This is a genomic window from Pseudomonas japonica, assembly GCF_013522925.1.
GTDB lineage: Bacteria > Pseudomonadota > Gammaproteobacteria > Pseudomonadales > Pseudomonadaceae > Aquipseudomonas > Aquipseudomonas japonica_A.
In genome coordinates, this window is the sequence record NZ_JAAMQU010000007.1 from 57,672 (window position 1) to 288,357 (window position 230,686).

198 protein-coding genes, 4 tRNA genes, 1 other RNA gene and 3 pseudogenes (1 of these 206 running past the window's edge) are annotated in these 230,686 nt (G+C 62.8%); 95 read left to right on the top strand and 111 right to left on the bottom strand.

The features are described from left to right. Nucleotides 1-60 precede the first annotated feature (60 nt). Together G7016_RS12785 and G7016_RS12790 are read right to left on the bottom strand one after the other, a co-directional pair. Nucleotides 61-357, bottom strand: coding sequence for a hypothetical protein (locus G7016_RS12785; protein ID WP_181114704.1), 297 nt, complete (start codon nt 355-357; stop codon nt 61-63). Between the two features lie 54 nt (nt 358-411). After that, nucleotides 412-1,017, bottom strand: a complete 606-nt coding sequence (locus G7016_RS12790; RefSeq protein WP_181114706.1) for an arylesterase — start codon at nt 1,015-1,017, stop codon at nt 412-414. A gap of 10 nt (nt 1,018-1,027) precedes the next feature. Between G7016_RS12790 and G7016_RS12795 the strand changes: the two genes are divergently transcribed. The 3 genes from G7016_RS12795 (at nt 1,028) to greB (ending at nt 4,773) form a co-directional block, all read left to right on the top strand. Next, nucleotides 1,028-1,711, top strand: a complete 684-nt coding sequence (locus tag G7016_RS12795; RefSeq protein WP_181114708.1) for an ABC transporter ATP-binding protein — start codon at nt 1,028-1,030, stop codon at nt 1,709-1,711. Further along, the gene (locus G7016_RS12800; RefSeq protein ID WP_181114711.1) at nt 1,711-4,218 is read left to right on the top strand and encodes an ABC transporter permease; all 2,508 of its coding nucleotides are present in this window, start codon (nt 1,711-1,713) and stop codon (nt 4,216-4,218) included. Before G7016_RS12795 ends, G7016_RS12800 begins: the two co-directional genes overlap by 1 nt. An 81-nt stretch (nt 4,219-4,299) precedes the next feature. Then, on the top strand, nt 4,300-4,773 hold the full coding sequence (gene greB / locus G7016_RS12805) for a transcription elongation factor GreB (protein ID WP_181114713.1): 474 nt from the start codon (nt 4,300-4,302) through the stop codon (nt 4,771-4,773). A 7-nt stretch (nt 4,774-4,780) separates the two neighbouring features. Here the strand turns inward: greB and G7016_RS12810 are convergent, their stop codons facing one another. Beyond that, nucleotides 4,781-5,092 (bottom strand): class I SAM-dependent methyltransferase, encoded by a 312-nt coding sequence (locus G7016_RS12810; protein WP_181114715.1) that lies wholly within the window; start codon nt 5,090-5,092, stop codon nt 4,781-4,783. A 239-nt stretch (nt 5,093-5,331) separates the two neighbouring features. Further along, nucleotides 5,332-6,729 carry an MltF family protein gene (locus tag G7016_RS12815; protein ID WP_181114717.1) on the bottom strand — a complete coding sequence of 466 codons (1,398 nt, stop codon included), beginning with the start codon at nt 6,727-6,729 and terminating at the stop codon, nt 5,332-5,334. A gap of 138 nt (nt 6,730-6,867) precedes the next feature. On the opposite strand from G7016_RS12815, the gene G7016_RS12820 reads away from it, so the two are divergent. Together G7016_RS12820 and G7016_RS12825 are read left to right on the top strand one after the other, a co-directional pair. Further along, the gene (locus G7016_RS12820) at nt 6,868-7,686 is read left to right on the top strand and encodes a TatD family hydrolase (RefSeq protein ID WP_181114719.1); all 819 of its coding nucleotides are present in this window, start codon (nt 6,868-6,870) and stop codon (nt 7,684-7,686) included. Between the two features lie 144 nt (nt 7,687-7,830). Beyond that, the gene (locus tag G7016_RS12825) at nt 7,831-8,052 is read left to right on the top strand and encodes a hypothetical protein (RefSeq protein WP_181114721.1); all 222 of its coding nucleotides are present in this window, start codon (nt 7,831-7,833) and stop codon (nt 8,050-8,052) included. Nucleotides 8,053-8,054: 2 nt separating this feature from the next. Here G7016_RS12825 and G7016_RS12830 read toward each other — a convergent pair whose 3' ends face one another. From G7016_RS12830 to G7016_RS12855, 6 genes are all read right to left on the bottom strand, one after another. After that, a complete protein-coding gene (locus G7016_RS12830; protein WP_181114723.1) occupies nt 8,055-8,864 on the bottom strand; it encodes an acyl-CoA thioesterase in 810 nt (269 codons plus the stop codon). A 27-nt stretch (nt 8,865-8,891) separates the two neighbouring features. Beyond that, nucleotides 8,892-9,632: a CHAD domain-containing protein gene (locus G7016_RS12835; RefSeq protein ID WP_181114726.1), complete on the bottom strand. Its 741-nt coding sequence runs from the start codon at nt 9,630-9,632 to the stop codon at nt 8,892-8,894. Nucleotide 9,633: 1 nt separating this feature from the next. After that, a complete protein-coding gene (locus G7016_RS12840) occupies nt 9,634-11,631 on the bottom strand; it encodes a transglutaminase TgpA family protein (RefSeq protein WP_181114728.1) in 1,998 nt (665 codons plus the stop codon). Beyond that, the gene (locus G7016_RS12845) at nt 11,628-12,611 is read right to left on the bottom strand and encodes a DUF58 domain-containing protein (RefSeq protein WP_181114730.1); all 984 of its coding nucleotides are present in this window, start codon (nt 12,609-12,611) and stop codon (nt 11,628-11,630) included. Before G7016_RS12845 ends, G7016_RS12840 begins: the two co-directional genes overlap by 4 nt. Continuing rightward, on the bottom strand, nt 12,581-13,498 hold the full coding sequence (locus G7016_RS12850) for an AAA family ATPase (RefSeq protein WP_181114732.1): 918 nt from the start codon (nt 13,496-13,498) through the stop codon (nt 12,581-12,583). The genes G7016_RS12845 and G7016_RS12850 overlap by 31 nt, the downstream gene beginning before the upstream one ends. An 81-nt stretch (nt 13,499-13,579) precedes the next feature. Beyond that, nucleotides 13,580-13,858: a hypothetical protein gene (locus tag G7016_RS12855; protein ID WP_181114734.1), complete on the bottom strand. Its 279-nt coding sequence runs from the start codon at nt 13,856-13,858 to the stop codon at nt 13,580-13,582. A gap of 155 nt (nt 13,859-14,013) precedes the next feature. Between G7016_RS12855 and G7016_RS12860 the strand changes: the two genes are divergently transcribed. Next, nucleotides 14,014-15,105 (top strand): patatin-like phospholipase family protein, encoded by a 1,092-nt coding sequence (locus G7016_RS12860; RefSeq protein ID WP_181114736.1) that lies wholly within the window; start codon nt 14,014-14,016, stop codon nt 15,103-15,105. Here G7016_RS12860 and G7016_RS12865 read toward each other — a convergent pair. From G7016_RS12865 to kdpA, 5 genes are read right to left on the bottom strand one after another with little or no spacing between them, the layout of a single operon-like run. Next, complete coding sequence (locus tag G7016_RS12865; protein WP_181114738.1) at nt 15,087-15,803, bottom strand: response regulator; 717 nt, start codon at nt 15,801-15,803, stop codon at nt 15,087-15,089. The two genes, G7016_RS12860 and G7016_RS12865, sit on opposite strands and share 19 nt — an antisense overlap. Before the next feature lie 2 nt (nt 15,804-15,805). After that, nucleotides 15,806-18,451 (bottom strand): sensor histidine kinase, encoded by a 2,646-nt coding sequence (locus G7016_RS12870; RefSeq protein WP_181115194.1) that lies wholly within the window; start codon nt 18,449-18,451, stop codon nt 15,806-15,808. Between the two features lie 32 nt (nt 18,452-18,483). Then, complete coding sequence (gene kdpC / locus G7016_RS12875; RefSeq protein WP_181114740.1) at nt 18,484-19,050, bottom strand: potassium-transporting ATPase subunit KdpC; 567 nt, start codon at nt 19,048-19,050, stop codon at nt 18,484-18,486. Nucleotides 19,051-19,072: 22 nt separating this feature from the next. After that, nucleotides 19,073-21,118: a potassium-transporting ATPase subunit KdpB gene (gene kdpB, locus G7016_RS12880; protein WP_181114742.1), complete on the bottom strand. Its 2,046-nt coding sequence runs from the start codon at nt 21,116-21,118 to the stop codon at nt 19,073-19,075. A 9-nt stretch (nt 21,119-21,127) separates the two neighbouring features. Beyond that, on the bottom strand, nt 21,128-22,822 hold the full coding sequence (gene kdpA, locus G7016_RS12885; RefSeq protein ID WP_181114744.1) for a potassium-transporting ATPase subunit KdpA: 1,695 nt from the start codon (nt 22,820-22,822) through the stop codon (nt 21,128-21,130). A gap of 399 nt (nt 22,823-23,221) precedes the next feature. Between kdpA and G7016_RS12890 the strand changes: the two genes are divergently transcribed. Continuing rightward, nucleotides 23,222-23,986 (top strand): response regulator, encoded by a 765-nt coding sequence (locus G7016_RS12890; protein ID WP_181114746.1) that lies wholly within the window; start codon nt 23,222-23,224, stop codon nt 23,984-23,986. Further along, a complete protein-coding gene (locus G7016_RS12895) occupies nt 23,983-25,101 on the top strand; it encodes a sensor histidine kinase (RefSeq protein WP_181115196.1) in 1,119 nt (372 codons plus the stop codon). Before G7016_RS12890 ends, G7016_RS12895 begins: the two co-directional genes overlap by 4 nt. 60 nt (nt 25,102-25,161) lie before the next feature. Here the strand turns inward: G7016_RS12895 and G7016_RS12900 are convergent, their stop codons facing one another. The 8 genes from G7016_RS12900 to G7016_RS12935 all read right to left on the bottom strand — a co-directional run bounded on the left by G7016_RS12900 (nt 25,162) and on the right by G7016_RS12935 (nt 31,160). Next, complete coding sequence (locus tag G7016_RS12900; RefSeq protein ID WP_181114748.1) at nt 25,162-26,202, bottom strand: AI-2E family transporter; 1,041 nt, start codon at nt 26,200-26,202, stop codon at nt 25,162-25,164. Further along, entirely contained in the window at nt 26,199-27,044 is an 846-nt protein-coding gene (locus G7016_RS12905) for a DUF4892 domain-containing protein (protein WP_181114750.1), read from the bottom strand. The genes G7016_RS12900 and G7016_RS12905 overlap by 4 nt, the downstream gene beginning before the upstream one ends. Nucleotides 27,045-27,093: 49 nt before the next feature. Then, complete coding sequence (locus G7016_RS12910) at nt 27,094-27,948, bottom strand: alpha/beta fold hydrolase (protein ID WP_181114752.1); 855 nt, start codon at nt 27,946-27,948, stop codon at nt 27,094-27,096. After that, nucleotides 27,945-28,739, bottom strand: coding sequence for an alpha/beta fold hydrolase (locus G7016_RS12915; RefSeq protein WP_181114754.1), 795 nt, complete (start codon nt 28,737-28,739; stop codon nt 27,945-27,947). The genes G7016_RS12910 and G7016_RS12915 overlap by 4 nt, the downstream gene beginning before the upstream one ends. 95 nt (nt 28,740-28,834) lie before the next feature. Beyond that, nucleotides 28,835-29,290, bottom strand: a complete 456-nt coding sequence (locus G7016_RS12920) for a hotdog fold thioesterase (protein ID WP_181114756.1) — start codon at nt 29,288-29,290, stop codon at nt 28,835-28,837. 14 nt (nt 29,291-29,304) lie between these two features. Then, a complete protein-coding gene (gene sixA, locus G7016_RS12925) occupies nt 29,305-29,778 on the bottom strand; it encodes a phosphohistidine phosphatase SixA (protein WP_308812164.1) in 474 nt (157 codons plus the stop codon). Continuing rightward, nucleotides 29,775-30,125: a DUF4389 domain-containing protein gene (locus G7016_RS12930; protein WP_181114758.1), complete on the bottom strand. Its 351-nt coding sequence runs from the start codon at nt 30,123-30,125 to the stop codon at nt 29,775-29,777. Before G7016_RS12930 ends, sixA begins: the two co-directional genes overlap by 4 nt. A 9-nt stretch (nt 30,126-30,134) precedes the next feature. Beyond that, nucleotides 30,135-31,160: an NAD(P)H-dependent glycerol-3-phosphate dehydrogenase gene (locus tag G7016_RS12935; RefSeq protein ID WP_181114760.1), complete on the bottom strand. Its 1,026-nt coding sequence runs from the start codon at nt 31,158-31,160 to the stop codon at nt 30,135-30,137. Between the two features lie 227 nt (nt 31,161-31,387). Between G7016_RS12935 and G7016_RS12940 the strand changes: the two genes are divergently transcribed. From G7016_RS12940 to G7016_RS12955, 4 genes are all read left to right on the top strand, one after another. After that, nucleotides 31,388-33,295 carry a response regulator gene (locus tag G7016_RS12940; RefSeq protein WP_308812165.1) on the top strand — a complete coding sequence of 636 codons (1,908 nt, stop codon included), beginning with the start codon at nt 31,388-31,390 and terminating at the stop codon, nt 33,293-33,295. A gap of 254 nt (nt 33,296-33,549) precedes the next feature. Continuing rightward, entirely contained in the window at nt 33,550-34,065 is a 516-nt protein-coding gene (fabA, locus tag G7016_RS12945; RefSeq protein ID WP_181114762.1) for a 3-hydroxyacyl-[acyl-carrier-protein] dehydratase FabA, read from the top strand. Nucleotides 34,066-34,076: 11 nt separating this feature from the next. Continuing rightward, nucleotides 34,077-35,297, top strand: a complete 1,221-nt coding sequence (fabB, locus tag G7016_RS12950; protein WP_181114765.1) for a beta-ketoacyl-ACP synthase I — start codon at nt 34,077-34,079, stop codon at nt 35,295-35,297. Nucleotides 35,298-35,428: 131 nt separating this feature from the next. Further along, entirely contained in the window at nt 35,429-36,307 is an 879-nt protein-coding gene (locus G7016_RS12955; RefSeq protein WP_181114768.1) for a pirin family protein, read from the top strand. On the opposite strand, the gene G7016_RS12960 is transcribed toward G7016_RS12955, so the two are convergent. Both G7016_RS12960 and htpG read right to left on the bottom strand, forming a co-directional pair. Continuing rightward, a complete protein-coding gene (locus G7016_RS12960) occupies nt 36,304-37,038 on the bottom strand; it encodes a dienelactone hydrolase family protein (RefSeq protein WP_181114770.1) in 735 nt (244 codons plus the stop codon). The two genes, G7016_RS12955 and G7016_RS12960, sit on opposite strands and share 4 nt — an antisense overlap. 74 nt (nt 37,039-37,112) lie before the next feature. Then, the gene (gene htpG / locus G7016_RS12965; protein WP_181114772.1) at nt 37,113-39,017 is read right to left on the bottom strand and encodes a molecular chaperone HtpG; all 1,905 of its coding nucleotides are present in this window, start codon (nt 39,015-39,017) and stop codon (nt 37,113-37,115) included. A 205-nt stretch (nt 39,018-39,222) separates the two neighbouring features. Between htpG and G7016_RS12970 the strand changes: the two genes are divergently transcribed. Next, on the top strand, nt 39,223-39,492 hold the full coding sequence (locus G7016_RS12970; RefSeq protein ID WP_181114774.1) for a hypothetical protein: 270 nt from the start codon (nt 39,223-39,225) through the stop codon (nt 39,490-39,492). 57 nt (nt 39,493-39,549) lie between these two features. Here G7016_RS12970 and G7016_RS12975 read toward each other — a convergent pair whose 3' ends face one another. Next, complete coding sequence (locus tag G7016_RS12975; protein ID WP_181114776.1) at nt 39,550-40,524, bottom strand: hypothetical protein; 975 nt, start codon at nt 40,522-40,524, stop codon at nt 39,550-39,552. A 103-nt stretch (nt 40,525-40,627) separates the two neighbouring features. Then, complete coding sequence (gene brnQ, locus G7016_RS12980; protein ID WP_181114778.1) at nt 40,628-41,944, bottom strand: branched-chain amino acid transport system II carrier protein; 1,317 nt, start codon at nt 41,942-41,944, stop codon at nt 40,628-40,630. A gap of 296 nt (nt 41,945-42,240) precedes the next feature. Here brnQ and G7016_RS12985 point away from each other — a divergent pair, with 296 nt between their 5' ends. Beyond that, nucleotides 42,241-42,456, top strand: a complete 216-nt coding sequence (locus tag G7016_RS12985) for a hypothetical protein (protein WP_181114781.1) — start codon at nt 42,241-42,243, stop codon at nt 42,454-42,456. A gap of 18 nt (nt 42,457-42,474) precedes the next feature. On the opposite strand, the gene dnaQ is transcribed toward G7016_RS12985, so the two are convergent. Genes dnaQ through G7016_RS13000 form a run of 3 tightly spaced genes read right to left on the bottom strand, consistent with a single transcriptional unit; the run spans nt 42,475 to nt 44,474 of the window. After that, the gene (gene dnaQ, locus G7016_RS12990) at nt 42,475-43,212 is read right to left on the bottom strand and encodes a DNA polymerase III subunit epsilon (RefSeq protein WP_181115202.1); all 738 of its coding nucleotides are present in this window, start codon (nt 43,210-43,212) and stop codon (nt 42,475-42,477) included. A 2-nt stretch (nt 43,213-43,214) separates the two neighbouring features. Next, nucleotides 43,215-43,685, bottom strand: a complete 471-nt coding sequence (rnhA, locus tag G7016_RS12995) for a ribonuclease HI (protein WP_181114784.1) — start codon at nt 43,683-43,685, stop codon at nt 43,215-43,217. Nucleotides 43,686-43,715: 30 nt separating this feature from the next. Further along, nucleotides 43,716-44,474: a class I SAM-dependent methyltransferase gene (locus G7016_RS13000; protein WP_181114788.1), complete on the bottom strand. Its 759-nt coding sequence runs from the start codon at nt 44,472-44,474 to the stop codon at nt 43,716-43,718. A gap of 77 nt (nt 44,475-44,551) precedes the next feature. On the opposite strand from G7016_RS13000, the gene gloB reads away from it, so the two are divergent. From gloB to fabI, 8 genes are all read left to right on the top strand, one after another. Further along, complete coding sequence (gene gloB / locus G7016_RS13005) at nt 44,552-45,331, top strand: hydroxyacylglutathione hydrolase (protein WP_181114790.1); 780 nt, start codon at nt 44,552-44,554, stop codon at nt 45,329-45,331. Nucleotides 45,332-45,429: 98 nt separating this feature from the next. After that, nucleotides 45,430-46,845 (top strand): lytic transglycosylase domain-containing protein, encoded by a 1,416-nt coding sequence (locus tag G7016_RS13010; RefSeq protein ID WP_181114793.1) that lies wholly within the window; start codon nt 45,430-45,432, stop codon nt 46,843-46,845. Nucleotides 46,846-46,927: 82 nt separating this feature from the next. Further along, nucleotides 46,928-48,757 carry an extracellular solute-binding protein gene (locus G7016_RS13015; protein ID WP_181114795.1) on the top strand — a complete coding sequence of 610 codons (1,830 nt, stop codon included), beginning with the start codon at nt 46,928-46,930 and terminating at the stop codon, nt 48,755-48,757. Then, nucleotides 48,754-50,559, top strand: a complete 1,806-nt coding sequence (locus G7016_RS13020; protein ID WP_181114798.1) for an extracellular solute-binding protein — start codon at nt 48,754-48,756, stop codon at nt 50,557-50,559. The genes G7016_RS13015 and G7016_RS13020 overlap by 4 nt, the downstream gene beginning before the upstream one ends. Next, a complete protein-coding gene (locus tag G7016_RS13025) occupies nt 50,559-51,632 on the top strand; it encodes a microcin C ABC transporter permease YejB (RefSeq protein ID WP_181114801.1) in 1,074 nt (357 codons plus the stop codon). The genes G7016_RS13020 and G7016_RS13025 overlap by 1 nt, the downstream gene beginning before the upstream one ends. Next, nucleotides 51,632-52,651 (top strand): ABC transporter permease, encoded by a 1,020-nt coding sequence (locus G7016_RS13030; protein WP_181114803.1) that lies wholly within the window; start codon nt 51,632-51,634, stop codon nt 52,649-52,651. Before G7016_RS13025 ends, G7016_RS13030 begins: the two co-directional genes overlap by 1 nt. A gap of 1 nt (nt 52,652) precedes the next feature. Beyond that, nucleotides 52,653-54,263 (top strand): ABC transporter ATP-binding protein, encoded by a 1,611-nt coding sequence (locus G7016_RS13035; RefSeq protein ID WP_181114805.1) that lies wholly within the window; start codon nt 52,653-52,655, stop codon nt 54,261-54,263. A 19-nt stretch (nt 54,264-54,282) separates the two neighbouring features. Then, a complete protein-coding gene (gene fabI / locus G7016_RS13040) occupies nt 54,283-55,077 on the top strand; it encodes an enoyl-ACP reductase FabI (RefSeq protein ID WP_181114807.1) in 795 nt (264 codons plus the stop codon). Nucleotides 55,078-55,142: 65 nt separating this feature from the next. Here the strand turns inward: fabI and G7016_RS13045 are convergent, their stop codons facing one another. From G7016_RS13045 to tig, 6 genes are all read right to left on the bottom strand, one after another. After that, nucleotides 55,143-57,017 (bottom strand): SurA N-terminal domain-containing protein, encoded by a 1,875-nt coding sequence (locus tag G7016_RS13045; RefSeq protein ID WP_181114809.1) that lies wholly within the window; start codon nt 57,015-57,017, stop codon nt 55,143-55,145. Nucleotides 57,018-57,169: 152 nt separating this feature from the next. Beyond that, entirely contained in the window at nt 57,170-57,442 is a 273-nt protein-coding gene (locus tag G7016_RS13050) for an HU family DNA-binding protein (protein WP_181114811.1), read from the bottom strand. Between the two features lie 147 nt (nt 57,443-57,589). After that, nucleotides 57,590-59,986 carry an endopeptidase La gene (gene lon / locus G7016_RS13055; protein WP_181114813.1) on the bottom strand — a complete coding sequence of 799 codons (2,397 nt, stop codon included), beginning with the start codon at nt 59,984-59,986 and terminating at the stop codon, nt 57,590-57,592. A 162-nt stretch (nt 59,987-60,148) separates the two neighbouring features. Next, complete coding sequence (clpX, locus tag G7016_RS13060) at nt 60,149-61,432, bottom strand: ATP-dependent Clp protease ATP-binding subunit ClpX (protein WP_181114816.1); 1,284 nt, start codon at nt 61,430-61,432, stop codon at nt 60,149-60,151. Nucleotides 61,433-61,538: 106 nt separating this feature from the next. After that, a complete protein-coding gene (gene clpP, locus G7016_RS13065; RefSeq protein WP_181114818.1) occupies nt 61,539-62,177 on the bottom strand; it encodes an ATP-dependent Clp endopeptidase proteolytic subunit ClpP in 639 nt (212 codons plus the stop codon). 88 nt (nt 62,178-62,265) lie between these two features. Beyond that, a complete protein-coding gene (gene tig, locus G7016_RS13070) occupies nt 62,266-63,579 on the bottom strand; it encodes a trigger factor (RefSeq protein ID WP_181114820.1) in 1,314 nt (437 codons plus the stop codon). Between the two features lie 269 nt (nt 63,580-63,848). Between tig and G7016_RS13075 the strand changes: the two genes are divergently transcribed. Next, on the top strand, nt 63,849-64,382 hold the full coding sequence (locus G7016_RS13075) for a biliverdin-producing heme oxygenase (protein ID WP_258195184.1): 534 nt from the start codon (nt 63,849-63,851) through the stop codon (nt 64,380-64,382). 6 nt (nt 64,383-64,388) lie between these two features. Here G7016_RS13075 and hepT read toward each other — a convergent pair whose 3' ends face one another. The 4 genes from hepT to G7016_RS13095 all read right to left on the bottom strand — a co-directional run bounded on the left by hepT (nt 64,389) and on the right by G7016_RS13095 (nt 65,318). Beyond that, complete coding sequence (hepT, locus tag G7016_RS13080) at nt 64,389-64,805, bottom strand: type VII toxin-antitoxin system HepT family RNase toxin (protein ID WP_181115206.1); 417 nt, start codon at nt 64,803-64,805, stop codon at nt 64,389-64,391. A 178-nt stretch (nt 64,806-64,983) separates the two neighbouring features. Continuing rightward, a tRNA-Leu gene (locus G7016_RS13085) sits at nt 64,984-65,068 on the bottom strand. A gap of 53 nt (nt 65,069-65,121) precedes the next feature. Next, nucleotides 65,122-65,197 (bottom strand) — tRNA-His (locus G7016_RS13090). A 44-nt stretch (nt 65,198-65,241) separates the two neighbouring features. Further along, nucleotides 65,242-65,318: transfer RNA gene (locus G7016_RS13095), tRNA-Arg, on the bottom strand. A gap of 290 nt (nt 65,319-65,608) precedes the next feature. Between G7016_RS13095 and folD the strand changes: the two genes are divergently transcribed. Continuing rightward, nucleotides 65,609-66,463 carry a bifunctional methylenetetrahydrofolate dehydrogenase/methenyltetrahydrofolate cyclohydrolase FolD gene (gene folD, locus G7016_RS13100; RefSeq protein WP_181114822.1) on the top strand — a complete coding sequence of 285 codons (855 nt, stop codon included), beginning with the start codon at nt 65,609-65,611 and terminating at the stop codon, nt 66,461-66,463. A 103-nt stretch (nt 66,464-66,566) separates the two neighbouring features. On the opposite strand, the gene G7016_RS13105 is transcribed toward folD, so the two are convergent. The 6 genes from G7016_RS13105 to G7016_RS13130 form a co-directional block, all read right to left on the bottom strand. Then, complete coding sequence (locus G7016_RS13105) at nt 66,567-68,309, bottom strand: ABC transporter substrate-binding protein (RefSeq protein ID WP_181114824.1); 1,743 nt, start codon at nt 68,307-68,309, stop codon at nt 66,567-66,569. 64 nt (nt 68,310-68,373) lie between these two features. Next, nucleotides 68,374-68,646, bottom strand: coding sequence for a DUF2160 domain-containing protein (locus G7016_RS13110; protein WP_181114826.1), 273 nt, complete (start codon nt 68,644-68,646; stop codon nt 68,374-68,376). A 12-nt stretch (nt 68,647-68,658) separates the two neighbouring features. Then, nucleotides 68,659-69,453, bottom strand: coding sequence for a carbohydrate ABC transporter permease (locus tag G7016_RS13115; RefSeq protein ID WP_181114828.1), 795 nt, complete (start codon nt 69,451-69,453; stop codon nt 68,659-68,661). A 12-nt stretch (nt 69,454-69,465) separates the two neighbouring features. Next, nucleotides 69,466-70,329: a carbohydrate ABC transporter permease gene (locus tag G7016_RS13120; protein WP_181114830.1), complete on the bottom strand. Its 864-nt coding sequence runs from the start codon at nt 70,327-70,329 to the stop codon at nt 69,466-69,468. Next, the gene (locus tag G7016_RS13125; RefSeq protein WP_181114832.1) at nt 70,326-71,423 is read right to left on the bottom strand and encodes an ABC transporter ATP-binding protein; all 1,098 of its coding nucleotides are present in this window, start codon (nt 71,421-71,423) and stop codon (nt 70,326-70,328) included. Before G7016_RS13125 ends, G7016_RS13120 begins: the two co-directional genes overlap by 4 nt. After that, on the bottom strand, nt 71,423-72,517 hold the full coding sequence (locus G7016_RS13130) for an ABC transporter ATP-binding protein (protein WP_181114834.1): 1,095 nt from the start codon (nt 72,515-72,517) through the stop codon (nt 71,423-71,425). The genes G7016_RS13125 and G7016_RS13130 overlap by 1 nt, the downstream gene beginning before the upstream one ends. A 210-nt stretch (nt 72,518-72,727) precedes the next feature. On the opposite strand from G7016_RS13130, the gene G7016_RS13135 reads away from it, so the two are divergent. Then, entirely contained in the window at nt 72,728-74,518 is a 1,791-nt protein-coding gene (locus tag G7016_RS13135) for a sigma-54-dependent Fis family transcriptional regulator (RefSeq protein ID WP_181114836.1), read from the top strand. 90 nt (nt 74,519-74,608) lie between these two features. Here the strand turns inward: G7016_RS13135 and cysS are convergent, their stop codons facing one another. Both cysS and G7016_RS13145 read right to left on the bottom strand, forming a co-directional pair. Further along, nucleotides 74,609-75,991 carry a cysteine--tRNA ligase gene (cysS, locus tag G7016_RS13140; protein WP_181114838.1) on the bottom strand — a complete coding sequence of 461 codons (1,383 nt, stop codon included), beginning with the start codon at nt 75,989-75,991 and terminating at the stop codon, nt 74,609-74,611. Nucleotides 75,992-75,998: 7 nt separating this feature from the next. Next, nucleotides 75,999-77,699 (bottom strand): glutamine--tRNA ligase/YqeY domain fusion protein, encoded by a 1,701-nt coding sequence (locus G7016_RS13145; protein ID WP_181114841.1) that lies wholly within the window; start codon nt 77,697-77,699, stop codon nt 75,999-76,001. A gap of 288 nt (nt 77,700-77,987) precedes the next feature. Here G7016_RS13145 and G7016_RS13150 point away from each other — a divergent pair, with 288 nt between their 5' ends. Beyond that, nucleotides 77,988-78,491 (top strand): peptidylprolyl isomerase, encoded by a 504-nt coding sequence (locus G7016_RS13150; RefSeq protein ID WP_181114843.1) that lies wholly within the window; start codon nt 77,988-77,990, stop codon nt 78,489-78,491. After that, entirely contained in the window at nt 78,488-79,210 is a 723-nt protein-coding gene (locus G7016_RS13155) for a UDP-2,3-diacylglucosamine diphosphatase (RefSeq protein ID WP_181114845.1), read from the top strand. Before G7016_RS13150 ends, G7016_RS13155 begins: the two co-directional genes overlap by 4 nt. 6 nt (nt 79,211-79,216) lie before the next feature. On the opposite strand, the gene G7016_RS13160 is transcribed toward G7016_RS13155, so the two are convergent. Further along, nucleotides 79,217-80,041, bottom strand: a complete 825-nt coding sequence (locus G7016_RS13160) for a substrate-binding periplasmic protein (RefSeq protein WP_181114847.1) — start codon at nt 80,039-80,041, stop codon at nt 79,217-79,219. A 178-nt stretch (nt 80,042-80,219) separates the two neighbouring features. Between G7016_RS13160 and G7016_RS13165 the strand changes: the two genes are divergently transcribed. The 3 genes from G7016_RS13165 (at nt 80,220) to G7016_RS13175 (ending at nt 81,424) form a co-directional block, all read left to right on the top strand. Next, nucleotides 80,220-80,777: an exonuclease domain-containing protein gene (locus G7016_RS13165; protein WP_181114850.1), complete on the top strand. Its 558-nt coding sequence runs from the start codon at nt 80,220-80,222 to the stop codon at nt 80,775-80,777. A gap of 63 nt (nt 80,778-80,840) precedes the next feature. After that, nucleotides 80,841-81,122, top strand: a complete 282-nt coding sequence (gene ppnP, locus G7016_RS13170) for a pyrimidine/purine nucleoside phosphorylase (RefSeq protein WP_181114853.1) — start codon at nt 80,841-80,843, stop codon at nt 81,120-81,122. A gap of 119 nt (nt 81,123-81,241) precedes the next feature. Beyond that, nucleotides 81,242-81,424 carry a PA1571 family protein gene (locus G7016_RS13175; RefSeq protein ID WP_181114855.1) on the top strand — a complete coding sequence of 61 codons (183 nt, stop codon included), beginning with the start codon at nt 81,242-81,244 and terminating at the stop codon, nt 81,422-81,424. Between the two features lie 8 nt (nt 81,425-81,432). Here the strand turns inward: G7016_RS13175 and pdxB are convergent, their stop codons facing one another. Genes pdxB through rlmM form a run of 3 tightly spaced genes read right to left on the bottom strand, consistent with a single transcriptional unit; the run spans nt 81,433 to nt 84,000 of the window. Then, nucleotides 81,433-82,629, bottom strand: a complete 1,197-nt coding sequence (gene pdxB, locus G7016_RS13180) for a 4-phosphoerythronate dehydrogenase PdxB (RefSeq protein ID WP_181114858.1) — start codon at nt 82,627-82,629, stop codon at nt 81,433-81,435. A gap of 17 nt (nt 82,630-82,646) precedes the next feature. Continuing rightward, nucleotides 82,647-82,901, bottom strand: a complete 255-nt coding sequence (gene tusA / locus G7016_RS13185) for a sulfurtransferase TusA (protein ID WP_181114861.1) — start codon at nt 82,899-82,901, stop codon at nt 82,647-82,649. A gap of 43 nt (nt 82,902-82,944) precedes the next feature. Beyond that, nucleotides 82,945-84,000, bottom strand: coding sequence for a 23S rRNA (cytidine(2498)-2'-O)-methyltransferase RlmM (gene rlmM, locus G7016_RS13190; RefSeq protein ID WP_181114864.1), 1,056 nt, complete (start codon nt 83,998-84,000; stop codon nt 82,945-82,947). A 234-nt stretch (nt 84,001-84,234) separates the two neighbouring features. Here rlmM and acnA point away from each other — a divergent pair, with 234 nt between their 5' ends. Then, the gene (gene acnA, locus G7016_RS13195) at nt 84,235-86,973 is read left to right on the top strand and encodes an aconitate hydratase AcnA (RefSeq protein ID WP_181114866.1); all 2,739 of its coding nucleotides are present in this window, start codon (nt 84,235-84,237) and stop codon (nt 86,971-86,973) included. A 142-nt stretch (nt 86,974-87,115) separates the two neighbouring features. Beyond that, the gene (locus G7016_RS13200; protein ID WP_181114869.1) at nt 87,116-88,681 is read left to right on the top strand and encodes a methyl-accepting chemotaxis protein; all 1,566 of its coding nucleotides are present in this window, start codon (nt 87,116-87,118) and stop codon (nt 88,679-88,681) included. Nucleotides 88,682-88,687: 6 nt separating this feature from the next. On the opposite strand, the gene G7016_RS13205 is transcribed toward G7016_RS13200, so the two are convergent. Beyond that, nucleotides 88,688-89,347 carry an alpha/beta family hydrolase gene (locus tag G7016_RS13205; RefSeq protein WP_308812167.1) on the bottom strand — a complete coding sequence of 220 codons (660 nt, stop codon included), beginning with the start codon at nt 89,345-89,347 and terminating at the stop codon, nt 88,688-88,690. Nucleotides 89,348-89,545: 198 nt separating this feature from the next. Between G7016_RS13205 and ccoN the strand changes: the two genes are divergently transcribed. The 11 genes from ccoN (at nt 89,546) to G7016_RS13260 (ending at nt 99,318) form a co-directional block, all read left to right on the top strand. Beyond that, nucleotides 89,546-90,988, top strand: a complete 1,443-nt coding sequence (gene ccoN, locus G7016_RS13210; RefSeq protein ID WP_181114873.1) for a cytochrome-c oxidase, cbb3-type subunit I — start codon at nt 89,546-89,548, stop codon at nt 90,986-90,988. Next, nucleotides 90,985-91,593 carry a cytochrome-c oxidase, cbb3-type subunit II gene (ccoO, locus tag G7016_RS13215; protein ID WP_181114875.1) on the top strand — a complete coding sequence of 203 codons (609 nt, stop codon included), beginning with the start codon at nt 90,985-90,987 and terminating at the stop codon, nt 91,591-91,593. The genes ccoN and ccoO overlap by 4 nt, the downstream gene beginning before the upstream one ends. Before the next feature lie 4 nt (nt 91,594-91,597). Further along, nucleotides 91,598-91,765 carry a cbb3-type cytochrome oxidase subunit 3 gene (locus G7016_RS13220; protein WP_181114878.1) on the top strand — a complete coding sequence of 56 codons (168 nt, stop codon included), beginning with the start codon at nt 91,598-91,600 and terminating at the stop codon, nt 91,763-91,765. Continuing rightward, a complete protein-coding gene (gene ccoP / locus G7016_RS13225) occupies nt 91,758-92,672 on the top strand; it encodes a cytochrome-c oxidase, cbb3-type subunit III (RefSeq protein WP_181114880.1) in 915 nt (304 codons plus the stop codon). Before G7016_RS13220 ends, ccoP begins: the two co-directional genes overlap by 8 nt. Then, on the top strand, nt 92,669-94,018 hold the full coding sequence (locus tag G7016_RS13230) for a 4Fe-4S dicluster domain-containing protein (RefSeq protein WP_181114882.1): 1,350 nt from the start codon (nt 92,669-92,671) through the stop codon (nt 94,016-94,018). Before ccoP ends, G7016_RS13230 begins: the two co-directional genes overlap by 4 nt. Next, nucleotides 94,015-94,551 (top strand): FixH family protein, encoded by a 537-nt coding sequence (locus G7016_RS13235; protein WP_181114886.1) that lies wholly within the window; start codon nt 94,015-94,017, stop codon nt 94,549-94,551. The genes G7016_RS13230 and G7016_RS13235 overlap by 4 nt, the downstream gene beginning before the upstream one ends. Continuing rightward, nucleotides 94,548-96,989 carry a heavy metal translocating P-type ATPase gene (locus G7016_RS13240; protein WP_181114889.1) on the top strand — a complete coding sequence of 814 codons (2,442 nt, stop codon included), beginning with the start codon at nt 94,548-94,550 and terminating at the stop codon, nt 96,987-96,989. The genes G7016_RS13235 and G7016_RS13240 overlap by 4 nt, the downstream gene beginning before the upstream one ends. Then, nucleotides 96,986-97,162 (top strand): cbb3-type cytochrome oxidase assembly protein CcoS, encoded by a 177-nt coding sequence (ccoS, locus tag G7016_RS13245; RefSeq protein ID WP_181114899.1) that lies wholly within the window; start codon nt 96,986-96,988, stop codon nt 97,160-97,162. The genes G7016_RS13240 and ccoS overlap by 4 nt, the downstream gene beginning before the upstream one ends. Next, the gene (locus G7016_RS13250) at nt 97,155-97,847 is read left to right on the top strand and encodes a sulfite exporter TauE/SafE family protein (RefSeq protein ID WP_181114902.1); all 693 of its coding nucleotides are present in this window, start codon (nt 97,155-97,157) and stop codon (nt 97,845-97,847) included. Before ccoS ends, G7016_RS13250 begins: the two co-directional genes overlap by 8 nt. Nucleotides 97,848-97,978: 131 nt before the next feature. Next, complete coding sequence (gene fnr / locus G7016_RS13255; RefSeq protein ID WP_181114905.1) at nt 97,979-98,713, top strand: fumarate/nitrate reduction transcriptional regulator Fnr; 735 nt, start codon at nt 97,979-97,981, stop codon at nt 98,711-98,713. Between the two features lie 56 nt (nt 98,714-98,769). After that, complete coding sequence (locus G7016_RS13260; protein WP_181114907.1) at nt 98,770-99,318, top strand: adenine phosphoribosyltransferase; 549 nt, start codon at nt 98,770-98,772, stop codon at nt 99,316-99,318. A 68-nt stretch (nt 99,319-99,386) separates the two neighbouring features. Here the strand turns inward: G7016_RS13260 and recR are convergent, their stop codons facing one another. From recR to dnaX, 4 genes are all read right to left on the bottom strand, one after another. Next, the gene (gene recR / locus G7016_RS13265; RefSeq protein ID WP_181114910.1) at nt 99,387-99,989 is read right to left on the bottom strand and encodes a recombination mediator RecR; all 603 of its coding nucleotides are present in this window, start codon (nt 99,987-99,989) and stop codon (nt 99,387-99,389) included. 75 nt (nt 99,990-100,064) lie between these two features. Then, nucleotides 100,065-101,096, bottom strand: a complete 1,032-nt coding sequence (locus G7016_RS13270; protein ID WP_181114912.1) for an NADP-dependent oxidoreductase — start codon at nt 101,094-101,096, stop codon at nt 100,065-100,067. Between the two features lie 66 nt (nt 101,097-101,162). After that, nucleotides 101,163-101,489, bottom strand: a complete 327-nt coding sequence (locus G7016_RS13275) for a YbaB/EbfC family nucleoid-associated protein (protein ID WP_181114914.1) — start codon at nt 101,487-101,489, stop codon at nt 101,163-101,165. Between the two features lie 27 nt (nt 101,490-101,516). Beyond that, nucleotides 101,517-103,568 (bottom strand): DNA polymerase III subunit gamma/tau, encoded by a 2,052-nt coding sequence (gene dnaX, locus G7016_RS13280; protein WP_181114916.1) that lies wholly within the window; start codon nt 103,566-103,568, stop codon nt 101,517-101,519. Nucleotides 103,569-103,725: 157 nt separating this feature from the next. Here dnaX and G7016_RS13285 point away from each other — a divergent pair, with 157 nt between their 5' ends. Next, nucleotides 103,726-104,211, top strand: coding sequence for an N-acetylmuramoyl-L-alanine amidase (locus tag G7016_RS13285; RefSeq protein ID WP_181114918.1), 486 nt, complete (start codon nt 103,726-103,728; stop codon nt 104,209-104,211). Between the two features lie 3 nt (nt 104,212-104,214). Here the strand turns inward: G7016_RS13285 and G7016_RS13290 are convergent, their stop codons facing one another. After that, nucleotides 104,215-104,475 (bottom strand): hypothetical protein, encoded by a 261-nt coding sequence (locus tag G7016_RS13290; protein ID WP_181114920.1) that lies wholly within the window; start codon nt 104,473-104,475, stop codon nt 104,215-104,217. Between the two features lie 103 nt (nt 104,476-104,578). Further along, complete coding sequence (locus G7016_RS13295; protein ID WP_181114922.1) at nt 104,579-104,977, bottom strand: hypothetical protein; 399 nt, start codon at nt 104,975-104,977, stop codon at nt 104,579-104,581. Nucleotides 104,978-105,071: 94 nt separating this feature from the next. On the opposite strand from G7016_RS13295, the gene G7016_RS13300 reads away from it, so the two are divergent. After that, nucleotides 105,072-105,614 carry a fimbrial protein gene (locus tag G7016_RS13300; protein WP_181114924.1) on the top strand — a complete coding sequence of 181 codons (543 nt, stop codon included), beginning with the start codon at nt 105,072-105,074 and terminating at the stop codon, nt 105,612-105,614. Between the two features lie 117 nt (nt 105,615-105,731). Here the strand turns inward: G7016_RS13300 and ffs are convergent. Both ffs and G7016_RS13310 read right to left on the bottom strand, forming a co-directional pair. Beyond that, nucleotides 105,732-105,828, bottom strand: an RNA gene (ffs, locus tag G7016_RS13305) — signal recognition particle sRNA small type. Between the two features lie 119 nt (nt 105,829-105,947). Further along, nucleotides 105,948-107,141, bottom strand: coding sequence for a zinc-binding metallopeptidase family protein (locus G7016_RS13310; protein WP_181114926.1), 1,194 nt, complete (start codon nt 107,139-107,141; stop codon nt 105,948-105,950). 192 nt (nt 107,142-107,333) lie between these two features. On the opposite strand from G7016_RS13310, the gene G7016_RS13315 reads away from it, so the two are divergent. Next, nucleotides 107,334-108,002, top strand: a complete 669-nt coding sequence (locus tag G7016_RS13315) for a hypothetical protein (protein ID WP_181114930.1) — start codon at nt 107,334-107,336, stop codon at nt 108,000-108,002. Nucleotides 108,003-108,035: 33 nt separating this feature from the next. Further along, entirely contained in the window at nt 108,036-108,362 is a 327-nt protein-coding gene (locus G7016_RS13320) for a hypothetical protein (RefSeq protein WP_181114932.1), read from the top strand. Here the strand turns inward: G7016_RS13320 and ligA are convergent. The 4 genes from ligA to G7016_RS13340 all read right to left on the bottom strand — a co-directional run bounded on the left by ligA (nt 108,359) and on the right by G7016_RS13340 (nt 115,952). Next, a complete protein-coding gene (gene ligA, locus G7016_RS13325) occupies nt 108,359-110,686 on the bottom strand; it encodes an NAD-dependent DNA ligase LigA (protein ID WP_181114934.1) in 2,328 nt (775 codons plus the stop codon). The genes G7016_RS13320 and ligA overlap by 4 nt on opposite strands. Nucleotides 110,687-110,804: 118 nt before the next feature. After that, a complete protein-coding gene (gene zipA, locus G7016_RS13330; protein WP_181114936.1) occupies nt 110,805-111,614 on the bottom strand; it encodes a cell division protein ZipA in 810 nt (269 codons plus the stop codon). A 191-nt stretch (nt 111,615-111,805) separates the two neighbouring features. Then, on the bottom strand, nt 111,806-115,291 hold the full coding sequence (gene smc / locus G7016_RS13335; protein ID WP_181114938.1) for a chromosome segregation protein SMC: 3,486 nt from the start codon (nt 115,289-115,291) through the stop codon (nt 111,806-111,808). Between the two features lies 1 nt (nt 115,292). Continuing rightward, entirely contained in the window at nt 115,293-115,952 is a 660-nt protein-coding gene (locus tag G7016_RS13340; protein ID WP_181114940.1) for a GntR family transcriptional regulator, read from the bottom strand. Nucleotides 115,953-116,163: 211 nt separating this feature from the next. Between G7016_RS13340 and xdhA the strand changes: the two genes are divergently transcribed. From xdhA to G7016_RS13365, 5 genes are all read left to right on the top strand, one after another. Continuing rightward, entirely contained in the window at nt 116,164-117,618 is a 1,455-nt protein-coding gene (gene xdhA, locus G7016_RS13345; RefSeq protein ID WP_181114942.1) for a xanthine dehydrogenase small subunit, read from the top strand. Then, nucleotides 117,611-120,004: a xanthine dehydrogenase molybdopterin binding subunit gene (gene xdhB / locus G7016_RS13350; RefSeq protein ID WP_181114944.1), complete on the top strand. Its 2,394-nt coding sequence runs from the start codon at nt 117,611-117,613 to the stop codon at nt 120,002-120,004. Before xdhA ends, xdhB begins: the two co-directional genes overlap by 8 nt. A 3-nt stretch (nt 120,005-120,007) precedes the next feature. Next, nucleotides 120,008-120,862, top strand: a complete 855-nt coding sequence (gene xdhC / locus G7016_RS13355) for a xanthine dehydrogenase accessory protein XdhC (RefSeq protein WP_181114946.1) — start codon at nt 120,008-120,010, stop codon at nt 120,860-120,862. Further along, nucleotides 120,859-122,163 carry a guanine deaminase gene (gene guaD / locus G7016_RS13360; protein WP_181114948.1) on the top strand — a complete coding sequence of 435 codons (1,305 nt, stop codon included), beginning with the start codon at nt 120,859-120,861 and terminating at the stop codon, nt 122,161-122,163. The genes xdhC and guaD overlap by 4 nt, the downstream gene beginning before the upstream one ends. A gap of 86 nt (nt 122,164-122,249) precedes the next feature. Further along, nucleotides 122,250-122,882: a LysE family translocator gene (locus tag G7016_RS13365; protein ID WP_181114950.1), complete on the top strand. Its 633-nt coding sequence runs from the start codon at nt 122,250-122,252 to the stop codon at nt 122,880-122,882. On the opposite strand, the gene G7016_RS13370 is transcribed toward G7016_RS13365, so the two are convergent. Continuing rightward, nucleotides 122,877-127,883, bottom strand: coding sequence for a dermonecrotic toxin domain-containing protein (locus tag G7016_RS13370; RefSeq protein ID WP_181114952.1), 5,007 nt, complete (start codon nt 127,881-127,883; stop codon nt 122,877-122,879). The genes G7016_RS13365 and G7016_RS13370 overlap by 6 nt on opposite strands. Before the next feature lie 85 nt (nt 127,884-127,968). Further along, the gene (uraH, locus tag G7016_RS13375; RefSeq protein ID WP_181114954.1) at nt 127,969-128,322 is read right to left on the bottom strand and encodes a hydroxyisourate hydrolase; all 354 of its coding nucleotides are present in this window, start codon (nt 128,320-128,322) and stop codon (nt 127,969-127,971) included. A gap of 204 nt (nt 128,323-128,526) precedes the next feature. Between uraH and puuE the strand changes: the two genes are divergently transcribed. From puuE to G7016_RS13430, 11 genes are all read left to right on the top strand, one after another. Continuing rightward, nucleotides 128,527-129,456, top strand: coding sequence for an allantoinase PuuE (puuE, locus tag G7016_RS13380; protein WP_181114956.1), 930 nt, complete (start codon nt 128,527-128,529; stop codon nt 129,454-129,456). After that, on the top strand, nt 129,453-129,968 hold the full coding sequence (uraD, locus tag G7016_RS13385) for a 2-oxo-4-hydroxy-4-carboxy-5-ureidoimidazoline decarboxylase (protein WP_181114958.1): 516 nt from the start codon (nt 129,453-129,455) through the stop codon (nt 129,966-129,968). Before puuE ends, uraD begins: the two co-directional genes overlap by 4 nt. A gap of 19 nt (nt 129,969-129,987) precedes the next feature. Further along, nucleotides 129,988-130,980: an allantoicase gene (alc, locus tag G7016_RS13390; protein WP_181114960.1), complete on the top strand. Its 993-nt coding sequence runs from the start codon at nt 129,988-129,990 to the stop codon at nt 130,978-130,980. Between the two features lie 30 nt (nt 130,981-131,010). Continuing rightward, nucleotides 131,011-131,523 carry an ureidoglycolate lyase gene (locus G7016_RS13395; protein WP_181114963.1) on the top strand — a complete coding sequence of 171 codons (513 nt, stop codon included), beginning with the start codon at nt 131,011-131,013 and terminating at the stop codon, nt 131,521-131,523. Nucleotides 131,524-131,912: 389 nt separating this feature from the next. After that, nucleotides 131,913-132,701, top strand: coding sequence for an outer membrane protein OmpK (locus G7016_RS13400; RefSeq protein ID WP_181114965.1), 789 nt, complete (start codon nt 131,913-131,915; stop codon nt 132,699-132,701). Between the two features lie 258 nt (nt 132,702-132,959). Further along, a complete protein-coding gene (locus G7016_RS13405) occupies nt 132,960-133,706 on the top strand; it encodes a 4'-phosphopantetheinyl transferase family protein (protein ID WP_375139693.1) in 747 nt (248 codons plus the stop codon). 443 nt (nt 133,707-134,149) lie between these two features. Continuing rightward, nucleotides 134,150-137,047, top strand: coding sequence for a ribonucleoside-diphosphate reductase subunit alpha (locus G7016_RS13410; RefSeq protein ID WP_181114967.1), 2,898 nt, complete (start codon nt 134,150-134,152; stop codon nt 137,045-137,047). 102 nt (nt 137,048-137,149) lie between these two features. Further along, the gene (locus tag G7016_RS13415) at nt 137,150-137,323 is read left to right on the top strand and encodes a YhfG family protein (RefSeq protein ID WP_181114969.1); all 174 of its coding nucleotides are present in this window, start codon (nt 137,150-137,152) and stop codon (nt 137,321-137,323) included. Next, entirely contained in the window at nt 137,320-137,922 is a 603-nt protein-coding gene (locus G7016_RS13420; protein WP_181115210.1) for a putative adenosine monophosphate-protein transferase Fic, read from the top strand. Before G7016_RS13415 ends, G7016_RS13420 begins: the two co-directional genes overlap by 4 nt. A gap of 388 nt (nt 137,923-138,310) precedes the next feature. Next, entirely contained in the window at nt 138,311-139,552 is a 1,242-nt protein-coding gene (locus G7016_RS13425) for a ribonucleotide-diphosphate reductase subunit beta (protein WP_181114971.1), read from the top strand. A 139-nt stretch (nt 139,553-139,691) separates the two neighbouring features. Continuing rightward, on the top strand, nt 139,692-140,156 hold the full coding sequence (locus G7016_RS13430) for a DUF411 domain-containing protein (protein ID WP_181114973.1): 465 nt from the start codon (nt 139,692-139,694) through the stop codon (nt 140,154-140,156). 67 nt (nt 140,157-140,223) lie between these two features. Here the strand turns inward: G7016_RS13430 and G7016_RS13435 are convergent, their stop codons facing one another. From G7016_RS13435 to G7016_RS13445, 3 genes are all read right to left on the bottom strand, one after another. Next, entirely contained in the window at nt 140,224-140,427 is a 204-nt protein-coding gene (locus G7016_RS13435) for a DUF1289 domain-containing protein (RefSeq protein WP_181114975.1), read from the bottom strand. Beyond that, nucleotides 140,420-140,800: a hypothetical protein gene (locus G7016_RS13440; protein WP_181114977.1), complete on the bottom strand. Its 381-nt coding sequence runs from the start codon at nt 140,798-140,800 to the stop codon at nt 140,420-140,422. The genes G7016_RS13435 and G7016_RS13440 overlap by 8 nt, the downstream gene beginning before the upstream one ends. Before the next feature lie 131 nt (nt 140,801-140,931). Further along, nucleotides 140,932-141,840, bottom strand: a complete 909-nt coding sequence (locus G7016_RS13445; protein ID WP_181115212.1) for a LysR family transcriptional regulator — start codon at nt 141,838-141,840, stop codon at nt 140,932-140,934. A 261-nt stretch (nt 141,841-142,101) separates the two neighbouring features. Here G7016_RS13445 and G7016_RS13450 point away from each other — a divergent pair, with 261 nt between their 5' ends. Further along, a complete protein-coding gene (locus tag G7016_RS13450; protein ID WP_258195177.1) occupies nt 142,102-142,503 on the top strand; it encodes a putative quinol monooxygenase in 402 nt (133 codons plus the stop codon). Between the two features lie 39 nt (nt 142,504-142,542). After that, complete coding sequence (locus G7016_RS13455) at nt 142,543-142,947, top strand: DUF1330 domain-containing protein (RefSeq protein ID WP_219856277.1); 405 nt, start codon at nt 142,543-142,545, stop codon at nt 142,945-142,947. A 114-nt stretch (nt 142,948-143,061) separates the two neighbouring features. Here G7016_RS13455 and G7016_RS13460 read toward each other — a convergent pair whose 3' ends face one another. Then, nucleotides 143,062-143,889, bottom strand: coding sequence for an outer membrane protein OmpK (locus tag G7016_RS13460; protein ID WP_181114979.1), 828 nt, complete (start codon nt 143,887-143,889; stop codon nt 143,062-143,064). 628 nt (nt 143,890-144,517) lie between these two features. Here G7016_RS13460 and G7016_RS13465 point away from each other — a divergent pair. The 6 genes from G7016_RS13465 to G7016_RS13490 all read left to right on the top strand — a co-directional run bounded on the left by G7016_RS13465 (nt 144,518) and on the right by G7016_RS13490 (nt 150,638). Beyond that, nucleotides 144,518-145,528 (top strand): ABC transporter substrate-binding protein, encoded by a 1,011-nt coding sequence (locus tag G7016_RS13465; protein WP_258195178.1) that lies wholly within the window; start codon nt 144,518-144,520, stop codon nt 145,526-145,528. Between the two features lie 19 nt (nt 145,529-145,547). Beyond that, nucleotides 145,548-146,573: an aromatic ring-hydroxylating dioxygenase subunit alpha gene (locus tag G7016_RS13470; protein ID WP_181114983.1), complete on the top strand. Its 1,026-nt coding sequence runs from the start codon at nt 145,548-145,550 to the stop codon at nt 146,571-146,573. Between the two features lie 16 nt (nt 146,574-146,589). Next, nucleotides 146,590-147,417 (top strand): ABC transporter ATP-binding protein, encoded by an 828-nt coding sequence (locus tag G7016_RS13475; RefSeq protein ID WP_181114985.1) that lies wholly within the window; start codon nt 146,590-146,592, stop codon nt 147,415-147,417. Nucleotides 147,418-147,511: 94 nt separating this feature from the next. Next, a complete protein-coding gene (locus G7016_RS13480; RefSeq protein ID WP_181115218.1) occupies nt 147,512-148,237 on the top strand; it encodes an ABC transporter permease in 726 nt (241 codons plus the stop codon). Between the two features lie 17 nt (nt 148,238-148,254). Beyond that, nucleotides 148,255-149,688 (top strand): amidohydrolase family protein, encoded by a 1,434-nt coding sequence (locus G7016_RS13485; RefSeq protein WP_181114987.1) that lies wholly within the window; start codon nt 148,255-148,257, stop codon nt 149,686-149,688. Next, nucleotides 149,685-150,638, top strand: coding sequence for a PDR/VanB family oxidoreductase (locus G7016_RS13490; protein WP_181114989.1), 954 nt, complete (start codon nt 149,685-149,687; stop codon nt 150,636-150,638). The genes G7016_RS13485 and G7016_RS13490 overlap by 4 nt, the downstream gene beginning before the upstream one ends. A 117-nt stretch (nt 150,639-150,755) precedes the next feature. On the opposite strand, the gene G7016_RS13495 is transcribed toward G7016_RS13490, so the two are convergent. From G7016_RS13495 to G7016_RS13535, 9 genes are all read right to left on the bottom strand, one after another. Next, complete coding sequence (locus G7016_RS13495; protein WP_181114991.1) at nt 150,756-151,151, bottom strand: DUF5329 family protein; 396 nt, start codon at nt 151,149-151,151, stop codon at nt 150,756-150,758. 136 nt (nt 151,152-151,287) lie between these two features. Continuing rightward, nucleotides 151,288-153,246 carry an LTA synthase family protein gene (locus G7016_RS13500; RefSeq protein ID WP_181114994.1) on the bottom strand — a complete coding sequence of 653 codons (1,959 nt, stop codon included), beginning with the start codon at nt 153,244-153,246 and terminating at the stop codon, nt 151,288-151,290. A 116-nt stretch (nt 153,247-153,362) separates the two neighbouring features. After that, nucleotides 153,363-154,799: an ArnT family glycosyltransferase gene (locus tag G7016_RS13505; RefSeq protein WP_181114996.1), complete on the bottom strand. Its 1,437-nt coding sequence runs from the start codon at nt 154,797-154,799 to the stop codon at nt 153,363-153,365. A gap of 20 nt (nt 154,800-154,819) precedes the next feature. Then, a complete protein-coding gene (locus G7016_RS13510; protein WP_181114998.1) occupies nt 154,820-155,710 on the bottom strand; it encodes an SdiA-regulated domain-containing protein in 891 nt (296 codons plus the stop codon). A gap of 157 nt (nt 155,711-155,867) precedes the next feature. Next, on the bottom strand, nt 155,868-157,388 hold the full coding sequence (locus G7016_RS13515; protein ID WP_375139694.1) for an ArnT family glycosyltransferase: 1,521 nt from the start codon (nt 157,386-157,388) through the stop codon (nt 155,868-155,870). Nucleotides 157,389-157,391: 3 nt separating this feature from the next. Beyond that, nucleotides 157,392-157,670 carry a lipid-A-disaccharide synthase N-terminal domain-containing protein gene (locus tag G7016_RS13520; RefSeq protein WP_181115000.1) on the bottom strand — a complete coding sequence of 93 codons (279 nt, stop codon included), beginning with the start codon at nt 157,668-157,670 and terminating at the stop codon, nt 157,392-157,394. Then, complete coding sequence (locus G7016_RS13525) at nt 157,667-158,407, bottom strand: glycosyltransferase family 2 protein (RefSeq protein WP_181115003.1); 741 nt, start codon at nt 158,405-158,407, stop codon at nt 157,667-157,669. Before G7016_RS13525 ends, G7016_RS13520 begins: the two co-directional genes overlap by 4 nt. Nucleotides 158,408-158,425: 18 nt before the next feature. After that, the gene (locus G7016_RS13530; protein ID WP_181115006.1) at nt 158,426-159,409 is read right to left on the bottom strand and encodes an NAD-dependent epimerase; all 984 of its coding nucleotides are present in this window, start codon (nt 159,407-159,409) and stop codon (nt 158,426-158,428) included. Continuing rightward, nucleotides 159,406-160,734 (bottom strand): UDP-glucose dehydrogenase family protein, encoded by a 1,329-nt coding sequence (locus G7016_RS13535; RefSeq protein ID WP_181115008.1) that lies wholly within the window; start codon nt 160,732-160,734, stop codon nt 159,406-159,408. The genes G7016_RS13530 and G7016_RS13535 overlap by 4 nt, the downstream gene beginning before the upstream one ends. Nucleotides 160,735-161,021: 287 nt before the next feature. On the opposite strand from G7016_RS13535, the gene G7016_RS13540 reads away from it, so the two are divergent. From G7016_RS13540 to G7016_RS13550, 3 genes are read left to right on the top strand one after another with little or no spacing between them, the layout of a single operon-like run. Beyond that, complete coding sequence (locus G7016_RS13540; RefSeq protein ID WP_181115010.1) at nt 161,022-162,035, top strand: iron ABC transporter substrate-binding protein; 1,014 nt, start codon at nt 161,022-161,024, stop codon at nt 162,033-162,035. Between the two features lie 3 nt (nt 162,036-162,038). Continuing rightward, a complete protein-coding gene (locus tag G7016_RS13545) occupies nt 162,039-163,628 on the top strand; it encodes an ABC transporter permease (protein WP_181115012.1) in 1,590 nt (529 codons plus the stop codon). Further along, on the top strand, nt 163,625-164,695 hold the full coding sequence (locus G7016_RS13550; protein WP_181115015.1) for an ABC transporter ATP-binding protein: 1,071 nt from the start codon (nt 163,625-163,627) through the stop codon (nt 164,693-164,695). The genes G7016_RS13545 and G7016_RS13550 overlap by 4 nt, the downstream gene beginning before the upstream one ends. Here the strand turns inward: G7016_RS13550 and G7016_RS13555 are convergent. From G7016_RS13555 to G7016_RS13570, 4 genes are read right to left on the bottom strand one after another with little or no spacing between them, the layout of a single operon-like run. Further along, nucleotides 164,692-166,047, bottom strand: a complete 1,356-nt coding sequence (locus G7016_RS13555; RefSeq protein WP_181115018.1) for an ATP-binding protein — start codon at nt 166,045-166,047, stop codon at nt 164,692-164,694. The two genes, G7016_RS13550 and G7016_RS13555, sit on opposite strands and share 4 nt — an antisense overlap. Next, complete coding sequence (locus G7016_RS13560) at nt 166,023-166,688, bottom strand: response regulator transcription factor (RefSeq protein WP_181115020.1); 666 nt, start codon at nt 166,686-166,688, stop codon at nt 166,023-166,025. Before G7016_RS13560 ends, G7016_RS13555 begins: the two co-directional genes overlap by 25 nt. 23 nt (nt 166,689-166,711) lie before the next feature. Then, nucleotides 166,712-167,143 carry a hypothetical protein gene (locus G7016_RS13565; protein WP_181115022.1) on the bottom strand — a complete coding sequence of 144 codons (432 nt, stop codon included), beginning with the start codon at nt 167,141-167,143 and terminating at the stop codon, nt 166,712-166,714. 23 nt (nt 167,144-167,166) lie between these two features. Continuing rightward, entirely contained in the window at nt 167,167-167,934 is a 768-nt protein-coding gene (locus G7016_RS13570; protein ID WP_181115024.1) for a COG4705 family protein, read from the bottom strand. Nucleotides 167,935-168,156: 222 nt separating this feature from the next. Here G7016_RS13570 and G7016_RS13575 point away from each other — a divergent pair, with 222 nt between their 5' ends. The 3 genes from G7016_RS13575 (at nt 168,157) to G7016_RS13585 (ending at nt 172,500) form a co-directional block, all read left to right on the top strand. Continuing rightward, nucleotides 168,157-169,074 carry an NAD-dependent epimerase/dehydratase family protein gene (locus tag G7016_RS13575; RefSeq protein WP_181115026.1) on the top strand — a complete coding sequence of 306 codons (918 nt, stop codon included), beginning with the start codon at nt 168,157-168,159 and terminating at the stop codon, nt 169,072-169,074. 203 nt (nt 169,075-169,277) lie between these two features. Further along, nucleotides 169,278-170,336 carry a glycosyltransferase family 4 protein gene (locus G7016_RS13580; protein ID WP_181115028.1) on the top strand — a complete coding sequence of 353 codons (1,059 nt, stop codon included), beginning with the start codon at nt 169,278-169,280 and terminating at the stop codon, nt 170,334-170,336. A 4-nt stretch (nt 170,337-170,340) separates the two neighbouring features. Next, nucleotides 170,341-172,500: an amylo-alpha-1,6-glucosidase gene (locus G7016_RS13585; RefSeq protein WP_181115030.1), complete on the top strand. Its 2,160-nt coding sequence runs from the start codon at nt 170,341-170,343 to the stop codon at nt 172,498-172,500. 113 nt (nt 172,501-172,613) lie between these two features. On the opposite strand, the gene G7016_RS13590 is transcribed toward G7016_RS13585, so the two are convergent. The 9 genes from G7016_RS13590 to G7016_RS13630 form a co-directional block, all read right to left on the bottom strand. Next, the gene (locus G7016_RS13590) at nt 172,614-173,180 is read right to left on the bottom strand and encodes a GNAT family N-acetyltransferase (RefSeq protein ID WP_181115032.1); all 567 of its coding nucleotides are present in this window, start codon (nt 173,178-173,180) and stop codon (nt 172,614-172,616) included. 258 nt (nt 173,181-173,438) lie between these two features. Then, nucleotides 173,439-175,433, bottom strand: coding sequence for a M10 family metallopeptidase C-terminal domain-containing protein (locus tag G7016_RS13595; RefSeq protein WP_181115034.1), 1,995 nt, complete (start codon nt 175,431-175,433; stop codon nt 173,439-173,441). A gap of 115 nt (nt 175,434-175,548) precedes the next feature. After that, nucleotides 175,549-176,247 carry a polysaccharide lyase family 7 protein gene (locus tag G7016_RS13600; protein WP_181115036.1) on the bottom strand — a complete coding sequence of 233 codons (699 nt, stop codon included), beginning with the start codon at nt 176,245-176,247 and terminating at the stop codon, nt 175,549-175,551. A 234-nt stretch (nt 176,248-176,481) separates the two neighbouring features. Continuing rightward, a complete protein-coding gene (locus G7016_RS13605; protein ID WP_181115038.1) occupies nt 176,482-180,564 on the bottom strand; it encodes a bifunctional nitrate reductase/sulfite reductase flavoprotein subunit alpha in 4,083 nt (1,360 codons plus the stop codon). Nucleotides 180,565-180,813: 249 nt separating this feature from the next. After that, nucleotides 180,814-181,425 (bottom strand): DUF3237 domain-containing protein, encoded by a 612-nt coding sequence (locus G7016_RS13610; RefSeq protein ID WP_181115040.1) that lies wholly within the window; start codon nt 181,423-181,425, stop codon nt 180,814-180,816. Nucleotides 181,426-181,455: 30 nt separating this feature from the next. Then, the gene (locus tag G7016_RS13615; RefSeq protein WP_181115042.1) at nt 181,456-183,315 is read right to left on the bottom strand and encodes a CocE/NonD family hydrolase; all 1,860 of its coding nucleotides are present in this window, start codon (nt 183,313-183,315) and stop codon (nt 181,456-181,458) included. Between the two features lie 25 nt (nt 183,316-183,340). Then, entirely contained in the window at nt 183,341-184,135 is a 795-nt protein-coding gene (locus G7016_RS13620) for a TorF family putative porin (protein ID WP_181115044.1), read from the bottom strand. A 190-nt stretch (nt 184,136-184,325) separates the two neighbouring features. Next, the gene (locus G7016_RS13625) at nt 184,326-185,429 is read right to left on the bottom strand and encodes a polyamine ABC transporter substrate-binding protein (protein ID WP_181115046.1); all 1,104 of its coding nucleotides are present in this window, start codon (nt 185,427-185,429) and stop codon (nt 184,326-184,328) included. 42 nt (nt 185,430-185,471) lie between these two features. Continuing rightward, entirely contained in the window at nt 185,472-186,710 is a 1,239-nt protein-coding gene (locus tag G7016_RS13630) for a serine hydrolase domain-containing protein (RefSeq protein ID WP_181115048.1), read from the bottom strand. Nucleotides 186,711-186,835: 125 nt separating this feature from the next. Between G7016_RS13630 and G7016_RS13635 the strand changes: the two genes are divergently transcribed. Together G7016_RS13635 and arfA are read left to right on the top strand one after the other, a co-directional pair. Continuing rightward, nucleotides 186,836-187,438 (top strand): TetR/AcrR family transcriptional regulator, encoded by a 603-nt coding sequence (locus G7016_RS13635; RefSeq protein WP_181115050.1) that lies wholly within the window; start codon nt 186,836-186,838, stop codon nt 187,436-187,438. Nucleotides 187,439-187,608: 170 nt separating this feature from the next. Next, a complete protein-coding gene (gene arfA, locus G7016_RS13640) occupies nt 187,609-187,782 on the top strand; it encodes an alternative ribosome rescue factor ArfA (protein WP_181115052.1) in 174 nt (57 codons plus the stop codon). A gap of 26 nt (nt 187,783-187,808) precedes the next feature. On the opposite strand, the gene G7016_RS13645 is transcribed toward arfA, so the two are convergent. Next, a complete protein-coding gene (locus tag G7016_RS13645) occupies nt 187,809-188,360 on the bottom strand; it encodes an ATP-dependent Clp protease proteolytic subunit (protein ID WP_181115053.1) in 552 nt (183 codons plus the stop codon). 332 nt (nt 188,361-188,692) lie between these two features. Between G7016_RS13645 and G7016_RS13650 the strand changes: the two genes are divergently transcribed. Both G7016_RS13650 and G7016_RS13655 read left to right on the top strand, forming a co-directional pair. Then, on the top strand, nt 188,693-189,298 hold the full coding sequence (locus tag G7016_RS13650; protein WP_181115055.1) for a hypothetical protein: 606 nt from the start codon (nt 188,693-188,695) through the stop codon (nt 189,296-189,298). A gap of 182 nt (nt 189,299-189,480) precedes the next feature. Then, entirely contained in the window at nt 189,481-191,733 is a 2,253-nt protein-coding gene (locus G7016_RS13655) for a TonB-dependent siderophore receptor (protein ID WP_258195190.1), read from the top strand. Between the two features lie 65 nt (nt 191,734-191,798). Here the strand turns inward: G7016_RS13655 and G7016_RS13660 are convergent, their stop codons facing one another. The 4 genes from G7016_RS13660 to G7016_RS13675 form a co-directional block, all read right to left on the bottom strand. Beyond that, nucleotides 191,799-192,284, bottom strand: coding sequence for a GNAT family N-acetyltransferase (locus G7016_RS13660; protein WP_181115057.1), 486 nt, complete (start codon nt 192,282-192,284; stop codon nt 191,799-191,801). A 234-nt stretch (nt 192,285-192,518) separates the two neighbouring features. Beyond that, complete coding sequence (locus tag G7016_RS13665; RefSeq protein ID WP_181115059.1) at nt 192,519-193,034, bottom strand: type II toxin-antitoxin system YhaV family toxin; 516 nt, start codon at nt 193,032-193,034, stop codon at nt 192,519-192,521. Nucleotides 193,035-193,037: 3 nt separating this feature from the next. Then, nucleotides 193,038-193,238 carry a hypothetical protein gene (locus G7016_RS13670; protein WP_181115061.1) on the bottom strand — a complete coding sequence of 67 codons (201 nt, stop codon included), beginning with the start codon at nt 193,236-193,238 and terminating at the stop codon, nt 193,038-193,040. Between the two features lie 266 nt (nt 193,239-193,504). Then, nucleotides 193,505-193,581 (bottom strand) — tRNA-Val (locus G7016_RS13675). Nucleotides 193,582-193,712: 131 nt separating this feature from the next. Here G7016_RS13675 and G7016_RS13680 point away from each other — a divergent pair. Continuing rightward, nucleotides 193,713-195,389: a methyl-accepting chemotaxis protein gene (locus G7016_RS13680; protein ID WP_308812169.1), complete on the top strand. Its 1,677-nt coding sequence runs from the start codon at nt 193,713-193,715 to the stop codon at nt 195,387-195,389. Between the two features lie 47 nt (nt 195,390-195,436). Here the strand turns inward: G7016_RS13680 and G7016_RS13685 are convergent, their stop codons facing one another. The 4 genes and pseudogenes from G7016_RS13685 to G7016_RS13700 all read right to left on the bottom strand — a co-directional run bounded on the left by G7016_RS13685 (nt 195,437) and on the right by G7016_RS13700 (nt 200,532). Continuing rightward, a complete protein-coding gene (locus G7016_RS13685; protein WP_181115064.1) occupies nt 195,437-196,432 on the bottom strand; it encodes an asparaginase in 996 nt (331 codons plus the stop codon). Continuing rightward, complete coding sequence (locus G7016_RS13690) at nt 196,429-197,610, bottom strand: hypothetical protein (protein ID WP_181115066.1); 1,182 nt, start codon at nt 197,608-197,610, stop codon at nt 196,429-196,431. Before G7016_RS13690 ends, G7016_RS13685 begins: the two co-directional genes overlap by 4 nt. 11 nt (nt 197,611-197,621) lie before the next feature. Beyond that, nucleotides 197,622-198,520 (bottom strand): annotated as a pseudogene (locus G7016_RS13695) (nitrilase family protein). A gap of 116 nt (nt 198,521-198,636) precedes the next feature. Further along, the gene (locus G7016_RS13700; RefSeq protein WP_181115068.1) at nt 198,637-200,532 is read right to left on the bottom strand and encodes a flavin monoamine oxidase family protein; all 1,896 of its coding nucleotides are present in this window, start codon (nt 200,530-200,532) and stop codon (nt 198,637-198,639) included. Between the two features lie 295 nt (nt 200,533-200,827). Here G7016_RS13700 and G7016_RS13705 point away from each other — a divergent pair, with 295 nt between their 5' ends. The 3 genes from G7016_RS13705 (at nt 200,828) to G7016_RS13715 (ending at nt 203,451) form a co-directional block, all read left to right on the top strand. Then, nucleotides 200,828-201,547, top strand: coding sequence for a hypothetical protein (locus G7016_RS13705; protein WP_181115070.1), 720 nt, complete (start codon nt 200,828-200,830; stop codon nt 201,545-201,547). Nucleotides 201,548-201,629: 82 nt separating this feature from the next. Continuing rightward, nucleotides 201,630-202,526: an alpha/beta hydrolase gene (locus G7016_RS13710; RefSeq protein ID WP_181115072.1), complete on the top strand. Its 897-nt coding sequence runs from the start codon at nt 201,630-201,632 to the stop codon at nt 202,524-202,526. 43 nt (nt 202,527-202,569) lie between these two features. After that, a complete protein-coding gene (locus G7016_RS13715) occupies nt 202,570-203,451 on the top strand; it encodes a formate/nitrite transporter family protein (RefSeq protein WP_258195180.1) in 882 nt (293 codons plus the stop codon). On the opposite strand, the gene G7016_RS13720 is transcribed toward G7016_RS13715, so the two are convergent. Then, the gene (locus G7016_RS13720) at nt 203,452-204,564 is read right to left on the bottom strand and encodes an MBL fold metallo-hydrolase (RefSeq protein ID WP_181115074.1); all 1,113 of its coding nucleotides are present in this window, start codon (nt 204,562-204,564) and stop codon (nt 203,452-203,454) included. Nucleotides 204,565-204,828: 264 nt separating this feature from the next. Here G7016_RS13720 and G7016_RS13725 point away from each other — a divergent pair, with 264 nt between their 5' ends. The 4 genes and pseudogenes from G7016_RS13725 to G7016_RS25580 all read left to right on the top strand — a co-directional run. Continuing rightward, nucleotides 204,829-207,420 (top strand): bifunctional diguanylate cyclase/phosphodiesterase, encoded by a 2,592-nt coding sequence (locus G7016_RS13725; RefSeq protein WP_181115076.1) that lies wholly within the window; start codon nt 204,829-204,831, stop codon nt 207,418-207,420. Between the two features lie 79 nt (nt 207,421-207,499). After that, a complete protein-coding gene (locus G7016_RS13730) occupies nt 207,500-208,681 on the top strand; it encodes a GAF domain-containing sensor histidine kinase (protein ID WP_181115078.1) in 1,182 nt (393 codons plus the stop codon). A gap of 192 nt (nt 208,682-208,873) precedes the next feature. Continuing rightward, nucleotides 208,874-209,560 (top strand): annotated as a pseudogene (locus G7016_RS25575) (PAS domain-containing protein); the annotation flags it as partial. A 111-nt stretch (nt 209,561-209,671) separates the two neighbouring features. Further along, nucleotides 209,672-210,100 (top strand): annotated as a pseudogene (locus G7016_RS25580) (methyl-accepting chemotaxis protein); the annotation flags it as partial. Nucleotides 210,101-210,102: 2 nt separating this feature from the next. On the opposite strand, the gene G7016_RS13740 reads toward G7016_RS25580, so the two are convergent. Continuing rightward, the gene (locus G7016_RS13740; protein WP_181115082.1) at nt 210,103-211,227 is read right to left on the bottom strand and encodes a GNAT family N-acetyltransferase; all 1,125 of its coding nucleotides are present in this window, start codon (nt 211,225-211,227) and stop codon (nt 210,103-210,105) included. A 315-nt stretch (nt 211,228-211,542) separates the two neighbouring features. Here G7016_RS13740 and G7016_RS13745 point away from each other — a divergent pair, with 315 nt between their 5' ends. Then, nucleotides 211,543-212,823: a putative porin gene (locus G7016_RS13745; RefSeq protein WP_181115085.1), complete on the top strand. Its 1,281-nt coding sequence runs from the start codon at nt 211,543-211,545 to the stop codon at nt 212,821-212,823. Nucleotides 212,824-212,868: 45 nt separating this feature from the next. On the opposite strand, the gene G7016_RS13750 is transcribed toward G7016_RS13745, so the two are convergent. Together G7016_RS13750 and hrpA are read right to left on the bottom strand one after the other, a co-directional pair. Next, on the bottom strand, nt 212,869-213,990 hold the full coding sequence (locus G7016_RS13750; RefSeq protein ID WP_181115088.1) for a beta-ketoacyl-ACP synthase III: 1,122 nt from the start codon (nt 213,988-213,990) through the stop codon (nt 212,869-212,871). 82 nt (nt 213,991-214,072) lie between these two features. Continuing rightward, on the bottom strand, nt 214,073-217,984 hold the full coding sequence (gene hrpA, locus G7016_RS13755; RefSeq protein ID WP_181115091.1) for an ATP-dependent RNA helicase HrpA: 3,912 nt from the start codon (nt 217,982-217,984) through the stop codon (nt 214,073-214,075). Between the two features lie 382 nt (nt 217,985-218,366). On the opposite strand from hrpA, the gene G7016_RS13760 reads away from it, so the two are divergent. After that, on the top strand, nt 218,367-219,728 hold the full coding sequence (locus G7016_RS13760) for a glutamine synthetase family protein (RefSeq protein WP_181115094.1): 1,362 nt from the start codon (nt 218,367-218,369) through the stop codon (nt 219,726-219,728). A gap of 22 nt (nt 219,729-219,750) precedes the next feature. After that, nucleotides 219,751-221,034 (top strand): NAD(P)/FAD-dependent oxidoreductase, encoded by a 1,284-nt coding sequence (locus tag G7016_RS13765; protein WP_181115097.1) that lies wholly within the window; start codon nt 219,751-219,753, stop codon nt 221,032-221,034. Between the two features lie 41 nt (nt 221,035-221,075). On the opposite strand, the gene fadD1 is transcribed toward G7016_RS13765, so the two are convergent. Then, nucleotides 221,076-222,773: a long-chain-fatty-acid--CoA ligase FadD1 gene (gene fadD1 / locus G7016_RS13770; RefSeq protein ID WP_181115099.1), complete on the bottom strand. Its 1,698-nt coding sequence runs from the start codon at nt 222,771-222,773 to the stop codon at nt 221,076-221,078. Between the two features lie 174 nt (nt 222,774-222,947). Beyond that, entirely contained in the window at nt 222,948-224,675 is a 1,728-nt protein-coding gene (locus G7016_RS13775) for a long-chain-fatty-acid--CoA ligase (protein ID WP_181115102.1), read from the bottom strand. A 172-nt stretch (nt 224,676-224,847) separates the two neighbouring features. On the opposite strand from G7016_RS13775, the gene G7016_RS13780 reads away from it, so the two are divergent. Beyond that, nucleotides 224,848-225,318, top strand: coding sequence for a MaoC family dehydratase (locus G7016_RS13780; RefSeq protein WP_181115104.1), 471 nt, complete (start codon nt 224,848-224,850; stop codon nt 225,316-225,318). A gap of 132 nt (nt 225,319-225,450) precedes the next feature. Here G7016_RS13780 and G7016_RS13785 read toward each other — a convergent pair whose 3' ends face one another. Together G7016_RS13785 and G7016_RS13790 are read right to left on the bottom strand one after the other, a co-directional pair. Continuing rightward, a complete protein-coding gene (locus G7016_RS13785) occupies nt 225,451-225,609 on the bottom strand; it encodes a hypothetical protein (protein ID WP_181115106.1) in 159 nt (52 codons plus the stop codon). A gap of 60 nt (nt 225,610-225,669) precedes the next feature. Continuing rightward, nucleotides 225,670-225,996: an aspartate-semialdehyde dehydrogenase gene (locus tag G7016_RS13790; RefSeq protein WP_181115109.1), complete on the bottom strand. Its 327-nt coding sequence runs from the start codon at nt 225,994-225,996 to the stop codon at nt 225,670-225,672. Between the two features lie 208 nt (nt 225,997-226,204). On the opposite strand from G7016_RS13790, the gene rapA reads away from it, so the two are divergent. After that, nucleotides 226,205-229,045: an RNA polymerase-associated protein RapA gene (gene rapA / locus G7016_RS13795; protein ID WP_181115112.1), complete on the top strand. Its 2,841-nt coding sequence runs from the start codon at nt 226,205-226,207 to the stop codon at nt 229,043-229,045. A 72-nt stretch (nt 229,046-229,117) separates the two neighbouring features. Here rapA and G7016_RS13800 read toward each other — a convergent pair whose 3' ends face one another. Beyond that, nucleotides 229,118-229,423 carry a DUF2288 domain-containing protein gene (locus tag G7016_RS13800; protein WP_181115114.1) on the bottom strand — a complete coding sequence of 102 codons (306 nt, stop codon included), beginning with the start codon at nt 229,421-229,423 and terminating at the stop codon, nt 229,118-229,120. Nucleotides 229,424-229,782: 359 nt separating this feature from the next. Between G7016_RS13800 and G7016_RS13805 the strand changes: the two genes are divergently transcribed. Next, nucleotides 229,783-230,686, top strand: partial view of a branched-chain amino acid ABC transporter substrate-binding protein gene (locus tag G7016_RS13805; protein WP_181115116.1) — the 5' portion only. Its footprint extends 215 nt past the window's final position; 904 of the gene's 1,119 nt are visible here — the first part of the coding sequence; its start codon is at nt 229,783-229,785; its stop codon lies off the right edge, out of view.

Sequence of the window (230,686 nt, forward strand, 5' to 3'; positions counted from 1 at the left end):
AAATCGGCGATTGTACACCTGGCCCCAGCGCGGCGGGAACGCCGCAGCCCAACGGCAGGCTTAATCGTAGTCGTTCTGTAGGCCCGGCCACACGGGCCGGGTTCCCTTGCGCTGGGCAAAAAGAATGGCGCGGCACAACGGGCACAGCCGGGTATCGCGAAAGATGCCCCGGGCCACGTTCTGCCAGCGCGGTTGGGCCGGCAGCAAGCCACCACACAAGGTACGGTCGATGGAGCCGCCCAGTTCCAGTTGCCGGGCGGCCACGTGCACCCGCACTTCCTGGCAGGCGAACAGGTCGAGCTGTTCGTCAGGTTCGATCAATTGGTAGGCGTGCAGGGACCAGGCAGGACGTGGCATAGGGGCTCCGGAAGGGGGCGCAACCTTAGCTCAAAGCCTGCCCGGAGAAAAGTCTCACAACAGGGGTTTGAGGCTTGGCCATACATTTTCCAGCAAGCGCGGCTGCGCCTCGGCGCGGGGATGGATGCCATCCTCCTGCATCAGGGGCGCGACACCACCTACGCCGTCCAATAAAGAGGGGACGAGGGGAACCTGCTTCTCGCTGGCGACCTGCTGATACACCCGGCTGAACGCATTGATGTAAGCCGCGCCGTAGTTCGGCGGAAGTGGAACACCCAGCAACAGCACGCGAGCACCGCTCTGCTGGGCACGATCAACAATCCATGTAAGGTTTTGTTGCAATTGCGCTGGCGGCTGCCCGCGTAACCCATCGTTGCCCCCAAGCTCCACGATCAGCAGGTCCGGCTTGTTCGCCGCAAGCAGCGGCTCCAGCCGCGCGCGCCCGTTGGCACTGGTGTCACCGGTGATCGAAGCGTTGACCACCTGGTCGGCATAACCCTCTTCTTTCAGCCGCTGCTGCAGCAGGGCAACCCACCCTTTGGAGGTATCCAGGCCGAAACCGGCGCTGATACTATCGCCCAGCACCAGCAAGGTCCCTGCGCCAGCGGTCTCAGCCATGCAGACCGCCCACAGCGCGGCGGCCACTTTCCACATACGCATCGGAATCTCCATGGGCGCAAGCATTCTCACAGCGCGGAACCTTAGCAAAGTGGTTTCCGGCACGGAAGGCGATTTGCACATTCTTCACGCGCTCTCACTCGAACTGGCCGCGGGCGACAGCCTGGCCATCGTGGGCGCGTCTGGCTCGGGCAAATCCACCTTGCTGGGGCTTCTGGCCGGCCTGGATCAACCCAGCGACGGCGAAGTAACACTGGCGGGCCGCGCCCTCAATGGGCTTAGCGAAGACCAGCGCGCTCAGGTAAGGGCCGAGCACGTAGGCTTCGTGTTCCAGTCGTTCCAACTGCTGGAAACCCTTACAGCACTGGAAAACGTGATGTTACCCCTGGAGTTGCACGGCCGTGCCGACGCGCGCGCCCAGGCCACCGCCCTGTTGAGCCGGGTGGGGTTGGGGGAGCGCCTGGGGCATTGGCCGCGGCAGTTGTCCGGTGGCGAGCAACAGCGGGTGGCTATTGCGCGAGCGTTCGCTGCCGAACCCGCGGTGCTGTTCGCCGATGAGCCCACAGGTAACCTGGACACTCACACCGGCGAGAAAATCACCGAACTGTTGTTCACGCTCAACCGTGAACGCGGGACCACCCTGGTACTGGTAACCCATGACGAGCGCCTGGCCCACCGCTGCCGGCGCTGGATACGCCTGGAGGCGGGGCAACTGGTTGCCTCGGGGGCCAACTGATGGCGCCCGGCAGGCTGGGGCTGGGCCACCTCTGGCGCCTTGCCGCGCGGCAACTGCGGCGCGATGCACGCGCCGGGGAGCTACGGGTGCTGTTCTTTTCCTTGCTGGTAGCGGTGGTAGCGAGTACAGCCATAGGCTATTTCGGTGCTCGCCTGAATGCCGCCATGCAGTTGCGCGCGACCGAATTCCTGGGCGCCGACCTGGTGTTGCAAGGCAGCACACCGGCACGGCCGGAACAACTGCGTACCGGGCGAGAGCTGGGGCTGGATCACGCACAGGTGGTGGAATTCAGCAGCGTGGTCGCGACCGACCAGGCCATCGAGCTGTCCAGCGTGAAAGCCGTGGACAGTGATTACCCGTTGCGAGGCAAGTTGCGCAGCGCCGCCCAGCCCTACGGCGAGGAGGTCGAAGGCGGCGCGCCGGCCCCGGGCGAGGCGTGGGTAGAGCCGCGCCTGCTCAGCGCACTCGGGCTGAAGATCGGCGACAGCGTGGACATCGGTTCGAAGCGGCTGACGCTAACCCGGGTGCTCACCTACGAACCGGACCGCGCCGGTAATTTCTACAGCCTTACCCCACGTGTGATGATCAACCTGGACGACCTGGCGGCCACGGGGGTTGTGCAGCCCGGCAGCCGGGTGACCTTCCGCGACCTGTGGCGCGGGGATGCCGTGAACCTGGAGCAGTACCGCGAGCTGGTCAAGGTAGGGCTGAACCCGAACCAGGCCTTGCGCGATGCCCGTGACAGCAACCGCCAGGTCGGCGGCGCACTCAGCAAGGCCGAGCGCTACCTGAACATGGCCAGCCTGGTGGCGATACTGCTTGCCGGGGTTGCCGTGGCATTGTCGGCCGCCCGTTTCGCCGCTCGCCGTTACGACGCCAGCGCGCTGCTGCGCTGCCTTGGGTTGTCACGGCGTGATGTGTTGTGGGTGTTCTCGCTGCAACTGGCAATGCTGGGCCTTGCGGCTGCGATTGCAGGGGCGGCGGTCGGTTGGCTGGCGCAGTTCGGCATCTTCGCCCTGCTGCAGGGCCTGCTGCCGAGCGTGATCCCCGGCGGCGGCCCCTGGCCGGCGCTGGCGGGCATGGCGACCGGCATGGTTGCGCTGGCTGGCTTTGCCTTGCCGCCGCTCGCTGCCCTTGGCCGCGTGCCGCCACTGCGGGTATTACGGGGCGACCTGCTGCCGCTCCCGGCCAGCACCTGGGCCGTTTACGGCAGCGCATTGCTGGCGCTGGGGCTGATCATGTGGCGGCTCAGCCTGGACCCACTTCTCACCGTTGCCCTCGGAGGCGCCGGGGCCTTGGCAGCCCTGCTGTTGGGGGGGCTGCTGGTGCTGGGCCTGCGCCGCTTGCGCACCGCCCTTGCGGGCGCTTCGCTGCCCTGGCGCCTGGGCGTCGGGCAATTGTTGCGTCACCCGTTTGCTGCGGCAGGGCAGGCGCTTGCCTTCGGCCTCATCCTTTTTGCCATGGCGCTGGTGGGATTACTGCGCGGTGAACTGCTGGACTCCTGGCAGCGACAGCTTCCGGCCGACGCGCCTAACTACTTTGCGCTGAACATCCTGCCCGACGAGCGCGATGCGTTCGCGGCGCGCCTGCGAGAGTATGGCGCGGTGGCCGCCCCGCTCTACCCCATCGTTCCGGGGCGGCTGACCGCGATCAATGGCCAGCCCGTGGCCGACGTGGTAACGGAAGACAGCCAGGGCCAGCGCGCGGTGCAGCGTGACCTCAACCTCACGTGGGCCGCCGACCTGCCTGAGGGCAACCGGCTGCTGGCCGGCCAATGGTGGGCGCCTGCGCCAGGTGCGTTGCCGGGCGTGTCCGTGGAGCAGAAGCTGGCCGAGAGCCTGGGCGTGAGCGTGGGCGATACCTTGACCTTCAACGTTGGCGGCGCCGTTCGAGATACCCGCGTGGCGAGCGTGAGGACGGTGAGTTGGGACAACTTCCAGCCCAACTTCTTCATGATCTTCGAGCCGGGTACCCTGCAGGACTTCCCGGTCACCTACCTCACCAGTTTCTATCTGGCGCCAGGCCAGGATGCCCAGGTCGTCGCCCTCGCCCGCGCCTTCCCGGCGATGACGCTGTTGCAGGTACAGGCGCTCCTCGAACAACTGCGCAGCATACTGGCGCAGGTCACCCTGGCGGTCGAGTACGTGCTGGTGTTCGTGCTGGCGGCGGGGCTGGCCGTGTTGTTCTCCGGCCTGCAAGCCACACTGGATGAGCGGATTCATCAAGGCGCCCTCCTCCGGGCGCTTGGGGCCAGCCGAGCGTTGCTTATCCGGGCACGGCGTATCGAGTTCACTGTGCTGGGACTGGCCAGCGGCGTACTGGCCGCGGTGGCCGCCGAAGCCGCCAGCTGGGCGCTTTACCGCTTCGCGCTGAACCTCACCTGGCACCCCCATGCCTGGCTGTTGTTATTGCCACTCGCCGGCGCGCTGGTCATTGGCGTCGCCGGGGTGTTCGGTACGCGTCGGGCGCTCAATGCCAGCCCGCTGCAGGTGCTGCGCGAGGGCTGACCAACCGCCGCAGGGCTTCGGGTGCCGCCACCTGAAGCCCTGTGGTAGGGTGGCGCGCAACAGCGCATGCCAGGAGGTTGCTTGAGTACCAACATCATTACCCGCGCAGGGTTCGACACGCTCAAAGCCGAGCTGGACCAGCTGTGGCGCGTCACCCGCCCTGAGATCACCCAGAAGGTGCAGTGGGCCGCCTCGCTCGGCGACCGCAGCGAAAACGCCGATTACCAGTACAACAAAAAGCTGCTGCGCGAGATCGACCGCCGCATACGCTACCTGCGCAAGCGGCTGGAAGACATTCGGGTAGTGGACTACGCCCCTGAGCAGGAAGGCCGGGTGTTCTTCGGCGCCTGGGTGGAAGTAGAAAACCTGGAAGGCGAACTGCGCCGCTTCCGCATCGTGGGCTACGACGAAATCTACGGGCGCAACGATTACATTTCAATCGATGCGCCCATGGCCCGGGCCCTGTTGAAGAAAGAGGAAGGCGACGAGGTGATGGTACCCACGCCCACCGGGGAAGTGTGCTGGATCATCAACCGGATCGAATACACACCCTGAGGGCCGTTCACCCGAACGTTAGCAGCCCTTGCCTTGCCACCCGAGTGAGCGCGGCGATCACGGCAGGCGCCTGCTCCGCAGGCGGCGATTGCACCACGGCAAGATCGAAACGGTTATCGGCGAACTGTTCCAGCGGTTGGCCCGGCTCCAGAAAGCGGACGGAAAACGGTGCCGATTTACCGTTGCGGCGAGGCCAGCCATCGAGGCAACGCAGGAGCGTAGGCTGATGGCGACCTACCAGCAGAATGCTTGGGATATGTGAAGCCAATGAAGAACCAGGCAGGGGGGCAAGGCAAACGATAGGGCGCGGACAACTCATGGATACGGACTCCGCCTCACGGGTTTCGCGGGCAGGTGCGAGGCGACACCGAGCCAGCGTTTTAGCGGTATTTCAGGCTTTTGTGAAAGCCCAGGCGCCCCGCAAGTAGCTGTCTAAATCGGCGCATGGGAGGGATCCTATTAGCCATGGTGACGGGTGTCAACGGTGGTTCCATTCGCCAGCTTCGCTGGTTCCTACGGTAGGAGCCAGCGAAGCCGCAGGCGCAGCTGGCGAAAAGGCTACCTGGGCTCGAGGGACTCGCGTGCGCGGTCGAACGCCAGGTAATACTTGTTCACGTTGTTCACGTAACGCACCGGCGCCAGGCCTACGTTTTCCATGGCCACGCGCTCTACCTGGAAAAACCAGCGGTTGGGGTCCAGCCCGCGCTGCTTGGCCTGGGCCCTGAACCGCTGCACCCGCTCCGGGCCCATGTTGTAGGCCGCCAGCACGAACGCCATCCGCTCACGCTCTTCCATACCCTTTTCGTTAAAGAAATTACGGCGGATCAACGCCAGGTAACGAGCGGCGGCCTTTACGTTATCGTCCAGCTCGCTCACGCTTTTCACCCCCACGCGGCGTGCCGCTGCCGGGGTGATCTGTAACGGCCCGCTGGCGCCGCTGCCGCCCTTGGCATCGGGCTCCAGGTCTGATTCCTTGTACGCCAGCGCCGCCAAATCCAGCCAGTCCAGGCCTTGCTGCCGGGCGTTGCGTTGCAATACCGGCCGCAGTGCTTCGAGCCGCGCGCGATCGTCGTGTTGCAAAGGGTTCTGGGTTTGATAAAGCGCACGGCAGGCATCGAGCAGCGCCTTGTCCTGATTCGCCGGCGCCCGGTATTGCCCCAGGAACTCGCGCACGCTGTCGCTAAGCTGCGGCGCGTCTTCGCGTACATACCAGCTCATGGGGGCAGGTGCATGGAACGGCACACGGCGGTCGATGCGCAGGTCTGGCATCAGCTTCACCCAACGCTCGGCGATGGGTTGCTCCACCAACGTGACGGCGTACACACCCGCGCTGACCATGTCCAGCACGTCTTCCACGCCCAGGCTTGCATCGGCCCACTCCACGGTGATCGGCGGGCGGTGCCGCGCCGCCAACTGAGCATTGGCCCGATTGACCGCTTCTTCTGCCGCGCTTCCGGCAACCAGCACCAGCCGCTTGCCCGCCAGTTGGTCGAGCGTGGTGATTGCGCGGTGCCGGCGAGGCTGCACCAGGACTAGCGCCGTGTCGGCAACCGTGGTTGCTGCGGTGACGGTGTGCGAACTGGCTGCCACCGGCAGCGCCTCGCCGGGGGCAGCAAGGTCGGCCTCGCCCCGCTGCAGTGCCGCCAGCAGCTGCCCCTTGGGGCGAGGCACGGCCTTGAGGCGCACCTGAGGATGGCGCCCGGGCTGGCCGTTGAGGTAATCCTCGAAGGCTTTGAGGCGCTGGTCTTCCACACCGAGGGCTGCACCTGCAACGGTGGTGGAACTGTTACGGCTTTGGTTGACCACCACCCGCAACACTTTGGCCTGGCGGATCTGATTCAGATCGCGTGCCGGGGGCGTGACGCGGCGGGGCTCTGCCAGCGCAGCGGTGCTGGCGAAAACGAAAAGCGCGAGTGTGGCCAGGCGCAACGCCCGGCCAACAGCGGGACCTTTCATAGGTGCTCCGAGGTAAAAAGCCCGCCCCCTCCGTACCGCTGGGGGCTACCAAAACCGCGCTGGCTTGCCAGCGTCGGGTTTTATTTATAAGGGTGTAGCTTTGGTATGCTTTCCGGCCTCAGCCTGAAAGGAGCCACCATGCAACTCATCGACATCGGCGTCAACCTGACCAACCCGGCATTCGACGAGCAGCATGCTGAACTTTTACGCAGGGCCACCGAAGCGGGCGTGGCGCAAATGATCATCACCGGCACCAGCGCCGACGTGAGCGAGCAGGCCATCGAACTGGCCGAACGGCTGGACCCGGCGGGCCAGGTTCTGTTCAGCACTGCCGGGGTGCACCCACACGATGCCAAAGCCTGGAACGCCGATACCCGTCGCCGTATAGAAGCGTTATTGCGCCACGAACGCGTGCGTGCGGTAGGCGAATGCGGGCTGGATTTCAACCGCGACTTCTCCCCTCGCCCACAGCAGGAACGCGCGCTCGAGGAGCAGCTCGCCCTGGCGGCTGAACATCGCCTGCCGGTATTCGTTCATGAGCGCGATGCCGCAGCACGGTTGCTGCCGATCCTGCGGGAATGGCGAGATCGCCTCCCGGCGGCGGTAGTGCACTGTTTCACTGCGGGCCGGGACGAACTGTTCGGCTACCTTGACCTGGACCTTCACATCGGCATCACGGGATGGATCTGCGATGAACGCCGCGGCAGCCACTTGCACCCGCTAGTAGGCAGCATCCCGCGTGGCAGGCTGATGCTTGAAAGCGATGCGCCTTGGCTGCTGCCACGCACCCTGCGGCCGAAGCCCAAGAATGGTCGCAACGAACCAGCGTTCCTTACCGAGGTGTTGCGGGAAGTGGCACGGCATCGGGGCGAGAGTGCAGCTGAGCTGGCCGCGCACACCAGCGCTTGCGCCAAAGCCTTCTTCGCGCTTCCGGAGGCGCCGGCAGCACAGGAATAAAGCGGCCACATGGCAGGCCACTTAGCGAATGGTTGAAACTTAAGCAGCAGCTATAAGGCCCATAGGAAAGGACGATTCGCTCGAACCTGAGCGCTGGACTAATCTTGTATCCAGAATCATTCGCATCCATTTGGAGTTCACGCCATGCTTAGACGCCTCGCTTGCCGTACCGCGGGCCGTATGCCCGGGAACTGTACCCTGGACACCGGCGGTACTTCGGCCTCGATGTTCACCTTGCCATTACTGGTTATCGCCCTGGCCTTGGTGGGCCTGGGGTTCGCCACCGCCAATGCGCTGGAAGTGGTGATCGGCGCGATCTGCCTGGTCGCTGCCCTGAGCAAACCGCATCAGGACGAAGCGCACTGACGCTAGCCGAATACCGTTACGGTCTGCCGGCTGAGGGCGAGCAGTTCGCCCTCGGCGCTCCACAACGCGGCCGAGGTATGGCCGTAGCCATCGGCCGCATGTTCGATCAACGCTCGATATCGATACCAGCCCTGCCCGTCCAGGTTACGCACGGGCTGCATGAATTCGATCGTCCAGGTGAGTGTGCTGCCAGCCGCCGGTGCCGCGAGGTGCGGCAATACGGCCGGTGGCCAGGCATCTACCAGCGCCAGCAGATGAGCCTCGTCGAGCATCGAGGGCTCGCTTTCCCCCCTCAGCCGCACCCAGCCTCCGATTGCCGGTGACGGTGTATTGCTGAAGGGCAAGCCGCCGATCCCCCAGCGCATGTGCAAGTGCTTGAGGTATTGGGGTGTGAGCCCTTCAATGTATTCCAGCGAAACACACTGCTCCAGCGGTTTTAGCTCCGGCGCGGGCATGGCGCTCGCGGCAATCCGCGAGGCCCGGGCGGCGCCGAAGCTGCCCTGGATCAGCGTGACCACGCCCCCTGCCTGCACGGCTTTGCCCAGCACCGACACCACGGACTTGCCCGAGCGCAGCACCTCTACTTCGAATGAGGTGGGCATATCCAGGGCCGCCGGCGCCACGAAACTGATCGCCAGCGAGCGTACCGGACGGTCGCCCAGCCCCTGCTCTGTCAGCCGCAGCCGCATGGCTTCATACAGCAAGGCCGCCATCAGGCCGCCGAAACCGGCCCGGCCCTGCGACCAATCCTGCGGGATACACACCGCCCCGGCGTTATCCCGTACGGCGTGCAACAGTTCACGAAATTCCATCTGGCGCCCCTCGGCCGCTCACGCAAGTCAGCGTTTTGCCATGGCCCGCTCGAGGCGCGCAAGGGCCTTATCCGCCAAACCCTCGGCTTTGTGCAGCTCTGTTTGCCATTGGGGCCGATAGCTGGCCAGCGCCGGCTGCGCATCGGCCTGATGCAGCCACTGAACACGGTCATGCCAGTCCCCCAGGGCGCCTTGCGCATTCTTCAGCGCCTTGGCCAAGCCCTGGGCCACCGGATCATGTTCGGGATACGCCTCACCGCCGTAACGTACCCGCTTGATCAGCAAGCGCAGACGGTGGCGGTCGTGGCCGGGATCTTTCATGGCCTTCGCCAGTTTGCGCCACTGTTTGCCGAGAGACTTCTTCAGCGTGCGGTCAAGCTTGTCGCCCACCCCATAGCTCGCCGAGGTGCGCAGCAAAGGGACGATGGCGTCGATCAGCCTGAGCAACTGGCTAAGTTCGGTACTCTCGGCCACACCGGGGTACACCGCTTCGGAGGGTTGCGGCGCGTGCGGGAGGTGGCTGGCCAGCACCTCCTGATCGCGCAGCGGCGTCGTAAGGTTGCCCAAGGCCCGTGCAGCCTCTTCGAGGCGGTCGATCCCAGGCAGCCCGCGCAATGGCCGTAGCAGGCTGCGCAGGCGGCGAGTAGCGGTGCGCAGGTCGTGCAGCGCTTCGCTGTCAGTGGCCACTGACAGCCGTGCCTGGCACGCCAACAAGCGCACCTGAGTGGCAATAAGCCGGGCAATCACCCGGTCCAGGGTAGAAGACATATCAACTCCGATCGTGTTGTGAGTGCCGCAAGCGCGGCAATTGCCGCTTGAGTGCACGCAGCGCGGCCAAGGCTTCCTGCCCGGCCATCGGCTCTGCACCATAGCGCTGCCGGCTGAAGGCTTGAGTAAAGGCTTGAATGTACGGCGCCTGTGCCGGTAGTACCTGGCTCGCGCGCGTGGCGAACGCCTGAGGGCCCTCCGCCGGCGCCCGGACAAGGCCATGACGCCGCAGCGCTTTCTCGAAGGCCCGGTACTGACGTAACTGCGGATCGAGGCGTTGCTGCCAGGGCCGCAATATGGCCAGGGCCATGATCAATAGCGTAGCGCCCCCGCCGACCGGCAACAGCCAATCCACCGCACCGGCGAACCATTGGCTGAGCCACTGCCGCTGCTGGTTCTCCTGATAGCCCAGCACCCAGCGCTCCCAGCCGTAGTTAAGGTTCTCCCAGCCCAGGCGCAGGTCGTTCAGCCAGGCGAAGTTGCGGTACCGCAGGGCCGAAAAGGGTGACGCCGCCAGGAACGGTTCATCGGCGGCCAGGGCCTCGGCCAGCCCGGCTTCCACCCGCTGCGGTGCCACGGCGGCAGTGGGGTCGGCGCTCGCCCAGCCGGTGCCCGGCGCCCAATACTCCACCCAGGCATGAGCGTCGTACTGGCGCACGCTGAGGTAGCTGCCGCGCGGGTTGAATTCCCCGCCCTGGTAGCCAATCACGATGCGGGCTGGCACGCCCATGCTTCGCAGAAGGAAGGTCAACGCGCCGGCATAGTGCAGGCAGAAGCCGCGGCGCGTGTCGAAAAGAAAGCCGTCGATGCTGTCGCTGCCCAGCGGGGACGGGCGCAGGGTGTAGTGATAGCCCTGCTGGTTGAATAATCGCAACACGGCCCGCACGCGCTGCGCGGGGTCCGCGGTGCTGGCGGCGAGGCTGGCGGCCAGCTCACGGCTGCGAGGGTTGCCACCCGCAGGCAGCGCGAGGGCCTGGCGACGGGCCGCCTCGCTGAGGCCAGGCTCGCGCACAGCCTGTGGCCAGCCACTGGCTTCATAGCTGTAGGCCTGGTCGATCACCCTCGGCCGCTGCCAGCGGAAGTCATATCCCTGGCGCGCGCCCGCCCCTTCCAGGCGGCCCGTGTCCAGCATAAACAACCAGGGCTGGCCGCTGGCTTCCTCGATCACCCGATAACGGTACGCCGTCCCCTGGGGTTGCCAGGCCGCCGGCTGGCGCACCGCGCCAGGGTCACTTTGGGTCCAGCGGGTGCCATCGAAACGATCGAGGGTCAGCGCGCGCCAGTACAGCGCCTGGCGCGGCGGTAGCGGGCCGTCGAATGCGGCGCGAAACGCCAGTTCCGCCGACTGGGCGAGCTCGGCGATGTCGCCGGGCGCAACCGTGTCGCTAAGCCCCGTGCGGGCGCGGTCACCCGGCATGGGCAGTGACCACAGCGGCCCCATGCGAGGGAAGAACACGAACAGCACCACCAGCAGTGGCAACGCCTGGGCCAACATGCCGCCAGCCCGGCGCAGAGGCATCAGTGCCGGCCCCGGGGGGCTTTCCAGCGCAACAAGGGTGGCCAGCAACGCGCTCAGCGGCAGCAGGCTGTACAAGGCCCAGGCCAGGCTGGCGTCGAACAGGTACCCCACGCCCAGGCAAAAGAAGCCCAGCATCACTACCACCCGTGCATCCCGCGTGGTGTTGACCTCCAGCAGCTTGAGCACCGAAGCGGCTACCAGCAGGGCCGCGGCGAACTCCAGCCCGATGACCGTGCCCACCGATACATATAGCCCAGCAACGGTTGCGCTCAGCAGCGCGCCCTTTACCAGCCAGCCGGGGCTGGCCTTGCGCCGGCGAGTCAGCCATGCCCGCCAGAGGCTGCACCCCAGCCAAAGCCCCAGCAGCCAGAGCGGGACGTTCAACCACAGCGGGACCATCACCAGCGCTTCGGCCCCCAGCAACCAGAGCAAGCCGGGCCAGGACAGCCCCGGCGCCTTCACGGGCGGGCTGTGTTTCATGGTGCGGCCCCATAAAGTGCCAATGCCTGCAGGCTGGCTTCACGATGTGGTTCATCGGCGGCGGTGGCCAGGGCGATGCCGGGCAGGCGCAGCGAAAATGCCCGACCTTCGCGCGCCAGCTCCAGCACCCAGTGGCACAACACTGACAAGCGCTCTTCGAGGGGCCCGTCGAGGGCGTCAAGGTCCAGCGCGGGATCACGGCCGCGCACCTCGGCGAAGGCCTTGATCAGCAGGGCCTGGTTCTTTGAATAGGCCTTCCAGTGCAGCCGACGCCAGGAGTCCCCGGGGCGGTACTCTTGCAAGCCCTGAAAATCATCCACGCCGGTATCCAGCACATGCCAGCCGTGGTCTTCGGCATCGCTTGCCGGCCCGCTGCGTGGCGGCAGGGGCCCCGGCACAGGCGCGGGATATACCAATGTGCGCTGGCCGAGGTCGACCCAGCTCCATGCCCGTATCAACCCCAGGGGAAAGCGGGTTTCCAGACGGATGCGTGGCGCGGATAACCAGCCACGGCGCTCTGTGGGCAGCGACAAGGTCAGCCGCTGGCCTTGCCCTGCGGGGATATCGCACCGCTGCAGGCGCGTGGCCGCCCAGCCCACCTGAATACCCAGGTGCTCGCGCCCATGGCTTTGCAAGGCGAGCCCGAAATGCGCAGGCTCCCCGGCGAATACCGAGGCGGGCGGCTCACCGGACAGCTCCAGCCCACCCAGGTTGCGGTAGGTATGAAGGATGGCGACCACGAATAATCCGCCCAAGGTGAAGGCCAGGGCGTAGGCCATGCTGTTCTGGTAATTGATGGCGGCGAGCAGCACCAGCCCGGTGGTGAGCAGGTAGCCGTACCCCGCCGAGCTGGGAAGGATGTAGATACGCCGGTGGTCGAGGGTGACACGAGGCGCCGCAGGCGACCTGCGCGCCTGCCATTGCGCCAGGCGCCCTCGCCAGCGCTCGATCACAGCGCCGGCACCTCGCTGAGCAGCCATTGCACCAGCGCCCCGCCACTCTGCCCGCCCGGGTCGGCGCGCTCCCGCAAGCGGTGGCCGGCCACGGCGGGCAACACCGCCTGAATGTCTTCCGGCATCACAAAATCACGACGATCGAGCAAGGCCCAGGCGCGGGCCGCGGACAGCAACGCCAGGCTGCCCCGAGGCGATAGCCCCACGGCGAAGCGCGGCTGGGTGCGCGTAGCCTCGACGAGGCGCAGCACATAGTCCACCAGCGCCTCACTGACCTTGATCGCCTTGGCCCGGGCCTGCGCCTGGGCCAATTGCTCATGGTCCAGCACCGGCGCCAGCCGCGGCAACATGTCCCGGCGTGCTTCGCCCAGTAACAGCGCCCGCTCCGCAGCATGGGCCGGGTAGCCCAGCGACAGGCGCATGAGAAAGCGGTCCAGCTGGGATTCAGGCAGGGGGAAGGTGCCGCCCTGGCTGCTGGGGTTTTGCGTGGCAATCACGAAAAACGGCTGCGGCAAGGGGCGCGTGGCGCCTTCGATGGTGACCTGGCCTTCTTCCATCGCCTCCAGCAGCGCACTCTGGCTTTTGGGCGTGGCACGGTTGATTTCGTCGGCCAGCACCAGCTCGGCAAAGATAGGCCCGGGATGGAAGGCGAACTGGCCGCTGTCCTTGTCGAACACCGAAGTGCCGAGAATGTCACCTGGCAGCAGGTCGGAGGTGAACTGAATGCGCTGGAAACTCAGCCCCAGCACCTTGGCCAGGGTGTGGCTGAGCGTGGTTTTGCCCATGCCGGGCAGGTCTTCGATCAACAGGTGACCATCGGCGATCAGGCAGGTCAGCGCGAGCCGCACCTGAGTGTGCTTGCCCAACAGTACTTCGTTGACGGCCCCCAGGCACGCCTCCAGTGGATCAGCCATGGTCACCCCTCTCGCGTTGGCGGTATGGCGGCCCGAACGCGTACGTCAGCCAGGCAAGGAGGGATCAGCCCGCATTGGTGCTTAGCGGCCAGCCCTCGATTCACGAATATAGAACCGCGCTTTCTCGGCCTTGTTGCTACAGCCTTCGAACGCTTCGAACTGCTGCTGGGTCTTGGCGCCGGTCAACAGCGACAGTGCCTTGGAGTAGCTCACGGTTCCGGCAAACCCTTCGGCCTTGGCCAGGTCCAGTTCGTGCCAGGCGGCGTCGAGCTGGGTGGCGCAACTTTCGCGGTAGGCGGTCTTGGCGGCGCAGCCGGTCAACAGTACAGCGAGCAGAGGCAGACAGACCCAGGCTTTCATCGATTCGAACACTCCAGAATTCATGCAACGTGCAGATAAGACGGTGCGGCGGTTGAAAAGTGCCTGCCGCACGCGGGGCCGGCGGATTGTTCCTGGCCGACGAACGGTGCATTGTTAGCACATCGTCCGCGGGAAACCTATCCAAAGGGGGCTTGATGAAACAATCCGTGGCATTGGTACTGGGTTCGGGCGGCGCGCGGGGCTATGCGCACATCGGCGCCATCGAGGAAATCGAACGCCGCGGCTACAACATCAGCTGCATCGCCGGCTGCTCCATGGGCGCGGTGGTGGGCGGTATCTACGCAGCGGGCAAGCTGGAGGAGTACCGCCACTGGATCGAGCGCCTGGACTACCTCGACGTGCTGCGGCTGGTGGACGTGAGCTTCCGGATGGGGGCGATCCGCGGCGACAAGGTATTCGGGCAGATCCGCCGCATCGTGGGCGAGCTGAACATCGAAGACCTGCGAATTCCCTATACCGCCGTAGCGACCGACCTCACCCACCAGAAGGAAATCTGGTTCCAGGAGGGCTGCCTGCACCAGGCCATGCGCGCCTCAGCAGCCATCCCCAGCCTGTTCACCCCGGTAATGATGGGCAACCGCATGCTGGTGGATGGCGGGTTGCTCAACCCGCTGCCAATCGTGCCCGTGGTCGCCAGCCATTGCGACCTGGTGGTGGCGGTAAACCTCAACGGCGCGGGAACCTTGCCGTTCGAGATGCCAGTGATCGAACGTCCCCCGGCGTTCCGCAACCGTTTCGATCGTCTGCTCGATTCCCTGGGATCGCGCATGCCCCTGCGCCGTCGCCAGGCTGAAGCGGTGCTGCAGATGGAGCGCAACGTACTGGCCCCGGTGAGCGCCTCGCCTGAGCCGTGGTTCACCGGTGGCCTGGCGGACGACCTGGCCGCCAGCCTTGCCGACAGCATGGGTGACCCGGTAATGGAAGCCCGCCCCAAGCGTCGCCGTAATCGGGCCGGCGCGGACGAAACCGTCCCCTCCTCGGCCACCGGCGCTGTGGTGGTCGACACCGTGGGCCCTGCGTCCTTGCTGGACCTGATCAACCAGAGTTTCGAGGTGATGCAAACCTCACTGTCTCAGTACAAGATCGCCGGCTACCCACCCGATGTACTGATCGAGGTGCCCAAGCGTGTGTGCCGCTTCTTCGAGTTCTACAAGGCGCCGGAATTGATCGCCCTGGGCAGGCGCATGGCCAAGGACGCCTTTGATCGCTACGAAGGCAAGGCCTGATCGAGCGCCGTGGCCTCCAGCAGCCGATAGCCCACCCCGGGCTCGGTCTGGATGTAGCGTGGCCTGGCCGGGTCGTCGCCGAGTTTGTGGCGCAAATGGCCGATCACGATTCTCAGGTAATGGGTGTCGTCGGCATGTGACGGCCCCCAGATGTCGATCAGCAGCTGCCGTTGGGTAATGACCCGCCCCGGGTGCCGTGCCAGCTGTGCCAGCACTGCGTACTCTTTTCGCGTGAGGCTCAGCGCCATGCCGGCCAGGGTTACCCGGCGCCCGGCCAGGTCCACATTGAGCTCGCCAAGCCGCACCGTCGCCGCCTCGCCTTGCCCGGGCGTGGCCTGGCGCAGCAAGGCCCTCACCCGCGCCAGAAACTCCTGAATACCGAACGGCTTGGTCACATAGTCGTTGGCGCCCGCGTCCAGTGCTTGCACCTTCTGCGCCTCGCTTGCCCGTACCGACAGCACCAGCACGGGGGTTTGCGTCCATTCGCGCAGTTGCGCCAGCACCGCCTGGCCGTCCATGTCCGGCAGGCCCAGGTCCAGCACGATCAGGTCGGGGCGGCCCAGCGCGGCCTGCTCGAGACCCTGGGCGCCGGTTTCGGCTTCCAGCACTTTGTAACTTTGGGCGCCCAGCGCAATACGCAGGAATTTACGGATCTGTGGCTCGTCATCCACGATCAGCACAGTGGCAAGGTCGGGCATGTTCAGGGTTCGCTGTGCGGGCCAGGTGGCGGGTGAAGCGGCAAGCATAGGGCGATGCGGGTACCCTGGCCACCCTCGGCATCGCTTACCAGTACCTGCCCCCCGTGGGCGCCTACCATACCCTGGCAGATAGCCAACCCCAGGCCCGTGCCCTGGCCGCCACGGTCCCCCCGGGCGGCGGTATAGAACATGTCGAAGATCCGCTCACGCTCTTCGAGGGGAATGCCAGGCCCTTGGTCGCTCACCGTCAGGCATAGCCGGTCATTGTCCTGAAGGGCTTCGACGAGGATGCGCCCCCCTGGCGGGGAAAACCGCGCGGCGTTCTCCAGCACATTGACCAACGCCTGCTCTATGAGCGCCGGATGTACCCACAGTAGCGGCAACGCCGCTGGGGCCACCACCTCGACTGCGAACGGCGCCAGTACCGAGCGCAAGCGCTGCAGCGCCGCCCCGATCAGCTCGTCGGCCGCGATCCAGTCCCGGGCGAGGGTCAGCGCGCCATGGCCGAGGCGGGTCATGTCCAGCAGGTTCTGGATATAGCGGTCCAGGCGCTCGCATTCCAGCCGAGTGGTTTCCAGCAGCTCGGCGCTGTCCGCGGGGGTCAGCAACTCCCCCAACGATTGCAGGCTTTCTATACTGCCGCGCATGACCGTGAGCGGTGTGCGCAGGTCATGGGAAACGGACGCCAGCAAGGCGCTGCGCAGTTGTTCGGTTTCGCCGTGCAGCCGCGCCGCCTCCAGTTCCTCGGCCAGCCGGGCGCGAGCCAGCGCCTGGGCCAGAGGCTGTGCAAGGGCCATGGCCAACTGGCGCCGTTGCCGGCTGATGGTCCCTGGCTCTGCGGCGGCCAGCCCCAACACGCCGAGGGTGCGGCCGTCGGCTACCAGCGGCCACCACCACCATCGGCTACCTGGTAGGGTACCGCTGCCCTCACCCGCCGCCTGCCCGTGCTGCCAGGCCCAGTCGGCCGCAGCGCGCTCCGTGGCGCTGAGGTTTACCGGTAAATCACCATTGGCCTGCAAGGCGTTATCAGCGCCACGCTCCAGCAGGCAGGCGCGCACGTCGGCCCAGCGCGCCAAATGGGTGGTGGCCGCTGCCGCAACGGCGTGATGATCGCTGGCGGCTGCCAAGCCCCGGGAAAAGTCCAGCAGCTCGGCAGTTTCAGCCTGAGCTTCGCGCAGCGCTTGCAATTGTCGGCGCTGACGCCCCGCGAGCTGCCCGGTCAGGGTTGCCATCACCAGGAAGAACAGCAGCGTGAGCACGTCCTCCCCGCGCTGGATCATCAGCGAATAGCGCGGCGCAATGAACAACAGGTCATACATCACGAACGAAGCCACGGCGCACACCAAGGCCGGGCCGGTGGCGCTACGTACGGCTATCAACAGCACAGCCGTGAGAAAGATGAGCGAAACGTTAGGTAACGCCAGCCAGCCAGCTACGCCATAGGCCAAAACGCTGGCCATGGCGGCAGCCAGGATCGCCAGCAGGTAAGGCCCTGCCGGCTGAGGGTTCAGCGGCGCACGCGTTTTACTGGCGGGCAAGGCCTGGTCCCGCTCCAGTACGCTGATTTCAAGCCTGGGAGCGCCTTGCAACAACCGCACGGCGACACCCCGCCGCCAACGCCGCCGCGCCCCGGAGTGCCCTACCAGCAGCAGGCTGGCGTGGCGCTCATGGGCATGCTCCAGAAGCGTGCGGGCAGGGTCGGCACCGCGCAATACCACAACCTCGCCCCCCAGCCGCTCAGCCAGTTGCTGGGCCAGGGCCAACCGTTGCCGGCAGGTTTCGTCCTTCGGTGTGCCGTCTTCCACATGCACCACGCTCCAGGGCAAGTGCCGGCGCTGGGCAACCAGGCTGGCATGGCGGATCAGGCGCTCGGCCTGGTTGTCTGCTGCAATGCCTACCAGCAAGCGGCCGCGCAGGCTTGCAGTACGTAGCGATTGCCCACCGCCATCGCGATCAAGCCCGGCATCCACCTGCGCGGCCGCGGTTTGCAACGCCAGCTCACGCAGGGCGGCCAGGTGGTGGGGGGTGAAAAACGCTTCGATGGCCGCCCTGGCCTGCTCGGGCACGTACACCTTGCCCTCGCGCAGCCGCTCCAGCAGATCATGCGGTGGAAGGTCGATCAGCACCAGTTCGCTGGCGGTCAGCACCAGCCAGTCCGGGACGGTCTCGCGCACTCGCACGCCAGTGATTGCGCGTACCCGGTCGTTGAGGCTTTCCAGGTGCTGAACGTTCACCGTGGTGTACACATCGATGCCGGCCGCCAGCAGCTCCTGCACATCCTGCCAGCGCTTGGCGTGGCGGCTACCCGGTGCGTTGTCGTGGGCCAGTTCGTCGATCAATGCCAGTTGCGGCCGGGCCTGCAGCAGGGCGTCGAGGTCCAGCGCTTCCAGCCAGCGGTCGCGGTACTGCACCTTACGCAGCGGCTGCCGGGGCAAACCGGTGAGCAGCGCTTCGGTTTGCGCCCGGCCATGAGTGACCACCACCCCGGCAACCACATTCACACCCTGGCGCTGCCGGGCCTGAGCCGCCTGCAGCATGGCGTAGGTTTTACCCACGCCAGCGGCGGCGCCCAGGAACACTTTCAAGCGCCCCCGGCCAGGCTCCGGGAGCGCAGCCAGCAAGGCGTCCGCGCGAGCGGCATCGCTAATGGTCATGGCTGCACTTCATAACGGGGCGGCGCTCACGGCTGTCGGGAAGGCGACGTTAACCTATCCAGCGCCAGGTTCAAGGCCAACACGTTCACCACCGGTGGGCCGAACACCGGCTGGCGTACCTGATCCGCCACCAGCGCCTGCACATCGTCTTGAGCCAGGCCCCGGGCGCGAGCCACCGCAGGCACCTGATACAACACAGATGCCGGTGGCAGGTCCGGGTCCAGGCCGCTGGCAGACGTGGTCAGCAAGGCCAGCGGTACCGGGCCGGCCATGGGCTCATGCAGCGCCTTGGCGGCATCGGCGATGCGTGTAGCCAGCGCCGGATTGGTGGCCGCCAGGTTACTGGCCGAACTGGAAACAGTCGCATAATCCCCTGCCGACGGCCGAGGCTGGAACCAGCCGGTCCCCTCGAACTTTTGCCCCAGCAGCGCGGAGCCGCGCACCTGGCCCTGGCTATCGCGCACCAGGCTTCCCTGCGCCTGAGGCGCGAAGGCGAGCTGGGCCACTGCGGTCACCAGCAGCGGGTAAGCCACACCGGTAAGGGCGGTCATGATCAATAACAAGCCCACGGCGGGGCGTACGAACGACAACATGGAAAATTCTCCAAATAGCGGGTTACACCAGGCCCAGCCCGGTGAGGCAGAGGTCGATCAGCTTGATCCCCACGAACGGCACCACCAGCCCGCCCAGGCCATAGATCAACAGGTTGCGACGCAGCAGGTGCGCCGCGCTGCGGGCTTGTACCCGCACCCCTCGAAGCGCCAGCGGCACCAGCACGATGATGATCAGGGCGTTGAAGACGATGGCGGACAGGATGGCGCTCTGCGGGCTGGCCAGGTGCATGATGTTGAGCACATTCAGCTGCGGGTAGATGCCAGCGAACAGCGCCGGCAGGATGGCGAAGTATTTGGCTACGTCGTTGGCCACCGAAAAGGTCGTCAGCGCACCGCGGGTGACCAGCAATTCCTTGCCCACCCGTACCACATCCAGCAGCTTGGTGGGGTCGCTGTCCAGGTCCACCATGTTCGCCGCTTCGCGCGCGGCCTGGGTGCCTTCGTTCATGGCCACCCCCACATCGGCCTGGGCCAAGGCCGGGGCATCATTGGCCCCATCACCGCACATGGCCACCAGCCTGCCTTGCTCCTGCTCGGCCCGGATGCGTTCAAGCTTCCTCAGCGGCGTCGCTTCCGCGATCACGTCATCCACCCCGGCCTCGGCGGCAATGGCGGCGGCAGTCAGCGGGTTGTCGCCCGTCACCATCACGGTGCGAATACCCAGCGCGCGCAGCGACGCAAAGCGCTCACGAATCCCAGGCTTTACCACGTCCGTGAGCTCGATCACGCCCAGCAGGTTGTTGTCCCGGCTCACCAGCAGCGGCGTACCACCTCGTTGAGCAATGCGATCGACTTCCCGGGCCACGGGGGCAACGAGTTCGCTACGGGTGTTGCCGACGAACGCCAGCACCGCATCCACTGCGCCCTTGCGATAGCGCATGCCGTTGAGGTCCATGCCCGAGAGCCGGGTTTCGGCGCTGAACGGCACACCTGTACCGCCTTCTGCCACCGGCGGCTGGCCACCCACAAACTGAAGGATGGACTTGCCCTCGGCCGTGCTGTCGGCCAGTGAGGCAAACGCAGCGGCGGCAGCCAGGGCGTCCCGGCTTACGCCGGGTGCGGGCAAGAGGGCAGTACAGCGACGGTTACCGAAGGTGATGGTGCCGGTCTTGTCCAGCAGCAGCACCTGCACGTCGCCCGCCGCCTCCACGCCCCGACCGGACTTGGCAATCACATTCAGGCGCACCAGGCGATCCATGCCGGCAATGCCGATGGCCGACAGCAGCCCGCCGATGGTGGTGGGAATGAGCGTGACCAACAGCGCCAACAGGTACACCGCTGGCAGGTCCCCGCCTGCATACAGCGCGAAGGGCTGCAGGCTGGCCACCACCATCACGAAAATGAGCGTGAGGCCGATCAGCAGGCTGTCCAGCGCGATTTCGTTGGGGGTCTTCTGGCGACGGGCGCCCTCGACCAGAGCGATCATGCGGTCTACCGTGGATTCACCCGGGTTGCTGGACACCCTCACCAGCAGCCAGTCCGAAACCACCCGGGTATTACCGGTCACCGCCGAACGATCGCCACCGGACTCGCGAATGACCGGCGCCGATTCCCCGGTGATCGCGGCTTCGTCTACTGCGGCAATACCATCGATGACTTCGCCGTCGGCCGGGATCATTTCCCCGGCTTCCACCCTCACAATGTCACCCACGCGCAATACGCCGGCGGGCACGGGCTGGAAGGCACCGGTAACATCCTGGCGGCGGGCCAGCAAGCCCTGGCTGCCGCTGCGCAGGCTGTCTGCGCGGGCACGTCCGCGGCCTTCGGCGAGGGCTTCAGCAAAGTTGGCGAACAACACGGTAAACCACAGCCACAGCGCCAGTTGAGCGCCAAGGCTGGCGCTTACCGCCGCGTTCGGCAGCAGGCACAGCACGGTGGTGGCCACGGCAGTGAGCGCAACCACCAGCATCACCGGGGCGCGCCGCAGTTGGCGCGGGTCGAGCTTGAGGAAAGCCTGGCCCAGCGCGGGCAACCAAAGCCCTTTGAGGTGGGTGCTCGCGACCGGCTGCGCTGCAGCCACCGCGGCGGTTTCAAGCGGCATATTCATGGCAGGTTCTCAAAAGGCGTGGGAGAGTTGGTCGGCGATCGGCCCCAGCGCGAGCGCAGGGAGGAAGGTCAACCCACCGACCAGCAGGATGGTGAGGGTAAGCAGGGTGACGAACAGCGGGCCGTGGGTAGGGAAACTGTCTATACCAACCGGCGCGGGCTTCTTCGCTGCCAGGCAACCGGCCAGGGCAATCACCGGCACGATGTAGCCGAAGCGCCCTACCAGCATCGCCGCAGCCAACAGCAAGTTATGGACGGCGGTGTTGGCGCTGAAGCCGCCGAACGCCGAACCGTTGTTGGCCGCGGCCGATACGTAGCCATACAACAGCTCGCTGAAACCGTGGGCGCCCGGGTTGGCCAGCGCGGCGGGCGTGCCTGGAAGCAAGGCCGCGACGGCCGCCGGCACTAACGCCGCCAGCGGCATCACCAGCAAACTGATCACCAGCAGGCGTACTTCCCGGGCCTGGAGTTTCTTGCCCAGGTATTCCGGCGTGCGGCCGATCATCAAGCCGGCGAGGAACACAGCGGTGAGTACGAACAGCAGCATGCCGTAGAGGCCGGCGCCCACGCCGCCGAAAATCACCTCGCCCAGCATCATGTTCACCATCGCTACCATCCCGCTCAAGGGGTTGAGGCTGTCATGCATGCCATTCACCGAGCCGTTCGAAGCGGCCGTAGTAACCACGGCCCATAGCGTGGTTGCCGTGGTGCCGAACCGCGCCTCTTTGCCCTCAAGCGAGGGCTCGGTGGTCGCCAGCTGGGACAGCAGCTGCGGGTTGGGTTGGTATTCGGCCCATAGCGCCAGGCCGGTGCCAAGCGCTAGCAAGATCAGCATCGTGGCCAGAATCGCCCGGCTTTGGCGCAGGTCTTTCACGTAATGGCCAAACATGAACACCAGCGCGGCGGGAATACTCAAGATTGCCGCCAGCTCGAACAGGTTGCTCAAGGCCGTGGGGTTCTCGAACGGGTGTGCCGAGTTCACGCCGAAAAACCCACCGCCATTGGTGCCCAATTGCTTGATGGCGATCTGGCTGGCGACCGGGCCGAGCGGAATAAGCTGTTCGGCGCCCTGCACGGTGAGCGCGGGTACATAGTTGGAGAAGGTTTGTGGCACGCCCTGCCACACCAGCACCAGGGCGAACACCAGGCACAGGGGCAGCAGGCCATAGAGCGTGGCGCGGGTGAGGTCCACCCAGAAGTTGCCGACGGTCGCCGAGTTGCGCCGAGCAATCCCGCGACACAGCGCGGCCAGCACGGCCAGGCCCGTAGCGGCGCTTACGAAGTTCTGCACGGTAAGCCCGGCCATCTGGCTCAGGTAGCTGAGCGAGGCCTCGCCGCTGTAAGCCTGCCAGTTGGTATTGGTGACAAAGCTTACCGCTGTGTTGAATGCCAGCGTCCACTCCAGCCCCGGCAGCTGCTGCGGGTTGAGCGGCAATACCCCTTGCAGCATCAACAACCCGAACAGCAACGCCAGGCCGGCCAGGTTGAACGCGATCACCGCGCCCAGATAGGCCTGCCACCCCTGCTGGCGTGTGGGGTCGATCGCCACCAGCCGATAACAGGTCCGCTCGACCGGGCCCAGCAGCCGCCCCAGCGTGGTGGGCTCGCCTTCCATGATCCGATAGTAGAACCGCCCCAGCCATGGCGCAGGTCCCAACACCAACACCGCCACGCCCAGGATGAGCCAATAGTCATAACTGTGCATAATGGCGCTCCCGGTGGCTTGCCCGTCCCCGTTCGCGGCACGAGCACCCTGCTCTCCCGTCCATCTGATAATTCCTTTGCCAATGTGTGATCGAGGTGATCATTGTCGGGCGCCAAGGCGTAAAGGAACGAGGCCCAGAGCCCTGCCCCAGCGTAAAATCGCCGTAAAGTTTGCGTTGCGTCGGGCTACCGACCGGTGGCGTTCAGGCTTTTGTATCGGGGCCGATACATTTAAGAAACCTAGGCGACACGCAGTGCCCCTAAGCTGCCGCCATCCCGCACACGCTCTGCATCGGTTCCCCTTCGGCCCCGCTTTGGTCCGTATTGGCCGACCTTTGGCGAGCGCCTTGCGCGGCCCCTACAGCTATCGCCGCCCAACCTGGCCCGAGACGATCCCCGAATGAACACACCCCTGAGCCCCGCCCCTGATCGAGACAAGCTGAGTGCCATGGACGACGAAAAGCGCTGGAACACCCGCGCCCTGATCGTTGACGACGATGTGCCGATTCGTGAACTGCTGATCGACTACCTCGCCCGCTTCGGCATCCTGGGATTTGGCGTAAGTGATGGCGAAGCCATGCGCCAGGCCATGAAACACGAGGCCTTCGATGTGGTGGTGCTGGACCTGATGCTGCCAGGCGAAGATGGCCTGTCCCTGTGCCGGCACCTGCGCGCGGAATCGGACATTCCGATCCTGATGCTCACCGCCCGCTGCGAGCCTACCGACCGCATCATCGGGCTGGAGCTGGGCGCCGACGACTACATGGCCAAGCCCTTCGAGCCCCGCGAGCTGGTGGCACGCATTCAAACCGTATTGCGCCGCGTGCGTGACGACCGTACCGAGCAACGCGGCAACGTGCGTTTCGACAACTGGCGGCTGAACAGTGTGCTGCGCCAGCTCACCTCGGCCGAAGGCCTGGTGGTACCGCTATCCAATGCCGAATTCCGTTTGCTGTGGGTATTCCTCGAGCGGCCACGCCGCGTGCTCAGCCGTGAGCAGCTGCTGGACGCCGCGCGCGGGCGCTCCATCGAAGCGTTCGATCGCAGCATCGATTTGCTGGTGTCGCGCCTGCGGCAAAAGCTGGGCGACGATCCCAAGGCGCCCCAGCTGATCAAGACCGTTCGCGGCGAGGGCTACCTGTTCGACGCACGGGAAATCGGCTGATGCGCAAGGCCGATACGCTGTTCGCGAGGCTGTTCGGCGTCTCGGTGATTGCCATCATCCTGGCCCATCTCCTGGCGGTGATGTGGTTCCACTACTACGGCTTCCCCGGGCCACCCCCCGGCGGGCCGCATCCGCCAGCGCCGATGACGCAGCAACAGCCGCGGCCAGCGCCCGGCGCAATGGCGGAGCAACCGCCGCAGCCCGAAGAACTCGGCGGCCCCGGCCCTGGCGGCCCGGAACCCTTCGAACCCCCTCACGAGCGGCGATTCTTCGAGGGGCCCGTGGTGCCACTGACGTTCCAGATCATCATGCTGGTGATCGCAGCGTGGTGGGGCGCGCGTTGGCTGTCGCGGCCGATCCGCCGTTTCAGCGAAGCAGCCGAGCGGCTCAGCGAAAACCTCGACAGCCCGCCCATGGAAGAGACGGGCCCTGTCGAAGCGCGAAAGGCGGCGCATACGTTCAACCAGATGCAGCAACGCATCCGCGAACAGGTGCAGCAACGTGCTCGTATGCTGGGCGCCGTGTCCCACGACCTGCGCACGCCGCTGTCGCGGCTCAAGCTGCGGCTGGAGCAGATCGATGACGAAAAACTGCAAACCCAGATGCGCCAGGACCTGGACGATATGATCGGGATGCTGGACGCCACCCTGACGTACCTTCACGAGCGGCGCACCAGCGAAGTGCTGCAGTGGTATGACGTTCAGGCGCTGGTGGAGTCGCTGTGCGAGAACGCCCAGGACAACGGCTTGCCGGCAGATTCACGAGGCACATGCGCCCCTTTGCGGACCCAGCCGATGGCCTTGCGCTCCTGTCTGAGCAACCTCCTGGATAACGCACTCAGGTACGGCGGGCACACGTTGGTGGAACTGATCGATAGCCCCGGGCATGTGGTAATCCGGGTGATCGACCATGGCCCGGGCATCAGCGCCGAGAAGCGCGAAGCCGTGTTCGAGCCCTTCTTCCGGTTGGAAGGGTCGCGCAACCGCAACTCCGGTGGCGTAGGCCTGGGCATGACCATCGCCCGGGAAGCCGCGCAGCGGCTGGGGGGCAGCCTGGCGCTGGACGAAACGCCGGGCGGTGGCCTTACGGCCGTGGTTCGCTTGCCACGGGATTGATAGCGGCGGCGATACAGGGGCACACACCTGGCAGCCCCTCACCTGCCGCTACGCGCCCAATCAGGTAGCCACAGGCTCCTTGGCCCAATCGGTCACCAGCCGGTAGCCAACCGCCAGCAAGGTGGGCCCGAGGAACAGGCCGATAAAGCCGAACGCCAACAGCCCACCAAACACCCCCAGCAGTACGATCACAAGTGGCAGGTCGCCGCCGCGGCTGATCAGGTAGGGCTTGAGCACGTTGTCCACGCCGCTGATCACGAAGGTGCCCCACAGGCCCAGGAACACCGCCATGCCGTAGTGCTCCTGCCACACCAGCCAGCCCACGGCGGGTATCCAGGCCAGCGGCGGGCCCATTGGAATGAGGCTGAGCAGGAAGGTGCCGATGGCCAGCACCAGCGCACCAGGTACGCCGGCGATCATGAACCCGATCAGCGCCAGCAGCGCCTGGGCGGCCGCAGTACCGATCACGCCATTGACGACCCGCTGCACGGTGTCTGCCACCAGATCCAGGTAATACTTTCCGCGCTCCCCCATCAGCCGCTCCAGCAGGCGCAGCACGAATGCCGAGATGCGCGGCCCGTCGCGGTAGAAAAAGAAGGTGAAAACCAAGGCCAGCGCGAGCTCGACCAGCCCGCTGCCCAGGCGCGCGCTGCGGCCCAGCAGCCAATTGCCCACTTGCCCCAGGTGCGGCCGCAGCCCTTGGAAAAACGCCGCGCCCTGGGCATCCATGGTTGCCCACAAGCGCCCCAGCCGGTCGCCCACCAACGGCACGTTAGCCACCCAATCCGGTGGTGGTGGCAACCCCTCAAGCTGAACATCGCGAACGAACGCCGTGGCGTCGCGTACATGGTCCGCCAGGTTGAAGCCCAGCCATACCAGCGGCAGCAATACCAGCAGTATCCAGACACCCGTGAGGATTGCCGCCGCCAAGGTGGGCCGGCCACCTAGGGCAGCGGTGAGCCGGCGCATCAGCGGCCAGCTGGCGTACGCCAGGATCGCGCCCCATAACAGCGCCGAAACAAAAGGCAGCATCACCCAGATGCACGCCACCAGCATCAGCAGCAGGGCAATCTGCATCAACAACCGATCGGTGCTGATCATCGAACGATCTCCATCTTCAACCCCTGGCCTGCGGTGTCCCCGACACTGAGGCGATTCGCCCGCACCCCAGAGCCCGCCAGAGCAGCTACCCACTGATCCGCCGCAGCCCCGCTCAGGCGCAGGCGCACCGCGCTGTCGAAGCTGAGCACACGTGCCAGCAGCGCAACCCAGTCCGCAGCCGGCGGTGGCACCAGTTCAGGGAAGGACACCTCTCCAGCCTCTCGCAATTCGCGCAACACAGTGCCGGGGGTAGGCAGCACCTGCCCCAAGGGAGCACTCGGCGCGAAGGTTTCGACATGCAGGGCAACCCGACGGTTGCCGCGCAGTACACAGTAGACCGCCACCAGCGTGTCGGTGCCCTCACGTGCCTGGCGAACGAGCAGGAACGCCTGCTGGTCATCACTGCCAAGCAGCCGGGTATTGGCGAGGATGTCGTTGGACCAGAGGTTGCTTTCGCCACACTCGCGGCCTTCGCACCAGAACAGCGCCCGGTTGCCTTCGCCCTGGAGCGCCAGCCGCGCGATCTTGAACACATCGGCGGCGTTACGCTCTGCGGGCAGTTCCCAGGTTGCCGAGGCGAGTTCGCCATGGGCCTGCAGGCGGCCATCCATGCGCAATGCCCCGCCGATCCGCCGAAGCGGGCCCAGCGGGTACAAGCGTTCGGCGGCCTCAGGGCCTCGCTGGTCCAGCACCTGGCCGTCTTCAGGCTGAAGGGCGGTTACCGCGCTGGGCGCGACATCGGCCTGGGCGGTAACCGCGCAGAAGAGCAGGCTGGGCAACCACAGCAAGCGGCGCCCGTAGAGGGCGCGGGCAAAGGCGGGACGGATAGAAGGAAACGGCATTGAGGACTCCCTGTTAACCGGGCAAGGGTCGGCAGTCCATGCCATCAAGTCAAGGCGGGGTAAAGAAACGATTGATACAGGCTGCTACAAGGCCAGCCCCCGCGTCATCATCAAGGTGCAAATGATGCCCCCCTGGCAAACGGACCCGCTCAAAGGGCAGGCGTTCCAGTAAATCTCCGAGGCCGACCAACAGCCCTGCCTCGGCCAGTATCAAAAGGGTGGGGCATTCGATACGCAGCACCATTTCCACGGCCTGTGCCCGCTCCAGCCGCACCGGCGTGGTCAGGGTAAGGCGGTTGTCGCTGCGCCAGGTGAAACCACCTTCCACCGGTTGCAAGCCGCGCTCTACCAACAGCCAAGCGGCGCTTTCAGTGACCGGCAACCCGCTCCGGCTGCGTGCGCGCACTGCTTGATCGACGCTGGCATAGAACGGTTTGCGCCGGGTGCCGTGCGCCAGTTGCTCGCGCAAGGCCTTGCCCAACCGCTGCGCGGGATGGTCGGGAGAGCTTTCGGGGGGAACCACACCTTCGATCAATACCAGCCGTTCCACCCGCTCAGGCATAGCAGCGGCCAGCTGTGCGGCCACGATCGCGCCCATGGAATGGCCGATCAGCGAGAAGCGTTCCCAGCCCAGCTGGTCGGCGACTTGTAGCACATCCCGGGCGTACTCCCAATGAGGGTACAACCCGCCGGCAGGGCGATGTTCAGACAGCCCGTGGCCGGCCAGGTCCAGTGCCAGCACACGCAAACCCGGCAGGCGAGGCATCAGGCGAGCGAAGGAGTTGGCGTTGTCCAGCCAGCCATGCAACGCAATCACTGGCGCGCCGTTTTCAGGCCCATGCAGCCTGCCGGCCAGCTCGATATGGGGCAGGCGCACCCGGAGTTCATTGAAGAGGTCTGTCATGCGGCTTCGGCCTTCCAGCGGCGCAATACTGCGCGGATCAGTTCAGCGGTCTCCAGGGGCCGCTCCAGCGGAAACATATGCCCGCCAGGCACCAGGTGGAACTCCCCTCGCGGCAGCCGGCGGGCATTGCGGGCGTGGTGGCGCAGCACTACGCGGCTCGCCTCGCCGCCGATAACCGCCAACGGTAGTGCCAGGCGGCTTGGCCGACCCGGGCTTATGTGGGGCACGCTGCGGTAGATGCGAATTTCGGTATCGGGATCGAAGGCAAGCCGCAGCCCCTCCCCGTCCGGCTTGAGCCCATGTTGAAGATACGCCTCCAGGCAGTCGGGATCGAAACCACGAAACAACGCCTTGCTACGAAAGTACGCCAGTGCGCTGTCTCGATCGGTGAAACGCTCCCGGCGGCCCAGCGTGCGCCCGGCCGGGGTGATCCGGTCGATCAATCCAAAGCGCTTGGCGGCGCGGATCAGCCACTGGTCACTGCTGCCCAGCAACGGCGAATCCAGCATGATCACGCCGCGATAACGGCTAGGTTGGCGCAGCGCAGCATGCAAGTGCAGCACCCCGCCCAGCGAATGGCCTACCCCCCACACCGGCTCGGGTTCGTCTTCCAGATGGTGCAGCAGCTCGTCTACCAGTGCAGCCCAGTTGTCCTGCACCGGAAAGCGCGGATCGTGCCCGTGCTGCTCAAGGTGCTTGACGGTGAACTCGGGCGCCAGCGCCGAAAACAGCTTGCCGTAGGTGGCCGAAGGAAAGCCATTGGCATGGGCGAAGAATAGCGTTTCCGGCATGGGCGCAGGCTCGGTGGGCGGATGACTCGCCGATTGTGGCCAGCCCCTGCCCCGGCCTACAACGCGCGAATCGGCCATCGGCAAGGGCGTACAGGTCAGCCTTGGGTTTGCCCCGCCGGTGGCACCTGACCCAGCGGTACCACCGCCACCGTAAGCCGTGAGATGCAGCTGGGCTTGCCCTGGCCATCCACCAGGCGGATATCCCACACATGGGTGGTGCGGCCGATGTGCACCGGGCGCGCTGTGGCGGTGACCCGGCCACTGCGTACGCCTCGCAGGTGGTTGGCGTTCACCTCCAGCCCCACGCAATAGAAGCGGCTAGTGTCCACGCACAGCATGCTGGCCATGGAGCCGACGCTTTCGGCCAGCACCACCGAGGCGCCGCCGTGCAGCAGGCCGAAGGGCTGATGGGTGCGCGCGTCCACCGCCATGCTGGCGGTCACGAAATCTTCGCCGATGGCTTCGAAACGAATATCCAGCAGCTCGCCAATGGTGTTTTTCTGGCGGGCGTTGAGGGCGTCCAGGTCAGGCAGTGTTTGCCACAGGCTCATGGGTGAGGTCCTTGTCAGTGACTATGGCGCAGGCTGCGCAGGGTCATCAGGCCGGCCAGGAGCGCGGGGCCTTCCAGCCGGGCCAGGCTTGCCGTGCCCATGGCATGCACGCTGGCACGCTCGCCCCGGTCCAGCAAGCCAAGCAGCATGCCTACCAGCGGCTGGTGGCTCACCAGCAACACCTGATCCAGGCCAAGGCGGTCAAGCTCGGCCACCACGCGGTCGGGGTCGCTGTCGGGGGTAAGCCAATCCACCGTTTGCAGCGCCACGCTCTGGCCCAATGCGGTTTGCACCAGCCGAGCGGTTTCCTGGGCCCGGGTGTAAGGGCTGGCGAGAATCTTCTGCAACGGCTCGGCCATCAGGTGCGCGGCGCTGCGCAGCACTTCCTCGCGGCCGGTGCGGGTAAGCGCCCGGGCCGGATCCGGGGCCGTGTTGGCCGCTTCACCATGGCGCAAGATCCATACGGTTTTCAGACGGGCTTCGCTCACAGATGAGGCTCCCGGTCACGCACGTCGGTGGGCGCTGGCGGCACCGAATGCGGCACCTCGCCTTCGGCCGACCGCGCGGCTGGCCACTCGGAGAACGGCCAGGGTTTGCGTTCGCTGTGGAAACAGCCAAAACGGCCAATGTCGGCCATATATTGGCTGAGGCTGTCGCCGAAGCTCATCAGGCCAGCATTGGGTGCGCTATAGATGAGGCGATACAACAACTGCAGCAGCACAACGGCACCAAGCACCAGCTGGGCAACCTGCCACACCAATAGGAACAGCAGCATCCACACGATGCGCAGGGCGATCGATTCCTGCTCGGGCTGGAAACGGGGGGGCGTAGTCATGGTAAGTCCTCAGGCGAAGCCGCTATCGGGGATGAAGTCCACGTCGGTCTTGGGGTCGCCGGTCATCAGCGCCCCGATCACCTGATCGAGGGTGCGCCCCTCGAACAGGATCGCATGCAAACCGGCAACCAACGGCATGTAGATCTGCAGCTCGTCGGCCCGGGCCTTGAGCACCTTGAGCGTGTTCACCCCTTCGGCCACTTCCCCGAGGCGGGTGACAGCGGCTTCCAAGGTAAGCCCTTCGCCCAGCGCATGGCCTACCTGGTAGTTACGGCTTTTGGGCGATGAACAGGTAACGATGAGGTCGCCCACTCCGGCCAGGCCCAGGAACGTCATGGGGTTGGCGCCTTGGCTCACGGCAAACCGGGTCATCTCCGCCAGCGCCCGGGTGATCAGCATGCTACGGGTGTTTTCACCCATGTTCAGGGCGGCCGCCAGCCCGGCGATGATGGCGTACACGTTCTTCAAGGCGCCGCCCAGTTCCACGCCGAAGCGGTCACTGCTGGCGTACACGCGAAACCGCCGCCCGTGCAGCGCTGCTTGTACGGCCCGGCACAGGGCTTCGTCCGCGCTGGCGACGACGGTAGCGGTAAGCTCGTGTTCGGCGATTTCGCGCGCCAGGTTAGGGCCCGAAATCACCCCAAGGCGCGCCGCCGGTGCGATTTCCTCGAGGATTTCGCTCATCAGCTTGAAGGTGTTGGCTTCTATGCCCTTGGTAAGGCTGACCAACATTTTTCCCGCCAACACCCCAGCATGGGGGGCCAGTACCGATCGCAAGGCGCTGGACGGCAGCGCCACGAACAGCAACTCGCTGCCTTCCAGCACGCTGGAAAGGTCAGTGGTGGGTTCCACGGCGGGATGGAGCTTTATCCCCTTCAGGTACCGCGGGTTCTCCCTGGCCGTACGCATGGCCTCGGCCTGTTCGGGGTCGCGCATCCACTGCCGTACCCGATGGCCGTTCTCGCCCAGCAGGTTGGCCACCGCAGTGCCGAAGCTGCCTCCGCCGAGTACCGCGATCGGTTGCTGTTCAGACATATAGACTTCCATTGGGACCTGAGTAGACGGTTCGTCATTATACGGAGCGATACTTGCAGAGCCACCCCCGGCGCCGCCGACCTGGCCGCGCCGACCATCGCCGGAAACCTGGAAGGACGCCGGCAACTCTGGAAATGTTCCGGATCCCGGGTAAGATGCCCGCTTCCGAGCCGATGCCATTAAATAGCGATCAGCATGCCACGCCCTCGCAACAGAGTAGCCCGCCCGTGAATATACGTTGGAGCGGGGATATTCACGCCAGAACACAGATCATCAGCCTGGGCCCGGCCCTGTTGCTGACGTTGCTGTTGATCTGCTTCTTTACCTACGTACGAATCCAGGACCTGCGCCAGGAAATGACCCACACCGGCCAGCTGATCGCCAATCAGCTGGCACCGGCGGCGGAGTATGGGGTACTGGCCGATAACACCGAAGTCCTCGACGGCCTGCTTCGGGCTACCTTGAGCATTCCGCACGTGCGCTTCCTTGAAGTGCAGGACCGGGACGACGACATCGTGGTGTACCTGGAGCAACCCGCCAACGGCAATGCGTCGGTGACCCCGGTGCAGGTGTTCCAGGCCCCTATCCGGCTGCAGCGGTACGCCACCAGTGGTGAATTCAAGCGCAGCGTGAGCGGCGCTGATCACGCGGACGACTACCTGGGGCGGGTGGTGGTAGGCATGTCTGACGATGCCTTCAATGAGCGACAGCAGGAAATTCTTATCAAGGCCGGCGTGCTTGCGCTGTTCACCTTGGCCGCAACGTTTCTGATGGCACGGCGCCTATCCCGCGGGCTGTCGCAGCCTATTCGCAACATGGGCGCGGCAGTGAAGGCGATTCGCCAAGGAGACTTCAAGGCGACCTTGCCCGTGGAGGTAAACAGCGAACTGGGCGCCCTGGCGCAGCATATCAATGACCTGGCCCAAGGGCTGGAGCAGGCCAGCCGCGAACAGCGCGAAGCCATGGAGCAATTGATCCATACCCGGGAAGAGGCGGAACGGGCCAACAACGCCAAGACCGAATTCCTGGCGATGATGAGCCACGAATTGCGCACCCCCATGAACGGCGTGCTGGGCATGTTGCAGCTGCTCGAAACCACCCCGCTCAACGACGAGCAGCACGAATACGCGGTACTTGCCACGCAGTCCACCGAGCACCTGCTCAAGGTGATCAACGACATTCTCGATTTCTCGCGCATCGAGCGTACCGGGCTGGAACTCGAACACATCCCCTTCAATCTTGGGGAGTTGTTCAGTGAATGCGTGCATTCTTTCCAGCACAGCGCGCAACAGGGCGGGCTCACCCTCACCCTTGACGCAGACCCAGGCTTCAATGAATGGCAGGTGCTGGGCGACCCCACGCGTATCCGGCAGATACTGGTGAACCTCATCGGCAACGCATTGAAATTCACCGAGCACGGTAGCGTGACGGTAGAACCGCGTTGCCAGGTGCTAGACGACCGGCTGATCTGGCTCAGTTGCCGGGTGGCCGACACCGGCATCGGCATCGACCCCGAAGCGCTCGAGCGTATGTTCGTGGCGTTTCAGCAGGCCGACAGTTCCATTTCCCGGCGTTACGGCGGCACGGGCCTTGGCCTTCCGATTGCCCGCAACCTTGCCGAACGCATGGGCGGCACCCTGCGCGCCCAGAGCAACGAAGGAAGCGGCTCGGTGTTCACCCTCGAAATGCCGTTGGCCTTGAGCCACAAGCCGGCCCCGGCCAAGCAGAGCAATGCCCTTGTGCCACGAACCAATGCCCCGGCGGAGGGTCACAATCATCACGTATTGCTGGTGGAGGACAACCCGGTCAACCAGACAGTCATCGAGGCCATGCTGCGCAGCCTGGGTTACGAGGTAAGCGTGGTAGGTGATGGAGCGCAGGCGGTCGACAGCGTGCGCCAGCAGACCTTCGACGCGGTATTGATGGACTGCCGGTTACCCATTGTGGATGGTTATGAGAGCACCCGGCGCATTCGGCGCTTGCCAGAGCGCAACGGGCTCCCCATCATTGCGCTTACTGCCAATGCCCTGCTGGGTGACCGCGAAGCCTGCCTGGAGGCCGGCATGGACGATTATCTGGCCAAGCCGTTCAAGCGTACTGATCTCCAGCAGTTGCTGCAGCGCTGGCTGGCGTGAGTGGCGCAGTATCACCTCTGCAAAGCGGCGCACAACGGTGGTACAGTGCGCCGCCTTGAACTGCACGCCTTGCGGCGCGCCGCGTCAGCGGGTCACGTATTCAAACGGATTGGCAGGGATCAGACCGCCATCCTGTGACTTTAACCACAACGCATTAGTCTATGACTAGGCTGCCGGCCTGGGGAAACACGCCCCTTTTTTAGCCGGCCGGGATGATTTGCCCCCTGCCCGGCAGGGACCATTGAGGAGCTCGCATGACCAAACAACACGCCTTTACTCGGGAAGACCTGCTGCGCTGCAGTCGCGGCGAGCTGTTCGGCCCAGGTAACGCGCAATTGCCCGCCCCTAACATGCTGATGGTGGATCGCATCACCCACATCAGCGAGGAAGGCGGCAAGTACGGCAAGGGTGAATTGGTCGCCGAACTGGATATCAACCCCGACCTGTGGTTCTTTGCCTGCCACTTCGAAGGCGACCCGGTAATGCCGGGCTGCCTGGGCCTGGATGCCATGTGGCAGCTGGTCGGTTTCTTCCTGGGCTGGCAAGGCCTGCCGGGCCGCGGCCGTGCCCTGGGGTCGGGCGAGGTCAAATTCTTTGGCCAGGTATTGCCTGAAGCCCGCAAAGTGACCTACAACATTCATATCAAGCGCGTGCTCAAGGGCAAGCTGAACATGGCCATCGCCGATGGCACGGTCAGTGTTGACGGCCGCGAGATATATACCGCCGACGGCCTGCGTGTCGGCGTGTTCACGTCCACCGAAAACTTCTAAGGGTTACTCGCATGCGCCGCGTCGTTATCACGGGTCTAGGCATCGTTTCATGCCTGGGCAATGACAAAGACACCGTTTCCGCCAACTTGCGCGCAAACCGCCCCGGCATCCGCTTCAACCCGGAATACGCCGAAATGGGCCTGCGTAGCCAAGTCTCCGGTTCGGTAGACCTGAACCTCGAAGAACTGATCGACCGCAAGGTCTACCGCTTCGTTGGCCATGCCGCCGCGTACGCCTACCTGGCGATGCAGCAGGCCATCGCGGATTCCGGCCTCAATGAAGATCAAGTGTCGAACCCGCGTACCGGGCTGATTGCCGGTTCCGGGGGCGCCTCCACGCTGAACCAGATGGAAGCGCTGGACATCCTTCGCGAAAAAGGCGTGAAGCGCGTCGGCCCGTATCGGGTCACCCGCACCATGAGCAGCACGGTATCGGCCTGCCTGGCCACGCCTTTCAAGATCAAGGGCCTGAACTACTCCATCGCTTCGGCATGCGCCACCAGCGCGCATTGCATCGGTGCGGCCATGGAGCAGATCCAGCTCGGCAAGCAGGACGTGGTATTCGCCGGCGGTGGTGAAGAAGAACACTGGACCCAGTCGTTCCTCTTCGATGCCATGGGCGCCCTGTCTTCGCAGTACAACGAAACGCCGGAAAAAGCCTCCCGCGCCTACGACGCCAAGCGTGACGGCTTCGTCATCGCAGGCGGCGGCGGCATGGTAGTGGTCGAGGAGCTGGAGCACGCCCTGGCTCGTGGCGCGAAGATCTACGCCGAAGTGGTCGGCTACGGTGCTACCTCCGACGGCTATGACATGGTAGCCCCTAGCGGCGAAGGCGCGATCCGCTGCATGCAGCAGGCCCTGGCAACGGTCGACACCCCGATTGATTACCTGAACACCCACGGCACTTCCACGCCGGTAGGTGATGTGGCGGAAATCAAGGGCATTCGTGAAGTATTCGGTGACAAGGCTCCGCCCATCAGCTCTACCAAGAGCCTGTCGGGCCACTCGCTGGGCGCCGCAGGCGTGCACGAGGCCATTTACTGCATGCTGATGATGGAAGGCAACTTCATCGCAGGTTCGGCGAACATCGACGAGCTGGACCCCGCCGTGGCCGACATGCCAATCCTGCGGGAAACCCGCGAGAACGTGCAGCTCAACACCGTGATGAGCAACAGCTTCGGCTTTGGTGGCACTAACGCCACCCTGGTGCTCAAGCGCTGGGAAGGCAAATAAGCGGCAAGCTGCAAGCTGCAAGTAGAAGCTAAAAGCAAAAGCAGCATGATGACGGCGCTCCCATGGGGGCGCCGTTTGTTTGTGCGCTACACTGCTGCCACTTGCCACTTGCAGCCTCATCAGGAGCCTTCATGGCCATCGCGTCATTGATTACCCCTCGGCAGGAGAGCGTCGGCGGCCAACCCATTCTGCGCCCCTTGCCCTCCGCTCAATGCCGCAGCGTGGGCCCTTTCGTCTTCTTCGATTACATCCTGCCTCATGACTACCCGCCCGGGCAGGGCATGAACATTCACCAGCACCCCCATATCGGCCTTTCCACGCTGACTTACCTGTTCGAGGGTGAGCTGCTGCACAAGGACAGTCTGGGCTCCGAGGAGCGGGTGGCGCCTGGCCAGGTGAGCTGGATGACCTCCGGTAATGGCATCGCCCACATCGAGCGCACCCCTGACGACCTGCTGCAAGCCGGCAGCCGGCTACATGGCCTGCAGGTGTGGCTGGCCATGCCCAAGGCCAAGGAACAGGACGATCCGACCTATTACTACTTCGAGGCCGACGAGCTGCCTTCCCACGAGGAAGGTGGCGTACGCATCACGCTAGTGGCGGGCCACGGGTTCAGGCAGATTGCGCCTGTGCCGGTGCTCTCCCCTACCCTGTATGCGATCGTGGAAATGACTGCGGGCAGCTCGCTGTTGATTCCCGACGAACATTCGCAACGGGCTGTGTTCCTGCTCGAAGGCGAAGCCTACCTGGGTGCTGACCCTTTGCAGGCCCATACCCTGGTAGTGCTGGAGGAAGGGGTGGAAGCCAGCCTGAGCACTACCAGCAGCGCACGCCTGGCACTGATAGGTGGCGCGCCACTGGACGGCCCTCGCCGCATGAACTGGAACTTCGTGGCCAGCGACCCGGCCCTGATAGAGCAGGCTCGCGCTCGCTGGGCCGTAGGGGACTGGCCGCAAGTGCCAGGCGAGGCCGGGCGCATCGAGCTGCCCAGCCCGTCACGCCGGGGTTAAAGCTGGGGCTGGAACACTTCAGCAAACAGGTTGTGCATCGCCTGGAAAGCCCGGTCCGAGATCTTCTTGTCGTACATCTGCTTGCCCGGGTTGTTGGCTTCGGGGTCAGTGAACGAGTGGTAGGCGCCGCCGTAGCTGATCAATTGCCAGTCCACGTTCGCGGCGTTCATTTCTTCGGTGAACGCCGGCAACTGCTCCTTGGGTACCAGCGGGTCCGCATCCCCGTGCATCACCAGCACCGCGCCCTTGATATTGCTCGCATCGGCCGGGTTCGGGGTATCCAGGGTACCGTGGAACGACACCGCAGCCTTCAGCGCAGCGCCATCGCGGGCCAGTTCAAGCGCACAGCAACCGCCGAAACAGAAGCCGAAGCTGGCCAGGTTGGCGCTGTCCACGGTCGCGAAGCTCTGCTCGGTAAGTTGCTTGAGCGCCGCCTGCATGCGAGTACGCAGCAAGCCACGATCGTTTTTCAACGGCATCATGGCGGCAAGCGCGCCGTCGGCATCCGAAGGGCGTACAGCCTGGCCGTACAGGTCGGCTACAAGCACCACATAGCCCTGCGACGCAACAGCCTGGGCGATGCGTTCCGCGCCTTCGGAAACGCCCATCCAGTTCGGCGCCATGACCAGGCCCGGGCGCGGTGATTTGATATCGGCATCAAAAACCAGCCGGCTTTCGTAAGCCGCGCCGTCTACCTGATAAACCAACGACTCAACGGTGATGGTGCTCATTGATTGCTCCTGATTGCCCCAAAGGTATGTCTCAAAAAAGAAGCCCGCCGTAGCGGGCTTCCATCACACAGGCGTTAAGCTGACAACTCGATCAACAGCTTGTTCAGGCGCCGCACGTACGCAGCCGGGTCTTTCAGGCTATCGCCGGCAGACAATGCAGCCTGGTCGAACAGGATGTGGGCGAAGTCCGCGAAGCGGTCTTCATCGGGTTCGTGGTCCAGCTTTTCCACCAGCGGGTGAGACGGGTTGAACTCGAAGATCGGTTTGGAATCCGGAACCTTCTGCCCGCTTGCCTCAAGGATCTGACGCATCTGCAAGCCCATGTCGTGCTCACCAATGGCCAGGATGGCTGGCGAGTCGGTCAGGCGATGCGATACACGCACCTCGCTCACGGTGTCGCCCAAGGCGGTTTTCAAGCGCTCTACCAGGCCTTCCTTCTCCTTGGCTACAGCTTCCTGGGCCTGCTTGTCTTCTTCGCTGTCCAGTTTGCCCAGGTCGAGGTCGCCGCGCGCCACATCGGTCAGCGCCTTGCCGTCGAAATCGGTGAGGTAGCTCATCAGCCATTCGTCGATGCGGTCGGTGAGCAACAGCACTTCGATGCCTTTCTTGCGGAAGACTTCCAGGTGCGGGCTGTTTTTGACCTGCGCGTAGCTGTCGCCAGTGAGGTAGTAGATCTTGTCCTGCCCTTCCTTGGCCCGGCTCAGGTAGTCGGCCAGGGAAACGGATTGCTCCCCGCTCTCGTCATGGGTGGACGCGAAGCGCAGCAGGCCGGCGATCTTTTCCTTGTTGGCGAAGTCTTCGGCGGGGCCTTCCTTCAGTACCTGGCCGAAGTTCTTCCAGAAGGCCTTGTACTGCTCGGGGTCGTTCTTGGCCAGCTTGTCCAGCATGTCCAGCACGCGCTTGGTGAGCGCGGACTTCATCGAGTCGATGATCGGATCTTTTTGCAGGATTTCACGGGAAACGTTCAGCGACAGGTCGTTGGAGTCCACCACGCCCTTGATGAAGCGCAGGTACAACGGCAGGAACGACTCGGCCTGGTCCATGATGAACACGCGTTGCACATACAGCTTGAGGCCACGCGGGGCTTCGCGGTGATACAGGTCGAATGGCGCGCGCGCCGGCACATACAGCAGCGAGTTGTATTCCAGCTTGCCTTCGACCTTGTTATGGCTCCAGCTCAGCGGGTTCTCGAAGTCATGGGAGATGTGCTTGTAGAACTCCTGATACTCCTCGTCCTTGATCTCGGTGCGAGGGCGGGTCCAGAGCGCGCTGGCACGGTTCACGGTTTCCCAGCCAGGCTCGGCAGCTTCTTCGCCTTCGGCGGCGGCTTGCTCCTTGGGCAACTCGATCGGCAGCGCGATGTGATCGGAGTACTTCTTGATCACGTTGCGCAGGCGCCAGCCATCGGCGAACTCGCTTTCGTCCGCTTTGAGGTGCAGCACGATACGGGTACCCCGCTCGGCCTTCTCCACGGTGGCGACTTCAAACTCGCCCTCGCCCTTGGAGGACCAGTGCACGCCTTCGCTGGCAGGTGCGCCGGCGCGGCGGCTGAACACCTCCACCTGGTCGGCGACGATAAAGGCCGAGTAGAAGCCCACACCGAACTGGCCGATCAGGTGCGAGTCCTTCTTCTGGTCACCGGTGAGGTTTTTCATGAAGTCTGCGGTACCGGACTTGGCGATGGTACCGAGGTGGGCAATGACTTCGTCACGGCTCATGCCGATGCCGTTGTCATCGATGGTCACGGTTTTCGCGTCCTTGTCGAAGGTCACGCGGATTTTCAGTTCCGCGCCACCCTCGAGCAATTCAGGCCGGGCCAAGGCTTCGAAGCGCAACTTGTCCACTGCGTCGGAAGCGTTGGAGATCAGTTCGCGAAGGAAGATCTCCTTGTTGGAATACAGCGAATGAATCATGAGGTGCAACAGTTGTTTCACCTCGGTCTGGAAGCCCAGGGTTTCCTTTTGAGTTTCCACACTCATTTGTTCGAACTCCAATGCTGATTGGCACAAGCCGCCAGGCGGCGCGGACTGCCCGGCTCACGGGCGGGATGTTCAGCAGATGGGGGCAGCGCGGGCGATTTCAAGGGCCAGGGGTGCAAGGCGCCGACGCCCCGGAAGGCAGGAACTTAACGGACCCGGCTGGGTTCGAAGGCACGTAATGATTAACCATAAGGAGAAACACCCCATGCAAAAGACTTTCGCCTATGCCTTGATGCTGGCAGCGACCCTGGGCCTTGCCGCCTGCGATAACGCGTCCGACAAAGCCAAGGACGCCCAGGATCATAAAGAAAACGCCCAACAGCAAATGGACAAAGCTCAGGACCACGTGAACGACGCGGCCAAGGAAAACGCCAAGGCCAACCAGGACGCCGCCGAAGCCCATCAGAAGGCTACCGAGGAAAGCACCCCGGCAAACGGCAACGCCCCTGCTCCAGAAGCTGCTCCAAAGCAGTAATACGCTCCGGCCTGCCCTGCAACCCGGCCCGCCTCAAGCAACACCGGCGGCCGGGCTTTATATCAGCGCCTGGTTCACTGCGTCGATCAGCCGCGCCATGTGTGCTTCGCCATACCGCTGATCGATCGGCAAGGGCAACATGCATTCAGCCCACTGCCTGGCCACCTCGCAACTCCCGCCTGCTTCCAGCACATCCTTCCAGTACGTCGCGATATAAATCCGTTGCCGTGCCAGTTCAGCACGCACCCGCTCTGCTTGCGTCGCGCTTTCGAGCAGCAGCGGATAGCACATGGGTGCAAGCCCGTCGTGCAGTGCTATTTCATAGCGGTTGAGCTTTGCAAACGCCGTGTGAAGGCAGCCAAGGTTCGCCCGCCGCCGCGCCGCGATGGTTGCATAATCGACGCCTTGCAGCAGCCGGGCTGTCAGCGAAGACATGCCGCGCATACCCTCCTCCCGAATACCTCGCTCCACGTCAACATAACTGCCGTACCAAGGCTCGGGGCCGTCTTCGAGCCGGCCGAGCAATGCGCCGAAGCGACCTTTGCTGTGGGTAGCTGCAGGCGGCTGCAGGGCAGCAGGCCCGTTGAGCAGCCAGCCACCATCGGGCACACCCATGAACTTGCGCGGCGAATACAGCGTAGGCACCCCTTTGGGAGGGCTTGCGAACAGAGCCTGGGCGTGGTCGGCAATCAGCTGCCCCGTATACCGCGGGGCCAGCTCGGCTTCGATAAAGGGGGTTTTATAGCCGAAGTAATTGACGTAGAGGAGCGCTTCGCCTGTATCCAGCGAGGGCAGCTCGGTAGGCTGCAGCCGGTTATCGAGGGAATATCGCCGCAGTTCGACGCCGCTGCGCTGCGCGGCCTCGACCATGGTGCCGCAGGTGTACCAGGGGAGATAAAGGCGCCGGGTGCCGCTTTGTAGCAGTAGCGCCTCGAAGGCATAACGCGCGCTGTTGTACCCCAGCGCCACGGGGTACAACGCTTCGCCAGAGGGAACCTCCAGCTCGAAATAACCACCGATGGCATCGCTCATGATCCCTCCCTGGGCCCGACGGTTGCCGGTTCGCTGTAGCAGCGTAGCACTCGCCTTCGCCCAAGGGTAAGGCCTTGCAGTAAACAAGGCCTTGTAAGGGGGGCTAGCCCTGGGCGCGTTCGGCGCGGCCGGCAAGCACCCGATCACACACCACCGCGATGGCCAGGGTAGCGACGGACGGGATCAACCACGCCAGGTTCTGCTGGCTCAGCGGAAGGTTTGCCAATGCCGCCGGCAGGTGTTCCGCCCATGGCGTAGCCTTGAACGCATCGATGCCGCCAAACAGCAGCGAGACAACCGCCACGGGCGCAACCACGCCCATGGGAGAGCGCCAGAGGTTTTGCACGAAACTCAGCGCTACCAGCACGATGCAGGGCGGATAGATTGCCGTGAGGATCGGAATGGATACCGCGATCAGCCGGGTGAGCCCAAGATTGGAAACCAGCAACGAGAACGCCGCCAGCAGCAGTACCAGGGTGCGATAGGACAGCGGCAGCAAGCCGCTGAAATATTCGGCGCAGGCGCAGGTAAGGCCAACCGCGGTGACGAGGCAGGCCAGCGATATCAGCACTGCCAGGAACATGCTGCCCAGGTCACCAAAGGTATGTTGCACGTAGGCATGCAGCACTTCAGCGCCGTTGGCCGCGCCAGTGGCAATGATGTGGCTTCCCGAACCCAGGCGGAACAGGCTCAGATAAACGAGCACCAGACCTATGCCGGCAATCAGCCCGGCGATCACGGCATAGCGAGTCACCAGGCGCGGCGACTCGATCCCACGCGAGCGAATGGCATTGACGATCACGATGCCAAACACCAGCGCGCCAAGGGTATCCATGGTCAGGTAGCCATTGATGAACCCCAGCGAGAACGGAGCGGCCTGATACTCGGCGGTGGCTTCCCCAACCGGGCCGGCGGGGTGCAGGAAGGCCACGGTCCCCAGCGCGGCGAGCGCCAGGATCTTGAGCGGAGCGAGGAAACGACCCACCGTGTCCAACAGGCGGCCCGGGTACAGCGATACCAGCGCGACCACGCTGAAATACACCACACTGTAGATAAGCAGCGGCAACGGCCCATCACCGGTGAGCGGCGCCAGGCCTACGGTGAAGGATACGGTAGCGGTACGCGGGGTAGCGAACAACGGGCCTACCGCCAGGTAGCAGACCACCGCAAGCAAAACGCCGGCAAAGCGCCCCAGAGGACTGCTGAGCGCATCGATGCTGCCACCGACCTTGGCCAGGGCCACGACGGTGAGCACAGGCAGGCCCACGGCGGTCACCAGGAAGCCAAGCGCGGCAAGCCACACATAGGGCCCGGACTGCAAACCGACGATAGGAGGGAAAATGATATTGCCAGCGCCCACGAAGAGGGCGAATGTCATGAAACCGAGTGCCAGAATATCCTGGCCTTTAAGCACTTTCATTTTGCGGGACCATACTGCAGACGAACGAAGGATAGGGAGGTTTCCCGCAAGGTAGAGGGAAAGGGGGCCACCGGGTTCGGCAGACGCTTCCAGAGGCCCTTGTGGGGCTATTGGAAGGTGGCGAAGGATAGCGAAAACACCGGGCGAATGCACCCGCCCAGGGCAGCCGCGCGACCGACGCACCGGGATTGTGCGGCGATCTGCCGCAGTAAATTTTTACTGAATGTAAAACCTTAAGGCAAAACAAGAGTCTATGGTGTCAGACACTTGCGCCGCACCGCTCGGAGGATGTAACCATGGCAGCACAGATGGTGGCCCAGTTTCACGCAAGGGACGCTGAAGGGCGCGTGTACCCTGTTCAAGCCTTCCAGAATGCCTTTCTGCCCGACGGAAGCACTGACGAAGCCTCCCCACTCACGTATCGCCTGGCCATTGGCGATCGCGTAAACCACTTGGGTGATGACCGCTTCATGCTGGTGCAGAGCGGCATCGAGATCGTCCGTATTCCTTAAATGGTGAAGAGGCCGGCTTCAGGCCTCTTCTACCCACAGCGCCGCACCGCCCGCCGCCTTGGCGATTCGCTCCAGGTGCGCAACGTGAGCGGCCAGCTCTGCTTCCGTGGCCATGATGATACGGCCCAGCGGCCGGTTGGCTGGTAGCCTGCGAACCTGGCTACCCTGCTCATCTCCACCCTCCTCGGTGTCCCCGTTGCCGGCCAATGACAGGCTGGTCTGGCCGCCTGTCATTGCGAGATAAACGTCTGCGAGCAACTCGGCGTCCAGCAACGCGCCGTGAAGCGAACGCTCGCTCAGGTCAACGCCATACCGCTTGCATAACGCGTCCAGGCTGTTGCGCTGGCCAGGGTGGCGCGCGCGCGCCAGGCCGAGCGAGTCGACGATGGTGCAGTACTGGCTCAGGTCGGCGCGATCGGCCTGGCCCAGCAGGGCGAACTCGTTGTTGAGGAAGCCGACGTCGAACGCCGCGTTGTGGATGACCAGGGTGGCGCCCCGGATGTACTCGTAGAACTCGTCCGCCACTTCGGCAAAACGGGGCTTGTCGCGCAGGAACTCGGACGTGATGCCGTGAACCCCGATTGCGCCTTCGTCGCTGTCGCGGTCCGGCTGCAGGTAAATGTGGAAGTTGTGCCCGGTCAATCGACGCCCCACCACCTCGACACAGCCGATTTCCAGCACACGGTGGCCATCGGTCACCGGCATGCCAGTGGTTTCGGTGTCGAGTACGATGATCCGCTGCGCGGTTATGGGCATGTTCATGGCGCGACCCCCTGCTGGCCCTGCCGCAGCCTGCGTACATCGTCAACGCCACGATTGGCCAGGTCGTCTGCCCGCTCGTTGCCATGATGGCCGTTATGCCCGCGCACCCACTGCCATGTGACCTGGTGGCGAGCCACCTGCGCGTCCAGCTCCTGCCAGAGGTCGGCATTCTTCACCGGCTCGCGGGCAGCGGTTTTCCAGCCGCGTTTCTTCCAGTTGGGCATCCATTGCTGAATGCCCTTCATCACGTATTCGGAGTCGGTTACCAGGTTGACCTGGCACGGCCGCTTGAGCTCTTCGAGCGCGCGAATGGCGGCGGTGAGCTCCATCCGGTTGTTGGTGGTGGAGGTTTCACCGCCCCACAGCTCTTTCTCCACACCCTTGAAGACGAGCAACGCACCCCAGCCACCCGGGCCGGGATTGCCCTTGCAGGCCCCATCGGTGTAAACCTCGACAATATCGCTCATTGATCGACCTGTACCGAAAACTTGAACCGCTCACTGCCCGCCATCGCGCCGGTTGAGTTTGGCCAGCGGCAGGGGGAGCAACTTGCCCATGGGCTCTCTTCGTGCCTGGCGCAGCGGGCGCAAGCCAACTACCAGCTTGCGCGCCACCAACACATAGAAGCCGCCGCCAGCGCTTTGCCAGCGCCCGGCGACCCGCTCCCAACCGGCCATGCGCGCCTGCCAGGCAGGCGAGGCAAGCGGCGGACAATAGCATCCGAAGCGTTTTTTCTCCAGCGCGAAGCCCAGCAGGTTCAGCCAATCCCCTACCCTGGAAGCGGAAATACAGCGGGCCTTGCGCAGCGCCCCTTTGGCGAACAGGTGCCTGGCGCCCCAGGGGCTCCAAGGGTTGATGCCCACGATCACCAGGTGACCACCGGGGCGCACCGCCCGTGCCGCTTCGCGAAGCAGCCCGTGGGGCGAGAGGGAAAAATCCAGCCCATGCTGCAACACCACGAGATCGGCCGCATGCTCGCCCAGTGGCCAGGCCTGCTCCTCGCAGGCAATGTGCACCCCCGGCCAGGGCGCGCCCAGCCGAACGTGGTTCTGTATACGGGCAGCGACGGGCGGCGCGTCAGCGTGCGGGCCATAGTGAACCAGGTAGCCACCGAAGAACTTGCCCAGCTCGGCGCTGAGCACGGCGTGCTCCTCACGCAACAACAGCTGGCCCAGCGGGCCCTCGAACCACTCCCTGGCCTGGCCGATAAGCTCGACCCATTGCTGATCCGCCTGCGCGAATGGCTTGTCTGTCATTGCCGCTCCCTCCGGGTTCTCGCCGGGATCGTCCAGGCCTACTATGCAACCTATCTCAAAGCGTAGCGAATCCCGCCATGATACAGATCACAGCTCTCTCCGCGTTCTCCGATAACTACATCTGGCTGTTGCAGGATGATACAAGCCGTCGCTGCGCGGTCGTGGACCCGGGCGACGCCGGGCCCGTGGAACGCTGGCTGGACGCCCATCCAGCCTGGACCCTCAGCGACATCCTGGTCACTCACCACCACCATGATCATACCGGCGGCGTTGCCGCACTCAAGGCCCGCACAGGCGCCCGGGTGGCGGGCCCCGCCAGGGAAACCATCCCGGCCCTGGATCTGGCGCTCGAAGATAACGCGGAATTGCGCGTGCTGGGCCTCACACTGCACGTGGTCGACGTGCCAGGGCATACCGCCGGGCACATTGCGTTCGTTCACCGAAGCGCCGAGCAACCGTTCGTGCTGTCCGGCGATACACTGTTTGCCGGCGGATGCGGGCGGCTGTTCGAGGGCACCGCGCAGCAGATGCATGTTTCGCTCGGTCGCCTGGCGGCACTTCCAGACGACACTCTGGTGTACTGCGCTCACGAATACACGTTGAGCAATCTGCGCTTTGCCCGGGAAGTAGAGCCAGCCAACGTTGCGCTCGCCGAGCGGTTTGCTCAAGTGCAGGCACTGCGCGAGCGAAACGAGATCACGCTGCCCAGCAGCATCGGCCTGGAAAAGGCCACGAACCCGTTTTTGCGCGCTGGCGAAACATCCGTTAAAGAAAAAATGGACCAGCGGGCGGGCGCTCCGCTTCCCAGCGAAGCCGCGGTTTTCGCGGCAATCAGGGCCTGGAAGGATACGTTCTGAGCAGGATCGCGGGAGGTGACTGAAGGATGAAAGGTTGACCGCCCCACCCCCCCTTTCTAGAATCGCCGCACATTTTTGCCCGGATAACATCGCCGCCAATGTCTCCCACCACTCCCCGTACGTCATCCTCCCGCGCCTTTACCCGGCTTGGTCAGGCCATTGCCCTGGCCCTGTCCGCCGCGTTGGTGGGCTGCCAGAGCGCGGCGCACGTGGAGGAAGCCCCGGCACCCGCGCCCTCGGCCTCGCTGGCCAAACGGGTCAAGCCCAGGCCGGTGTTCCAGGTGGAGCGAAACAAGCAGCAGCCGCCGCAGGACCTCTGGGCACGCATGCGCGAAGGGTTCCAGATGCAGGACGGCATCGATGTAAACCCACGGGTCGAGCAGCAGCGGTTATGGTTCGTCAGCAATCCGGAATTCCTCCTTACCTCCGCTGACCGCGGCAGCCTGTACCTGCACTACATCATCGAGCGGCTTGAAGAGCGCAACATGCCGCTGGAGCTCGCGCTGCTGCCGGTCATCGAAAGCGCCTACAACCCCATGGCGCTTTCGCGGGCCAACGCGGTAGGGCTGTGGCAGTTTATCCCGTCCACGGGGCGATATTTCAACCTGCGCCAGACCAACCTCTATGATGGCCGGCGTGACGTAACCGCGTCCACCAACGCGGCGCTGGATTACCTGAGCAAACTGCACGACATGTTCAACGGCGACTGGCTGCTGGCGCTGGCCGCCTACAATGCCGGTGAAGGCACGGTCAGCCGGGCGATCGAGCGCAACGAGAAGCTTGGCCTGCCCACGGACTACTGGAACCTGCCGTTGCCACAGGAAACCCGGGACTACGTACCCAAGCTGCTGGCGCTTTCCGAAGTGGTGTCATCGCCCCAGGCGTACGGGATAGATCTGGAGCCCATCGCCAACCAGCCCTACTTCAAGGTGGTGGAAATCAACCAACGGCTTGATCTGGCCCGCGTGGCTGCCCTTGCCGACATCGACGAAGACGAGCTGTATCAGCTCAACCCCGCTTTCAAGAAACGCATGACGCTGGACCGGCCACAACACCTGCTGGTACCTACCGCCAAGGCCCAGCTGCTGGCCGACAGCCTGTCGTCGATGAAGCCCGAGGAATTGCTGACCCTGCGCCCGCGCGAGCAAGTGTTCGAGCAAGTTGCCAGCGCTACCCCGTCGCCACGCCGGGATTACCGGGTGCGTTCGGGCGACAACCTCTCGTCCATCGCCAAGGCGAACAAGGTCAGCGTGAGCGACCTGCAGCGCTGGAACAAGCTCACCGGCAAGCGCCTCAAGGCTGGCCAGATGCTGGTCATGCAGGGTGGCGCCAAGGCAGCCAGCCCAGCCGCCAGCGACAAGCGCAGCACCCGCTACACCGTCCGCAAGGGCGACTCCTACGCGCTGGTGGCCAAGCGGTTCAAGGTTCAACCGCAGCACCTCAAGCGCTGGAACCCACGCCTGGGCAAGGCGCTGCGCCCTGGCCAAACGCTTACCGTCTACATCGATCGCTGAGTTCCAGCCTCGGCCGGTTACCTGTCGAGGCCGCATCGAGTCTGTTAATGTACGCGCCTGGCCACTTCAAAGCTGTGACCTGATGCGCGTTCTCCCCCTTCTTCTGTTTGGCCTGGCGTTCGCTGGCCCGGCCATGGCTACGCGAATCGAAAGCCATGGCTATGCACAATTCGGCACGCTCAAATACCCTGCCAGCTTTACCCACTTCGACTGGGCGAACCCGGCCGCACTCAAGGGCGGGACGCTGCGGATCATGGCTGCGGGCACCTTCGATACCCTCAACCCTTATACCTTCAAGGGCACCAGCCCAGCCTCCACCGCCAACTTCCTGCAGTATGGGGTGAGCGAGCTGAGCGAGCCATTGATGGTAGGCACCGGGCAATACGACCCCTCCGGGGATGAACCCACCTCCAGTTATGGGCTGATCGCCCGCTCGGTGGAATACGCCGACGACCGCAGCTGGGTGGTGTTCAACCTGCGACCAGAAGCGCGCTTCAGCGATGGCCAGCCCATTACCGCAGCCGACGTCGCGTTCTCGTATCGCACCCTGCTCAAGCAAGGCCACCCGCAATACCGCATCAGCCTCCAGGAAGTACAGCGGGTAGACCAACTGGGCCCTCATCGGGTGCGTTTCGTGTTCAAGCGCAGCGGGAACCCTTTACTGATCCTTCGCCTGGGAGAAATGCCGGTACTGGCGCGGCACTACTGGCAAAGCCGAGACTTCCAGGCCACCACCTTCGAGCCGCCGGTGACGAGCGGCCCTTACCGCATCACCGAAGTTGTGCCCGGGCGCCGCCTGGTATTCGAGCGGATGCGCCGGTGGTGGGGCAAAGACCTCCCGGTGAACCGCGGCAAGTACAATTTCGACCGTGTCGAGGTGGAGTTCTACCGAGACAGCAACGTGGCGTTCGAAGCGTTCAAGGCGGGCGAATTCGATATCTACATCGAGCACCAGGCCAAGAACTGGGCCACCGGGTATGACATTCCTGCGGTAGCGAGTGGCGACATCATCAAGCAGGAAATACGCCATCGTATCCCCACTCAGACCCAAGGGCTGTTCATCAATACCCGGCGCGCACGGTTCAGCGACGTGCGGGTTCGCCAGGCCCTGGGCACGTTGTTCGACTTCGAGTGGACCAACCGGGCGCTGTTCAGCGGCGCCTACCAGCGGGCGGCCAGTTATTTCCCCAACAGTGAATTCACCGCGAGCGGCCTGCCCACCGGGCAGGAGTGGTTATTGCTGACCCCTTGGCGAGAGCGCTTGCCGGCGCGCCTGTTCACCGAGCCCTTCGAGGTGCCGCGTACCGACGGCAATGGTATTCCAAGAGATACCCTGCGCAATGCCATGGCCCTGCTGGCCGAGGCGGGCTGGAGTTATCGCGACGGCCAGCTGAGAAACCGCGCCGGCCAACCATTGCAGCTCGAGCTGTTGCTGGTGAACCCGGCGCTGGAGCGCATCCTCGAGCCCTACGTGGAAAACCTTGCCCGCGTGGGCATCGAAGCACGGCTGCGCACGGTCGACCGCGCGCAATACAAACAGCGGCTGGACCAGTTCGACTTCGACATGATCCTGATGACGCTTCCACAAACGCTAAGCCCGGGCCTGGAACAATGGCAGTACTTCCATTCCAGCCAGGTGGCCATCAAAGGCAGCAAGAATTACGCCGGTGTCGGCGACCCGGTGGTGGACCGGCTGCTTGACCAGTTGCTGGCGGCCCATAGCCGCGAGCAGCAGGTAGCCGCCGCCCGGGCACTGGACCGGGTACTGCTATGGCAGCATTACATGGTGCCCAACTGGTACCTGGACTATCACCGCCTCGCCTACCGCAACCGCTTCGAGCACCTCCCTACTCCGCCCTACGCCTTGGCGTTGAACACCTGGTGGCTCAAGCCTCTGGAGAACGACCGATGACGTTTTACCCCGCCATGGCTCGCATGGCCTGCGCGCTGCTTTGGCTGACCACGGCCAGCCTCGCGCAGGCTGGCAACGAGCACGCGATCACGCTGTACGACGAGCCGCCGCGCTACCCGGCCAGTTTCACCCATTTCGACTACGTGAACCCCGACGCCCCCAAAGGCGGCACCTTCCGCCGCGCGGCCATCGGCGGTTTCGACAGCCTCAACCCGTTCATCAACAAGGGTGTGCCAGCCACCGGCGTGGAGCAGATCTACGACACCCTGGCGGTACAGAGCCTTGACGAGCCGATGACCGAGTACGGGCTGGTGGCGCAGCGGATCGAGAAAGCCCCCGACCATACCTGGGTGCGTTTCTACCTGCGACCCGAAGCGCGTTTCCATGATGGGCACCCGCTGCGGGCCGAGGATGTCGCGTTTACGTTCGAAGCACTGACCACCCACGGCGCGCCGTTTTACCGCAGCTATTACGCCGACGTGGACAAGGTGGTGGTCGAAGGGCCGCTGCAGGTGCTGTTCAAGTTCAAGGGCAACGCCAACCGCGAACTGCCGCTGATCCTGGGCCAATTGCCCGTATTGCCCAAGCATGCCTGGGAAGGCCGGGACTTCGAGCGCGGCAACCTGGACATCCCGCTGGGCGGTGGGCCGTATCGGGTGGCCGAGGTGCAGGCCGGCCGCTCCGTGCGCTATGAACGGGTAAAGGATTACTGGGCCAAGGACCTTCCCGTGAACCGGGGGCAATACAACTTCGACACGCTGGTGTACGACTACTATCGCGACTCCACCGTTGCCCTGGAGGCGCTCAAGGCGGGGCAATTCGACTACTGGCAGGAGATGATTGCGAAGAACTGGGCCACAGCCTACGACGTGCCTGCAGTGAAAGACGGCCGCCTGGTGCGTGAGGAAATACCCAATGGCAGCCCCAGTGGCATGCAAGGCTTCGTGTTCAACCAGCGTCGGCCCTTGTTCACTGACGTGCGCGTGCGTCGCGCGCTAGCGCTGCTGCTGGATTTTGAATGGACCAACAAGCAACTGTTCAACGGCGCCTACATCCGCAATGGCAGCTTCTTCGAAAATTCCGAAATGGCCGCCGACGGCCTGCCCAACGCCGCCGAGCTCAAGCTGCTCGAACCGTTGCGAAATCAAGTGCCGCCGCAGGTGTTCAGCGAGCAATGGCGCAACCCGGTGACCGACGGCAGCGGGATCATTCGCGCCCAGCAACGTGAAGCGTATCGCCTGTTGCAGGAGGCCGGCTGGCACATCGAAGGGGACCACATGCTCGATGCCCAGGGCCAACCGGTGGTGATCGAGTTTCTGTTGATGCAGCCGGATTTCGAACGGGTGTTGCTGCCCTACAAGCGCAACCTGAAGGACCTGGGCATCGACCTGTTGCTCCGCCGGGTAGACGTGTCGCAGTACGTCAACCGGCTGCGTTCCAGAGACTTCGACATGATCGTTGCCAGCTTTCCGCAGTCCGCATCGCCTGGCAACGAACAGCGGGGCTACTGGTCCAGCGCGGCGGCTGACAATCCCGGGAGCCGTAATTTCATGGGCTTGAAGGACCCCGCCGTGGACACCCTGCTGGACGGCCTGATCAATGCCGACACCCGCGCCAGCCTGGTGACCCATGCCCGCGCCCTGGACCGTGTGCTGCTTTGGAACGCGATCCTCATTCCAAACTGGCACCTGGACAGCTGGCGCGTTGCGTACTGGAACCGCTTTGCTCACCCGGCCACCCCGCCCCGGTATGACATCGGCCTGAACACTTGGTGGGCCAAGCCGGCCACGGAGGCAAACTGATGCTCGCTTACCTGCTGCGGCGTTTGCTGCTGATTGTCCCTACCCTGCTTGGCATTCTGGTGATCAACTTTGTGATCATCCAGGCCGCGCCAGGGGGGCCTGTGGAGCAGATGATCGCCAAGCTCGAAGGCTTCGAAGGGGCCACCAGCCGTATCGGCGGCGGTGGCGCCGAGGTTGCAATCGCGGGGGCGACCTATCGAGGTGCCCAGGGGCTCGACCCAGCCCTTATCGCTGAAATCGAACGGCTGTACGGGTTCGACAAGCCGGCACCTGAACGGCTGTGGATCATGATCAAGAACTACGCCCGCCTGGACTTCGGCGATAGCTTTTTCCGAGACGCCAAGGTCACCGACCTGATTTTGGAGAAGATGCCGGTGTCCATCTCGCTGGGGCTGTGGAGCACACTGATCATGTACCTGGTGTCCATTCCGCTGGGGATTGCCAAGGCCACCCGCCATGGGTCGGCTTTCGACGTGTGGACCAGTTCGGCAATCGTGATCGGTTACGCCGTGCCGGCCTTCCTGTTCGCGATCCTGCTGATCGTGCTGTTCGCTGGTGGGAGCTACCTGCATTGGTTCCCCCTGCGCGGGCTCACTTCCAATGATTTCGATCAATTGAGCCTGGGCGGCAAGGTGCTGGACTACTTCTGGCATCTGGCGTTGCCGGTCACTGCATTGGTCATCGGTAACTTCGCCACCATGACCCTGCTCACGAAAAACAGCTTCCTGGACGAGATCGGCAAACAGTATGTGATCACCGCCCGCGCCAAGGGCCTTAACCAGCGGCGCGTGCTGTATGGCCACGTGTTCCGTAACGCGATGCTGTTGGTAGTGGCAGGGTTTCCTTCGGCGTTCATCGGCATTTTCTTTACGGGTTCGCTGTTGATCGAGGTGATTTTCTCCCTCGATGGCCTGGGGCTTATGAGCTTTGAGGCGGCAATCAACCGCGACTATCCGGTGGTATTCGGCACGTTATTCATTTTCACGTTGGTGGGCTTGCTGGTGAAGCTGATTGGAGACCTGACCTATACGTTTGTGGACCCCCGCATCGACTTCGAAGGCAGGAAGCACTGATGGCCCTTTCTCCGTTGAATCGACGCCGGCTGCAACGCTTCAAGGCGCACAAGCGCGGCTGGTGGTCGCTATGGCTGTTCAGCGTATTGTTCGTGCTGAGCCTGGGCGCCGAGTTGATCGCCAACGACAAGCCGTTGCTGATCCATGTAAACGATGCCTGGTATTTCCCGGCGTTCGAGCGCTACCCGGAAACCACGTTTGGCGGAGAATTTCCGCTGGAGGCTAATTACAAAAGCCCCTATGTACGCGACCTGCTGGAGCGGCAAGGCGCCTGGACACTGTGGCCGCCTATCCCCTTCAACTACCAGAGCATCAACTATGACCTGAAGGTCCCGGCGCCAGCGCCGCCGTCCTCGCAAAACTGGCTGGGCACCGATGACCAGGGACGCGACGTACTGGCCCGGGTGATCTATGGCTTTCGCATCTCGGTATTGTTTGCCCTCACCCTTACCCTGCTCAGCTCGTTGATCGGGGTGCTCGCCGGCGCGCTGCAGGGGTTCTATGGCGGCTGGGTAGACCTGGCCGGGCAGCGTTTTCTGGAGGTGTGGTCCGGTTTACCGATGCTTTATCTGCTGATCATCCTGGCCAGCTTCGTACAACCCAACTTCTGGTGGCTGCTGGGCATCATGTTGCTGTTTTCCTGGATGAGCCTCGTGGACGTGGTACGCGCGGAGTTCCTTCGCGGGCGCAACCTGGAGTACGTGCGCGCCGCCCGGGCGCTGGGCATGCGCGACGGGCCGATCATGTTCCATCACATCCTGCCCAACGCCATGGTGTCGACCATGACCTACCTGCCTTTTATCCTCACGGGCGCCATCGGTACTTTGACCGCGCTGGACTTTCTCGGCTTCGGGCTGCCCGCGGGCTCGCCTTCGCTGGGCGAGCTGGTAGGCCAGGCCAAGGCCAACCTTCAGGCGCCCTGGCTCGGTATCAGCGCGTTCTGCGTACTGGCCCTGATGCTCAGCCTGCTGGTATTTATCGGCGAAGCCGCCCGTGACGCATTCGATCCAAGGAAATGACATGACCACCGATACCTTGATCGAAATCCGCGACCTGGCCGTGGAGTTCCATGGCAACGAGCAGGTCCAGCGCGCCGTGGCCGGCGTGAGCTTCGACATCTGCAAGGGCGAAACCCTGGCGCTGGTGGGCGAAAGCGGCTCGGGAAAATCCGTGACCGCGCATTCCATTCTGCGCCTGCTGCCCTACCCGCTCGCTCGCCACCCCAGCGGGGAAATCCGCTACGGTGGCCAGGACCTGCTGCGCGCCTCCGAGCGGACCTTGCAGAATATCCGCGGCAACCGCATCGCCATGATCTTTCAGGAGCCCATGACCTCGCTGAACCCGCTGCAGCCCATCGAAAAGCAGATCGGCGAAGTGCTCGCTCTACACAAGGGGCTGACCGGTGCGGCCGCCCGCGAGCGCATCCTCGAACTCCTGGCGCTGGTGGGCATTCCCGAGCCTGCCCGGCGCCTGCGCGCGCTGCCCCATGAACTGTCCGGCGGGCAGCGCCAGCGGGTGATGATCGCCATGGCCCTGGCCAACGAACCAGAGCTGCTGATTGCCGATGAACCTACCACTGCCCTCGACGTGACGGTACAGCTGCGCATCCTCGATCTGCTCAAGGATTTGCAAGCCCGCCTGGGCATGGCCATGCTGTTGATCAGCCATGATTTGAACCTGGTGAGAAGAATCGCCCACCGCGTATGTGTCATGCAGCGCGGTTGCATCGTCGAACAGGCAGCATGTGAACAATTGTTTCGTGAACCGCAGCATCCGTACACCCGCGAATTGCTTGCCGCTGAACCCGCTGGCAAGCCAGTTGCCAGCCCTCAGGCCGAGCCATTGCTCGAAGTGAGGGACCTGCGTGTGTGGTTCCCCGTGCGCAAAGGCCTGCTGCGCCGCACCACGGACCACATCAAGGCAGTGGACGGTATCAGCTTTTCGCTGCCCCGAGGGCAAACGCTTGGCGTGGTGGGAGAAAGCGGCTCGGGCAAGTCCACACTGGGCCTGGCGATCCTTCGCCTGATCCAGAGCCAAGGGGGCATCCGCTTCCACGGCACGGACCTGCAAGGGCTTGACCGCGGCGAAGTACGCCCGCTGCGCAGGGAGATGCAAGTGGTGTTTCAGGACCCCTTCGGCAGCCTCAGCCCGCGCATGAGCGTAGGGCAGATCGTCGGAGAGGGGCTGCGCATTCACGGTATCGGCACTGCGCAGGAGCAGCAGGCGGCTATTGTTGCCGTGCTGCGGGAGGTCGGGCTGGACCCGGACACCCGTCACCGCTACCCTCACGAGTTTTCCGGGGGCCAGCGGCAACGAATCGCCATCGCGCGGGCGCTGGTGCTGCAGCCAGCTCTGATCGTGCTGGACGAGCCTACCTCCGCGCTGGACCGAACCGTGCAACGTCAAGTGGTGGAGCTGTTGCGATCGTTGCAGGCCAGGCATGGCCTGACATATCTGTTCATCAGCCATGACCTGGCCGTGGTCAAGGCCCTGAGCCATCAGCTGGTGGTCATGAAGCAGGGCCAGGTCGTAGAACAAGGGGAGGCAGCGGCCATATTCGCCGCGCCGCAACACCCCTATACACAACAGCTACTGGAAGCTGCCTTCATGGCCCCGGTCGCTGTCGATTAATTAGAAGAGGAACAAACACATGGGTTTTCTCGCCGGTAAGCGCGTACTGATCGTCGGTGTTGCGAGCAAATTGTCCATCGCATCCGGTATCGCCGCAGCGATGCATCGCGAAGGTGCGGAGCTGGCTTTCACCTATCAGAACGACAAACTCAAGGGTCGTGTCGAGGAATTCGCCAGTGGCTGGGGCTCGGGCCCTGAGCTGTGCTTCCCGTGCGACGTGGCCAATGACGACGAAATCGCCAAGGTGTTCGAAGCGCTGGCGCAGAAGTGGGACGGCCTGGACTGCATCGTTCACTCGGTCGGCTTTGCCCCCGGTGACCAGCTCGATGGCGACTTCACCAGCGCTACCACCCGTGAGGGCTTCCGCATTGCCCACGACATCAGCGCCTACAGCTTCGTGGCACTGGCCAAGGCCGGCCGCGAGCTGATGCAGGGCCGCAACGGTAGCCTGCTCACCCTGTCCTACCTGGGCGCCGAGCGCACCATGCCCAACTACAACGTGATGGGCATGGCCAAGGCCAGCCTTGAGGCCGGCGTACGTTACCTCGCCCGCAGCCTGGGCGCGGAAGGCATCCGTGTGAACGCGATTTCGGCTGGCCCGATCCGCACACTGGCGGCCTCGGGCATCAAGAATTTCCGCAAGATGCTGGACGCCAACGAAGCGCAAACCCCACTGCGCCGCAACGTGACCATCGAAGAAGTCGGCAACGCCGGCGCCTTCCTGTGCTCGGACCTGGCCTCTGGCGTAAGCGGCGAGATCATGTACGTGGACGGTGGTTTCAACACCACGGCCATGGGTGACCTCACCGAGTAATCGGTTGGTTTATCCCGCCCACAAAAAAGGCCGCTGATCGCGGCCTTTTTTGTGGGCGGGCGCTATCAGTAGCGCTTCACCTCGGCTTTTTCCTGAAGCTGCTTGCGGAACGCGGCGAAGTCCATCTGACCCTGGCGCGAGGCCAGCGCCTGGCGATAGGTGGTCTTTTCCTGATCCGTAGGCATTGCGCCTTCGTTTACCCCGTTAAGGCGCAGTACCACCAGGCTACCATCGCGCAGGGCTACGCTGGCGAAGGTAGGCTTGCCCTTCTCGCTCGGCTTCGGCATCTGGAATACCGCATTCAACACTGCGGCATCGAAGCCTTCCTGGTTGCGGCTGGCCGCTTCCGCGGTTTTCCAGGCCTGACCATTCTGTGGCGCGGTCGGGGCAGCCTTGCCGCTGCGCAGGTCTGCGAGCAGCGCTTCGCCCTTGGCTTTCACCGCCTCTGCGGCACGCTCGCGGGCCAGTTCCTTGCGAATCGGCTCGGCTACGGCTTCCAGCGCCAGCTGGGCAGGCTTGCGGTGCTCCTTGGCATGAATCACCACAGTAGTGTCCGGATCCAGCTCGATAGCGCTGCTGTTGGCGCCCTCTTCCAGCACTTCCTGGCTGAACGCAGCCTGGATCACGGCACGGTTGGCGGTGATGCCCTGGGCACCGCCGTCACGGCCGAACGGCTCGGACGTTTGCACGGCAAGGCCAAGGTCCTGCGCGGGTTGTGCGAGGTCCGACGCCTCGAAGGCGGCGTCTTCGAGCTTCTTGCTCGCTTCCACGTAGCGCTGCTCGACCTGCGAGGTTTTCAGTTCGCGGGTGAGCTTGTCTTTCAGGCTGGCGAAGGTAGGCACCTGCGGCGCTTCCACGCCGAGCAGCTTGATCAGGTGGTAGCCGAACTGGGTACGCACCGGCGCTGACACCTGATCGGCCTTGAGGCTGTACAGGGCGGCTTCGAAGGCCTCGTCATACACGCCTTTGCCGGCATAGCCCAGGTCGCCACCATTGGCGGCAGAGCCCGGGTCCTGGGAGGTTTCCTTGGCTACCTTGGCGAAGTCTTCACCCTTCTCCAGGCGCTGCTGAATTTCGGTGATGCGGGCCTTGGCCTGCTCGTCGGTCACCTTGTCGTTCACTTCCACGAGGATGTGAGCCGCGCGGCGTTGCTCGGCGAGGTTCGAAATCTCTTTCTGATACTGAGCCTGCAGGTCCTCATCGCTGACCTTCACCTGGTCGAAATAAGCAGACTTCTTCAGCTCGATGTAGTCGATCACCACCTGATCCGGGCTCATGAACTCTTTGGCATGGGCGTCGTAGTAGGTTTTCACGTCCTCGTCACTGACCTTGATCGCGGACGGATCGGCTTTAAAGGTGAGGTTGGCAAAGTCGCGGGTTTGCTTGTTCAGGCGTGCATAGGCCGCTACTTCGTCCTCTGTCACAAAGCTGCTACCCGCCAGGCCGGCGCGCAGCTGGCTGATCAGCATTTCTTCGGCGAGCATCTGACGGAACTGCATCCGCGAGAAGCCCAGCTGGCGAATGAACTGGTCGAAGCGTTCAGCGCTGAAGGCGCCGTCCTGCTGGAACTCCGGCATTTGCAGGATCACTTGATCCACTGCGGCGTCGGTGAATACGAAGCCCGCGTCGTGCGCGCCTTGCAGCAGCAGCTTGCGATCGATCAGGCCCTTGAGGGCAGCTTCGCGCAGCATCTTGTCGTCGAGCAGGGAAGGGTCGAATTCTCGCCCAAGCTGCTGCATGAGCTGGCGGCGCTGCATCTCGACCGCCTGGCCAAGCTCGGCCTGGGTAATGGTATCGCCGTTTACCTTGGCGGCGTCCTGGCTATGACTGGTGGCGCGGAAGATCGCGTCGAAACCCGTCAAGGCCATCAGCACGACAATAACGCCGATGATTGTCTTGGCAATCCACCCCTGTGAATTGTCCCTGATGTTTTGAAGCATGCTTCCCCCAGCAACGGCCAGTTACATCTCCGACCGCCCAGAACCGATATGAAAAAGGCGCATCCGAGGATGCGCCTTCTCGTCACTTGCCGAACAGCGCCACCGGAGCCGGACGACCTTGGCCACCGTGGCCGGTCGCGCCCGCTCGGTGATCAGTTGACCGCGTCTTTCAGGCCTTTGCCAGGCTTGAAGCCCGGGATCTTGGCTGCGGCGATCTTGATCGCTTCGCCCGACTGCGGGTTACGGCCGGTGCGCTCTGCGCGCTCCTTGACCTGGAAGGTACCGAAACCGACCAGCACAACGGAGTCGCCACTTTTCAGCGCGCCGGTAACGGATTCGATCACAGCGTCCAGCGCGCGACCTGCAACGGCTTTCGGGATATCAGCGGATGCAGCGACGGCATCGATCAGTTCCGACTTGTTCACTCTAAGTCCCCTTATCTCTATCTTGAGTTATTTCTGGATATTTTTTTTGAATACTGTGTGTTGCCGGACACGCTGCCGACAAAACGAGCCGCTTTTCAAGGCGGCTCTTGAATTCTGTCTGGGAGCTTTCCCGTACAAATGGCCTGCCTAGTGCGTACTGACCCTTTCCTTCGCGTCAGCGTCGCGCTTGTCATCCTTTGCAACTATCTCGGGAGCCACGTCGGGCAAGGGCTCCGGCGCGTATTGCAGCGCAATTTGAAGGACCTCGTCAATCCATTTGACAGGCTTGATTTGCAGATCCTGCTTGATGTTGTCCGGAATTTCCTTGAGGTCACGCACGTTTTCCTCAGGAATGATCACCGTCTTGATTCCGCCACGGTGCGCGGCGAGCAGTTTTTCTTTAAGCCCGCCAATCGCCAGTACCTGGCCACGCAGGGTAATCTCCCCTGTCATCGCCACATCAGCCCGCACAGGAATCTGGGTAAGCGCCGACACCACCGCTGTGCACATGCCGATACCGGCACTCGGGCCATCCTTGGGCGTGGCGCCTTCAGGCATGTGGATGTGCGTGTCGCGCTTCTCGTGGAAATCGAGCGCGATACCCAGGCTTTTTGCCCGGCTACGCACCACGGTAAGCGCGGCAGTGATGGATTCTCCCATCACGTCACCCAGCGAGCCGGTCTTGATCAGGTGGCCCTTGCCAGGCACCACTGCCGCTTCGATGGTCAGCAGCTCGCCACCCACCTGCGTCCAGGCAAGGCCGGTAACCTGGCCGATCTGGTCTTGCTGCTCCGCCAGCCCGTAACGGAACTTGCGTACACCCAACAAGTGCTCAAGCGACTCGGGCGTTACCTTCACCGCCACGTTTTTAGCCTGAGCGTGCTCCTTGACTACCTTGCGGCAGATCTTGGCAATTTGCCGCTCGAGGCTGCGCACACCCGCTTCACGTGTGTAGTAGCGAATGATGTCACGGATCGCCTGGGTGTCGATTTCCAGCTCGGTTTTCTTCAAGCCGTTGGCAGTGACCTGCTTGGGCGTGAGGTACCGGGTAGCGATGTTGATCTTCTCGTCTTCGGTGTAGCCGGGCAGCCGGATGACTTCCATGCGGTCCAGCAGCGCTGGCGGGATGTTCATCGAGTTGGAGGTACACAGGAACATCACGTCGGAAAGGTCGTAGTCCACTTCCAGGTAATGGTCGTTGAAGCTGTGGTTCTGCTCCGGATCCAGCACCTCGAGCAATGCCGAAGCGGGGTCGCCACGCATGTCGCTGCCCATCTTGTCGATTTCGTCGAGCAGGAAGAGCGGGTTGCGCACGCCGACCTTGGTCATCTTCTGAATAAGCCGGCCGGGCATGGAGCCGATATAGGTCCGGCGGTGGCCGCGGATTTCCGCTTCGTCACGCACCCCGCCCAGGGCCATCCGCACAAACTTGCGGTTGGTGGCGTTGGCGATGGATTCTGCCAGGGAGGTTTTACCTACCCCGGGCGGACCCACCAGGCACAGCACCGGGCCGCGAATCTTCTTCACGCGCTTTTGCACGGCAAGGTATTCGAGGATACGTTCTTTCACTTCCTCGAGGCCGTAATGGTCGGCGTCGAGGATTTGCTCGGCGCGAGCGAGGTCCAGGCGCACCTTGCTCTGGGCTTTCCACGGCACCTGGGCGAGCCAGTCGATGTAAGAACGCACCACGGTGGCCTCGGCAGACATCGGCGACATCTGCTTGAGCTTGTTGAGCTCGGCGGTCGCCTTGGCCATGGCGTCCCTGGGGAGCCCTGCAGCCTCGATGCGCTTCTTCAGCTCCTCGACTTCGTTATGGCCTTCCTCACCGTCGCCAAGCTCCTTCTGGATGGCTTTCATCTGCTCGTTGAGGTAGTACTCGCGCTGGCTGCGTTCCATTTGTTTCTTCACGCGGCCACGGATGCGTTTCTCCACCTGCAGCAGGTCGATTTCGGCATCCAGCAGGGCAAGCACGCGCTCTACGCGGGCCGACAGCTCGATGATCTCGAGGATTTCCTGCTTCTGTTCGATCTTCAGCGCCATGTGCGCGGCCATGGTATCTACCAGGCGCCCGGGCTCGTCGATGCTGTTGAGCGAAGACAGTACTTCAGCCGGGACCTTTTTGCCCAGCTGTACGTATTGTTCGAACTGCGACAGGAGGCTGCGCACGAACACTTCAGCTTCGCGATCCGGCGCTGCGCTTTCCTCGATCAGGCTGACCTGTGCACGCACGTGCCCGTCAACCTCCAGGAATTTTTCGACAGTGCCGCGCTGCTCGCCTTCCACCAGCACCTTCACGGTGCCATCGGGCAGCTTGAGCAGCTGCAGTACGGTGGCTACGGTACCGGTTCGATAAAGGGCGTCCTCGCCCGGATCGTCATCCCCGGGATTACGCTGGGCGAGCAGAAGGATCTGCTTCTCGCCCGCCATCGCGGCCTCGAGGGCTTCGATGGATTTCTCGCGTCCCACGAACAGTGGGATCACCATATGCGGATAGACCACCACATCACGCAATGGCAGGAGAGGCAATTCGATGGTCGTCTTCATGGTTTCGCCTCTTCAGCGGCGCAAAGCCGCTCACAGATGAAAATAAGCCTGAGGCTAATCTGGGGGTAGCCTCGGGAAAAAACAAGCATCGGACTCGGACAAAAAAAGGGCCCGAAGGCCCTTTCTGCTATCGCTCAGCCCAAAAAGCCGGCAATGCGCGAATCACGCATCGGGTGCTGCCTTGGCAGGCGGCTCGCTGTTCTCGTAGATCAACAGCGGCTTGGACGTACCATCGATCACGCTTTCGTCGATCACCACCTTGCTGACGTCCTTCTGGGAAGGAATTTCATACATGGTGTCGAGCAACACGCCTTCGAGGATCGACCGCAGGCCACGGGCACCGGTCTTGCGCTCCAGGGCCTTGCGGGCCACGGACTTGAGCGCATCGGCACGGAACTCGAGGTCCACGCCTTCCATTTCGAACAGCTTGCCGTATTGCTTGGACAACGCGTTCTTCGGTTCGGTGAGGATTTGAACAAGCGCCGCTTCGTCGAGCTCGTCGAGCGTCGCCAACACGGGGAGGCGACCTACGAACTCGGGAATCAGGCCAAACTTCACGAGGTCATCCGGCTCTACTTCACGCAGGGACTCGCCAACCTTCTTGCCTTCTTCACGGCTGCGAACCTCGGCGTTGAAGCCGATGCCGCCTTTGGTGGAGCGGTTCTGGATGACTTTTTCAAGCCCGGAGAACGCACCGCCGCAGATGAAGAGGATGTTGCGGGTGTCAACCTGCAGGAATTCCTGCTGAGGATGCTTGCGCCCGCCCTGCGGCGGTACCGAGGCCACGGTGCCCTCGATGAGCTTGAGCAAGGCCTGCTGCACACCCTCACCCGACACGTCACGGGTGATGGAGGGGTTGTCCGACTTGCGGGAAATCTTGTCGATTTCGTCGATGTAGACAATACCCATCTGGGCCTTTTCCACATCGTAGTCGCACTTCTGCAACAGCTTCTGAATAATGTTCTCGACGTCTTCACCCACATAGCCGGCTTCGGTCAGCGTAGTGGCGTCGGCGATGGTGAAGGGAACGTTGAGCAGGCGAGCCAGGGTTTCGGCAAGCAGGGTTTTGCCCGAGCCGGTGGGCCCGATCAGCAGAATGTTGCTCTTGCCGAGCTCGACGTCGTCGTTTTTCTTGTCGCGCTGGTTCAACCGCTTGTAGTGGTTGTACACCGCGACCGCCAGGACCTTCTTGGCACGCTGCTGACCAATGACGTACTGGTCGAGAATGCCGCTGATTTCCTTGGGCGACGGCAACTTGTGAGAGCTGCTCTCTGCCTGTGCTTCTTGCACCTCCTCGCGGATGATGTCGTTGCACAGGTCGACGCACTCGTCACAGATGAAGACCGAGGGGCCGGCAATCAATTTGCGTACTTCATGCTGGCTTTTGCCGCAGAAGGAGCAATAGAGCAGTTTGCCGTTGTCCTCGCCGTTGCGGGTGTCAGTCATTCGATCTATCCAATCCTGTAGGCTTGAAACACAAGATGAAGGCAATTGCGGGCTTTTTCAAGCCCGCGAATGGCGGGAACGCCCCGCCACACAGGATTCACGCCTATTACGCGGGCATTTGCCGCTTGTCGAGAACCGAGTCAACGAGACCGTACTCGGCCGCGCGCGGGGCGCTCATGAAGTTGTCGCGGTTGGTGTCCTGCTCGATGGTTTCGATGCTTTGGCCGGTGTGATAGGCCAGCAGTTCGTTCAAACGGGCACGGATGGACAGGATTTCCCGGGCATGGATGTCGATGTCCGACGCCTGGCCCTGGAAGCCGCCCAACGGCTGGTGAATCATCATGCGAGAGTTGGGCAGGCAGTAACGCTTGCCCTTCGCACCGCCAGCCAGCAGGAACGCACCCATGCTGCACGCTTGACCGATGCAGATGGTGGATACGTCCGGCTTGATGAACTGCATGGTGTCGTAGATCGACATGCCAGCCGTTACCGAGCCGCCGGGTGAGTTGATGTAAAGGTGAATGTCCTTGTCCGGGTTTTCGGCTTCCAGGAACAGCAATTGCGCTGCAACCAGGTTGGCCATGTAGTCTTCGACCGGCCCGATCAGGAAGATCACCCGCTCCTTGAGGAGGCGTGAGTAGATGTCGTAGGCGCGCTCGCCACGCGCGGACTGCTCGATAACCATCGGGACCAGGCCACCAGCGGCCTGGATGTCAGAGCTCTGAATATAAGAATTGCGGGACATGCCTGCACTCACTCCCAATTAGTCATGCCTTAGATACGCATAAGCCAGCGCGAAGGCTGGCTTATGGTTATTCCGAAGCTGGGCCGATTTACGCGGCTTCAGGCGCCGCCTGGGCCGGTTTTACCGCTTCTTCGTAAGAGACCGCTTTGTCAGTCACACTAGCTTTCTGCAGAACAGTATCCACAACTTGTTCTTCGAGCACAACCGAACGGACTTCGTTCATCTGCTGGTCGTTCTTGTAGTACCAGCTGACTACCTGCTCTGGCTCCTGGTAGGCCGAAGCCATTTCCTGGATCAGCTCACGCACGCGGGCGTCGTCCGGCTTGAGTTCGAACTGCTTGACCACTTCAGCCACGATCAGGCCGAGCACCACGCGGCGGCGAGCTTGTTCTTCGAACAGCTCGGCGGGCAGTTGGTCCGGCTTGATGTTGCCACCGAACTGCTGAACGGCCTGCACGCGCAGGCGGTCGATTTCGTTGGACAGCAGAGCCTTCGGCGCTTCGATCGGGTTGCTGGCGAGCAAACCGTCCATGACCTGGTTCTTCACCTTGGCCTTGATCGCCTGGCGCAGCTCGCGCTCCATGTTCTTGCGAACTTCGGTGCGGAAGCCGTCGATGCCGCCTTCCTTGATGCCGAACTGGGCGAAGAATTCGTCGGTCAGCTCAGGCAGGGTGGGGGCGGAAACACTGTTGACCTTGACGGTGAACTCGGCGGCCTTGCCGGCCAGGTCCAGGTTCTGGTAATCCTCGGGGAAGGTCACGTTCAGCACGCGCTCTTCGCCGGCCTTGGCGCCCACCAGGCCATCTTCGAAGCCCGGGATCATGCGGCCGGAGCCCAGCACCAGCTGGGTGCCGGTGGCCGAACCGCCGGAGAAGGCTTCGCCGTCGATCTTGCCGACGAAGTCGATGTTCAGCTGGTCTTCGTTCTGCGCTTCACGCTCGACGGTTTCGTAGCGAACGTTCTGCTTGCGCAGGATGTCCAGCATGTTGTCGACGTCGGCGTCGTTCACTTCGGCGCTCTGGCGCTCGACGTTGATGCCTTCGAAACCGGCAACGGTGAACTCAGGGAATACTTCGAAGGTGGCGACGTATTCGAGGTCCTTGCCCTTTTCGAAGACTTTCGGCTCTACCGAAGGCTGGCCAGCAGGGTTGAGCTTCTGCTCGACCACGGCTTCGTAGAAGGTCGCCTGGATCAGGTCGCCGAGGGCTTCCTGACGCGCTGCGGCTTCGTAGCGCTGGCGAATCACGCTCATGGGCACCTTGCCAGGGCGGAAGCCCGGCACTTTTGCCCGGCGGGCAGTCTGTTGCAGACGCTTGTTGACTTCGGTCTCGATGCGCTCGGCGGGCACGCCGATGGTCATGCGGCGTTCGAGCGCCGAAGTGTTTTCAACAGAAACTTGCATGGATATTCCTCGTTGCACAGACGATAGCCGGCGATTCCCGACTCCAGATCAAGGGCAAGCATTCTAGTCACTCGACTGGCAGAAGTCACCCCACCCGCACCACCTGAAACACAGCGCCCGAAAACCGCTGACGAGTAGCCCCAGCCAGAGCCTTCGGGCCCCTCCGCGCAACGGTATGCCGTCGCCTGCGAGGCTGTTATCCTCTGGGCATTCGCCTGTTCCCGGAGAGCACCATCATCGCCTCGGATACCTCCCCCGCCCTCGCCGCGCTGCGCGAGGCTACCCGCGACCTGCATGCCGCACTCGACGCCGCCTCGCCGCTGAGCTCGCCAGGCTTCACCGGCGCTGACTACCTTATATACGCCGCTCGGGTGATCGGCTGGATGCAGCCCGTGGAGCGCCACCTGTACGCCGGTGATTTACCGTGGCCTGCTGAATTCGCACCTGCGGCCAGGGCACAGAAGAGCGCCTGGCTGACCGAAGACCTGGGCGGCGACACGCAGCACCCGGAGTGCCCCTACGCGCCCCGCCCCGCCTCACTCGCCGAAGCGTACGGCCTGGCCTACGTGTGCGAAGGCGCAACCCTGGGCGGCGCCCACCTCTATAAGCGCCTGTCTCCCCAACTGGCGCCCATGCCGCTGCGCTGGCTGCACGGCTACGCCGCCGATACCGGCGTTATGTGGAAAGGCTTTCTGGCTCATCTGGCGCGGGATGTCACCGCACCCGCGGACATCGAAGCGGCGGCCAATGCGGCGCGGGAAGGGTTTGTTACGTTTGAGCGGTGGATGAGCGAGGGGCGGTGAGGTCGATCAAGCCTCCGTGCCCTGAGAACTTCCGCCATCCCGGCGCAGAACAGCCGAGCTGAACGCCACGAAATCATCCAGGTGCCGGGTGATAATGGCCACCATGATCGGAAGCTGAAGCTTCTGATATTCGTGAACCGCGATATTCCGGAAGCCGACCATGTTTTTCATGGAAGGCGCTAACTCGGCGCTTATCCACCCACCACGGGCCAACAGGTCGAACACGTCCCGCGCGCTTTGGGGCACGCCAAGGCGTTCGCGGCGGATCAAATAATGACCAATGCTGAGCGCCGCTTCACAGGCGCGAATAATGTTCATCGCAGCCGCATCCTGCCGGGTCACGTCACCGGCAAAGCTATCAGGCCCCTTGGTGTATTCCTCACGAGCTCTCGACACACAGCGCTCGATTGCCGCTGTTTTCATCAGGAAGAAGTGACCACCCGCGTGATCGCCCGGAAGTGATTCAGAAGCCAAAGCTTTCCGCTCCGCATGAAGAAGTGAACTGGCAGGATCACCATCACTGCAAATCGGCTCGATCTTCAACCATTTGCAAAGACCCAAAAACAAAAAAACCGCCCCAAAGGACGGCTTTTTTGTTACATGGTGCGGACGAAGAGACTCGAACTCTTACAGCTTGCGCCGCTGGAACCTAAATCCAGTGTGTCTACCAATTTCACCACGTCCGCATGAAACGCTTAAAGCAAAGGCGCCAGACTTGCGTAAGGCGCCTTTGTGAATATGGGGTGGACGATGGGAATCGAACCCACGACAACTGGAATCACAATCCAGCGCTCTACCAACTGAGCTACGCCCACCATATTGCATTACTTGTTCAGGGCTGAGTGCCAAAGCTGCCAAATGGCGCGCCCGGCAGGACTCGAACCTGCGACCATCCGCTTAGAAGGCGGATGCTCTATCCAGCTGAGCTACGGGCGCTCTGTATTTCAACTTCAGGGCTGAAGTGAAAAAGCCGCACCGCGTAAATGCCTGATAACCAATTGAAGGACAAGAGGTTTTCAGCGGTCACTTGCGCCAGCGTTAGGCCCTGCCCGACAAGTGCGACGAATCTTATAGAGGGCCCCAAGGGCCGTCAACTGTTTTGTAGAAAAAAATGCATTGAATTAAAGGAGTTAGCGGATTCGCTCGTCTCGGCGCCTTTGACCTGACCGCCCGGCATGCGAGAATAGCCGCACATTTTCTTCCCCTTCGATGGTTTATCACGCGTCATGACAGCACAACTTATCGACGGCAAGGCCATTGCCGCCAGCCTGCGCCAGCGGATTGCCCAGCGAGTGGCCCAACGGCGGGAACAAGGGCTGCGGGTTCCCGGGCTGGCCGTCATCCTGGTGGGCACCGACCCTGCGTCGCAGGTGTATGTGTCTCACAAGCGCAAGGACTGCGAAGAAGTCGGCTTCCTGTCTCAGGCGTACGACCTTCCAGCCACCACGCACCAGGACGAACTCGAAAGTTTGATCGACCGGCTCAATGCAGACCCGGCCATCGACGGCATCCTGCTGCAACTGCCATTGCCCGAGGGGCTGGACGCATCCGGGCTGCTGGAGCGAATTCGCCCCGACAAGGACGTGGACGGCTTCCACCCCTACAACATCGGCCGCCTGGCCCAGCGCATTCCATTGCTGCGGCCCTGTACGCCCAAGGGGATCATGACGCTGCTGGAAAGCACCGGCCAGGACCTCTATGGCATGAACGCTGTGGTCGTGGGCGCCTCCAACATTGTGGGCCGCCCCATGGCCATGGAGCTGTTGCTCGGTGGCTGTACGGTCACCGTTACCCATCGCTTCACCCGTGACCTGGCCGACCATGTCAGCCGTGCCGACCTGGTCGTCGTGGCTGCGGGCAAGCCGGGGCTGGTGAAAGGTGAGTGGATCAAGCCGGGCGCTATCGTGATCGACGTGGGCATCAACCGCCAGGAAGACGGCAAACTGGTAGGCGATGTGGTGTACGAAACCGCCCTGCCCCGCGCTGGCTGGATCACGCCCGTACCCGGCGGCGTGGGCCCCATGACCCGCGCTTGCCTGCTGGAAAATACCCTGTACGCCGCCGAGGCACTGCACGGCTGACCTGTAAACACCCACGAACTGGTAGTGAACAGTCCGTCCATTCCCGGGCTGCGCCCGGTCCTACTCCTGTAGACCGGGCATTAGTCCGGGAATGGCGGCATGCTTATTTCTTCGCCGCCTCCCACGACTTCAGCAGCTCGTTGTAGTTGACGGTCTGGCCCTGGGGTTTCTCGTTGGCCAGTTTGGGTTTGGGCGCGCCGGGCTGGTCGAACCAGTACTGGGCGGTTTTCTCCTCGTTCAGCTTAGGCCCGCACGCGGAGTTGGCCTGCGCGCGCTCCAGCCGCTTGAGCACTGCATCCTGATCCGCCGCCAGCCCGTCGAGGGCTTCCTGGGCAGACTTCTCGCCGCTGACCGCATCAGACACGTGCTTCCACCACAGCTGCGCCAGTTTCGGGTAGTCCGGCACGTTGGTCCCGGTCGGCGTCCACTGCACCCGCGCCGGGCTGCGGTAGAACTCCACCAGCCCGCCGAGCTTGGGCGCCAGGTCGGTCATGGCCTGCGAGTTGATGTCCGATTCGCGAATCGGGGTCAGCCCTACGATGGTCTTCTTCAGCGACACGGTCTTGGCGGTCACGAACTGCGCGTACAGCCAGGCGGCCAGCCGCTGCTTCTCGGGGGTGGATTTGAAGAAGGTCCAGGAACCGGTGTCCTGGTAGCCCAGCTTCATGCCTTCCTCCCAGTACGGCCCTTTGGGCGACGGCGCCATCCGCCACTTCGGCGTGCCATCGCTGTTCACCACCGGCAAGCCAGGCTTGGTCATGTCTGCGGTGAAGGCGGTGTACCAGAAAATCTGCTGCGCCACCGCCCCTTGGGCCGGCACCGGGCCTGCTTCGGAGAAGGTCATGCCGGCGGCTTGCGGTGGGGCATAGGCTTTGAGCCAGTCGATGTATTTCTGCGTGGCAAATACCGCGGCAGGGCCGTTGGTATCGCCGCCGCGGGTCACACTGGAGCCCACGGGGCGGCAGTTCTCCACGCGAATACCCCACTCATCCACGGGCAGGCCGTTGGGCAACCCCTTGTCGCCGCCACCGGCCATGGAGAACCAGGCGTCGGTGAACCGCCAGCCGAGGGACGGATCTTTTTTGCCATAGTCCATGTGGCCATAGACGCGCTTGCCGTCAATCTCTTTCACGTCTTCGCTGAAGAACTTGGCGATGTCCTCGTAGGCGGACCAGTTCACTGGCACGCCCAGGTCATAGCCATACTTGGCCTTGAACTTCGCTTTCAGGTCAGGGCGCTCGAACCAGTCGGCGCGAAACCAGTACAGGTTGGCGAACTGCTGATCGGGCAATTGGTAGATTTTCTTGTCGGGCGCGGTGGTGAAGGAAATGCCGATGAAGTCGTTGATGTCCAGGGTTGGCGAGGTGTAATCCTTGCCCTCATTGGCCATCAGGTCGGTCAGGGATTCCACCTTGCCGTAGCGGAAGTGGGTACCGATCAGGTCGGAGTCGTTCACCCAGCCGTCGTAGATGTTCTGGTCCGACTGCATCTGGGTCTGCAGTTTCTCGACCACGTCGCCCTCTTGCACCAGGTCGTGGGTCAGCTTGATGCCGGTGATCTCGGTGAACGCCTTGGCCAGTACCTTGGATTCATATTCATGGGTGGTGAGGGTCTCGGACACCACCTTGATGCTCATGCCGCGGAACGGCTTGGCCGCTTCGATGAACCACTTCAGCTCGGCCATCTGTTGATCCGGGGTAAGGGTGGAGGGCGTGAATTCGCTGCCGATCCACTTTTTTGCCGCATCTTCATACTGATCGGCGAAGGCGTGCGAGCCGTAGGCAGTGAACACCAGCAGGGCGGCCAGCGTGATGCCCTGTCGCCTGTTGTTTTTATTCTCGAACATGGGGAATCTCCCGAATGGATGTACGCGCCAGGCCAACGGCCCGCGCTGTTCTAGCAAAGGGCGTTCAGCCCCAGCGCATCACTACTGCCAACCACACCAGGGCCAGCGCCGAGGCGACCCAGATGCTCCAGTCGGTAGCGCCCACGATCACCAGGTGAAGGTAGGCGCTACCAAGAAGGCCGATAAACAGCCGATCGCCGCGGGTAGTGGCAATGGGCAAAAAGCCCCGCCGCTCGGCACCCGGCCAACGCAATTCGATAGTGGTCATGGCCACCAGCAACAGGCCCACGGCAATGAAGAACACCGCGGTAGGAAGAGTCCAGGCCATCCAGCTCATGCTACGGCTCCCTTAAACACGGCCCAGGGCAAAGCCCTTGGCCACATGGTTGCGAACGAACCAGATCACCAGCAGGCCTGGCAGGATGGTGAGCACACCCGCTGCCGCCAGCACACCCCAGTCAATCCCGGCGGCCGACACCGTACGGGTCATGACCGCGGCGATGGGCTTGGCGTTGACGCTGGTCAGGGTGCGCGCCAGCAGCAACTCAACCCACGAAAACATGAAACAGAAGAACGCCGTCACACCAATGCCGGAGCCAATCAAGGGGATAAATATCCGCAGGAAAAACTTCCAGAAACCGTAGCCATCAATGTAGGCCGTTTCGTCGATTTCCTTCGGCACGCCCGACATGAAGCCCTCGAGAATCCACACCGCCAGGGGCACGTTGAACAGGCAATGGGCAAGCGCCACGGCATAAGGCGTGTCGAACAAGCCGATGGAGGAATACAGCTGAAAGAACGGCAACAGGAACACCGCCGGCGGCGCCATGCGGTTGGTGAGCAGCCAGAAGAACAGGTGCTTGTCGCCGAGGAACCGGTACCGGGAAAACGCATAGGCCGCCGGCAGCGCCACCAACAGCGATATCAAAGTGTTGAGGGTCACGTAGGATAACGAGTTGAGGTAGCCCTCATACCAGCTGGGATCGGTGAAAATCACCTGATAGTTCTGCAGTGTGAAGTCTTTGGGCCACAGCGTGAGGCCACCGAGAATCTCCGTGTTGGTCTTGAACGACATGTTGATCAGCCAATAAATGGGGATCAGCAAAAACGCCAGAAACATCGTCAGGGCAATGGGTTTGCGCATGGTCGTTGCTCCTCAGTCCCGGTCGCCGTGGGTCATGGCGGTATAGAACAGCCAGGACACCAGCAAAATGATCAGGAAGTACACCAGCGAGAACGCCGCCGCTGGCCCCAGGTCGAACTGCCCCACGGCCATTTGCGTGAGGGTCTGGCTCAGGAAGGTGGTGGCATTGCCGGGGCCACCGCCGGTGAGCACGAAGGGCTCGGTGTAGATCATGAAGCTGTCCATGAAGCGCAGCATCACGGCAATCAGCAGCACGCTTTTCAGCTTGGGCAGCTGTATGTACCGAAACACCGCCCAGGGCGAGGCCCGGTCGATGCGCGCGGCCTGGTAATACACATCGGGGATTGCCCGCAGGCCGGAGTAGCACAGCAAAGCCACCAGCGAGGTCCAGTGCCACACGTCCATCACCAGCACCGTGCCCCACGCATCGCGGGTGTGCGCGGCGTAGTTGTAGTCCACCCCCATGGCGTTCAGCGCCCAACCCATCAGGCCGATGTCGCCGCGGCCGAAGATCTGCCAGATGGTGCCTACCACATTCCACGGAATGAGCAGCGGAATGGCCATCACGATCAGCACCAGAGAGGCACGTCGCCCCTTTGCCGGCATGGTGAGGGCAATGCCGATCCCCAGCGGAATCTCGATGGCCAACACGCACGCCGAGTAAACGAACTGGCGCAGGAGCGAATCGTGCAGGCGCGGGTCCTGCAGTACCTGCCGATACCAGTCGGCGCCCACAAAGAAGCGGCTGGAGGTATCGAAGATGTCCTGTACCGAGTAGTTGACCACGGTCATCATCGGCACGATGGCGCTGAAGGCCACCAGGATGAACACAGGCAGTACCAGCCACCATGCCTTGTTGTTAGGCACCTTGTTCATTGGTCGGCCTCCACCAGCACATCGTTGGCATAGAGCATCAGCCAGGGCGCCGGGAAGCTCACCGGCACGTCACCTTCGGGGAGTTGCCGATCCTCGGGCAGACGTGCCATTACCCGCTGCCCACCCAGCTCCAGCGTGACGATACGATAGGTGCCCAGGTCTTCCACATGGCGCAGCCGCGCGGATAAGGTGTGCTCCAAAGGCGCATCCCAGATGCGGACGAATTCAGGGCGGATGCCCAATTGCAAACGCTGCCCGGCCAGCACCGGCAGTTGCCCTGAGAGCCCGGCGGGCACCGGCAAGGTCACATCACCGAAGGTCAGCTCACCGTTCCGCTCGGTCACCTCGATCAGGTTCATGCCGGGGCTTCCGATGAAGTAGCCGACAAAGCTGTGGCGAGGCCGCTCGAACAGTTCGCGAGGGGTGCCGAACTGTACGATCTGGCCGCCGTACATTACCGCGATCTTGTCGGCGAAGGTGGAGGCCTCCAGCTGATCGTGGGTCACGTAGACCATGGTGATGTTGAACTGCTCGTGGATTTGCTTGAGCTTGCGCCGCAGCTTCCATTTGAGGTGCGGGTCGATCACCGTCAGGGGCTCGTCGAAGAGGATCGCCGACACGTCATCGCGCACCAGCCCCCGCCCCATGGACACCTTCTGCTTTTCGTCGGCGCTGAGGTTGCGGGCCTTTTTACTCAGCACCGGCGTGAGCTCCAGCACCTCGGCGATTTCCTGAACCTTCTGGCGTACGCGGTCCGCCGCCATGCCTTGGTTGCGCAGCGGGAACGCCAGGTTGTCGAACACCGTCATGGTGTCGTACACCACCGGGAACTGAAACACCTGGGCAATGTTGCGCTGCTCGGGGGTAAGCTCGTTCACCCGCTTGCCGTCGAACAGCACCTGGCCTTCAGACGGCGTGAGCAAGCCGGAAATGATGTTGAGCAACGTAGACTTGCCGCAGCCGGATGGCCCCAGCAGTGCATAGGCGCCGCCCTGGGCCCAGATGTGGTCAAGCTGGCGCAAGGCATAATCTTCCGGCGCGCCAGGTTGCCGGGCATAGCTGTGGGCCAGTTGCTGCAAACGGATCTCGGCCATCAGGCAACCCTCGCCGCGCGTCGGCCGGGGGCTTGCACCAAACGCCCCTGCGGCTCGAACACGAACAGTTTATGAGTGGGGATGTACACCTTGATCGGGGCGTCCACGGCGAACTCATGCACGCCAGGCAGATGCGCCACCAGGCGCCATTGATCATTGCGAACGTGAAGGAAGGTTTCTGAACCGCTGATTTCGGCCAGCTCCACCGTCACGGCCAGTTCCAGGTCGTCATCGTTGGACGGCACCAGGCTGATATGGCTGGGGCGCACGCCAAAGCGGAAGTCACCTTCGCCTATCCCCTGGAGGTCGGCATTGAGCGGAAAATGCGCGAAATCGGCGAAACTGGTTTCTCCGCCGCTGATCCGCCCGGGCAATAGGTTGAGTGGGGGCTCGGAGAACAACTCTGCCGCCAGCACCTCGCTCGGGCGTTGGTACACCTGCGCGGTATCACCGCTCTGGATGATCCGCCCCTCGTGGACAATGGTCGTGGTGCCGCCCAGGGCCAGCGCTTCGTTCGGTTCGGTGGTGGCGTAGATGGCGATGGTATGGCGGGCGGCAAACAGCTCGCGCATTTCCAGGCGCAGTTCTTCGCGCAGCTTGTAGTCCAGGTTCACCAAGGGTTCGTCGAACAGGATGAGCTCGGCGTCCTTCACCAGCGCGCGGGCCATGGCCGTACGTTGTTGCTGCCCACCGGAGAGCTCCAGCGGATACCGCGAAAGGAAGGGTTCGATTCGCAGCATCTTGGCCGTGGTACGCACGCGCTGGTCGATTTCATCGTGGGCCAATCGTGCCTGGCGCAGCGGTGAGGCAATGTTTTCGTAAACGGTAAGGTTCGGGTAATTGATGAACTGCTGGTAAACCATCGACACCTTGCGAGCACGCACCGGCACACCGGTCACGTCCTTGCCATGCATCAGCACCTGGCCGCTGTCGGGCCGGTCCAGGCCGGCCATCAGTCGCATGAGGCTGGTTTTGCCGGACAAGGTACGCCCGAGCAGTACGTTGAAGGAGCCGGCTTCGAAGCGCAGGTCGGCGTTGTCGATCCAGCGCTGCCCGTCCACGATGCGACACACGTTGCGCAGTTCCAGTGCCATGGCGGCAACCTTGTTGTTGTAGTGCCATGGCTATAGCCACATCCGTGCCATTTTCCAGAAAGCCCCGATCCAGGGCCCGCCGCTGCGCCTGAAGGTTCGCAACTGAACAAAAATGAACAGCCAGGACTGAACAATTGAACACCCGAAGTGTTGACAAGGTTCAGGTTTGAACAACACTGGGTGAACAAAAATAACCATAAGGGCAGCGCAATGTCCGCAAGCAGCCACGGCATCGTTCACGAACAAGCCATCCGCGAAGCCTGGGCGCGCTCTGTCGCCGCTGGACTTCACGCGCAGGATGCCCCTGACCACGGCACGCCGCCGCCCGCTACCGTTGAGCAATGGCGGGTGCGCCGGAACGAACTGCTAAGTATCGCCGATACCCAACTGCTACCGATGTATGGCCAGGTACTGGCGCCCATCCAGGCGCTGTTGGTGCTGGCCGATGAACACGGTCGGCTGTTACGCAGCTGGGGCACGCCGCGCTTTGAGCCAGTACAGGCCCGCGCTTTCATGGAGGGCGCTGATTGGAGCGAGGCCCGTGTGGGCTGCAACGCCCTGGGCACGGCGCTCGCTTGCGGCCAGGCGGTGCACGTGGAACACGACGAGCACTTCCTGGCGGCCAACCGGTTCATGAGCGGTTCCGCCGCGCCGGTGTACGATGCGGACCGGCGCCTGGTGGGGGTACTGGGATTGTCCAGCGATAGCTTCCTGCCGCCTTCGCATACTCTGGGCACCGTGAAGATGATGGCGCAAGCGCTGGAAAACGCCCTGCTGGAGGCCCGCTTCGCCGGGGGCTACCACCGGCTGGTGTTCAATACGGCGCGCAACAACCTGGACAGCCCCTGGGCGGGCGTGGTTGTGGTGAACCCTCGAGGCCAGGTGATTGCCGCCAACCGACGGGCAGACACGCTGCTGGGCAAGGATCCTCGAAACCTGCCAATCGAGACCTTGTTCCGAACCAGCCTGGCAGACCTGGCGGCCCGGCCTGCCCAACTTCCGTTTCCCCTGCTTGCCGCCGGCCGCAGCCGCCTGCAATGCCTGCTGAACCCGCCCACGAGCCCCACGCCCCATGCAACCGCCTCGCCCAGCGAACAACAAGCATTGGTGAATAAAGGCCTGCGCATGCTCGAACGGGATATTCCGCTGCTGATCAGCGGAGAAACCGGCGCCGGGAAAGAGGTGCTGGTGAAGGCGCTGCATGCTGCCAGTTCCCGCGCCAGCCAACCGCTGATCGCGGTGAACTGCGCGGCGATCCCGATGGAGCTGGTGGAGTCCGAACTGTTCGGCTATGAAAAAGGCGCATTCACGGGTGCGAACCAGAAAGGCAATGCAGGGCTGATCCGCAAGGCGGACAAAGGCGTGCTGTTTTTTGACGAAATCGGCGACATGCCGCTGCCCACCCAGGCGCGGCTACTGCGCGTGCTCCAGGAGCGCTGCATTCAACCCTTGGGCAGCGGCGATCCGGTAGCGGTGGATGTGCGGGTGATTTGCGCCACCCACCGGGACCTGGCGCAAGCCGTGGCCGAGGGCACTTTCCGTGAAGATTTGTACTACCGCATTGCGGGCTGTACGTTGAGGCTGCCCCCACTGCGCGAACGCAGCGACCGCCTTGAACTGATTCACGCTATCTGGGAACAGCACCGGCAGCCCGAGCAACGCGCCGGTTTCAGTGACGCGGCGCTGCAGGCGCTGATGAACCACCCGTGGCCCGGCAACCTGCGCCAGTTGAGCAGCGTGATTCAAGTGGCGCTGGCCTTGGCAGACGACGCCAGGATCGAACCGGAGCATTTGCCCGATACCCTCCTCGCCCCCTTCGAAGCTGCGCCATCACCCCGGGTAGTGGAGGTGCCCGCCCAGGACATCAACGCCCTGCTGCGGGCCACCGACGGCAATATTTCGCAGGTAGCACGCCGGCTGGGCGTAAGCCGCAACACCGTGTACAAACGCCTGCGCGAGATGAACGCAGGCGCCTGGCCGGCGGAGGGCGCAGGACCGTAGACCGGCGCCGCCGCTTCCCAATGCTCGGCTAGACTGCACCGGCCCTTGCAGGAGCAAGCGAAGCCGCAGGCGGAGCTCGCGAACGAGGCCTTAGTCCGCCAACCGCCAGGTGGTGCCGCCTTTACCATCCTCCAGCACCACGCCCATGGCAGTGAGCTGATCGCGAATGCGGTCGGATTCGGCCCAGTTCTTGTCCGTACGGGCCTGAAGCCTTGCCTGGATCAGCGTTTCCACCTCAGCGGCATCCACACGGCCTTCGGCATCGGCGCGCAGGAAGGCTTCGGCGTCCAGTTGCAGCACACCCAGCAGATCACCCAGTTCACGCAAACGCCCGGCCAGCCCAGCCGCGGCTTGGGCGTCGGTGTCACGCAGGCGGTTGATTTCGCGCACGAGGTCGAACAACACCGCGCAGGCTTCGGCGGTGTTGAAGTCGTCGTTCATGGCGGCAGCGAACCGCTCCACGTATGCCTCGCCACCCACCGCCGCGCTGGCCGGCAAGCCCTTGAGCGCGTGGTAGAAGCGGTCCAGCGCGCTCTTGGCGTCGCGCAGGCTGTCTTCGGAATAGTTGATGGCGCTGCGGTAGTGGCTGGCCACCAGCAGGTAACGCACTACCTCTGGGTGGTACTTTTCCAGCACATCGCGAATGGTGAAGAAGTTGTTCAACGACTTGGACATCTTCTCGCCATTGATGCGGATCATGCCGCAGTGCATCCAGGCATTGGCGTAGGGCTTGCCGGTCGCGGCCTCGCTCTGGGCGATCTCGTTCTCGTGGTGCGGGAACTCCAGGTCGCTGCCGCCGCCGTGGATGTCGAAGGTTTCACCCAGGCAGCAGGTGGACATCACCGAGCATTCGATGTGCCAGCCCGGCCGGCCGGGGCCCCACGGGGACTCCCAGCTAGGCTCACCCGGCTTGGCCGCTTTCCACAGCACGAAGTCGAGCGGGTCCTGCTTGGCCTCCTCCACCTCGATGCGAGCGCCGATGCGCAGGTCTTCGATGCGCTTGCGCGACAGCTTGCCGTAGCCCTGGAACTTGCCCACGCGGTAGTACACGTCGCCGTTGCCGGGTGCGTAGGCGTAGCCCTTGTCGATCAGGGTCTGGATCATCGCCTGCATGCCAGGGATGTGATCGGTGGCGCGTGGCTCCTGATCCGGGGGCAGGATGTTCAGCCGGCGCTCGTCCTCGTGCATCGCATCGATCATGCGCGCGGTCAGGGCATCATAGGGCTCGCCGTTCTGGTTGGCCCGGTTGATGATCTTGTCTTCGATGTCGGTGATGTTGCGCACGTAGGTGAGGTCGTACCCGCTGTAGCGCAGCCAGCGGGTGATCAGGTCGAACGCCACCATGCTGCGGCCGTGCCCCAAGTGGCAGTAGTCGTACACGGTCATCCCGCACACGTACATGCGCACCTTGTTGCCATCCAGTGGCTTGAACGGCTCCTTGGCCTTGGTCAGCGTGTTATAGATGTTCAGCACGGCGGCATCAGCTCCAGGAGTCACGCAGGGTCACGGTACGGTTGAATACAGGCTTGCCCGGTTGAGTGTCTTTCAGGTCGGCGCAGAAGTACCCTTCGCGCTCGAACTGGAAACGGTCCTCGGGCTGTGCCTGGGCCAGCGACGGCTCGGCGCGGCAACCGGTGAGGATCTGCAGCGAATCCGGGTTGATGTTGTCCAGGAAGCTGCCGCCTTCCTCGGATTTTTCCGGGTTGGCCGAACGGAACAGGCGGTCGTACAGGCGCACTTCGCATTCCACGCTGGCCTCGGCCGGTACCCAGTGGATCACGCCCTTCACCTTGCGGCCCTCGGGGTTCTTGCCCAGGGTGTCGGGATCGTACGAGCACAGCAGCTCGACGATGTTGCCGTCGGCATCTTTCACCGCTTCGTCGGCACGGATCACGTAGGCGCCACGCAGGCGCACTTCGCCACCCGGCTCCAAACGCTTGTAGCCCTTGGGCGGGGTTTCCATGAAATCGTCACGGTCGATGTACAGCTCCCGCGCGAACGGCAACTGGCGTACGCCCATGTCTTCTTTGGGGTGGCGCGCCAGTTCCAGCATCTGCTGCTGGCCTTCGGGGTAGTTGGTGATGGTCACCTTCAGCGGGCGCAGCACGCACATGGCGCGTGGCGCGGTGCGGTCCAGGTCTTCGCGGATGCTGAATTCCAGCATGGCCATGTCCACCACGCCGTCGGAACGGTTGGTGCCGATCATCTCGCAGAAGTTGCGAATCGCCTGCGGGGTATAGCCACGGCGGCGGTAGCCCTGCAGCGTGGACATACGCGGGTCATCCCAGCCGCGCACGTGCTGTTCATCCACCAGTTGCTTGAGCTTGCGCTTGCTGGTGATGGTGTAGTTCAGGTTCAGCCGGGAGAATTCATACTGGCGCGGCTTGCTCGGCACCGGCAGGTTCTCCAGGAACCACTCGTACAGCGGCCGATGGCCTTCGAACTCCAGGGTGCAGATCGAATGGGTGATGCCTTCGATCGCGTCGGACTGCCCATGAGTGAAGTCGTAGTTGGGGTAGATGCACCAGGCGTCGCCGGTCTGGTGGTGATGCGCATGGCGGATGCGGTAAAGAATAGGGTCGCGCAGGTTCATGTTGGGCGAAGCCATGTCGATCTTCGCCCGCAGTACGCGCTCGCCGTCCTTGAATTCGCCGGCCTTCATGCGGGCGAACAGGTCGAGGTTTTCCTCTACCGAACGCTCACGGAAGGGGCTGTTCTTGCCCGGCTCGGTGAGGCTGCCACGGTATTCGCGGGCCTGCTCGGGCGTGAGGTCGTCCACATAAGCCTTGCCTGCCTTGATCAGTTCCACCGCCCAGGCATGCAGCTGGTCGAAGTAGCTGGAGGCGTAACGCACCTCGCCCGCCCACTGGAAGCCCAGCCATTTCACGTCCGCCATGATGGCGTCGATGTATTCCTGGTCTTCCTTGGCCGGGTTGGTGTCATCGAAACGCAGGTGGCAACTGCCACCGAATTCCTCGGCCAGGCCGAAGTTCACGCAGATGGACTTGGCATGGCCAATGTGCAGGTAACCGTTGGGCTCCGGCGGGAAGCGCGTGACGATGGCAGTGTGCTTGCCGGCCTCGAGATCGGCCTGCATGATCGGGCGCAGGAAGTTGGCCGGAACTACAGGCTCAGCCTTGGCGGCGGCGGTCGAAGCGTTGTCGGCGGTAGGCTTGGTCATGGAATCCTTCAAATACGGTGTAAGCCAGTTAGGGTTTGCATGAAAAGTCGGCGAGCGAAGGTCAGGCAAGGAAAAAGCCGGCGAGAATGCGGACCGGGCTGGCGATCCAGTTTACTGGTTGTAAATGAGCATTCCGAGCCGGTTTTTGACGCCGCATGAACGAGCGCAGCCACTTTTCGTGTAAAGCCTAAAACAAAGCCCGTATCATAGCTGATGCTTTCAAGGCACTAACAGGCCGCTACCCTAAAACCGTGGCGCCACTTGAATATCTGACAAGAGTGAATTTGTATGTCCAAGGTCAAACTGTCCACCAACCACGGCGACATCGTTCTGCAGCTCAACGCAGACAAGGCCCCTGGCACCGTTGCCAACTTCATCGAATACGTAAAGGCCGGCCACTACGAGAACACCGTGTTCCACCGTGTGATCGGCAATTTCATGATCCAGGGCGGCGGCTTCGAGCCTGGCATGAAAGAAAAGACCGACAAGCGCGCGCCCATCAAGAACGAAGCCAACAACGGCCTGCCGAACAAGAAGTACAGCGTTGCCATGGCCCGCACCATGGAGCCGCACTCGGCCTCCGCGCAGTTTTTCATCAACGTGGCCGACAACAGCTTCCTCAACCACACCGCGCCTACCACCCAGGGCTGGGGCTACGCCGTGTTCGGTGAAGTGATCGAAGGCCAGGACGTGGTCGATGCCATCAAGGGCGTTGCCACAGGCTCCAAGGCTGGCCATCAGGACGTGCCGAAAGAAGACGTGATCATCGAGAAAGCCGAGATCATCGAGTGATACTGCTGATCTCTGATCTGCACCTGCAAGAAGAACGCCCGGACATCACCCGGGCGTTTTTGCACTTCCTCGAGGGCCGTGCCCGCGCTGCTCGCGCGCTCTATATCCTCGGGGACTTTTTCGAGGCCTGGATCGGCGACGACGCCATGTCTCCCTACCAGGCCAGCATTTGCCGCGCCCTGCGGGAGCTGACCGACAGCGGCACCCAGGTGTACCTGATGCATGGCAATCGGGATTTCCTGATTGGCGAAGCATTCTGCCAGGCCGCCGGCTGCACCCTGCTCAGCGACCCTTGCGTGATCGACCTGGACGGCGAAGAGGTGTTGCTGATGCACGGCGACCTGCTGTGTACCCGCGACGAAGGCTACCTCAAGCTGCGCCGTGTACTACGCAACCCGCTCACGCTGTGGACGCTGCGACATTTGCCGGTGGGCTGGCGGCAGCGGCTCGCCCGCCGTTTGCGCAACGAAAGCAAGGCGCATACCCGCATGAAAGCCCGCGACATCGTCGACGTTACACCCGACGAAGTACCCCGCGTCATGGGCCAGGCCGGCGTGACCACCCTGATCCACGGCCATACTCACCGCCCGGCGGTACACAAGCTTCAGGTGGGCGAGGCGCCAGCGCGGCGAATTGTGCTGGGCGACTGGGACCGCCAGGGCTGGGTGCTGGAATGGGACCGCGAAGGCGCGCGGCTCGAAGCCTTCGAGCTGGGCTGAGCGCCGCTACGGCACCCGGTGCTCGATCACCGCGGTGCCGTCTACCCGAGGCAGCACGTCCACGTTGTACGGGGCGAACAGCCGCTTCATTTCGCCACTGGCATGCAACTGCTCCAGATAGCCCGCCAGTTCGTCGCCGGTGATCGGGCCGTCTGGCCTCAACAGCGCATAGTGATGATAGACCTGGTCCGTGCGTTGAGACACCAGCAGTGAAGCCTTCAGCTCAGGGTATTTTTCGAAAAAGCCGGTGAGGTAGGAGCGGGTAACCAGCGCGATGTCCGCTCGGTTGCGCGCCACCATCAACAGATTGCTGTCGTGTGAGTACGTCAGGGTCGCCCGATAATGGCTGACCAGGTACTCCGGCTCGGCATTGAAACCGGCGAACGCATAGTGATAGCCGCTGTACAGGGCCATACGCTTATTGGCCAGGGTCGCGAAATACCGATCGTCGCGGCCGTCCATGCGCCGGCCTACGAACACTTCGGCGTCCTCCAGGCCCATGTCCACGGCAACATGGGGCGTAGCCTCCCAACCCCATCGAGGGTTTTCGAAGATGGCCATGTCCACCCGCCCCTGACGCAGGTCCTGAAACCTGCGCGGCAGCGACGTAGGCACCAATGTGAACAGGTAGCGGCCTTGCACACGGTTCAGTGCCGCCACAAGGTCAGGCAGCAAGCCCGTGTCGGCCCCGCTTTCAGGATGTACGGTGTAGGGCGGAAAGTGCGCCGCGGCGACTTTCACAACCTCCTGAGCCTGGGCTGCCGGGCCTGGGCAAAGAGCAGCGAACCAGGTCGCGAACGCGAGGGCGGCCCGCGAGGGCGTGAAGAACAAGGCGGACGCTCCAACTGGATAATCGACATAAGCTAGGCGTTTTCACCCGCACAAACAACTTCGGCCTTGTTCATCGCCTGGATTGTGGCTTATCACCCCATGGGCACCCTTGAGCGGGTATCGGAACCTTCCCGGCTTGGCTAGGCTCTAGCCTTGAACGCTATTCAAGGGGCCACGTATGCCGCATTGGCTGGTCATTGACCTGGAAGCCACCACCGACGAGGGTGGCTGGCCGGTCGAGGAAATGGAAATCATCGAGATCGGCGCCTGCCTGGTCGACCGCGACGGCCGCGAACTGGACCAGTTCCAGCGGTTCGTTCGCCCTCAACGCAGGCCCTTGCTCACGTCCTTTTGCCGGGAGCTGACACATATCACCCAGGCCGATATCGACGGGGCCCAACCGTTGCCGCAGGTATGGGCACAGTTCGAGCGCTGGCTGGGCCGCATGCCCGCGTCCCTGGCGGGATGGGCCAGCTGGGGAGACTACGACCGGCAGCAGTTTGTATTGGCCTGGCGCGAATACAACCTGGCCAGCCGGCTTGCCAGTGTGCCCCATGTGAACCTCAAGCAGCGCTTTGCCAAGGCTCGCCAGCTTCCCCGACCGACCGGGCTCAACGGCGCCCTTCAGCTGGCCGGACTGCAGTTCCAGGGCAGCCAGCATCGCGCGCTCGAAGACGCACGCAATACGGCTCGCCTGCTGCCCCTGGCGTTACCCGAACAGTACAAAAGCGGATGACGCCCCCGGCTCGCTTGGGCATACTGGCACACCGTTTTTAGCCCCAAGCGAGAGGATCGCCCCATGTTCAAGGTCAACGAGTACTTCGACGGCACCGTGAAATCCATTGCCTTCGAAACCGCTGAAGGTCCGGCCACCATTGGCGTGATGGCTGCGGGCGAATATGAATTCGGCACGGCGCAACGGGAAATCATGCATGTGGTGTCCGGCGCGCTTACCGTGAAACTGCCTGACAGCGACGAGTGGGAAACCTTCGAGGCCGGCAGCCAGTTCAATGTGCCCGCCAATAGCAAATTCCAGCTCAAGGTCGCCAGCGAAACCGCTTACCTCTGCGAATACCGCTGAGTTCCCCCTCGGGGAACTCATGCGCAAGGTAAAAGTCTGCTGCCTGGGCTGGCGTGTAACCGGAGGGTCACGCAGCTGGCCCAGTGTATTCAAACCGCCAAGCCTATGAGGACCTGCGCATGAGCCCACAACACGCCGCCGAAGTTTCTCCCGATCAACAACCGCTGCCTGAGCATCACCGGGTAGGTGGCGCCATCATCGATGAGGCCGGTCGGGAAATCCCCATTACCGAGGGTATGGTGCGCGAAGCGTGCCAGGCGCTGGAGACTTCCCGCAGGCAGGATGCTCAGGCTGCGGGTTGACGCTCCATTCAGCCCTGGAGATCATTCCCGGGCTGCGCGCCCGGTCCTACAGGCTGATCTGAGCCCTCCAGCTTTGCGCCCAGGGCCATCACGTACTGGCGCAAAAGCGGCGCCTCGCCGTTGATCCGCACGTTCAACCCGTTGATTTCCCGCCGCGGCGGGTAGGCCTTGCGCAAGGCATCGAACGCTGCGCGCTGGTGTGCCGGGTCGTCACTGAGGCTACGCCGGAAGGCTGCATCGTCGCTGCGGGGGTCGTACACCGCTCGGCACAGCATCGCCAGCGCCCAGGCCGGGTCGGCGCGGCCGTCCAACGTAATGCTCGCCAGTGCTGGCGAAGGCAGCAATGCGTCCAGCGACACCTGCGCCGGCACGCCTTGCCATGCACACAGCGCCTGATAGATAGCAGCCGTACCGCGCTGGCGCCCTTCCAGGCTGTAACCGGCGATGTGCGGCGTAGCCAGTACGCACAGGTCGGCCAGGGCAAGGTCCACGGCGGGCTCCTGTTCCCATACATCCAGCACAGCCTGAAGATCGTCACGGGCCAGCAATACGGTTTTCAGCGCTTCGTTACCAACCACCGGGCCCCGCGCTGCATTGATGAGCCAGGCACCCGGGCGCAGGCGCTCAAGGCGTTCACGATCGAACAGGTGCCAAGTGGGGTACGGCCCGGTTCGCGTCAACGGGGTGTGCAGGCTGATCACGTCGCATTGCTCGATGATTTCTTCCAGGCTGCAATAGTCGCCCCCTTCCGCAGCCTGCCGGGGCGGGTCGCACACCCGCACATCCCAGCCCAGGCCGCGCAACACCGCTGCCAGCCGGCCGCCCACCTGGCCCGCACCAACGATACCGTAGCGCCGCTCGGGCAGCGCCACGCCGTCCAGTTCGGCCAGGGTAAACAGGCTGCCAAGCACATAATCCACCACGCCACGGGCATTGCAGCCTGGCGCGCTCGCCCAGTGGATGCCTGCGGCTTCGAGGAACGGCAGGTCCAGGTGGTCGGTGCCGATGGTGCACGTGCCCACAAAGCGGACCTTGCTGCCTTCGAGCAGCGCCCGGTTCACCGCGGTTACCGAGCGCACCAGCAGCACATCGGCGTCGCGAACGGCCTCGGCGCTGAGCGTGCGCCCAGGCAACCGGCGGATTTCACCAAAGCCCTGGAAGAAGGCATCGACCAGGGGAATGTTTTCGTCTGCCACGATCAGCATGGGGGGCCTATGGGCGCTTACTGCGCCTTCTTGCGAATCCAGTAGAGGTAGGTGCCGGCCGTTTCGTCCTGGCCAACCAGTTCGTGTTCGAGAAAAGCACAGAATTTGGGAATGTCACGTCGGGTAGACGGGTCCGTGGCGATGACTTTAAGCAGCCCGCCTGCGGGCAGGTCGCGCACGTGCTGGTGCAACATCATCACCGGCTCCGGGCAATTGAGGCCGGTGGCGTCCAGCACGGCATCTACGTTCAGGTGTTCAAGGGCTTCGGGCATGGTTACCTCTTAAGACAAGCCAGTGGATCAAGGGGCACGCGCATCAGCGATCGAGCCGGCGCAGGTGGCAGGTGACTTCCTCGCGGTCGTGGTACAGCTGCTTGCAGCCGATGGCCACATTTATACGCCGGGCCTTGAAGCCTTCGCGAATCCGCTCCAGCAACCGACGCACTTCGGCGTACCGCTGCTTCATTGGCAGTTTGAGGTTCACCACTGCCTCGCGGCAATGCCCCTCCCCCAGCCAGGTCTCCAGCAATGCCGCGTTGCGGGCAGGTTTTTCCACGATGTCGCACACCATCCAGTCCACGGGTGGCCGCGGTGCGTAAGTAAAGCCGTCCGCCATCAAATGGCGCACCAGCCCGGTGTCCATCAGGCTTTGAGCCATGGGTCCGTTATCCACGGCGGTAACCAGCATCCCGCGGTTCACCAGTTGCCAGGTCCAGCCACCGGGCGCCGCGCCCAGGTCCACGGCGGTCATGTCGCTGTGCAAACGTTCGTCCCACTGGTCGCGGGGAATAAAGTGGTGCCAGGCCTCTTCGAGCTTGAGCGTAGAGCGGCTGGGCGCCTCGCGGGGGAACTTCAAGCGTGGGATACCCATGGGCCACATCGCGCTGTTCTGCTCGTCGGCCACGCCTACGAACACCTGGCGCCCGCTGATGAAAGTGAGCAGCAACCGGGCGCCTGGCGGGCCAGAACGCAGCTTTCCGGCCTTTTCCAGCGCCTTGCGCAGCGGCGCTTCGAACTTGCGGCAAAACGTGGACAGCTCCTTGCCGTCGTTGGTGTCCAGCACTTCAAGCCACAGGCTGCTGAAGGTGGGGTAATCCTTCAGCGCTTCGAGCAATACGCTGATACGGTCGGTTTCCGGCAGTGCCACGTACTGGCCGCGTGCCCATTGGCGAGGGAAAATCAGCTCGCTGAAGCGCAACTGCGCCATGAAGCGCGCCGGGCCGTCGGCATCGGTACAGATGAATTCGGCGCAGGCGCTGGCCGGCTTCGCGCGGGCGTAGCCGGGTACATTCAGGGTGGCCGCGTGTTCGCTGACTTCGGCGCACACCTCGCCCTCGAAACCAGGGCGGCAGTGGAACAACAAGGTATTCATCTACACTCCGCAAGTCACGCCGTTCGGGTAGCCCCTGCATCGATCGAGGGGTGGCGCGACAAACCGCGGATGATAGCGCAGCCGCGCCCGCCGTGGGCCGTTGGGTTGCTACCGTTCGAGCGCTGCACAATTCCCATGGCAAACGCATGGGAACCCCCGAGCCGCCGGGAAAGTCCAGTGCAAAGAAGCTCAGCCAATGGCCCGTGCCGTGCGGGCCGTCAGGAGACCCTTTACATGCCCTCCCTCGATAGCCTGAAAACCCTGCAGACCCTCAAGGTCGGCGACCGTGAATATCACTATTTCAGCTTGCCAGCCGCCGCCGCGCAGCTGGGCGACCTTCAAAAGCTGCCCATGTCCCTGAAGGTGCTGCTGGAAAACCTGCTGCGCTGGGAGGATGGCGCCACCGTCACCTCGGCCGACCTGCACGCCTTGGCTGACTGGCTTAAAGAACGGCGCTCGGACCGCGAAATCCAGTACCGCCCGGCGCGGGTACTGATGCAAGACTTCACCGGCGTGCCCGCCGTAGTAGACCTGGCTGCCATGCGAGCCGCCGTGGCCAAGGCCGGCGCCGACCCGCAGCGCATCAACCCGCTGTCTCCGGTAGACCTGGTCATCGACCATTCGGTGATGGTGGACCGATACGGCAGCGCCGAGGCGTTTGGCGAAAACGTCGACATTGAAATGGAGCGCAACGGCGAGCGTTACGCCTTCCTGCGCTGGGGCCAGAGCGCGTTCCACAACTTCAGCGTGGTACCGCCGGGCACCGGGATCTGCCACCAGGTGAACCTGGAGTACCTGGGGCGCACCGTGTGGACCCGCGAAGAAGACGGCCGCACCTACGCCTTCCCGGACACACTGGTGGGCACTGACTCCCACACCACCATGATCAACGGCCTGGGCGTGCTCGGCTGGGGTGTGGGCGGTATCGAGGCAGAAGCTGCCATGCTTGGCCAGCCGGTGTCCATGCTGATTCCCGAGGTGGTGGGCTTCAAACTTACCGGCAAGCTGCGCGAGGGCATCACCGCCACCGACCTGGTGCTGACCGTGACCCAGATGCTGCGCAAGAAGGGTGTAGTTGGCAAGTTCGTGGAATTCTACGGTGACGGGCTGGCCGAGCTGCCGTTGGCGGACCGCGCCACCATCGCCAACATGGCGCCCGAGTACGGCGCTACCTGCGGCTTCTTCCCGGTGGACGACATTACCCTGGGCTACCTGCGCCTGTCGGGCCGACCCGAGGAAACCGTGCAACTTGTTGAAGCCTACTGCAAGGCGCAAGGCCTGTGGCGCCTGCCGGGCCAGGAACCGGTGTTCAGCGCCCAGCTAGAGTTGGACATGAATGAAGTGGAATCCAGCCTCGCCGGGCCCAAGCGGCCTCAGGACCGGGTGCCGCTGGGCAAGGTAAGCCAGGCCTTCAATGACTTCATCGGGTTGCAGCTCAAGCCCGCCGACAAGGAGGAAGGCCGGCTGGAAAGCGAAGGCGGTGGCGGCGTGGCCGTGGGCAATGCCGACCAGGCAGGCGAAGCTGAATACAGCGACGGCACGCACACCTATGCGCTGAAGCACGGCGCGGTGGTGATCGCGGCGATCACCTCCTGCACAAACACCTCCAACCCCAGCGTGATGATGGCAGCCGGTTTGCTGGCCAAAAAGGCCGTGGAGAAAGGCCTTAACCGCAAGCCCTGGGTGAAAACCTCACTGGCGCCCGGCTCCAAGGTGGTGACCGATTATTACAAGGCCGCTGGCTTGCTGACCTACCTGGAACAGTTGGGCTTCGACCTGGTGGGCTACGGCTGCACAACCTGCATCGGCAACTCCGGGCCGCTGGACGCGCCCATCGAGAAGGCCATTCAGCAGGCGGACCTCACCGTGGCCTCGGTCCTCTCCGGCAACCGCAACTTCGAAGGCCGCGTACACCCTTTGGTTAAAACCAACTGGCTGGCTTCTCCGCCCCTGGTAGTTGCCTATGCCTTGGCAGGCAACGTGCGCATCGACATTTCCAGCGAGCCGTTGGGCACCACCCCAGACGGCAAACCGGTGTACCTGCGCGACATCTGGCCGAGCCAGAAGGAAATCGCCGAGGCCGTGGCCAAGGTGGACACTGCCATGTTCCACAAGGAATACGCCGAAGTGTTCGCCGGTGACGCCCAGTGGCAAGCCATCGAAGTGCCGCAAGCGGCGACCTACGTGTGGCAGGAGGATTCCACCTATATCCAGCACCCGCCTTTCTTCGAAGACATCGCCGGCCCGCTGCCAGTGATTGCGGACGTGAACGGCGCGTATGCGTTGGCGGTGCTGGGCGACTCCGTGACCACCGACCACATCTCCCCCGCCGGGAATATCAAGGCTGACAGCCCTGCCGGGCGTTACCTGCGGGAAAAAGGCGTGGAACCCAAGGATTTCAACTCCTATGGCTCACGCCGTGGCAACCACGAAGTGATGATGCGCGGCACCTTCGCCAATATCCGCATTCGCAACGAGATGCTGGGCGGCGAGGAAGGCGGCAATACCATTCACATCCCGACCGGAGAGAAGCTGGCGATCTATGACGCGGCCATGCGCTACCAGGCCGCCGGCAATCCCTTGGTGATTCTCGCCGGCCAGGAGTATGGCACTGGCTCCAGCCGCGACTGGGCCGCCAAAGGCACCAACCTGCTGGGCGTAAAAGCCGTGATCGCCGAAAGCTTCGAACGCATTCACCGCTCCAACCTGGTGGGCATGGGCGTGCTGCCGCTGCAGTTCCTCTCCGAGCAAAGCCGCAAGACGCTGGGCCTTACCGGCCGCGAACGCTTCGACATCCTCGGCCTCACCGGCGCCACCCTCGCCCCGCGCATGCACCTCACCTTGCGCATCACCCGCACCACGGGCGAGCAAACCGATGTGGAAGTGCTGTGCCGGATCGATACCCTTAACGAAGTGGAATACTTCAAGGCCGGGGGGATTCTGCACTACGTGCTGCGGCAGTTGATTGCCTGACCTGCGCCGGCTCCTAACGCTCGAGCCCCTGTAGATCAGGGGCCGGGCACGTTCCCGCAATTCTACTGACCCTCAAATAACCCTAAACTATCTGCGGGTTCCGCCGAAACCCTGCAAAAGCACTCAGCGGAACCTGCCACCCATGCGCAACAACCAGCCCGTCACTCAGCGTGAGCGTACCTTCCCGGCCCATCAGCGGTTGATCTCTACCACTGATACCAAGGGGATGATCAGTTATTGCAACGATGCGTTCGTCGAGATCAGCGGGTACGGGCGCGAGGAATTGATCCGCGCGCCGCATAACCTGGTGCGTCACCCCGACGTGCCGTCGGCGGTGTTCGAGCACATGTGGCAAACCCTCAAGAGCGGGCGGCCATGGATGGGCATCGTGAAGAACCGCTGCAAGAACGGCGACTTCTACTGGGTGAACGCTTACGTCACGCCAGTGCTGGAGAACAGCCAGGTGGTGGGCTATGAATCCGTGCGGGTAAAACCGACGGCCGAGCAGATCCGCCGCGCCCAGGCTCTGTATGCGCGCCTGAACGCCGGCAAGCCGGCAGTGGCTGCCGTGGAGCGCTGGGCGCCCGTGGTGCGGGACTGGCTGCCCTTTATTCTGGTCAGCCAGATCGGCTTCCTGATCGGCTTGTGGCTGAACACTGGCTGGGGCTTCGCATTGGCTGCAGCACTGTCGGTCCCGCTTGGGTTGCTGGGCTTGAGCTGGCAGCAGCGTGGCCTCAAGCGCCTGTTGCAACTGGCCGAGCAAACCACGTCCGACCCGCTGATCGCGCAGATGTACACCGACAGCCGTGGCGTTCAGGGCCAGTTGGAGATGTCCATGCTGAGCCAGGAAGCACGCCTGAAAACCTGCCTCACCCGCCTGCAGGACACCGCCGAGCACCTCAAGGGCCAGGCTCGGGAAGCCGATAGCCTGGCGCATGAAAGCTCCGAGGGCCTGGACCGGCAGAAAGCTGAAACCGAGCAGGTGGCCGCCGCGGTCAACCAGATGGCCGCCACCACCCAGGAAGTGGCCAACCACGTACAGCGCACCGCCGACGCAACCCAGCAAGCCAATCAGCTTACCAGCCGTGGCCGTGACATAGCCGGGGAAACCCGCGAAGCCATCGAGCGCCTGTCCGCCTCGGTGGGCGAAACCGGCCAGACCGTGACTCGCCTGGCCAAGGACAGTGACGAAATCGGCGGCGTGGTGGACGTGATCAAAGGCATCGCCGACCAGACCAACCTGCTGGCGCTCAACGCCGCCATCGAAGCCGCCCGCGCGGGCGAGATGGGCCGCGGGTTCGCCGTGGTGGCCGATGAAGTACGCCAACTGGCGCAGCGCACCACCGAATCCACCGGGCAGATCCACAGCCTGATCGCCAAGCTGCAACACACCGCCACGGCCGCCGTGCAGACCATGGAGGCCGGCCACCGCCAGGCGCAGGAAGGCGTGGCGCGGGTAATGGAAGCCGACCAGGCCCTGGTGGGCATCAGCGAAGCGGTGGCCAACATTACTGACATGGCCACGCAGATCGCCGCCGCGACGGAGGAGCAAAGCTCGGTCGCCGAGGAAGTGAGCCGCAACATCACCACCATTGCCGAGCTGGCCGATCAAACCTCCGGCAAAGCCCAAAGCACTGCGTTGCTGAGCGAAGCCCTGACCCAGACCGCGGCAAGCCAGTACTCGCTGGTAGAGCGCTTCAACCGGTAACGGGCACTACAAAAACGCGCAAATCCGGTCCGCTGCGGCTTCCAGGTGTTGCTCATGGGTAAACCCGGAGCTTTTCAGCGGCTTGAGGTCATGGTCCGCAGCGGGTAGCCAGTACAGTTCGATGGCGGGCGAAAGCGTATAGCCCTCTACCGTAGCGCGGTTACCCAAAGCGTCGCGTTCGCCCTGGAGAATCAACGTAGGTACCTGCAAGTCTGCCAGGTGCTCGGTACGCGGCTTTTCCGGCTTGCCGGCGGCGTAGAACGGATAACCCAGGCATACCAGGGCATCGGCGCCCAATTCGTTGGCCAGCAAACTGGCCATGCGCCCGCCCATGGATTTACCGCCGATGGCCAGCCGCCCGGGCACCTGGGTGCGGGCCAGTGCGTACACCTCGCGCCACTTTTCCAGCAAGCGCACTTGCGGGTTGGGTGGCCGCTTGCCGCCGTCCACGCGGCGCTGGGCCATGTAGGGGAACTCGAACCGCAACACATCTATGCCGCCCTTGGCCAGCAAGCCCGCCATGGTGTTCATGAACGGGCTGTCCATGGGCGCCCCCGCGCCGTGGGCCAGGATCAGGCACGTGCGCTCGTCCTCGCTGGCCTCCCCCGTGGCGCTGTCCCACAACCAACCGTTATCGCGGACCCGTTCCGCCCATTCATCGCTCACGTTCGGTTCCTCCCAGGCAAAGCCCGACTGTGCCCGAAGCGGGCAGAAAGTGCCATTTGACCGTTCCCCGGCTGCGCCGGATCCCACAGGGTGGAAACCCATGATGATGGCTTGACCGAGACCGCCGGTCGCATTGCACAGCGAAGCGGCTTCCCCCACACTGCGGCCCGCTGCCCGAGACCGACAGTGGACCCTGACATGAGCACAGCACCGCCCAGCGCGGCCTATAACTACCGGGTGGTACGCCAGTTCACCGTGGCGACCGTGGCTTGGGGCATTCTCGGCATGGCCGTGGGCGTGCTCATCGCCGCGCAGCTGGTATGGCCCGCGTTGAACCTAAACCTCCCCTGGACCACGTTCGGCCGCTTGCGCCCGTTGCACACCAACCTGGTGATTTTCGCCTTCGGCGGCTGCGCGCTGTTCGGCACTTCGTTGTACGTGGTGCAACGCACCTGCCAGGCCAGGCTGATCTCTGACGGCCTCGCCCAATTCGTGTTCTGGGGGTGGCAGGCCGTGCTGATCGCTGCGGCGGTAACCTTGCCGCTGGGGTACACCACCAGCAAGGAATACGCCGAACTCGAATGGCCCATCGCGCTATTGCTGGCGATGGTGTGGGCGGCCTACGCCTGGGTGTTCTTCGGCACCCTCCGGGCGCGCAAGGTTCGGCATATCTACGTAGCCAACTGGTTCTACGGCGCGTTCATCGTGGTGATGCTGATCCTCCATGTGATCAACCACCTGGCGTTGCCAGTGAGCCTGTTCAAGTCCTACCCGGTGTATGCCGGTGCTACCGATGCCATGGTGCAGTGGTGGTACGGCCATAATGCCGTGGGGTTTTTCCTCACCACCGGCTTTCTGGGGATGATGTATTACTTCGTGCCCAAGCAGGCGAATCGACCGGTGTATTCCTATCGGCTGTCCATCGTGCACTTCTGGGCGCTGATTACCTTGTACATCTGGGCGGGCCCGCACCACCTGCATTACACCGCCCTGCCCGATTGGGCGCAAAGCCTGGGCATGGTGATGTCGGTGATCCTGCTGGTGCCCAGCTGGGGCGGCATGATCAACGGCATGATGACCCTCGCTGGCGCCTGGGACAGGCTACGCACCGACCCGATCCTGCGATTTCTGGTGGTGGCGCTGGCGTTTTACGGGATGTCCACCTTCGAGGGGCCGATGATGGCCATCAAGACGGTGAACGCGTTCACCCACTACACCGACTGGACCATCGGCCATGTGCATGCTGGCGCGCTGGGCTGGGTGGCGATGATCACCATCGGCGCCACTTACCATATGGCGCCGCGGGTATTCGGCCGCCCGGCCATGCATAGCCTCACGGCCATCCATGCGCACTTCTGGCTGGCCACCGCAGGTACGGTGCTTTACGTGACCGCCATGTGGACCAACGGCCTGGCCCAGGGCCTTATGTGGCGAGCCGTGCTGGACGACGGCACCTTGGCCTACAGCTTTGTGCAGACGGTGGTGGCCAGCCGGGGCGGGTATGTGGTGCGCCTGCTCGGTGGCGCCTGCTTCGCCAGCGGTATGCTGGTAATGGCCTGGAACCTCTGGCGGACCATCCGCGCCAGTACCCCGGCCGAGGCCGAGCGCGCAGCGGCCGTGCCTGAAGGGGCCGCGCAGTGAACCATGCCCGCCTCGAAAAAAATATCGGCTTGATGGCGCTGATGATGGTGCTGGCGATCAGCGTGGGCGGCCTCACACAGATCGTGCCGCTGTTTTTCCAGGACGTGACCACAAAGCCCTTGGCGGACATGCGCCCACGCAGTGCGCTGGAGGTGGAAGGCCGGGACGTGTTCATCGCCAACGGGTGTGTGGGCTGCCATTCCCAGATGATCCGCCCGTTGCGCGCGGAAACCGAACGCTACGGCCACTATTCCCTCGCCGGTGAAAGCGCCTGGGACCACCCCTTCTTGTGGGGTTCCAAGCGTACCGGGCCGGACCTTGCCCGCGTGGGCAAGCGCTATTCCGATGCCTGGCATGTGGCCCACCTCCTGGACCCACGCAGCCTGGTGCCCGAATCCGTGATGCCGGCTTACCCCTTCCTGGCGCAAACGCCGGTGGACGGCCGCCACACCGCTAGCAAGCTGCAAACCCTGCGTGCGCTTGGGGTGCCCTATACCGATGCGGAAATTGCCGGGGCCGAGGCAGCGGTGCGGGGCAAGACCGAAATGGACGCCTTGGTCGCCTACCTGCAGGGCCTGGGCACGGCCATCAAGGCAGGGCAGTGACTCGATGGATATCGGCACCCTGCGTGGCCTCGGCACCTTGATCGTACTGCTCGGCTTTGTGGCGCTGTTCAGTTGGGCTTGGAGCGGCAAGCGCCGCGCGGCCTTCGACGAAGCCGCCGCGCTACCCTTCGCGGACGAACCCCACGGCCACGGCGAGCAGGCCGATGAGTAGCTTCTGGAGCCTGTACATCAGCGTTTTTACCCTAGGCACCCTCGCGGCGCTGGGCGTGCTGTTATGGGCCACGCGCCACGGCCGGGGTTCGGTGGAGCACGAACGCTTCGACGGCATCGAGGAACACGACAACCCCCTGCCGCATTGGTGGCGCTGGCTGTTCATCGCCACCTTGGTGTTCGCCGCCCTGTACCTGGCGCTCTATCCCGGGCTGGGCAACTGGCGCGGGCTGCTGGGCTGGACCAGCGCCGGGCAGTGGCAAGCGGAGCAGGCGCAGGCACGGCAGACGTATGGCCCGCTGTACGCACGCTTCAAGGCGATGCCAATTGAAGCCATAGCCAAGGACGCGCCTGCACTGGCCATGGGCGCTCGGCTGTTTGCCAGCAATTGCGCGCTTTGCCATGGCGCCGATGGCAAGGGGGCCCCTGGCTATCCTGACCTCACCGATAGCCTGTGGCGCTGGGGCGCGGGCCCCGCGGCCCTCGTTGTCAGCATTGGCCAGGGCCGCACAGGTGTGATGCCGGCGTGGGGCGCCGTGTTAGGTGACCAAGGCACGCGAGACGTCGCCGCCTATGTGTTGCAACTCAATGGCCGCCCAGTGCCCAACGGCGAAGCGGCAAACGCTGCCAATGGCGCAGCACGCTATGCCCAGGGTTGCGTCGCCTGCCATGGACCTGCCGGGCGCGGCAACCCCCTCGTGGGCGCGCCCGACCTCACCCAGGCGCAGGGGTTTATTTACGGACCCGGCTTTGAAGACGTGCGTCGCAGCATTCATGAAGGCCGCCAGGGGCACATGCCCGCTCAGGCTCAGTTGCTGGGTGATGACCGGGTACGGGTGCTGGCCGCCTATGTATACAGCCTGGCCCAGCCAGCTCCACCCCCCTCCGATACCGAGCCCGCGCCATGAACCGCCTGCCATTGCGAGACATCACGCAAGCTGCGCCCGTGTCGCGCCCGCGCAATCGCCTGCCGCGGAAGGTGGATGGCCGTTACACGCGCCTACGCCAGGTAATCGGTGCCTGCCTGGTAGCGGTGTTTTTCACCCTGCCCTGGTGGCGCTGGAACGGTGAGCAGGCGGTGTGGCTGAACCTGAGGGAAGGTCACTTTAACCTGTTCGGCGCCAGCTTCTGGCCAGAAGACCTGAACCTGCTGGCCGGCACCTTGATCGTGGCTGCGTTCGCGCTGTTCTTCGTCACGGTAATCGCTGGCCGAGTGTGGTGCGGGTATGCATGTCCGCAAACCCTATGGGCGGCGATATTCACGTGGTGCGAACGCCTGACCGAGCGCGGCCGCCGCAATGGCCGGCACAAGGCTGCGCGCCGAGTGGCCAAACACTTGCTATGGCTTGGCGTCAGCGGCTGGACCGCGGTTACGCTAGTGGCGCTGTTCGTACCGTTGCACACCCTGCTGCCAGCCCTGGACGGCGGAAATCTCGGGCTGCCCACCTTGGGCTGGCTGGTCGGTATCACCTTGGCTACCTACGGCAATGCCGGTTGGCTTCGGGAACACCTGTGCGTTTACCTGTGCCCCTATGCACGCTTCCAGGCGGTGATGTTCGACACCCATACGCCGGTGGTGAGCTACGACCGTGATCGCAACGATTGTGTGGAATGCACGCTGTGCGTGCAGGTGTGCCCCACCGGCATCGACATTCGCGACGGCGTGCAGATCGCCTGTATCGCCTGCGGCGCATGCGTGGATGCGTGCGACGGGGTGATGGCCAGAATGAATCTTGCGAAAGGTCTGGTGGCTTATCGCGGCACCGTCCCCTCCGGGCGCCCCAAAGGCCCTACATTGGGCCCGCTACGGGACCCGCTACGGCACCCGCTACGGCACCCGCTACGGCGCTCGCGGGTGGTGGGCTACGGCCTTGCGCTGATGGCAAGCCTGGCCGTTCTGGCTCAAGGGGTGGCCAGCCGGCCGCTGGTGTCGCTCACCGTGAGCAAAGACCGCCTGCTGTACCGGGACCGTGGAGACGGGCACATCGAAAACCTATACAGCCTTACCCTGATGAACAAGAGCCAGCATACCCGCGACTATCAGCTTAGGGCCACAGGCCTCACGGAGTTCGCCTGGCGCGGCGTAGCGCAGTTGAGCCTGGCACCTGGCGAGCAGCGCACGGCAGCCATCAGCCTGGCGCTGCCCTACGCTCGTGCTAGCCACCAGCCGGTAAGTTTCGAGGTAAGCGAGGCGAGTTCATCAGCGCTACCCGAGGCGCGAGCCGCCAGCGTGTTCACTGGGGTGGCCCGATGAAAAACGCTTCCAGCCGCTGGTACAGCCATCGCTGGCCCTGGTTCATCGTTGCCCTGTTGGCCGGCTCGGTAGCCGGAAGCATTGGCCTGCTGGTGCTTGCCATCAACACGCAAGATGCAGTGGTGCATGACCATTACCGCGATGCTGGTAAAGGCGTCGACCGCGAGCTTGGCGCAGACCTGCTAGCCCGCAAGCTGGGCCAACGCGCGGAGCTTGAACTGGACAGCCTGACCGGCGAAGTGCGCCTGCGGCTGCGGGGCGCCAGCAAGCCCGAGCGGCTGGCACTCAACCTTGTTGCGCCTGCGCAGGCAGAGCGGGACCTGCACTTGGCACTGCTGCGGGGCCCTTCCGCCGCCCGAGGTATCACTCAATACCGCGGGCAGTTCGAAGGCCAGGTGACCGGCCGCCGCCTGGTGGAATTGCTGGGCGAGAGCCCCGAAGGCACCTGGCGCATCTATGAACAGGAATGGCTGGTGCCCGACCACCCGGTAACCCTGGGCGATGATGCATTGAGCGGGGCCCTGGCGCCGTGACAGCCGCTGCCCGCCTCGGCGACCCTGCGCCGGTTAGCTGCTTTCATTGCCTGGCGCCAGTGCCCGCGGCGATATTGGACCGCCACGCCAGCGAGCTGCTGGGCAAGCGCCAGGCGTTCTGTTGCCAGGCCTGCCGTTGCGTGGCTGAAAGCATCGCGCAGGCCGGGCTAACGCAATATTACGAGCACCGTGACCAGCCGCCTTCGCCACTCCTCATGCCCTCGCCTCATGCAGACGATCATGCCGACACGCTTGACGCCGCTGGCGCCCTTGACGGATTCGTCAGCGGGGCGGGTAACGCGGCCCGTATCACACTGGCGCTCGAAGGGGTGCATTGCGCCGCCTGTGGCTGGCTGATCGAACACTGCCTACGCGGGTTGCCAGGCGTTGAAGCGGCGGAGGTCAACGTCAGTAGCCGGCGCCTGAGCCTTGTATGGCGCCCTCAAACGTTGCCGCTAAGTCGCGTTTTCCGCCAGCTGCAGTGCATCGGTTACCAGGCCAGGCCGTGGCGTGCCGATGAGGCTGCCATTACTCAGGCCGTGGAAGCGCGAGCCGCGCTCAAACGCTTGGGAGTGGCGGGCATACTGTGGTTTCAGGTGATGATGGCCACGATGGCGACGTGGCCAGAGTTCAACCTGGGGCTCAGCCCGCAATTGCACACCATTTTGCGCTGGGTCGGGCTGTTCCTCACCACACCCATCGTGTTCTACAGCTGCGCGCCCTTCTTCCACGGCGCCTGCCGCGCGTTGCGGGCCCGGCAGGCCAGCATGGACCTTTCAGTCGCGCTGGCCATCGGCGGGGCCTACTGCGGCGGCATTTACACGGCCGTGACAGGCAAGGGCGAGCTGTATTTCGATACGGTTGGGATGTTTGCGTTCTTTCTACTGGCAGGGCGCTACCTGGAACATCGCGTGCGGGCTCGCGCCGCTCAAGCGGCCGTGAGCTGGGAACAGCAGTTGCCCCCCAGCTGCCTGCGCCTGGGGCATGAAGGGATCAGTGAGCGGGTGCTGACGAGCGCGCTCAGGGTGGGCGACGAAATCCTGGTACCGCCGGGCGCTACCGTGGCCGCCGACGGTGTCATCCTCCTCGGCCATTCCCGGTTGGACGAAGCCCTGCTGACCGGTGAGTTCAAGCCCTGCGCTCGGGGGCCTGGGGATTGCGTGAACGCTGGGACGGTAAACCTGGATCAACGGCTGCGTGTACGGGTCACGGCAGTGGGCGATCACAGCCAACTGTCCACCATGGGCAGGTTGCTGGAGCGTGCCCAGGCCCAAAAGCCGGCCCTCGTACGCCTGGCTGACAAGGCAGCGCGATGGTTTATGCTCGCCTCGCTCTGCGCGGCTGCGTTGTTTGGTGGCCTATGGTGCTGGCTGGACCCCACCCAGGCCCCTTGGGTAGTACTGGCGATGCTGGTGGCTACCTGCCCCTGCGCGCTGTCCCTTGCCACCCCCACCGCCCTTGCCGCCGCACTCGGCGCGCTGCAACAACAGGGCGTGCTTGTCACCCAAGGCCATGTGCTGGAAACCCTGAACCGGGTCGATACCCTGCTGCTGGACAAGACTGGCACCCTCACCGAAGGCCGGCCCCGGCTGGTGAGCATTCAGCCGTTGGGGGCTTGCCAGCACAATGAATGCCTGGCCCTGGCCAGTGCGCTGCAACAGGATTCGGGCCATCTGCTGGCCCGGGCATTTCCACCTGCTGCCCTGCTGGCCAATTCAGTGCAGGCGGTGCCGGGCCTGGGGCTTGAAGGTTTGGTCGAGGGGCGGCGGCTGCGCCTGGGCGCGGCGCACTGGGGGAGCGCGCTTTCAGGCAGCACGCAACCCACGCTCCCAGACAGCGAGCGGCAATGGCTTTTGCTGGCCGACACCGAAGGCCCATTGGCCTGGTTTGGCCTCGACGACCACCTGCGCGACGACGCGCTGGCGCTGCTCAAGTTCGCCCGTCACCGAGGCTGGCGCGTGCTGGTGGCCTCCGGTGACAGTTCTGGCACTGTGGCGTCGCTGAGCGAGGCCCTGCACATCGAGGCGTACGGTGGCTTGCTCCCCGCTCAAAAGCTGCAACTGCTGGAGCGGCTGCACAGCGAAGGAAGAACCGTGCTGGCGTTGGGCGATGGCAGCAATGACGCCCCGTTGCTGGCACAAGCAGACGTTGGAATCGCCATGGGCCAAGGGACCGACCTGGCGCGGACGAAGGCAGACGCGGTATTGCTCACCAACCGGCTTGCCGCAGTGGTGAGCACCCTGCGCACGGCACGCCGCTGTCGGCGCGTGATCGTGCAAAACCTCGCTTGGGCCAGCGTCTACAACGGGCTGGTGCTGCCGTTCGCGGCCATGGCGCTGGTCACGCCGGCCTGGGCGGCCGTAGGCATGTCGCTGAGTTCACTACTGGTGACCCTCAATGCCCTGCGCTTGAGCACGCCCATGAGCCACACCGAATGAGCGCGCTGTATTACCTCATCCCCGCCGCATTGTTGATCGTCAGTGCGATCCTGTGGCTGTTCGTGTGGGCCGTGAACAGCGGGCAGTATGACGACCTGGACTCGCCTGCGCGGCGCCTGTTGATGGACGAGGACAGCACCCCCCAGAGACGCCGCGAGGCGCCCGATGACTGAGATGGTTTCCATTGTGGCCACGGCCTTCATGCTGGGTTTGCTGGGCAGCGGCCACTGCCTGGGCATGTGCGGCGGGCTGATGGGCGCGCTTGCCACCGCAGCCACGCCTGGCCGGCCGCCTCGGCTCGCCTTGCTGCTGGGCTACAACCTGGGCCGAGTCAGCAGTTATGGCCTGGCCGGGCTGGCCTTTGGTGGCCTTGGCATGGCCGTGGCGCACAGCCCTGCGTTCAACCTGCTGCGCACTCTGGCGGCGCTGCTGTTGATTGCCCTGGGCGCGTACCTGGCTGGCTGGTGGCACGGCGTTACCCGGGTAGAAGCCCTGGGCCGTGGGGTATGGCGTTATTTGCGGCCGCTGAGCCAGCGGTTGTTGCCACCGCGCAGCACACCTCAGGCCATGGCACTAGGTGCGGTGTGGGGCTGGCTACCATGCGGGCTGGTATACAGCGCCCTGCTATGGAGCGCCGCTCAGGGCGATCTGCTCAAGAGCGCCCTGGCCATGCTGGCGTTCGGCTTGGGCACCTGCCCGATGATGTTCGTCACGGGCATGGCCAGCCATACCTTGCTGGCCTGGCTGCGACGCCGGGGGGTGCGCATGGCCGCTGGCGTGCTGGTGATTGCCTTTGGGCTATGGAGCGTGCCAGGGCCGCATCAACACTGGGTGATGGCGCGGGTTAGCCTTGGGTAGGCGTTGCTCCTAGGCGAAGGCTGCACTGTTAGCGTGGATCCTCTAACAGCGGCCGGGCACGCCCGCCCTGCCCCTGCGCCAGAAAAAATCGGTTACCCTTGCGTTTTACAAGTGATTCAAGGAATTTCAAGATGTCCGAGCCACTTAAACAAGGGGCAGGCCATCAGGCGCACTGCAAGGATTGCAGCCTGGCCCCCTTGTGCCTGCCATTGTCCCTGAACCTGCAGGACATGGACGCGCTGGACGCTATCGTCAAGCGCGGCCGCCCGCTGAAGAAAGGTGAGTTTCTGTTCCGCCAGGGCCATCCTTTCGGCGCCCTGTACGCGGTGCGCTCCGGTGCCCTGCGCACGTTCAACCTCAGCGATGGCGGCCAAGAGCAGATCACCGGCTTCCACTTACCCAGCGAGCTGGTCGGGCTATGCGCCGTGGACACCAATTATTACCCGGTGTCGGCGGTGGCGCTCGAAACCACCTCCGTGTGCGAAATCCCCTTCGATCGGCTGGAAGACCTGGCCGCGCAACTGCCGCAGCTACGGCGCCAGTTGCTGCGGCTGATGAGCCGCGAGATCCGCGATGACCAGCAGATGATGCTGTTGCTGTCGAAAAAGAGCGCCGACGAGCGGATCGCCACGTTCCTCATCAACCTGTCGGCGCGCTTCCGCGCCCGGGGCTACTCGCCCAATCAGTTCCGCTTGAGCATGTCGCGCAACGACATCGGCAATTTCCTCGGGCTGGCGGTGGAAACCGTGTCGCGGGTATTCACCCGCTTCCAGCAGAGCGGGCTGATCGTCGCCGAGGGCAAGGAAGTACGCATTCTGCAGCCTGCGGAACTGTGCGCGTTGGGCGGCGGGGCGATGCAGGGCTGACCATGACCGGCACCAGGCGGGTATAATCACCGTTTTTGTGCCTGCCGAGACGTACCATGTCCTTCGACGATTCGACCATCAAGTCCCTGATCCGCCCCGTTGTGGACTTCCCCAAGCCCGGCGTGGTGTTTCGCGACATCACCCCGCTGTTTCAATCGCCAAGGGCGATGCGCACGGTGATCGATCATTTCGTGGAGCGGTATGTGGAGCAGAACGTTACCCACATCGGCGCCATGGACGCCCGCGGATTCCTGATCGGCGCCGTGGTGGCCCACGAACTGAACAAGCCGCTGATCCTGTTCCGCAAGCAGGGCAAGCTCCCGGCCGATGTGATTTCCGAGGGCTACCAGACCGAATACGGCGAAGCCTTCCTGGAAGTGCACACCGACAGCCTGTGTGAAGGCGACTCGCTGGTGTTGTTCGACGACTTGATCGCGACGGGTGGCACCCTGCTGGCCGCAGTGAACCTCACTCGCCGCATGGGTGCCCATGTGCACGAAGCCGCTGCCATCATCGACCTGCCCGAACTGGGCGGAGGGCAACGCCTGATCGAAGCCGGCGTGCCGGTGTTCAGCCTTACCGCGTTCGCTTTGGATGAGATGTGAGCGTTATTTGAAGGTTCGGGGGCTTTGCCCCCTCCTACACGGGCTATAGGGAATTCAAGGTACGGCGATCAAAGCGCCATCGGCTTGCGCCCGGCAAATGAGTGCGCCAGGGTGCCGCCGTCGACCATTTCCAGCTCGCCGCCCAGGGGCACACCGTGGGCGATGCGGGACACCACCAGGCCTTTTTCGCTGAGCAGTTGCGCGATGTAGTGGGCGGTGGCTTCGCCTTCCACAGTGGGATTGGTGGCGAGGATCACTTCGGCCAGGCTGGCTTGCGCCTCCACACGCTGGATCAGCTCTGGAATGCCAATGGCTTCCGGGCCCAGGCCATCGAGCGGTGACAAGTGCCCCTTGAGCACGAAATAGCGGCCTCTATAGCCCGTCTGTTCTACCGCATACACGTCCATTGGCCCTTCGACCACGCACAGCAGGGTGTCATCCCGGCGTGGGTCGGCGCACTGCGGGCACAGTTGCTCCTCGGTAAGGGTACGGCACCGTTGGCAGTGCCCTACCCCATCCATGGCCCGGGCCAGCGCCTGGGACAGCCGGGCCCCGCCAGTACGGTCGCGCTCCAGCAATTGCAGCGCCATGCGCTGGGCGGTTTTCTGACCGACGCCGGGCAAAATGCGAAAGGCATCGATCAGTTGACGGATCAGTGGGCTGAAGCTCATTCAGAAACAACCTGACAAAAAACGGCGGAGACGCGGGTTATACCCGCGCCCCTGCAACGGGTCAACGTTCCCCGATCAATCACTCACCTTGACTACCAGCTTGCCGAAGTTCTTGCCCTCCAGCAGGCCGAAGAATGCCTCCGGGGCCTTCTCCAGGCCCTCGACCACGTCCTCGCGGAACTTGATCTTGCCGTCACGGACCCACGGCACCATGGCCGAGAAGAACTCGGCCTGGCGGTCCTTGAAATCATCCATCACGATAAAGCCCTGCATGCGCACTCGCTTGGTGAGCAATACCCGCGGCAGCAGGCTGAAGCGGTCCTTGCCCTCGGGCAATTCGTCCGTGTTGTAGTGGGCGATCAGGCCGCACAACGGAATTCGGGCATGGGCGTTGAGCAACGGCAACACCGCCTCGAACACCTTGCCGCCCACGTTCTCGAAGTACACGTCGATGCCTTTGTCGCAGGCTGCCGCCAGGTCTTGGGCGAAGCTGTCGCTGCGGTGGTCGATACAGGCATCAAAGCCCAGCTCATCCACCACATAGCGGCATTTGTCCGGGCCACCGGCCACGCCCACCACCTTCAAGCCCTTGAGCTTGGCCACCTGGCCCACCACCGAGCCCACTGCACCGGAAGCGGCGGCCACTACCAGGGTTTCACCTTCCTTGGGCTGGCCGATGTGGGTCAGGCCCATGAACGCGGTCATGCCCGGCATACCCAGCACACCCAGCGCCATCGAAGGCTGGGGAATGCCAGCCGGCAATGGCAGCAGCCCGGTACCGTCGGAAATGGAGTGCGTTTGCCAGCCCGTGATACCGACCACAAGGTCGCCTTCCTGGAATTTCGGGTGGCGCGACACTTCAACCCGGCTCACAGCCCCGCCGGTCATCACCTCGCCGATTTCCACCGGTGGTGCATAAGACGGCGCGTCGCTCATACGGCCACGCATGTACGGGTCCAGCGATAGCCAGAGCGTACGCAGCAGCACTTGACCGTCCTCCAAGGGAGGCAAGGTTTGGGTTTCACTGCGGAAGTTTTCAGCGACCGGTTTGCCCTTCGGCCGGGAGGCGAGGACGAAACGGTGATTCTGGATGGCGTCGGCGGCCATAAGCGCGGCTCCTTCAAAGGGGGTTGAAGGAAGACCGCGCTGGCGGGAAGGTGTTTCTTTTTCCGCTTAGAACGGCATCTTGAAGCCAGGGGGCAACTGCATCCCCGCCGTCATCCCCGACATCTTGTCCTGGCTGTTCTGCTCGATCTTGCGCACGGCGTCGTTCACGGCGGCGGCAATGAGATCCTCGAGTACTTCCTTCTCTTCCTGCATCAGGCTGTCGTCCAGGGTGATGCGCTTGACGTCATGACGGCCGGTCATCACCACGCTCACCAGGCCTGCGCCCGATTGGCCGGTGACTTCGGCATTGGCCAGTTCTTCCTGCATCTTGGCCATTTTTTCCTGCATCTGCTGGGCCTGCTTCATCAGGCCTGCCATGCCACCTTTCATCATGGGACGGTTCTCCACTCTCGTTCGGTTTCATTCGCCCTGGTTGGCCAGGGCGTCCAGGGGTTCAATGGTATCGTTGCGCACGGTGGCGCCAAACCGTTCCATCAGCTGGCGGATGAACGGGTCGGCGGCGATTGCCTCCTCGGCCTCGTGCTGGCGCTCGGCGCGCCGACGGGCAGCGGCCTGGGCGGGGGTTTCCTGTTGCGGCCGCACCAGTTCTATCTTCACTGTGAGCGTGCGGCCCAGGTGCTGGTTCAGGGCGTCGTTCAGGCGCCGCTGCTGGGTGGCGTTGAACAGCGCGCCCTGTGCCGGGTCCAGGTGCAGCAGCCAGGTGTCGCCATCCACGGCGACCAGGCTGCAGTTGGCGGCAATGCTACCGGTAAGGCCCGATACCGGCAGCTTCGGGAACAGCTCCAGCCACTGCAGCGCCAGGCCGCTAGCGGGCGCGGCGGCCGGGGCCGGCTCGGGCGGGGTTACCGGCTCGGCGGCGTGGCTGGCCAGGTCGTCCAGGTAACCATAGCTGGCAGGGTCGGCATCGCCCGGGTAATAGTCATCGTCGGCCGGCGGCTCGTCGTCGCGCAGCATGCCGGCGGGCTGGTATTCGATAGGCGCGCCCGCGTTGTCGTCCAGTTCGGCGTCGTTTTCAGGCGCCGGGGGCACCACACTCGCCGGGGTGGGCACGGGCATGGGCGGCAGTTCCGGCGGTTCGGCGCGGGTATCCAGGATAGCCTCGGGCGCGGGTGCCGGTGCCAGCATGGGCACTTCGGCATCGCTGGCGGCGGGCTCGTTCCAGGGCAGGCTCGGGTCGTCGGAGGCGATGGCTGGCGCCGCTGGCGCTGTCGTCATGGGCCGGGGTTCGGGCGTTGGCTTGGGCTTTATCGGCTCGGGCTGCGCAGGTGCTTTTACAGGCGACGCGACCGGGGCCACCGCCTCAGGGGAATCAGCCGTGGCCTGGCTGATCCCCGCCGGCTTTAGCTGCGCTGGCGGCGCCTGCTCGCCCGCTGGCCGGAACGCCAGCATGCGCAGCAGTACCATTTCGAAGCCGCCGCGTGGCTCCGGTGCCAGCGGCAGGTCTCGGCGCCCGATCAAGCCCATCTGGTAGTAAAACTGCACGTCTTCGGCCGGCAGCGCCTGTGCCAGCGCAAGCACCTGCTCACGGTCGCCGTGGCCGTTATCCACGGCCTCCGGCAGTGCCTGGGCGATAGCGATACGGTGCAAGACGTTGAGGATTTCGGCCAGCACACCGGCCCAGTCCGGCCCCTGCTCCGCCAGGTGGCCGATCGCCTCTAGCAACGCCTTGGCATTACCGTCCAGCAGCGCCTGTAATACGCCGAATACCTGCCCGTGATCGAGGGTGCCCAGCATTGCGCGTACGTCCGCGGCCTGCACCTTGCCCTCGCCGAAGGCAATGGCCTGGTCGGTGAGGCTCATGGCGTCGCGCATGGAGCCATCGGCAGCGCGGCCCAGCAACCACAGCGCATCGTCTTCGAACGGGATGTTCTCCGCGCCCAGCACGTGGGCCAGGTGCTCGACCACCCGCTCGGGGGTCATGTTCTTCAGCGAGAACTGCAGGCAGCGGGACAGGATGGTCGCCGGCAGCTTCTGCGGGTCGGTGGTGGCGAGGATGAACTTGACGTAGGGCGGCGGTTCTTCAAGCGTTTTGAGCAAGGCGTTGAACGAGTGCGACGAGAGCATGTGCACTTCGTCGATCAAATACACCTTGAAGCGGCCACGGCTGGGTGCGTACTGCACGTTGTCCAGCAGTTCGCGGGTGTCTTCGACCTTGGTGCGGCTGGCGGCGTCGATCTCGATCAGGTCGACGAAGCGCCCTTCGTCCACTTCCCGGCACACCGAGCAGGTGCCACAGGGCGTGGAGGTGATGCCGGTTTCGCAGTTCACGCACTTGGCGATGATGCGCGCGATGGTGGTTTTGCCCACGCCACGCGTCCCGGTAAACAGGTAGGCGTGGTGCAGCCGCTGGTTGTCCAGCGCGTTGATCAGGGCCTTGAGCACATGGCCCTGCCCGACCATTTCGCGGAACGAACGCGGCCGCCATTTACGTGCAAGAACCTGATAACTCATGGAAAACCGTCACGACCTGAAGCTTTGGACCGCCAATCGTAGCCGAGCGGGCGGGAAAAAGCATCCGCCCCGGCGTAGCCGGTAGCCTTTCCCGGTTGGCGTTCACGCCCGGCCACGCTTTGCTGTGCGCCCGTTTTCACTGCAAAGGACGCAGCCCATGACCACCATTTCCCTCAAGCAACGCTCGCGCACGGACTGGCTGGTAGTGCATTGCTCAGCCACCCGCGCGGCTGCGATGGTACGCGCTTCGGACATCCGCGCCTGGCACCTGTCTCAAGGCTGGGCCGATATCGGCTATCACTATGTAATCTGCCGGGATGGCAGCGTGGACCCGGGCCGCGATGAAAGCACCGTGGGTTCCCACGTGAAAGGCTTCAACCAGGCATCGGTGGGCATCTGCCTGGTGGGCGGCCTGGATGCGGCGGGCAAGCCGGAAAACAACTTCACTCCGGCGCAATTCGCCAGCCTTCACCGCTTGCTGGCCGAACTCAAAGGCCGCTATCCCGGGGCGACGGTCCGCGGGCACCGGGACTTCTCGCCGGACCTGGATGGCAACGGCCGGATTACCCCGAACGAATTCAGCAAGGCCTGCCCATGCTTCGACGTGGCGCAATGGCTGGCAGCCCATCCGCTGCGGTGTTGACCGTCACTCCGGCCGCAAGCGCACCGTGTAGTGTGCTTCTATGCCTTTCATCTTCGGCTGGAAGTGCGTGTTGCTGATCAGGTAACTGGCCACTTCACCGCCAGGCTGGTGATGCTCGAGGGTATCGCCAGCGCCGGCGTTGAGGGTTTCTTCCCAGATCAGCGCCTTGTTGGCCTCCAGCCGCGTTTCGAAGGGGCCGAAGCGGGTGCCGTCGATACGCAGGATATACACCGTATCCAAGGGCTGGCTGAGCGACTGTTCCACGTGCGCATACTCCGTAACGTTTTCGTGTTCACCAAAGCGGTGAAATATGAAGCAGCGACAGAGCGATGTAAATGCGCGGCTCCCCGGCGAGCTGACAACCGGCTCACGGTACGAGGGTGGGCACCAGATCCTTGAACGTAGGGGCGGGCGGCCATTGTTCGGACCCATCGAAGCTCAGATAGGCCTGCACATAGAAAGGCGTGTTGAGCCGCAGCCGGGACAGTAACGCCCGTGGAATCAACAAATCGTGAGCGTAGCCCACCCCTACGCCCACTTCGCTGGCCTGCACCCGGCGCCCTGATACCACGGCTTCATCGAGCACCTGCCCGGCGCTGTCCACCCCATTGATGCGTACCATGAGGCACTGATAATCGGTCATCAATCGCCATGCTGCGAGGGTGATCGTCGCACCGCCACTGGGAACCCGTCGAAGGGACAGCTGCGTACCGTCCACCAACGAGCACTGCACGGTAGGGAAATTCAACCCGGCCGATTCGGTCACGCGCCATCATCATCACGAGAGCATCTTCGAGGTAGCCGGGCACAGATATCACGTATCACTGATCAAGACCGGGGCCATCCCGGCAGGGCAATATATGTTGGATCCCAGCTGGGAAATGATTCGTGGCGAAATTACCGACCCCAGGCAGGAGGTGACCACAGCGCTGAACTTTCGGCTCTCGGGCGAGGTGGTGTCCTCCGGCTGTAGCACCGCGGCTGATCCTGTGACGCCCAATCCGGTGGACCTGGGCGAGTTCGACGTAGCGGATTTTCAACAGGGCGACAGCAGCACCCGCCCAGTGCGCTTCGAGTTGAACCTGGTGGACTGCCAGCCACCGGAACAAGGCACGGTGCCCCGCATCCACCTCCAGCTGGACCCGGACAACGGTTCCAGCGTCATTGACGCTGCCAACGGTATTTTCAGTACGGGAAGCGGCACAACCGGGGGCGGTGTGGCCTTCCAGGTAATGGCCCAGAACGGCATCGACCCCATGGCGCTCGGCACAACTGTGCCAATCATGACAATGCCAACCGGCACCGCCCATTTGCCTTTGAATGCGCGAGTGGTCAAGCACACTGGGCCCGTAATACCCGGCACGCTCACGGGCGCGCTGAGGTTTTTGCTCACGTACGAATGATCTGTCAGCTGGCTGTGGCGCATGCTGCGGCCAGCGCCGTTCAAGCAAGCGCAGCGATAGGTTTCGCACGTCAGGCAAAAGGCGATTCTGGAAGGGGGAAGAAGGTATAGGTGGCCACCCCACCAGCCACACCCCGGCACACAATGTTCCCGCTGTGGCTGCTCCCTTCCGGGCCTGACCAGGTTAACGGGTAATCGTTGCGGGGGGACCGATGGGGTCGCCATAACGCACGCTCGCCGGGTTGCCCGGTAAGCGGGGGCCATTGTACAGGCTTGCCCGCTGGATACAACCGCCCGGCTGAAAAAAGCCCGGCGGTTCAGCGCATTAGGCGGCCTATGGAGCCGGATCCGCCTCGGCGATCGCTTGAGCGACCTCTACGATCTCGTCCGCCTTGCCTCCTGCGGCCTGTACCACGAGGTGTACGAAGTGCAGCTTGGCGACCACCGCAGGGGGGAGCACGAAAGGATAGAAATCCGGCTGGCCCATGGCACGGGACAGCTCGTTGAGCATGCCCGCCAGTTCGATCCAGGTGTTGATGAAAGTCAGAAACGCCGGCCCAGTGGGGTGCTCGGCGTCATACAAGGTGGATATCGGGTAGGACACGTAGTCCAGGCCTGCGTTATGGCCGCTCATGCCAAAGCTCAACGCTGTGTCTACCGCATCCATCATATGCAGGTAATGAGCCCAGGTTTCGGCCCAGTCCTCCCAAGGGTGCATGGTCGCGTACGCGCTCACATGGTGCTGGGCCCAGTCGGCTGGCGCGCCCTGCTGATAATGTCGTTCCAGGGCGTCGGCATAACTGGCGCGTTCATCTCCGAACAGTGCCCGGAACGGTTCCAGCCAACGGGTATTGGCCACCAGCCGGTCCCAATAGTAATGGCCGACCTCATGCCGGAAATGCCCCAGCAGCGTACGATACGGCTCGTGCATATTCTTGCGCACGCTTTCCCGGTAAGCGTCGTCTGCTTCGCGAATATCCAGGGTGATCAACCCCTCGGCATGGCCGGTAGTGGGCTGGGTACCGTCCACGCTCACCCCGATGAAATCAAAGGCCAGGCCGGCCTCGTCATTGTCAACCTTGGCGATCACCGGAAGGCCGAGGTTGAGCAGCTGCGCCACCAGCCGCCGCTTGGCCGTTTCCACCTTGAACCAGTATTCGGGATTTTCCGGCACCGACAGGTCCGGGATGGTGCGGTTCAGCCGGCACGCCTGGCAGAGCGCATGGCCATCCGAAGTTAGAATCAGCCAGTTACAGGCCGCTGGGGTGCTGAAGTTCTCACAGCGGCGCACTGTTATGCCGTTGGGAGCAGCGTCGAGGCTCCACTGCCCTCCTGACAAAGCCGGCGTCAAGGCTGACACCAGATTCTTGACCGGCAGATAACCCAGGGGTGCCTCACAGTTCAGGCACAGGCTGTTGCCGAAAAATATCGCTTGGCCGCAGCGGCAGTGCCAGGCGCCCGCCGCCGGGGCGGCCATAGCGCCGGGCTCGGATAGGCGTGAGCCCGCATAAATGAACGAACGAGACATGACAGGAGGCTTCCATGGAAGGCTTCGAAGGAAGGTAGAGCGCCCGGGCCGTGGAAAAATTCAATGCGTTTGCCAAGCAGTAAATGCGCCACCCTGGGCAGCCCTGAAGCTAGCAACTTTGCCAGGTACACGTGCTCGCACTCGGTTGTTAGCCTGCGGATAGTGTGATCCTTCCCACAGAGGCAATCGACGATGAATATCCGCTGCGCTGCCCTACACGCTCTTGCTGCCACAAACTGCCTGTTTGCTTCATATGCTGTAGTTGCCGCTGCACAATCGGCAGGCCAGGCCCCCAGTGCCGTCGAATTGTCCGCCAGCGTCCATCTTTACAACAGTCAGAATCAGGACTGCCCCATTCTTGTAGAGAAAGCCGGCCATTCGGCGTTCAATCGAGCCTGTGACTATTCCCCCACTTCCGTATTGGTCGAGCAAATGCCTTCGCAGAGTACGTTGCTGCTGACCGAAAGTGACTGCACCGAATCGACCGAGCGATCGAAATGGTGGATCAAGCTTCAGGCGACCGCGCGCAGTACCAGTACCGAACAATTGCCCATGCAAAACATTCTGACTGCCGCCGCCGCTTGGGTCGCCAACCCATCCAATGACACCTACGTTGCGCCCAATCTCAAAATTGTTGGGGCAGGGGTGAAGGACGCAGCGACGCCTCGTATCGATTGTGCGCTGGTACAGCTGCCTGTAGTGGAGCCGAAGGACATGCTGTACACCAGCCCGCGGGCTTGGAAGCCGTATTCGGAGGATACGAATGCCCAATGCGGGGACGGTGTCCTGCTAGCTGCGTTTTTCCGGCGGCCCACTGGCTTCGAGTACCAATGCGCCGACCTGCTAGGCGCTGATAACTAGCCGTTCGTAGCATACGACAGCAGTACCGTACAAATGAATGTCAAGGACACCCCGATGCACTGCCCGGCCGGTAAAGTAGTTACGGGGATGCAAATGAGGGAAGAGTTCGGCTCAGCGATCGCTACCTTAAATTGTTCCCGTTTGAAAAATGCCTCTGGAACACTGCAACTAAACGTCGCCGATACAAGAGAAAGCAACCGCTGGGTCGACACCAATCAGCACAACAGCATTTGCGAGCGGCCAAACATGCGCGGCCCGACATTCCTGCTTTCATCACCCAATCGCTTCCTTACCGGCCTGGACCTGGCGAGCCATGAAACCATGTGGTTCTGTTCTGAAGTAACGCCAGGGCCAATTTAGTAAGCCGCCATATCCGCCACCCACTGCGCTTCATCAAGCACCCGCACTCCCAACTGTTGCGCCTTGGCCAGCTTGCTCCCCGCCCCAGGCCCTGCCACCACGGTATGGGTCTTGGCGGAGACGGACCCCGCCACTTTGGCGCCCAGGGCTTCGAGCTTTTCCTTGGCCGCCTCGCGGGTCATGGTTTCCAGAGTGCCAGTGAGCACCCAGGTTTGCCCCGCCAGGGGCAGCCCTTCCACCGTTCGCCTGGCGCTGCTCCAATGCATGCCGAAGTCTCGTAGTTGCGCCTCCACCGCCAAGGCAGCATCACGCCGCGCGGGGTCGGCGAAGTAGGTGCGCAGGGCTTCGGCGGCGCGTTCGTTCACGGTTTGCCGCAGGTCGAGCCAGTCTGCCTCGGCCAGGGCCTGCAGCGAACCGAAGCGCTCGGCCAGCTTCTGCGCAGCGCCAGGGCCTACATAAGGGATTTCCAGCTTGGCCACCAGGCCATCGAAGGTCGTAGCCGCCGCATACTCCGCATGCAGCTCGCCCTCATCCTGCAGCACCACGCCGCGCTCCAGCAGTTGGGCGATTACGGTGCGGTTGTGTTCCTCTTCGAAGAAGTGGCCGATTTCGTAGGCGACTTCGCTGCCAATGTCCGGCAGGTACGTGAGCACCAGGGGAAGCGCGGCCATGATCCGCTGCAGGCTGCCCAGCGAACGGGCCAGCACCTTGGCGGTCTCCTCGCCTACATCGGGGATGCCCAAGGCGAAGATAAAGCGTGCCAATGAAGGCTTGCGGCTGGCGTCGATGGCGGCGATCAGGTTGCGGCTGGAGATTTCGGCAAAGCCTTCCAGGCCAAGTACCTGTTCCTGGGTGAGCTGGTACAGGTCGGCTGGCGAGCGCACCAGGCCGGTATCCACCAGTTGCTCGACGATCTTGTCGCCCAGGCCGTCGATGTCCATGGCCCGGCGGGACACAAAGTGAATAATCGCCTGCTTGAGCTGCGCCGCGCAGGCCAGGCGGCCCACACAGCGATACACCGCGCCCTCCGTCACCACCTGCTTGCCCTTGCTGCGCTTGATCAGCTGAGTGCGCTCCACCTCCGAGCCGCACACCGGGCAGTGAGTGGGCACGGCGACAGGCTGTGCATCGGGCGGGCGGCGTTCCAGTACCACTTGCATCACCTGCGGGATCACGTCGCCAGCACGGCGGATGATCACCGTGTCGCCGATCATCACACCCAGTCGGGCCACTTCGTCCATGTTATGCAGGGTGGCATTGGCCACGGTCACACCCGCGACCTTCACCGGCTTGAGCCGGGCGACCGGTGTAACGGCACCGGTGCGCCCCACCTGAAATTCCACGCCCAGCAGCTCGGTGAGCTCTTCCATGGCGGGGAATTTATGCGCGATGGCCCAACGCGGTTCACGTGAGCGGAAGCCCAGCTCGCGCTGCGCCGCGATGTTGTTGACCTTGAACACCACGCCGTCGATTTCGTAGGCGAGCGCGTTCCGCCGCTCACCGATGGTGTGATAGTAGGCCAGGCATTCCTGCGGCCCCTTGGCCAGCTTCAGCTCATGGCTGATGGGCAGGCCCCACTGTTGCAGCTGTTTGAGGTTGCCGATATGGGTGTCGGCAATGTCGTGGCTGACCTGGCCGATGCCGTAGCAGCAGAACTCCAGCGGGCGGCTGGCGGTGATGCGCGAATCCAGCTGGCGCAGGCTCCCGGCAGCAGCGTTTCGGGGGTTGGCGAAGGTCTTGCCACCCGCCTCGGCCTGGGTGGCGTTCAAGCGCTCGAAGCCGGCCTTGCTCATGTACACCTCGCCGCGCACTTCCAGGGTCGCGGGCCAGCCGCTGCCCTTGAGCTTGAGAGGGATGTTGCGCACGGTGCGTACGTTGGCGCTGATGTCCTCGCCCGTAGCGCCATCCCCGCGGGTGGCGCCTCGCTGTAACTGCCCGTCCACGTACAACAGGCTCACTGCCAAGCCGTCCAGCTTGGGCTCGCAGCTGTACTCGATCACTTGCCCCTTGTCGGCATCCAGGCCTTCCACTACGCGACGGTCGAAATCCAGCAGGTCCGTTTCAGCGAAGGCGTTGCCCAGGCTGAGCATGGGGATTTCGTGGCGGATCTGGCTGAAGGCCGTTTGCGCGCTGCCGCCTACCCGCTGCGTGGGTGAATCTGGCGTGATCAGCGTGGGGTTGTCCGCCTCCAGCGCCTGCAGCTCGCGGAACAGGCGGTCGTACTCGGCGTCGGGCACGCTCGGCTCGTCCAGCACATAATAGCGGTAGTTGTGCTCGTCGAGTTCGGCGCGCAGTTCAAGGATTCGAGTCTGGGCAGTGGTCATCGGCAAAGGGTCCGGCCTGCGCGAGCGTACAAGTGCGCTTGCGGTTAAACGAAAGGGGTAAAAACCAAAAAAGCCAGCCCGCCGTTGGGCGAGTCTGGCTTTTCAACCATAGCGCGGGTCAGCGCTTCTGGGTGAGGGCGCGGCGCTCGAACTCCACGATGCGCTGGCGGTAGTGCTCGATGGTTTGCGCGGTAAGTACGCTGCGCTGGTCATCCTTGAGCTCGCCGTCCAGTTCGTGGGCCAGCTTGCGCGCCGCCGCCACCATCACTTCGAAGGCGGGCTTGGGATGGCGCGGGCCCGGCAGGCCCAGGAAGAAGCTCACGGCGCGGGTGGTGAAATGGTCGATGTCGTCCAGGTCGAACACGCCAGGTTTCACCGCGTTGGCCATGGAGAACAGCACCTCGCCGTTGCCGGCCATGCTTTCGTGGCGGTGGAAGATATCCATGTCACCGAAGCGCAGGCCGCTTTCAAGGATGTTCTGCAACAACGCAGGGCCCTTGAAGCCGTTCGGGTCGCGGGAAATCACATTGATTACCAGCACTTCTTCCACGGGCGCCGGCTCTTCGCCGAAGCCCTCGGCGTCATCCAGGCCAAAGTCTTCACGGGCGTTCATGCGCGGCTCGTCCACGGCCAGCTCGGTGACCCGGGGCGCTTCCTGCGGCTTGCGCCGGCGCGATTCGCGGCTGGGCGCGGTCATCGACGGCAGGTCGGTTTCGTCCAGTTGCGGTTCCTGATGGGTATCAAGTACTCGAGGTGGGCCAAGTACTTCAGTTGGCCCCTCTTCGTCCGGCAGGTTGGAAAAACTGCGATCCAGCCTGAACTTGAGCTTACCCTTGCCGCCGCGCATGCGGCGCCAGCCGTCGAAAAGAATGCCGGCAATCACGATGATGCCGATGACGATCAGCCACTCGCGCAGACCGATTTCCATGAAGTCCTGTGCCTCGAAAAAGATGTCAAAAATGGGTTAGGTAAAAAACCCTTTAAAACGTAGCCCCAAGCCTATGTTCTGGTTGGTGTTTTTGCCACGCGTATAAAAATATGAACAATAAACTAGCACGACCAAAGGCAACTTTACACCGTCCGCGTCATGTGTTTTAGCTCCAACGCTTGCCGCTTGCCTCAGGCATCGACCATTGCCAGTGCCTCTTCCACGTCTACCGCCACCAGCCTTGAGCAGCCCGGCTCATGCATGGTTACGCCCATCAGCTGATCGGCCATCTCCATGGCGATCTTGTTGTGGGTGATGTAAATGAACTGCACGGTCTGCGACATTTCCTTCACCAGGCGGGCGTAACGTCCTACGTTGGCGTCATCCAGCGGTGCATCCACTTCATCCAGCATGCAAAACGGTGCCGGATTGAGCTGGAAGATCGAAAACACAAGCGCCAACGCCGTCAGGGCTTTTTCCCCACCGGACAGCAAGTGAATGGTGCTGTTCTTCTTGCCAGGCGGCCGGGCCATGATTGTGACCCCTGTATCGAGTAAATCTTCGCCGGTCAGTTCCAAATAAGCGCTACCGCCGCCAAATACCTTTGGAAACAACGCCTGCAGGCCGTTATTGATCTGGTCGAAAGTGTCCTTGAAGCGGTTACGGGTTTCGCGGTCGATCTTGCCGATCACACTTTCCAGCGTGGCCAGGGCCTCGACCAGGTCTGCGTCCTGCGCGTCCAGGTAGCGCTTGCGCTCGGACTGCTGGCGATACTCCTCGATGGCGGCCAAGTTGATCGCCCCCAGGCGATTGATGCGCGCATCCAGCAGTTGCAGCGCTTCTTCGGCGGCGGCCTCGGTGGCGTCGGCGGCCAAGGTTTGCAATACCCCGTTCAGGTCGTAGCCGTCCGCATGAAGCTGTTCCTGCAAGGCCTTGCGGCGCACGCTCAGGCCTTGCCATTCAAGCCGGTGCTGCTCCATTTGCCCACGCAGCAACTGCGACTGTTGCTCGGCATGGGTGCGGCGTTTTTCCGCGTCGCGCAGCTCGCGGTCGGCGTCGTCAAGCGCGGCGCGAGCGGTGCGCATGTCCTCGTCCGCAGCCAGGCGCTGCTCCAGCAAGCCTTCGAGGGTAAGGCGGAACTCTTCGAGCGGGGCCTCGCCCTCCTCCAGGTTGAGGCTCAGTTGTTCCTGCCGTTCTACCAGCCTGGCCGATTGCAGTTCCAACCGTTCCAATGCCTGTCGCGTAGAGTTGTGCTGCGCTCGCAGTGAGCCCAGCCGCAGCGCCAATTGATGTGCGCTGTCTTTGTGCTGCCGGGCTTCGTGGCGCACCTGATCGAGGCGTTCACGCAGGCTTTCTCGCGCGGCTGCCAGGGTGTCGCGTTGCCCGGTGTCCTCGGCCATGGCATCCAGCGCTTCCTGCAACAGCAGGCGGCATTCACCGATGGCTTCGGTTTCCATGGCGCGCTGCTCGGCCAGCTCGGTGGTTTCCTCGTCGAGCCGGCGGCGGCGCAAGGCCAGTTGCTCGGCGCGCGCCTGGCTGGCGGAGCGCCGCGCCTTGAGTTCACCCAATTGCCGGGCTTCGTCCTGAAGCCTGCGGCGCACGTGTTCGCGGGCCTGCTCGGCATCCTGCTGTGCCTGGCGCGCTTCGCTCAACCGTTGTTCAAGCTCGGCTTGCACCGCTTCAGCGGCTTCGCGGGTGGCGTGCAGCGTTTCCAGTTCATGAGCACGGGCCAGCACACCGCCTTGAGCATCATTGCCGCGGCTTACCCGCAGGAAATGCCGGCCTACCCAGTAACCGTCACGGGTGGCCAGGCTTTCACCCGGCGCCAGGCTGCCACGCAGGGCAAGCGCGGCGTCCAGGGTATCGACCGGGCGTACCTGGCCCAGCCAGGCCGAGAGGTCTACCGGGCCGCTCGCTTTTTCCAGCAGGCTGCCGGCCAACGCCGGAGTCGGTACCGCCTGGGCAAGCCGCAGCTCGCCGCCATCGAAGGTAGGTAGGCCATCGGCAGCCAGGTCCTGGAGCAGCACGGCCTGCAAGTCGGCACCCAGCACCGCCTCCACGGCCTGCTCCCAACCCGCTTCCACGCGCAAGCCTTCAGCCAGGCGGGGTTGCGTTTGCAGGCCCTGATCGCGCAGCCAGTCGCTCACGCCGCCGGCCGGGTTCAGTGCGGCCTGTTGCAATGCCTCCAACGAAGCCAGCCGGCCGCCCAGCCGTTGCAGCTCGCCCTGCCCTGCCTGTTGCTGCTGGCCGAGGGCGTGCAGTTCTTCGCGCAAGGCTTCCAATTGTTCGCCTTGCTGCTGCTCCTCGGCCTGCAACTCCTCCATCAGCATTTCGGCGGCAGCCAGTTGCTCGTTCAGCTCCACGATGGCGGCATCTTCAGGGTCGGCCGCCAGGCCCGCGAGTTCTTCGGCCAACCGGCGCTGGCGCTCGGCCAGGCGTTCGAGGCTTTGCTCCAGTTGTTGCAAACGCGCCTGTTGCACTTCGGCCTGGCGGCGCGGCTCGGCGGAGCGGGTGTTGAAAGCGTCCCATTGTTCCTGCCAGCCTTGCATGGCGGCTTCTGCGGCCTCCAGCGCCGCGGCGCTTTCTTCGGCGGCAGCGGCGGCGATGGCCTGTTCGGGCTCCAGCATGTCCAGTTCTTCGCCGAGGGTGGCGAGCAGCGTCTGGTCGTGGCCCAGGTGGGAGTCGGTCTCCTGGCGAGCACGCTCGGCTTCGCGCAGGTCATCCTGCAACTGGCGCAGCCGTTGCTGGCCATGCTGGATGCTCTGCTCTACCCGTGCGATATCGCCGCCCACGGAATAGAAGCGTGCCTGCACCTGATTGAAGCGCTCGGAGAGCTCGTGGTGGCCGTCCCGCAGCCGTTCGATGCTGGCGTCGGCGCTGCGCTGGTCGGCCACCAGCGCCTCGAAGCCCACTTCCTGCTCACCGATGATGCTCTCGCGCTGGGCGACCAGTTCGTCCAGGGCACGCCAGCGCAGGGCCGACAGCTGGGCCTTGAGCTGGCGCTCCTCGGCCTTGTATTCCTGGTACTTCTCTGCGGCCTGGGCCTGACGATGCAGCCGCTCCAGCTGGCGGTCCAGCTCCTCGCGAAGGTCGGTGAGGCGCTCGAGGTTTTCCTGAGTGCGGCGGATACGGCTTTCGGTTTCGCGCCGGCGCTCCTTGTACTTGGAAATGCCAGCGGCTTCCTCGATGAAGTTGCGCAGCTCCTCGGGCCGCGCCTCGATCAGCCGCGAAATCATGCCTTGCTCGATGATCGAATAGCTGCGCGCGCCAAGGCCGGTGCCCAGGAAGATGTCGGTGATGTCCCGCCGGCGGCACTTGGTGCCGTTGAGGTAATAGGTGTTCTGCCCGTCGCGGGTGACCTTGCGGCGAATGGAAATCTCGGCATAGGCGGCATATTCGCCGATCAACGTGGTTTCGGCGTTATCGAACACCAGTTCGATGCTGGCCTGGCTGACGGGCTTGCGGCTGGTGGAGCCGTTGAAGATCACGTCCGTCATGGACTCGCCACGCAGGTTTTTCGCCGAGCTTTCGCCCATTACCCAGCGCACCGCGTCGATGATGTTGGACTTTCCGCAGCCATTGGGGCCCACCACCGCCGCCATATTGCTGGGGAAGTTGACCGTGGTGGGGTCTACGAAGGACTTGAACCCCGCCAGGCGGATGCATTTGAGGCGCATGTCAGGCCGGGCCCAGGGCGGCCAGCACCAGTTGGCAGCTCAGCTCGCAGTACGCCTGCAGCTGGCGCCGAATGCTCGCCTGGTCGCGGGCACGCACCGCCGTCAGCAGGCCATCGAACAGCTCCAGGTAATCGGCCATCACGGCCTTGCGCTGTTCCAGAGCCAGGTAGTAGTTGCGGTTCATCGCCGGCTGCAGGTTCTCGACCGTTTCGCGCAGGTAAGGGTTGTTGGCGAACGGATACGCCGCGCGCATCACATTGAAGCTATCGTCAACAAAGGCCTGGATCGCATTGGCCTCGGCGCTGGCCCGCAACCGCTGTTGCAGCGCCAGGAAGGGCGCGAGGTCGGCTTCGCTGCGCCAATGCTCGGCCACTGCGTAGCCCAGCAGGATGTACAACTCACCCATGAGGGTGCACAGGCTGCGCACATGGTGGGCATTGAGCTCGCTCACGTGGGCGCCGCGCCGCGCCAGGATCACCACCAGGTGCCGCCGCTCGAGGATCAGCAACGCTTCGCGCACCGAGCCGCGGCTCACGTCCAGCGCCTGGGTTACTTTCTGCTCCTGGATGCGTTCGCCGGGGCGCAGCTCGCCGCGCACGATGCGGTCGGCCAGGTGGCGGGCAATCTGCTCGGCGAGGCTGTCCGAGGCCTTGAACGTCATGATGGTCTCTGCGGGTCCGGGAAATGCGCAAGGCGGCGATTGTATAGCAAATACTGGCCGGCTGAAGGGGGCGAACTGGCACGAAATACGCTTGATCTCCTTCAGGCCGTCGAACCTGACTCAAAGGTCAGAAAATTATTGACCTTCCAGTCAACCCGCTACTACATTCGCCGAGCCCTTACGAATACCGCCACAGCTTGCGAGGTCGCCCGTGATCCAGTTCCTGCTTGACCACCAGCTGTGTTCCGAGGAGCACCTGGACCCGAACCTTACCGTACTGCAATACCTGCGCGAGCAGCGCAACCGGCGTGGTACCAAGGAAGGCTGCGGCACGGGTGATTGCGGCGCCTGCACGGTGGTGCTGGGCGAGCTGGTGGCCCAGGCAGACGGTACGCCGGGCCTGCGCTATCGCAGCGTGAATGCTTGCCTCACCTTCATTGCCACCCTGCATGGCAAACAGCTGATCACCGTGGAAGACCTCAAACAGCGAGGGCAACTGCATAGCGTTCAGCAGGCCATGGTGGACTGCCACGGTTCCCAGTGCGGCTTTTGCACGCCGGGCTTTGTGATGAGCCTGTTCGCCCTGCAAAAGAACTGCCCCGGTGCCGACACACCGGCCATTCACGAAGCACTGGGCGGCAACCTCTGCCGCTGTACGGGCTACCGGCCTATCGTGGAAGCCGCAGCTCAAGCCTGCGCCAGCCCGGCTGCGGACAGCTTCGATGCAGGCGAGGCCGCCACGGTCGCACAACTGCAGGCCATAGCTGCGCAGGGTCCCGGCGAACTCAGCGGCAGCAGCGCGCGCTGCCTGGTACCGACCGACCTTGCCACGCTGGCCCATGCCTACGCCGACGACCCACAGGCCCGGCTATTCGCTGGTGGCACCGACCTGGCACTTGAGGTGACCCAGCAACACCGCCCCCTGACCTCGATGATTTACCTGGGCCAGGTGCCTGAGCTGCGGCAGATCACGGCCACCGAACACACACTAACCCTCGGCGCAGCCACACCGCTCACCGACTGCTACGCCGCGCTGGCTGAGGATTATCCGGACTTCGGCGCGCTGTTGCACCGTTTTGCCTCATTGCAGGTACGCAACCAGGGCACGCTGGGGGGCAACATTGGCAACGCCTCCCCCATCGGGGACGCACCGCCGCTGCTGCTGGCGCTAGGCGCTTCGCTACTGTTGCGCCATGGCGACACACAACGGGAGTTGCCATTGGAAGACTTCTATCTGGACTACCGCATCACGGCCCGCCAGCCCGGCGAGCTCATCGAGGCGGTGAAGGTGCCGCGCCCGGCTGCAGACGGCTGGTTCCGCGCTTACAAAGTGTCCAAGCGCCTGGACGACGACATCTCAGCCGTGTGCGCTGCCTTCAATCTCACCGTGGAACACGGCCAGGTTATCAGCGCCCGTATCGCTTACGGCGGGATGGCCGCCATCCCCAAGCGGGCCTACGCATGCGAAGCCGCCCTACAGGGCCAGCCGTGGACCACTGCCAGCATCGAAGCAGCTTGCCAGGCCCTCGCCGAAGACTTCACCCCCCTCAGCGACCTGCGCGCCAGCAGCCAGTACCGCCTGCTGGTGGCCCAGAACCTTCTGCGTAAATGCCTGATCGAAACCCATACACCTGACCTTCCGACCCGGGTGGCCGCTCATGTCTGATTCCCACACTCACGCATTGACCGAGCAAGAGCTGGCCGAGGCGTTCCGCCAGGGCATCGCTACCGGCGTTGGCCGCAGCGTGCGCCATGAAAGCGCCGAGAAGCACGTGAGCGGCGAAGCCCAGTACATTGATGACCGCCTGGAATTCCCCAACCAGCTGCATGTGTACGCACGGCTGTCGGAGCGCGCCCACGCCCGATTGCTGAAGGTGGATACCTCGCCCTGCCTGGCGATCCCCGGCGTGCGGCTGGTCATCACCCATGAAGACCTGCCCGCCCTCAAGGATATTGGCCCGCTGGTGCCAGGGGACCCGCTACTGGCCATCGACAAGGTGGAATACGTGGGCCAGCCGGTGCTGGCAGTGGCTGCCTGCGACCTGGAAACCGCCCGCCGCGCCGCCATGGCGGCGGTGATTGAATATGAAGAGCTTGAGCCTGTATTGGACGTGGTGGAGGCCCTGCGCAAGCGCCACTTCGTACTGGACAGCCATACCCACCAGCGTGGTGACAGCACCGCAGCGCTGGCCACCGCACCCCACCGCCTGCAAGGCACCCTGCACATTGGTGGCCAGGAACACTTTTACCTGGAAACCCAGGTGGCCTCGGTAATGCCGGGCGAAGACGGCAGCATGCTGGTGTACTCCTCCACCCAAAACCCCACCGAGGTGCAGAAACTGGTGGCCGAAGTGTTGGGCGTGCCGATGGCCAAGGTGGTGGTGGACATGCGCCGCATGGGTGGTGGCTTCGGCGGCAAGGAAACCCAGGCTGCCGGCCCTGCCTGCCTGTGCGCGATCATTGCCCGCCTTACCGGGCAACCTACCAAGATGCGCCTGCTGCGCGGCGATGACATGGCCATGACGGGCAAGCGTCACCCCTTCTATGTGGAATATGACGTCGGCTTCGACGACAGAGGTCGCTTGCATGGCATTGCCATGGACCTGGCCGGCAATTGCGGCTATTCGCCCGATCTGTCTGCCTCCATCGTCGACCGGGCCATGTTTCACGCCGACAACGCCTATTACCTGGGCGACGCCACCATCAATGGCCACCGCTGCAAGACCCACACCGCCTCCAATACGGCCTATCGCGGGTTCGGCGGCCCGCAGGGCATGGTGGCCATCGAAGAGGTGATGGACCGCATCGCCCGGTACTTGCAGCTGGACCCGCTGGCAGTGCGCAAGGCCAACTACTATGGCAAGCACGACCGCAACGTGACCCACTATTACCAGACGGTGGAGCACAACCTGATCGAGGAAATGACCGCCGACCTCGAAGCCCGGGCCGATTACGCCACCCGGCGCGAGGCCATCACGGCGTTCAATGCCCACAGCCCGGTGCTGAAAAAAGGCCTGGCGCTGACCCCGGTAAAATTCGGAATATCGTTCACGGCCAGCTTCCTCAACCAGGCCGGCGCGCTGTTGCACATCTACACCGACGGCAGCCTGCAGCTGAATCACGGCGGCACCGAAATGGGCCAGGGCCTCAATACCAAGGTGGCTCAGGTGGTCGCGCAGGTGTTCCAGGTGGACATCAGCCGGATCGAAATCACCGCTACCCATACCGGCAAGGTGCCAAATACCTCGCCCACGGCAGCGTCCAGTGGCGCCGACCTCAACGGCAAGGCGGCACAGAATGCCGCGCTGACTCTGCGTCAGCGGTTGGTGGACTTTGCCGCTACCCATTGGCGGGTAAGCGCCGAAGACGTGGTGTTCAGCAACGGCATGGTGCGGGTGCGCGAACAGCTGATGACCTTCGAGGCGTTGGTGCAGCTGGCGTATTTCAATCAGGTGTCGCTGTCGAGTACAGGCTTTTACAAGACCCCGAAGATCTTCTACGACCGTTCCCTGGCCAAAGGCCGGCCGTTCTACTACTTCGCCTTCGGGGTCGCGTGCAGTGAAGTGCTGGTGGATGTATTGACTGGTGAATACAAGCTCACGCGGGTAGACATCCTTCACGACGTAGGGGCCTCTCTGAACCCGGCGATCGACATCGGCCAGGTGGAAGGCGGTTTTATCCAGGGCCTGGGCTGGCTTACCTGCGAAGAGCTGGTGTGGAACGACAAAGGCCGCCTGCTCACCAATGGGCCGGCCAGCTACAAGATCCCTACCGTGGCCGACGTACCGGAAGCGTTCAACGTGCACTTGGTGGAAAACCGCAAGAACCCCGAAGACACGGTATTCCACTCCAAGGCCGTGGGCGAGCCGCCGTTCATGCTGGGCATCAGCGCCTGGTGTGCGATCAAGGACGCGGTGGCCAGCCTGGCCAACTATCAGGTGCAGCCGGCGCTGGACGCCCCTGCCACGCCTGAACGGGTGCTGTTGGCCTGCCAGGCGCTGCGCGAGATCCAGCCCTCCCCCGTTCCCGTCAAACAACCCGCGGAGGCCTGAACCATGACCGACTGGATCAGCGCCCTGGCCGAGCTGCATGCCGCTGGCGAACCCTGCGTATTGGTTACCTTGATCGAGGAACGAGGCTCTACGCCGCGCAACGCTGGGGCGAAGATGGTGGTCACCGCCACCACCGCCTACGACACCATCGGCGGCGGCAACCTCGAATTCAAAACCCTGGCCATGGCCCGGGAGCTGCTTGCCGAGGGCTCGAGGCAATCCCGCCTGGAGCGCTTCAGCCTCGGCGCCAGCCTGGGCCAATGCTGTGGCGGCGCGGCAGTGGTATTGCTCGAACCGCTGGGCCAGCCCCAGGCCCATATCACCGTATTCGGTGCCGGCCATGTAGGCCGCGCGCTGGTGCCGCTGCTGGCCAGCCTGCCCTGCCGAGTGCGCTGGGTGGACGCCCGCGCCCAGGAATTTCCGCCCGTGCTGCCCGCGGGGGTGGAAGCGATCGTCAACGACGACCCGCTAGAAGAAGTAGACCGCATGCGCCCGGGCAGTTATTGCCTGGTCATGACCCACGATCACCAGCTGGACCTTGCCTTGAGCGAGGCCATCCTGCGCCGCAACGACACCCACTGGTTTGGCCTGATCGGGTCGAAAACCAAACGCGCACGTTTCGAGCACCGCCTGCGAGATCGCGGCATTCCTCCCGAAACGCTTGCGCGCATGCGCTGCCCGGTCGGATTGGCGCCCGTGAAGGGCAAGCTGCCAATGGAAATTGCAGTCTCTGTCGCCGCCGAAATCATTTCACTTTATAACGCACGCTTCGGCGAAGGCATCCAGGGCGGGGAAACCCTTGCCCGGTTGCTGCCGCAGTCGCGGCGTACTTCCACTGCAGGACAGCACCTTTCATGACTTCAACCCGTAAAGCTTACCGTGCCGGCCTGTTGCACAGCCTGGGCGACCCTGTTGAACTCGGCATCGATGCCTCGTACCAGTACATCAGCGATGGCCTGCTGGTAGTGGAGGACGGAAAAATCGCCGCCATGGGCGAGGCCGCCGACCTGTTGCCCAGCCTGGAGGCGGATACCCCGGTCGAGCACTTCGAAAATGCGTTGATCACGCCCGGCTTCGTCGACACCCATATCCACCTGCCGCAAACCGGCATGATCGGCGCGTACGGCGAGCAACTGCTGGATTGGCTCAATACCTATACCTTCCCGTGCGAGCGCCAGTTCGAGGACAAGGCCCACGCTGACGATGTGGCGGCGCGCTTCCTGGCCGAGCTGCTGCGCAACGGCACCACCACTGCACTGGTGTTCGGCAGTGTGCACCCTGAGTCTGTGGATGCCTTGTTCGAAGCATCACAGCGGCTGAACCTGCGGATGATCGCCGGCAAAGTGATGATGGACCGCAACGCCCCGGATTACCTTACCGACACCGCCGAAAGCAGTTACACCCAAAGCAAAGCGTTGATCGAGCGCTGGCATGGCAAAGGCCGCTTGCACTACGCGGTGACGCCGCGGTTTGCGCCCACCAGCACACCTGAACAATTGGCCTTGGCGGGCCGGCTGCTGCGCGAGCACGACGGCTTGTACCTGCAAACGCATTTGAGCGAAAACCAGAAAGAAATCGAATGGGTGAAGGCGTTGTTCCCCGAGCGCACCGGCTACCTGGATGTGTATGACCATTACCAGCTGCTGGGCGAGCGCTCGGTGTTTGCCCACGGGGTTCACCTGTGCGACGCCGAGTGCGCGCGCCTGGCCGAAACCGGCTCGGCCATCGCCTTCTGCCCAACCTCCAACCTGTTCCTGGGCAGCGGCCTGTTCAACCTGCCCATGGCCGAGCAGCACAAGGTAAAAGTGGGCCTTGGCACTGATGTGGGCGGCGGTACCAGCTTCTCCATCCTGCAAACCCTGAACGAGGCCTACAAGGTGATGCAGATGCAGGGCGCGCGGCTCAGCCCGTTCAAATCCTTGTACCTGGCCACCCTGGGTGGCGCGCGTGCGTTGTCGCTGGAAGGCCGGATCGGCAGCCTCAGCCCTGGCCATGAAGCGGATTTTTTGGTGCTGGACCTCAACGCAACGCCGCTGTTGTCGTATCGCCTGGCGCAGGCGCGGGATATCGCCGAAACCCTCTTCGTGTTGATGACGCTGGGGGACGACCGCGTGGTCAAGCAAACCTTCGCCATGGGCGAGGTGGTGCATCGCCGATAACGGGCTATTTGAAATTCCGGATCGGGCGCTGCGACTTGCCAAAGTTTGCGACGCGGAGATAATTCCCTCCCGCTCTGGAGCCCTCCATGAACCTTGATACCTGGCTACTCTTTGTCACCGCAGCTTTCGTGGTGATCGTCATTCCCGGGCCCCTGTCCTTGCTGATGGTCAGCAACAGCCTGAACCTGGGTATCGTTCGCGCCTGGCCTGCGTTCGTCGGTGGGGTGAGTGCTTCGCTTTGCCTGCTCAGCGCCTCGGCCCTGGGGCTGGGCGCGCTGCTCGCGGCGTCCGCCACGGTATTCGGGGCGCTGAAAGTGGCTGGCGCGCTTTACCTGTTTTACCTGGCGTGGGCCAGCTGGCGCCAGGCACGTACGCGGACAGCGGGCGCTGCGCCCGTACGCCCGCCGCAAACCGGCGTCGCTTCGCTGTTCGGCCGTGCCTTTACCCTTGGTGCCAGCAACCCCAAGGACATCTTGTTCTTTGCTGCATTTCTTCCGCAGTTCATTCGTGCGGATGTTCCGTTGGGCCCCCAGCTGGGGGTGATGGTCCTCACCTGGGCGGCGTTGGATCTGTGTTGCAAGCTCGGCTATGGATTGCTGGCACGCAGCGCGGGCGGTTACCTGCGTAGCGGCCGCGGCCAGCAATGGTTCAACCGCGCCAGCGCGGCATTGTTCGCCACGGCTGGCACGGTGGCCTTGATCGGCCAGCGGCCTTCATAGATCAGCCAGCCGCTGTATCGCAACACTTCCATGCAGGTCCGCATCCAGGCGCAGCGTTGCCACCAGGCGCACTACCCGCCCCTGTGCCAAGGCCAGCTGCAACGCTTCGGCTGGAGCCCCTTCCAGTCGTAGCTGCCAGTGCGCGATCCAGGCACTGGACAGCGCTTGCACCCCTCCGTCCAGCGCCACATTCGTAAGCCCGCCCTCGCTTACCTGCAAGGCCACAAGGTACAGATGGTTGGTCGCAGGCTGCCGGTACTGGGCAACGCCACCCGCCCGATGGTCCAGTACCAGGCCGTAGCGCCGTAACATGTCGTCGATCACATTGGGCGCGTGATGCCGCATGCGCGGCCGGCCGAGCGCTGCTACCAGGCTCCGGGTATGGGGCTCCACGGGCTGCAGGTACACCACACTCAGCGCATTGCCTGTTCCCTGTATATCGCCCGGCAATGCAAGCTGCCATCCCGCGCCGTCAGGCAAGGCTATGGGATGTTGCCGGGTCAGCATCAGCAAGGGGTCGGCCAGCTCACCGAAGACCGTACTGTCACCGATCCACGTCAACAGCACATGTTCCAGGCGCAACAACCGGGCGTGATCCTGGCCTTGCGCCCGCTCAAACACCGCCCGCGCTGCGTTGAGGGCGCTTGGCCGAGTGATTCCAGGGCGTACACGGCTCACCTGACGGTCCAGCGGCGCGAGGAAAAGAGGCCGACGAATCGTCCATTCCTGCGCGGCCCTGGACACGATCCATGGCTGTTCTGCGAACCGCTCTCGCAGGCACTGTTCCAGCGCATCGAAGGTGAGCGGTGACGGTAGCCCTGAGGGCCGTGTAAGCATGATGCCGTTACCGTCCTCGGCCGGAAACAAGGGAACCCAGCGACCCTCCACGCGCGCACCTTCCACCAGCGCCGTTGCCTCCTGGCGGTACAGCCCGGACCCCGGCGTGGTCTCGAGGTCTGTGGGCTGAAGCGCGCGGGCGTTGTCGCGCCAGCTGCGCAGATTCAAAGGCCCACCCTGGACCGCGGACGGCATCCGGACGCGCTCCCACACGAGTTCGGGCCGGGGCCCATCGAGCAGCACGCCGCCCAGCAGTGGGTGCAGTCGGCGTTCAGCCCTCGCCGTGCGCAACAGGGCGGCCAGCTCGGGGCTCTTCACCCCAGAGATGAACAGATCCATCCAGGCCGCGCTCAGCAGGTTGACGCCATTGTTGGCTTGCATCTGCAGCGGGCCGGTCGCGGTATGCTGCACCAGAATATAGATCCTCTGGGTACGCGGGTTGCGCAATACCGAAAGGTAACGTATGGGCGTTGCGTGACTTAGCAGCAGCTGGTAGCCGCGGCGGGTGATCATATGACCAATCGCTGCCTGAGCCGCCGGAACGCTGTCGTAGGCCAAGGCGCGGCGGATCGCCTGCTCCTCGGCCGGGTTCAACGCCCAGCGCAGCTGATCGAAGCGATTGGGTGCATTGCGCCGGGCCACAACCACTTCCATCTGGTGAATTCGCCGAATGGCCAGTGCCTGCAAGGGATCCGACGCAGGGTCGTTGAGCAGGCCCTCCAGGGCAAGCAGGCGGCGCTGTGTGAGCCCTTGGGCTTGCGGGTCGGCATGGTGGTAAATGGCTTGCCCCCAGGCCTGACGGCTATCGGCGGCAATGTCCGGGAACCTTCGGGCAAGCCGCTCGGCAAAGGTTTCGGTGTAGCCTCCAATAATCTGCGGCGCCTGTGAACGGCTTTGCCCCAACAGCACCCGCACCGGGCCGCGGCCGTCGCGGATGAGGTCATCCAGGTCCTGCAGGTGCGCGGGGGGCCGGCCTGCAGGTGTGATGAAGCGCGCGGCACCCGGGCTGGCTTCATGGGGCACAAGGGGGTAATACTGCCCTTCCCACCGAACCCCTCTATGCAACAGAGGGTTTTCGAAGAACCGCACACTCACTTCTCCACCCAGCAGGCCAGGGATCACTTCGTCTGCCTCGCCAAGCGACCATCGAACCGCTTGCCACCCTTGCCCGCTTGCAGAGGGGGCCGGGGCAGCGCCAGCGCCGGTGCGATAACCTAACGCCCACGCCGGAGGAGTACCGTCGGCCAGATAGGCGCAGGCGAACTCGGTGGCCTGCTGGGCATTAGGGAACTGGTATTGCCCTAGTAGCCTGCGGCCTCGCTGTAGCGCCTGCGGGCGCGTGGCGCCGGTGAAGGGCGCATGGGCGCTGCCAGGGCCCCACGTGGCGAAGACTTGCTCGGCATCAGTCAACTTGCCACCGCCCCCACGCAGGCCGGTCTCGGCGTGGACGACCCACCGTTCACCTTCCCTGCGAACCGGTGCTTCGTAGCGCCGGGTCGCGGTCGCCCGCAAGCGAAGGGTGTTCTCCTCGGCGCGGCGATACACAGCATAGGCGCGGCCGTCTTGCCATATATATTGCTCACCGGCGGAGCGCCAACTCCCGGCATCACGCCCGAAAAGCGGCGTTGCGTCGCGCAGGCGAAGGGGCGCTTCGTAGCCGGCGAATGCCGATCGACCGACCTGAAGGCCACCGCGTGCCCTTACGTGAGCGCGTATCGCCTGCCGCAAGCTGACTGCAGTGCTTGCCACAGGTATCACACTGAGCAGAACGTCCAGCACGCCGGCGGCCACTCCCAGCGCAGCGGCACCCAGGGCTTCGGCATCCTGCCGATGCCATGCTGCGGCAGCGGCACGGCTACTGTCATAGATGTCTTGCAGACCGATCAGCGTGCCCACGCCAGGCAACACGGCCAGCCCCGCGCGCAAATATCCCAGATCGCGGTGATGGGCCGACAGGTTACGTGCCTTGAGCAACTGGCGCTGGCTTCGGCCCTGGTGTGTGGCACGGCCCTGAAGCCATGCGCGACGGTCATGCAATTGCATCCCGACCAGGGTTTGTCCGAGGCTGGCTGGCACGGTCAGGTAGCCCTCGTAACGCCGCTGTGCGGCCTGGCGGAAATAGGACAACCATCGTAGCGGCTCACCCCCCAGGCGGTGTGCGACATAGTCGGCCAGGGCAGGCGTTACCCGTATGCCGTCACATAGGGTGCTGAGGGCAGCGGCAAGAGAGTCCCGTTCCAGTAGCGCATACTCGGCGGGCGCACTCGGCAGGCACAACACGGTACGGCCTGCATCAATGTCAACCAGCGCGCAACACCCTTGCACGGGCTCGCCACGTTCTTCCTTGGCATGGATCACCAGCCAATGTATGCGCAGGCCCTGATCGGCCAGGGCGCTCGCGTCATGTATTGCGGCGGCCGTACGCACCATCGCCAGGCCTTCTTCGCTCAGGCGATGCTGCCAGTGTGCCATGCGCGCCTGACATAGCAGTTCCCGCTCATAGGGTACGCGCAACCGTTCCGGGCGCTCGGCCAAGGCGGGATCGAGCAGGCGGCGTAGAAGCTCCTCATACTGTTTGAGGGGGTCCAGCGCTGGCAGGGCGCTTAGCAGATAAGCAGCCGAAATGCCCTCCAGCTGCCAGCGCGCCATATTCAACCGTTCGACTTCAGCTTCGTCGACTGCATCGAGGTTTTCAGTGGCCAGTTGAGCCAGGGTCAGGGTTTCCCAGTCATCACTGGGGATCCACCGGAGCCCGCCTTCGGCGGGTTCGGTGTCGAGCGGCGGCAGGAACGTCCCCATCGGTGGCGGCTCCAGCACAATGCCCGGGCTGAACCAATGGAAGGTGACACTGACGGGCCGGGTGAGGATCGCTTGCTCGGGATTGACGGCGATACCCAGGTCTTGCTCGATCCGCTCGGCCAATAGCTGCCCGGCGAAGGCCGGAAACGCCGGTAGCTGCTCGCTGAGCCACAGCTCCAGTTCCGCGGCCGCCTGGTGATAAGCCGCCAACTCAGTGGCGGCGGCTTCACGCTCCTCTGGGGTGCGTGCCAATAGCCAGGCGGGCATGTGCTGGGCCAACGCATCGGCCTGCCATTGTCGTTCGACCGACGCCAGCGCCTGCTGGCGCGTAGCGTCTACCGGTATGGCCAACGCGCCACGCGCTTCATCCAAGGCTTGTTCAAGCGCCAGGCCGGGCTCGGCCGCTTCCAGCCGTTGAGCCCAGTGCTCGATCAACGCGTCGATGGCTGCGCACAGCCCTCCGGTCAAAGGCGCCAGCCCTAATGACGACGAATCGGCCTCTGCATTGCCCGACAAACCGCCGAGGGCTGTAGCGAAGGGCGCCGTCAGCGTGAACGCCAACCTCCCTCGCAGTGTTTGCGGGTGCTGCGTATGGAACAGCCCTCCGCCCTCGCCGTGTACCCATAGCAACAGCGGCAGTGTGCTCAGGTTGGCCGCCCATTCACGCGCCGGCGCAATCACCCAGGCGTTGGGAACCGTCGCAGCCTGCCAGCGCACCTCTAGCACCGACGCGCTGCCCGAGGTAAGCAAAGGCTCGAATGTGGCCAGTGCCTGTGCGGGGATCTGCCCTTCTTCGCACTGGAGCCGCACTTCGGCGAGCAGCGCCTGAAGAATCAGCGAGCGTAAGCCCTCGTGCTGGTTGCGCAATGAAGCGGCATCACCGATGCCCCACAGCAGGCGCCCCGCCCCTTGCCAGGCGAGCTGGCGCTGGGAGAGCGCGGCGCGGAAGCTCGCCAGCCGGGCCTCGCCAGGAGCGTCTTCGCCGAAGCGGGCCGTGAGCAGAGCGCGGTGAGCCGAGGTTTGGTCCAGCAGCCATTGCCGTGGGTAGCTGTCCGGCTGGCTTCCCAGCGGTAACAGATCAGCGTAGGCCTGCGCCTGCTGCCGCTGGGCAGTCGCCAAGGCCGTTCGCCAGCTTTGCAGGTGGGCAATGAACCGCGGGGCAAGTTCGGTGAATTCGGCGCAGGGATCGGCGCCTTGGTTGACCCCCTCCAGCGCGTCGGCCAACTGGTTCAGCCAATCCACCGGTGCTTCGGCGTGAAGGAGCGCCGCGGCAATGTAGGCGGCGGCCTCTGCTTCAGGCTGGCTATCTGGAAGGTGAGCTTCGGGGAGGGGGATGATGTCGAGCAGGCTATCGAATTCATTCATGGCTACGGCTCCTGGGTGAAGGAGCCGCAGTGTGCTGAAGCCTCAGCCATGCCGGTGGTAGATACCGCTGCGCCCGAAGGGGCGTTCAGCTGCCGCGATAGGTCGAATAGCTGTAGGGAGAGAGCAGCAGCGGTACGTGGTAATGCGATTGCTGGGCGTCGATGCCGAAGCGCAGTACCACTTCATCAAGGAAAGGCTGGCCGGGTATTTGTGCTCCGTGCTCCCGCTGGTAGGCCCCGGCTTCGAAGTGCAGCTGGTATACCCCTGTAACATACCCAGGGCCGTCGAGCAGCGGCTGATCGCAGCGGCCGTCTTCATTGGTGAGGGTGCGACATAGCAACTCGAGTCGCTCTCCGTCGACCCGGTACAGTTTTACCGGAATGCCGGCCCCGGGGCAGCCTCGGGAGGCATCCAGTACGTGTGTAGTCAAACGCCCCATGAGGGCCTCCTTGTGAGGTTGGCGCACCGCTTTCGTGCAGCGGCTTCGCTGAATTCAGACGCCACGCATGGCAACGCCGAGGGTACTAAAAAAACTGACCACATGGGCAAGTTTCTTGCAACGGGAAAGCCGCCGAGGCAGGATACCTGACCGGAAAAACATCAGCACTTTACACCTACCGCGCCAGCCAGAAAGGAACCCGCCGTGAGCGCCCACTACCCCCGAAACCTCGTTGGCTACGGCGAACATCCGCCACACCCGCAATGGCCTGGGCAGGCGCGTATTGCCTTGTCCTTCGTGCTCAACTATGAAGAAGGCGGGGAGCGCAACGTCCTCCACGGCGACAAGGAATCTGAAGCGTTCCTTTCGGAAATGGTCGCCGCGCAGCCGCTGCAAGGCGCACGCAACATGAGCATGGAATCGCTTTACGAATACGGCAGCCGCGCGGGGGTGTGGCGCATCCTGCGGCTGTTCGAGCAACAAGGCATCTCGCTTACCGTATTCGCCGTGGCCATGGCCGCGCAGCGCCACCCTGACGTCATTCGGGCAATGGTCGCCGCAGGGCATGAGATCTGCAGCCACGGCTACCGCTGGATCGACTACCAGTACATGGACGAGGCCCAGGAGCGCGAGCACCTGCTCAAAGCCATCGAGATCCTCACCGACCTCACCGGCGAACGGCCGCTGGGCTGGTACACCGGGCGCACAGGGCCCAACACTCGCCGGTTGGTGATGGAGGAAGGTGGCTTTTTGTATGACTCGGACACCTACGATGACGACCTTCCCTACTGGGAGCCAACCTCTCCCGCTGACAACCCGCACCTGGTGATCCCCTATACCCTGGACACCAACGACATGCGCTTCACCCAGGTACAGGGCTTCAATAATGGCGATCAGTTCTACCAGTATTTGAAGGATGCCTTCGACATGCTGTACGAGGAAGGCGCCGAGGCGCCCAAAATGCTCTCCATCGGGCTGCATTGCCGGCTGATCGGCAGGCCGGCGCGGCTAGCCGCCCTGCGCCGCTTCATCGAATACGCCAAAAGCCACGAACAGGTATGGTTCGCCCGGCGCGTAGACATCGCCCGCCATTGGCACGCCACGCACCCTTTTCAGCCGCAGGTGGCCCCATGACTGCATTTACTACCCTCCCCGGCCAGGATCTGGACCGAAACGCCTTCATCGCGGCGTTCGGCGACCTCTATGAGCATTCCCCATGGGTTGCCGCGGATACCTGGGACCGCCTGCAGGGCCAAGGGTTGAACAGCATCGAAGCCGTGCATGCGGCAATGAGCGAAACGCTGCTGGCCGCCGACACCGCTCGCCAGCTGGCCTTGATCAACGCCCACCCGGACCTCGCCGGCAAAGCCGCGGTGGCCGGCGAGCTTACCGCCGCCAGCACCAGTGAACAGGCCGGCGCGGGCATTCATTTGTGCACGCCGGCAGAGTTTGCCCGCTTCACGGAACTCAACGATGCCTACAAGGCGCGCTTTGACTTCCCCTTCATCATGGCGGTGAAGGGCAGCGACCGGCATCAGATTCTTGCCGCCTTCGAAGCACGCATTCATCACACCCGCGAAGTAGAGTTCGGCTGCGCCCTGGCCGAAATCAACAAGATCGCCCTGTTCCGCCTTCACGCCCTTTAACTGCTCAAGGCCCGACCGCATGAAAGCCTACGCCGCACCCTTCGAAAAATACCTGAACCTGGCCGACGCCCGTCTCGGCACCCGTGCGCTTTCGGTAAGCGACGACTGGTTTGCCGACGTGAACCGCTTGTTCCAGCCGCACCCGGCGGTGTGGAAAGAAGGCGTGTTCGATGACAACGGCAAATGGATGGACGGCTGGGAATCGCGACGCAAACGCTTCGAAGGGTACGACCATGCGGTGATCCGCCTTGGCGTGCCGGGCACGCTCAAGGGCGTGGATATCGATACCTCCTGGTTCACCGGCAACTTCCCGCCCTCGGCTTCGCTGGAGGCCTGCTACCTGGCCAGCGGCGACCCGGATGAGCACACCGCCTGGGTAGAAGTACTGCCAGCGGTAGAACTGCAGGGCAACAGCCACCACTATCACGCCATCAGCCATGACCAACCGGTAAGCCACCTGCGCTTCAACATCTACCCGGACGGTGGCGTGGCACGGCTGCGCGTGCACGGCATACCGGCCGTGGATTGGTCAGGCGCCGGCGACGAGCCACTGGACCTGGCCGCGGCACTGAACGGCGGCCGCGCATTGGCGTGTTCCGACCAGCATTACGGCCACATGAGCAACCTGCTCAACCCCGGCCGCGGCGTGAACATGGGCGATGGCTGGGAAACCGCGCGGCGCCGTACGCCGGGCAACGATTGGGTGATCATCGCCCTGGGCCACCCCGGCACGGTGGAACAGATCGTGGTCGACACCCTGCACTTCAAGGGCAATTATCCGGACAGTTGCTCGATCCAGGCTGCTTTCGTGAAAGGTGGCACCGACAGCCAGATCGAAACCCAGAGCCTGTTCTGGCGCGAGCTGCTGCCCAGCCAGAAGCTGCAGATGCACCAGGAGCACCACTTCGCCGAGCAGATCCGCGACCTGGGCCCGATCACCCATTTGCGCCTGAACGTGTTCCCTGATGGCGGCGTAAGCCGGCTGCGGGTGATCGGCCGCCCTGCGCGCTGAGCCGCGCTTTTCTATCCGGAGACCTTCTGCATGCGCCAGCTGACCATCGAGCCCCTGAGCCGCGAAGCCTTCGCGCCATTTGGTGACGTGATTGCCACCGAAGGGCGCGATCACTTTTTGATCAACAACGGTTCCACCAAGCGCTACCACCGGCTGGCCGATGTGCAGCTGAGCGGCCCTGAAGACACCGGGATCATCAGCATCTTCCGGGCGCAGGCCTTGAGCATGCCGATGCCTGTCACCATGTTGGAACGCCACCCCCACGGCAGCCAGGCGTTCGTGCCGCTGCTCGGCCACCCGTTCCTGATCGTGGTGGCACCGCCTGCGCAACAACCTGAACCTGCGGCCATTCGCGCGTTTCTCAGCGATGGCCGCCAAGGCGTGAATTACCACCGGGGGGTGTGGCACCACCCGGTGCTGGCGCTGCATCCGCTCGACGATTTCCTGGTGGTGGACCGCAGCGGCCCAGGCAATAACTGCGACGAGCATTTCTTCCCCCTGGCCGAGCAGTGGCTGCTGGATCCTTCGCACATCAATGCCTGACTCGGGCCTGAGGCGCATCCAGGTTGCTCAGGCCTGGATCGCCACGGGCGCGAAAGCGAACCAAGGCGCACCTGATCAGGCCACTTGGCCGTTGATACTGCTGTGACATACGCCCCGTCATAGGGCGATTGCCTTTCAGAATGCTCCTAATTATGCTGCGCGCCCTTTGCCGATGGCCTACCCACTTCTCTTTTTACGCCTGCGCTTGTTGAAGCGTATCGCGTACTGGTGCCTTTCCTGACCTGTCGGACAGGCATTCAGGGCTCCAGCCAGAAGCTGGCGCAGCAATTGCTAAAGGGTTCTGGCGGCCAGCGAACCTGACCGATCGGACAGCACATTTATCCAGGCGGCGCCAATGCAGCGCCGCTGTAATCACCAGGGAGCTTTCAATGAACCGTACCCTTTCCAGCCTTCTGGTCGCCGGCAGTGTGCTGGCGGCAGGCAATGCCCAGGCGGCGGGCGATTGGCTGCAATGGCAAAGCAACAGCCTGACCTACCTGAACGGGCGGGACTTTACGGTAGACCCGGAAATACAACAGACCTTCACCTTCGAGCACGCGGATTCGTGGAAGTACGGGGACAACTTCCTGTTCGTGGACAAGATCTTCTTCAACGGCAAGGCTTCCTCCAGTTCGGGTAACAGCACCCTGTACGGTGAGTTCAGCCCGCGTATTTCCGCTGGCAAGATCCTCGACCGCCCGATCAAGTTCGGCCCGGTGAAAGACGTGTTGCTGGCGCTGACCTATGAGTTTGGCGAGGGCGACAACGAGTCTTACCTGTTCGGCCCGGGCTTCGACCTGGACGTGCCAGGCTTCGACTACTTCCAGCTGAACTTCTACAAGCGCATAACCGACGGCCCACGCGCCGGCGACAACGTCTGGCAGATTACCCCGGTATGGTCCTACACCATTCCGGTGGGCAAGTCCGACGTGCTGATCGACGGCTTCATGGACTGGGTAGTGGGCAACGACAGCAACAACCGTGGCGACTACCACGCCAACCTGCACTTCAACCCGCAGATCAAGTACGACCTGGGCAAGGCGTTGAACATGGCCGACCGCCAGTTGTACGTGGGCATCGAATACGACTACTGGAAAGACAAGTACGGGATCAAGGATACCCCGTACTTCGACACCGACCAGAACACCGCCAGCCTGCTGGTTAAAGTGTTCTTCTAAGCGGCAGTGCGAGCCATCCGGTGATAGCGCTCGCCTACAGGGCCCAATGCGGGCCCTGGTAGGAGGCCTCCAACCCTGTGGGAAGCAACTGTCTTCAGCGGTTTTCTTAAGCCCTTATTCGCGAGCTCCGCCTATGGCTCCGCCCGTCTCCTACAGGATTCAGTTCAGTCTGTGGGAAGCGGGCGCCAGCTCCCACTCAGCTGGGAATCCGGCTCGCGAAGCTTCCTATAGGCCGGGCTTGGCGGCACAATACCCGCCATGACCGATATGCCTTTCCACCCCGCCTGCTGCACCCCACTGGCCTACCACTTCCCGCTCCCCTCGCCGGTAGCGGGCAGTGCATTCGCCAGTTGTGGCTTCGAGCCGTCCCGGCTGTTGATCGACGACTTCCAGCGCAGCGGCATACTCAAGCCCGCCAGCATCGAGCGTTCGGTGGCCAAGCGTCAGGCCGAGTTTCTGGCCGGCCGCTTGTGCGCGCGCGCCGCGTTGGCTCAGCTTGGGTTACCCGAGGTGGATATTCCCATTGGCGAGGATCGCGCCCCGGTATGGCCCCAGGGCGTTACCGGTGCGATCACCCATGGCCAGGGCTGGGCCGCAGCCATCGTCGCGCCTGCAGGCTGCCAGCGCGGGCTGGGGTTGGATGCGGAAGCACTGCTCGAACCCGGGCGCGCCCAACGCCTGGCTGGGGAAATACTCACCCCCGCCGAGCTGGAGCGCTTGCCCACGGACCCGGCACAGGCCGCACTGGCGATCACACTCACGTTTTCGCTAAAGGAAAGCCTGTTCAAGGCCCTTTACCCCCTCGTGCGCCAGCGTTTTTACTTCGAAGCGGCAGAGGTGCTGGCCTGGTCCGAGCAAGGCCAGGCGCGGGTACGGCTGCTCACCGACCTGGGCGCCGGTTGGACGTACGGCACGGAACTGCCAGGGCAGTTTTGCGTCCAGGGCAGCCGACTGCTGAGCCTGGTTTGTATCCCTGCCCTAGATGACGAGCGGCGATTTGGCTGAGGTATTCCTACAACCCGCAGCCGGCGCGGCCCGCAGCCGGGCGCACAATTTCTCCCACATTTTGCCCACACCTTATCCACATTTCTTCATGTTGCAATGACCGGCCAACCGCATTATCGTGTAGCCCGTTGGCGCTAAACCCACTACATGTAGTGGTTCGCCGCTTCGCTTGAACACAATTCTCAAAGAAATTTCAAGCCCTTTTCGCGGTCATGCCCTGGTCGTCGAAGACGGGCTGCCAGGCGCCCCCGCGCGCGCTGGCTACCAACCCGTTATGCCACGGAGGCGCCCTGTCGCACCTCCTTAATTTTTGAAGTCGCTGTATACCGGCCAAGCCGGCTGATGGCCTTTACGGCCAGGTCGCTTTCGTCGGTTGTCGTGCTTCGCATGGAACGGCAGCCACCCTGCCGCGCCTAAATTCACATCAAGATCGTGGAGAACCTATGCACACCGACACCACTCGCGAGAACCCGCAAGGCCAGGCGCCTCAGGGCGTGGGCTCCACTCAGGAGCTTAGCGCCACCGCGCCCGGCCAACTGCGCGTGATCAAGCGTAACGGTACGGTCGTCCCTTACACCGACGACAAGATCACCGTGGCCATCACCAAGGCGTTCCTCGCAGTGGAAGGCGGAAACGCCGCGGCTTCCTCGCGCATTCATGACACCGTGGCACGGCTGACCGAGCAGGTCACCGCGACCTTCCGCCGTCGCATGCCGTCGGGCGGCACCATTCACATCGAAGAAATCCAGGACCAGGTAGAACTGGCCCTGATGCGCGCCGGTGAGCAGAAAGTCGCCCGCGACTACGTGATCTACCGCGACCAGCGCGCCAAGGAGCGTGCCAGCCGCAGCAACGCCGGCCAGCCCGCGCAGCCGCACCCAAGCATTCGCGTTACCCGCGCCGACGGCAATCTCGAGCCGCTGGACATGGGCCGCCTGAACACCATCATCACCGAGGCCTGCGAAGGCCTGGCGGAAGTGGACGGCGAGCTGATCCAGCGCGAAACCCTGAAAAACCTCTACGACGGCGTAGCCCTCAGTGACGTCAACACCGCCCTGGTAATGACCGCCCGTACCTTGGTTGAGCGTGAGCCGAACTACTCCTTCGTCACCGCCCGCCTGCTGATGGACACCCTGCGCGCCGAAGGCCTGAATTTCCTGGGCGTTGCCGAAAGCGCCACTCACCACGAGATGGTCGACCTGTACGCCAAGGCGCTGCCAGCCTATGTGGCCAAGGGTGTGGAATACGAGTTGCTGAACCCTGAGCTGGCCAACTATGACCTGGCCAAGCTGGGCGCGGCCATCGATCACGAGCGCGATCAGCAGTTCACCTACCTGGGCCTGCAAACCCTGTACGACCGTTACTTCATCCATAAGGATGGCGTGCGCTTCGAACTGCCCCAGGTATTCTTCATGCGCGTGGCCATGGGCCTGGCCATCGAAGAGAAGAACCGCGACGAGCGTGCCATCGAGTTCTACCGCCTGCTGTCGTCGTTCGACTACATGGCCTCCACGCCTACGCTGTTCAACGCCGGCACCCTGCGCCCGCAGCTGTCGTCGTGCTACCTCACCACCGTGCCGGACGACCTCTCCGGCATCTACGGCGCCATCCACGATAACGCCATGCTGTCCAAGTTCGCTGGCGGCCTGGGTAACGACTGGACGCCGGTCCGTGCACTGGGCTCGTACATCAAGGGCACCAACGGCAAGTCCCAGGGCGTTGTGCCGTTCCTCAAGGTAGTGAACGACACCGCCGTGGCAGTGAACCAGGGCGGCAAGCGCAAGGGCGCGGTGTGCGCGTACCTGGAAACCTGGCACCTGGACATCGAGGAATTCCTCGAGCTGCGCAAGAACACCGGTGACGACCGTCGCCGCACCCACGACATGAACACCGCGAACTGGATTCCCGACCTGTTCATGAAGCGTGTGTTCGAAGACGGCAAGTGGACCCTCTTCTCCCCTTCGGAAACCCCGGACCTGCACGACCTGACCGGCAAGGCCTTCGAAGAGCGCTACGAGTACTACGAAGCCCTGATCGAATACGGCAAGATCAAGGTCTACAAAACCCTGCAAGCCAAGGACCTGTGGCGCAAGATGCTCTCGATGCTGTTCGAGACCGGCCACCCATGGTTGACCTTCAAGGACCCGTGCAACCTGCGCAGCCCGCAGCAGCACGTGGGCGTGGTCCACAGCTCCAACCTGTGCACCGAGATCACCTTGAACACCAACAAGGACGAGATCGCGGTCTGCAACCTGGGCTCGATCAACCTGCCGAACCACATCGTCGACGGCAAGCTGGACACCGCCAAGCTCGAGCGCACCATCAAGACCGCCGTGCGCATGCTCGATAACGTGATCGACATCAACTACTACTCGGTGCCGCAGGCGCGCAACTCCAACCTGCGCCATCGCCCTGTTGGCCTGGGCATCATGGGCTTCCAGGACGCACTCTACCTGCAACACATCCCGTACGGTTCCGAAGCGGCCATCACCTTCGCCGACCGTTCGATGGAAGCGGTGAGCTACTACGCGATCCAGGCCTCCTGTGACCTGGCCGACGAACGTGGTGCCTACGAGACGTTCCAGGGTTCGCTGTGGTCCAAGGGCGTATTGCCACTGGACTCGCTGGAAACCCTGATCGAGCAGCGCGGCGCCAAGTACATCGAAGTCGACCGCAGCGAAACCCTGGATTGGGCACCGGTGCGCGAGCGTGTGCAGAAAGGCGTGCGCAACTCGAACATCATGGCCATCGCACCGACCGCAACCATCGCCAACATCACCGGCGTGTCGCAGTCGATCGAGCCGACCTACCAGAACCTCTACGTGAAATCGAACCTGTCGGGCGAGTTCACCGTGATCAACCCCTACCTGGTACGCGACCTCAAGGCGCGCGGCCTGTGGGACTCGGTCATGATCAACGATCTCAAGTACTACGACGGTTCGGTGCAGCAGATCGAGCGTATCCCACAAGAGCTGAAAGACCTGTACGCCACCGCGTTCGAAGTGGACACCAAGTGGATCGTGGAAGCGGCCAGCCGTCGCCAGAAGTGGATCGACCAGGCCCAGTCGCTGAACCTGTACATCGCCGGCGCCTCGGGCAAGAAGCTGGACGTGACCTACCGCATGGCGTGGTTCCGTGGCCTGAAAACCACCTACTACCTCCGTGCCCTGGCAGCCACCAGCACCGAGAAATCCACCATCAGCACCGGCAAGCTGAACGCGGTCTCCAGCGGCAACGACGGCGCGCTGCACGCAGCCCCCGAGGTTGCAGCACCCGCCGGCCCCGCCCCGGTGCCGAAGGCCTGCGCCATCGACGAGCCGGATTGCGAGGCGTGTCAGTAAGCGTGGTTGAATGACTGCAGGGCGCCTCCGGGCGCCCTGTTCGTTCATGGCCATGCCAACTGCCCTGTCATATAATCAGGGTGTAACTCTGGAGATCAGGTCATGCCCCTTTCGCTAGAAGCAAAACGCGCCTATTACGCCCGCATCCGTCAGGCAAATTACGCTGCCAGCTTGCGTCTCGAAGGCTTCGACGTACCTGACGACACCGCGACGAAGGCGTTACCTTCCCGTGAAGAAGTACTCAAGCGGTACCGCTCGAGCACTCGTGCGGAATAATGGATAAATATGGGGTTGGCCAGGACACTTATTGCTACCCAGGCACCCGCATCTTGCGCAATCGCCTGGATATCGTCGATGCCGGTCGGTTGAGCGACGCCGAGCGTGATCTCTCCGCAATTGCTGCAGGCCGAATTGAATTTCAACCCGCTCCCTATGATTTGGCTTATTGGCAAGGTCTGCACAGGCAGCTGTTTGAAGACGTTTATGCATGGGCTGGAATGTTGCGCAGCGTGGACATTGCCAAGGAGCAAACCCGATTCTGTACGGCTACGCGGATCGTCGCCGAAGCAGACAGGCTTTTTGCGCAAGCGGCCCGAAACGACTGGTTCGAAAACCTGCCCAGGTTGGAACTCATACCAGCCGTTGCGGAGCTGTTTGGTGAGCTGAACATGATCCACCCCTTCCGCGAAGGAAATGGCCGAGCACAACGCGTGTTATTCGATCATCTGATCATTCACACAGGCCATATGGTGGACTGGACGTCTGTGCTTCCAGACGAATGGAAAGCTGCAAATATCTCGGCAGTGCACTGCGATTATCAGCCGCTGGAAGCGATATTCCGCCGATGCATCCAAGGCCGCATCGAGCCCGATTGACGGTTGTTTCACGATCGGCACCAACCACAGCATCCTGTGTCTGAGATAAGTGTAAGCCACCACATATAGATTTTTGCAGCCGTAGGCGATTGGCTTATGCCATCAAAATCTCATGTCAATACGCGCAATCGGCCGTACTTTTCCGTATACTGCACGTCCTACAAAGGGACCCAACCATGCGCCTCGAAACAGCGGTTATTTAACCGACTGGCGGTTTTATTCGCCTTGGCTAAAGGGGTTCACGTTATTCCGTGCGCCTTGCGGTTTTGCACAGGCATAACAGCAATATCCAGATTCCTTGCGCCGCCGCCGTAGCTCAACAGAGCGGCGCGGCAGTCTTCCAAATTAACCTGGCCGTTTCGGCGGCCACGAGCAGGAGCGAACCCCGATGCTGAGCTGGGACGAATTCGATAAAGACGACGGCGACGCCGCACAGGCCAATGGCAGCCAGGCACCGGCCGGCGCCATGGACAAACTCGACAGCGCTGGCGACGCCGCCGCGCACGAAGCCCGCGAAGTGAGCGCCAACGACAGCGCGGCGGTTGCCCGTGCCAAGGCTGCGTTGAACAGCCTGGACACCGCCGAGGGCCTGGCCGAGCTGGAAGGCTCCGCCGCCCGTGTGAAGGTCGATGAAAAGCGCATGATCAACTGCCGCGCCGACCTCAACCAGCTGGTGCCCTTCAAGTACGACTGGGCCTGGCAGAAGTACCTCGACGGCTGCGCCAACCACTGGATGCCGCAAGAGGTCAACATGACCGCCGACATCGCGCTGTGGAAGAGCCCCGAAGGCCTGACCGACGACGAGCGCCGCATCGTGATGCGCAACCTGGGCTTCTTCTCCACCGCCGACTCGCTGGTGGCGAACAACCTGGCGCTGGCCGTATACCGCCTGATCACCAACCCGGAGTGCCGCCAGTACATCCTGCGCCAGGCCTTCGAAGAGGCGATCCACACCCACGCCTACCAGTACTGCATCGAGTCGCTGGGCATGGATGAGGGCGAGATCTTCAACATGTACCACGAGATCCCTTCGGTCGCTAAAAAAGCGGCCTGGGGCCTGAAGTACACCCGCGCCATCTCCGATCCGAAGTTCGACACCGGCACCCCGGAAACGGACAAGGAGCTGCTGCGCAACCTGATTGCCTATTACTGCGTGCTCGAAGGCATCTTCTTCTACTGCGGCTTCACCCAGATCCTCTCCATGGGCCGCCGCAACAAGATGACCGGCGTGGCCGAGCAGTTCCAGTACATCCTGCGCGACGAATCCATGCACCTGAACTTCGGTATCGACGTGATCAACCAGATCAAGATCGAAAACCCGCACCTGTGGGATGCCGAGCTCAAGGAAGAAGCCACCCAGATGATCCTGCAGGGCACCCAGCTGGAAATCGAATACGCGCGCGACACCATGCCGCGCGGCGTGCTGGGCATGAACGCGGCCATGATGGAGGACTACCTCAAGTTCATCGCCAACCGTCGCCTGTCGCAGATCGGTCTGAAGGAAGAATACCCGGGCACCAGCAACCCGTTCCCGTGGATGAGCGAGATCATGGACCTGAAGAAGGAAAAGAACTTCTTCGAAACCCGCGTGATCGAGTACCAGACCGGCGGTGCGCTGAGCTGGGATTGATCAAGGTTGAGGTTGGTTTTGCCGATTTGGCCGAACGCGGATTAGCTCAAACCCCAACCGCCTGAAATACTGAAGCCGCCTCAGCATGAGGCGGCTTTTTTTTGCGCCAAAGCTTCCTGACCCTACCCGGTGATCCCACATGACTTTCAAAGCCCTTGCCGCCCCTGCACGACGCCTTGCCATACTTCTCACGTTGGCCAGCGCTTCGTTTGCACAAGCCTCCCCTGCTCAACTGATCGACGTATACCGCGACCCCAATTGCGGATGCTGCTCCAAATGGATCGCTTACCTGCGCGATCATGGCTTTACGGTCAACGACCATGTGGAAGAGAACATGAGTGCGGTAAAGGCCAAGCTGGGCGTGCCGGAAAAGCTGATGTCGTGTCATACCGGCGTGGTGAATGGGAAATTCATCGAAGGGCACGTGCCAGTGCAACAAATCGTTGAGCTTGAGGGCCGCGCGGACCTGATGGGTGTAGCCGCGCCCGGCATGCCGATGGGGTCACCTGGCATGGAAGCGGGTGGACATAAAAGCGCCTATCAGATCATCGGGCTAACGAAGACGGGCCAGCAGCAAGTGGTGGCGGATTACCCAGCGGAGTAACTGACGCGCTGGTATACCCGCTTGCTTCCTAAAGCCCCACGATTGGAAACAGTAGCCAGCCACAGCTTCATTTACCCCCCGGCGAATCCTTGTTTTTCTTTTTGAGGATCGCCTTCATACGCGCGGACGCTTTTTGCACGGCCGCCATTTTTTCGGGCCGTTTCATGCTGCGCCATTTGCGGATCTCGTCCCGAGTGCGGCCGCAGCTCACGCACATTTCGCTGTTGAGCTGACACAGCGATACGCAAGGGTTTTCGATGTCTTTAGCCATGCTTGCCACCAGAACGTGCGCGGGCATTAAGGCGCGCGGCCCAGTCACCGCCGTGCTGGGTTGCACAGCGCTGCTCGGAGTCGAGTGCAACAGTTAACCTGATATCCGAACGGGCAATACCCGCTTGCTGGATGGCTGCCACGGTGAGGTCTTGGATCAACGCATTGGTCACGCCAACACTTGCGGCGAGCCTGTTCACGTCGCTATCGAATATCCACGTCACCGCCAGCCTATAAGGCAAGCGGCTGTAATCGGCCTGGTGGGTAAGCCATTCAAAACCACTGATTTCGCTCTTGGCCTGTTCGCAGGCCCAGGTCAGCTCTCGCGTCAGCTCGCGGTCGATGCGCGAGTGATTTCGACTCAGTGAGCCCATTCGCCCTCTCCGTAAGCAATAAGTACATCAATGATGCAACACGCTGCCGATTCGATTGTATTCAAACAAGCGCAGGCTTCGAAGCGCTGCCTTGCCCGGTTGGGGCGGTCACTGACCATGACGACGGTCGGCTAAAGCCCCATCGGCTTCTGTTCCTGAATGAATTCGATCAGCAGCCGCAGCCCGGTCGGCAATTGCCGCCGGCTCGAATAGTAGATATGAAAGCCCTCTTCCACCGGTGCCCATTGCGTGAGCACGAGCTTCAGACGGCCATCATCCACATAGGGCGCGACAAGCGGTTCCGGGAGATACATCAGGCCGGCCCCGCCAAGCACTGCAATAAGGCCCGTTTCGGCCTGATCGACCGTGACGGATGTGGGCACGGCGATCTCGAACGCTTGGCCCTCGCGCTCCAGTTCCCAACGGTAGATTCGATCATCGCCAAGGCGGTTGCTGATGCAGCGGTGGTTCAACAGGGCCTCGGGATGCTCAGGTGTTCCATACCGGTCCAGGTAACCCGGCGCTCCAACCACCACCCAGCGGATATCAGCCGACAAGCGCCGGGCGATCATGCCTTCAGGGACCGTTGCGCCGTAACGGATACCCGCATCAAAGCCGCCGTCGGTGACATCGACCAAGCGATTGCTGGCCACGATGTCGATCTCCACATCCGGATAGCGGTCCATGAAGGCTGGCATGATGGGCGCTAGCAACAGATTGGCCGCTTCGACGGCCGCATTGATACGGACGCGCCCACTTGGCGTGTCCCGAAATCGGTTGAGCATCTCCAGTGCAGTATCGATTGCTTCGAAGGGCTGGCTGACCGACTCCACCAAGGCCTCGCCTGCGGCAGTAAGCGTCACACTTTTCGTAGTGCGATTGAGCAGCCTTACGCCAAGTCGGCTTTCCAGCCCCTTCAACGCATGGCTCAACGCCGAGGCGCTCACGCCCAATTCGACGGCCGCGCGGCTGAAGCTACGGTGACGCGCAATGGTGAGGAAATAAATCAGATCGGCGACGTCGGCGCGGCGTGTTTGAATGTTGATATGCCCCCCTTGTCCAGCAAGGCCTTTGAGTGCCCGCTTATGCACATGATGGTCGTGTCACGCACTTTTGCCCGCCGCAGATGCGCAGCTCGGAGGGCGATTCCAGCCGTCGATAATATAGGCCGCAGCCAGTGTTTCACCAGCTGATGCTGAATGTGGCTCACAACACCGTGCAAAGGGCCCCGCTACGTGAAAGCTCTATGTCTCGTTATGCTAGGCCCATGACCAACCCACCGGAAACGTGGAAGGCCCCTGATGGCACAGAAAAAGAACCGGCTGAAAGCTACCGCATCAGTGATGGCATTGGTGGCGGGCCTCGCCGGTATGGCGCAGGCGCAGGACGTCGAACAAACGGTTGTGCGTATTGCCGAGCTGGTCATCGACCCTGTTCAGCTTGAGGCTTACACAGCGGCGGTGAAGGAAGAGATGGAAGAATCCATTCGCGTTGAGCCAGGTGTTTTGGCGATTTACTCAGTTGCGGAGAAAGGCAAGCCGAACAGCCTGCGCTTTTTTGAAGTCTACGCGAACGATGAAGCGTATCGGGCTCACCTCGAATCGCCGCACTTCAAGAAATACGTAGCCGTCACCCAGCCAATGATCCAGTCCCGCAAGTTGATCGAGACGGTCCCGGTGCAGCTTAGTGCCAAGGGCCGGTAGCCACTGCATTCCTTTTTTCCGCGCATGGGAACGATAAAGATGAAGCTCAAACACACGCTTCGCCTCACAGTGCTGGCCGCTGTGGCGGGGAGCTTGATGGCGCCTGTCGCGCAAGCGCAAAGCCTGGCGGTTGCCAGCCAGGCGGAAAAAGTACCGGCCTACTATGTGGCGGACTTTGATCTCAAGGACCCTGAGGCAATCAAACCTTACCGGGAGCAGGTGGATGCGACGTTCAAGCCTTACAGTGGCCGCTATGTCGTGCGAGCGGGCCAACTGAACCGGCTTGAGGGAAATCCGCCCTCGCACCGCCTGATCATCATCAAGTTCGACAGCCTCGAACAAGCACGGGCCTGGTACAGCTCCCCCGAATACGCCAGGATTCGCCCATTCCGGCAACGTTCCGGGCATACCGATTCGTACATTGTCGAAGGCTTGGCGGAGTAAGCGAAGCCCGAAGGCGACAAGCGCCCAGGCCATCAAGCCATCAAGGCGAGACAGCTTATGAAACCCTGGGCGCTGGTAGCAGGCACGAGGAGGTTTGTACGGCATGCCCACTCGTTAGAAGTGCGCTTTCACCAACAGGCTCGCAGTGTTCTGGTCGGTGGGAAACCCATGGCTGTCCTCGATACCGTATTTGTCTGACCAGTAGTCATACTCGATCCCCACATAAAGTTGCCGCGGCCCCACCTTCAACGCCTTGCCAAGGTCGTACTTGAGTTGCGGGTTGAAGTGGAAGCTGCTGGCAACGTAATTGGACGAGCCCTTGTTGCCCACGTCATTGACGTACCACTCGGCATAGCCGTCAAAGCGGATGTCTGAGGCGCCGAAGGGGAAGGTCATCGACCATACCGGGTTGATTTGCCACTGCCCGGACGCCTTGCCGGAAATACCGTCTGGCCGGCGGTAGTAAGTATTGAGCTGCACCCAGTCGAAGCCGGGGATTTTCAGATCGAAGCCTGGGCCCAGCAGGTATCGGCGGCTGGTGCCTTCGCCGCGCTCGTAGGTGGCGGCCACCAACACATCGGTGATCGGCCCCCACGCCATGCTGTGCCCACTGACCTTGCCCAACGACAGCCGCGGGGAAAATTCCCCGTAATAGCTGTGGCCGGCATTGCCGTGCAGGCCGGCGGACCACTTGTTGTCCACGAACAGGAACATGTCGCCCCAGCTCCAGCCGCTGGCGTGCTCGAAGGTGATGGTGTTCTCGATGTCGTTGCCGGTGCCGTCCACCTTGTAGTTATGGCCGTACAGGTAGCTGAGGCTGTTGTCTTGCCAGATCAACGAGCTGGCCTGGCTGGCCTCGCCGAACAAGGCAAACGCCAGCAGTGGCAGCGACAGGCGAAGGGCGGCAGAGCGCGAAGCGGGCGCAGCGAAGGTACAGGTCATGGATGATCCCTCAAGCAACGGTGCCGGCCGCCTTCATGAGCGGCCAACGGGCATCGGCAAGGGGATACCTGGGCAAATAGAAGCAGCTCCCTGGCCTACCGCGCCAGGCACCCTTGCCGGGTGTGCGGCACAGGCCGCAGAGCAATGTCCCGTGGTGGGCTGATCAAATACCGAGCCCCACTGACCGCTTCTACTCAAGCGGTGCTATAGCAGCCAGCGTGCCAACCGAGCGAAGCGGGCCTGGATACGATCCTGGGCAAAGATCGGTACAACGGCGCAGCCCTCCCGCGCACCATTCTCAATCGTTTGGATATGGCGCTCGCACCATTACTGCCCATGCAGCCTGCCACTTGGAAGAGATAACCCCGCACCTGCCGGGTTTGGCGATGTGGCACGCTTTTGGCTAAAACCCCTTTTGAGTAGAAGCGGTCAGCGTGGGCTCTTTCCACGCAGGGCATTGCTCTTGCGGCGCATGGCGCCGTACATCCGGTGTGGATGCTTGAACGTGGCCAGCCCTGGCCATGGCAAGAGAGACGATAGCCCCAGGCACCGCTGTGCCCTGCTCCCCTCTTCTTGCCTTCGTTCTGCTCCCGCCGGCCACTCGGAAAGGGATGCGGAGACGATGGCCATGAATAAACGGTTTGCTGCCTTCAACCTGCTGGGCGCTGGCGTGCTTGCCGGCCTGACGGGGCCACTGGCGTATGCCGGCGAAAAAGTCGTACTGCTGACGTCCTGGTACGCGCAGGCCGAACACGGTGGTTTTTACCAGGCGCTCGCCGAAGGGCTTTACGCCAAGGAAGGCCTGGAGGTGACCATCCGCATGGGTGGGCCGCAGGTCAATGGCATGCAACTGCTGGTGAGCGGCCAAGCGGATTTCATCCTCAACTATGACCTTCAGGTGCTCAAAAGCGTTGAGCAAGGCCTGCCGGTGGTGGCGGTGGCGGCCGCGTTCCAGGGCGACCCCCAGGGGTTGCTCACTCACGAAAACGTCGATGGTCTGAAGTCGCTCAAGGGCAAAAGCGTGCTGGTGTCCACCTCGGGGCAGCAAACCTGGTGGCCATGGCTCAAGCAGAAATACGGCCTGGATGATGCTCAGGCGCGGCCCTATACCTTCAACCTGCAACCCTTCCTGGCCAACCCCGACGCCACGCAACAGGCGTACGCCAGCTCGGAGCTGTTCCAGGCGATGAAGGCCGGCCAGAAGCCCAACTTCTACCTCTTCGCCGACGACGGCTACCCGCCCTACGGCTCCACGGTGGTCACCCGCCGGGACGTTATCGAACAACACCCGGAGCGGGTAGCCGGCTTCGTGCGGGCCAGCATGGAGGGCTGGAAGCACTACCTGAACGACCCCGCCCGCGGCAACGCGCTGATCCAGCAAGACAACCCCAACATGAGCGATGAGCTATTGGCCTGGGGCGTGAGCACCTTGCGCAAATACCGCCTGGTGACCGGCGGCGACGCCACCACGCAAGGCATTGGCGTGATGACCGACGGCCGCTGGCAGGCCACCCGCGATTTCATGGTGCAGGCCGGGCTGCTCGGCGCCGCAGCGCCTTGGCAAAGCGCCTACAGCACGCAATTCGTGAAAGCCCTGAACGTGCTGCCCGACCCCGCCGACCTTGCCGCTAGCCACTGATTTTTCTGGAGTACACCCCATGCTGGTAACCCAACAACCTGTATTGCGCCGTTTCTGGTACGCACTGCTACCCATGACCGCCCTGGACAACGGCCCTCAGCCATTTACCTTGCTCGGCGAACCGCTGGTGCTGTGGAAGCGCCCCACTGGCGAGCCGGTGGCCATGCGCGACCGCTGCTGCCACCGCACCGCGAAACTTTCCAAAGGCTTTGTGAGCGAAGACGGCAACATCGCCTGCGGCTACCACGGCTGGGAATACGATTGCAGCGGAACCTGCGTGAAGATTCCGCAAAACCCAAGCGGCGCCATCCCCCGCGGGGCCAGCGTGCAGGCGTTCCATTGCCAGGAAAAATACGGCTACGCCTGGGTGGCCCTGGACGACCCGTTACGCGACATCCCGGACTTCCCCGAAGACGGCGCACCTGGCTACCGGCGGATTTTCCAGTTCTATGAACAATGGAACACCAGCCCGCTGCGGGTGATGGAGAACTCGTTCGACAACTCGCACTTCTCCTTCGTGCACAAAGCCAACTTCGGCCTGTTCGATCAACCCGAACCTGCCACCTACGAATTCCGCGAAACCGACTACGGTTTCGAGGCTGAAACCCTGGTGCCCATCCGTAACCCGGAAGCGAGCTACCGCATCACCGGCAGCCAGCAGCCCATCACCCGGCGTCACCTGGTCAACCGCTATTACCTGCCGTTCTCGCGCCGCTTTGGCTGCATGTACCCGGACAGTGGCATCCATCACATCATCTACAACTGCGCCACGCCCATCGACGACGGTCGCCTGATGCTGGTGCAGTGGCTGTACCGCAACGACAGCGAAGAACAGTGCGGCACCCAGGAACTGATCGACTGGGACGCGGCCATCACCGCCGAAGACCGCGACATCCTCGAAGCCACGGACTACGACGCCTGTGTCGATACCCGCCGCCAGGTGGAGATGCACATGCCGTCCGACAAACCCGGCCTGATGATCCGCCGGCAACTGTTGGGCCTGCTCGAGGCCCACGGCGAACATGAAGTGTTCCTGCGTTCCTGACCCCGGGGTGCCCCTTATGATGCTGCATAGCCTTGCGATGCCCGCCGTGCCCGTGCCTGACCAGCCCGGCCCGAACACACCCTTGTTCGCCAATCAGGTCGAGAAAACCTACCCCAACGGCACCCAGGCGCTGCAGCGGGTGAAGTTGTTGATCCAGCAAGGGGAGTTCGTGTCGCTGCTGGGCCCCTCCGGCTGCGGCAAAAGCACCCTGCTGAAGATGTTCGCCGGGCTTGAGCAGCCGTCCGCCGGGCACGTGCGTTGGTGGGGCAAGGCCGCGCCGGGCGACGGCGAGGCCGGCCAGAGCCTGGGCATGGTGTTCCAGGAAGCCACCCTGATGCCCTGGGCGCGGGTGCGCGATAACGTGCGCCTGCCGCTGGACCTGGCGGGCGTACCAAGGCGCGACAGCGAGGCCAAGGTGGCCGCAGCGCTGGAGCTGGTGGGCCTTGGCCGGTTTGGCGCGGCCTACCCCCGCGAGCTGTCCGGCGGCATGCAGATGCGTGCGTCCATCGCCCGCGCGCTGGCTACAACGCCGAACCTGCTGCTGATGGACGAGCCCTTCGGCGCCCTCGACGAATTCACCCGCAACAAGCTCGACAGTGACTTGCGCGACCTTTATGCCCGGCAAGACCTCACCGTGGTGTTCGTTACGCACAGCATCTATGAGGCTGTGTTCCTGTCGTCCCGTGTGCTGGTGATGGGCGCGCGGCCGGGGCGGGTGATCGCCGACGTGACCATCGACGGGCCCGCGCTGCGTGACGAGGCCTTTCGAGCATCGCCAGGGTTTATCGCGCAATGCGCGCACCTTTCCCGGCTGCTGGTTGAAGCCAACCACGGCCATCATTGATCCCGCCAGGAGGCTTTCCATGTCTGCATCCCCTACTCCCTGGCTTGCGCGGCCGCGCCTGCTGGGCATCGTTTCGCCCATGATCGTCGGTGCCCTGTTGCTCGGCGTGTGGCAATTGGTGTGCATCGCCTGGCATGTCCCGGTGTATCTGGTGCCCGCGCCGCTGGATATCCTGCGCACGCTGATCACCGATGGGCCCATGCTGGCGGGCGCGCTCTGGGTCACGGTCAAAATCACCTGCCTGGCCTTTGCGCTGGCGGTGCTCATCGGCACCCTGGCCGCGTTTGTGTTCGTGCAAAGCCGGTTGATCGAAGCCAGCCTGTTCCCCTACGCAATCCTGCTGCAGGTAACCCCTGTGGTCGCCATTGCGCCGCTGATCATCATCTGGTGCAGCAACACCACGCTGGCGCTGGTGATTTGCGCCACCCTGGTGGCGATCTTCCCGGTGATCGCCAATACCGTGCTGGGGCTGCGCAGCGTCAGCCCTGGCCTGCTCAACCTGTTCCGGCTCAACGGCGCCAGCCGCTGGCAAACCCTGCTGCGGCTGCGCATTCCCAGCGCCCTGCCGTGCTTTTTTGCCGGTTTACGTATTGCCAGCGGGCTGGCCTTGATCGGCGCGGTGGTGGCCGAATTCGTTGCCGGCACCGGCGGCACGGGTGCGGGGCTGGCTTACCAGATCCTGCAAGCAGGTTTTCAACTCAATATCCCCCGGTTGTTCGCAGCCCTTGTGCTGATCGCCCTGACTGGCGTGGCACTGTTCAGCCTGATGGCGCTGCTGGCAAGGCTCAGCCTGCGGCACTGGCACGAGAGCGAACTGTAATGAGAGGCGCGACCCAAATGACTCAAAACAACAGCTGGCTGGTGCGCAATGCCAACGCAATTCTGACCGGCCTGAAGGGCTCGGCGGCGCGGCATACGGGCCCGGATATTCGCATCACGGCAGGCACCATCAGCGCAATTGGCGCCCTTTCCCCGATGCCCGGTGAACGCGTGCTGGATGCCAGCGGCTGCGTGATCTACCCGGCGTGGGTAAACACTCACCATCATCTGTTCCAGTCGCTGCTCAAAGGCATACCCGAAGGCATCGACCACAGCCTGGGGGCCTGGCTGGCCGCTGTACCCTACCGGTACCGCGGGTTGTTCGACGAGGGCAGCTTTCGCCTCGCCGCCCGGATCGGCCTGGTAGAGCTGGCGCGCTCCGGGTGCGTCACGGTAGCCGACCATCACTACCTTTACCTGCCCGGCATGGGCTTCGACAGCGCGGCAGTGCTGTTCGAAGAGGCCGAGCGGCTGGGTTTGCGCTTTGTGCTGTGCCGTGGGGGTGCTACCCAGGCGCGGCAGGCCGAAGGGGCGGTGACCGGGGCGGGCGCGGAAACGCTGGACCAGTACCTGCAGGACGTTGAGCGGCTGGTACAGCGCTACCATGACCCGGCGGCCGACAGCTGGCGGCGGATCGTGATGGCCCCAACCAGCCCACCCTATTCGATGCCGCCGGAGCACCTGCGTGAAGCGGCCCGCGCGGCTCGGGGGCTGGGCGTCCGGCTGCATAGCCACCTCAGCGAAACCGTGGAATACGCCAATGAAACCCAGCGCCGCTGGGGCATGTCGCCGGTGGCCTTCTGCGCCGAGCATGAGTGGCTTGGCGACGATGTGTGGTTTGCCCACCTGGTGAAGCTGGCGCCCGAGGAAATCCAGCTGCTAGGGCAAACCCGTACCGGCATCGCCCATTGCCCGCAAAGCAATGGCCGGCTCGGCAGCGGCATTGCCGACGTAGTGGCGCTCGAAGCCGCTGGCGTGCAGGTGTCGATCGGGGTTGATGGCGCGGCCTCCAACGAGGCATGCGACATGATCAGTGAAACCCACGCCGCCTGGCTGCTGCAACGGGCGAAGGCAGGCGAACGCGCCCTGCCAGCTTGGGCCGGTGGCCAACAGGAAGGCGGTGCGCACGCGGCAACCGTCGAGGACGTGGTGCGCTGGGGCACGGCCGGCGGCGCGGGTGTGCTTGGGCTGGAAAAAGTGGGCAGCCTGGCGGTTGGCATGGCGGCGGACCTTGCCATCTATCGCCTGGATGAGCCGCGCTATTTCGGCCTGCACGACCCGGCTATCGGCCCCGTGGTCGGTGGCGGCAGGCCTACGCTACGGGCATTGCTGGCAGGCGGGGAATTGAGGGTCGAGAACGACCGGATCCCTGGCCTGGACCTGGCAGAACTGGGCGAGCAAGCGCGCCAGGCCGTTCACCGGTTGCAACGTGCGGCGGGGGTACGGTCATGACTTGGAACGCCATGCGAGTCACCGGGCTGCGCCTGGAACAGCCCGGCATCCTGGGCCTGGAGCTCAGCCCCGCAGACGGGCAACCCTTGGCTACCACCTGGGAGGCCGGTGCCCACGTAGACCTGCGCCTGCCCGGCGGGCTGGTCCGCCAATATTCGCTGGCGGGCCTGCCAACCGACGGGCGGATGCTGATTGCTGTGAAGCGCGAAGCGCAGTCGCGCGGCGGCTCACAATGGCTGCACGAACAGCTGCGGATCGACACCCTGCTGGACGTGGGCCCGCCCCGTAACCTGTTCAAGCTCACCAGCGGCAACGGCCCGGTAGTGCTGATAGCCGCCGGCATTGGCCTTACACCCTTGCTGGCCATGTACCGCCAATGCCTGGCGGAGGGTCGGCCAGTACGGCTACTGGGTTTTTCTCGCGCGCCCCGGGCCCCTCGCCTGCTGGAAGATCTGGCGGGCGACGTGCAGTGGCATGGCGGGCTGGCTGCCGCCCGGATCGCCGAGCTCCTACCGCTCCAGCTGGGAACCTGGCAAGCCGGGAGCACGCTGTATACCTGCGGGCCGGCGGGGTTCATGGACCGTGTGCAAACCACTGCCGTTGAACTCGGCTGGCCAGAGGATGCGCTGCACCGCGAGCATTTCCAGCCGGCTGCCCAACCCGGTACTGCGGTTACCCTGGAGGATAACTGTGAGCTGGTACTGGCCCGTAGCGGCACTCGGGTGTCGGTCCAGCCAGGTGAAAGCCTGGCGAACGCCGCCGCCCGGGCTGGAACCCTGCTGCCGTTGTCGTGCGGGATGGGCATCTGCGGGGCTTGCGTAACGCGGGTGATCGAAGGCGAAGCGGACCACAGGGATGACTGCCTGACGCCCGCGCAACGGGCAAGTGGTGAATGGATAGCCCCGTGCGTATCCGGGTGCCGCGGTGAGCGCCTGGTGCTGGATGCCTAGGGGTGGTCGGCCTGAATTTGACAGCGTTCGTTATCATATCGATATGCCGCACTTTCCCTTTTTGGAAACCATGGCCGGTCGCACGCTCGTCCTTGCTCCCGCGCGGCGCGGCCGAAGTCAATGCGCCTGGCGTAGCCGTTCAAGTGCTTCCCTGAGCCACACGTTCGCCCGGTGCGAGCCGTCGGCGCAGCGGACCTCATAAGGAAGGCCGCTTGCATTGCTTTTGGTAGCCGCAAGATCAATAAAGTCCTCGGCACTGCCAATCAGGTGTTTCTCTTCAAGATAATCCAGCTTTTTCTCCAGATGTGCCCGAGCCTCAGGGCCGCGGAACTCCTTTCCATTACGAACAAACTGGCATTCGCTGTATTCGACGAAGGCCAACAACTTGTGTATTTCCTCCTCGGACGATGGCGTAGCCTGCGCACCCGCATGCGTTGCCAACGCGACAAGAACAATACATGCCGCACCCCAATACGCGCTGATGGACCGCGCCCTGATTGCTAGCCACACCATATGGCACCCCCTTGTAAAGGCATATAACCGAACGATGTCAGCATCCAGCGCTTTTGCGCGCCGCCTAGCTGCCGTATCGAACCGGCAACGAACGGCTCATTTGAACCGAACCCTGCCGATTTGATACCAGGGAATGCTACTGCTTATTCGCCGGTAGCACTGCGGCTTCAGAGTCTGGAGGCGTTTCCCAGTCCAGAAGCTGCTGTTTGAAGTCATGGCTTGCGGTCTGGTAATAGGCGATGGCTCTTGCAATAAGCGGGTCGTCCACCGAGGCGGTGACCTCCTGGCTCTCGCCAAGGGCCTGGATATGCCGGCGCAGCTCGCCACGAGGGCTGAGAATGGCCAGATCCTGGCCATCAAACAGGCCCAGATGCTGATAATTACCCAACAGTACGCGAGGCGCCAGGTTTGCTTGGGCAAACATATCCCGCCCAAAGAATGTTGACGTATAGCTTGCGTTCAATAGCCCCAATACAGTGGGCGCAATGTCGATCTGGCTGGCCAGCCCTGCGTACTCTCCTGGCTTGATCAACTTTGGCCCATACATGAACAGGGGAATATGGTAATTGCTTACCGGAAGGTCTTCCTTCCCCGCGCTGCCGGCCGTATGGTCAGCGACAAATATGAACAGCGTACTGTCGAACCATGGCTTTTTACGGGCTTCTTCCAGAAACTTCCCTATGGCGTAGTCCGTATATTTTACCGCGCCGTCGCGCCCCTTGCCGGAGGGGATGTCGATTCGGCCATCCGGGTAGGTATAGGGCCTGTGGTTGGAAGTTGTCATCAACTGCAACAGGAATGGGGTCTGGTTCGAGAAACTGGCGTCGGCCACTTTAAGCGCTTGGCTGTAGAGGTCCTCGTCTGCCATGCCCCAGGCATTTTTGAAGGTTATTTCTTCCTCCGCCACACTGCTTTGATCAACTATGCGATAGCCATTTCCACTGAAGAAGGCATTCATATTGTCGAAATAGCCACGGCCACCGTAGAGGAATACGGGGTCATAGCCTAAACCCCGCAGTTGCTGGCCCAGGCTGGCAAAGCCGCTCTCCCGACCCACCCGCTTCACGATGGACCGCCCAGGCGTAGGCGGCATGGAGAGGGTAATCGCTTCAAGCCCGCGATCTGTGCGGGTGCCGGTTGCGTAGAAGTTGCTGAAGTACAGGCTTTGCTTGCGCAAATCATCGAGGTTAGGAGTGAGGTTACCCGGCCCTCCGTTGCTACCAAGATACTTTGCGCTCAGGCTTTCGATAGTAACCAGTACGATATTGGGGGTACGCAGCGCCCGCGTGCCTGTTACTTTGCGACGAATATCCTCCGGGTCGTCCCCTGCGAAAATGTCCGGGGTTTCGGCCAGCTCGGAGCGGATCAGTGTCCCGGCCCGTTGCGCATCAACCGTGGAATAAAACTGCTCATAATCCAGTTCGTTATTTCGAAACGCGGCGAAGAACTGGTACGGCCCGTTGCTTGACAGCTCGCGCTGGTAAGCGTTGCCGTTCTGCCCGCGGGGCCATTGTTGATCGGCAAGCAGGGCGCTGAGCCCCGCTACTACGCACAGCAACACGAACCACACCATGCGCAGTCTGGCTTCACCGATTGGGGCGCCCATGGCTTCTGCGAGCGGCCGGCGCAGCAGCAGGCTTATCGCCATGGCGAGCACGGCCAGTACTGACAACAACGTCCCGACAGGATAGGACTCCAGGATGTTGTTCAATACCTCGTCGGAGTACACAAGATAGTCAACGGCGATGAAATTGAAGCGAACGCCAAATTCATCCCAGAACAGCCATTCGGCGACCGCAACGAACAGCATCACAAACACGCTGAATGCAAAAACGCTCCGCAGCAGCCACCGATGGGGGCGCCAGCGCCAGAGCCTGGCCGGGCACACCAGGAGATAAAGACCCAGCGGCAGCATCGCGTAGCTGATAAAAGCCACATCATAGGCAAAGCCCACGAGGTAGCTCAGCACCGAACCGCTACCCGCTTCGGTAAGGTGCGAGAACAGCAGGATTGACCGGGTGAGGGAGAAAACGACCAGCCAGCAGCAGGTCAGCAAGAGGAGATAGCGCACCGGCGCCGGGCGTGAGGCAGACATACTTATTCCTTTAAGGCGAGTTCAGGCCCTTCCAGGTCGCTACCGGAAGGCGTGCCAGTTGTAGCCTCCTCAAAGTAGCAGGCGCAGTGACAAAAAAATGTAATGTTTGCCGACCGCTACCGGCGTGGTGCCTGCCCGCAAAGCGACCCAAGCCCAACCAGAACAGCGCTTCGGTTGCGTTTGAGGTAGGGGTTGATCGCGGCCAGGCTACAAGGGGCCAACGCTTGCAGCGGGCCGCGCAAGGCACCGCGGACAAACAAGAGTGCGGGAGCCTCGCGGGGCAGCACCGCTTGTTGCTCGCTTAGCACTGTGATGGGCCGCCCCATGTAATACACAAGGCGCATGTCCGCCGTTTCAAGGCTATAGGCCGCCACCCCCGGGTTTTTCTGCGCTTGCGCTTCAATCTGCCGGAACCCGGCAACCCGGTGAGCAAACACCCGGCCTTCTACAGTGCTGTAGAAAATCACATAACCTACCAGCGTAACGATTGGAACAAGTACCAGTGCTCGCTTTGCCCAGCGTGTACTGGTAGTGCTCCAGACCAGATCCCACTGGTAGGCCAACAGCACGGCGATGGCGGGGTAGACTGGCAAGAGGTACTTCGCATGCTTTTCGGTGAAGCACGAGAACAGCGCGAGCGCGAACAGGGCGTGGCACAGCAACATTAACCCCGCCGGGTTGTTGCGCAGCCGCAACCATAACCGCCGGGGGCGTATCAGCAAGATCGGCCAGAACGGGGAAAAGTCGCCTGCCAAGTACAACAGGTAGGCATACCAGGGCTCTGCACCCTGGCCGTCGATCTTTTTGACGATGTCTTCCTGCACCACCGCACCCCAGACACCCCACCCCTGTTGAGCGCCGACGGCGATGTACCAGGAACTACCGATCACCAGCATGGCCGCCCAGCCCGGGCCACTGCGCAGGTAGCCGAACGCGCGCGTGTCTTTTGTCAGTAACGCGTATACGAGCACGGGTGCGGTAACCCATAACAGGCATACCGGCCCTTTAGTCAGTAGCGCGCTACCGAGCAAGGCGTAGCTGCACCAGACCCACCGCCTTCGGCCCTGAGCGAAGATGTACTTCCAGGCGCACAGTATGCTCATGAGACAGAGCCCTGTGAGTACCATTTCGATTTCGGCACGGCGCGCAAACAGGCTGAAACTGGCATTCGTCGCCAGTATGCATACCGCGAACAATGCAAGCCGCTGCCCGGCCGCTTTGCGCACCTGCCAGTACAGAAGCGCGCAACACAAGCTGGCAAACAAAGCCGACGGTAAGCGCAGGGTCCACTCGGATAAACTTCCAGTACATTTGACGACTATCAGTGCCAGCCAATAGAACAGCGGTGGCTTGGACAGATACGGCTGCCCGTTCATATAAGGGATCAACCAGCTACCGGCATCGTGCATCTCTCGCGTGGCCACGGCCCGCCGTGCCTCGTTTACGCTCATGAAGGGCAAGCTGCCCAAAGCCCAGAAAAACAACAGCAGCAAAAGCAGGGCCAGGCCCACAGTTGCCCAGCGCATAGAGAGCAGCGGGTGTTTTATAGGCATCCAGGCACCATGAGGGGCATTCACTGCCGCTTCTGAAACGCGTAGAACAGGTTCGGCTCGCTGACGATGTAGAGGTTGCCAGCGGTATCCATGGTGATCCCTTCCGGTTGAGGCGCGTCCTTGTGCAGGTCGCTGAATGCGGCACGTAATGAGCGAATGCTCACGAAGTGACCATCAGCGTCGAGCTCGGTAATGTTTCGGGACTGGTCACTGAGCACCAGCAAGTGGCCACTGGCAGGATCGTAATAACCATCCGAAAGGTCCCGGGCAAACACGCTACGGGATATCCAGGGTGTGAGGTCACGCACGGTGATGCGTACGCCCTGCGCGTCGAGCGCCTTGAGCAACCCGGTCACTTCGTACATGGCCCGTGGGTCGCGCTCTTTGATGGCAAACAATCGGTCGTTGGCCGGATCATAGGTCACACCCTCGAAACCTTTGTTGCTGTGGCTCGCGTTGATCTGCACGGCAATGTATTGCGCCTCTTCCACGTGTATGGGGCGCACCTCCTGCGGAATGTTCAAGACGTCCAGTTGCTGTTGCTCTTCGTCCACGATCACCAGCCGGCCGTTGCCCAGGTAGGCCAACCCCTCGGTGTCTTCAAACCCTACCAAGGGGTACCGTGCCCGGATATCACCGGCTTTGCTCAGCACCAGGAGCTCCATGGGAGTATTGTTGGTGATTGCCAGCAAGCGATCGTGATCATAGTCATAAGTGATGCCAGACAAATTATGCAGGCTGGCCTCGACGGTTTTTCCGTCGATAACAACGGAGTAGCGAGACAGCCCTATTGTGCTATCCACCGTGCTGGCGGACGCCCTGTAGGTGAGCCAATGGGCATAAAGCTGTTGGTGCCAGAAATACCGCGAAGAGGCGGCCCACAGAAAGCCGCCTGCCAGCGCAATCGCCATCGCAATCCCCAATGCTGCCCCTGCCCGCCTGCGCCTACCCCGTGAAACCCCTGCAGTTTTTATACGCTGGTCCTTGACCACCGAAGTTCCATCCAATGGCATCGCTCGCCCCCTTACGTACCCGCCCTGTGTGTGACGGCAATTTAGGTGGTAGGTATTACAAAGCGTCGGCGCCCCACTCATAGCGATAAACCCGCGCGGGTGGCTGTGGCTGGCAGCGGCCGTTGTCTGCATCAGGCCCTACGATCAGCCACTCGGCCCTTGAGGTCGAGCCAAGCTTGCGAGCCTTGTCGGCACTGAAACAACGGTCCAGGTCTGCGGCGGGTATCAATGCAAACGCACCCGGGTGCGTGCGCAGCCACAACGCCGTTTGCTCCAGTGCAGAGGGGTTGGCAAAGCCGAAATGAACGACCGGCTGACGGGCATACAGCCAATGCCCTTCGCGCCAGCCAACCAATGCCAGCTCGGCCCCGCCGGTCAGCCGAGCGGCTTGAACCATCAGTAGCTGGTGGGGGTTGGGGCCGTCCATTATCGGCTCGGCGAAGCCCCGGGCAAACCACAGGCAAAACCATGCCGAAGCCGCCAGCTTGAAGGCCCTCAGGTATTTGGGACGCTGTGCGAACCACCGGCGGAGCAGCCAGGGGACCAACGGCGCGGCCGCCAGTGCCAGGCCTGGCAGCGCGGGAAAAATATAAAGCTTGCGCTTGCCAGTGCTCAGGCAGAAAAACAGGACCACCAGCACGACCCACCCTAGCAGCAGTAGCGCCCGGGCATCGCGCTTGCGCAACTGCTGGCGCCACGCAGGGATCAGCCAAGGCAAGGCAAGCACCAACGGCAGCCAGTACTGCGGTATTACCGTAAGGAAGTACCAGAACGGCTCGCGGTGATCCCAGGCTGCTGCATAACGGCCACCGGTTTGGTGAAGGAGAATCTCTTTGAGGTACGCAACGTCTTCCGTGCCGCCCTGGAGCCAGACATGAAGCAGCAGCGGCGCCAGCCAGATGGCGCACCCCGCCAGCAGCGCGAGCAAACCTGCGGCCCATCGGCGACCTTCCCCCGGCATCGCCGGCACACCCGGCCAGCGCTTGCGCACCGCATAGCCATAGGGCACCAGCATCAAGGCCGGTAGAAAGCCCACGCCCTTGCTGATAATCCCCAGGCCCATCGCCACGCAGGCTAGATAGAACCAGCCCCATGCCGGCCCTAGCAGCAGATGGCGCACCATCCCATAGAAGCCCACAGCCACCCACAGGCACAGGTAACTGTCGATCTGCCCGGTACGCAGCACGCTGTAGGTCTGATAGCTGGCCAGAAACAGCAGCGCCGCGATCCGGCCGACCTTCGGGCACCACAGGCGCCGTCCCAGGTCGTACAACACGGCCGTTGCGGTGGCGGCTGACAACAGCCCGGGGATATACAGGGCCTGCACCGCCGACCCGGTCAACCAGGTGAAGAACGCAACCGTCCACATGAACAACGGTGGCTTGTCGCCATAGATTTCAGCGGCCCGGTGGGGAATCAGCCAGCTGCCACTGTGAAGCATTTCCAGCGCAACACCGAGAAACCGCTCCTCGTCCACATTAAGAGGTTGCCGCAGACCAAAGCCTGCACCTACCAGCAATACGGCGAGCGCGACGAGCGCCAGGCACTGCGCCATCGGCGATTGAAAATGGCGCAAGGGCTATTCCTTAAGCTCTTTGTTTTTGGCGATCAGTTGCAGGTTACGCAGGTACACGAGAAAGCCGAATGCCTGGCCTATGATAAATACCGGGTCTTCCCGGTAGATGGCGTAGATCAGCAGCAGTGCGCTCCCGAGCATGCTCAGGTACCAAAACCCGACAGGTATCACGCTGCGTTTTTTGAATTCGCTGTAAAGCCACTGCAAGACAAAACGGCCAGTGAAAACGGCCTGGCCTAAAAACCCTACCGTGAGCCAAAGTGTTTCGCGGGTGAAGTTCATCCGTTCAGCTCCTGGGGTTGGGTATCGAGCCGCGTACGGCGGACCAGCCACCACACGCCGAACAGGTCGAGAATGCCCACAAGAGCGCGATCAAGGTTGCCGTAGTTGGAAACGCCGGCCTGCCGGTGTCGATGGTTCACCGGGTGCACGACCATCCGGCCGTGGTGACGCCGGATCAACGCAGGGATGAACCGATGCATGTGGTCGAAGTAAGGCAGCCGGAGAAACGCCTCCCGCTTTATGAGCTTGAGCCCACAACCGGTATCCGGGGTTGCGTCGTTCAGTAGCCGGCGCCGCAAGCCATTGGCGAAGCGGGACGCCCAGCGCTTGCTGGCGGTATCACGGCGGTTCACCCGATGGCCAGCCACCAGTGTTACCGGTTGTGCTACACCGGCGGCGCGGATCAGCGCCAGCATGCCCGGGAGGTCGGCGGGGTCATTCTGACCGTCCCCATCGAGGGTGGCCAGCCACTCGCCCCGTGCAGCCTGCGCCGCGTGCCATAGAGAGGTGCTTTGCCCGAGTGAAACCGCATGGTGCAGCACCCTGAGGGTTTCATAGCCACCCGCCTTGATCTGGTTCAGCACCCGCAGGGTGTCATCGGTACTGCCATCGTTTACCACCAGCACTTCGTAATGCTCACCGGCGAGCGCAGCACGCACTTCATTCAACAGCAGCGGTAAATTCTGCGCTTCATTTTTTGCAGGTATCAGCACTGATACAAATATGGCTTCACTCATTCAACCCACCGATTCTGGTTATGCCTGCCGGGCTAGATAAAACGCCCGATACCAGCGCACGAATTCGCCCACGCCTGCTTCCACGCCCACCTGGGGACTGAAGCCGATCCAGCGCGCGAGGCCCGTTACGTCTGCCCACGTTTGTAGAACGTCGCCCGGTTGAAGGGGCAGATAGTTACGCCTGGCTGTAATACCCAGTGCTGTTTCCAGGCACTGGATAAAATCGAGGAGCTTTACTGGCGCCCCTCGTCCGATATTGAAGAGTTGGCAGGGCGCTATCCCTTCCGCCACGGCTGGTGGCCTGGGCAGCAGGCGGTACATCGACTCGATGATGTCGTCTATGTAGGTAAAATCCCGGGCCATCTCGCCATGGTTATAGACGTCGATCGGCTCACCCTTCACGATGGCTTCGGTAAATTTGAAGAGCGCCATGTCTGGGCGCCCCCAAGGCCCGTACACCGTGAAAAACCGCAGCCCGGTGGCCGGGATCCGGTACAGGTGGGAATAACTGTACGCCATGAGTTCGTTAGCCCGCTTGCTGGCCGCATACAGCGAGACGGGCTGTTCCACGGGATCTGCAACACTGAACGGCAACTTGCTGTTTGCCCCGTACACTGAACTGCTTGACGCATACACAAGGTGGTTCACTGGGTAGGCCCGGCAAGCTTCAAGCACATTCAAGAACCCGACCAGGTTGGCATCGGCATAAGCGCTGGGGTTATCAATGGAATAGCGCACCCCGGCCTGTGCCGCCAAGTGAACCACTTCCGTAAAACCCCGGTTTGCAAAGAGGCCCAGCAAGGCGGTTTTATCCACGATATCCATCTGCTGGAATTCGAAGCCGGGATAGCGCTGTAGCTGTTCGAGGCGCGCGCGCTTCAAATGCACGCTGTAATACCCGTTCAGGTTATCGATACCCACTACCCGCATACCTTGGGCGCACAGCTTGCGTGCCATATGGAAGCCAATGAACCCTGCTACGCCGGTAATAAGCACGGTCATTGCGGTAATGCCTCGCCGCGTCCCACGCCGTAGTACGTGAGGCCAACGGCGGCCATCTGCTCGGGTTCAAAGAGGTTACGGCCATCAAACACCACCCGATCCGCCAGTTGTCTGGGCACCGCTTCCAGATCCATTACCCGATAATCCTGCCATTCGGTCACGATCAACAACGCATCGGCGCCCGCAAGAGCTTCTTCCTTAGTGGGTGCGAGCCTGAGGTCGGAGCGTTCACCATAATGCTGCCGCACCGCTTCCATCGCCTGGGGATCGTGGGCGTGTATCAGCGCGCCGGCATTCCAGAGCGCCTGCAGCAGAACAAGGCTTGAAGCTTCGCGGATGTCGTCGGTGTTGGGCTTGAATGCCAAGCCCCACACGGCGAATGTTTTACCGCTGAGCGCCCCCCGATAATGAGCGTGGATTTTTTCAAACATCCGCAGCTTCTGGGCGGTGTTGGCCGCTTCCACTGCGCGCGCTACAGGGGCCTCCACGCCGTGGGCATCGCAGGCCTGGATCAGGGCCCGCAGGTCTTTGGGGAAACATGAACCCCCGAACCCGCAACCGGGGTAGATAAAGTCATAACCTATGCGCGGGTCAGAACCAATACCGCGGCGCACCATTTCTATATCCGCGCCCAACGTATCCGCGAGGTTGGCCATTTCATTGATAAAGGAAATTTTTGTCGCCAACATGCAGTTGGCTGCGTATTTGGTAAGTTCCGCGCTGCGAGCATCCATCAGCATTAACTTCTCGCGGTTGCGGCTAAAGGGCTGATACAGCTCACGCAGCAACTCCACAGCCTCCGCCGCTGCGCCGCCAATGATAATTCGATCCGGCCGCATGCAGTCTTCTACCGCCGAGCCCTCCTTCAAAAACTCTGGATTGCACACCACCTGGGAGCCCGACGCAGGGCCGCCGAGCTGTTCAAGCCTGGCTTTGATACGGTCTACGGTGCCGACCGGGGACGTGGATTTGTTCACGATCACCTTGGCAGCCTCGGCATTTGCCGAGAGTGTGTCTATCACTGAAAACACTGCGCGCAGGTCTGCGCTGCCGTCCGCGAGGGGTGGCGTGCCGACGGCCACAAAGATCAGCTGGGCGAATGCAACGCCTGCAGTCGCGCTCGTGGTGAAGTGCAGACGGCCGAGCTGCAGGTTCTTCTGCAGCATCGGGGCAAGCCCGGGCTCGTAGATGGGGCACACGCCGTCACTGAGCAAGGCGACTCTGTGCTCGTCCACGTCTATGCAGCATACGCTATGGCCCACCTGCGCAAGGCAGACGGCTTGGGTAAGGCCTACGTAGCCGGTTCCAAAAACGGTGACTTTCATTCCATGAGTCCCTGTCTTTCTTCTCGTAGAACTAGCCAGCCACCGAGTAAGTCCTTGGGCCGGGTATAACGCTCCATGGATGCTTTACGAACCGTTATGAAAATTTTGTCACATCTTTATTTAAGCATTGTGAAGGGCACTGTAACTGTCACGCCAAGGTCGCCCTCGGATCTGACTGGGTTAACCAACTATGACGATCCCCATCACATTCCTTTTACTTTCCGCGCTCCAGAATGCGCGCCGGTCAATCTAAACAATTCGTAATGCCGTTAAAAAGGACCTTTGAAATGTGCTCTGGTATACCCCGCGCGTGCATTCTTGCGGCGATAGTCGCGGCCTTGGCGGCTGCAGGCCAGGCCTCGGCGGCTGAAAACGCTTCGCTTGTCATCTATAACGCTCAGCACGAAAGCCTTGCCAAGGCCTGGGTGGAAGGGTTTACCAAGGAAACAGGAATCCACGTCACCGTGCGCAATGGCGACGATACCGAGCTTGCGAACCAGATCCTTCAGGAAGGTTCTGCGTCACCGGCAGACGTATTTCTGACCGAAAACTCGCCCGCCATGGTGCTGGTTGACAGCGCCGGGATGTTCGCGCCTCTGCTACCCGAAACCCGTGAGCAAGTGGCGGCGCCTTACCGCCCCGCGAACGCCCATTGGGTGGGCATCGCCGCGCGTTCCACGGTATTTGTCTACAACCCGAAAAAGCTCAGCGACAAGGCCCTGCCGGGGTCGATCATGGACCTGGCCCAGCCGGCCTGGAAAGGCCGCTGGGGCGCATCGCCTACCGGTGGCGACTTCCAGGCCATCGTTGCCGGAATGCTCGAACTCAAAGGTGAGGCAGCAACGCTCGGCTGGCTCAAGGCAATGAAGGCCAACGCTACTATGTTCCGAGGCAATTCGGCGGTGCTCAAGGCGGTGAATGCCGGCCAGATCGACAGCGGCGTGATCTATCACTATTACCGGTTTGTCGACCAGGCAAAAACCGGCGAAAACAGCAATAACGTATCGATTCAATATTTCCGCAACCAGGACCCGGGCGCTTTCATCAGTATTTCCGGAGGTGGCGTGCTCAAAACCAGCCACCACGGCGACGAAGCGCAGGCTTTTTTGAAATGGGTGACCGGCAAGGGCGGCCAGGCTGTTCTGCGCGAGGGCAACTCGTTCGAGTATGCAGTGGGTGAGAACGCCAGCTCCAACACGGCGTTGGTTCCACTAAAAGAGTTGAACGCCCCGACCCTCGACGCGTCCAGGCTCGACAGCAAGAAGGTGGTGGCACTGATGACCGAAGCGGGGCTGCTGTAACCGATGCTCGAGGTATCCGGTACGCCTGCGATATCAGCGGGTAACGCTCAACGGCGTCGGTTCAGAAGGAGCAAACTCGGCCATGCCAGCCTTTATAGCCTTTCTGCTTGCGTGTCGGCGGTGGCGCTGTTGCCACTGTTCATGTTGGGGTATGTCACCTTCGAAAGCGGCTGGCCAACCATCATGGCGTTGATTTTGCGACCACGCGTTGGCGAGTTGCTGATCAACACCCTGTTGCTGCTGGTGCTGGCACTGCCGATTACTCTGACGCTGGGCGTAGCGCTGGCGTGGCTGACCGAGCGTTCCGCTATTGCGGGGCGGCGCGCCTGGTCTGTTTTAGCCGTGGCCCCCCTGGCCATACCTGCGTTCGTGCAAAGCTATGCGTGGGTCAGCCTGTTTCCAGCGCTGCATGGCTTGCCAGCAGGCGTGCTGCTGTCTGTGATTGCCTATTTTCCTTTCGTATTTCTACCGGTTGCAGCTGCCCTGCGACGGGTTGATCCGGCCATAGAGGATGTTGCCAAAACCTTGGGGCTCACCTCCGTCCACGTGTTTTTCCGCATTGTGCTGCCCCAGCTTCGCCTGGCCATTGGCGGTGGGGCGCTGTTGGTAGCGCTGCACTTGCTGGCCGAGTTCGGCCTGTATGCGATGATCCGGTTCGATACGTTCACCACGGCGATCCTCGACCAGTTCAAGACCACCTTCAACGGCCCCGCTTCGCAAGTGCTGACCAGTATTCTCGTACTTATGTGCCTCCCGCTGCTGGTCGGAGAAACCCAATTACGTGGCCGCGTGCGATACGCGCGGCTCGGCAGCGGTGCGGCACGGGCGCAAACGCCGATTGCGCTCAGCCTTCCGTGGCATATGGCGGCGTTTGGGCTGTGCGCTATCACTGTGCTGCTATCGCTCGGCGTGGCCTTGCTGACGATCGGCTCCTGGCTATTGGCCGGTGGCCTGCCGGTCTGGCAGTCACCCGCGCTGGGGCAGGCATTGCAACAAACCCTGCTGTTTGCAGGGGCTGGCGCAGCGGTAACCACGCTTGCTGCCTTTCCCATCGCATGGCTTAGTGTGCGCAAGCCTGGCCGGCTGCAGCGGCTGCTGGAAGGATGCAACTACCTCACCAGTGCCCTTCCCGGGATAACGGTCGCATTGGCGCTGGTCACTTGGACGATTCGCTTTGCGCCGTCCCTCTATCAAACCATCACAACTGTGTTGGTCGCCTATCTCCTGCTATTTCTGCCCAGGGCATTGATAAGCCTGCGCGTCGGCATTGCACAGGCACCGGTAGAGCTTGAAAACATGGCATGCAGCCTGGGGCGCCCCCGATACCAGGCGCTGTTCCTGATTACCTTCCGCCTGGCGGCACCGAGCGCCGCGGCAGGCGCGGCGATGGTGTTCCTGGCCATTGCCAACGAACTCACCGCGACCTTACTGCTCGCGCCCAGTGGCACCCGTACATTGGCCACTGGCTTCTGGGCCATGACCAGCGAAATCGATTACGCCGCAGCGGCGCCCTACGCCTTGTTGATGGTGCTGCTGTCTATACCAATGACTGCCCTTCTCTATCAGCAATCCAAGCGGACAGCCGGCCGATGAATGTTTTCAGACTCACTTCAATTTGCAAACGCTTCGGTGGGCGTACCGCGCTGCACAACATCAACCTCTCGATAAACAGCGGCGAACGCCTGGCCATCGTCGGCCCCTCAGGCTCAGGCAAGTCCACCCTGCTGCGGATCATTGCGGGCTTTGAACAGCCCGATACCGGCAGTGTCGAGGTCGATGGCCAGATACTGGTGAACGACAACATTGATGTTGCGCCGCACAAACGCATGATCGGCTATGTTCCGCAGGACGGCGCGCTCTTTCCTCACCTGCGGGTGGGCGACAACATAGGCTTCGGCCTGCGTGATCGCCGTGAGGATAAGCAGGCACGCATAAGGGAATTGCTCGATCAGGTTCAACTGGGGCCCGAACTGGCCAATCGTTGGCCTCATGAGCTATCCGGGGGGCAGCAACAGCGGGTATCCCTGGCCCGTGCGCTGGCTCAGCGCCCGCGCCTGATGTTGTTGGACGAACCTTTTTCGGCCCTTGATACGGGCTTGCGTTCAACCATGCGCAAGATGGTTAGCCAGGTGCTCGAAGCCGCAGGTATTACAACGATCCTGGTCACCCATGATCAAGCAGAGGCATTGTCCTTCGCACACACGCTGGCAGTTATGCGCCAAGGGCAGATCGTTCAGTCAGGCCCCCCGAGGGACCTTTACCTGAAGCCCATCGATGAACAAACAGCGCTCTTTTTGGGCGATGCAGTCATTCTTCCGGCAGCCATTGAAGGCTGGGTTGCACAGTGCGCCCTCGGTGAGCTTCCCACCCACACTTATGGGCACGCCCGGCGGGGCCGTATCCTGTTGCGGCCCGAACAACTGGTACTGAGCAACCAGCCTGGAGATAAAGGCGCATGGGGCCAGGTAGTGGAGCACGATTTTTGCGGTGAACGCTCAACGTCGACGGTCAGGTTAGAAGCAGCAGGCGACCCGACAGTAGTGGTACGTAGTGCAGAAATGACCACCCCGGCGGCTGGCAGCCGCGTACGTGTACAGGTGAACGGAAACGCCTGCATCCTTCCTGCCGGCGAACCTGACGAAACTATGGTGAGGGCCTAACGGTGCGAGGGTAGCCAGACCTGCACCCGCAACCCATGCCCGGCAGGGTCGCCCACGTTGTCTACAGCAACCCGCGCGCCATTGCGCTGCGCAATGGCTCTGACGATTGACAGCCCCAGGCCCGAACCCTCTTCGTTGCTGCCCAACACCCGATAGAATGGCTCGAATATCCGTTCCAGATGCTCGCCCAAGATGCCAGGCCCGGTGTCGATGACCTCCAGGAGTGCCCCGGCGTTCTGAGGATAGACCGCCAGATCCACGCGCCCCCCGGCCGGGGTATATCGAATGGCGTTATCGGCCAGGTTCTTGACGAGGGTCAGCAGGTCGATCTCGCTGATCATCACGAGGCAGTCTTGTTCCCCGACTACGCCAATATCAATATTTTTTATTTCAGCAAGGGGCAACAGGTCTTCCAGTACCCTGCGGTACACCGCCTTCACTGAAACCGGCTCATTCACCGTCGACGCCCCCGCCTGCGCCCCCGCTAACGCCAGAAGCTGATGAACCAGGTTCCTGGCCCTTTCAATACCCCCTTGAAGGGTGATGAAGCGCTCCTGTGCCATCGCAGACATAGGTGCAGCGGCCAGGCGCTCCGCTTGCAGGGACAGCGCTGCAAGTGGCGACCTTAATTCGTGCGCGGCATTGGCTACGAACTGCCGCTCGATCTCCCTGGCCTGAACCACACGCGCCAGCAGCCTGTTGATGGCCAGCACGAAAGGGGTGACCTCGAAGGGTACGTGGGCCAGGTCAACCGGATGAAGCTCCTGTTCGCCCCGCTCATCGATCTCCCTGGCCAAGGTAGCGATTGGCCGAAACAGCCGGCGCACCAGGTCGGCAACTACCAGCAACAATGCGGGAAAGAGAATGGCAAACGGGAGCAGGCTGTGCCAGGCGCTTTCCCGGGCATCGCGGTCACGGCTGTCAATTTCCTGTGCCACGGCGATGCGTTCACCCGTGCCCAGGGTTTTGACCAGTACCCGAAACGGCTCGCCACCCACCGCCCGGGTTGAAAGCCCGTCTGGCAGCGAAGGGGGCAACGGTATCGGAACGCCCGCCTCGGAAGCGGCCGGGGCGTTCTGGCCATCAGCCAGGTACTGCACGATCACCCGAGACTCCTCGTCATCGTCCGGGATGGCGGTGTTCACTCGCGGATAAGACAACGCCATGTGCTGACGTTCGAACAGTACCGCAACCTGCCGTAGAGCCTTGTCCTGCATCTGCAACGACTCGTTGAATGAGGACAAATAGCTCACCACCCCTGTGACCAGGGCGATTACCAGAATGACCAGAGAAAGCGATAGTGAAAGCCTGAGCTGGACAGAGTCGGTCAGCCGCCTTTTGAGACCATCCATCCCAAACCCCTGACGTTCTTGATCACATGGTTCCCGAGTTTGCGGCGTAGTGCATGAATGATGTATTCCACCGCGTTACTCTCGACCTCTTCTCCCCACCCATAGATCCGGTCCTCGAGTTCGCCACGGGAAAGAATGGCGCCCGGCCGGATCATCAGCGCCTGCAGCAGCGCAAATTCACGATTGGAGAGCTGGACGTCAATGCCACCGTCGGCGCTGGCCACCTTGGATACGGGATCAAGGCACAATACCCCGTTGCTCAGCATCGGTCGCGCGTCCCCGCCTTTGCGGCGAAAGACCGCACGAATGCGAGCAAGCAACTCCACCATTTCAAACGGCTTGAGTACGTAATCGTCGGCACCGCCATCAAGGCCTTTCAAGCGATCGTCGACGCCGTGCCTGGCGGTGATGATAATCAGCGGGACCTGGTCGCCCCGCCCCCGTATATGCGCCAGCACCGCCAACCCGTCCCAGCCGGGAAGGCCCAGGTCGAGCAGCACCAGATCGTAGCGCTGCGCGTCCAGCGAAGCCATCGCCATGGCGCCATGCCTGACCCAGTCAGCCGCATAACTTTGATCCTTGAGCGCCGCCCGGACGGCTTCGCCGATCATGGGGTCGTCTTCGACGAGCAATACCCGCATGCCTCTCTCCACTGTCGGGCCAGTTAATGCTTGCCCTCAAGATCGCTGAATGTACTCAGCAGGTTAGTCATCGCAGCCTCGCAATCACTCTGCGCGGGGCTGTTGGCCCGAAGCGCATCCAGGGCCTTGTCGATCGCCTTGTCCAGGCGGTGCCAGTCCGACGCCGCGCGAGGCTTGATCCCCGCCTCCGCTTCATCCCACGACAGTTCCAAATCCTTGATGCGGGTTTTCGCCCCAGGGAGGTCGTTTTCAGCGACCCGCCTGGCGACGTCCTGGGCAATGCTTTTGAATCCACTCAGGTCACCGAGCTGGGTGCCTTGAACCGCCTGGACGGATGGCACCGCAGCGGCTGCCTTGGTATCGCTGGGGGGTTTGGAGCAGCCGCCGGACAATATCATGGCTGTCATCAGGGACAGCATCGCAACACGGTTGAACGTAGTTTTCGACAAGCACATAGAAACTCCGATGATGAGGGCTATCAGGGGGTATTTTTTTGCTTTTGCTGGCTGGCGTGGATCTGCGCAACGGCGACCAGCAGCACAATGACGGTGAGAAAGACCGCGCTGGTCAGGGCGGCGCCCATGCCCAGGCCTCCATACTGCTTCGCCTGGGTCAGCAAATCGCCCAGGGAGGCGCCAAAGGGGCGCGTGAGGATGTATGCCACCCAGAAGATGAACACGGGGTGTGCGCCCAGACGATACGCGGCAAAGGCTACCGCCAGCAGGGCACTGAATACGCACGCACCTATCGTAAAGCCCAGGCCAAGGGCTTCGGTCGCCAGGTCACCGGCCGCTGTACCCAGCGCAAACGTGCACAGCACCGCCAACCAGTAAAAAAGTTCTCTACGGCGCGTGGTGATCGCCGCGATCGAAAGGGTCTGTTCCGTCGCATACCATGCCCAGAAAGTGGCAGCGAGGGCGATAGCAAAGAGGGCCGTGCTGGTGTAGAGGCTGACATTCAAGCTGTCTGTGAGAATGTCAGTGATCTGGGTACCCACAATGCTCACCAGCACAACGCTCAGCCAGTAGAGCCAGGGCGTATAGGCCCGGGTGCGCAGCTGGCTGGCCAGCACTATGGCAAGCAGCGCGAACATCGCCGCAGTGGTAGGCCCTTGACCGAACCCCGCATCCACCGCCAGGTAGTCTGCCGTGGTTTCGCCCACGGTGGTGGACATGATCTTGATCACCCAGAACGAAAGCGTCACCTCTGGGACCTTGTTCAACCAGGCGGTTGCATGCTGCTTCATCGTCTTCCCCTCAATACAGGCGCCGGCAGGCGTGCAGCACAATCTACTGGCGAAGACTTAGCCGGGGCTGAGGGGCTACGCTTGTTAGGGCCTACCCGGCGCGCTGACTGCGGTGCCCGCTGCACTCTGCGAGAGCGTCCGTTCCCACGGGAGCACCCCCGCACGACAACGCCCATTCCAATGGTCGGCCTACACGCTATCGCCCACAGAGGTACATCCCTGATGCAGAGCACTCCTTTTCCAAGGGCCGTCCTGGTCACTGGCGCCACCGGTAATCTGGGCCGAAAGATGATCGAGGCACTGGCCCGGGTACCGGGCTGCGAGCGCATCGTAGGGCTTGATTTGAATACCGCCCAAGTCGCATTCTCTACCACCGCCCAGGCGCGACTGACGTTGTTGCAAGCGGACCTCGCCGACGCCAATGGCAGCTGGCGTGGCGCCCTGGCGGGGATTGAGGCCGTGGTGCATTTTGCCGCCGCCAGCCCTTTGCCCGATTCGAGTTGGCAGGACGCTCTGGCGTCCTGTGACATGACCCTGAACCTCCTGCAGGCGGCGGTCGAGCACGGGGTACGCCGGCTGGTGTTCGCCTCTTCCAATCATGCGATGGGGGCGTACAAGGACGAGCCCTATGCCGCCGGCCTGGGCCCGGGCATGCTCACCACCGAGCTATCCCCCGCTCCCGGCACCCGCTGGTTCGACGGGGCGCGTGAGGTTCACTCTTTGGCCTACGGCAGCTCGAAGATCACCTGCGAGAAGCTCTGCAGCGCCATTGCCCAGGCCACGGCTGGGACGCTCAGCTGCGTGTCGATTCGGGTAGGATGGGTGCTGCCGGGGGCGAATGACCCCGCCGATATTACGCATTCCGGCGCACCCGGCAGCAAGGCCGGGCAGGACCACCTTGACAGCTCCGCCGAGCGCGCACTGCGCTGGTTCCGCGGTATGTGGCTATCCAACCGGGACTTCGAGGCGCTGTTCCTCGCGGCCCTGGGCGCCAGCGCCGCGCACTGGCCAGCCTCGCACGTGATCATCAATGGCGTATCCGCCAACTACGGCACGGTCTGGGACCTCAGCGGCGCACGGGCCTGGCTTGGCTACCAACCGGTGGATGATGTTTATCAAGGCCTGAACCCGACTGGATAACACACTGCGAAGACAGAGGTAGCTGCGGCCGGGGTTTGGCCCGGCCGCACACGCCGACCCTGTTCAACGCCACCCCGCAGGCTGGGTTGAACTATTGACGGTACGCTTACTCTCCTGTTGGCAGCGTCCCTAAAATCCAGCCTGCTAATCGCCGGTCGCCTTTGCCTTTTCTGACTCTGTTTACTCATCAACGGAGACAGACAATGAAGATTGCGCAAATAGCCCCTCTGTACGAGGCAGTACCGCCACGCCTCTATGGCGGCACTGAACGGGTGGTCGCTCATTTGACCGATGCACTCGTCGACCTTGGCCACCAGGTCACACTATTTGCCGCAGGCAGCGAAGGAACGAAAGCCACACGGGTAACGGGGCGAGCCCACCCACTCAGGCTCGACCCGGAACCGTTCAAGTCCGACCTTGCAAGCCACCTCAGCATGCTGCACGACGTCAAGCGCCGGGCCCATGAGTTCGACATCGTGCACTTCCATATCGACCTGCTGCACTTCCCGTTTTTCGAAACCATGGCCGATCGCACGCTCACTACGTTGCACGGCCGCCTCGACATGAACGACCTGAGCGGGGCGTACCAGCGCTGGAGTGACTTTCCGCTGGTGTCTATTTCCGACCATCAGCGCATTGCGCTGCCGCATGCCAACTGGCACGAAACCATTCCTCACGGCCTCGCCCTGGACGCCTATACGCCCAGTTACCGAGCCGGCGGCTACCTGGCGTTTCTAGGGCGTATTTCCCCAGAAAAACGCCCCGACCGTGCCATCGCCATTGCCATTGCCGCCGGCATGCCGCTCAAGCTCGCGGCCAAGGTGGATAACGCGGACAAAGACTACTTCGATGCCGTGATCAAGCCGATGCTCGACCACCCGCTGATCGAGTTCCTTGGCGAGATCGACGATGCCCAGAAAAGCGAATTCCTCGGCAATGCCCAGGCGTTGCTGTTCCCGATCGACTGGCCGGAGCCCTTTGGGCTGGTGATGATTGAGGCCATGGCCTGCGGCACACCCGTGATCGCCTGGCGTTGCGGGTCGGTACCCGAAATCATCGACGAAGGCGTAACCGGTTTTATCGTCGACAACGAGCCCCAGGCCGTTCGTGCCATAAGCCATGCGCTGGAACTGGACCGACGTCAGGTTCGCCGCACGTTCGAGGCGCGGTTCTCGGCGCAGGTGATGGCCACGCAGTACGTTGCCTCTTACGAAAGAGTCCTGGCCTCGCAACCGCTGATCCCTTTCAAGCGGACGGCCTGAGCCAATGCCCACGCGCTTGACCTATGGCGAGGCGGCGCTGCATCCCTCTGAGCCGGGCACCGCCGTGCCCGAGGGTATCTTCGTGCTGCTCAGCGATGACACCTTGCACGTGGCGGACGCCTACGGCGACGTTTACGGCGGTGAAGACGGCTTGTTCCGCGACGATACTCGGATATTGTCCCGCTACCGCCTCACCCTGGCCGGTCAACGGCCTTCCTTGCTGTCGGCAAAGGTCAGCCAGGACAATGTTTATTTCATTTCGCACCTGACCAACCATGCACTCCCGGCGCTGGGAGAGGACAAATTGCCTCAAGGCGTGTTGCACATTGAACGCAAACGGCTGATCTGGGACCAGCGCCTGTTCGAGTGCGTCAGCCTGGTCAATTACAGCGATCGCTCTTCGGTGGTACCTCTGCGGCTGGAATTCGCGGCCGATTTCAGGGACATGTTCGAAGTCCGGGGTGCGCGCCGGGCCAGCCGAGGGACCCAGGCAGTGCCTGTGGTGGGCGCCCGGCAGGTGAAGTTTGGCTATGTAGGGCTGGACCGCAAAAAACGAGACGTCGCCATCAGTTTTTCGACGTCACCTGCTCGCCTTGATGAGCGCAGCGCCCTGTTTGCCATCAAGGTGGCGGCGCGCGCCCAGGAATCCCTGTACATCGAAATCGGCGCAGCGCCCGAAATACCGTCCCGGCTGCGGTTCCGCGCCGCTGCGGCGCGGGCCCGTAGTGCGATGAAGGCCAAGCAGCGACGTGGCGCAACCTTCAAGGTGTCGGGCAGGCTGTTTCAGGGCTGGCTGGACAAATCCCGCGCCGACCTGGCGCTGCTGACGTCCGACCTCCCCACCGGCCCCTATCCCTACGCCGGCACCCCGTGGTTTTCGACGCCGTTCGGGCGAGATGCGGTCATCACGGCGTATCAGCTGTTGTGGATCAACCCAGCGATGGCCAAAGGCGTGCTGGGCTATCTTGGACTGCATCAGGCCCGGGAAGTGTCCACGTTTCGGGACGCCGAGCCAGGCAAGATCATGCACGAGACCCGCAAGGGCGAAATGTCCTCGCTCAACGAATTGCCCTTTGGGCGCTACTACGGCGGGGTCGATACCACGCCGCTGTTCGTGATGCTGGCGGGGGCTTACGCACGGCGTACCCTGGACCATGCCTTTATCGAAACGCTGTGGCCGGCACTCGAGCTGGCGGCGCAATGGATTGAAAGCAACGCCGTGAACAACAGGGATGGCTTTGTCAGCTATGCCCGCGGTGAAACCAGCGGGCTCGCCAACCAGGGCTGGAAAGACAGCCATGATTCGGTATCCCTGGCCAACGGCGGTTCACCTGAAGGGCCGATTGCGCTGGTTGAGGTCCAGGGCTACGCCTATGGCGCCTACCTGAGCATGGCCCAGCTGTGCGAAATGCGCGGGCAACCCGAGCCTGCGCAGCACTGGGCCGCCCGGGCCGAAGCCATGCGCGAAGCCGTGGAGCGCTGCTTCTGGATGGAAGAGCAGCAGTTTTATGCTCTGGCCCTGGATGGCCGGGGCAAGCAGTGCCAGGTGTGCGGCTCCAACCCCGGGCACCTGTTGTTCACTGGGCTGCCGCGCCCGGAACGCGGGCGGCTGGTGGCCCGCAAACTGCTCAGCCCGCCACTTCACAGTGGCTGGGGTGTGCGCACGCTCGGCATGGAGGAAGCACGGTACAACCCGATGTCGTACCACAACGGCTCGGTCTGGCCACACGACGTGGCCCTCTGCGCCGCAGGCATCGCCCGATATGGCGGGCAGGCCGGGGCAGAGCAGCTGTTGTCCGGGATCTTCGAAGCGGCAGTGCACTTCGACATGCGCCTGCCTGAGCTGTTTTGTGGCTTTGCCCGAACCGCCCCATGCGAAGCACCCACGCCGTATCCAGTGGCCTGCCTGCCACAGGCATGGGCAGCAGGGTCGGCGTTCATGTTGCTGCAAGCGTGCCTGGGCATTCAGATCGATGCCCGCCAGGCTCGGGTAATCGTCACCGACCCGCAACTGCCGGCCGGGATCGACTGGCTCAAGATGCGCCACCTTCAGTTCGGGGACTACAGCGTGGACATTACCTTCCAACGGGTCGGGGATCGGGTAAGTGCCTATATCGAACACCAGAGCGGGCCCACACGGGTGTTGATGGATATCCGGATTTGATGGCCATGGAACTAGCAACTTCGGATGAAGTACAAGCCCTGCCGAAACTTCCACGACAACGCATCAATCGAACAGCTGGATAAATAAATAGCCCGGAATTATTACTTAAAGCCCTACTGCAAGACATACTCATGAAATACCCTGGGGCCATGTTGCTCGTCTTGCCGGCTGGTGAATCCCATACTGTCGGCAAGAAACTGCATTTCCTGGTTGCCGGAAGCGTCCATCGAGGAAATTTTCCGAAAGCCCTGGCGCGTGGCAGTGTCCATCAAATGTTGCATCAACGCAGTTGCCACACCTCGGCGCTGCCAGGCCTCGGACACCGCTATCGCAAACTCGCAGTGCGCATCGCCTTCAAAGGCCCCATAGCGGGCTGTTCCGATCTGTGCCAGCTTGTTCCCCTCGTAAGCAAGGGCGATGTAGGCCATGCGATTGGGGGAGCCCACATCCATAAGCTGATTGTGCGTTCCGTGGAGGTCGCTGAACGAAGCGAGGAACCGAAAATGCGGAGTATCCTTGCCAAGGGCCTCGAAAAAAAGAAGGTCCCGTTCCCGATCCGACGAAGCAAGCTCACGGATAAGTATCGGAGAGTCGTCCTTCAAGGACTCCAGCCAATAATCCCCTTCCAGGCCGTTAGTTTCGTCATCGAATCGCTTTATAATACCGGCATTATAACTCATGCAAATTCCTCCTGAATTTAGTTCAACTTCCATTGCAGCATAGGCTTACGCGAACTTTAAATACGGTTTATTTATAAAAGCGGAGCCATTTCAGACAGTCGGTAGCCGCTTCGCATAGCGCAAAAGCTGAAATGCAGTAATGCATGAAATAAGCGAGTTAATTATCAAAAACTTAGGGCAATCAAACGCCATTCAAATGAATGACAACCATTGGTGGCACCCACAGATAAACGTCGTACACATGAACGCGGGTAGTGCTCACCCCATCGGATTGGCAATACCGAGCATTTCAATCCGGGGCTCGGCGACCGCCGTCGCGGCGAACAGAAAATCGCTGTCATCAAGTTCAAGGCCGTGGTTGCCGGCCAGGGAAACCTCGAAACGATGCCCGGCCCCGTCTACCTGGAAGTTTTTGAGGTACGTTCGGTCCAGCGTTGCGCTGTAACTCACTTGCAGCGTATCGGCCGTTCCGTCGCCCAACCTGGTAAAGCCCATAGCTGCCAGGTCGATACGGTCGTCACCGTCCACATAGTCGATGATCAGGTCTGCCCCACTGGTGGTGGCGGTGCGATAGCTGTCTTCAAGGGCAACGAAGCGAAAGAGGTCTTCGCCCGCTCCTCCCACCAGCCGGTCGCGGCCACTGCCCCCCACCAGCACGTCGTTTCCCTCTCCCGCGTCCAGGCGATCATTCCCGGCGAGCCCCTCCAACACATCCGGTAGCACAGTGCCGTTCAGGCGGTCGTTCCCCGCAGTGCCCTGCTTCAGCACAGGCGCAAATACCAAGGTGTTTGAATCCAGCGCCCCGCTGAAGTCCCCTTCAAGCACCAGTTCGAACCTGTGCCCTTCAGCATCCGGCTGGAAGCTTTTGAGGTAAGTGCGGGTACCGTCGGCGTTGGTGTGTATCGCCAAGGTACCCTCGCGGCCATCGCCCAAGCCGGCAAAACCAAGAGCGATGAGGTCTATGCGGTCCTCGGTCGGATCAAAATCGCGGATGCGGTCCGCAGCGTTCCGGGTGGCGCTGCGGTAGCTGTCCTCGACCGAGGCGAAGCGGAAGATATCCGCACCCTCCCCACCCACCAGCACATCCCGGCCGCCATTACCCTGCAGCAGGTCGTCACCCCCCAAGCCGCGAATTGTCTCGCCTTCAGCCAAGCCTTGCACGTCGTCCGCTACCCGGCTGCCGTCCACGTGGTACCTGCCATCCGGGCTGGCAAAGGTCGTGTCCAATTGCCCGTCGGCCGTCAGCCGCACCACGGCGTAGTCGCTGCCTCCGTTTACCTGGGTGTCACCGCCAAGCAGGAGCTTGCCGTCGGCCTGCGCCGTTACCGCATAGGCGAAATGCGCCGAACCTTGCGGGTTTACCGTAGCCACTCCGCCAGCCCCAAAGGCGGTGTCCTTGCTGCCATCAGGATCAAGGCGCACCACGCTGAACGCCTCGTCGGGATTGCTACCGGCGATCACGATCTTTCCATCGTTCTGCACCGCCAGGGCACCGCGAAAGTCCGCAAGGTCTTGAGCGTCGAACACCACCCGCCCTTGCTCACCGAACCCGGTATCGAGTGTTCCATCGGCGTTCACCCGCACCAGCCCAGGCCGATAGGTGCCGTCTACAAACAGATCTCCGCCCAAGAGGTACTGATCATTCTCCAACGGCAAGGTAAACGCCTTGAACGCAAAGTTTATGGTCTGATCCACGCCCACGATGCCTTGATCGCCAAACGTGACATCCGCCGTGCCGTCAGGCTTCAGCCGCAGCAGTTCTACCTGCCCTGCAGTGGTGCTGCTGACCAGCAACGTGCCGTCCGGGCTTGCATGAAGATGGGTAAGGTCCGGATCGTACTCATCCGGGATCGCCGCCCGGCTATTAGCGGCATAACTGGCATCGGGCGTACCGTTCGCTGCGAAACGCAGCACGGAGAGGTCCCAGGATTCGCCGCCGGGGTTGGATTGCAACGCCAGGGTGGTGTCATCGGGCAGTACTGTTACTCGGTAGCCGGTCGCGTCGAGCGCTGTGCGGCCGTCGTCGCCGAAGCCGGTGCTCACGCGGCCATCGGCATTAAGCCTTACTTGCGTTGTGGCAGCGGCTCGCGGGGGACCGTCGAACACGCTGAGCCCGACGACGTTGATGCTGCCATTGGCTCGCACGGCCAGGCTATTGAAGAAATCCTCGGAAGTCGCCATGTCCAGCAAGGCAATGCCCGGCGCGGTTCGGCTGAGATGGGAGGCAGCGGCAGGCAGGTCAGCGGTCGACATGGTTCGATCCTTCTGTAGAGGACAGTAAGCCGTTCACGACACGCTTTACAGTAGTGCGCCGGGCCAGAGATGCCACTCCCTGGCTGCGCCGCCCATCCGCTGCTTCCCGGCCGCCCTATTGCGCCGCCACCGGTGCAGCCGTGGCCTTGGCATTATGCTCGGCCACCAGTTTGTAGAAGGTCACCTGCCCACCTTCGGTGGCATAGCCGGTGTTGTCCTGGGTGTATACACCGGCCTTGAAGTACAGGTCCTTGGTTTTCCATCCGGGGTCGAGCTTGTAGCTCCATTGCGCGCCAGCGGCGTTAACCAGCAACTGGCCGCTCGGCGTGAGGTGAATGGTGTAGGTGATACGCGTGGCCAACGGCACGTTGGAGGCGATGTTGATCACCGTGGGTTCATCCTGCTCGGGCGTTGGCCGTAGCTTGGCGACAATATTGCCAAGGCGCTTGGCGTCCTTGTACTGGTATTCCACCTTCAGCAGCGGCTCGTTGCTGCCGTACTGGTGGATCTGCCCGATCACTACTTTGCCACTGGAAGGCACCTGGTTCACGCTGAGGCTGGCGCGCAGGAAGTTATCGGCATCGGGGTACTTCCAGTTATGCACCCGGCCGTCCGGGAAGGTCTCGCGCAATTCCGAACGTGGAAACTTCGCGCTTTTCGTCACCGAACCGGTCACCGGCGCCCAGAAGAACAACGTACCGGAGTCGCTATGGAAGTAGCTGTCCCGGTAGCCAGCGGCCAGTGCTGGCGTATCGACTGTCATCGCCGGGCTTCCAACCGGCACACTCAAGTTCCAAACAGTTAGGTCGATCATGGAAATTCACCTTCAAGGCAGGTATCCATCGAAAGAAGCCGGGGCGCATCAGCGGGCGGGAACGCCCGTCCCAGGTGCGTTACTGTTTAGAGAATGAGCAAAAGATGAATGACTGCATGGGCGCATGCCCGCCTGTCCGGTGCTCGCCAAGTGCTTGATTTATTGGATCCTCAAAAAATGCCGTTAGTCGGCTCACGGTTTCGGCTGTGGGAACCGCCTTTCCCACTACAGCTTTTAATACACGTCCCGCAGATATCGCTTCTGTTGCGCCAACGTTCGGATATAAGCCTGGGCCATTTCGCTGGTATAGCCACCGTGGGTTCGAGCGATGTCGCAGAGGGCTGTTTCCACGTCCTGCGCCATGCGGCTGGCATCTCCACACACATAAAGCGAAGCGCCTTCTTCCAGCCAACGCCATAACTGCGCGCCCTGCTCGCGCATGCGGTCCTGCACGTACAGCTTGTTGGCCTGATCGCGGGAAAACGCGAGGCTGAGAGAGGTCAGCAAGCCATCGCTGTGCATCCCCTCCAGCTCTTCCCGGTAGTAGTAATCCGACGCGGCGTGCTGTTCGCCGAAGAACAACCAGTTGCGCCCGGTGTGGCCCAGGGCGCGCCGTTCATGCAAAAACCCACGAAACGGCGCAATGCCGGTGCCGGGGCCGATCATGATCATCGGCGTGTCACCCTGTGCAGGTACGCGGAAGTGGCGCGACGCTTGAACGAACGCTTGCACATCGTGGCCGAGTGCGCGGTCAGCGAGGTAGGTCGAGGCAACCCCCTTGCGCTGGCCGTAACGCACCGTACCCACCGTAAGGTGTACCTCGCCGATGTGCGCGAGAGGGCTGGATGCAATGGAATACAACCGGGGCTGCAAGCGTTTCAAGCTTGCCAGCAGCTCGGGGGCCGCATGGCTGGCGGGAAACTCCCGAAGCACGTCGGCCAGCTGCCGGCCCCATAGCCAATCCTTGAGCGCGGAACGGTTCGGCCCGAGCAGTTCGCCCAGCGCCGTATTGCCGCTTCGCTGCGCCACAAGCGCCAATGCTTCAGGGGTTGGCCTGGCGATTTCATAGTGGTCCATAAGGGCTGTGCGCAAGGGTATTTCGCCTGCGCTGGGCACGACCACTGGCTGCGCGCCATCGAGCCCGCTGTGATCGAGGATTTCTTCGACCAGCTCGGGGCAGTTACGCGGCCATACGCCAAGGGCGTCGCCGGCTTCATAACGCAGGCCGGAGTCGCCCAGCGAGAAAATCAGTTGCCGGGTGTCTTTGCTGGAGCCTGCTTTATTGAGCTTTACGCTATGGGCCAGGCGCAATGCGGCGGGGCATGCCTTGGTAATGGCGGGTGCGGCCACCACTGGGGGTGTATCGGGCTTTTCGCCAAGGCCTTGCCCTAGCCCGTCCAGTAACTTGTCCAGCCACTGGTGCGCGGTGTCATCGGCGTCGGCCTCGCAATCGAGCCGCGCGACCAGGCGCTGCGCACCCAACTCTGCAAGGCGCTGGTCCAGATTCTTGCCGTGCTGGCAGAACCGGTCGTAACTGGTATCACCCAGCGCCAGCACGGCATAGCGCAGCTTCGCCAGGTTTGGCGCCCCCGTGTTGAGGGTTTCCCAGAACACCTGCCCGTTATCGGGTGGGTCGCCGTCACCGAAGGTGCTGCTGAGCAACAACAGGTTGCTCGCCTTCTCTAATTGTTGTGCAGGGTAGCTGTCCATGGGCGCCAGTTCCACGCTGCAACCCGCCACAGTCAGGCGCTGAGCGAAGCGTGCGGCGAGGGCTTCGGCATTACCCGTTTGCGAAGCCCATAACAGGGTGACCGGCAATGCGCCGGGGTTGCCCGCAGGCACCGCCAGGGGCTCGGCGGCCAGCCCGGCCGTGCGACTGAACATTCCAGCGAGCATCCCATCCAGCCACAGCCGCACAGGGGCGGCTAACGGCGCGCTTGCGGGCAAGCTCGGTATGCCAGCGTTCGGGTTGGCACGCAGCCCCCCGATGAAGCCGCCCATATAGGTGCGCTCGGCATCGCTCAGCGGCGGAGGGGCACACTGCTGTACCCCGATCAGGTTGGCAAAGGCGTCGATAGCAGCCATGTCGGTTTCCCTGGACGAAAGCGAAAGGTGGGCCTGTGCCTCTTCATGAACCGAGGTTTCCAGAAACTGGTGGTCGAGCAGGTCTACGCGGCTGAGGCTGACCGCACAGAACTTGAATTCGGGCTGTTGGGAAATCGGGTCAATCGCGTCGTTGGTGACCGCATTGATCGCCAGGTTCTCGCCGTAGAGGTCATTCCAGTGAAACGGTGCGAAGCAGGCACCTGGGCGCACGCGGTCACTCACCAGCACAGGCAACACCGCGCGGCCACGGCGCGAGCGCACTTCAAGGTGATCCTTGCCCTTCACGCCCAGGCGCTCGGCGTCTTCGGGGTGCACTTCTATGAAGGGCCCCGGGTTCAGCTTGTTGAGGGTGGAGATCTTCCCGGTCTTTGTCAGGGTGTGCCATTGGTGCTGCACCCGGCCGGTGTTCAGTACAAACGGATACGCCACGTCGGGCAGCTCGGCCGGCGGCATATACGGCCGCGCAAAAAACCGCGCCTTACCGTTTGCCGTAGGAAACGCCAGCCGCGGTTGGCTGCCATCTTCGCGCACGGCCAGCGCCTGGCTGATGCCATTGTTAAGGTAGCGGATCGGTGAACGACTGCCGTCGGCCTCCCCCGCGCTGGGCCACTGTACGGGGCCTTGGCGCAACCGTTGATGGCTAACGCCCCGGATGTCATAACCGGTGCCCGGGTTGTGAAAGCGTTTGATCTCTTCGAACACATCCGCCGCGCAGCTGTACGAAAAACCCTCGGCATAGCCCATGGCACAGGCGACTTCGGCGATGATACGCCAGTCGGCCATCGCTTCCCCAGGCGGCTGCACGGCCTGCTGCATGAGCGTAAGGTTGCGTTCGGAGTTGATCATCACCCCTTCGGCCTCGGCCCACAGCGCGCCGGGCAGCAGTACGTCCGCATAGCGGTTGGTCTCGGTGTCGAGGTAGGCATCCTGGGTGATCACCAGCTCTGCCCTTTGCAGCCCCTCGATCACCTTGGCGCGGTTAGCCACGCTGGCTACCGGGTTGGTGCAGATGATCCAGCAGGCCTTGACGCTGCCGGTGGCCATGCTTTCGAACAATGCAACGGTGCCCGACCCCAGCCGGGTGTGCAGCGTGCCCTCCGGGATGCCCCAGGCGCGCTCCACGAAGGCACGGTCCTCCTCCACCAGTACCGATCGTTGCCCTGGCAGGCCAGGGCCCATGTAGCCCATCTCGCGCCCGCCCATGGCATTGGGCTGGCCGGTGAGTGAAAACGGCCCACTGCCGGGCTGGCAGATCTTGCCGGTGGCCAGGTGCAGGTTGCACAGCGCGTTGGTGTTCCAGGTGCCGTGGGTGGACTGGTTCAGGCCCATGGTCCAGCAACTCATCCAGGCCCCGGCCTCGCCGATCCACTGCGCCGCCTGGCCAATCGCTTCGGGCGCCAGGCCGGTGATCTGCGCTACCGCTTGCGGGGTGTACTGGGACAGGAATTCCGGCAGCTCGCCCCACCCTTCGGTGAATTCGGCGATAAACGCCGCGTCGGTGTGGCCGTTGCAATGCAACAAGTATAACAGGCCATTGAGCAGGGCCAGGTCGGTGCCCGGGTTGATCCGCAGGAACAGGTCGGCTTTTTCCGCCGTGGCGTTGCGGCGGGGGTCCACCACGATCAGCTTCGCCCCGGCCTTCACCCGGTCCATCATGCGAAGGAAAAGAATCGGGTGACAGTCGGCCATGTTCGCGCCGATCACAAAGAACAGATCGGCCTTGTCCAGGTCGTCATAGGCACCGGGCGGGCCGTCGGCGCCCAGCGACAGCTTGTAGCCGCTGCTTGCGCTGGCCATGCACAGGCGGGAGTTGGATTCGATCTGGTTGGTGCCGATGTACCCCTTGGCCAGCTTGTTCACCAGGTACTGGGCTTCCAGAGACATCTGCCCGGACACATAAAAGGCTATTGCGTCTGGCCCGTGGGTGTCGAGGATGGCACGCAGGCGCTCGGCCGTATTTTGCACTGCCTCGGCCATGGGCGTACGCGCCGGCTCCAGCGCCCTTCCTGCGCGCAGGTAGGCGTGGGCCATGCGGCCAGAGCCCTCCAGCGCCTGGTGGCAGGTAGTCCCCTTGGTGCACAGGCGGCCGGCATTGGTGGGGTGCTGCTTGTCCCCTACCACTTTGCTTACCCGCCCCTCCTGCACCTGCATGACAATGCCGCAGCCAACGCCGCAGTAAGGGCACACACTTCGAATCGTTTGTTCCGTCACGGCCTTTTCTCGCCCCCTTTAAAAACGAAAACGCCATGCGGCCCTTCTGAATGCTTCAGAGGGCAGCACGGCGACGTTGTCGTGTTGGGGTGATCGACGTTGACCACGGGCAGGTTGTAGCAATGGCTATGCCATGCACGGCAACCGCCCGGGGTACGGGCCTTGAACGGTAAACACAAGGAGTGTGTTGCTGTTCAAGTGCACCATCAGGCAGCGCTGTGCTGGCCTGCGGTGCAGAACCGGGCCGTGTTACTGGCCGTCTACGCGATAAACGCTGATCAGCACCTCATGCTCGCTTAGCCCATCGATAGTGCCGGTGAAGATATAGTCGTTCATCCAGGCGTGCGCGCCGGGCTGGGTCTTGAAGGACGGCGTGGTGCGGCAATAGAAGTCGGTCTCCTTCATGTCCCGCAGCCCCAGCCCCTTGGCTTTCTTGGCCTGGCCCGATGCGTTGAGGCGCCAGATGCCGGCGTTGTCGATGAGGATGATCTGGCCGTCGGAGGTTTTCAGCCGGTACAAGGCGTTGATCAGCGTGACCCCGTCGGCGCGGGTCACGGACATGTCGGCGCCGCCCGGTACCACGGTGCCTTCGATGGGCTTGCCATCCAGGTCCTTGCCCACGAAGGTGCCACCGATGATCGGGTAGTTGATGCGATGCCCGTCCGGGCTGTTACCCATATCCTCTTGCGGGCCGAGGTTCACATCGATCTGCAACGCCAGGTCGTGGCTCAGGCGGTTCGGGATCTTTTCCTTCAATTCCAGCGCCTGCGCCGGCGCGCTGAGGGCGGCCAACGAGGCGGCGGCCAGGCCCAGGCTGGCCAGGGTATTGATCAAGCGTGAAGCGGATGCGTACGTGTGCATGTGCAAATCCTGTGGTCAGGGTATCAGTGGTTATTTCAGTGGGTCTGGCCGGCACGGTTGCTTGAGCAGCGAGCCGCACGCCGGAAGCGCTGGGGGTACGGCTACGTCAGTCAGCTCGCCCAGCACCAACTGCGAGGGGTGCGCGTCGTCATGCAAAACGGTGTTGCGGCTGGGGATAGAGAAGTAATCGAAGCCATACCCGCCAGTGCCCGAGGGCGTGTCGATCCACAGGCGCAGCCGCGAACCTTTGCGGAAGGGATGGGAAAACGGCGGGATCTCTACCCGGCCGAGTGCGGGCACATTGGGCAGCATCGGCTTGATGCCGTCCGGGTCATCCAGCAGCCAGGGGCGCAGTGCGGTGGAGCGTGCAGCGTCCAGCTTGCGCAACGACATACGCAGCCAGCCACGCTGCACATACACCTCCTGGCCATCCGGGCGAACTTCAGTGACCGTCACCTGCACGTCGGTATCTGGGGCGAGGAAGGTGGTAAGCCACAAGTCGACGCTGCCCGTGCCATAGCTGAGGAAGTCCCGTTCGAACGGGGCGCTGGTGTAGGCCAGGCTGCCTTGCTTCCAGGCCGGATGCTGCGGCCCCCAGGCGTTGTCATTGAGGTAGGTATTCACGTCCGGCCCGGGGATAGGGTAGCCATAGCTATCGCCAGCTCCGCTGCCCTTCCCGTCCCTTACCAGCGCACCGTGTTCACCCAGCGCGAAGGTGGCCGGTTTCACGCGTAGCGGGTAACTGTCGCGTTCCACCGTCCAGCTCGGGGCCGCTGTTTCATTAGGCTCATGACGGCCGCCGTCGCGTTGGGCGGCGATGGTTTCCTGCCACAGTTCTACCCTGGGGCTGTGCTCGAAGCCGTTCTGTTCACCCTTTACAAAGTGATCGAGAAACGCGATCAGTTTCTGCCGGAACCGCTCGGACTCATACAGGTTATGGCCGCCGCTGGACTCCACCTGCCACAGCTGTTTCGGGGCCAGGCGCTCCTGGTAATACCCCTCGCGTGCCAGCACCGCTTCGTCCTGCCAGGTGTGCATGGCCAGCACCGGCACCTTGATGCGGTCGGCATGGTCGCGCGGGCTGCGCTGCTGCGCCCAGTCGTCGCGCAGGGGATGGCGCAACAGGTTGTACATCAGCGACGTGCTCACCACCTTCGCCTGGTTCTCGCTCACCCGCGCCAGGCAGCGGCTGTCGTTCTCGGCCTTGGCACTGGCCTTCACCGCTTCCCAACGCATGTCCACGAACCAGTGCCAGGACGTGGTGAATGCCTGGTTCGGTACCCCGCCCGGGGCCCAGCTGTCGCTTCGTGCATCGCCTATGACCATGCCAGGGGCGATGGCCTTGAGGTGCGCAGGCTGGGCCTCCGCCGTCATCAATTGGGACATGCCCGCCCACGACCAGCCAAACATGCCGATGTCCCCGGACGACCAGGTTTGGGCCGCGGCAAACTCGATCGCATCGCGGCCATCGGTGCCGTAAGCCGGGCCAAGGAAATCGAAGGTACCTTCCGAGCAACCCGTGCCGCGGGCCTGCACCCCCATTACTGCATACCCCCGCTCGACCAGCGCCTTGTCGGTCGCCACGGAGAAGGTCTCGTCATCATGCAGATAAGCCGGCCCGCCGATGCTGCCCGAATCGTACCCGCTGTAGCGCACCACCACCGGGAAGCGGCCCTCCCCTTTGGGCAGCAATACCGAGTAGCGCAGCGCTGTACCGTCGGCTGCCTTCAGGTAACCGGTGACCCGCTTGCCCCAGAACGGCTGCCAGCTACGCTGTGGTCCCGCTTCCGCGCCCGGCTCCTGGGCATGCGCTGGCAGGCTGGCGACAGCGGACAGTGCGAGTGCGCAGGCGCCCAGGCGCAGGGTGTGTTTGAGTGTTCTAACGACCATGTGAAGCCTCGACTAGACAGCGCGATCAGAAGGATTTGATGACGGAAGCCACTACTGTGGCAGAACAGTCGCCTGCAGCGCCGAAGGCTGAATAGCACTCGGCCTTGGAAAGGTCGGTGTCGATATACGCTGCTTTCCAGGTAAGCCCCAGGAAGGGTTTGCTTATCGCCACTTGCCAGTCGCGGTAGGTGCTGCGGAACGAGCCATTGCCCGACTGGTAGGCAAGGTCATCGTGGGTATCGGTGTAGCCGTAGCGGGCGTTGAACAGTACTTGCCAAGGCAACGGCGCGGTGTACTCCAGCCACGTCACCACGCGCTCCTTGTCCCTGGGCTTTATGGTGATGCCATAGGGCGCAAGCTCGGCTGCCAGTGCCGCGCGGGCGGGTGGGTTCTGCAGGTCATTGGTGTACTTCACTCCAAGCGTGGCGCCGTAGAACCCGACCGTGCCGATCCATTCGTGGAAGTTCACCCAGCTGTCTTTGGGATAGTCATACGCCACGTACTCCAGCGAGAACCGGGTATGTTCCGTCAACGGCCGGGCAATACCGGCGTAGTAGTCGAATTCGCGCCGGGTATCAGTACCGAAATCCACATTGCTGGTAAATACGCCGGCGAACAAGCCGCTGGGTTTATGTACCAGCGTCGCAGCACTCATCAGTGCCGGGTTGCCTTGAGTCAGCGAAAACCCGCCCACGCGATAATCGCTGGCGGCGATCACATCGACGCTCAGCATCGTCTCGGGGGTGATATCGAAGGCGTAGCCAGGGGCTGACAGGCCGATGGACGCCAAGCCCAGGGCCAGGGAAACCAACTTGTTCATGTACTTCTGCTCCGATTGTTTTCGTTTTGAATGGCAGAGGAAACGCGGACAGCGGTGTTGTTGTTATGGGTGTTTCGTTCTGGCTAGTGCCAGTTGCCAAATCGCAGGCAACGGCTAGCCCTCCGAGGCCTCGTGCGATGGGCCTCGTGTGGCGTTGCAACTGGGGTGGATCAGTGGGTGGCGGCGTCACTCACACATCAGAGCGAATCCTGTTCCACAAGCGGGTCATCAATCGCTGCACCTTCAATCCCGGCGGCTCGATCTGGAACAACTTGCCGCGGTCTTTCTCCGGCACGAAGAGGTTTTCTTCGGCGCGAAGCGCAGGGTCAATCAGTGAAGTACTCGCCGGGTTAGGGTTGGGGTAACCGATCTCGTTGCTTACCTTGGCGATCACTTCGGGCTGCAAGAGGTAATCGATGAAGGCATGGGCCTGGGCAAGGTTTTTCGCGCCCTTGGGGATTACCATGTCGTCCGACCACATCAAGGTGCCTTGGCCGGGTAAAGCCAGCCTGATGTCATTGCCGTTGTGCGCCGCCAGCGCGAGATTGCGCGCCGCCAGCACGGCGCCCGACCATCCCAGCGCCACGCAGATATCACCGTTGGCAAGGTCTTGCGGGTACTTCGCCGAATTGAAGTAGCGCACATACGGCCGGATCGACTGCAATAGCGCGGCGGCTTTGTCGTAGTCGGCGGGGTTGGTGCTGTTGGGGTCCAGGCCCAGGTAGTTCAGCGCGATAGGGAAGACTTCGCTGGGGCTATCCAGGATGGCGACGCCACATTGGCTGAGCTTGGTGATGTTTTCCGGCTTGAACAGCCAGTCATAGTTACGCATGTCCACGCCTTGGCCCAGCACCGCCTCCACCTTGGCCTGGTTGTAGCCCAACAGTGTGCTGCCCCACAGATACGGCACGGCGTAGCGGTTACCCGGGTCGAGCGGCTCGCGCTGGTGCATCAGCGTGCTGTCCAGTTCATGCCAATGCGGCAACTGCTGGCGTTCGAGCGGCTGGACCGCGCCTGCCTTGATCAGCGCGGGCAGCTGGCTACTGCTGGGGAACGCCACGTCGTAGCCCGAATTACCCGTGAGCAGGCGCGCCTCCAGGGTTTGCGGGCTGTCGAAGATGTCGTACACCACTTCGATGCCGGTTTGTTGCGTGAAGCCCGCCAACACATCCTTGGGCAGGTACTCGATCCAGTTGTAGATACGCAACTGCCCCCCGGTGGGTTCGGCCTGCGCCGCCAGCGCGGTACCGGTGAGCAACAGCGCGGCAAGGTGAAGCTGCAGCAAACGTTTCATGAATACCTCCCCGAATCGGGTCACGCCGGCGCGCCGGCTACGTCAAAGGGCTACAGCCAATGCTCTGATCAGGCGCAGCGTATCGATGTCCAGTACGCTTTCGGCCACGGGCAACGACGACTGCTTCACGATCACTACCTGGCGCTGGAAGTCGACATACAGGTACTGCCCATGAATGCCCACGGCCAGCAATGCCTCGCCGGGGTACACGTACCACTGGCTGCGGTACGTCGCGCCGGGGCTCCAGGAGGAAAACACCTCGTTGCTCGCATATACAGCGGGGTCGCCGCCTGCCAGCACCGAGTCAATCACCGCTGCGGGTAGCAACTGCCTGCCGTTGGCGGCGCCTCGCTTGAGCAACATCGACCCATACCGCGCCATGTCGCGCAAAGTAGCGTTGAACCCTGCTCCGGCGACATTTCGCCCCCAGGGGTCGGCCACGAAAAAGCCGTCGCGCTCACAGCCAAGCCCCTGCCACGTATCCGCCAGCTGCTGCGCACAGCTGCGACCGCTTGCGCGTTCCATCACCCAGGCCAAGGCTTCGGTAGTGGCCGTCACGTAGTGGAAGAAGCCACCGTGTTCGCCCTTCTTGCGCGTGGCGGGAAGGTATTCATAGAGCGAGGCGTAGGTCGCCGTCACCTGCGCGGGTGGCAGGGTAAGCCCGCAGGCGTAGCCGAACTGCGAGCTACCCGAAGTAGGGTCGTCGTAGATTTCCTCGTAGTCGATGGCAACCGCCATGTCGAGCAACTGCCGTACCGTGGCATCACCGAAGGCGCTGCCTGCCAGCTCTCCCACATAGTCAGCAGCCAAGGCCTGCTCATTGAGCTCGCCCGAATGCACCATCCCCTGCGCCAGCATGCCCACCAGGGACTTGGTCACCGAAAACATGATGTGCCGCTTGAGTGGCTGGTGACCGTTGAAGTAGCGCTCCTGAACCACCGCGCCGTCTTTCATCACCAGCCAACCGTCTGTGGCACTCGCTTGCAGGTGCGCGGCAAGGCTCACGGCCTCCCCGTGAGCGCCAAGGAATTCGAAGCTTTCGAGGTGCGGCGTGCTGGCATCCAACGGGGCGGGAACACCTGTGCCCCGCTCCACGCTGATGGTTGGCCGCAGGCGCCCCAGGTTGTGGAACGCCCAACGGTTATAGGGCGGGCGCATGAAATTGCCCCACGTGACCAGGTCCGCCGGCGCGGGCGGAAAGCCTTGCATCAAGGAAAGGTGTGGCTCGCTGCCAGCGGCGGCATAGGCGCCGCGCAAGGCCTGGTTGAGATCAGAAGTCATGAAAGCTTCTCTGGGTTGGCGTGCATACTTTTTATCGTCATAAAACTTTATAGTCAAATAAAAAGTTTGATCGAGCTATCACTTGTTTTAGAATCGCCACTCGGCCACCAGCAGAGCCAATGGGAATGAGTGGGTTACGGGAACGACAGAAGGAACAACGCCGGCAGGCCATCCTTGCCGCCGCGCTGGCACTGTTCGAGGATCAAGGCTTCGCTGCCACCACCGTGGAACAGATAGCCACCCGCACGGGGGTTTCTACCCCCACCGTGTTCAATTACTTCGGGAGCAAGCAGGAGATCCTGCTGGCCGTGGTGGAGCAGGCCAACCAGGTGGCGGTAAGCGATGCCCGGTTGAGCCTGCCGGACTTCGATAACGCGGTGGACGCCATGTGCCATCTCGAGGCCTTGATCGTGCGACACGAACTCAAGGTCCTTCCTCCCACCATCTGGCGCGAGTTGTTGCCCCTTGGGCTATTGGCCGCCCGCCCGGAAACCGTATTGCCACTGAACGCGAGGCTGGTGGAAGAAATAGGCCGGCTGCTGCGTGATTTGCAGGCCCGCCAGTTGCTCAACGCTCGGCTCGATGCAGACTATCTGGCGTGGTTTCTCAATGACTACAGCACCCTGCTGTTCATGCGCCTGGTTCAGGAGGACACCCCTGACCTCACAGCCCATGCCAAACGTGTAAGGCAGATGACGCAGATGCTGTTTGACGGGCTCGCTCCCTAGGCTCGCAAGCTCGGCGGCTGGCGTACCCCCGCTGGCCCGCGTTACTCGGTGATGATCGGCATCGGCCGGAATGATGGCCGATGCTTCCGGTATCTTGCTAAAATCGACTCCGCCAAGGGCCCTACCCAGCCCTTACCACCGCGTATCAGCAACCGCCAGGAGAATGCCCGATGGCAACCCCCAAGAAACGGCCCAACAAGGCCAAGAGCATTGTTGCCCAACCACTGTTCAGGTCCAGGCAAGAACGCCCAGGCAAAGGAAAAGGCAGTTATAAAAGAAACGGCTCCCCTCAGTGGGAGCCGTCTTCGTTTCCGGGGTTGGTAAATATCACCGAAGCAGCCTGAAGGCTTCGCTTGCAGGCCGATGCCAGTCAGCCGTGCACGCTATAGCACACAGCGTCCGCCGGCATGGGCAGTTCGTCGACGGCGTGGACCACGCCCGCACCCAAGGCTTCCTCGGCATTGAGAATGCGGGGAGCGGCGATCAGGCAGCTCGAAACATCAAGCGGAACGCTGGCGCCATAGGTGCGCTCGTCAACGATGCGTGAATAAAGCTCGAGGTCATAATCCAGGCTCATGGCGTACTCGGACATCCGCGCATGGTCCACCGAGCCGTGCAGGTTCCAGTGGAACGGGTGGAACAGGAACTTGCTGTGCTTGCAGGCCGTGCGCCGCTCGCCTGCGAGAAAAATGATATTGCCCATGGATTCCACCGTGCCCAGGTTATGGGTGTGCACAGGGATGGGTAATGCGATGAGGAAGTTGTACAGCGAAAAGCCATAGCTGCACTCGCCGCCCATGGTTGCGATCTTGATCACGATGTCGGAAGCGCCTTTCTGCACCGCCAGCGAACACTTCTCGATCAACTCTCCTGTGGAGGTGGAATTGATCGATGAAGTGAAATGCACAATGTGTGTGGTCATGGGTGACTGCTCTCCATGCGGCAAAGTAAAGCGAACTGATCATGCCCGTACGTCTTGGGCGACAGCCCTTGGCCTGCCGCGTAGGCTGGGCCTCGGCCGCAGGTTGAGGGGGCGATGTAACGGCACATACCCTCAAGGGACCGGCGGCGGCTATAAATGTGGAACCAGCCAGCGACCGGCCAGTTCAAGAGGGCCCGTGCCGCAGGACGAACGGCCCAAAATAACAGCACGCTGATTATTGGAGCACGATGGGCTTTTGGTGACTTGAAATAGTCCGTCGCGGGTGGCGAAGTTATAGGAGAATTGCCCGCCTGAATCCTTCGGAGGCTGTAATGTCCCTACCCCGCTCCCTCGCCTGGTCCCTCGGCCTGATTGCGCTTTGTGCCCTCAACGCCCCCGCCTGGTCGGCCCAGCAAGGCTCGAAAGCCGCCACCGCGCCGTCTGCTGCCAGCGCTGCAACCTCCATCTCCCTTCTGGCGGGCAAGCTGCGTTTCAGCCTGCCGTCGGGCTATGAAAGCGCCGCGTTGCCTCCGGGGGACGCCAGCAACGGAACGGCCGGGGCTGAGGGCACGCTCTACATGAACGAAGCGCAAAAACGCATCGTGGTGGTGACGGAGATGCCGCTTCAGAACGCCCTTGATGCCAGCAAAGCGGAGAACGATGCTTTTCTGGCCAGTGCCAGCCAAGGTTTCATTAGCCGACAAGCCCAGGGCCTGCCCGACTTCCATCAGACCGGCGACAAGCGGGTGAGCCTGAACGGCCTCGCCGCCCAGCAGATCGACGCCACGGCCACGATTGGCGGCGGTAAAACCCTTACCACCTACTTCATGGCGGGTGCTGGGCCACGCATGGCGATCGTGCAGGTCATTTCAAGAGAAGCGGACCGCGCAGGGCATGACGCGGTGCTGCAGCGCATCACCTCAGGTGCTGCTCGCTGACGCGGGCGCCCTGGTACCAAAAACGTTACCAGAGCGTACAAATCGACACTCGCTGTAAAATATGTAAATAAGATTTAACTCCGAATACGAGTAATTATCATCACCGCCCAGACGGCGCTGTAGAGCGCCCGGGCGCGCCGACGCACTCGGCGATATCAGTATTCGGGAACCCCATCGTGCTTCTGCTTCCACCCAAGCGCCCTGTCGCTTTGGCTGTTATCGCAGCCTCTTTCTCCACTGCCGTGATTGCCGCGGACGCCACTAATCCATCACCTGCTACCCCATCACCTGCGCAATCCGCGCCTGCTGTGATGCTGGACGAAACCCTCGTTACCGCCGAGCAGGAACTGAAGCAAGCACCAGGTGTGTCGGTGATTACCGCCGAGGACATCCGCAAAGCACCGCCGGTCAATGACCTTTCCGACATCATCCGCAAAATGCCAGGCGTCAACCTGACAGGTAACAGTGCCAGCGGCGTGCGCGGCAATAATCGCCAGATCGACATTCGAGGCATGGGCCCGGAGAACACGCTGATCCTGGTGGACGGCCTGCCGGTCACGTCTCGCAACTCGATTCGTTATGGCCGGACAGGCGACCGGGATACCCGTGGCGATACCAACTGGGTGCCCGCGGAACAGGTAGAACGTATCGAAGTGATCCGCGGCCCTGCCGCCGCCCGCTACGGCAATGGCGCCGCAGGCGGTGTGGTCAACATCATTACCCGCCAGCCTACGAAGGAAACCCACGGGACCTTCACGGTGTATACCGACATTCCCAAAGACAGCGACGAAGGCGCGACCAAGCGCGCAAACTTCGGGTTGAGCGGGCCGCTTACAGAAAACCTCACGTACCGCGTGTACGGCAACATGAGCAAGACGGACCGCGACAGCAGCGACATCAACAAAGGCCACGAGGCCGACGGGGAAGCCGCGGCCGCAGGTGCCGAAGGCGTTCGCAATGCTGACTTCAACGGCCGCCTGAGCTGGAAACTGGACAACCGACAAAGCCTCGATTTCGACGCCGGCTTCAGCCGCCAGGGCAACATTTACGCCGGCGACACCCAGTACAACTACGACTTGCAAACCAACCCCAAGGCTTCCAGTGCAAGCCCTTGGGTTGGCCGGGAAACCAACAAGCTGTACAGGCAGAATTTCGCGGTCACCCATAACGGTGACTGGGACTTCGGCACCAGCAAGTTCTTCCTTCAATACGAACATACTCGTAACCGCCGCCTCGACGAGGGCCTCACCGGGGGCGTGGAAGGCACGATCGATTCGACCGACTTCTCCACCAGCGACCTGAAGAGCTACCTGGCGCATGGCGAATTCAACCTGCCGCTCGCCACGCGCGTGGACCAGACGCTGACGGTGGGCGGCGAGTGGAACCGCCAGGAGCTGGACGACCCCGCCTCCACCAGCCAAGCGATGTCTTCGGGCAGCTACTGGAGCGGTTCCACCGCTGCGGATTCCATTGCAGGGGTCGCATCCGGCACCCGCAGCAGCGCAACAGGGGCAACCATTGGTTCGCTGTTCACCGAAGACAACATCGAACCCTGGGAGGGAACCGTGCTCACCCCCGGGTTGCGCATGGACCAGCACAGCGAATTTGGCGTGAACTGGTCGCCCAGCTTCAACCTGTCCCAGCGCCTTAACGATGACTTCACCATAAAGGCCGGCATTGCCCGGGCGTTCAAGGCACCCAACCTCTATCAGCTGAACCCCAATTACCTCTTGCTGAGTTCGGGCAACGGTTGCCCCATAGGCAGTACCGGCAGTTGCTACATCCTGGGCAATGCCGATTTGAAGGCCGAGACCAGCGTAAACAAGGAACTGGGGATCGAGTTCAAGCGGGACGGTTACATCGCGGGGCTGACGTTCTTCCGCAATGACTACCGGAACAAAGTGGTAGCAGGCACCGACGTGGTCGGCTACTCCTCCGGAGGCAACATGATCCTAAAATGGGAAAATGCCAAAAAGGCGGTGACCCAAGGCCTGGAAGCCAACCTCACGGTGCCGATGTCGGACAGCGTGACCTGGACCACCAACGCCACCTATATGCTGGAAAACAAGGACCTGGATACCGGCAACGTGCTGTCGATGATCCCGCGCTATACGGTTAACTCGATGCTGGACTGGCAGGCAACCGAGAAGCTGTCGACACAACTGAGCGTGACCAGCTTCGGTCGCCAGAAGCCGCCCACCAGTGGCACCACCAAGGTAGACGCCGCCGGCGTAGTCACGGACGAAGTGGGCGCTTACAGCCTGGTGAACGTCAACCTCAGCTACCAGCTCACCAAGAACGTGCGGTTGGGCGGCGGCGTGAACAACCTGCTGGACAAGAAGCTGTACCGCGAAGGGAACTCCAACTCCGCAGGTGCGGCCACTTACAACCAACATGGCCAGGCGGTATACGCCAGTGTGACCACATCATTCTGAGAAGTTGATGCAAGCCGGAAGCGATGGTGCCCGCGGGGCCTGGCGTTCGCTTCCGGCGGTTTGCTTTAATCGCGCCCCAGGGCAAACTTCTCCAACCCTTCCCCTTCCAGCCGATAACGTACCCACTCTTCGTGGGCCTTGGCGCCGATGGAGGTGTAGAAGTCGATCGCCGGCTGGTTCCAGTCCAGCACGCTCCAGTCCATGCGGCCGCAGCCGGTGTCATGGGCGATCTTCGCCAGGTGGCGCAGCAGCGCTTTGCCTGCCCCGATACCACGGTGCTGTGGCGACACGAACAGGTCTTCCAGGTACAGGCCCTTGCGGCCCTGCCAGGTGGAATAACTGAGGAAATACACGGCAAAGCCCACCGGCTGGCCATCCACTTCGCAGATCAAAGCCTTCGCGGGCGAGGGCTCGTCGAACAGGCTGCGCTCAATGTCAGCCAGCTTCGCCTGGACCTCGTGTTCGGCGTTTTCGTAGATCGCAAGCTCGGTGATGTACCCGAGGATCACAGCGGCATCGCTTCGTGTGGCATCACGAATATGAAGGGTCACGGCAAAACATCCTTAAGCAATAGACGGTACCCAAGGATACTGGCTCAGGCCGCTTCGGCTATCACGACATTTCGCAGGCGACAGGGAAACAAAAAAGGGCGGCGTTTCACGGCGACCCTTTGAGATCGACTTTATGTGCTTCACATGACGAAGGATAAGCTGCCCTCACTAGGAGAAACACTTCAACCGTCGGCATCTTGATCGCCGGAAGCCGCAAGGACGGCTTCCCTGGAATCACGGCAACTGATCTTCTGCTTCCAGTTTTTGCGAGCAAGCTTCATATGGCGTGGACTGTGCGAGTAGATCATTGAAGCTGCTGGCCACTTTTTGACTACGCAGCAAAGAGGCAAATGCAGCATAGGCATCTCGTTTATCACCCTCTTTCCGAGGGGTACTATCATCATTCAGCCATGCGTAGATGATTGCCTGCGGGCCATACGCTCGAAACTGAAAGAACAGTCGATAGCGCGGTGCCATTCCCTGCTTTTTTACTCTGAACCAGTGCCTGTTCGTTCTTCCAAGTGTGTTTCCTTGGCGATACGCAGGACTAGTAGGATCGGCAGGCACCTTGATCAAAATATTCTCGGCGACGGCGTCCAACAGCTTGTAGGAAGGGTGTTGATGAAACCTTTGGGGCTCCTTCACCGCTGCCCGCTCAACGTCCGACGTCAACGCTTCCAGTCGTCGAATGAAAAACGGGTGAGCATACAATGCCCACCCGTTCACTCTGTTCAGAATCTCTTGCGCCACACGTCAACCCTCCAGAGGGTCGCGGCGACGGTTATCGTCTGCCTGTTGCCGCAAAGCTCGAATACGTGCGACCAGCCCTGTAGGAACGGGCTGGATGCTTTGCGGCAGACTGCGAATATCATGATCAAGCAGGTCGAGGAACTCGGCCTCGAACTGAGCCTCCGCCTTTTTCTTGGCGAAGGACACCACAGTGTTCTTTGACATGGTGCTTCCCTATCAGCGGTGCTTCTCAGCCGACTAGCCAGGTCTATTAGTTAGACACGGGTGCCTAATGGGCGTTGAGCTGAATTATGTGCACCTAGCACCGAAGGGGCAATCGCTCTGCTCGCCAGTAGCGTATCAGGATATGACCAAACAGCTGAGCTGTACCAATTGCAGAAAAGCAGAGTGCGCCATCGCCGAAAAGCAAACAAAAAAGGGCGACCCTTTCGGATCGCCCTTCATGTGCCCCGATAACCGGAGCTGGAAGCTGGTAGGCACAATTGGACTCGAACCAACGACCCCCACCATGTCAAGGTGGTGCTCTAACCAACTGAGCTATGTGCCTGCTGTGGCGCGGCATTCTACGGATATTGAAGCGGCTGTCAACCCGCAAAAGCCAGCTGGCGATCGCTGTCATAAAGCCATCATCTTGGGCTGTTACAAGGCGTAGTCTTTTTGCGCTCAAGGCCGCACGCCGTGTTCAGATTCCGTCGTAACTTCACTGCTCCACGTCGCCTGTTTCTCCGCAAGGTCAGTATCGGGCTGCGCCTGTTTGGCGGCTTTGCCGTCTGCGCGCTGTTGTTAGCCAGCCTGGGGGTGTTTTGCCTGAGTGAAATTCACGCCATCCGCGCCCAGGCCGAGCTTATAGAACGGGGGCCGTTATCGAGCATCGCCCAGGCAGACGCCATCGCCCTGGACCTCGGCAAGCTTCGCACCGAAGCGGCGTTACTGCTCAGTTCGGCCAACGACCCGGGCGAGATGGTCAATCGGCGTATCGCGGTGGAGCAGCTCTCTACCTCCCTGGAACCCGCTATCAGCGATTACCTGGATAGCCTGCACGTCGGTGCCGAGCGCGATTCGGTGCTATTGCTGCGTGACGCTTATGTGCCCTTCCTCGCCACAGTGAAGGACGCGATTGCGCTTATCGACCAAGGGCAAGCGGCGACAGGCGTCAGCAAAGCCAACGAGGCGTTGAGCCTTCAAGGTGGCCTGATGGACATGCAGGTGCAGCTGCTGCGGGAACTCAACAAGCAAACGTCCGCCGAAGCGGTGCTGCAGGCGGCGAAGCAAGCCGAACGCAGCGCGTTGATCGTGCCGGTGGCCACGGCAGCGGCGTTGCTGCTGATGCTGTTGCTGGCCTGGCGGCTCACGGTGAGTATCACCACCCCGCTAAGCCAGGCCGTTCAGGTTGCCCGGGGTGTGGCAGCGGGTGACCTGCGAGTGTCAGCAGCAGCTGGCGCCGTGCAGGGCAACGACGAACCTGCTCAGCTGCTAGCGACCCTGGGGCATATGCGGGAACAGTTGCACGAGCTGCTCAGCCAGCTCGGCCAGAGCGTGGACCGTCTCAACAGCGCGGCGCGGGATATGGGCGAAGTAATGCAAGGCAGCGCAAGCGACTTGCAGCTGCAATACACCGAGATCGAACAGGCCGCCACGGCTGTTAACCAGATGAGCAGTGCCGTGGAAGCGGTGGCGGCGAACGCGTTGTCCACGTCGGACGCTTCCCGCGACTCGGCGACCGCAGCGCACCAGGGGCAAGCTCAGCTGGACGCTGCAATGGGTGACATCGATCAACTTGCGGGGCAAGTGGAAAGCGCGGCCACCCAGGCAAGGCAGCTTGCCAGCCAGACGCAGAGCATTCATAAGGTACTGGACGTGATTCGAAACGTGGCAGAGCAGACCAACCTGCTGGCCCTCAACGCGGCCATCGAGGCGGCCCGCGCGGGCGAAGTAGGCCGAGGCTTTGCGGTGGTCGCCGATGAAGTGCGCGGGTTGGCCCACCGTACTGGCGCCTCTACCCGGGAAATCGAACAGATGATGGGCGAAATTCGCGCAGGTACCGAGCTGGCTGTGAAGGCGTTGAGCGACAGCGCCACCCAGGCCGGCCGCACTCGCGCCCGCGCGCAAACAGCCCGCAATACCTTGGGCACCATCTACGAATCGGTGGCGGGTATCGACAGCCGCAACCAGTTCATCGCCAGCGCCGCCGCGCAGCAGGCGCAGGTATCGCGCGACGTCGACAACACGCTGTCGAAGATACGCGACCTGTCGCTGCAAACCGCCAGCGGCGCCACCGACACCCGTGCTGCCACTGAAGCCCTGGGGCGGCTGGCCAGTGAGCTGAAACAAATGATGGGAAGTTTTTCGCTGTAAGCGCCATTCCTGCAGCACTTCACTGTGGAATGGCGCTCGACAGTTTCTCAAACCGCCAGCGTACCCGCAGCAAGGCGAGCCGGCAGGCTTTCGCCGGCCCCTGCCCCGACCAGGGACCATAACAACAAGCGGCATTTGCGCGGGCACAACTCGCCGGCCATATGAATGCCGTGCCGTTGCAGGTCGATCTCCCCACCGGCGAACCCATAGGTATGGAACGCCGTGGTGCCAGCACCGGTGCGGCTGGCGACGATAACCGGCATGTGCCGCGCCGCCAGCGCCAGTGTGGATACCCACCCGGCCGGCACATGCCCGGCGCCAAAGCCTGCGATCACCACACCGGCGTAACCTGCGCGCAAGGCGCCTTGCAGCAGCTCCGGCCCCTCTCCCAACGTGGCTTCGATCAAGGCGACGCGTTGATCGAAGCGCTGCACCACCAGCGGCTCGGGCAATGGCGCAGGCGGGAGGCGATAGCGGACCCGCCCTTCGATCACATGGCCGATCGGCCCGGTGTTGGGCGACGCAAACGCCTCCAGTGCCAGCGCGTTGACCTTGCGCACGTCCCCCGCCTGGTGCACCTGCCGGTTCATCACCACCAGCGCGCCGCGGCCGATGCTGGCGGGGTCGAGCGCTACGCGGGCGGCGTCCAACAGGTTGGCCGGGCCATCAGCGCCCACGTCATCCGCGCCGCGCATGGCACCGGTCAGCACCAGCGGAACGGGCTCGGCCCATTGCAGGCCGAGCAGGTACGCCGTTTCCTCCAGATTGTCGGTACCCTGGCTGAGCACTATCCCTGCGGCACCGGCGCCAACCTGCTGACGAGCCCAGGCCAGCGCCGCCTGAACCTGCTCGAAATCCAGCGAAGGGCTGGACACCAGGCACAGCGTGTGAGCCTGCACCTGGGCCAGGCTGGCCAGTGCGGGCAAGCGTTCGGCCCAAGCCTGGGCACCTACCGCTGGCACTATCCCCTCCCCGCTCTCACGGGCCGCCATGCTCAACGTGCCGCCCAAGGCCCCGAGCGCGAGGCGTGGCAAGCTACTCATGAATTCACCAGCCAGCCCACCAGGGGCACTAGGGACACAACACCGATGGCCATGCTTAGTACATTCCCGACATAAGGATGCACATGCGCTGGCAGGCGACCGCTGATTGCCACAGCCAGGGGTGGCATCAATAGCGCGCCCAGGAGCGCGCTCAGGGCAATCACCGCAGGCGCAGCGCCGAGCACAAGGATGCAAGCCGGGACAAGCGATACCAGGGGGATATAGGTGGGATACCAGCCCCGCTCTGCCCATTGGTGGCGCCATATCCATACCCCAGCCGCTGATGCCAAGGCCTGGCCCAGCACGAGTTGAGGCAGCCAGCCTGCACCGTAGAAAGGGCTGGCCGGGTTGAGCCACCAAGCCAGCAGTGCCCCGCCAATCAGGCCAGCGCTCGCCCATTCATTTCCGTAAAAAGGTGCTTCGGAAAAGTCCGCGAGCACGCGTCGCACACCCCAGCGCAGCCCCTGCCGTTGTGGTTCACGTAGCTGCGGGGCAGCAGCTGGCGTGGCAGGTGCCGATACCAGTACCGGCCACCGCCGGCACAGTTCGAACGCCACCAGGCTTGCCACGGCCATGCCCGCCACGTTACCCACTACTACCGGCAAGCCGAGCGGCACACACACGTAGGCCACCAGCAGCAGGCTGGCCGGCGTAACCAGCCACGCGCCCATCAAGGCGCCGCTGAGTGCCACGCGCCAGCCTGCGCCGTGCAGCAACACAATGGCCGCCGGCAGGGAAACGAAGGCAACGAACGTGGGCTGCCACACGCCTTCATTCAGCGCCCAGCCCCAGGTCAGGTTGCCCAACAGTAGCCCCAGCGTGGAACTGAGCAGCACCCAGGGCCAGCAGCCACTGCCATACGCGATCGGGAAGCCCTGCCAGCGATTTCCCCTCTGCCCCATCCACCAGGCGAGAAAGCCACCCGCTACCAGGCCCAGCGACGCGAACTCGTGTTTATAGAAGGTAACCTCGCTCATATCCCCAAGCACCCAGCGCCACCTGGCCTCTGGTTGGTCGAGATGAGCCATCATTTGCGCGTAACCCGGCCAAGCCATAGTCGCGCCGGCCGTGTCCAGCAGGGCCAAGCCTGCCAGTACGCTAAGCGCCGAAGCAGTGATCAGGGCGACCATGAATAGAGAAATGCCGAAAGTCCCGATTTTCCTATCAGAAACGTGCATGACCACCCTCCTCAGCGCGGCATCATCGGGTGGTGCCGGTAGCCCAGCATCGGATCGTAAAGGTCGGTACGCCGGTCCCGTGGCAAGTCGTTCAAGCTGTTCCAGATCGGAGCGCTGCGGGCGGATACGAGGTCGATGTCGGCGTACAGGATCGTCTCCTCTTGCGCACCGGCCACTCGCCCAAGGGGCCATCCGTTGGTGCCTGCAATCAGCGAACATCCAAGGAAACGATCTCCCCGGTCGCAACCAACGCGGTTAGCCGCCGCAATGAATACGTTGTTAGCGTGCGCCGCAGTCATGGTGAGGTAGCTGGCCATGCATTTGCCGGCTTCATCAACAACGGCGGCGGCGTCCACACCCAGTTGTTCAGGCTGCAAATGATGTCGGCGCCCTGTAAGGCCAACAGCCGGGGCACTTCTGGAAACCAGACGTCCCAGCAGATCATCAGGCCGATTCGGCCGATGGCCGTTTCGAATACCGGGAAGCCCAGTTCCCCCGGTCGGAACCAAAGCTTTTCAGCATTCCAGAGGTGCGCCTTGCGGTATTTACCTATGTACCCCTCGGGGCCGACAAGCACTGCCGTGTCGTAAAGCCGGGCACCCTCACGTTCTGCCACCCCAGCGGCCAGATAAACGCGGTGCTTGCTCGCGAAGGCCTCCCAGCTCTGCACGGTCGGCCCCTCGGGCACCGGCTCGGCGAGGGCATAGGCCTCGGTTCGGCCACGGAAGGCATAGCCTGTATTGCAAAGCTCGGGTAGCACGATCAGGTTCGCACCGTTCGCTACTGCGTTTTCGGCGAGCGCCAAGCCTTGAGCCAGGTTGGAAGGGCCGTTGTCGACCCCGCATTGGGGGTCGAACTGCACTACCGCGACGCGTACGGGACTGATGGCAGGGACAGAAGGCGGGTTCATGAGAGGAACTCTTATTCGAATGGATGGATCACCATTTGATACGCATCCAGAAGGATTTGAAACCCGCCGGTTTCTGAAGGGCTTGTGCGAAATGTCTGGGAAGAAGTGCGCTCCCTTTAATCCTGGGGTTCGTAGTACCGGGGATACCTTTCTAAGGAGAAGCCCCCCTCAAAAGCGGCACCGGTATTACTGGCCAAATGAATCACTGCATCAACAGCCCCGCGAAGCGCAGGCTCGGTCCAACCGGCATCCGCGCTATAGCCCTCCCCTGCGAAATAAAGATGTGCTTTGCCAGAATGGTTGCGGTTGAAGGCCATTAGCCGTATGACATCGCCATAGGTTCCGGGGCGGTACAGTCTTGCGCACCCATGTGAACTAGGATCGTTCAGCCATCGCTGCACGCGCGCTTTGGATACATCCACATAGGGGGACACTGGTTTTCCGATGTTTGTACACCTAATAAGGATTCGGTCCAGCTCGGCTAAACATCGCTCGACCAGATCCACATCACTGAATGCCATCAGCTTATTAGCGTCGTCTTCCCATGTGTAGCTAAGCAGCAGACAATCGGTTTCATACCCAGGCCCGTACTGGTAGGCGTAAACATCATGAATAAAGCTGTCCGTCACCATGATCTGCGGAATGGCCTGCCCCTCTGTCAAGAAGGATTTGTCGAGCGGCAAATACACTTTACAACTGCTTTCCCAATGCGCTTGCTTACAAGCGTCGATGAATTCGAACGGAAGAACGTCGGCGTCGAAACCTTCCACCCGCACCTGCGTTTCCAAAACCCAGGACGGAATGGTTACAACGACTTCGTCGAACTCTAGTGAGGTGCTACCGTCCGGCATCTCCATTGCCACCTCGACCGAGCCTTGGAGCTGGCGACGGATGCCGGTTACGCTTGTACACATATAAAGGCCGTCGGGCCTGGTTTTGAGATGCTGGTAAAGCGATTCGTTTTTTTCAGGAATGGGTAGGTACATCATGGCGTCATCTAGCGCCGCTATACCCAGCCATGCTGGAGGATCAAAAGCCATTCCTCGCGAGTCGGCTGGATGTACTGAATCAGGTGGAGCAGGTAGCGGGTGTTCACTTGAATCCACGCGGCCATGTACCAACTGAAGATTGCTGCTGAACCCAAAAATCGCCGTACGGATCGGGTACAGACAACACACGTCGTAGAAAGCCCCCCAGCTACCGTCTCCGATGCCGATTGAATAGAAGATTCTGGACTCTTCTCGACTCATGCCTAAACCACCAAAATCAGCCGGGATAGTCCCCTTTTCAGGCGTCGGATCAAGTAACACCAGTTCACGAAAAGAAAGGGAAGCGTAACGATCAACCATTGCTGCCCAAAAGCTTTCCCACTTCGAAGTACCGAAGTACCGAGCAACGACGTTGCAGATCCGCTTGGCAAAGCGAAGCCACTTTTCATGGACCCTATACAAGGTATCCGTAGGCGGCGGTACATCTCCCGTCGGGTTGTCCCAGAGCAGCATCTTCGGAACAGATCCCTCAAGGCAGCCATCACGCAGGTAGATTCCGGTCTGTGTTACCCATGGTGTCCCAGGGTTAGGGAAGTTTGAAGACTTCAGGTCAAAAAGACCGGCGTAATAAGCCATGAGCGATCGCCCGTCCTTCACCGGTTCACCAGTTAAATTAAAGAAGGGCATACGCATAGCCCCCATCTCGAATGGCGAGCCGCCGTCTTTATCAACGAGGGTCAAATGGCGTCCGCCCAAGCGGGTGGATTGTTCAATCAGGGTGACACGTTCGAACCCCATCCGAACCAACTCACGCGCAGCACAAAGTCCTGCTATTCCGCCGCCAATAATTGCTATGCGTCGCTGAAGGTCAGCAGCCGTCCCAATCCCCCCGGGCTGCTCCAATAACCTACGGTAGTCGAAACAAAGGTCTGGGGGATTTGGATAGCGGGCGGCCCAGGAGTCTGGCTCAGGCGCGTGCCCTCCAAGATGTGCGGGGTGATCGAAGCTTGAACCAATAGTCATGGATGCTCTCCTTGCAATCAGCGTGTCGTGAGCGCGTTTGTACGGCTTATTGGTCATGCGCAAACGGTATATAGGTACACCGTCTCGCTGATCATCTTTTCGCGAGCTTCACCAGGCTGATCGCCCCCAGCCGCTTCCCACGCGGGTAACTCCCTCTTAAATTCCTGGATCTTTCCCTGATCCGGTGTAGAGAGGAAAACTCCTGTAGGACATTTCCCAAACACCTCTGGCGCCCTGTCCCCTCCCCGGCGCCGATGGTAAAAAAACGTTCCTTTTCTTCAGCAGGCAGTGGCCCATGTTGTTACCGCAGGTCAGAGCGATCCTTGGCTTTCTCAATACATGCAGGGCTCATCGCCCCTACCCGCAACGGCCGTTCGTGGCCTTGCTCGAGCGCATCGCGAAAGGGTGCCTGCGGGCGGGCATCGCGATATTCCTGATCACTCTGGCCATCGCCGCATGGGCCTGGCTGGGGCAGCCGCTGGGCGGCGTGCTGCGGTTCATTGGCGTGTTCACCGGGCTGACCAGCATGGTGCTGATACTGTTGGCGTTGTGCTTCCCCATAGTGGCTGCGGCCGTATCGCTACGGTTCTGGCGTAGCGATACGCTGGTCCAGATGCTCAGCGACTTCGACATCCAGGCCAAATACGTTCAGACCTTGCTGGGCCACACCACCCCCCAACTGGAGCAGGCACAGCTGCTGCTGGCCCAGAAGATCGCCCGGCTCGAACGCCGTGCAGCCATCGTTGTCGGCGAAAAGGTAGCGGTGTTCACCCTCATCGCCACAGGCTTCGCCGCCCTGCAGGCGTTGGGCGGGTTCGACTTCATACGCGCGGCGCTGACCCAGGGGCTGACGCAGTCCCCGCTCATGCTCGGGCTCACGATCGTGTCGGCGCTACTGGTAGGGCTGGCGGCGGGAAGCCTTGCGCTGCGCCTGCTCACGGACCGCTATCGCTACGAACTGGAGCTGCTCGACCTTGCCTTGCAGGCCCGCACGGCCAGCGAAGCGCGCTCATGACGCCGCCCGCCTGGAGGGTGCAACCCAGGGCGTGTGGAACAGTCCTAACGCCAGCACCTTTGGCTTTTCAAGGCACAGGCATATGGCATCGACCCCTGCTGGAAAGCGCCGCCGCTGGCTGGCCCTCTCGTTCCTTGCCCTGTGCATCGCGGTAGGCACGCCCTACGGATGCTCACGCCTGGCCTACAAGGAGCGCGAGCTTATCTTCAACATCGAGCCCGGGCCGGCCAGCTGGTTCAGCGGCGTGCCCAAGGGCATGGTGGAGATGAACATCCCGGTAGCGGCCGACCTGGCAAGCGACCGCCAATACCTGCACGCGTGGTGGTGGCCGGCGGCAACGCCGGGTGCGCCCGCCGCGCTCTACCTGCACGGCACGCGCTGGAACCTCACCGCACAGCTGCGCCGCATCGGCCAGCTTCGGGAGATGGGTTTCTCGGTGCTCGCCATTGACTATCGCGGCTTCGGCGAAAGCCCCGGCACGCTGCCCTCCGAGCGCAGCGTGTATGAAGACGCTCAGGCCGCCTGGAGTCGCCTGGTGACCCTTCAGCCCGACCCGGGCAAACGCTTCATCTATGGCCATTCACTCGGCGGTGCAATCGCCGTGGAGCTGGCAGAGCGAATCGGCGAGGGGGAAGCGCCAGCGGCGTCAGGGCTGATCGTGGAATCCACCTTCACCAACATGGCGGACGCGGCGAAAGCGGTGATCGACACCTCGCTGCCGATTCGCTGGATCCTTTCGGAGAAATTCGATTCGGTCGACAAGATCGCCAACATCGGCATGCCGGTGCTGATCGTTCACGGCACCGACGACAAATATGTACCGGATCGCTTCAGCCAGGCCCTGTTCGCCGCCGCCGTGGCGCCCAAGCGCTTGCTGCTGGTTCCAGGCGGCACGCACAACAACAGCATGGGCGTAGGTAGCCGCGAATATGCACTGGCCGTGCGCGAGTTGTTCGGCGTAAGCGCGGCGCGCAACTAACGCAACGGGCGGCAGTCAGTAGCTCAACGCCCGGAGCGAACGAATGATGAACGAACCAGACCGCGACGAAATCGACCCAAACCACTCAGAGCATCACAAGAAAACCCCCGGCCTTTCGCAGGACGAAAAACAGGAAGTCGACGAAAGCACCCCGCCTCGCCCAGCGGTACTTCACGAGATCATCCGCAGCCAGGGCGACCACGAACTGGAGCGCAGCGTAGCGGCGCTGTTCTGGTCAGCGCTGGCGGCGGGGCTCACCATGGGCCTGTCGCTGATGGCCATGGGGCTGCTCAACGCGCGGCTTCCTGACGGCGACCCCAGCCATGTGATCGCCAGCTTCGGCTATTCGGCGGGGTTCCTGGCGGTGATCCTGGCGCGGCAACAATTGTTCACCGAGAACACCCTTACCGCCGTACTCCCGGTAATGACCCACCCTACCCTGGCCAATGCCGGGCGGCTGTTACGGCTGTGGGGGGTGGTACTGGGCGGCAACCTCATCGGCACCTTGCTGGTATCCTGGGTGATGCTACGGCTGCCGATTTTCGATGCAAGCACCGATGCGGCCTTTCTCGACATCGGCCGCAAGGTCATGGAAAACGCGCCCGGGCAGATGTTCTCCAAAGGGATCATCTCAGGCTGGATGATCGCCACTATGGTGTGGATGATCGCCGCGCTCGACAACGCGCGCATCTGGATCATCGTGATGATCACCTACCTCATGGCGCTCGGCGATTTCACCCACATCGTGGTAGGCGCCGCCGAGGTGTCGTACCTGGTGTGGGCGGGCGAACTGCCCTGGAGCGAGTTCTGGCTAGGCTTCGCCGGCCCGACCCTGGCCGGCAATATCATCGGTGGCAGCTTCATCTTCGCGTTGATCAGCCACGCCCAGATTCGCAGCGACGCCTCCAGCTCGCCAGGCAAGTGATCACGGGCGCTGGGCCGTTGCCGAGCTGGCTTCGGGCGAGCCCACCGGCTCGGCTTCACGCCACCATGGGGTGCCACGTTGAGGCCGGAGCATGTCGAGACGCTCGCCCAACCGTGGGGTCGCCAATGGCACCCCTGCAGCATCGGCCAGGCGAGTGATACGCTCGAAAGGCTCCTGCCACGGATGGATCGACAGGTCGAAGGTCCCGTTGTGAATCGGCACCATCCAGCGCCCCCCAACGTCCTGGCACGCCTTGAGGCTTTCTTCCGGCTGCATGTGCACGTTCGGCCAGGCGACGTTATAGGCACCGGTTTCCACCAGTGCCACATCGAACGGCCCATAGCGCTCACCGATCCGCTTGAAGCCATCGAAATAGCCTGAGTCGCCACTGAAGAACAGCCGCCATTGCGGGGCTATCACCACCCATGACGCCCACAGCGTCTGGTTGCTGTCGAACAGCCCGCGGCCGGAAAAATGCTGGGCCGGCGTGGCAGCGAAACGAACGCCCGCCACTTCGGTTTCTTCCCACCAGTCCAGCTGCCGCACCTTGGCCTTTGGCACGCCCCACTCCACCAGCGTGTCACCTACGCCCAAAGGCGCCAGAAACTGCTCGGTCGTGGCCGCCAACGCCATTACGCTGGCATGGTCCAGATGGTCGTAGTGGTTATGGGACAAGATCACCGCCTTGAGCGGCGGCAACTCGGCCAATGCGATCGGCGGTTCGTGGAAGCGTTTCGGCCCGGCCCACTGCACCGGCGAAGCCCGCTCGGAAAACACCGGGTCGGTGAGGAAAAAATCACCGTGGCTCTTGAACAGCAGGGTGGAGTGACCCAGGCGCCACAGGCTGTTGTCCGGCGCGTCCAGCAGTGCCTGGCGAGACAACGGCTGCACGGGCAGCGGCGCGCTTGGGCGGGTTTCGGGCGGCTTGCGCAACAGCAGGTACTTGAACCCGATCCGCACTTTTTTCCACACGCCATCCCGCGGGAGCACGGTCAGGTTCTGGTATCGGCCGTCCTCCCAGCGTGAGCGCGGCAAGGGGCTATCGTGTTCACTGGCATTCAAGGGAGGCAGGGCCATCAGTAATAGCGCTCCGGTCACAAGGATTGATTTCATTCGGCCTCCGGAAGGGGCTGGGCCAAGTTGGGCCGAGCATACAGACCCCGCCTGGCCAGCGCACCTATGCGGCCCGCAGCCCAAGCCACGCGGCCGGACAGTCGGTCGGTTTTACCGGGAACCTCTATGCGCAGCGCTGCGTCGAGATAACTACGAACCTTGCGCGCGCAGGCTCACCTCGCCTTCTGTAACAAATGAAGAACGGTCGCTCACATCGGCCAGCTGGTGAGCGCCCACGGCTCTGTAAAAGGAAACGGCCGAAAAATGGAAACCAACGCGTCCGTGGTCAGCCCTCAGCCTCAGTTCATGCGTACCCGGCGATTTTTGCTGATCGTGGGTGCGATCTTTGCCGTGATCTTTGCCGCTGCGTTGATAACCCTCTTTACCCTGGCCCGGCGGCTGGATGTCGCCGATGTGCAAGAGAGCCAATTCTTTACTGAAAAAGCCCTTGAATCGCGCCTTGCCACCAACATGGCCATGGTGCAGACCAATGCGATCTGGGACACCGCCTACGAACAACTCGCCGCCGGCCCACTGAACCGCGCCTGGGCATTCGATGAGCGCAACATGGGCAGCGCGCTGTACACCACCTCCGGTTATGAAGGGGTGTTCGTAATCGACCGGCGCGCCACGCGCTATGCGCTATACAAAGGCCAGCCGAGCGAAGCCCCGTTCGCCTCGTTCATTGATACACGCCAAGCCGACATCGTGGACGCCGCTCTGGATGCGGCGCCTCGCCGGGAAGGCATCAGCCGATATGTGCTACTCAATGGCTGGCCGGCATTACTGGTGGCCGCGGCGATCCAACCTGACAGCCCGAAGGCGGGCCTGGATTTGCGGCAGCTGCCTGTACTGGTGCTCGTTGACCAACTGACGCCTGAAAAGCTCGCCTTGCTGGGCGAAAGTTTCGGCCTGAAGAACCTGAGTGTCGATCGCCAACCCGGCAAGCGTGCCAGCATGCAACTGGACCACACCGGCTTCTACCTGACCTGGGCCCAGGCCGAAGCTGGACGAGAGCTGTTATGGAGTGTGCTGCCGGCGCTGTTGACCATTGGCGTCATCCTCACGCTGCTGCTGGCCTACTTCTTTTACTTCGCGATTCGCGCGTCCCGGCACATTGACGAGCACGTTCGAGGCCTGCGTGCCAGTCACCGGGCGCTGGCCGCCAGCGAGGAACGCTTCCGGGCGGTGGCCGAGGCCGCGTCAGATTGGATCTGGGAGGCCGACAGCCGGGGCCGGCTGACGTACTTGTCTGGCCGCTTCGCCGAGGTGACCGGCTACGGTGTAGAGGCCTGGATGGGCGTGCCAATCGACCAGTTACTCAGTTGCGAAACCACACCCATCGGGCCATGGCTCGCCTCCTTGCCTGAACATCCGCACAACCCGCCCAACCTGCGCTGTGCCTACCGGGACAACAATAACGACCGCCGCCATTGCCGCGTATCGGCGCGGCCGATCCTTGAAGGCGGCCAGGTGCTTGGCTTTCGCGGCACGGCCAACGACATCACGGAGGAAGTGGCCGCCCACGCGCAGATTCAGCACTTGTCCTTGCACGATGCGCTTACCGGGTTGCCCAACCGCAACCTGCTGGGGCGTTACCTTGAAGAGGCCCTGGCTACACGCAATGAGGGCCCTCCCCTGACCCTCTTGCTGATCGACCTGGACAATTTCAAGCCCATCAACGACAGCCTTGGGCACCCCGCCGGCGACGTGGTGCTACGGGAAATTGCCAAGCGGCTCAAGGCCTGTACCCGGGACCTGGACCTGGTGGCACGGCTGGGCGGGGATGAGTTTGTGCTGATCCTCTGTGGCCCGGAAAACCGCTTCGAGATCGACCGCTTCTGTCAGCGCCTGGTGGAAAGCCTTCAGCAACCTGTGGGTTATGGCGAGCACAGCCTGCACGTAGGGGCCAGCCTGGGTATCGCGCAAAGCCGCCTGCAGGGCTACGACAGCCAGGAGCTGATTCGCTGCGCCGACATCGCCCTCTACGAAGCCAAGGCCGAGGGCAAAAGCACCTGGCGTTACTATTCCGAGCAAATGAGCGAGCAGATCCAGCACCGCCGTCGTCTGGAAAGCGAGCTTCGCCTGGCGATACGCAACAAAGAGTTCGTACTGCATTATCAACCGCGCTATCAGGTCAACGGCCTGGCGATTGTTTCAGTAGAAGCCCTGGTGCGCTGGGACCATCCCATCGATGGGCTGATCGGCCCCGATACGTTCATTCCGCTGGCGGAGCAGTCCGAGCTGATCGTACCCTTGGGCCGTTGGGTGCTGCAGGAGGCCTGTGAAACGGCGTGCAAATGGCCACAGCCCTTGATCGTGTCGGTCAACCTGTCGCCAGCCCAGTTCGCCCGCAGCGATGTAGTCAAGGATGTCCGGGACACCTTGATCGCCACTGGCTTGCCGGCACAGCGGCTGGAGCTGGAAATCACCGAGAACGTAATGCTCACGGCCATCGATAATGCGCTGGCCACCATGACGGCCCTCAAGGAGTTGGGGGTGAAACTGAACATGGACGATTTCGGCACGGGCTATTCGTCACTGGGTTACCTGCGGGCTTATCCATTCGACAGCATCAAGATCGATCGCCGGTTCATTGCCGCGCTCAATGGCAGCAACGCGGCAGAAGGCGACCGCGCCGTGGTGCGCGCGATCATCAGCCTGGGCAAGGCCATGGGCATGACCGTAACCGCCGAGGGCGTGGAAACCGAGCAGCAGTTGGACGTACTGACGTCCGACAAATGCCATGAGGTGCAGGGTTATTTCCTCAGCCGCCCCATCGACAGGCAGGCCTTGGAAACGCTGCTTCAGCGGCAGAGCGAATCTGCCATGCCCGACCGTGCCACTGCCCGCTAAGTGCCATTGAACCGGCGCTGCTTACAAACCCTGGCGGCATGGTTACACTGAGCCATCGAACGTTTTTGAGCAGTGGCCCATGGCGACCAGCATCAATGAAGATGTCGCCCTGATCGGGCGCATACAGGCGGTACCGGCAATGCTTCGTGTGGTGTGCGAAACCACAGGCCTGCGTTTCGCCGTCGTGGCCCGCGTCACGGATACCCATTGGACGGCCTGTGCCGTGGATGATCGGCTTGGCTTCGGGCTGGCCCCGGGCGACGAGTTGCCACTCGATACCACGCTGTGCGATGAGATCCGCGGTAGCCACCGCACCATCGTGATCGACCATGCCAGTGCCGATCCGGATTTCTGTGACCACCACACGCCGCGCCTGTATCGCTTCGAAAGCTACGTATCCGTGCCCATGTTCCTGCCGAACGGCTCGCTGTTCGGCACCATCTGCGCGTTCGATCCCCTGCCGGTTGCGCTTCGCCAAAGCACCGCCCCGGCCATGATCGAATCCTTCGCCAGGCTGCTGACCGTGATGATCGAGGCCGAGGGGCACCAACGGCGTACCGAGCGAGCCCTGTCGGACGAGCAGGAAACCGCCGAGTTGCGTGATCAGTTCATCGCAGTGCTGGGGCACGACTTGCGCAACCCTCTGTTCGCGATCAACGCGGGTACCGAGCTGTTGCTGCGGCGGGCACCAGATGACCGCGCCCGTAATATCATCGAACACATCAGGTCCAGTGGGCAGCGGGCCGCGCGCCTCGTGGAGGACGTGCTGGACTTCGCCCGGGCACGCCTGGGCGGCGGCATTACCGTAAAGCTTGAGCCGTGCCCGGACCTTGCCGATGCGCTCCGTCAGGTAGTGACCGAGCTTCAAGGCGTTCATCCCCAGCACGTGGTACAGCTGGAAATCGGCGCGGTGGATGGCGTTTATTGTGACCGGGAGCGCGTTACCCAGTTGGTATCCAACTTGGTGAGCAATGCGTTGCTCCACGGCGCGCAGAACGAGCCGGTGACGGTCACCGCGACCCGCGACGAGCAAGGCCTGCGCATCAGCGTTCACAACATGGGCGTGCCGATGGACAGCCAGGTGCTGGCGCAGTTGTTCCGGCCGTTTTCCCGCAGGGGCAGCAACCGCCCCGGTAATGGCCTGGGCCTGGGCCTGTACATCGCTTACCAGATCGCCGTCGCACATGGCGGCACGCTCCAGGCAACCTCCAGCGCCGAGCAGGGCACCTTGTTCACCTTCAACCTGCCCACCCCCGCCTGAACAGGCCGGCCCTTCGGTCGGCTCATGCGAAAAATCTAAAGCACGTGGATCCCGTGCCGATGCCCTGACATCTTTCTTCCAGCTATGGTCAGGGTGCGCCCAATGTTCAATAAGGGACTGAAAACAGAATTGGCAGCCTTGCGCGAGGAAGTCGCGTCGGTTCAGCAGATCAGGGACGGCCTGGATGCCGACATGATCATTATCCGCATTGACCCACACGGCCGCATCGAGCACGTGAACGCGAACTTCGAGGCGGAGATGCTCTACCGTCGCCAGGACCTTATCGGCAAGGCGCTGGAAGAGATCGTGCCCGACCATGTGAAGCGCGATGACTTCCACCTGCGAGCGCGGCAGGCACTGCAACGTGGCGAACACTTCAGCGGCGCGTTGCGCCTGCTGCGCCGTGATGGCCGGGAAGCCTGGCTGCGCGTGCTGATGATTCCGTTCAGGACGGGCGAAGGCGTACTCACCGGTTTCAAGCTCTATGCCAACGACCTCACCCGCACCATCGAAACCTCCCGTGAGCAGGAAGGCGTGATCAAAGCGCTGCTGCGGTCCACCGCGGTGATCGAATTCGACCTCCAGGGGAACGTACTTACCGCCAATGATCGTTTTCTCCAAGGCATGGGTTACCGCCTGGAGCAGATCAAGGGCAAACACCACCGGCTGTTTTGCACCGCTGAAGAGGTGAACTCGCCCCGCTATCACGCCTTCTGGGAACAGCTGCGCCGGGGCGAGTACGTGGCCAGCCGTTTCGAGCGAGTGGATAGCCATGGGCGCCCCGTGTGGCTGGAAGCGTCTTATAACCCGGTACTCGATGCCAACGACCGGCTGGTGAAGGTGGTGAAGTTCGCCACCGTGATCACCGATCAAGTGAACCGTGAGAAAGCCGTGGCGGATGCCGCCAACATCGCCTACAGCACCTCGGTGCAGACCGACACCAGCGCCCATCGCGGCGCCGATGTGGTTCAGCAGACCGTTGCGGTGATGCGCGACCTCGCCCGGCACATGCAAGAAGCGGCTGAAGGCATCGAAGCCCTCGACCAGCAGAGCCAGATCATCAGCACCATCATCAAGACCATCAGCGGCATTGCCGAGCAAACCAACCTGCTGGCGCTGAATGCGGCGATCGAAGCCGCCCGGGCCGGCGAACAGGGACGTGGTTTTGCCGTGGTGGCCGATGAGGTTCGCCAATTGGCCCCACGCACTACCCAAGCCACCGCAGAAATCGCCAGCGTGGTACAGAAGAACCAGAAGCTGGCCTCGGACGCGGTAACCGTGATTGCGACCGGCAAGCAACAGGCACAGGACGGGCTCGCACTGGCCGGCCAGGCCGGTAACGTGATCGTGGAGATTCAGGACGGGGCGCAGAAGGTGGTGAGTGCGGTCTCGCAGTTCGCCACCCAGCTGGGCAAGTGATTTCAGCCTTGCCGATACGGCAGGGCCTCACGAGCCTCCACCGCGTATTGCGCGACCCCTTCGCGCTCCCGCTCCAGGAACTCACCGACCGCCGCCCGTAAACCGGGGTGCAACAGGTAATGCCAGGAGCGGGTAATCACCGGCTCGAACCCCCGGATCAGCTTGTGCTCGCCCTGCGCCCCGGCATCGAAACGCGCCAGCCCCATGGCGATGGCCTGGTCCATGCCTTGGTAGAAACAGGTTTCGAAATGCAGCCGATCAAATTCGGCCAGGCACCCCCAATAACGCCCATACAAGGTGTGCTCATCGACCAGGCAGAACGCCATGGCCACCGGGCGACCAGCCTGATGCGCGAACACCACTCGAATGGCCTGCGGCATACGTTCGGCCAACAGGCTGAAGAAGGGCCGCTCCAGATAGGGCGCCTGGCCCCTTACCTCGTAGGTATTGGCGTAACAGGCATAGACAAAATCCCAGTGCGCCTCGCTTAGCTGACCACCTTCCAGCCATTCGAATTCAAAGCCCTGGGCCGCTACCTGCTCACGCTCCTTGCGCATTTGCTTGCGCTTGCGGGAGCTGAGGGTATCGAGAAAATCCTGAAAGTCCCGATAGCCACGGTTATGCCAGTGATATTGGCAGCCCAGCCGCTCCAGCCAGCCCGGCTCTTGGGCGATGCAGGCATCCAGGCCAGGCTCGGTGAAGTTCACATGCGCGCCAGAATAGCCACTGCTGGCCAGATACTCAGGCAGGGCCTGCAGCAATTCCACGCCATGTTCAAGGTGTTGGGCCAGCAGGCGGGGGCCGGTCACCGGGCTGAACGGCACCGCGCACAGCAGCTTGGGATAGTACGCAAGCCCGGCGCGGCGGCAGGCGTCGGCCCAGCCGTGATCGAATACGTATTCACCATAGGAGTGGCTTTTGCGGTAAGCGGGTAACGCCGCTCGCAAGTGCTCCCCTTCCCACAGCAGCAAGTGCTCGGCTCGCCAGCCGGTTCCCGGGCCTACACTGCCGCTCGCTTCCAGGCTGCTGAGAAAGGCGTGCCGCAAGAACGGCTGGGCGCCTGTCAGCAAGCCATCCCACGCCGCAGCCGGGACCTGCTCCAGGCTGCTCGCGATCTGTACTGTCATAACCCTCTCCCCCACGGCCTGTTGCGCCGAGTATTGCGTAAAAGCCCTGCGCATTCCCAGTGAAGCCCTACCGGCGGCAGGGCATGCAATAGCGGCACTTTGCCCTTGCCTGACCTGCAACCCTCGTGCTAGAGCCACGGAAGCCGCTGCGCTTGTCATCATTCTGCCATGTAGGCGCCACTCGCCTGTCACATTTGGCCGCAATACTTGCGCCAATTTTCAAAGACGGGGAGCCCAGTGCATAACCCCGCGGTGCCGTCCTTCTGGACCTGAATTGGGGTGAACCGCATCCCGCCTTTAACCAGGGAGAAACCTATGCGTCTTGTTTCAACACGAACCGGAGCCGGCGTTTGCGCGGCCATGTTGCTGGCCACCAGCCTGCCCGCAAGTGCTGCTGTTGATGAGAAGCTGCTGGAAATACTTCGCGCCAACGGTTCGATCAACGCTGCTCAGTACGCCGACCTGCAAGGCGAGCTGGCGCGCGACAAACAGGCGCAAGCGCAGCAGGTGGCTGCGGCGCAGGAATCCAAGAAACAGGAATTGTCAGCCTTCGAACAGAAAGTGGCCTGGGCGGCGAAAACCCAGATCAAAGGTGATGTTCGCCTGCGCTACGAAGACCAGAACACTGACGGCGCTGCCAGCAACAGCGGCAAGGACACCGACCGCCAGCGCGTACGCGCCCGCTTCGGTGTGTACAGCGAAATCAACCCGCAAGTTGACGCCGGCATCCGCCTGGCCACCGGCAGCAGCAACGATGCCCGCTCTACCAACGAAAACCTGGACAACTACTTCGTGAAGAAGAGCTCCTGGGTTGACCTGGCCTATCTGGACTATCACCCCACTGCCCTGCCCAACCTGCACCTGATCGGCGGCAAGATGGCCCAGCCGTGGGTAAACATGGGCGATGTGATCTGGGACGGCGATATCAACCCCGAAGGCCTCACCGCTACGTACAAGCATGCCATTGGCAGCAAGTCGGAGCTGTTCGGCAGCGCGGGCTACTACAACCTCAAGGACAACGTGGACGGCGAAGGCGTGCAGTTCCGCCACGACCTGAAGATGTACGCCGGCCAGCTGGGCGGCCGCTTCGGTGTGACCGACAACCTCAAGCTCACCGTGGGCGGCAGCGTATACGGCTTCGACGGCGACGAAGACACCACCACCCTGTCCGTGAACGGTAACACCGCTGGCCAACAGCAGCAGTTCAAGCTGTATGAAGGCTTCGCTCAGATGGACATCTCGGGCTTGCCGATCCCGCTGGCGGTGTATGGCCAGTACGTGAAGAACGCGGACGCCGTGAACGACCAGGACACCGCCTGGCTCGCCGGTGCCAAGACGAAGCTGTTCGACAAATGGGGCCTGGACTACAACTACCGCGACGTTCAGCGTAACGCCGTTGTGGGTGCGTTCACCGACTCGGACTTCGGCGGCGGCTACACAGGCGCTCGTGGCCACAAGCTGAAAGTGTCGTATGACATCGACAAAAACTTTGCCTTGGGCGCAACGTACTTCATGGCCGAGTCCGACACCTACGTGGCGAACAAGACCAACGCCGACGTAGACACCCTGCAAGTGGACCTCGAAGCGAAGTTCTGATGCGGTTGTAACACGTTCGCGGGCTTCGGCCCGCGAACTGTCCAATCACCGCTTGCGCAGGATCACGCTACCGATCGAATACCCTGCCCCGAACGAGCTCAGCACGCCGAGGGCGCCGCTGGGCAGATCATCCTGGTGCTTGTGCAAGGCAATCACCGAACCGGCCGAACTGGTGTTGGCGTAGGTATCGAGAATCACCGGTGCTTCTTCCGGGCTGGCGTCACGGCCCAGCAGCTTTTTCACGATCAGGTGGTTCATGCTCAGGTTGGCCTGGTGCAGCCAGAAGCGCGACACCTTGCTTACCTCGATGTCATTCTCTTCCAGGTGCTTGCCGATCAGTTCGGCCACCATCGGGCACACTTCGCGGAATACCTTGCGACCTTCCTGCACGAACAGCTTGTCGTCGGCGCCCACGCCTTGCGCCTCGGCGCGGTTGAGGAAGCCGAAGTTGTTGCGGATGTTGTTGGAGAACTGGGTCAGCAGCTTGGTGCTGAGCACTTCGAACTGATACGGCGAGGTAGCCAGGTCGGCACGCTCCACCAATACCGCCGTAGCGGCGTCACCGAAAATGAAGTGGCTGTCGCGGTCGCGGAAGTTCAGGTGACCGGTGCAGATTTCGGGGTCCACTACCAGCACCGCACGGGCCTGGCCCAGCTGCACAGCGTTGCAGGCGGTCTGGATGCCGAAGGTGGCCGACGAACAGGCCACGTTCATGTCAAAGCCGAAGCCCTGGATGCCAAGCGCCTGTTGCACTTCGATAGCCACGGCGGGGTACGGGCGCTGCAGGTTGGAACACGCCACGATCACCGCGTCCACGTCCGCCGCAGTGCGACCTGCGCGTTCGAGGGCCTGGCGCGCGGCGGCCACCGCCATTTCGCAGAGGATCGACGGCTCGTCGTTGCTGCGTTCGGGCAACCGGGGCACCATCCGCTGCGGATCGAGAATACCGGCCTTGTCCATCACATAGCGGCTTTTGATGCCCGAGGCCTTCTCGATGAAGGCTGCGTTGGATTCGGCCAGCGCTTCCTGCTCGCCCCGGGCGATCGCCTCGGCATGGGCGGCATTGTGCTGGTGGACCCAGGTATTGAAGGACTCCACCAATTCTTCGTTGGTGATGCTCTGGGGCGGCGTGAACAACCCGGTGCCACTGATAACGACGTTATGCACGTTCGTTCCTCTGAATAATGGGCGCCTGATCAGGCAATGACCGGCAATTTTGCCATATCTGGAACGAACGTGCCCGCTTGCCTCAGGCCTCCACCATTGCCCATTGCCTGGCCAGGCGCTTGTCGGATACAGGTACCTTCGTTCCCAACTGTTGAGCGAAGAGCGACACGCGATACTCCTCGAGCCACCAGCGGTACGTCACCAGATCAGGGTCGCGCTTGCCTTCCTGGGCATGCTTGGCGGCGCGGGCCTGATACTGCGCCCACAGCGTGCTCAGCTCGCTGCTCCATACCCGATCGCGTTGCACCTGGGCACCGATCTTGTCCAGGCGCAGCTCGATCGCCTTGAGGTAGCGCGGCAATTCCTTGAGCCACTGCGCTGGCGTTTCCCTCACGAAACCAGCATAGACCAGCCCCGCCAGCTGTTGCTTGATGTCGTTCAGCGCCACGGCCTGGGCCAGGTCTATCCGGCCCTTGAAGCGCTTCTGCAGCCCGTGCCAGAGGGTAAGGATTTCCAGCACCAGCCGGGACAGGCGTTCGGCATGCTCCGTCCAACCGCCGCGTTTGCGCTCGGCCAGGCTGGCCAGCCCGGCACCGTCGCGCGGCAAGGTCGCCTCACCATCCAGCACACAGCTGTCCAGGCTGGCCAAAAGGATGTCTTCCACCAGCGCTTCGATGCGGCCCAGGTCCCGGTACAGCAGGCCCATCTGGGTTTGCCCGGGCAGCTTGGATCGCAGGAACCGCGCAGGCTCTGCCAACTGCTGCAACAGCAAGCGCTGCAAGGCCCTGCGGTGTTGGTAATCAGCTTCGGCGGCAGTGGAGAAGCGCCCTTCCCGCACTTCACCCTGCTCTTCCACCAGCGCGGGGTAAACGGTCAGTTGCAGGCCGGCTACGCTGTGGCGGGCGGTTTCGGCCACCGCGGAAAACGCCTTGGCCTGCACCGGCCCGGGCTCACGGGCGGCGGCCGGCATGGCGAGCGCCGCTTGCCCGGCTTCGGCGAAGCGTGCCATGAGCGCATCGAGGTCGCGCCCTTCACCCAGGAACTTGCCGTTGGCGTCCACCACCTCCAGGTTCATCCGCAGGTGCCCTTCGAGCTGGCGCTCGGCCTCGGCCCAATCGTCTTCATTCACCCTTGCGCCGGTCATGCGGGTGAGTTCGGCGCCCAGCGCCTGGTGCAGCGCGCCCTGGCCGAACACCATACGGGCCAGCGCCGCCTTGACGAAGTCCGGCACCGGCACGAAGTTCTTGCGCACCGCCTTGGGCAGGTTTCGCACCAAGGCTACGCAGCGGGCCTCGATCAAGCCAGGCACCAGCCAGGCCAGCCGCTCGGCCGGCAAGGTCGAGAGCAAGGGCGCGGGCACCCGCAGCGTTACGCCGTCACGGGGGTTGCCGGGCTCGAAGTGATAGCTGAGCGGCAAGGTCAGGTCGCCTACCTTGAGGGTATCGGGGTACAGCGCCGCGGTAACCTCACTGGCCTCCCGCGCCAGCACGTCTTCCTCGCGCATGATCAGCAGGTCGGGGTTTTTCTGGCTTTCGGTGCGGTACCAGCTGTCGAACGTGGCGGTCTGGTGAATGTTCTCCGGCAGCCGCGCCTCGTAGAAGGCGTAGAGGGTTTCTTCATCGGCGAGGATGTCACGTCGGCGCGCCTTGGCCTCCAGCTCATCAAGCCGTTCCAGCAACGCCCGGTTGGCGCTCAGGCAGCGGGCGCGGGACTGAATCTCCCCGCGCACCAGCCCTTCACGGATAAACAGCTCGCGGGACGCTACCGGGTCGATAGGCCCGAAGTGCACCGGGCGGCGGCCGACGATGATCAACCCGTACAGGGTGAGTTGTTCGAAAGCCACCACCTGGCCGCGTTTCTTCTCCCAATGGGGCTCGAAATGGTTGCGCTTGATCAGGTGTTCGGCCAGCGGCTCCAGCCACTGGTTGTCGATCTTGGCCACCACGCGTGCATAGAGTTTGGTGGTTTCTACCAGCTCGGCGGCCATCAGCCATTGCGGGCGCTTGCGGCCTATACCGCTGGACGGGTGAACCCAGAACCGCCGCTGGCGGGCGCCGAGGTAGTCGCCCTCCTCGGTCTTTTGGCCTACCTGGCTCAACAGGCCCGAAAGAATGGCCCGGTGCAGCTTGGCGTAATCCGCAGGCTCCGGGTTTACCGGCAGTTGCAGTTCGCGGCAGATCAACGAGAGCTGGCGGTGCGCATCGCGCCATTCGCGCAGGCGCAGGTAATTGAGGAAGTTCTTGCGGCACCAGTTGCGCAGCGGGTTGGAGCCCAGCGCCTGACGTTGTTCCTCGAAACCGTTCCACAGGTTGACCAGCCCGGCGAAATCCGAATCCACGTCTTTCCATTGTGCGTGCGCCTGGTCGGCCGCCTGCTGGCGCTCCGGCGGCCGCTCGCGGGGGTCTTGCACCGAGAGCGCGCTGGCCACGATCAGCACTTCAGCCAGGCTACCCTGCTGCGCGCCTTCAAGCAGCATGCGCCCCAGGCGCGGGTCCACTGGCAGCCGCGCCAGTTGCCGGCCCAGTGGCGTGAGCTGGTTTTCGCGGCTCACGGCCCGCAGTTCCTGCAACAGGTTGAAGCCATCGCTCACCGCCTTGCCATCTGGCGGCTCGATGAACGGGAAGGCATCGATCGCGCCCAGGCGCAGGTGCAGCATTTGCAGGATGACTGCGGCCAGGTTGGTACGCAGGATCTCCGGGTCGGTAAACGCCGGCCGGGCGTTGAAGTCTTCTTCGCTGTACAGCCGCACGCACAGGCCCGGCTCTACCCGGCCGCAGCGGCCCTTGCGCTGGTTGGCGCTGGCCTGGGACACCGCTTCGATGGGCAGGCGCTGCACCTTGGCGCGGTAGCTGTAGCGGCTGATCCGCGCGGTGCCGCTGTCGATCACGTAGCGAATGCCGGGTACGGTGAGCGAGGTTTCCGCCACGTTGGTGGCCAGTACCACGCGTCGGCCCGGGTGCGATTGGAAAATACGCTGCTGCTCGGCGGGCGATAGCCGTGCGTACAACGGCAGAATCTCGGTATGGCGCAGCTGTGCCCTGCGCAGGTATTCCGCCGCATCGCGAATTTCGCGCTCGCCCGGTAGGAACACCAGCACGTCGCCTGGGCTTTTGCGTTCCTGACGCTCCAGCTCGGCGAACTCTTCCAGGGTGGCCAGGATGCCCTGGTCAATGCTGAGGTCTTCCTCCACCGCGTTGCCGTCTTCGTCCTGCTCGCCCACCAAAGGCCGGTACCACACGTCTACCGGGAAGGTGCGCCCGGACACTTCGATTACCGGGGCGCCGTCGAAGTGTTGCGAGAACCGCTCCAGGTCGATGGTCGCCGAGGTGATGATCACCTTCAGGTCCGGGCGCCGGGGCAGCAGGGTTTTCAGGTAACCGAGCAGGAAGTCAATGTTCAGGCTGCGCTCATGGGCTTCGTCCACGATGATGGTGTCGTAGCGTTCCAGATAGCGATCGTGCTGGGTTTCGGCCAGCAGGATGCCGTCGGTCATCAGCTTGATCAGGCTGCTTGCGCTTGTCTGGTCCTCGAAGCGCACCTGATAGCCCACCAGCGCGCCAAGGGGCGTGCCCAATTCCTCGGCTACCCGCGTGGCCACGCTGCGCGCGGCGATCCGGCGCGGCTGGGTGTGAGCGATCAGGCCCGCCTGGCCACGGCCCAGCTCCAGGCAGATCTTGGGCAATTGGGTGGTTTTACCCGAGCCGGTTTCGCCAGCGATCACTACCACCTGATGCTCGGCGATCAGCTTCTTGATTTCGTCGCGCTTGGCGGCGATCGGCAGCTGATCATCGTAGCGGATGCTCGGCACGCTGGCTCGCCGCGCTTCCACGGCCGCGCAGGAGGCCTGGTAGCGCTCCAGCCAGCGGGCCATTTTAGTTTCGTCGGGCGTTTTGCGCAGTTCGTGCAGCTGGCGCCGCAACCGGTGGCGGTCGGCGGTCTGGGCGTGGTCGAGGTTACGTAGCAGCGTATCGATAGAAGGCGTGGGTTCGGTCATCAGTGTGGCCCGGGCGGGCACGGCAATAAATGTGCGAAGGATTGTCGCAGATTTGCCCCGGTTTCGCGCCTGTTCGAAAAGTTTAGCCAGCGTGCAACCAAAGATCGCCGAATACCCGTTTAAGGCACCGAAGCGGCCATGGGAGTATCCGGGCATGATTTCGCCCGCGCCTTGCCCCCGCTCTACCACTGGCCCTTCGGTTTCGAAGCGTGGCGGCCATCCTGGGGAAAATCCGCTGTTCAACGTGATCCTCGCCTTCTGGGCGTTGTGGCATTGCCGCCACGCCCGCCCGCCGGACGCCCTCGCCCTTCAGAGCTGATAACCCCGCGCTTCCTGGCGCGGCTTTGTGAACGTGCGCCCACGAGGCGCGAGCGAGCAAGCCATGTTTGCAACTGAGCAAGAGGCCCGGGTGTTCCTTGAACACAACCCGGATATCGAACTGTTCGAGCTGTTTATCCTTGACGCCAACGGCGTGCCCCGTGGCAAGCTGCTGCACCGCGAGGAGCTGCTGGCCACCTATGCCAGCGGCCGCCCCCTGCCTAGCACCATGCTGGGCCTGACCCTCAATGGCGACGACGTGGAAAACTCCGGGTTGGTGTGGGAGGTCGGCGACATCGACTGCCGTGCCTATCCCTTGCCCGGTAGCCTGGTGCGGCTGCCCTGGCGCCACGTGCCCACGGCGGCGGTACAAGTAAGCCTGCACCCGGTAGAAGGCATGCCCGCGACGGTTGCCGACCCGCGTCATGTGCTGGCGCAGGTGATCGAGGGCTTGCAGCACGACGGCTATTACCCGGTGATGGCCTGCGAACTGGAGTTCTATTTGCTCGACCAGCGCCGGGACGCGCAAGGCCGGCCACAGCCCGCGCTGGACGCCGATGGCGGCCGCCCACGCAGCACTCAGGTCTATGGCCTGCGTGAGCTGGAGCAGATCGAGCCGTTCCTGGCCGACCTCTATGCCGCGTGCAAGCTGCAAGGCATTCCGGCGCGTACCGCCATTTCAGAATACGCCCCCGGGCAGGTGGAAATTACCTTGGAGCATGGGCCGGCACTGGCCGCCATGGACCAGGCCGTGCGCTACAAGCGCCTGGTCAAAGGGATCGCTCACCGTCACGGCATGCAAGCCTGCTTCATGGCCAAACCGTTCGACCACCTGGCGGGCACCGGCATGCACATGCACGTGAGCCTCACTGATGCCCAGGGCCACAACCTGTATGCCAGCGAAGATAAAGCAGGTACGCCCTTGCTGCGCCAGTCCCTGGGCGGGATGCTGGAACACCTGCTCGAAAGCCTGCTGCTGTTCTGCCCCAATGCCAACTCTTACCGCCGCTTCCAGGCCAACAGCTATGCGCCGCTGGCCCCAACCTGGGGCGTGGACAACCGTACGGTGAGCCTGCGGGTACCCGGCGGCCCTGCGCCCACTCGACATATCGAGCACCGTATCTGCGGCGCGGATGCCAACCCCTACCTGGCCGCTGCGGCGATCCTGGCGGCGATCCATGACGGTGTAACGCGGGAACTGGCCCCCGGCGCGCCTGTGCAGGGCAATGGCTATGCCCAGGCAACCACTTTGCTGCCTACCGACTGGTTGAGCGCCCTGGAAGCCATGGGTGGTTCAGCCTGGGCGAGGGAGGCCTTCGGCGCTGGCTTCATGCAGGTGTATATGGCCGTGAAGCGCGCCGAATATCGGCAGTTCATGGCTGAAGTCAGCGAACAAGACTGGCGCTGGTATCTGACCCAGGCCTGAGCCTGTATCCGGAGAAATGGAAATGACAGCTCGAAGCCCTTCGTATTACACGGCCACTATTGCCGAGGAGAGCGACTACCCCGTTTGCCAGGGCAGCCATGAGGTAGACATCGCAATTATCGGCGGCGGCTTCACCGGCGTAGCCACGGCAGTGGAGCTGGCCGAGCGCGGCTTTCGCGTGGCCATCGTGGAGCAGAACAAGATTGGCTGGGGCGCCAGTGGGCGCAACGGCGGGCAGGTAACAGGCAGCCTGTCCGGTGATGAAGCCATGCGCAAGCAGATGCGTGCGCACCTGGGCGATGACGTGGATGACTTCATCTGGGCGTTGCGCTGGCGGGGCCATGCCATCATCGAAGAACGCGTGCGCCGTTACGGCATCGCCTGCGACCTCAAGCATGGGCACCTGCATGCCGCCATGAAGCCCGCCCATATGGACGAATTGCGGGCGAGCTTCGATGAAGCCCGGGCCCGTGGCATGGGGGATGACGTGACCCTGTTGGACCAGGCCGGGGTGCGCGACCACCTGCAAAGCGACCTGTACGTCGGCGCGCTGAAAAACACCCGCAACCTGCACCTGCACCCGCTCAACCTGTGCCTGGGCGAAGCCCGCGCGGCCCAAGGCCTGGGCGCGCTGGTGTTCGAGCACAGCGAGGTGCTGGAGATCGTTCACGGTGACCGGCCAGCGGTTGTTACCCGTAACGGCCGTATCAATGCCGCGCAGGTGGTCTTGGCCGGGGACGTGTATCACAAACTGGAGCCGGCGAAGCTTGCCGGCAAGATCTTCCCCGCCATGGGCGGCATTGTGACCACCGCGCCGCTAGGGGAGCTGGCCCGTACACTTAACCCGCAGGACCTGGCAGTGTATGACTGCCGGTTTGTGCTGGATTACTACCGCTTCACCGCCGATGGCCGCTTGCTGTTCGGCGGGGGCGCCAACTATTCCGGGCGGGATTCGCGGGATATCGCCGGCGAGCTGCGCCCGTGCATCGAGCGCACCTTCCCGCAACTCAAAGGCGTACAGATCGACTTCCAGTGGAGCTGCGCCATGGGCATCGTGATCAATCGCATTCCCCAGTTGGGCAAGCTGTCCAGCAACGTATGGTACTGCCAGGGCTACTCAGGCCATGGCATCGCAACCAGCCATATCATGGGCGAGATCATGGCCGAAGCCGTGAGCGGGACGCTGGAGCGCTTCGACACCTTTGCACAATGCCGACACGTGCGAGTGCCCGCCGGCAGGTTGCTAGGCAACCCGTTGCTGGCGGCGGGGATGTGGTATTACCAGATGCTGGAGAAGTTGCGATAGAGAAGGTGTGGGGCCACAGGCCCCACAGGCTGGGCGTGAGCTCAAGCAGTTTTCTTGAGGCCCAGCTTCTTCAGCTCGGCGTCACGCAGTTCCCGGCGCAGTATCTTGCCCACGTTGGTAGTAGGCAAGGTATCGCGGAATTCCACGGCCTTGGGCACCTTGTAGCCGGTCATGTTGGCGCGCATGTGGTCCAGCACCTGATCGCGGGTAAGGGTCATGCCGGGCTTGACCACCACGAACACTTTGATCGCCTCGCCGGATTTGTCATCCGGAATACCGATGGCGGCGCATTGCAGCACGCCCGGCAAGGTCACGAGCACGTCTTCCAGTTCGTTGGGGTACACGTTGAAGCCAGACACCAGGATCATGTCCTTCTTGCGATCGACGATACGCAGGTAGCCATCGGGCTGGATCACGGCGATGTCGCCGGTTTTGAGCCAACCGTCGGCATCGAGGATTTCCGCGGTTGCGTCAGGCCGCTCCCAGTAACCCTTCATCACCTGAGGGCCCTTCACGCAGAGCTCGCCCGTTTCGCCGAAGCCCAGTTCACGGCCTTCGTCGTCGGTTACCCGGCACAACGTGGACGGCACCGGGATGCCGATGGTGCCGATCTGCACCGCCTGCTTGGGGTTCACCGTGGCCACGGGGCTGGTTTCGGTCATTCCATAGCCTTCGCAGATGGAACAGCCCGTCACTTCGCGCCAGCGTTCGGCTACAGCAGCCTGCAGGGCCATGCCGCCAGAAAGGGTGAGCTTGAGCGTGGAAAAATCGAGCCGGCGGAAATCCGCGTTATTGCACAGGGCAACGAAGAGGGTGTTGAGCCCTACGAAACCGCTGAACTTCCACTTGCCCAGCTCCTTGACCATGGCCGACAGGTCGCGAGGGTTGCTGATCAGGATGTTGTGGTTACCCATCAGCATCATGGCCATGCAATGGAAGGTAAAGGCATAGATGTGGTAGAGCGGCAGCGGCGTGATCAACACCTCGCTGCCCTCGGCCAGGTTCGACCCCATCAATGCCTTGCACTGCAGCATGTTGGCTACCAGGTTGCGGTGGGTGAGCATCGCACCCTTGGCCACGCCCGTGGTACCGCCAGTGTACTGAAGCACAGCCACGTCTTCGCTGGCCGGGGACGCCTCGCGTACCGCCACGCCACGGCCCAGTGCCAGGGCCTGATTGAAGCGTATGGCGCCGGGAATGTGGTAGGCCGGCACCATCTTTTTCACGTACCGCACCACACTGTTTACCAGCAGCCGCTTGAGCGGCGGCAGCAGGTCGGCCACTTCTGTCACGATCACATGGCGCACGGAGGTTTTTGGCACAACTGCCTGTGCCAGATGCGCCATGTTGGCCAGGCACACCAGCGCCTTGGCGCCGGAGTCCTTGAACTGGTGCTCCATCTCGCGGGCGGTGTACAACGGGTTGGTGTTCACCACGATCAGGCCGGCGCGAATGGCGCCGAATACCGCTACGGGATACTGCAACACATTGGGCAGCTGCACGGCAATACGGTCACCGGGCACCAGGTCGGTATGCTGCTGCAACCAGGCCGCGAAGGCACCGGACAGCTCATACAGCTCGCCATAGGTAAGGGTTTTTCCCAGGTTGCTGAACGCTGGCTTGTCGGCGAACCGCCGGCACGACTGCTGGAGCACCGCCTGAATATTCGGGTATGCGTCTGGATCGATCTCGGCGGGGATCCCCGGCGGGTACTTGTCTGTCCAGAAATTGTCGGCCATGGGAACCCTGCTCCTCGTGCAGCGAGATCACCGCATTCGATGCGGTTTTTATAGATATGGTGAAAAGCGGGCCGAGATTATCAGCTTTGCGAAAGACCGCCTAGAGCCCGACCGGGCTCCAAGGTCATACTCGAAACCGAATATGAAACTTCGGTCACGTTTAGAGTAATTACCCTAAACGTTCTGGGCCGCAGCGGCTTCAGGGACCGCTGCGGGGGCTTCGTCGCGGAGGGCGCGGCGCAGGATTTTCCCGACGGGCGTCATTGGCAGGCTGTCGCGCACCACGATCTGGCGGGGCACTTTATAAGCGGCGAGGTTCTCTCGGCACCATGCGCTGAGTGCAGGCACGTCCAGCGTCCCCTCGCGAGAAACCACAAAAAGCCGCACAGCTTCGCCGGTACGGTCGTCCGGCACGCCGATGGCCGCGCAGTTAAGCACCTGCGGGTGGGCCATGACCACGTCCTCGACTTCATTGGGGTACACGTTGAAGCCCGACACGATGATCATGTCCTTCTTGCGGTCGACGATACGTACGAAGCCGCTGTCTTCGATTACCGCGATGTCACCGGTTTTCAACCAGCCCTCGCTGTCGATGGTTTCGGCGGTTGCGTCAGGCCGTTGCCAGTAGCCCTTCATCACTTGCGGGCCCTTGACGCACAATTCCCCCGGCTCCCCGAGCGCAAGTTCATCGCCCTGCTCGTTCACTATCCGTAGCGCGGTACCCACGGCCGGTATACCCACCGTGCCCAGGCGGGCGGCCTCGCCATACGGGTTGGTGCACACCACCGGCGAGGTTTCGGTCAGGCCATAGCCTTCCGAGATGCGGCAGCCGGTGAGTGTTTCCCAGCGGTCGGCGGTGGCCTTCACCAGCGCGGTGCCACCAGAGTTGGTGACCTTCAAGCCGGAGAAGTCCAGGCTGGCGAAACCTGGGTGGTCCATCAACGCAACGAACAGGGTATTGAGCCCCACCAGCGAGGTGAAGCGCCAGCGGCTCAGCTCCTTGATGAATGCGGGAATGTCCCGGGGGTTAGTGATGAGCACGTTGTGATTGCCGGTGACCATCATGCACATGCAGTTCGCCGTGAAAGCATAGATGTGGTACAGCGGCAGCGGCGCAATGGCGGTCTCTTCGCCTTCGTGCATCAGGCGCTGGCCATCCGGGCCCACCTGCGCGAACCATGCCTGCATCTGCTGCATGTTGGCGAGCAGGTTGCCATGGGTGAGCATCGCCCCCTTGGCCTGGCCAGTGGTGCCGCCGGTATATTGCAAAACAGCGATGTCCTCTCGCTGCAGCGGCACCGGTGTTACCCCGCCCTTGCGGCCGATACGCAGCGCTTCGTTGAAGCGGATCGCGTTGGGCAAGTGATAGTCGGGCACCATCTTCTTGAACCGGGCTACCGCCAGGTTCACCAGCCATCCCTTGGCGGCGGGAAGCATGTCCCCCATCCGGGCCTCGATAAGGTACTCAAGCGGTGTATCCGCAGCCACCTCCTGTACCCGGTCACCGAACAGGTTGAGGTACACCAGCGCCCGCGCGCCGGAATCATTGAACTGGTGGCGCATTTCCCGGGCGGTATACAGCGGGTTGGTGTTAACCACGATCAACCCCGCGATCAAGGCGCCGAACACCGCGATCGGGTATTGCAGCACGTTGGGCAACTGCACCGCGATGCGGTCCCCTGGTACGAGGCTGGTGTGCTGTTGCAGCCAGGAGGCAAAGGCGAAAGCCTCGCGCTCCAGCTCCCCGTAGCTCAAGGTGCGACCCATGTTGCTGAAGGCAGGCTTGTGGGCGAAGGCACGGCACGAATGCACGAACACCTCGGGCACCGATTGCCAGGCGGTGAGGTCGATTTCGGCGGGTACCCCGGCGGGGCGCTTGTCGTTCCAGAAGTCAGGTTGCATTGTTGTTTTCCCCTGCTTGGGTGCGGGCTTCATGCCAGCGCAGCCTTGAGGCGAAAGTAGCAGCTGAGGCGTTGATGGCAATCCCGGAACAGGCGTTATTTACATCCTGAATTGATTAGCCGAAGCCACAAGGCGATACACTAGGCATTTACGCGAACAGGACCGTTTCTGCATGACCGCCAGCACCAATACCCCCTATGAAGCCCTCGAAGTCGGCCAGACCGCCAGCTACAGCGAAACGATAACAGAGCGCCATATCCAGCTGTTCGCCGAGCTTTCGGGTGACCGCAACCCGGTGCACCTGGACGCCGAATACGCGGCCAAAACCATCTTCAAGGAGCGCATCGCCCACGGCATGATCAGCGGCGCCCTCATCAGCGCGGCCGTGGCCTGCGAACTGCCAGGCCCGGGGACCATCTACCTGGGCCAGCAAATGTCTTTCCAGAAACCCGTAAAGCTGGGCGACACCCTCACTGTGCGCCTGGAAATCCTCGAGAAGCTGCCCAAGTTCAAGGTGCGCATCGCCACGCGCGTGTTCAACCAGCGGGACGAACTGGTCGTGGATGGCGAAGCGGAGATCCTGGCGCCCCGCAAGCAGCAGAGCGTGACCCTCACTCAATTGCCACCGATCACGGTAGGCTGAGCGCTTCACCGAGGGCAGGCAAAAAAAAGGCGGCCGAAGCCGCCCAATATGCCTTGCGTGCCCGAGGTCAGCGGGGAGCCGCCTCGAGGTACGAACCTTACCGCCCCGGGCCGCATCACGAGCTGATCGGGGTCAATGCTTTTTCGGTTTTTTCCGGGCTTTCTTCTTCGCCGTCATCGGCATGGCCTGCTCGAAGGCGCGGCGCACTTCAGCCAGGCGCTTGTCGTTGAGATCATGCTGGCGACGGGCGCGCTCAGTGGCGAAATCCAGAAGGTTGTCGTCTTGGCTCATGGTCGTGGCACGTAAAAAAGGTGTGCGCCTATCATGGCGCGTCCCTGCCACGATGGCCAGTCACACTTCGAGGTCCACCCACAGGCCTTGGCGAGGTGGCGCGTCCATCAGCGGCACGGCAGGCACGGTGTTATCGGCGTTCAACACGTCGCCAGGCACCACCAGGGCCGCTTCGGGCTCACCCTCACGTTGCCTGCGGCGACGGCGCTCCTCATGCTCGCGCAGCAACAGCGCCGCGTCTTCGCGTTCACGGTTGCGCAAATCGATATCGGTGTCGGCCGAAGGCGGCTGCGCCGGGGCAACCGGTGGGATTTCCGGGTTGGGCTTGACCGGGTCCAGCTGGGGGTTCACTGGCACGAAGGGCTGTAATGTCACGGGTGGAATCATCTCGCCTCCAGGCGCCTGCCAGGTCGGCTACCGATCGTCAGGGGTGAGAACGGAGGGCTGGCTGACCAGCGTATCGGCCGACCGCTTGTAAAGTTGAGCCCGGATAGAGACCAGCCGTCGGCAAAGCTGGCCTACAATTGCGCGAGGCGACTTTGGTTCCAGCGGGGTGTTCCGTTAGAATCCTCGGCTTTTGCAGGCGGAGTAAGGCATGGCGCAGCAGTATCAACCGGGACAACGCTGGATCAGCGACAGCGAAGCCGAGCTCGGCCTGGGCACGGTGATCGCCCAGGACGGCCGCTTGCTGACGGTGCTCTACCCTTCGACCGGGGACACGCGCCAGTACGCCTTGCGCAACGCGCCCCTCACCCGCGTACGGTTTTCACCCGGCGACCTGATCACGCACTTCGAAGGCTGGAAGCTCACGGTTCGCGAAGTGGAGGACGTGGACGGCCTGCTCGTTTACCACGGTTTCAACGCCCAGCACGAACCGCGCACCCTGCCAGAAACCCAGCTGTCCAACTTCATCCAGTTCCGCCTGCCCAGCGACCGCCTGTTCGCCGGGCAGATCGACCCGCTGCAATGGTTCTCCCTGCGTTACAACACGCTGCAACACAGCAGCCGCCTGATCCAGTCCTCCCTGTGGGGCCTTGGCGGTGTGCGAGCGCAACCCATCGCGCACCAGCTGCACATCGCCCGTGAAGTCGCCGACCGTATCGCGCCGCGCGTATTGCTGGCGGACGAAGTAGGCCTGGGTAAAACCATCGAAGCCGGCCTGGTGATCCACCGCCAGTTGCTCAGTGGGCGCGCCAGCCGGGTACTGATCCTGGTGCCGGAAAACCTCCAGCACCAGTGGCTGGTGGAAATGCGCCGGCGCTTCAACCTTGAGGTGTCGCTGTTCGATGCTGAGCGCTTCCTCGAAAGCGATGCCAGCAACCCATTCGATGATGCGCAGTTGGCGCTGGTGTCGCTGGAGTGGCTCACCCACTCCGAGAAAGCGCAGGACGCGCTGTTCGCCGCCGGGTGGGACGTGCTGGTGGTGGACGAAGCGCACCACCTGGTATGGCACCCGGATCACGTCAGCCCTGAATACGGCCTGGTGGAACAGCTGGCCCAGGTTATCCCTTCCGTACTGCTGCTTACCGCCACACCAGAACAGCTTGGCCTGGACAGCCACTTTGCGCGCCTGCGCCTGCTGGACCCGAACCGCTTCCATGACCTGGAAGCCTTCCGCCACGAAAGCGAACACTACAAGCCTGTGGCCGAGGCGGTGCAGGAGCTGCTGGAACAGGGCCGCCTGTCCGAAGCTGCGCACAAGACCATCCATGACTTCCTCGGCGCCGAAGGCGAGGCCCTGTTGGGCGCGGTGCAGGATGGCGACGTGGAAGCCAGCGCCCGCCTGATCCGCGAGCTGCTGGACCGCCACGGCACCGGCCGCGTGCTGTTCCGCAATACCCGTGCAGCCATTCAGGGTTTCCCGGAGCGCGAACTGCACGCCAGCCCGCTGGAAGCACCGGCGGAATACGCCGAGCTCACCGGGCACGATGCGTTGCATCCGGAGCTCGCGCTTCAAGGCTCGCTGGGTGATACCGACGAACACCGCTGGTGGCGCTTCGACCCACGGGTCACCTGGCTGATCGACACGCTCAAAACCTTGAAGAAGATGAAAGTGCTGGTGATCTGCGCCAAGGCAGAAACCGCCATGGACCTCGAAGACGCCTTGCGGGTGCGCTCGGGCATTCCGGCCACTACCTTCCACGAAGGCATGAGCATCCTGGAGCGGGACCGCGCAGCCGCCTACTTCGCCGACGAAGAGTACGGCGCGCAGGTGCTGATCTGCTCCGAGATCGGCTCTGAAGGGCGTAACTTCCAGTTCGCTCACCACCTGGTGCTGTTCGACCTGCCAGCGCACCCCGACCTGCTCGAACAACGCATCGGCCGCCTGGACCGTATCGGCCAGAAGCACGTCATCCAGCTGCATGTGCCTTACCTGGCCGCTACGCCGCAAGCGCGGCAGTTCCGCTGGTACCACGAAGCGCTGAATGCCTTCCTCAACACCTGCCCCACCGGCAACACGCTGCAGCATCGCTTTGGCGAGCGGCTGCAAGCGCAACTGGACGGTGGCAGCGAAGCCGAATTCGAAGCGCTGATCGCCGAGGCACGCGCCGAGCGCGAGCGGCTGGAAGCCGAACTGCACAGCGGCCGCGACCGCTTGCTGGAGCTCAACTCCGGCGGCGCTGGCGAAGGCCAGGCGTTGGTGGAGGCGATCGAAGAACAAGACGACCAGTTCGCGCTGCCGATCTATATGGAAACCCTGTTCGATGCCTTCGGTATCGACAGCGAGGACCACTCGGAAAACGCGCTGGTCCTCAAGCCCAGCGAGAAGATGCTCGACGCCAGCTTCCCCTTGGGCGACGACGAAGGTGTGACCATCACCTACGACCGCCAACAGGCGTTGTCGCGCGAGGACATGCAATTCCTCACCTGGGAACACCCCATGGTTCAAGGCGGCATGGACCTGGTGCTGTCCGGCTCGATGGGCAACACCGCCGTGGCGCTTATCAAGAACAAGGCCTTGAAGCCCGGCACGGTCCTGCTCGAGTTGCTGTACGTCAGTGAAGCAGTCGCGCCGCGGGCGCTGCAGCTGGGTCGCTTCCTGCCCCCCATGGCGCTGCGCTGCCTGTTGGACGGCAACGGCAATGACCTGGCGCCACGGGTGGCGTTCGAAACGCTCAACGATCAGCTTGAAAGCGTGCCCAAGGGCAGCGCCAACAAGTTTATCCAGGCCCAGCGCGACGCCCTGGCCCCCCGCATCAATGGCGCCGAGGCAAAAGTGGCGCCACGCCATGCCGAGCGTGTCGCCGAGGCGCAACGCCGTCTGGGTGCCGAACTGGACGAGGAAATCGCCCGCCTGACCGCGCTGCGCGCGATCAACCCGAGCGTACGCGAGAGCGAAATCCAGGCGCTGCGCGATCAACGCGAACAGGGCCTGGCGATGCTGGCCAAGGCCGCCCTGCGCCTGGAAGCCATCCGCGTACTGGTTGCTGGTTAACGTTGAACAACCCGCCGGTGGCGCCCGCAACGGGTCGCTACCGGCTGCAATGCACCGCTATAGCGCAGCGGTCTAGCTGCTTGCCCTTTCCTGGAACACAACCCACGGCGATACAACGACAGCCCACAGTTGCGGGTCGCGCTCTACCAGGTCTGCCGCCCGGCGTTCTCCCAGCTTTTCAAGCGTGCCTGCCTCAAGCCAGGCGCTTACCCGCCCTTTATCGTTCTCGGCCATCGCTTCAGCAACCGCTACCAGGTCCAGCTCTGGGGCGACCCACAAGAGTGCGCCCTTGGCAAAGAAGGGTTGTAGCTCTTGCCAGCTGATCTTTGCCGTCTCGCCGAGCAATTTGGCATAGAGGGTGCTTGTGTGTTGTGTCATTGGCCGGGCCTAGGAAACTGAGGTGGCGGCTATGATAGCGAGTGCGTCAGTTCTGAAAAACCCGGTTTCAAATCCGCGTCACACAGGAAACACCCGCAATTTCGGGGCTTGAGCGCGATGAACGGCAAAGCCCTGCACTCAATATATAAATAACTTTCACAGAAGCGACATAATGCCAAGGTACGGCAACTGGCCAGCTTTCCAAGGGCTCAAGGTGCAATCTACACTGCGCCGGTGATACCACGGGGCGGGCCGGGTTTGGTCGATTCTGGTGCACCTGCGAAAGCAGGTTCGCGATACCGGTCCCGAGGCCCCCGCCGCACGGACTATAAGAACTAAAAACACGAGAGTGGAGCCCTATGCACAACACTACCAAGATGTCCAAGCTGTTCGCCGCCATGGTACTCGCGGGCGCCGCGAGCTATTCCTACGCCGCCGACACCATCAAGGTCGGCATCGCTGGCCCTAAAACCGGCCCGGTCGCTGAATACGGCACCATGCAGTTCAATGGCGCCAAGATGGCCATCGAGCAGATCAACGCCAAGGGTGGCGTGGATGGCAAGAAGCTCGAAGCTGTCGAATACGACGACGTCTGCGATCCAAAGCAAGCCGTGGCCGTGGCCAACAAAGTGGTCAACGACGGCGTGAAGTTCGTGGTTGGTCACCTGTGCTCCAGCTCCACTCAGCCGGCCTCCGACATTTACGAAGACGAAGGCGTGCTGATGATTACCCCGGCTGCCACCAGCCCGGACATCACCAACCGTGGCTACAAGCTGGTGTTCCGCACCATCGGCCTGGACAGCGCCCAGGGCCCGGCAGCCGGCAACTACATCGCCGACCACGTGAAGCCCAAGGTTGTGGCGGTCGTCCACGACAAGCAGCAATACGGTGAAGGCATCGCCACCGCCGTCAAGCAAACCCTGGAAGGCAAAGGCGTGAAAGTTGCCGTGTTCGAAGGCATCAACGCCGGCGACAAGGACTTCTCCTCCCTCATCGCCAAGCTCAAGCAAGCGAACGTGGACTTCGTCTACTACGGCGGCTACCACCCCGAATTGGGCCAGATCCTGCGCCAGTCCAAGGAAAAAGGCCTGAACGCGAAGTTCATGGGACCGGAAGGCGTGGGCAACGACTCCATTTCGCAGATCGCTGGCGATGCCTCCGAAGGTTTGCTGGTTACCCTGCCAAAATCCTTTGATCAGGACCCGGCCAACCAGGCGCTGGCTCAAGCATTCAAGGACAAGAAGCAAGACCCGAGCGGCCCGT

Coding starts and splice junctions, on each gene's coding strand:
- G7016_RS12785 (WP_181114704.1), bottom strand. CDS start 357: ATGCCACGTCCTGCCTGGTCCCTGCACGCCTACCAATTGATCGAACCT.
- G7016_RS12790 (WP_181114706.1), bottom strand. CDS start 1,017: ATGCGTATGTGGAAAGTGGCCGCCGCGCTGTGGGCGGTCTGCATGGCT.
- G7016_RS12795 (WP_181114708.1), top strand. CDS start 1,028: ATGGGCGCAAGCATTCTCACAGCGCGGAACCTTAGCAAAGTGGTTTCC.
- G7016_RS12800 (WP_181114711.1), top strand. CDS start 1,711: ATGGCGCCCGGCAGGCTGGGGCTGGGCCACCTCTGGCGCCTTGCCGCG.
- G7016_RS12810 (WP_181114715.1), bottom strand. CDS start 5,092: ATGAGTTGTCCGCGCCCTATCGTTTGCCTTGCCCCCCTGCCTGGTTCT.
- G7016_RS12815 (WP_181114717.1), bottom strand. CDS start 6,729: ATGAAAGGTCCCGCTGTTGGCCGGGCGTTGCGCCTGGCCACACTCGCG.
- G7016_RS12820 (WP_181114719.1), top strand. CDS start 6,868: ATGCAACTCATCGACATCGGCGTCAACCTGACCAACCCGGCATTCGAC.
- G7016_RS12825 (WP_181114721.1), top strand. CDS start 7,831: ATGCTTAGACGCCTCGCTTGCCGTACCGCGGGCCGTATGCCCGGGAAC.
- G7016_RS12830 (WP_181114723.1), bottom strand. CDS start 8,864: ATGGAATTTCGTGAACTGTTGCACGCCGTACGGGATAACGCCGGGGCG.
- G7016_RS12835 (WP_181114726.1), bottom strand. CDS start 9,632: ATGTCTTCTACCCTGGACCGGGTGATTGCCCGGCTTATTGCCACTCAG.
- G7016_RS12840 (WP_181114728.1), bottom strand. CDS start 11,631: ATGAAACACAGCCCGCCCGTGAAGGCGCCGGGGCTGTCCTGGCCCGGC.
- G7016_RS12845 (WP_181114730.1), bottom strand. CDS start 12,611: ATGGCTGCTCAGCGAGGTGCCGGCGCTGTGATCGAGCGCTGGCGAGGG.
- G7016_RS12850 (WP_181114732.1), bottom strand. CDS start 13,498: ATGGCTGATCCACTGGAGGCGTGCCTGGGGGCCGTCAACGAAGTACTG.
- G7016_RS12855 (WP_181114734.1), bottom strand. CDS start 13,858: ATGAAAGCCTGGGTCTGTCTGCCTCTGCTCGCTGTACTGTTGACCGGC.
- G7016_RS12860 (WP_181114736.1), top strand. CDS start 14,014: ATGAAACAATCCGTGGCATTGGTACTGGGTTCGGGCGGCGCGCGGGGC.
- G7016_RS12865 (WP_181114738.1), bottom strand. CDS start 15,803: ATGCCCGACCTTGCCACTGTGCTGATCGTGGATGACGAGCCACAGATC.
- kdpC (WP_181114740.1), bottom strand. CDS start 19,050: ATGTTGTCGTTCGTACGCCCCGCCGTGGGCTTGTTATTGATCATGACC.
- kdpB (WP_181114742.1), bottom strand. CDS start 21,118: ATGAATATGCCGCTTGAAACCGCCGCGGTGGCTGCAGCGCAGCCGGTC.
- kdpA (WP_181114744.1), bottom strand. CDS start 22,822: ATGCACAGTTATGACTATTGGCTCATCCTGGGCGTGGCGGTGTTGGTG.
- G7016_RS12890 (WP_181114746.1), top strand. CDS start 23,222: ATGAACACACCCCTGAGCCCCGCCCCTGATCGAGACAAGCTGAGTGCC.
- G7016_RS12900 (WP_181114748.1), bottom strand. CDS start 26,202: ATGATCAGCACCGATCGGTTGTTGATGCAGATTGCCCTGCTGCTGATG.
- G7016_RS12905 (WP_181114750.1), bottom strand. CDS start 27,044: ATGCCGTTTCCTTCTATCCGTCCCGCCTTTGCCCGCGCCCTCTACGGG.
- G7016_RS12910 (WP_181114752.1), bottom strand. CDS start 27,948: ATGACAGACCTCTTCAATGAACTCCGGGTGCGCCTGCCCCATATCGAG.
- G7016_RS12915 (WP_181114754.1), bottom strand. CDS start 28,739: ATGCCGGAAACGCTATTCTTCGCCCATGCCAATGGCTTTCCTTCGGCC.
- G7016_RS12920 (WP_181114756.1), bottom strand. CDS start 29,290: ATGAGCCTGTGGCAAACACTGCCTGACCTGGACGCCCTCAACGCCCGC.
- G7016_RS12930 (WP_181114758.1), bottom strand. CDS start 30,125: ATGACTACGCCCCCCCGTTTCCAGCCCGAGCAGGAATCGATCGCCCTG.
- G7016_RS12935 (WP_181114760.1), bottom strand. CDS start 31,160: ATGTCTGAACAGCAACCGATCGCGGTACTCGGCGGAGGCAGCTTCGGC.
- fabA (WP_181114762.1), top strand. CDS start 33,550: ATGACCAAACAACACGCCTTTACTCGGGAAGACCTGCTGCGCTGCAGT.
- fabB (WP_181114765.1), top strand. CDS start 34,077: ATGCGCCGCGTCGTTATCACGGGTCTAGGCATCGTTTCATGCCTGGGC.
- G7016_RS12955 (WP_181114768.1), top strand. CDS start 35,429: ATGGCCATCGCGTCATTGATTACCCCTCGGCAGGAGAGCGTCGGCGGC.
- G7016_RS12960 (WP_181114770.1), bottom strand. CDS start 37,038: ATGAGCACCATCACCGTTGAGTCGTTGGTTTATCAGGTAGACGGCGCG.
- htpG (WP_181114772.1), bottom strand. CDS start 39,017: ATGAGTGTGGAAACTCAAAAGGAAACCCTGGGCTTCCAGACCGAGGTG.
- G7016_RS12970 (WP_181114774.1), top strand. CDS start 39,223: ATGCAAAAGACTTTCGCCTATGCCTTGATGCTGGCAGCGACCCTGGGC.
- G7016_RS12975 (WP_181114776.1), bottom strand. CDS start 40,524: ATGAGCGATGCCATCGGTGGTTATTTCGAGCTGGAGGTTCCCTCTGGC.
- brnQ (WP_181114778.1), bottom strand. CDS start 41,944: ATGAAAGTGCTTAAAGGCCAGGATATTCTGGCACTCGGTTTCATGACA.
- G7016_RS12985 (WP_181114781.1), top strand. CDS start 42,241: ATGGCAGCACAGATGGTGGCCCAGTTTCACGCAAGGGACGCTGAAGGG.
- dnaQ (WP_181115202.1), bottom strand. CDS start 43,212: ATGCCCATAACCGCGCAGCGGATCATCGTACTCGACACCGAAACCACT.
- rnhA (WP_181114784.1), bottom strand. CDS start 43,685: ATGAGCGATATTGTCGAGGTTTACACCGATGGGGCCTGCAAGGGCAAT.
- G7016_RS13000 (WP_181114788.1), bottom strand. CDS start 44,474: ATGACAGACAAGCCATTCGCGCAGGCGGATCAGCAATGGGTCGAGCTT.
- gloB (WP_181114790.1), top strand. CDS start 44,552: ATGATACAGATCACAGCTCTCTCCGCGTTCTCCGATAACTACATCTGG.
- G7016_RS13010 (WP_181114793.1), top strand. CDS start 45,430: ATGTCTCCCACCACTCCCCGTACGTCATCCTCCCGCGCCTTTACCCGG.
- G7016_RS13015 (WP_181114795.1), top strand. CDS start 46,928: ATGCGCGTTCTCCCCCTTCTTCTGTTTGGCCTGGCGTTCGCTGGCCCG.
- G7016_RS13020 (WP_181114798.1), top strand. CDS start 48,754: ATGACGTTTTACCCCGCCATGGCTCGCATGGCCTGCGCGCTGCTTTGG.
- G7016_RS13025 (WP_181114801.1), top strand. CDS start 50,559: ATGCTCGCTTACCTGCTGCGGCGTTTGCTGCTGATTGTCCCTACCCTG.
- G7016_RS13030 (WP_181114803.1), top strand. CDS start 51,632: ATGGCCCTTTCTCCGTTGAATCGACGCCGGCTGCAACGCTTCAAGGCG.
- G7016_RS13035 (WP_181114805.1), top strand. CDS start 52,653: ATGACCACCGATACCTTGATCGAAATCCGCGACCTGGCCGTGGAGTTC.
- fabI (WP_181114807.1), top strand. CDS start 54,283: ATGGGTTTTCTCGCCGGTAAGCGCGTACTGATCGTCGGTGTTGCGAGC.
- G7016_RS13045 (WP_181114809.1), bottom strand. CDS start 57,017: ATGCTTCAAAACATCAGGGACAATTCACAGGGGTGGATTGCCAAGACA.
- lon (WP_181114813.1), bottom strand. CDS start 59,986: ATGAAGACGACCATCGAATTGCCTCTCCTGCCATTGCGTGATGTGGTG.
- clpX (WP_181114816.1), bottom strand. CDS start 61,432: ATGACTGACACCCGCAACGGCGAGGACAACGGCAAACTGCTCTATTGC.
- clpP (WP_181114818.1), bottom strand. CDS start 62,177: ATGTCCCGCAATTCTTATATTCAGAGCTCTGACATCCAGGCCGCTGGT.
- tig (WP_181114820.1), bottom strand. CDS start 63,579: ATGCAAGTTTCTGTTGAAAACACTTCGGCGCTCGAACGCCGCATGACC.
- hepT (WP_181115206.1), bottom strand. CDS start 64,805: ATGAAAACAGCGGCAATCGAGCGCTGTGTGTCGAGAGCTCGTGAGGAA.
- folD (WP_181114822.1), top strand. CDS start 65,609: ATGACAGCACAACTTATCGACGGCAAGGCCATTGCCGCCAGCCTGCGC.
- G7016_RS13105 (WP_181114824.1), bottom strand. CDS start 68,309: ATGTTCGAGAATAAAAACAACAGGCGACAGGGCATCACGCTGGCCGCC.
- G7016_RS13110 (WP_181114826.1), bottom strand. CDS start 68,646: ATGAGCTGGATGGCCTGGACTCTTCCTACCGCGGTGTTCTTCATTGCC.
- G7016_RS13115 (WP_181114828.1), bottom strand. CDS start 69,453: ATGCGCAAACCCATTGCCCTGACGATGTTTCTGGCGTTTTTGCTGATC.
- G7016_RS13120 (WP_181114830.1), bottom strand. CDS start 70,329: ATGAACAAGGTGCCTAACAACAAGGCATGGTGGCTGGTACTGCCTGTG.
- G7016_RS13125 (WP_181114832.1), bottom strand. CDS start 71,423: ATGGCCGAGATCCGTTTGCAGCAACTGGCCCACAGCTATGCCCGGCAA.
- G7016_RS13130 (WP_181114834.1), bottom strand. CDS start 72,517: ATGGCACTGGAACTGCGCAACGTGTGTCGCATCGTGGACGGGCAGCGC.
- G7016_RS13135 (WP_181114836.1), top strand. CDS start 72,728: ATGTCCGCAAGCAGCCACGGCATCGTTCACGAACAAGCCATCCGCGAA.
- G7016_RS13145 (WP_181114841.1), bottom strand. CDS start 77,699: ATGACCAAGCCTACCGCCGACAACGCTTCGACCGCCGCCGCCAAGGCT.
- G7016_RS13150 (WP_181114843.1), top strand. CDS start 77,988: ATGTCCAAGGTCAAACTGTCCACCAACCACGGCGACATCGTTCTGCAG.
- G7016_RS13165 (WP_181114850.1), top strand. CDS start 80,220: ATGCCGCATTGGCTGGTCATTGACCTGGAAGCCACCACCGACGAGGGT.
- ppnP (WP_181114853.1), top strand. CDS start 80,841: ATGTTCAAGGTCAACGAGTACTTCGACGGCACCGTGAAATCCATTGCC.
- G7016_RS13175 (WP_181114855.1), top strand. CDS start 81,242: ATGAGCCCACAACACGCCGCCGAAGTTTCTCCCGATCAACAACCGCTG.
- pdxB (WP_181114858.1), bottom strand. CDS start 82,629: ATGCTGATCGTGGCAGACGAAAACATTCCCCTGGTCGATGCCTTCTTC.
- tusA (WP_181114861.1), bottom strand. CDS start 82,901: ATGCCCGAAGCCCTTGAACACCTGAACGTAGATGCCGTGCTGGACGCC.
- rlmM (WP_181114864.1), bottom strand. CDS start 84,000: ATGAATACCTTGTTGTTCCACTGCCGCCCTGGTTTCGAGGGCGAGGTG.
- acnA (WP_181114866.1), top strand. CDS start 84,235: ATGCCCTCCCTCGATAGCCTGAAAACCCTGCAGACCCTCAAGGTCGGC.
- G7016_RS13200 (WP_181114869.1), top strand. CDS start 87,116: ATGCGCAACAACCAGCCCGTCACTCAGCGTGAGCGTACCTTCCCGGCC.
- ccoN (WP_181114873.1), top strand. CDS start 89,546: ATGAGCACAGCACCGCCCAGCGCGGCCTATAACTACCGGGTGGTACGC.
- G7016_RS13220 (WP_181114878.1), top strand. CDS start 91,598: ATGGATATCGGCACCCTGCGTGGCCTCGGCACCTTGATCGTACTGCTC.
- ccoP (WP_181114880.1), top strand. CDS start 91,758: ATGAGTAGCTTCTGGAGCCTGTACATCAGCGTTTTTACCCTAGGCACC.
- G7016_RS13230 (WP_181114882.1), top strand. CDS start 92,669: ATGAACCGCCTGCCATTGCGAGACATCACGCAAGCTGCGCCCGTGTCG.
- G7016_RS13235 (WP_181114886.1), top strand. CDS start 94,015: ATGAAAAACGCTTCCAGCCGCTGGTACAGCCATCGCTGGCCCTGGTTC.
- ccoS (WP_181114899.1), top strand. CDS start 96,986: ATGAGCGCGCTGTATTACCTCATCCCCGCCGCATTGTTGATCGTCAGT.
- G7016_RS13250 (WP_181114902.1), top strand. CDS start 97,155: ATGACTGAGATGGTTTCCATTGTGGCCACGGCCTTCATGCTGGGTTTG.
- fnr (WP_181114905.1), top strand. CDS start 97,979: ATGTCCGAGCCACTTAAACAAGGGGCAGGCCATCAGGCGCACTGCAAG.
- G7016_RS13260 (WP_181114907.1), top strand. CDS start 98,770: ATGTCCTTCGACGATTCGACCATCAAGTCCCTGATCCGCCCCGTTGTG.
- recR (WP_181114910.1), bottom strand. CDS start 99,989: ATGAGCTTCAGCCCACTGATCCGTCAACTGATCGATGCCTTTCGCATT.
- G7016_RS13270 (WP_181114912.1), bottom strand. CDS start 101,096: ATGGCCGCCGACGCCATCCAGAATCACCGTTTCGTCCTCGCCTCCCGG.
- G7016_RS13275 (WP_181114914.1), bottom strand. CDS start 101,489: ATGATGAAAGGTGGCATGGCAGGCCTGATGAAGCAGGCCCAGCAGATG.
- dnaX (WP_181114916.1), bottom strand. CDS start 103,568: ATGAGTTATCAGGTTCTTGCACGTAAATGGCGGCCGCGTTCGTTCCGC.
- G7016_RS13285 (WP_181114918.1), top strand. CDS start 103,726: ATGACCACCATTTCCCTCAAGCAACGCTCGCGCACGGACTGGCTGGTA.
- G7016_RS13300 (WP_181114924.1), top strand. CDS start 105,072: ATGTTGGATCCCAGCTGGGAAATGATTCGTGGCGAAATTACCGACCCC.
- G7016_RS13310 (WP_181114926.1), bottom strand. CDS start 107,141: ATGTCTCGTTCGTTCATTTATGCGGGCTCACGCCTATCCGAGCCCGGC.
- G7016_RS13315 (WP_181114930.1), top strand. CDS start 107,334: ATGAATATCCGCTGCGCTGCCCTACACGCTCTTGCTGCCACAAACTGC.
- G7016_RS13320 (WP_181114932.1), top strand. CDS start 108,036: ATGAATGTCAAGGACACCCCGATGCACTGCCCGGCCGGTAAAGTAGTT.
- ligA (WP_181114934.1), bottom strand. CDS start 110,686: ATGACCACTGCCCAGACTCGAATCCTTGAACTGCGCGCCGAACTCGAC.
- zipA (WP_181114936.1), bottom strand. CDS start 111,614: ATGGAAATCGGTCTGCGCGAGTGGCTGATCGTCATCGGCATCATCGTG.
- smc (WP_181114938.1), bottom strand. CDS start 115,291: ATGCGCCTCAAATGCATCCGCCTGGCGGGGTTCAAGTCCTTCGTAGAC.
- G7016_RS13340 (WP_181114940.1), bottom strand. CDS start 115,952: ATGACGTTCAAGGCCTCGGACAGCCTCGCCGAGCAGATTGCCCGCCAC.
- xdhB (WP_181114944.1), top strand. CDS start 117,611: ATGTCTGATTCCCACACTCACGCATTGACCGAGCAAGAGCTGGCCGAG.
- xdhC (WP_181114946.1), top strand. CDS start 120,008: ATGACCGACTGGATCAGCGCCCTGGCCGAGCTGCATGCCGCTGGCGAA.
- guaD (WP_181114948.1), top strand. CDS start 120,859: ATGACTTCAACCCGTAAAGCTTACCGTGCCGGCCTGTTGCACAGCCTG.
- G7016_RS13365 (WP_181114950.1), top strand. CDS start 122,250: ATGAACCTTGATACCTGGCTACTCTTTGTCACCGCAGCTTTCGTGGTG.
- G7016_RS13370 (WP_181114952.1), bottom strand. CDS start 127,883: ATGAATGAATTCGATAGCCTGCTCGACATCATCCCCCTCCCCGAAGCT.
- uraH (WP_181114954.1), bottom strand. CDS start 128,322: ATGGGGCGTTTGACTACACACGTACTGGATGCCTCCCGAGGCTGCCCC.
- uraD (WP_181114958.1), top strand. CDS start 129,453: ATGACTGCATTTACTACCCTCCCCGGCCAGGATCTGGACCGAAACGCC.
- alc (WP_181114960.1), top strand. CDS start 129,988: ATGAAAGCCTACGCCGCACCCTTCGAAAAATACCTGAACCTGGCCGAC.
- G7016_RS13395 (WP_181114963.1), top strand. CDS start 131,011: ATGCGCCAGCTGACCATCGAGCCCCTGAGCCGCGAAGCCTTCGCGCCA.
- G7016_RS13400 (WP_181114965.1), top strand. CDS start 131,913: ATGAACCGTACCCTTTCCAGCCTTCTGGTCGCCGGCAGTGTGCTGGCG.
- G7016_RS13405 (WP_375139693.1), top strand. CDS start 132,960: ATGACCGATATGCCTTTCCACCCCGCCTGCTGCACCCCACTGGCCTAC.
- G7016_RS13410 (WP_181114967.1), top strand. CDS start 134,150: ATGCACACCGACACCACTCGCGAGAACCCGCAAGGCCAGGCGCCTCAG.
- G7016_RS13415 (WP_181114969.1), top strand. CDS start 137,150: ATGCCCCTTTCGCTAGAAGCAAAACGCGCCTATTACGCCCGCATCCGT.
- G7016_RS13425 (WP_181114971.1), top strand. CDS start 138,311: ATGCTGAGCTGGGACGAATTCGATAAAGACGACGGCGACGCCGCACAG.
- G7016_RS13430 (WP_181114973.1), top strand. CDS start 139,692: ATGACTTTCAAAGCCCTTGCCGCCCCTGCACGACGCCTTGCCATACTT.
- G7016_RS13435 (WP_181114975.1), bottom strand. CDS start 140,427: ATGGCTAAAGACATCGAAAACCCTTGCGTATCGCTGTGTCAGCTCAAC.
- G7016_RS13440 (WP_181114977.1), bottom strand. CDS start 140,800: ATGGGCTCACTGAGTCGAAATCACTCGCGCATCGACCGCGAGCTGACG.
- G7016_RS13450 (WP_258195177.1), top strand. CDS start 142,102: ATGGCACAGAAAAAGAACCGGCTGAAAGCTACCGCATCAGTGATGGCA.
- G7016_RS13455 (WP_219856277.1), top strand. CDS start 142,543: ATGAAGCTCAAACACACGCTTCGCCTCACAGTGCTGGCCGCTGTGGCG.
- G7016_RS13460 (WP_181114979.1), bottom strand. CDS start 143,889: ATGACCTGTACCTTCGCTGCGCCCGCTTCGCGCTCTGCCGCCCTTCGC.
- G7016_RS13465 (WP_258195178.1), top strand. CDS start 144,518: ATGAATAAACGGTTTGCTGCCTTCAACCTGCTGGGCGCTGGCGTGCTT.
- G7016_RS13470 (WP_181114983.1), top strand. CDS start 145,548: ATGCTGGTAACCCAACAACCTGTATTGCGCCGTTTCTGGTACGCACTG.
- G7016_RS13475 (WP_181114985.1), top strand. CDS start 146,590: ATGATGCTGCATAGCCTTGCGATGCCCGCCGTGCCCGTGCCTGACCAG.
- G7016_RS13485 (WP_181114987.1), top strand. CDS start 148,255: ATGACTCAAAACAACAGCTGGCTGGTGCGCAATGCCAACGCAATTCTG.
- G7016_RS13490 (WP_181114989.1), top strand. CDS start 149,685: ATGACTTGGAACGCCATGCGAGTCACCGGGCTGCGCCTGGAACAGCCC.
- G7016_RS13495 (WP_181114991.1), bottom strand. CDS start 151,151: ATGGTGTGGCTAGCAATCAGGGCGCGGTCCATCAGCGCGTATTGGGGT.
- G7016_RS13500 (WP_181114994.1), bottom strand. CDS start 153,246: ATGTCTGCCTCACGCCCGGCGCCGGTGCGCTATCTCCTCTTGCTGACC.
- G7016_RS13505 (WP_181114996.1), bottom strand. CDS start 154,799: ATGCCTATAAAACACCCGCTGCTCTCTATGCGCTGGGCAACTGTGGGC.
- G7016_RS13510 (WP_181114998.1), bottom strand. CDS start 155,710: ATGGCGATTGCGCTGGCAGGCGGCTTTCTGTGGGCCGCCTCTTCGCGG.
- G7016_RS13520 (WP_181115000.1), bottom strand. CDS start 157,670: ATGAACTTCACCCGCGAAACACTTTGGCTCACGGTAGGGTTTTTAGGC.
- G7016_RS13525 (WP_181115003.1), bottom strand. CDS start 158,407: ATGAGTGAAGCCATATTTGTATCAGTGCTGATACCTGCAAAAAATGAA.
- G7016_RS13530 (WP_181115006.1), bottom strand. CDS start 159,409: ATGACCGTGCTTATTACCGGCGTAGCAGGGTTCATTGGCTTCCATATG.
- G7016_RS13535 (WP_181115008.1), bottom strand. CDS start 160,734: ATGAAAGTCACCGTTTTTGGAACCGGCTACGTAGGCCTTACCCAAGCC.
- G7016_RS13540 (WP_181115010.1), top strand. CDS start 161,022: ATGTGCTCTGGTATACCCCGCGCGTGCATTCTTGCGGCGATAGTCGCG.
- G7016_RS13545 (WP_181115012.1), top strand. CDS start 162,039: ATGCTCGAGGTATCCGGTACGCCTGCGATATCAGCGGGTAACGCTCAA.
- G7016_RS13550 (WP_181115015.1), top strand. CDS start 163,625: ATGAATGTTTTCAGACTCACTTCAATTTGCAAACGCTTCGGTGGGCGT.
- G7016_RS13555 (WP_181115018.1), bottom strand. CDS start 166,047: ATGGATGGTCTCAAAAGGCGGCTGACCGACTCTGTCCAGCTCAGGCTT.
- G7016_RS13560 (WP_181115020.1), bottom strand. CDS start 166,688: ATGCGGGTATTGCTCGTCGAAGACGACCCCATGATCGGCGAAGCCGTC.
- G7016_RS13565 (WP_181115022.1), bottom strand. CDS start 167,143: ATGTGCTTGTCGAAAACTACGTTCAACCGTGTTGCGATGCTGTCCCTG.
- G7016_RS13570 (WP_181115024.1), bottom strand. CDS start 167,934: ATGAAGCAGCATGCAACCGCCTGGTTGAACAAGGTCCCAGAGGTGACG.
- G7016_RS13575 (WP_181115026.1), top strand. CDS start 168,157: ATGCAGAGCACTCCTTTTCCAAGGGCCGTCCTGGTCACTGGCGCCACC.
- G7016_RS13580 (WP_181115028.1), top strand. CDS start 169,278: ATGAAGATTGCGCAAATAGCCCCTCTGTACGAGGCAGTACCGCCACGC.
- G7016_RS13585 (WP_181115030.1), top strand. CDS start 170,341: ATGCCCACGCGCTTGACCTATGGCGAGGCGGCGCTGCATCCCTCTGAG.
- G7016_RS13590 (WP_181115032.1), bottom strand. CDS start 173,180: ATGAGTTATAATGCCGGTATTATAAAGCGATTCGATGACGAAACTAAC.
- G7016_RS13595 (WP_181115034.1), bottom strand. CDS start 175,433: ATGTCGACCGCTGACCTGCCTGCCGCTGCCTCCCATCTCAGCCGAACC.
- G7016_RS13600 (WP_181115036.1), bottom strand. CDS start 176,247: ATGATCGACCTAACTGTTTGGAACTTGAGTGTGCCGGTTGGAAGCCCG.
- G7016_RS13610 (WP_181115040.1), bottom strand. CDS start 181,425: ATGCACACGTACGCATCCGCTTCACGCTTGATCAATACCCTGGCCAGC.
- G7016_RS13615 (WP_181115042.1), bottom strand. CDS start 183,315: ATGGTCGTTAGAACACTCAAACACACCCTGCGCCTGGGCGCCTGCGCA.
- G7016_RS13620 (WP_181115044.1), bottom strand. CDS start 184,135: ATGAACAAGTTGGTTTCCCTGGCCCTGGGCTTGGCGTCCATCGGCCTG.
- G7016_RS13625 (WP_181115046.1), bottom strand. CDS start 185,429: ATGAAACGTTTGCTGCAGCTTCACCTTGCCGCGCTGTTGCTCACCGGT.
- G7016_RS13630 (WP_181115048.1), bottom strand. CDS start 186,710: ATGACTTCTGATCTCAACCAGGCCTTGCGCGGCGCCTATGCCGCCGCT.
- G7016_RS13635 (WP_181115050.1), top strand. CDS start 186,836: ATGAGTGGGTTACGGGAACGACAGAAGGAACAACGCCGGCAGGCCATC.
- arfA (WP_181115052.1), top strand. CDS start 187,609: ATGGCAACCCCCAAGAAACGGCCCAACAAGGCCAAGAGCATTGTTGCC.
- G7016_RS13645 (WP_181115053.1), bottom strand. CDS start 188,360: ATGACCACACACATTGTGCATTTCACTTCATCGATCAATTCCACCTCC.
- G7016_RS13650 (WP_181115055.1), top strand. CDS start 188,693: ATGTCCCTACCCCGCTCCCTCGCCTGGTCCCTCGGCCTGATTGCGCTT.
- G7016_RS13670 (WP_181115061.1), bottom strand. CDS start 193,238: ATGTCAAAGAACACTGTGGTGTCCTTCGCCAAGAAAAAGGCGGAGGCT.
- G7016_RS13685 (WP_181115064.1), bottom strand. CDS start 196,432: ATGAGTAGCTTGCCACGCCTCGCGCTCGGGGCCTTGGGCGGCACGTTG.
- G7016_RS13690 (WP_181115066.1), bottom strand. CDS start 197,610: ATGCACGTTTCTGATAGGAAAATCGGGACTTTCGGCATTTCTCTATTC.
- G7016_RS13700 (WP_181115068.1), bottom strand. CDS start 200,532: ATGACTATTGGTTCAAGCTTCGATCACCCCGCACATCTTGGAGGGCAC.
- G7016_RS13705 (WP_181115070.1), top strand. CDS start 200,828: ATGTTGTTACCGCAGGTCAGAGCGATCCTTGGCTTTCTCAATACATGC.
- G7016_RS13710 (WP_181115072.1), top strand. CDS start 201,630: ATGGCATCGACCCCTGCTGGAAAGCGCCGCCGCTGGCTGGCCCTCTCG.
- G7016_RS13715 (WP_258195180.1), top strand. CDS start 202,570: ATGATGAACGAACCAGACCGCGACGAAATCGACCCAAACCACTCAGAG.
- G7016_RS13720 (WP_181115074.1), bottom strand. CDS start 204,564: ATGAAATCAATCCTTGTGACCGGAGCGCTATTACTGATGGCCCTGCCT.
- G7016_RS13725 (WP_181115076.1), top strand. CDS start 204,829: ATGGAAACCAACGCGTCCGTGGTCAGCCCTCAGCCTCAGTTCATGCGT.
- G7016_RS13730 (WP_181115078.1), top strand. CDS start 207,500: ATGGCGACCAGCATCAATGAAGATGTCGCCCTGATCGGGCGCATACAG.
- G7016_RS13740 (WP_181115082.1), bottom strand. CDS start 211,227: ATGACAGTACAGATCGCGAGCAGCCTGGAGCAGGTCCCGGCTGCGGCG.
- G7016_RS13745 (WP_181115085.1), top strand. CDS start 211,543: ATGCGTCTTGTTTCAACACGAACCGGAGCCGGCGTTTGCGCGGCCATG.
- hrpA (WP_181115091.1), bottom strand. CDS start 217,984: ATGACCGAACCCACGCCTTCTATCGATACGCTGCTACGTAACCTCGAC.
- G7016_RS13760 (WP_181115094.1), top strand. CDS start 218,367: ATGTTTGCAACTGAGCAAGAGGCCCGGGTGTTCCTTGAACACAACCCG.
- G7016_RS13765 (WP_181115097.1), top strand. CDS start 219,751: ATGACAGCTCGAAGCCCTTCGTATTACACGGCCACTATTGCCGAGGAG.
- fadD1 (WP_181115099.1), bottom strand. CDS start 222,773: ATGGCCGACAATTTCTGGACAGACAAGTACCCGCCGGGGATCCCCGCC.
- G7016_RS13775 (WP_181115102.1), bottom strand. CDS start 224,675: ATGCAACCTGACTTCTGGAACGACAAGCGCCCCGCCGGGGTACCCGCC.
- G7016_RS13780 (WP_181115104.1), top strand. CDS start 224,848: ATGACCGCCAGCACCAATACCCCCTATGAAGCCCTCGAAGTCGGCCAG.
- G7016_RS13785 (WP_181115106.1), bottom strand. CDS start 225,609: ATGAGCCAAGACGACAACCTTCTGGATTTCGCCACTGAGCGCGCCCGT.
- G7016_RS13790 (WP_181115109.1), bottom strand. CDS start 225,996: ATGATTCCACCCGTGACATTACAGCCCTTCGTGCCAGTGAACCCCCAG.
- rapA (WP_181115112.1), top strand. CDS start 226,205: ATGGCGCAGCAGTATCAACCGGGACAACGCTGGATCAGCGACAGCGAA.
- G7016_RS13800 (WP_181115114.1), bottom strand. CDS start 229,423: ATGACACAACACACAAGCACCCTCTATGCCAAATTGCTCGGCGAGACG.